At 60.1% G+C, this 230,686-nt stretch carries 178 protein-coding genes and 4 tRNA genes (2 of these 182 running past the window's edge); 95 read left to right on the top strand and 87 right to left on the bottom strand.

What is annotated here, in order from left to right:
- The 4 genes in view from WJU23_RS02405 to WJU23_RS02390 are tightly spaced (at most 17 nt apart) and all read left to right on the top strand, a layout consistent with a single transcriptional unit that may run on beyond the window.
- Positions 1-433 carry the 3' portion of a polysaccharide deacetylase family protein gene (locus tag WJU23_RS02405; protein WP_346330931.1) on the top strand. 398 nt of this gene lie to the left of the window's left edge, so only the last 433 of its 831 coding nucleotides appear in the window; its start codon lies beyond the left edge, outside the window; it ends in the stop codon at positions 431-433.
- Positions 430-2,445 carry an ABC transporter substrate-binding protein gene (locus WJU23_RS02400; protein ID WP_346330930.1) on the top strand — a complete coding sequence of 672 codons (2,016 nt, stop codon included), beginning with the start codon at positions 430-432 and terminating at the stop codon, positions 2,443-2,445. The genes WJU23_RS02405 and WJU23_RS02400 overlap by 4 nt, the downstream gene beginning before the upstream one ends.
- Positions 2,446-2,459: 14 nt before the next feature.
- Positions 2,460-3,368: a hypothetical protein gene (locus WJU23_RS02395; protein ID WP_346330929.1), complete on the top strand. Its 909-nt coding sequence runs from the start codon at positions 2,460-2,462 to the stop codon at positions 3,366-3,368.
- Positions 3,369-3,385: 17 nt separating this feature from the next.
- Complete coding sequence (locus tag WJU23_RS02390) at positions 3,386-4,225, top strand: ABC transporter ATP-binding protein (RefSeq protein ID WP_346330928.1); 840 nt, start codon at positions 3,386-3,388, stop codon at positions 4,223-4,225.
- 24 nt (positions 4,226-4,249) lie between these two features.
- On the opposite strand, the gene WJU23_RS02385 is transcribed toward WJU23_RS02390, so the two are convergent.
- A complete protein-coding gene (locus tag WJU23_RS02385; RefSeq protein ID WP_346330927.1) occupies positions 4,250-5,644 on the bottom strand; it encodes a sugar transferase in 1,395 nt (464 codons plus the stop codon).
- 124 nt (positions 5,645-5,768) lie between these two features.
- On the opposite strand from WJU23_RS02385, the gene WJU23_RS02380 reads away from it, so the two are divergent.
- Genes WJU23_RS02380 through WJU23_RS02365 form a run of 4 tightly spaced genes read left to right on the top strand, consistent with a single transcriptional unit; the run spans position 5,769 to position 9,358 of the window.
- Positions 5,769-6,419: a type I 3-dehydroquinate dehydratase gene (locus tag WJU23_RS02380; RefSeq protein ID WP_346330926.1), complete on the top strand. Its 651-nt coding sequence runs from the start codon at positions 5,769-5,771 to the stop codon at positions 6,417-6,419.
- 3 nt (positions 6,420-6,422) lie between these two features.
- Positions 6,423-7,472, top strand: coding sequence for a D-alanyl-D-alanine carboxypeptidase (locus tag WJU23_RS02375; RefSeq protein WP_346330925.1), 1,050 nt, complete (start codon positions 6,423-6,425; stop codon positions 7,470-7,472).
- Between the two features lie 19 nt (positions 7,473-7,491).
- Positions 7,492-8,190 carry a class I SAM-dependent methyltransferase gene (locus tag WJU23_RS02370; RefSeq protein ID WP_346330924.1) on the top strand — a complete coding sequence of 233 codons (699 nt, stop codon included), beginning with the start codon at positions 7,492-7,494 and terminating at the stop codon, positions 8,188-8,190.
- Between the two features lie 4 nt (positions 8,191-8,194).
- Entirely contained in the window at positions 8,195-9,358 is a 1,164-nt protein-coding gene (locus WJU23_RS02365; RefSeq protein ID WP_346330923.1) for a glycosyltransferase family 2 protein, read from the top strand.
- Here WJU23_RS02365 and WJU23_RS02360 read toward each other — a convergent pair.
- From WJU23_RS02360 to WJU23_RS02350, 3 genes are all read right to left on the bottom strand, one after another.
- Positions 9,345-10,481, bottom strand: a complete 1,137-nt coding sequence (locus WJU23_RS02360) for an endonuclease/exonuclease/phosphatase family protein (RefSeq protein ID WP_346330922.1) — start codon at positions 10,479-10,481, stop codon at positions 9,345-9,347. The genes WJU23_RS02365 and WJU23_RS02360 overlap by 14 nt on opposite strands.
- Before the next feature lie 55 nt (positions 10,482-10,536).
- Positions 10,537-10,815 (bottom strand): hypothetical protein, encoded by a 279-nt coding sequence (locus tag WJU23_RS02355; protein WP_346330921.1) that lies wholly within the window; start codon positions 10,813-10,815, stop codon positions 10,537-10,539.
- Positions 10,816-10,896: 81 nt separating this feature from the next.
- Positions 10,897-11,064 carry a hypothetical protein gene (locus WJU23_RS02350; protein WP_346330920.1) on the bottom strand — a complete coding sequence of 56 codons (168 nt, stop codon included), beginning with the start codon at positions 11,062-11,064 and terminating at the stop codon, positions 10,897-10,899.
- Between the two features lie 211 nt (positions 11,065-11,275).
- Here WJU23_RS02350 and WJU23_RS02345 point away from each other — a divergent pair, with 211 nt between their 5' ends.
- Together WJU23_RS02345 and WJU23_RS02340 are read left to right on the top strand one after the other, a co-directional pair.
- Entirely contained in the window at positions 11,276-12,574 is a 1,299-nt protein-coding gene (locus WJU23_RS02345; protein WP_346330919.1) for a nucleotide sugar dehydrogenase, read from the top strand.
- Positions 12,575-12,592: 18 nt separating this feature from the next.
- Positions 12,593-13,528, top strand: coding sequence for an SDR family oxidoreductase (locus WJU23_RS02340; protein ID WP_346330918.1), 936 nt, complete (start codon positions 12,593-12,595; stop codon positions 13,526-13,528).
- Positions 13,529-13,543: 15 nt separating this feature from the next.
- Here the strand turns inward: WJU23_RS02340 and WJU23_RS02335 are convergent, their stop codons facing one another.
- Positions 13,544-14,449: a sugar phosphate isomerase/epimerase family protein gene (locus tag WJU23_RS02335; RefSeq protein ID WP_346330917.1), complete on the bottom strand. Its 906-nt coding sequence runs from the start codon at positions 14,447-14,449 to the stop codon at positions 13,544-13,546.
- Positions 14,450-14,512: 63 nt separating this feature from the next.
- Complete coding sequence (locus WJU23_RS02330) at positions 14,513-15,889, bottom strand: phosphatidylserine/phosphatidylglycerophosphate/cardiolipin synthase family protein (RefSeq protein ID WP_346330916.1); 1,377 nt, start codon at positions 15,887-15,889, stop codon at positions 14,513-14,515.
- Positions 15,890-15,992: 103 nt separating this feature from the next.
- Between WJU23_RS02330 and WJU23_RS02325 the strand changes: the two genes are divergently transcribed.
- The 4 genes from WJU23_RS02325 to WJU23_RS02310 are packed head-to-tail and all read left to right on the top strand — an operon-like array spanning position 15,993 to position 19,090.
- On the top strand, positions 15,993-16,577 hold the full coding sequence (locus tag WJU23_RS02325; RefSeq protein ID WP_346330915.1) for a DUF1990 domain-containing protein: 585 nt from the start codon (positions 15,993-15,995) through the stop codon (positions 16,575-16,577).
- An 11-nt stretch (positions 16,578-16,588) separates the two neighbouring features.
- Positions 16,589-17,530: a YndJ family transporter gene (locus WJU23_RS02320; protein ID WP_346330914.1), complete on the top strand. Its 942-nt coding sequence runs from the start codon at positions 16,589-16,591 to the stop codon at positions 17,528-17,530.
- Between the two features lie 48 nt (positions 17,531-17,578).
- A complete protein-coding gene (locus WJU23_RS02315; protein WP_346330913.1) occupies positions 17,579-18,496 on the top strand; it encodes a ThuA domain-containing protein in 918 nt (305 codons plus the stop codon).
- A 12-nt stretch (positions 18,497-18,508) separates the two neighbouring features.
- Positions 18,509-19,090, top strand: coding sequence for a GNAT family N-acetyltransferase (locus WJU23_RS02310; protein ID WP_346330912.1), 582 nt, complete (start codon positions 18,509-18,511; stop codon positions 19,088-19,090).
- Here WJU23_RS02310 and WJU23_RS02305 read toward each other — a convergent pair.
- Positions 19,072-20,511, bottom strand: coding sequence for a DUF1501 domain-containing protein (locus tag WJU23_RS02305; RefSeq protein ID WP_346330911.1), 1,440 nt, complete (start codon positions 20,509-20,511; stop codon positions 19,072-19,074). The genes WJU23_RS02310 and WJU23_RS02305 overlap by 19 nt on opposite strands.
- A 65-nt stretch (positions 20,512-20,576) precedes the next feature.
- Between WJU23_RS02305 and WJU23_RS02300 the strand changes: the two genes are divergently transcribed.
- On the top strand, positions 20,577-20,831 hold the full coding sequence (locus WJU23_RS02300) for a hypothetical protein (protein WP_346330910.1): 255 nt from the start codon (positions 20,577-20,579) through the stop codon (positions 20,829-20,831).
- A gap of 39 nt (positions 20,832-20,870) precedes the next feature.
- On the opposite strand, the gene WJU23_RS02295 is transcribed toward WJU23_RS02300, so the two are convergent.
- The 6 genes from WJU23_RS02295 to WJU23_RS02270 form a co-directional block, all read right to left on the bottom strand.
- Positions 20,871-23,831, bottom strand: a complete 2,961-nt coding sequence (locus tag WJU23_RS02295) for a DUF1549 domain-containing protein (RefSeq protein WP_346330909.1) — start codon at positions 23,829-23,831, stop codon at positions 20,871-20,873.
- 63 nt (positions 23,832-23,894) lie between these two features.
- Positions 23,895-26,213, bottom strand: a complete 2,319-nt coding sequence (locus WJU23_RS02290) for an autotransporter-associated beta strand repeat-containing protein (protein WP_346330908.1) — start codon at positions 26,211-26,213, stop codon at positions 23,895-23,897.
- A gap of 120 nt (positions 26,214-26,333) precedes the next feature.
- Positions 26,334-26,732 carry a hypothetical protein gene (locus tag WJU23_RS02285; protein ID WP_346330907.1) on the bottom strand — a complete coding sequence of 133 codons (399 nt, stop codon included), beginning with the start codon at positions 26,730-26,732 and terminating at the stop codon, positions 26,334-26,336.
- A 119-nt stretch (positions 26,733-26,851) separates the two neighbouring features.
- Positions 26,852-28,441 carry an L-lactate permease gene (locus WJU23_RS02280; RefSeq protein ID WP_346330906.1) on the bottom strand — a complete coding sequence of 530 codons (1,590 nt, stop codon included), beginning with the start codon at positions 28,439-28,441 and terminating at the stop codon, positions 26,852-26,854.
- A 24-nt stretch (positions 28,442-28,465) separates the two neighbouring features.
- Positions 28,466-29,452: an ABC transporter permease gene (locus WJU23_RS02275; RefSeq protein WP_346330905.1), complete on the bottom strand. Its 987-nt coding sequence runs from the start codon at positions 29,450-29,452 to the stop codon at positions 28,466-28,468.
- Entirely contained in the window at positions 29,445-30,365 is a 921-nt protein-coding gene (locus tag WJU23_RS02270; RefSeq protein ID WP_346330904.1) for an ABC transporter permease, read from the bottom strand. Before WJU23_RS02270 ends, WJU23_RS02275 begins: the two co-directional genes overlap by 8 nt.
- 102 nt (positions 30,366-30,467) lie before the next feature.
- Here WJU23_RS02270 and WJU23_RS02265 point away from each other — a divergent pair, with 102 nt between their 5' ends.
- From WJU23_RS02265 to WJU23_RS02220, 10 genes are all read left to right on the top strand, one after another.
- Positions 30,468-31,088, top strand: a complete 621-nt coding sequence (locus tag WJU23_RS02265; RefSeq protein WP_346330903.1) for a 5-formyltetrahydrofolate cyclo-ligase — start codon at positions 30,468-30,470, stop codon at positions 31,086-31,088.
- A gap of 194 nt (positions 31,089-31,282) precedes the next feature.
- Positions 31,283-33,445 carry a TonB-dependent receptor gene (locus WJU23_RS02260; protein ID WP_346330902.1) on the top strand — a complete coding sequence of 721 codons (2,163 nt, stop codon included), beginning with the start codon at positions 31,283-31,285 and terminating at the stop codon, positions 33,443-33,445.
- Positions 33,446-33,565: 120 nt separating this feature from the next.
- Positions 33,566-34,792 (top strand): tryptophan synthase subunit beta, encoded by a 1,227-nt coding sequence (gene trpB / locus WJU23_RS02255; protein ID WP_346330901.1) that lies wholly within the window; start codon positions 33,566-33,568, stop codon positions 34,790-34,792.
- A gap of 441 nt (positions 34,793-35,233) precedes the next feature.
- Positions 35,234-37,021: a hypothetical protein gene (locus tag WJU23_RS02250; RefSeq protein WP_346330900.1), complete on the top strand. Its 1,788-nt coding sequence runs from the start codon at positions 35,234-35,236 to the stop codon at positions 37,019-37,021.
- A 12-nt stretch (positions 37,022-37,033) separates the two neighbouring features.
- Positions 37,034-39,787 carry a hypothetical protein gene (locus WJU23_RS02245; protein WP_346330899.1) on the top strand — a complete coding sequence of 918 codons (2,754 nt, stop codon included), beginning with the start codon at positions 37,034-37,036 and terminating at the stop codon, positions 39,785-39,787.
- Between the two features lie 2 nt (positions 39,788-39,789).
- Complete coding sequence (locus WJU23_RS02240) at positions 39,790-42,813, top strand: hypothetical protein (RefSeq protein ID WP_346330898.1); 3,024 nt, start codon at positions 39,790-39,792, stop codon at positions 42,811-42,813.
- Positions 42,810-43,457 carry a DUF4190 domain-containing protein gene (locus tag WJU23_RS02235; RefSeq protein ID WP_346330897.1) on the top strand — a complete coding sequence of 216 codons (648 nt, stop codon included), beginning with the start codon at positions 42,810-42,812 and terminating at the stop codon, positions 43,455-43,457. Before WJU23_RS02240 ends, WJU23_RS02235 begins: the two co-directional genes overlap by 4 nt.
- A 16-nt stretch (positions 43,458-43,473) precedes the next feature.
- On the top strand, positions 43,474-44,400 hold the full coding sequence (locus tag WJU23_RS02230) for a MotA/TolQ/ExbB proton channel family protein (RefSeq protein WP_346330896.1): 927 nt from the start codon (positions 43,474-43,476) through the stop codon (positions 44,398-44,400).
- A 4-nt stretch (positions 44,401-44,404) separates the two neighbouring features.
- Positions 44,405-45,238 (top strand): hypothetical protein, encoded by an 834-nt coding sequence (locus tag WJU23_RS02225; protein WP_346330895.1) that lies wholly within the window; start codon positions 44,405-44,407, stop codon positions 45,236-45,238.
- Positions 45,239-45,244: 6 nt separating this feature from the next.
- Positions 45,245-46,180, top strand: a complete 936-nt coding sequence (locus WJU23_RS02220; protein ID WP_346330894.1) for a hypothetical protein — start codon at positions 45,245-45,247, stop codon at positions 46,178-46,180.
- Positions 46,181-46,203: 23 nt separating this feature from the next.
- Here the strand turns inward: WJU23_RS02220 and WJU23_RS02215 are convergent, their stop codons facing one another.
- A complete protein-coding gene (locus WJU23_RS02215) occupies positions 46,204-47,466 on the bottom strand; it encodes an MBL fold metallo-hydrolase (protein ID WP_346330893.1) in 1,263 nt (420 codons plus the stop codon).
- A gap of 32 nt (positions 47,467-47,498) precedes the next feature.
- Positions 47,499-48,272 carry a creatininase family protein gene (locus WJU23_RS02210; RefSeq protein WP_346330892.1) on the bottom strand — a complete coding sequence of 258 codons (774 nt, stop codon included), beginning with the start codon at positions 48,270-48,272 and terminating at the stop codon, positions 47,499-47,501.
- Between the two features lie 77 nt (positions 48,273-48,349).
- On the opposite strand from WJU23_RS02210, the gene WJU23_RS02205 reads away from it, so the two are divergent.
- Both WJU23_RS02205 and WJU23_RS02200 read left to right on the top strand, forming a co-directional pair.
- A complete protein-coding gene (locus WJU23_RS02205; RefSeq protein WP_346330891.1) occupies positions 48,350-49,609 on the top strand; it encodes a hypothetical protein in 1,260 nt (419 codons plus the stop codon).
- 40 nt (positions 49,610-49,649) lie between these two features.
- Positions 49,650-50,225 carry a molybdenum cofactor guanylyltransferase gene (locus tag WJU23_RS02200; protein WP_346330890.1) on the top strand — a complete coding sequence of 192 codons (576 nt, stop codon included), beginning with the start codon at positions 49,650-49,652 and terminating at the stop codon, positions 50,223-50,225.
- A 56-nt stretch (positions 50,226-50,281) separates the two neighbouring features.
- Here the strand turns inward: WJU23_RS02200 and WJU23_RS02195 are convergent, their stop codons facing one another.
- Positions 50,282-51,631 carry a Gfo/Idh/MocA family oxidoreductase gene (locus tag WJU23_RS02195; RefSeq protein WP_346330889.1) on the bottom strand — a complete coding sequence of 450 codons (1,350 nt, stop codon included), beginning with the start codon at positions 51,629-51,631 and terminating at the stop codon, positions 50,282-50,284.
- A gap of 150 nt (positions 51,632-51,781) precedes the next feature.
- Complete coding sequence (locus WJU23_RS02190) at positions 51,782-52,525, bottom strand: FKBP-type peptidyl-prolyl cis-trans isomerase (protein ID WP_346330888.1); 744 nt, start codon at positions 52,523-52,525, stop codon at positions 51,782-51,784.
- Positions 52,526-52,732: 207 nt separating this feature from the next.
- Here WJU23_RS02190 and WJU23_RS02185 point away from each other — a divergent pair, with 207 nt between their 5' ends.
- The 3 genes from WJU23_RS02185 to WJU23_RS02175 are packed head-to-tail and all read left to right on the top strand — an operon-like array spanning position 52,733 to position 54,875.
- Positions 52,733-53,230 (top strand): hypothetical protein, encoded by a 498-nt coding sequence (locus tag WJU23_RS02185; protein WP_346330887.1) that lies wholly within the window; start codon positions 52,733-52,735, stop codon positions 53,228-53,230.
- The gene (locus tag WJU23_RS02180; RefSeq protein ID WP_346330886.1) at positions 53,230-54,009 is read left to right on the top strand and encodes an ABC transporter ATP-binding protein; all 780 of its coding nucleotides are present in this window, start codon (positions 53,230-53,232) and stop codon (positions 54,007-54,009) included. The genes WJU23_RS02185 and WJU23_RS02180 overlap by 1 nt, the downstream gene beginning before the upstream one ends.
- Before the next feature lie 8 nt (positions 54,010-54,017).
- The gene (locus WJU23_RS02175; RefSeq protein ID WP_346330885.1) at positions 54,018-54,875 is read left to right on the top strand and encodes a metal ABC transporter permease; all 858 of its coding nucleotides are present in this window, start codon (positions 54,018-54,020) and stop codon (positions 54,873-54,875) included.
- 7 nt (positions 54,876-54,882) lie between these two features.
- On the opposite strand, the gene WJU23_RS02170 is transcribed toward WJU23_RS02175, so the two are convergent.
- Together WJU23_RS02170 and WJU23_RS02165 are read right to left on the bottom strand one after the other, a co-directional pair.
- Entirely contained in the window at positions 54,883-56,025 is a 1,143-nt protein-coding gene (locus WJU23_RS02170; RefSeq protein WP_346330884.1) for a P1 family peptidase, read from the bottom strand.
- 14 nt (positions 56,026-56,039) lie between these two features.
- Positions 56,040-57,020 carry an isoaspartyl peptidase/L-asparaginase gene (locus WJU23_RS02165; RefSeq protein WP_346330883.1) on the bottom strand — a complete coding sequence of 327 codons (981 nt, stop codon included), beginning with the start codon at positions 57,018-57,020 and terminating at the stop codon, positions 56,040-56,042.
- 195 nt (positions 57,021-57,215) lie between these two features.
- On the opposite strand from WJU23_RS02165, the gene WJU23_RS02160 reads away from it, so the two are divergent.
- Positions 57,216-59,306 (top strand): TonB-dependent receptor, encoded by a 2,091-nt coding sequence (locus tag WJU23_RS02160; RefSeq protein ID WP_346330882.1) that lies wholly within the window; start codon positions 57,216-57,218, stop codon positions 59,304-59,306.
- Between the two features lie 7 nt (positions 59,307-59,313).
- Here WJU23_RS02160 and WJU23_RS02155 read toward each other — a convergent pair whose 3' ends face one another.
- A complete protein-coding gene (locus WJU23_RS02155) occupies positions 59,314-61,326 on the bottom strand; it encodes a hypothetical protein (RefSeq protein WP_346330881.1) in 2,013 nt (670 codons plus the stop codon).
- A gap of 363 nt (positions 61,327-61,689) precedes the next feature.
- Here WJU23_RS02155 and WJU23_RS02150 point away from each other — a divergent pair, with 363 nt between their 5' ends.
- The gene (locus tag WJU23_RS02150; RefSeq protein ID WP_346330880.1) at positions 61,690-68,730 is read left to right on the top strand and encodes a choice-of-anchor I family protein; all 7,041 of its coding nucleotides are present in this window, start codon (positions 61,690-61,692) and stop codon (positions 68,728-68,730) included.
- A gap of 74 nt (positions 68,731-68,804) precedes the next feature.
- On the opposite strand, the gene WJU23_RS02145 is transcribed toward WJU23_RS02150, so the two are convergent.
- Entirely contained in the window at positions 68,805-69,638 is an 834-nt protein-coding gene (locus tag WJU23_RS02145) for a TIGR00282 family metallophosphoesterase (protein ID WP_346330879.1), read from the bottom strand.
- Positions 69,639-69,688: 50 nt separating this feature from the next.
- Between WJU23_RS02145 and WJU23_RS02140 the strand changes: the two genes are divergently transcribed.
- A complete protein-coding gene (locus WJU23_RS02140) occupies positions 69,689-71,008 on the top strand; it encodes a hypothetical protein (protein ID WP_346330878.1) in 1,320 nt (439 codons plus the stop codon).
- Positions 71,005-72,456, top strand: coding sequence for a shikimate kinase (locus WJU23_RS02135; RefSeq protein ID WP_346330877.1), 1,452 nt, complete (start codon positions 71,005-71,007; stop codon positions 72,454-72,456). Before WJU23_RS02140 ends, WJU23_RS02135 begins: the two co-directional genes overlap by 4 nt.
- Positions 72,457-72,462: 6 nt before the next feature.
- On the opposite strand, the gene WJU23_RS02130 is transcribed toward WJU23_RS02135, so the two are convergent.
- The 3 genes from WJU23_RS02130 to WJU23_RS02120 form a co-directional block, all read right to left on the bottom strand.
- Positions 72,463-74,760 carry an exo-beta-N-acetylmuramidase NamZ domain-containing protein gene (locus tag WJU23_RS02130; protein ID WP_346330876.1) on the bottom strand — a complete coding sequence of 766 codons (2,298 nt, stop codon included), beginning with the start codon at positions 74,758-74,760 and terminating at the stop codon, positions 72,463-72,465.
- Between the two features lie 62 nt (positions 74,761-74,822).
- Positions 74,823-75,194, bottom strand: a complete 372-nt coding sequence (locus WJU23_RS02125) for a type II toxin-antitoxin system RelE/ParE family toxin (RefSeq protein ID WP_346330875.1) — start codon at positions 75,192-75,194, stop codon at positions 74,823-74,825.
- A gap of 88 nt (positions 75,195-75,282) precedes the next feature.
- On the bottom strand, positions 75,283-75,828 hold the full coding sequence (locus WJU23_RS02120) for a hypothetical protein (RefSeq protein WP_346330874.1): 546 nt from the start codon (positions 75,826-75,828) through the stop codon (positions 75,283-75,285).
- 136 nt (positions 75,829-75,964) lie between these two features.
- Between WJU23_RS02120 and WJU23_RS02115 the strand changes: the two genes are divergently transcribed.
- From WJU23_RS02115 to WJU23_RS02105, 3 genes are read left to right on the top strand one after another with little or no spacing between them, the layout of a single operon-like run.
- A complete protein-coding gene (locus WJU23_RS02115) occupies positions 75,965-76,180 on the top strand; it encodes a cysteine-rich CWC family protein (protein WP_346330873.1) in 216 nt (71 codons plus the stop codon).
- 51 nt (positions 76,181-76,231) lie between these two features.
- Complete coding sequence (locus WJU23_RS02110; RefSeq protein ID WP_346330872.1) at positions 76,232-78,028, top strand: M3 family oligoendopeptidase; 1,797 nt, start codon at positions 76,232-76,234, stop codon at positions 78,026-78,028.
- A gap of 59 nt (positions 78,029-78,087) precedes the next feature.
- A complete protein-coding gene (locus WJU23_RS02105) occupies positions 78,088-78,498 on the top strand; it encodes a hypothetical protein (RefSeq protein WP_346330871.1) in 411 nt (136 codons plus the stop codon).
- A 72-nt stretch (positions 78,499-78,570) separates the two neighbouring features.
- Here the strand turns inward: WJU23_RS02105 and WJU23_RS02100 are convergent, their stop codons facing one another.
- From WJU23_RS02100 to WJU23_RS02080, 5 genes are all read right to left on the bottom strand, one after another.
- On the bottom strand, positions 78,571-80,022 hold the full coding sequence (locus tag WJU23_RS02100; protein WP_346330870.1) for a sulfatase: 1,452 nt from the start codon (positions 80,020-80,022) through the stop codon (positions 78,571-78,573).
- A 203-nt stretch (positions 80,023-80,225) separates the two neighbouring features.
- A complete protein-coding gene (locus tag WJU23_RS02095) occupies positions 80,226-81,140 on the bottom strand; it encodes an alpha/beta hydrolase (RefSeq protein ID WP_346330869.1) in 915 nt (304 codons plus the stop codon).
- 50 nt (positions 81,141-81,190) lie between these two features.
- On the bottom strand, positions 81,191-82,717 hold the full coding sequence (locus tag WJU23_RS02090) for a LamG-like jellyroll fold domain-containing protein (protein WP_346330868.1): 1,527 nt from the start codon (positions 82,715-82,717) through the stop codon (positions 81,191-81,193).
- Positions 82,714-83,244 (bottom strand): sigma-70 family RNA polymerase sigma factor, encoded by a 531-nt coding sequence (locus WJU23_RS02085; RefSeq protein ID WP_346330867.1) that lies wholly within the window; start codon positions 83,242-83,244, stop codon positions 82,714-82,716. The genes WJU23_RS02090 and WJU23_RS02085 overlap by 4 nt, the downstream gene beginning before the upstream one ends.
- 68 nt (positions 83,245-83,312) lie before the next feature.
- Positions 83,313-85,691 (bottom strand): fused MFS/spermidine synthase, encoded by a 2,379-nt coding sequence (locus tag WJU23_RS02080; protein WP_346330866.1) that lies wholly within the window; start codon positions 85,689-85,691, stop codon positions 83,313-83,315.
- Between the two features lie 139 nt (positions 85,692-85,830).
- Between WJU23_RS02080 and WJU23_RS02075 the strand changes: the two genes are divergently transcribed.
- The 8 genes from WJU23_RS02075 (at position 85,831) to WJU23_RS02040 (ending at position 100,738) form a co-directional block, all read left to right on the top strand.
- A complete protein-coding gene (locus WJU23_RS02075) occupies positions 85,831-86,370 on the top strand; it encodes a sigma-70 family RNA polymerase sigma factor (RefSeq protein WP_346330865.1) in 540 nt (179 codons plus the stop codon).
- A 12-nt stretch (positions 86,371-86,382) separates the two neighbouring features.
- On the top strand, positions 86,383-87,837 hold the full coding sequence (locus WJU23_RS02070; protein WP_346330864.1) for a YfbK domain-containing protein: 1,455 nt from the start codon (positions 86,383-86,385) through the stop codon (positions 87,835-87,837).
- Positions 87,838-87,973: 136 nt separating this feature from the next.
- Positions 87,974-89,413: a sulfatase gene (locus tag WJU23_RS02065; protein ID WP_346330863.1), complete on the top strand. Its 1,440-nt coding sequence runs from the start codon at positions 87,974-87,976 to the stop codon at positions 89,411-89,413.
- Between the two features lie 140 nt (positions 89,414-89,553).
- Positions 89,554-92,175: a DNA topoisomerase III gene (locus tag WJU23_RS02060; protein WP_346330862.1), complete on the top strand. Its 2,622-nt coding sequence runs from the start codon at positions 89,554-89,556 to the stop codon at positions 92,173-92,175.
- A 167-nt stretch (positions 92,176-92,342) separates the two neighbouring features.
- A complete protein-coding gene (locus tag WJU23_RS02055; RefSeq protein WP_346330861.1) occupies positions 92,343-93,203 on the top strand; it encodes a fatty acid desaturase in 861 nt (286 codons plus the stop codon).
- 230 nt (positions 93,204-93,433) lie between these two features.
- Positions 93,434-95,245 carry a BatA domain-containing protein gene (locus WJU23_RS02050; RefSeq protein WP_346330860.1) on the top strand — a complete coding sequence of 604 codons (1,812 nt, stop codon included), beginning with the start codon at positions 93,434-93,436 and terminating at the stop codon, positions 95,243-95,245.
- Entirely contained in the window at positions 95,245-97,944 is a 2,700-nt protein-coding gene (locus WJU23_RS02045) for a VWA domain-containing protein (RefSeq protein ID WP_346330859.1), read from the top strand. The genes WJU23_RS02050 and WJU23_RS02045 overlap by 1 nt, the downstream gene beginning before the upstream one ends.
- A gap of 253 nt (positions 97,945-98,197) precedes the next feature.
- Positions 98,198-100,738, top strand: coding sequence for a PVC-type heme-binding CxxCH protein (locus tag WJU23_RS02040; protein ID WP_346330858.1), 2,541 nt, complete (start codon positions 98,198-98,200; stop codon positions 100,736-100,738).
- 24 nt (positions 100,739-100,762) lie between these two features.
- Here the strand turns inward: WJU23_RS02040 and WJU23_RS02035 are convergent, their stop codons facing one another.
- Together WJU23_RS02035 and WJU23_RS02030 are read right to left on the bottom strand one after the other, a co-directional pair.
- Complete coding sequence (locus WJU23_RS02035) at positions 100,763-104,599, bottom strand: hypothetical protein (protein WP_346330857.1); 3,837 nt, start codon at positions 104,597-104,599, stop codon at positions 100,763-100,765.
- 25 nt (positions 104,600-104,624) lie between these two features.
- Positions 104,625-106,076 carry a trypsin-like peptidase domain-containing protein gene (locus WJU23_RS02030; protein ID WP_346330856.1) on the bottom strand — a complete coding sequence of 484 codons (1,452 nt, stop codon included), beginning with the start codon at positions 106,074-106,076 and terminating at the stop codon, positions 104,625-104,627.
- 135 nt (positions 106,077-106,211) lie between these two features.
- On the opposite strand from WJU23_RS02030, the gene WJU23_RS02025 reads away from it, so the two are divergent.
- Entirely contained in the window at positions 106,212-107,252 is a 1,041-nt protein-coding gene (locus WJU23_RS02025; protein ID WP_346330855.1) for a hypothetical protein, read from the top strand.
- Positions 107,253-107,324: 72 nt separating this feature from the next.
- Positions 107,325-108,305, top strand: coding sequence for a DUF1080 domain-containing protein (locus tag WJU23_RS02020; RefSeq protein WP_346330854.1), 981 nt, complete (start codon positions 107,325-107,327; stop codon positions 108,303-108,305).
- A 144-nt stretch (positions 108,306-108,449) separates the two neighbouring features.
- Here WJU23_RS02020 and WJU23_RS02015 read toward each other — a convergent pair whose 3' ends face one another.
- The 13 genes from WJU23_RS02015 to WJU23_RS01955 form a co-directional block, all read right to left on the bottom strand.
- Positions 108,450-109,172 carry an intradiol ring-cleavage dioxygenase gene (locus WJU23_RS02015; RefSeq protein ID WP_346330853.1) on the bottom strand — a complete coding sequence of 241 codons (723 nt, stop codon included), beginning with the start codon at positions 109,170-109,172 and terminating at the stop codon, positions 108,450-108,452.
- A 50-nt stretch (positions 109,173-109,222) separates the two neighbouring features.
- Positions 109,223-113,122 carry a S8 family serine peptidase gene (locus WJU23_RS02010; protein WP_346330852.1) on the bottom strand — a complete coding sequence of 1,300 codons (3,900 nt, stop codon included), beginning with the start codon at positions 113,120-113,122 and terminating at the stop codon, positions 109,223-109,225.
- A gap of 100 nt (positions 113,123-113,222) precedes the next feature.
- Positions 113,223-114,095 (bottom strand): YicC/YloC family endoribonuclease, encoded by an 873-nt coding sequence (locus tag WJU23_RS02005; RefSeq protein ID WP_346330851.1) that lies wholly within the window; start codon positions 114,093-114,095, stop codon positions 113,223-113,225.
- A gap of 69 nt (positions 114,096-114,164) precedes the next feature.
- On the bottom strand, positions 114,165-114,656 hold the full coding sequence (locus tag WJU23_RS02000) for a DUF3368 domain-containing protein (RefSeq protein ID WP_346330850.1): 492 nt from the start codon (positions 114,654-114,656) through the stop codon (positions 114,165-114,167).
- Positions 114,653-114,892, bottom strand: a complete 240-nt coding sequence (locus WJU23_RS01995) for a UPF0175 family protein (protein ID WP_346330849.1) — start codon at positions 114,890-114,892, stop codon at positions 114,653-114,655. The genes WJU23_RS02000 and WJU23_RS01995 overlap by 4 nt, the downstream gene beginning before the upstream one ends.
- Before the next feature lie 47 nt (positions 114,893-114,939).
- Complete coding sequence (locus tag WJU23_RS01990) at positions 114,940-116,169, bottom strand: Wadjet anti-phage system protein JetD domain-containing protein (RefSeq protein ID WP_346330848.1); 1,230 nt, start codon at positions 116,167-116,169, stop codon at positions 114,940-114,942.
- A gap of 41 nt (positions 116,170-116,210) precedes the next feature.
- On the bottom strand, positions 116,211-116,516 hold the full coding sequence (locus WJU23_RS01985) for a hypothetical protein (RefSeq protein ID WP_346330847.1): 306 nt from the start codon (positions 116,514-116,516) through the stop codon (positions 116,211-116,213).
- A 15-nt stretch (positions 116,517-116,531) separates the two neighbouring features.
- Complete coding sequence (locus tag WJU23_RS01980) at positions 116,532-119,900, bottom strand: SbcC/MukB-like Walker B domain-containing protein (RefSeq protein ID WP_346330846.1); 3,369 nt, start codon at positions 119,898-119,900, stop codon at positions 116,532-116,534.
- 27 nt (positions 119,901-119,927) lie between these two features.
- Positions 119,928-120,563, bottom strand: a complete 636-nt coding sequence (locus tag WJU23_RS01975; protein ID WP_346330845.1) for a DUF4194 domain-containing protein — start codon at positions 120,561-120,563, stop codon at positions 119,928-119,930.
- Entirely contained in the window at positions 120,560-122,035 is a 1,476-nt protein-coding gene (locus tag WJU23_RS01970) for a Wadjet anti-phage system protein JetA family protein (protein WP_346330844.1), read from the bottom strand. The genes WJU23_RS01975 and WJU23_RS01970 overlap by 4 nt, the downstream gene beginning before the upstream one ends.
- A 164-nt stretch (positions 122,036-122,199) precedes the next feature.
- Complete coding sequence (locus WJU23_RS01965) at positions 122,200-123,465, bottom strand: hybrid sensor histidine kinase/response regulator (RefSeq protein ID WP_346330843.1); 1,266 nt, start codon at positions 123,463-123,465, stop codon at positions 122,200-122,202.
- Between the two features lie 27 nt (positions 123,466-123,492).
- Positions 123,493-126,246, bottom strand: a complete 2,754-nt coding sequence (locus WJU23_RS01960; protein WP_346330842.1) for an ATP-binding protein — start codon at positions 126,244-126,246, stop codon at positions 123,493-123,495.
- The gene (locus WJU23_RS01955) at positions 126,239-127,687 is read right to left on the bottom strand and encodes a class I SAM-dependent methyltransferase (protein WP_346330841.1); all 1,449 of its coding nucleotides are present in this window, start codon (positions 127,685-127,687) and stop codon (positions 126,239-126,241) included. Before WJU23_RS01955 ends, WJU23_RS01960 begins: the two co-directional genes overlap by 8 nt.
- 612 nt (positions 127,688-128,299) lie before the next feature.
- Between WJU23_RS01955 and WJU23_RS01950 the strand changes: the two genes are divergently transcribed.
- The 3 genes from WJU23_RS01950 to WJU23_RS01940 all read left to right on the top strand — a co-directional run bounded on the left by WJU23_RS01950 (position 128,300) and on the right by WJU23_RS01940 (position 131,637).
- On the top strand, positions 128,300-129,877 hold the full coding sequence (locus tag WJU23_RS01950) for a hypothetical protein (RefSeq protein ID WP_346330840.1): 1,578 nt from the start codon (positions 128,300-128,302) through the stop codon (positions 129,875-129,877).
- 73 nt (positions 129,878-129,950) lie between these two features.
- A complete protein-coding gene (locus WJU23_RS01945) occupies positions 129,951-131,291 on the top strand; it encodes an NAD(P)/FAD-dependent oxidoreductase (RefSeq protein WP_346330839.1) in 1,341 nt (446 codons plus the stop codon).
- Positions 131,292-131,397: 106 nt separating this feature from the next.
- Positions 131,398-131,637, top strand: coding sequence for a hypothetical protein (locus WJU23_RS01940; protein WP_346330838.1), 240 nt, complete (start codon positions 131,398-131,400; stop codon positions 131,635-131,637).
- 414 nt (positions 131,638-132,051) lie between these two features.
- Here WJU23_RS01940 and WJU23_RS01935 read toward each other — a convergent pair whose 3' ends face one another.
- Positions 132,052-133,281 (bottom strand): porin, encoded by a 1,230-nt coding sequence (locus WJU23_RS01935; protein ID WP_346330837.1) that lies wholly within the window; start codon positions 133,279-133,281, stop codon positions 132,052-132,054.
- A 274-nt stretch (positions 133,282-133,555) separates the two neighbouring features.
- Entirely contained in the window at positions 133,556-134,152 is a 597-nt protein-coding gene (locus tag WJU23_RS01930) for a hypothetical protein (protein WP_346330836.1), read from the bottom strand.
- Positions 134,153-134,396: 244 nt separating this feature from the next.
- On the opposite strand from WJU23_RS01930, the gene WJU23_RS01925 reads away from it, so the two are divergent.
- On the top strand, positions 134,397-135,233 hold the full coding sequence (locus WJU23_RS01925) for a hypothetical protein (protein WP_346330835.1): 837 nt from the start codon (positions 134,397-134,399) through the stop codon (positions 135,231-135,233).
- Positions 135,234-135,717: 484 nt separating this feature from the next.
- Here the strand turns inward: WJU23_RS01925 and WJU23_RS01920 are convergent, their stop codons facing one another.
- The 4 genes from WJU23_RS01920 to WJU23_RS01905 all read right to left on the bottom strand — a co-directional run bounded on the left by WJU23_RS01920 (position 135,718) and on the right by WJU23_RS01905 (position 140,440).
- A complete protein-coding gene (locus tag WJU23_RS01920; RefSeq protein ID WP_346330834.1) occupies positions 135,718-137,760 on the bottom strand; it encodes an ATP-binding protein in 2,043 nt (680 codons plus the stop codon).
- Between the two features lie 148 nt (positions 137,761-137,908).
- Positions 137,909-138,616 carry a response regulator transcription factor gene (locus WJU23_RS01915; protein ID WP_346330833.1) on the bottom strand — a complete coding sequence of 236 codons (708 nt, stop codon included), beginning with the start codon at positions 138,614-138,616 and terminating at the stop codon, positions 137,909-137,911.
- Between the two features lie 89 nt (positions 138,617-138,705).
- Entirely contained in the window at positions 138,706-139,254 is a 549-nt protein-coding gene (locus WJU23_RS01910) for a rhodanese-like domain-containing protein (RefSeq protein ID WP_346330832.1), read from the bottom strand.
- A 34-nt stretch (positions 139,255-139,288) separates the two neighbouring features.
- Entirely contained in the window at positions 139,289-140,440 is a 1,152-nt protein-coding gene (locus WJU23_RS01905) for a VWA domain-containing protein (protein WP_346330831.1), read from the bottom strand.
- Positions 140,441-140,838: 398 nt separating this feature from the next.
- Between WJU23_RS01905 and purL the strand changes: the two genes are divergently transcribed.
- Together purL and purQ are read left to right on the top strand one after the other, a co-directional pair.
- Complete coding sequence (gene purL, locus WJU23_RS01900; RefSeq protein ID WP_346330830.1) at positions 140,839-143,256, top strand: phosphoribosylformylglycinamidine synthase subunit PurL; 2,418 nt, start codon at positions 140,839-140,841, stop codon at positions 143,254-143,256.
- Between the two features lie 29 nt (positions 143,257-143,285).
- Positions 143,286-143,993: a phosphoribosylformylglycinamidine synthase I gene (gene purQ / locus WJU23_RS01895; protein WP_346330829.1), complete on the top strand. Its 708-nt coding sequence runs from the start codon at positions 143,286-143,288 to the stop codon at positions 143,991-143,993.
- Positions 143,994-144,046: 53 nt separating this feature from the next.
- On the opposite strand, the gene WJU23_RS01890 is transcribed toward purQ, so the two are convergent.
- On the bottom strand, positions 144,047-144,406 hold the full coding sequence (locus tag WJU23_RS01890; RefSeq protein WP_346330828.1) for a hypothetical protein: 360 nt from the start codon (positions 144,404-144,406) through the stop codon (positions 144,047-144,049).
- Between the two features lie 140 nt (positions 144,407-144,546).
- Complete coding sequence (locus WJU23_RS01885; RefSeq protein WP_346330827.1) at positions 144,547-145,461, bottom strand: dihydrodipicolinate synthase family protein; 915 nt, start codon at positions 145,459-145,461, stop codon at positions 144,547-144,549.
- 94 nt (positions 145,462-145,555) lie between these two features.
- On the opposite strand from WJU23_RS01885, the gene gpmI reads away from it, so the two are divergent.
- The 4 genes from gpmI (at position 145,556) to WJU23_RS01865 (ending at position 151,477) form a co-directional block, all read left to right on the top strand.
- The gene (gene gpmI, locus WJU23_RS01880; RefSeq protein ID WP_346330826.1) at positions 145,556-147,106 is read left to right on the top strand and encodes a 2,3-bisphosphoglycerate-independent phosphoglycerate mutase; all 1,551 of its coding nucleotides are present in this window, start codon (positions 145,556-145,558) and stop codon (positions 147,104-147,106) included.
- Positions 147,107-147,338: 232 nt separating this feature from the next.
- Positions 147,339-148,598 (top strand): DUF1343 domain-containing protein, encoded by a 1,260-nt coding sequence (locus WJU23_RS01875; RefSeq protein WP_346330825.1) that lies wholly within the window; start codon positions 147,339-147,341, stop codon positions 148,596-148,598.
- A gap of 127 nt (positions 148,599-148,725) precedes the next feature.
- Positions 148,726-150,597: an RNA polymerase sigma factor RpoD gene (rpoD, locus tag WJU23_RS01870; RefSeq protein ID WP_346330824.1), complete on the top strand. Its 1,872-nt coding sequence runs from the start codon at positions 148,726-148,728 to the stop codon at positions 150,595-150,597.
- A gap of 85 nt (positions 150,598-150,682) precedes the next feature.
- Positions 150,683-151,477 (top strand): GDSL-type esterase/lipase family protein, encoded by a 795-nt coding sequence (locus WJU23_RS01865; RefSeq protein WP_346330823.1) that lies wholly within the window; start codon positions 150,683-150,685, stop codon positions 151,475-151,477.
- Positions 151,478-151,583: 106 nt separating this feature from the next.
- Here WJU23_RS01865 and WJU23_RS01860 read toward each other — a convergent pair whose 3' ends face one another.
- Complete coding sequence (locus tag WJU23_RS01860; RefSeq protein ID WP_346330822.1) at positions 151,584-153,416, bottom strand: hypothetical protein; 1,833 nt, start codon at positions 153,414-153,416, stop codon at positions 151,584-151,586.
- 489 nt (positions 153,417-153,905) lie between these two features.
- Between WJU23_RS01860 and WJU23_RS01855 the strand changes: the two genes are divergently transcribed.
- From WJU23_RS01855 to WJU23_RS01825, 7 genes are all read left to right on the top strand, one after another.
- Positions 153,906-156,440: a bifunctional serine/threonine-protein kinase/formylglycine-generating enzyme family protein gene (locus WJU23_RS01855; RefSeq protein WP_346330821.1), complete on the top strand. Its 2,535-nt coding sequence runs from the start codon at positions 153,906-153,908 to the stop codon at positions 156,438-156,440.
- 120 nt (positions 156,441-156,560) lie between these two features.
- Complete coding sequence (gene fabF / locus WJU23_RS01850; RefSeq protein ID WP_346330820.1) at positions 156,561-157,808, top strand: beta-ketoacyl-ACP synthase II; 1,248 nt, start codon at positions 156,561-156,563, stop codon at positions 157,806-157,808.
- Positions 157,809-157,997: 189 nt separating this feature from the next.
- Positions 157,998-158,348, top strand: coding sequence for a hypothetical protein (locus tag WJU23_RS01845; RefSeq protein ID WP_346330819.1), 351 nt, complete (start codon positions 157,998-158,000; stop codon positions 158,346-158,348).
- A 109-nt stretch (positions 158,349-158,457) separates the two neighbouring features.
- A complete protein-coding gene (locus WJU23_RS01840) occupies positions 158,458-158,844 on the top strand; it encodes a DUF423 domain-containing protein (RefSeq protein WP_346330818.1) in 387 nt (128 codons plus the stop codon).
- Positions 158,845-158,911: 67 nt separating this feature from the next.
- A complete protein-coding gene (locus WJU23_RS01835) occupies positions 158,912-161,341 on the top strand; it encodes a bifunctional serine/threonine-protein kinase/formylglycine-generating enzyme family protein (protein ID WP_346330817.1) in 2,430 nt (809 codons plus the stop codon).
- 428 nt (positions 161,342-161,769) lie between these two features.
- A complete protein-coding gene (locus tag WJU23_RS01830) occupies positions 161,770-162,297 on the top strand; it encodes a peroxiredoxin (protein ID WP_346330816.1) in 528 nt (175 codons plus the stop codon).
- Between the two features lie 90 nt (positions 162,298-162,387).
- On the top strand, positions 162,388-162,915 hold the full coding sequence (locus WJU23_RS01825; RefSeq protein ID WP_346330815.1) for a carboxymuconolactone decarboxylase family protein: 528 nt from the start codon (positions 162,388-162,390) through the stop codon (positions 162,913-162,915).
- 112 nt (positions 162,916-163,027) lie between these two features.
- Here the strand turns inward: WJU23_RS01825 and WJU23_RS01820 are convergent, their stop codons facing one another.
- The 4 genes from WJU23_RS01820 to WJU23_RS01805 form a co-directional block, all read right to left on the bottom strand.
- Positions 163,028-164,611 carry a sulfatase gene (locus WJU23_RS01820; protein WP_346330814.1) on the bottom strand — a complete coding sequence of 528 codons (1,584 nt, stop codon included), beginning with the start codon at positions 164,609-164,611 and terminating at the stop codon, positions 163,028-163,030.
- An 87-nt stretch (positions 164,612-164,698) separates the two neighbouring features.
- Entirely contained in the window at positions 164,699-165,541 is an 843-nt protein-coding gene (locus WJU23_RS01815; protein ID WP_346330813.1) for a prephenate dehydratase domain-containing protein, read from the bottom strand.
- Between the two features lie 131 nt (positions 165,542-165,672).
- The gene (locus WJU23_RS01810; protein WP_346330812.1) at positions 165,673-166,353 is read right to left on the bottom strand and encodes a hypothetical protein; all 681 of its coding nucleotides are present in this window, start codon (positions 166,351-166,353) and stop codon (positions 165,673-165,675) included.
- A gap of 194 nt (positions 166,354-166,547) precedes the next feature.
- Positions 166,548-167,897: a dicarboxylate/amino acid:cation symporter gene (locus tag WJU23_RS01805; protein WP_346330811.1), complete on the bottom strand. Its 1,350-nt coding sequence runs from the start codon at positions 167,895-167,897 to the stop codon at positions 166,548-166,550.
- Positions 167,898-168,051: 154 nt separating this feature from the next.
- On the opposite strand from WJU23_RS01805, the gene WJU23_RS01800 reads away from it, so the two are divergent.
- From WJU23_RS01800 to prfA, 7 genes are all read left to right on the top strand, one after another.
- Entirely contained in the window at positions 168,052-168,630 is a 579-nt protein-coding gene (locus WJU23_RS01800) for a sigma-70 family RNA polymerase sigma factor (protein WP_346330810.1), read from the top strand.
- Position 168,631: 1 nt separating this feature from the next.
- Complete coding sequence (locus WJU23_RS01795; RefSeq protein ID WP_346330809.1) at positions 168,632-169,099, top strand: hypothetical protein; 468 nt, start codon at positions 168,632-168,634, stop codon at positions 169,097-169,099.
- A 20-nt stretch (positions 169,100-169,119) separates the two neighbouring features.
- A complete protein-coding gene (locus tag WJU23_RS01790) occupies positions 169,120-170,208 on the top strand; it encodes a PDZ domain-containing protein (RefSeq protein WP_346330808.1) in 1,089 nt (362 codons plus the stop codon).
- 132 nt (positions 170,209-170,340) lie between these two features.
- Positions 170,341-170,976, top strand: coding sequence for an LON peptidase substrate-binding domain-containing protein (locus WJU23_RS01785; protein ID WP_346330807.1), 636 nt, complete (start codon positions 170,341-170,343; stop codon positions 170,974-170,976).
- Positions 170,977-171,189: 213 nt separating this feature from the next.
- Complete coding sequence (locus WJU23_RS01780; protein WP_346330806.1) at positions 171,190-172,680, top strand: sulfatase; 1,491 nt, start codon at positions 171,190-171,192, stop codon at positions 172,678-172,680.
- A gap of 527 nt (positions 172,681-173,207) precedes the next feature.
- Complete coding sequence (gene rpmE, locus WJU23_RS01775; protein ID WP_346330805.1) at positions 173,208-173,450, top strand: 50S ribosomal protein L31; 243 nt, start codon at positions 173,208-173,210, stop codon at positions 173,448-173,450.
- A 111-nt stretch (positions 173,451-173,561) separates the two neighbouring features.
- Entirely contained in the window at positions 173,562-174,638 is a 1,077-nt protein-coding gene (gene prfA, locus WJU23_RS01770) for a peptide chain release factor 1 (protein ID WP_346330804.1), read from the top strand.
- 301 nt (positions 174,639-174,939) lie between these two features.
- Here prfA and WJU23_RS01765 read toward each other — a convergent pair whose 3' ends face one another.
- From WJU23_RS01765 to WJU23_RS01755, 3 genes are read right to left on the bottom strand one after another with little or no spacing between them, the layout of a single operon-like run.
- Positions 174,940-175,257, bottom strand: a complete 318-nt coding sequence (locus WJU23_RS01765) for a hydrolase (protein ID WP_346330803.1) — start codon at positions 175,255-175,257, stop codon at positions 174,940-174,942.
- Positions 175,258-175,294: 37 nt separating this feature from the next.
- On the bottom strand, positions 175,295-176,731 hold the full coding sequence (locus tag WJU23_RS01760; protein ID WP_346330802.1) for an FAD-dependent oxidoreductase: 1,437 nt from the start codon (positions 176,729-176,731) through the stop codon (positions 175,295-175,297).
- Positions 176,732-176,777: 46 nt separating this feature from the next.
- On the bottom strand, positions 176,778-178,220 hold the full coding sequence (locus WJU23_RS01755; RefSeq protein ID WP_346330801.1) for an FAD-dependent oxidoreductase: 1,443 nt from the start codon (positions 178,218-178,220) through the stop codon (positions 176,778-176,780).
- A gap of 120 nt (positions 178,221-178,340) precedes the next feature.
- Here WJU23_RS01755 and WJU23_RS01750 point away from each other — a divergent pair, with 120 nt between their 5' ends.
- Together WJU23_RS01750 and WJU23_RS01745 are read left to right on the top strand one after the other, a co-directional pair.
- Positions 178,341-179,531, top strand: a complete 1,191-nt coding sequence (locus WJU23_RS01750; RefSeq protein ID WP_346330800.1) for a cysteine desulfurase family protein — start codon at positions 178,341-178,343, stop codon at positions 179,529-179,531.
- 176 nt (positions 179,532-179,707) lie between these two features.
- On the top strand, positions 179,708-181,306 hold the full coding sequence (locus WJU23_RS01745; protein WP_346330799.1) for a sulfatase-like hydrolase/transferase: 1,599 nt from the start codon (positions 179,708-179,710) through the stop codon (positions 181,304-181,306).
- 58 nt (positions 181,307-181,364) lie between these two features.
- Here the strand turns inward: WJU23_RS01745 and WJU23_RS01740 are convergent, their stop codons facing one another.
- The 7 genes from WJU23_RS01740 to WJU23_RS01710 form a co-directional block, all read right to left on the bottom strand.
- Complete coding sequence (locus WJU23_RS01740; protein ID WP_346330798.1) at positions 181,365-186,839, bottom strand: autotransporter-associated beta strand repeat-containing protein; 5,475 nt, start codon at positions 186,837-186,839, stop codon at positions 181,365-181,367.
- Between the two features lie 203 nt (positions 186,840-187,042).
- On the bottom strand, positions 187,043-187,468 hold the full coding sequence (locus tag WJU23_RS01735) for an HIT domain-containing protein (RefSeq protein ID WP_346330797.1): 426 nt from the start codon (positions 187,466-187,468) through the stop codon (positions 187,043-187,045).
- A 26-nt stretch (positions 187,469-187,494) separates the two neighbouring features.
- Positions 187,495-187,938, bottom strand: coding sequence for a hypothetical protein (locus tag WJU23_RS01730; RefSeq protein ID WP_346330796.1), 444 nt, complete (start codon positions 187,936-187,938; stop codon positions 187,495-187,497).
- 9 nt (positions 187,939-187,947) lie between these two features.
- Positions 187,948-189,687, bottom strand: coding sequence for an ABC transporter ATP-binding protein (locus WJU23_RS01725; RefSeq protein ID WP_346330795.1), 1,740 nt, complete (start codon positions 189,685-189,687; stop codon positions 187,948-187,950).
- Positions 189,688-189,830: 143 nt separating this feature from the next.
- Positions 189,831-190,448, bottom strand: coding sequence for an HNH endonuclease (locus tag WJU23_RS01720; protein WP_346330794.1), 618 nt, complete (start codon positions 190,446-190,448; stop codon positions 189,831-189,833).
- A gap of 225 nt (positions 190,449-190,673) precedes the next feature.
- Positions 190,674-192,092: an RtcB family protein gene (locus WJU23_RS01715; RefSeq protein WP_346330793.1), complete on the bottom strand. Its 1,419-nt coding sequence runs from the start codon at positions 192,090-192,092 to the stop codon at positions 190,674-190,676.
- Positions 192,093-192,174: 82 nt separating this feature from the next.
- Positions 192,175-192,891 carry a hypothetical protein gene (locus WJU23_RS01710; RefSeq protein WP_346330792.1) on the bottom strand — a complete coding sequence of 239 codons (717 nt, stop codon included), beginning with the start codon at positions 192,889-192,891 and terminating at the stop codon, positions 192,175-192,177.
- Between the two features lie 208 nt (positions 192,892-193,099).
- Here WJU23_RS01710 and WJU23_RS01705 point away from each other — a divergent pair, with 208 nt between their 5' ends.
- Genes WJU23_RS01705 through WJU23_RS01695 form a run of 3 tightly spaced genes read left to right on the top strand, consistent with a single transcriptional unit; the run spans position 193,100 to position 195,683 of the window.
- The gene (locus WJU23_RS01705) at positions 193,100-194,512 is read left to right on the top strand and encodes an MBL fold metallo-hydrolase (protein WP_346330791.1); all 1,413 of its coding nucleotides are present in this window, start codon (positions 193,100-193,102) and stop codon (positions 194,510-194,512) included.
- Positions 194,509-195,096, top strand: coding sequence for a YeeE/YedE thiosulfate transporter family protein (locus tag WJU23_RS01700; RefSeq protein WP_346330790.1), 588 nt, complete (start codon positions 194,509-194,511; stop codon positions 195,094-195,096). The genes WJU23_RS01705 and WJU23_RS01700 overlap by 4 nt, the downstream gene beginning before the upstream one ends.
- Positions 195,093-195,683 carry a YeeE/YedE thiosulfate transporter family protein gene (locus WJU23_RS01695; protein WP_346330789.1) on the top strand — a complete coding sequence of 197 codons (591 nt, stop codon included), beginning with the start codon at positions 195,093-195,095 and terminating at the stop codon, positions 195,681-195,683. The genes WJU23_RS01700 and WJU23_RS01695 overlap by 4 nt, the downstream gene beginning before the upstream one ends.
- An 84-nt stretch (positions 195,684-195,767) precedes the next feature.
- Here WJU23_RS01695 and WJU23_RS01690 read toward each other — a convergent pair.
- The 6 genes from WJU23_RS01690 to WJU23_RS01665 all read right to left on the bottom strand — a co-directional run bounded on the left by WJU23_RS01690 (position 195,768) and on the right by WJU23_RS01665 (position 199,776).
- A tRNA-Glu gene (locus tag WJU23_RS01690) sits at positions 195,768-195,843 on the bottom strand.
- A 125-nt stretch (positions 195,844-195,968) separates the two neighbouring features.
- Positions 195,969-196,041, bottom strand: a tRNA-Arg gene (locus WJU23_RS01685).
- Positions 196,042-196,050: 9 nt separating this feature from the next.
- Positions 196,051-196,124: transfer RNA gene (locus WJU23_RS01680), tRNA-Leu, on the bottom strand.
- Between the two features lie 70 nt (positions 196,125-196,194).
- A tRNA-Met gene (locus WJU23_RS01675) sits at positions 196,195-196,266 on the bottom strand.
- Positions 196,267-197,987: 1,721 nt separating this feature from the next.
- A complete protein-coding gene (locus WJU23_RS01670) occupies positions 197,988-198,929 on the bottom strand; it encodes a metal ABC transporter substrate-binding protein (RefSeq protein WP_346330788.1) in 942 nt (313 codons plus the stop codon).
- Positions 198,930-199,041: 112 nt separating this feature from the next.
- Positions 199,042-199,776 (bottom strand): family 16 glycoside hydrolase, encoded by a 735-nt coding sequence (locus tag WJU23_RS01665; protein ID WP_346330787.1) that lies wholly within the window; start codon positions 199,774-199,776, stop codon positions 199,042-199,044.
- 87 nt (positions 199,777-199,863) lie between these two features.
- Here WJU23_RS01665 and WJU23_RS01660 point away from each other — a divergent pair, with 87 nt between their 5' ends.
- The 4 genes from WJU23_RS01660 (at position 199,864) to WJU23_RS01645 (ending at position 205,980) form a co-directional block, all read left to right on the top strand.
- Positions 199,864-201,447, top strand: a complete 1,584-nt coding sequence (locus WJU23_RS01660; RefSeq protein ID WP_346330786.1) for a peptide ABC transporter substrate-binding protein — start codon at positions 199,864-199,866, stop codon at positions 201,445-201,447.
- A gap of 179 nt (positions 201,448-201,626) precedes the next feature.
- On the top strand, positions 201,627-201,830 hold the full coding sequence (locus WJU23_RS01655) for a hypothetical protein (protein ID WP_346330785.1): 204 nt from the start codon (positions 201,627-201,629) through the stop codon (positions 201,828-201,830).
- The gene (locus WJU23_RS01650; protein WP_346330784.1) at positions 201,830-205,471 is read left to right on the top strand and encodes a CheR family methyltransferase; all 3,642 of its coding nucleotides are present in this window, start codon (positions 201,830-201,832) and stop codon (positions 205,469-205,471) included. The genes WJU23_RS01655 and WJU23_RS01650 overlap by 1 nt, the downstream gene beginning before the upstream one ends.
- A gap of 92 nt (positions 205,472-205,563) precedes the next feature.
- On the top strand, positions 205,564-205,980 hold the full coding sequence (locus WJU23_RS01645; RefSeq protein ID WP_346330783.1) for a response regulator: 417 nt from the start codon (positions 205,564-205,566) through the stop codon (positions 205,978-205,980).
- A 297-nt stretch (positions 205,981-206,277) separates the two neighbouring features.
- Here WJU23_RS01645 and WJU23_RS01640 read toward each other — a convergent pair whose 3' ends face one another.
- Positions 206,278-207,747 carry a sulfatase gene (locus tag WJU23_RS01640; protein ID WP_346330782.1) on the bottom strand — a complete coding sequence of 490 codons (1,470 nt, stop codon included), beginning with the start codon at positions 207,745-207,747 and terminating at the stop codon, positions 206,278-206,280.
- A gap of 64 nt (positions 207,748-207,811) precedes the next feature.
- Positions 207,812-208,165: a helix-turn-helix domain-containing protein gene (locus WJU23_RS01635; RefSeq protein WP_346330781.1), complete on the bottom strand. Its 354-nt coding sequence runs from the start codon at positions 208,163-208,165 to the stop codon at positions 207,812-207,814.
- A gap of 130 nt (positions 208,166-208,295) precedes the next feature.
- Here WJU23_RS01635 and WJU23_RS01630 point away from each other — a divergent pair, with 130 nt between their 5' ends.
- From WJU23_RS01630 to WJU23_RS01615, 4 genes are all read left to right on the top strand, one after another.
- Positions 208,296-208,973, top strand: coding sequence for a hydrolase (locus WJU23_RS01630; protein WP_346330780.1), 678 nt, complete (start codon positions 208,296-208,298; stop codon positions 208,971-208,973).
- Positions 208,974-209,062: 89 nt separating this feature from the next.
- Complete coding sequence (locus WJU23_RS01625) at positions 209,063-209,596, top strand: antibiotic biosynthesis monooxygenase (protein ID WP_346330779.1); 534 nt, start codon at positions 209,063-209,065, stop codon at positions 209,594-209,596.
- Positions 209,597-209,615: 19 nt separating this feature from the next.
- On the top strand, positions 209,616-210,977 hold the full coding sequence (locus WJU23_RS01620; protein ID WP_346330778.1) for an alginate export family protein: 1,362 nt from the start codon (positions 209,616-209,618) through the stop codon (positions 210,975-210,977).
- A 31-nt stretch (positions 210,978-211,008) separates the two neighbouring features.
- Positions 211,009-212,859 (top strand): amidohydrolase, encoded by a 1,851-nt coding sequence (locus tag WJU23_RS01615; RefSeq protein ID WP_346330777.1) that lies wholly within the window; start codon positions 211,009-211,011, stop codon positions 212,857-212,859.
- 39 nt (positions 212,860-212,898) lie between these two features.
- Here WJU23_RS01615 and WJU23_RS01610 read toward each other — a convergent pair whose 3' ends face one another.
- A complete protein-coding gene (locus WJU23_RS01610) occupies positions 212,899-215,001 on the bottom strand; it encodes a prolyl oligopeptidase family serine peptidase (protein WP_346330776.1) in 2,103 nt (700 codons plus the stop codon).
- 81 nt (positions 215,002-215,082) lie between these two features.
- A complete protein-coding gene (locus WJU23_RS01605) occupies positions 215,083-215,424 on the bottom strand; it encodes a hypothetical protein (RefSeq protein WP_346330775.1) in 342 nt (113 codons plus the stop codon).
- A 257-nt stretch (positions 215,425-215,681) separates the two neighbouring features.
- Here WJU23_RS01605 and WJU23_RS01600 point away from each other — a divergent pair, with 257 nt between their 5' ends.
- From WJU23_RS01600 to WJU23_RS01585, 4 genes are read left to right on the top strand one after another with little or no spacing between them, the layout of a single operon-like run.
- The gene (locus WJU23_RS01600) at positions 215,682-216,410 is read left to right on the top strand and encodes an SDR family oxidoreductase (RefSeq protein ID WP_346330774.1); all 729 of its coding nucleotides are present in this window, start codon (positions 215,682-215,684) and stop codon (positions 216,408-216,410) included.
- Positions 216,407-218,644: an FAD-dependent oxidoreductase gene (locus WJU23_RS01595; RefSeq protein WP_346330773.1), complete on the top strand. Its 2,238-nt coding sequence runs from the start codon at positions 216,407-216,409 to the stop codon at positions 218,642-218,644. The genes WJU23_RS01600 and WJU23_RS01595 overlap by 4 nt, the downstream gene beginning before the upstream one ends.
- Before the next feature lie 41 nt (positions 218,645-218,685).
- Positions 218,686-219,147, top strand: coding sequence for an SRPBCC family protein (locus WJU23_RS01590; RefSeq protein ID WP_346330772.1), 462 nt, complete (start codon positions 218,686-218,688; stop codon positions 219,145-219,147).
- A gap of 3 nt (positions 219,148-219,150) precedes the next feature.
- Positions 219,151-219,333: a CPXCG motif-containing cysteine-rich protein gene (locus tag WJU23_RS01585; protein WP_346330771.1), complete on the top strand. Its 183-nt coding sequence runs from the start codon at positions 219,151-219,153 to the stop codon at positions 219,331-219,333.
- A gap of 24 nt (positions 219,334-219,357) precedes the next feature.
- Here the strand turns inward: WJU23_RS01585 and WJU23_RS01580 are convergent, their stop codons facing one another.
- The 10 genes from WJU23_RS01580 to WJU23_RS01535 all read right to left on the bottom strand — a co-directional run bounded on the left by WJU23_RS01580 (position 219,358) and on the right by WJU23_RS01535 (position 224,659).
- Positions 219,358-220,302 (bottom strand): alpha/beta hydrolase, encoded by a 945-nt coding sequence (locus tag WJU23_RS01580; protein WP_346330770.1) that lies wholly within the window; start codon positions 220,300-220,302, stop codon positions 219,358-219,360.
- Complete coding sequence (locus tag WJU23_RS01575) at positions 220,299-220,763, bottom strand: RidA family protein (protein ID WP_346330769.1); 465 nt, start codon at positions 220,761-220,763, stop codon at positions 220,299-220,301. Before WJU23_RS01575 ends, WJU23_RS01580 begins: the two co-directional genes overlap by 4 nt.
- Positions 220,764-220,794: 31 nt before the next feature.
- Positions 220,795-221,040, bottom strand: coding sequence for a hypothetical protein (locus WJU23_RS01570; protein ID WP_346330768.1), 246 nt, complete (start codon positions 221,038-221,040; stop codon positions 220,795-220,797).
- A 62-nt stretch (positions 221,041-221,102) separates the two neighbouring features.
- A complete protein-coding gene (locus WJU23_RS01565; protein WP_346330767.1) occupies positions 221,103-221,312 on the bottom strand; it encodes an addiction module protein in 210 nt (69 codons plus the stop codon).
- A 38-nt stretch (positions 221,313-221,350) separates the two neighbouring features.
- Complete coding sequence (pgsA, locus tag WJU23_RS01560; RefSeq protein WP_346330766.1) at positions 221,351-221,929, bottom strand: CDP-diacylglycerol--glycerol-3-phosphate 3-phosphatidyltransferase; 579 nt, start codon at positions 221,927-221,929, stop codon at positions 221,351-221,353.
- 88 nt (positions 221,930-222,017) lie between these two features.
- Positions 222,018-222,593 carry a sigma-70 family RNA polymerase sigma factor gene (locus WJU23_RS01555; RefSeq protein ID WP_346330765.1) on the bottom strand — a complete coding sequence of 192 codons (576 nt, stop codon included), beginning with the start codon at positions 222,591-222,593 and terminating at the stop codon, positions 222,018-222,020.
- Complete coding sequence (locus WJU23_RS01550; protein ID WP_346330764.1) at positions 222,590-223,063, bottom strand: hypothetical protein; 474 nt, start codon at positions 223,061-223,063, stop codon at positions 222,590-222,592. The genes WJU23_RS01555 and WJU23_RS01550 overlap by 4 nt, the downstream gene beginning before the upstream one ends.
- A gap of 8 nt (positions 223,064-223,071) precedes the next feature.
- On the bottom strand, positions 223,072-223,377 hold the full coding sequence (locus WJU23_RS01545; protein ID WP_346330763.1) for a hypothetical protein: 306 nt from the start codon (positions 223,375-223,377) through the stop codon (positions 223,072-223,074).
- Between the two features lie 56 nt (positions 223,378-223,433).
- On the bottom strand, positions 223,434-223,682 hold the full coding sequence (locus WJU23_RS01540) for a hypothetical protein (RefSeq protein ID WP_346330762.1): 249 nt from the start codon (positions 223,680-223,682) through the stop codon (positions 223,434-223,436).
- 107 nt (positions 223,683-223,789) lie between these two features.
- Positions 223,790-224,659, bottom strand: a complete 870-nt coding sequence (locus WJU23_RS01535) for a hypothetical protein (RefSeq protein WP_346330761.1) — start codon at positions 224,657-224,659, stop codon at positions 223,790-223,792.
- 91 nt (positions 224,660-224,750) lie between these two features.
- On the opposite strand from WJU23_RS01535, the gene WJU23_RS01530 reads away from it, so the two are divergent.
- The 7 genes from WJU23_RS01530 to folE2 form a co-directional block, all read left to right on the top strand.
- A complete protein-coding gene (locus WJU23_RS01530; protein WP_346330760.1) occupies positions 224,751-227,468 on the top strand; it encodes an ATP-dependent DNA ligase in 2,718 nt (905 codons plus the stop codon).
- 52 nt (positions 227,469-227,520) lie between these two features.
- Positions 227,521-227,850, top strand: a complete 330-nt coding sequence (locus tag WJU23_RS01525) for a hypothetical protein (protein ID WP_346330759.1) — start codon at positions 227,521-227,523, stop codon at positions 227,848-227,850.
- An 11-nt stretch (positions 227,851-227,861) separates the two neighbouring features.
- Complete coding sequence (locus WJU23_RS01520; RefSeq protein WP_346330758.1) at positions 227,862-228,416, top strand: sigma-70 family RNA polymerase sigma factor; 555 nt, start codon at positions 227,862-227,864, stop codon at positions 228,414-228,416.
- Positions 228,417-228,564: 148 nt separating this feature from the next.
- On the top strand, positions 228,565-229,566 hold the full coding sequence (locus WJU23_RS01515) for a TraR/DksA C4-type zinc finger protein (RefSeq protein WP_346330757.1): 1,002 nt from the start codon (positions 228,565-228,567) through the stop codon (positions 229,564-229,566).
- 23 nt (positions 229,567-229,589) lie between these two features.
- Entirely contained in the window at positions 229,590-229,763 is a 174-nt protein-coding gene (gene rpmG / locus WJU23_RS01510) for a 50S ribosomal protein L33 (protein WP_184209577.1), read from the top strand.
- 18 nt (positions 229,764-229,781) lie between these two features.
- Complete coding sequence (gene rpsR / locus WJU23_RS01505; RefSeq protein WP_346330756.1) at positions 229,782-230,021, top strand: 30S ribosomal protein S18; 240 nt, start codon at positions 229,782-229,784, stop codon at positions 230,019-230,021.
- A gap of 81 nt (positions 230,022-230,102) precedes the next feature.
- Positions 230,103-230,686: the 5' portion of a GTP cyclohydrolase FolE2 gene (gene folE2, locus WJU23_RS01500; protein ID WP_346330755.1), read on the top strand. It continues 208 nt past the right edge of the window; 584 of the gene's 792 nt are visible here — the first part of the coding sequence; the start codon lies at positions 230,103-230,105; the stop codon falls past the right edge of the window.

Genomic DNA, 230,686 nt, shown 5'->3' with positions numbered 1-230,686 from the left:
TCTCATCGGGAATCATAGCCAGACGCACCCCTCCAGTTATTTTTGGACGCTCCGGCCGGGCCGGATGTGGACGGAGGTGGCCGGCTGCCAGCAGACTCTGACGGACATCAGCGGGACCGCTCCGGTCTGGTTCCGGCCACCGGTGGGACATCATAATCTGTATCTGGCCGCACCATTGAGGGCTCTGGGCCTGACGATGGCCATCTGGAACTGCCGGGGTTTTGATGGAGTGGTCAAGAATCCTGCTCTCATTTTAAAATTCATTGCCCGCAGTTTAAAACCGGGAGCCATTGTCCTGCTGCATGACGGGCCACCAAGCTGTGTGGAGGTGCTGGAGGGCACGCTGAAACTGCTGGCCGGCCAGGGGCTGAAAGCTGTTTTGCCCGCGCCGTTGCATCCTGTGGCAGTCGCACCTAGGCTGTCCGAATCATGAAAAGGCTTCTGATTTTTGGCATTCCGCTGGTGGCGCTAGGCGTCTCTGGCTGGGCAGCCTGGCAGGTGCAGCAGGGTGCGCGTGGCCAGCCTGAAGCCATTGTCATGATGCTGCCGGGGGAGATGCCCAAATTGAATCCTTTTCTTCCTGCGACCGAGGCGGAGCGCCAGATTCTGGATCTGCTGCATGAGCCACTGATCCGGCTGGACGGGCAGGGCAGGCTTGCCCCAGGGCTGGCGGAATCCTGGGCCTGGCATCAGCGGGTGACCTGCTGGTTCCCATCGGAGGACAGTCTGCAGGAAGCCCAGCGCCGGCTGGCGGAGGTGCCGCCAAAAACACGCAAGACCTGGGAGCTGGAGGAAGTGACGACGCAAGGGCTGAGCCTGGTACTGCGGTTTTCCCGGCCAGGTACCGCCGGTGTTCAGCCTGCGCTGGAAAGCCTGGCCTCAGAGGCGCTGCTGCCGCTGACATTTTTGCGCCTGGACACTGCTGCTGCCGCCCGGAGTGCACTGGAAGAGTATGCCCAGGCCCCGGAGCACGCTGCCAGCACGGTGCGGCTGTGGTTTGATGAGGACGGCACTTGTGAGCTGGTGACCACTTCGGCATGGCTTCAGGTGCGTGAAACTCTGGCTGCCTGGCTCCTGCAGAAAGGACAGCCAGTGCCGAAGATCACCCCCTTGGCGGAGGTGGCCGGCCTGCTGGAGCCGGTGCTGGAGTTTGAACTCCATGCCGGACGGAACGCCTGGCCTGACGGATCCCCCGTGACGGTGGCAGATGTAAAACAGACGGTCGAGCATGTGAAACGGCAGGGATATCCGGTTCAGGGGCGGGAGGGGTTCCGGCACATTCAGGACATTTCTGCTGAAGGCAGCACCACGGTGAGGGTGACTTATCGCCGCAACTACGGAGCTGCTCTGGCAAGCTGGGTAGGCTTTCCCATCCTGCAGGCAAACTGGCTGAATGAGCCTCCGGAGGGGGATGAAACACCGCCGGGTTCCGGCAGGTGGCAGGTTGTCCGCAAGGGCCGCGGCCTGACCTTGCAGCCGCAGAATGAGCAGGATGCAGCGGCGGTCCCCAGCCTGCGCATCCTTCCCGCAAGCGGGACGCTCCAGGCACGGGTGGCGCTTGCGGCTGGAAGTCTGGACATCCTCTGGCCAGGAGAGGGGTTGGAATTGCGGCAGGAATCTTCTTTGGATTACCACCCGACGTCTCCGCATAATCGCTTGATGATCCTGTGGAATTTGCGCTCATCCCTCCTGTCAGAGCTGCCAGTGCGTGAGGCTCTGGCGCTGGGTCTAAACCGGCAGACCTTGCTGGCGGAGGGACTGGGGGGCCAGGCCCGACTGGCGGAACCGCTTTTTACTCCGGGTCTTTGGTATGCTCCCAAAACGGATGGGCTGCCCTTCGATCAGGCACGTGCTTTGCAGAAGCTGGAGGCCGCAGGCTGGCTGCGGGACGTGAGCGGGGTGGCTAAAAAAGGCGGGCAGGCGCTGGAGTTTGAGCTGCTGATAACCACGGACAACCGCCAGCGGGAGCAACTGGCCCAAATGATGGCAGCACAATGGAAGCAACTCGGAGTTCGCGTCAAAATCACGGCGGTGGATCCCAGCGAACTCGTGGCAGAACGTCTGGCTCCGGGCAAGTTTGATGCGGTGATTTTAGGGCTCAATTATGACCTGTCCTGGGATCAGGTGGCGCTTTGGCACAGCGGCCAGATTTCCTCGGGACTGAACTTTGCGCAGCTCGCCGATCCGCAAATGGACCGGCTTCTGGAGGCGCTGGTTTCCGAATATGATGTCAGCCAGCTTCCGGCGCGTGCGGGTGCCGTGCAGGAGCGTTTCATGAACTTGCAGCCGGCGCTGCCGCTGGTGGGGGACATGCAGCAGATGGGGGTGCGCAGGGCGCGTTTCCCGGCTTTGGGAGCTCCGGATTTGCAGCGTTCTCTGACCCTGCATTCGCTTCTGCGCAGCAGCAGCCCGCAGTCACTGTTGATGCGTCCTCCTAACGAATAGATTCTGTGTTTCCAATGTCACCTGCCACGTATCTTCTCAGCCTCGGCCTCTTCGGGGGATCGTTGCTGCTGGCGGTGACTTCTGGCCTGGCGCTGGCCGCCCTGGGGTCCTGTTTTGGGAAAGGCGCACGATGGCCCGTGGTGCTGCTGGCCAAGGCGGTGGTTTTATGGCCGCTGACTGCATTGATTTGGTCTGCCATGGGTTACTGGGCCGGTCATCTCGGTCAGCCGGTTTTGAGCCTGATGCCTGCTGCTGCCTCCACGGATCCGGCTGACCTGCCCATGAGAATGGCCCACATCGTCTGGTGGTGGGCACCCCCGCTGTTTTTGCTGGCGCTGCCGATGACGGCCCAGGTGCTTGCGTCTGCAACAGAGGACAAAAAGCCCTGGTATTCCCAGGTCAGGTCAGCGGGTTTTCTGGGCATATTGCTCCTGCCTGTGGTGGAGAATGCCTTTGACCTGCCGGGGGCGCTGGCCGGGATCCTTCCTGCTTTGCAGGCGCCAGTCGCCTCCTCATCGTTGCTGCTTACCCTGGCTCCCTGGGCGGGTCTGGCGCTGGCTTGGTATTGCCTGGCCTCTGCCTGGCCGCATTCACCGGTGCCCTGTCTTGCGGACGCAGACGGGAAGGTGCGCGAGGGCGCGCTGGTGATCGGCCTCAGCCCCCATGAGGTTTGGAAACGCCATCTCAGGAGTAACCAGATCCGCCGGGGTCTGGCCAGGCTGTGTTCAGTAGCGGCCCTTTTGCTTTCGCTCTGGGTCTCCTATGGATTGCCTGGCCTGGCAGCGATGAGCAGTGCGTGGCAGGAAGCCCTTCAGCAGGCTCTCACGAACCCTGTGGCACCACTGGCGGTATCCTGGCCCTATGCGCTTTGCGCCTTGTCTTTGTGGCTGCTGGGGCGCATGATCCTGCCGCGTCAGCGCTAAAGGAACCTATTTATTTTATGTCATCCCTCCTGAGCATCCGCGATCTGAACATCGAGTTTCGCCGTCATGACGGACCGCCGGTTCAGGCGGTGAAGGGGCTCAGCCTGGAACTGCAGCAGGGGGAATCCATCGCCATTGTGGGGGAAAGTGGCAGCGGGAAAAGCGCCACCGCCCTGGCCCTGGCCCGTCTGCTGCCCGAGCCGCCCGCCCACATCACAGCCGCGCACCTCAGCATCGCCGGACATGAGGTGCTGAAGATGAACGAGAGGGAGCTGCGGAAGGTGCGGGGAAAGGAGATTGCTTATGTTTTCCAGGAGCCGACGACTTCGTTGAATCCCGTGCTGACGGTCCGCACGCAGATTGGGGAAGCGCTGTCGCTGCATCGTCCGGAGGTGACCGACCGGGATGCGGAGATCCTGAGCTGGCTTCGTCTGGTGGGCATCACCGAGCCGGAAAAACGGTTGCGTGCGTATCCGCATGAACTGAGCGGCGGCATGCAACAGCGGGTCATGATCGCCATGGCCCTGTGCTGCCAGCCGAAGCTGCTGATCGCCGATGAACCGACGACGGCGCTGGATGTGACCATTCAAAAGCAGATCATGGAACTGCTGGCGGACCTGCGCCGCCGGCTGGATATGAGCCTGATCCTGATCACCCATAACTTTGGCATCATCAAGGATGTGGCCGACCGCGTGGCGGTGATGTATCGCGGAGAGATTGTCGAAACGGGCCTCACGGCGGAGGTGCTAAACAATCCGCAGCATCCTTACACGCAGGCGCTGCTGGATTGTGTGCCAAGGATGGGAGCTAAAAAACACCGGCTGCGGACGATTGATTATTCCACGCTGGCTCCTTGAGCTGCCTGGCAGCGGGTTGGAAAATCAGGAAGCCCCAACGCCCCGCAAAACAGCGGGCAGAGTCTTGGCGAGGATCTTCAGGTCCAGCCAGAGAGACCAGTTGTCAATGTACTGGAGGTCCAGGGCCACCCATTCTTCAAAGTTGCGGATGCCGTTGCGGCCGGTGATCTGCCACAGGCAGGTGAGGCCTGGTTTCACACTGAGGCGGCGGCGCTGGGCGTGTTTTTCAATCTTTTCAATTTCATAGACCGGCAGCGGGCGCGGGCCCACGAGGCTCATCTCCCCGCGAAGGACATTCAGGAGCTGCGGCAGCTCATCAATGCTCATCCGCCGCAGCCAGCGGCCAAAAGGGAAGATGCGCGGGTCGGCGGTGATTTTGAAAACCGGACCGCTCATCTCATTGGCTGTTTCCAGCTCGGCACGGCGGGCTTCGGCATCCAGGCTCATGGTGCGGAATTTCCACATGAGAAAGGGCTTGCCGTAGTGGCCTGAACGCTCCTGCCGGAAAAAGATGGGGCCGGTGGAAGACAGCCGGATGCCAGTCATGGCCAGGATCCAGACCGGAGCGGAGAGCAGCAACAAGACTGCCGCACCTACGCGGTCCAGGATTTCCTTGGCCCACAGCGCCCAGGAGATCTGCGGCGTGCTGTGGAAAACGAGCATCAGGCGGCCGCCCATGACGTCAAAGGTAGGCCGGGCAATGGCGGTTTGGAAAAAATCCGCCGCGATCCAGGCTTCCACGCCTTCGGTTTCACAGGCCTGCACGGCTTCCTCGATTTTGCTGAAATGGACGTGCTGGGCGGCAAAGATGACCCTGGCAACAGAGTGCTGGTGCATGGCCTCGACGAGGGCGCTGATGGGCTGGCAGGTGATGTCAATCCGTGCTGTAATCTCCAGGCTGGCGAGCTGCTCCGCCGGAAGGCCTTCAACAAAGTTTTCCATGTCGGAAGCGAGACCGGCGATGAGCACCTTTTCACGGCCTTTGCCGGAGGCGATCTGGTGGCGCAGCTTGCCGCGCTGGACCGCTTCGCGGATGATCAGAGCCAGGCCGGCCATCATCACTGCCAGGAGAACGACGGAGCGGCTGGGGACCTCCCATTTCAAAAACACGACCAGGGCACCGATGATGGTGCCCATGATCATGAGACCTTCCATGAGCTGCCTCAGGCTTTGTGCGGGCGTTTTGTGAAAGAGATTGGAGTAAAAGCCCCTGGCCTCCAGCACCAGGGGTGTAAACGGGCCGACAACCGCCATGATCCAGTATAATTTATCCACCGGCGGGATTTCCACCAGCCCAGGCAAAAACTGCGGAATGATGGAGGCACGGAGAAAATGCGCCAGCCAGAGGCAGAAGATCAGCAAGGCGCTGTCCAACAACTGAGTGAGCTGCAAATTGATTTCCTGTCGGCGACCAAGCATAGTGTGGGTAGAACTATCCTACATTATTACTTTATTTCTATTAAAATTATAACAAACCTAGCGAATGCCTCAACTCCTTTCATCGAGCAATTTGCTCCTTTCCTCCCGTCCGCTCGCGGTCGGCGTGATTTCTGATCCAGCCACCTTGCAGCTTTGGAGCACAATGAGTCTTGAGCAAAGAACGGCCTCCTGTGATGTCATCGAATTGCGTCTGGACACTCTGAAAACCCCAGCGGCAGACATCCGTATGGCCCTGGCAGGAAACCAGACCCCTGTTCTGCTGACGGCCCGCCACCCGGCGGAGGGCGGTCAGGGGACGGTGGAGGCGGCAGGGCGCATCGCCCTTCTGGAACCATTGCTGGATCTGGCTGTGCTGATGGACATTGAGATGCGCAGCGCCATGGACATGCGCCCGCTGGTGCAGAAGGCCCAGGGCATGGGAGTGCGGGTGATCGGCTCGTTTCATGACTTCCAGACCACCCCGGGAGAGGAGGTGCTGCGCGGGGCCATTAACTTTGCGCAGCCTGCCGGACTGGATGCGGTGAAACTGGCCACCTTTCTGAACAACCCTGCCGATTTGACCAGGCTTATCACCCTGACATCGGAGGTTCACCGGATGCGCCTTTCCACAATGGGCATGGGTCCATTGGGACGCGTATCAAGGTTGGTCCTTGCAAAGTGTGGCAGCCTGCTCAACTACGGCTATCTTGGCGAGGCGAATGCCCCCGGGCAGTGGCCTGCCGCCCGCCTGAAGGAACTCCTGGCCGAACTGTGATTTATGACCGCTTTCCCAACCCCCAAGTTCTTCCGGTGGATCACTCTGCTGGCCCTGCTTCCCCTGACCGGCTGTGAAGACCCCCAGCGGGAGCTGAAGCTCCAGTGGCGTGAGGATGAGGTGAACAAAAAGGAGGCTGCCATCATCCAGCGTGAGCTTTTGGCCGCGAAGGAAAAGCAGGTCATGGAAGGTGCCCGCTTGGACCTGCTCGCGAAGGAAAAGAGTGTGGAGTCCCTGCAAAAGCAGCTGGCGGAGGAGCTGGAGAAAACAAAGAGGGTGCGGCGTGAGGTGGAAATTCGTGAACTCCGCGGGCCCATTCCGCAGATCAGCGCGGACCGTGTCATCATCGTGGATGCGAATTCGGATGAGATACTGTTTGAAAAAAACCCGGATAAACGCGGCGCCATCGCCAGTACCACCAAGCTCCTCACTGCCCTGCTGGTCGTGGAGGAGGGAGACCTCGAAAAAATCATCACCGTGGAGCAGAGCGACACACAGTGCTCACCAGTGCGTCTGGGCATCAAAGCAGGGGAACAGTACACCCGCCGCCAGCTATTAAACACGATCCTGGTGAAAAGCTCCAACGACGTGGCCCAGGCTCTGGCGCGTGACAACGCGGGCAGCGTGGAGGCCTTTGTGGCCAAAATGAACCAAAAGTGCCTGGAACTGGGGCTGCAGGACAGCCACTATGTAAACCCTCACGGCCTGCCTGCACGAGATGGTGATGAACCCTTCAGCACGGCGCGGGATCTTAGCGTTATCGCGAAAGTCTGCGACAAGCAGCAGGAAATCCGCAGCATCGTCAAGCAGCAAAGCTATACCTTCAAATGGCCCAATGGCCGCACCACCCAGCTTTCCAACACCAACCGCGTGCTGCGCAGCGCCGGCTACTGCGACGGGATGAAAACGGGCTATACAGACGCTGCCGGCTACTGCCTGGTGGCCAGCGGTGAGCGCAATGGCCGCCGCCGGATCGTCGTCGTTCTCAATGACACGGAAGGGGGCGTCTGGCGTGATGCCCAGGCCCTTTTGGACTGGGCTCTGAAAGCTTGAACCATTAACCTGCCCTTTCATGCCAGATCCAGCCACCGCCGAATTCGATGCCTATGCCAGTGACTATGATGCTGCACTGAACCAGGGCCTGAAACTCACGGGTGAAACCAAGGAGTACTTTGCCGAAGCACGCATCCGCTGGCTCAAAGCCCGGCTCCGGGACCGTCAGGCAGCCCACAGCACCTGCCTGGACTTTGGCTGCGGTACCGGAACTTCTGCCCCGCTTTTGATGGAGGGTTTCAATCTGGAACAGTACATCGGTTTTGACCCCTCTGGAGAATCCGTGGCTCAGGCGGCTAAAGACCATCCCCATGGGAACTATTCGTTCGTCCATGATGCGGATCTGCTGCCCAAGAACCATTTTGATCTGGCTTTCTGCAACGGTGTCTTTCACCACATCCCGGTGGCCGTACGGGATGAGGCCTTCCGCCTTGTCCATGACAGTTTAAAGCCAGGGGGCTGGTTTGCCTTTTGGGAAAACAACAAATGGAATCCCATGGTGCATTATGTGATGAGCCGGGTGCCTTTTGACCGGGATGCCATCATGCTCTTCCCCTGGGAGGCGTCCGGCCAGTTACGGAAGGCCGGCTTCAATGTGGCGCTGCGGGACTATCTGTTTGTGTTTCCCTCCTTCCTGAAGTTTCTGCGTCCTCTGGAGCCTGCCCTCTGCAAGCTGCCGGCTGGCGGCCAGTATCTCATTTTGGCCCAAAAGAAGTGAGATCATGTGGCTGCTGCTCCTGATCATCTGCCTGTTTCTGACCGTCTATGCCCATGCGGGATACCCGCTGCTTATGGCATTGCTGGCACGGCTGCGGCCAAGGCCTGTCCAGGCGGATGGCACCCTGCCCGCAGGCATCAGCATCGTTCTCAGCGTTTTTAATGCGGAGTCCCGCATCCAGGCCCGTCTGCAGAATCTGTTGGCCTGCCACTGGCAGGGTGAATTGGAGATACTGGTCTTTTGTGATGGCTGTGCGGATGCCACTGCGGAAAGTGTAGCTGCCTTGAACGATCCGCGTCTGCGCGCCATCTCTCATCCGCAGCAGCGGGGGAAGGCCACAGCGCTGAATGAGAGCATTCCGCTCTGCCGGTTTCCCGTGGTGGTGCTGTGCGATGCACGACAAGACTTTGATGTGGAGGCCCTGGTCCGGCTTGCCCGTCCATTTTCGGATCCTTCTGTCGGTGCTGTCAGCGGTCTGCTGGAGATAGCCCCATCCGCGACGGGCAGCGGACAGGGGGTGGACCTTTATTGGAAAATTGAGCGAAAGTTGAGGGAATGGGAAGGGCGTGTGGATTCCGTCATCGGCTGTACGGGCGCCATCTACGCGATCCGCCGGGATCTGTTTCAGCCGCTGCATCCGGCCACCATCTTGGATGATGTGGTCGTCCCGATGAACATTGTGGTGGGCGGGCATCGTGTCCTTTATGAGCCGGCAGCGGTGGCTTATGATCCGCAAACTCTGGACCCGGTGCTGGAGAAAAAGCGCAAGTTGCGCACGCTGGCGGGGAATTACCAGATGATGGAGCATTTCCCTGCCTGGCTGCTGCCTTGGGAAAACCGGACGTGGTGGCAACTCATCTCGCACAAGTATCTGCGGCTGGCAGTTCCCTGGCTGCTAGTGGCGGTGTGCATTTTTTCCCTGGCGGCACCGAAGTCACCCATTATCTGGCTTCTGCTGGCGGGCCAGGTTATGGCCTATGGTGCTGCGGGTGCTGGCCTGCTGTTGCCGGGGCTGAAAGGACGCCTGTTCACAGTGCCTGCGGGTTTTCTTTTGCTCCAGATCACGTGTCTGCGTGCCTTGGGAGCGTATTTCCAGGCGCGCAAAGATGCGCTCATTCTGTGGCAGGCGGTGCCGGTGAAATCTGCACCGCCGGTTAGGGATCCTTGAACTCCAGCGTGGCAGTCAATGCACGGTGCTGGGAGGGCCTGTCGGGTTCTGTGATGCATTGCAGGGCCTGCCAATGATGGCTGAAAAACACATAGTCAATTCGCATCCAGGGGCCACCGGCGCTCAAGGGATTGCGTGTCTTTCCAGGAAAGGTCAGGCCAAACCCCTGGCCTGCGCCCTCATGGGAATCCCCCAGCTCACGGGTGATCTGACGGTGAATGTAACCCAACGGCGTGGAGTTAAAATCCCCAGCAACAATCGCCGGCAAATCATCCTCACGGACGGCTTTCAGAATGATCTCCGTATCTGCCATCTGGATGTCCCAGAACTTTTGGAGCTCTCTCCGCCGGTCCTCCCACGGAGTCCCCGGAAGGCCCAGGATCCCATAAAGAAAAGAACCCCACCTCAGATAGCTGAGCTGGTCGCGCGGAGAATGCAGATGTACACTGTAAACCGCGACGCGGCGTCCATTCCAATCAATGACAAAGCGTACTGCTTTGGGCGACCTGCCCGGAAGAGCAGGCAGTTTGGCCTCTTCAAGAATGGGATAGCGGCTCAGGAAGGTATGCTCTCCCAGGCTCCGTGTGTGAGGGAATTCGGCATAAGCCGGATCCTTCGCATAGCCTGCGGCACTGCGACCTTCCTGCATCAGCAGGAGGTCGGGCTTCGTTGCATTTTTGAAAGGCTGCAGGCTTTGGTTGCCGTGCTGACCGTGATTGTTAGACATCACCCGAAGAGTCTCCCCTGACGGTTCCAGTACTCCTCCTGGCCGCCAGCCCATAAAATCATAGCCAATCCAGGCGAGTGCTAGTGCCAGCACCAGCAGCATGCGCCAATGAAACAGCATCGCAGCGGCGGCCAGCGGCACGGCTGGAAGAACCCAAATGGAGTAAGGGAGGAAGGACAGGAAGGCCGTGGTGACATTCCTTTCTCCGACCCGGCTCAGCAGCAGGCTGAATATCACCAGGCCAATAACATAAAAGAGGATGGTCCAGAAGGTAAGGCCGCGCAGAAAGCGGCGGAGAACGGCCCAGCAGCCCTGGTTTTCAGAAATGTCCACCAGGGACTGGCCTGCTCTGGCCAGAAAGGGTTTTCGTGGGGCCTGGGGCGGGTCAGTATCCATGCGCATTTCTTATGCTTGCAAGGGGGCTCCAGGTCAGGCGGATGCTATTTTGAATTCACTCCGTCACGTCCTTATTGTCGGGAAGCAGTTCGGTCAAAGGATCCTTCTGGGGATCATCGGGGACAATGATGAGCGGGTCACTGACTTCATGGAAAGCCGGGACGAACATCGTTTCCTGCCTCTCCCATACGCCTGCCCCCTTTCTTTCCGGGTCGGTTTCCTTGAGGTAAATGGCCATAGACATCAGGCCCAAAACGGTGATTAAACCGATCATCAGGAGCGATTCTAAAAGCGTGAAACCGGTACAATGGTTACGAAAAGCAGGGGGGCGCATGAAGGGTTGGAAGCAAATCAAGTAAGCTCTTATGCCAGCCGTCTGGCGTCATCAATGAAGGATGGCTCAGTGAGGTCGGAGCTAAAACATGGAGCGCTCGCGCTGAAGTTCTTTGGGAATGCGGGCCCGAGGAGCCGTGCTCGCTCCCTGGCCTCCAAAATATTCACCGTTTTTGCTGTGTCCAAAGGGGTAGGCACAACTGCCGAGCATGACGCTGGCTAACAAGAGGAGGCTAAGTCGAAGGATCATGGGGTGCATAGGCTAGGAGTTGAGAGGCAGTGGCCATGTCAGGAAGACATGAACCGATCAGACAATTCCCCAGCGCTTCAGCATTGCAAGCCTCAAGAATGCCCCGATAGAGTCCCATGACGGCATGCCCGGCTTTTTATTTTCAAGAAAACGTGTGGAATGCTCTGGACATTTCCGCCATAGACAGTCAGACGCTCCGTCCTCCTCAGTCATGTCAACAGGCTCACTCATCGGCATCATTGGTCTAGGCTATGTCGGCCTGCCCCTCAGTTTACGGTTTGCCCAGTGCGGCAGCCAGGTTCTTGGTCTGGATATTGATTCTGCCAAGGTAGACAAGCTTAACGCTGGCCAGACCTATATCCTCCATATTCCTGAGGAGGAAATCAATGCGGCTGTCAGTAAAGGACAGTTTCGTGCCACGACGGATTTTTCCCAGGCCCGAGAGTGCACAGCGCTCATCATCTGTGTACCCACTCCCCTGGCTGCGGGAAATGAACCGGACCTGAGCTATGTGCTTAATACCGGGCGCGCCATCGCCCCGCATCTTCAGAAGGGTCAGCTTGTAGTTCTGGAATCCACCACCTATCCGGGGACCACGGATACGGAATTGAGGGAAGTTTTGGAAGCGGGCTCCGGCCTCGTCGCCGGTGTAGATTTCCACCTTGCCTTCTCCCCTGAGCGTGAAGATCCGGGCAATCCCCTGAGCGATGTCTCCCGCATCCCAAAAGTGATTGGAGGGCTGACGCCAGCCTGCCAAAAGAAGGCGATGGAAGTTTATGGCAAGGCCATCCAGACTCTCGTCCCGGTGGATTCCTGCCGCATTGCGGAGGCGGTTAAGCTGACTGAAAACATCTTTCGTGCGGTGAACATCGCCATGGTCAATGAACTGAAGGTGGTCTATGACAAGATGGGCATTGATATCTGGGAAGTGATCGCCGCAGCGAAAACGAAACCCTTTGGTTTCATGCCCTTTTACCCTGGGCCCGGTCTGGGCGGGCACTGCATTCCCATTGACCCGTTTTATCTGACATGGAAAGCCCGCCAGTATGGCCAGGAAACGCGGTTTATTGAACTGGCGGGCGAAGTGAACACGGCCATGCCGGCCTACGTCATCCAGCGCTGCCGGGAGGCATTGGAATCCCAGCGCAAGGAGCTGAAAGGCAGCCGCGTCCTCCTGCTGGGCATCGCCTACAAGCCGAATGTGGATGATGACCGCGAAAGCCCTGCCTATGTGCTTTGGGAAATGCTGGAGTCTGAAGCGGCCACCGTCGCCTACCACGACCCCCACGTGCCTGTCATCCGCCCCTCCCGTGAGCATGGCCACTTCGCCGGGCGCGAAAATCTTCCCCTGGATGCAGAGACTGTGGCCGGGTTTGACCTCGTCCTGCTGGCCACCAATCACCAGGCGGTGGATTATCCCCTTATCGCGGAAAATGCCCGTCTCATCGTGGATACGCGCAATGCCTTCGGTTCTCTGCTCAAAGGACAGCCCCATTATTTCAAAGCCTGATTTTATTCTCCCAGCCTCATGAAAGCCCTTATCACCGGCGGTGCCGGATTCATTGGTTCCCATATTGCCGAAGCCCTTTGTGCACGCGGTGCCAGCGTAGTAGCCCTTGACAATCTTAGCCTGGGCAACCTGGACAACCTTGCCTGGAAAAAACCGGGTGACGATCTGGAGTTCGTTCAGGGCGACATCGGCGATGAAGCCCTGCTGGCCAAGATCACCGCTGGCTGTGACTGGGTTTTCCATGAGGGCGCCCTGCCTTCCGTTCCGCGCTCCGTCGCCCAGCCTCTGGAAAGCAATGCCCAGAATCTGGATGGCACACTCAAGGTGCTCATTGCCGCCCGTGATGCCGGGGTGAAGCGCTTCATGTTCGCCAGCTCTTCTTCCATCTACGGGGATTCCGATGCCCCTTCGAAATACGAAGGCCTGCCGCCCAATCCGCTTTCCCCGTATGCCTTGCAGAAGTACGCGAGTGAAAAATACTGCCAGCTTTTCCACCGCCTTTATGGTCTTGAGACGGTCGGCCTGCGCTACTTCAATGTGTTCGGTCCCCGGCAGGCCTTTGATTCACCGTATTCCGGGGTCATTGCCAAATATTGCACCGCGATGTTGAAAGGGGAGCGCCCGCTGGTTTTTGGCGATGGGCTCCAGGCCCGCGACTTCACCTATGTGGACAATGCGGTCTCCGCCAACCTCCTGGCGGCTGAAGCTCCTGCTGAAAAGGTGGCTGGGAAATTCTTCAATTCCGCTGCGGGGGACTCCATCTCCCTGCTCCAGCTTATTGATGAGCTGAACCGTCTGACCAACCAAAAACTTGAGCCCGAGTTTCAACCCCCGCGCGTGGGCGATGTCCGCAATTCTCTGGCCGACATCTCCGCCGCCCAGGAGGCCATGGGCTACAAAGTCCTGGTGAACTGGAAAGACGGCGTCGCCCGTACGCTGGAGTTTTATCGCTGATCAGCGCCCCTCGGGTCATGACTCCAGCACACGTTCGATCCGCTTGCGGATGTCAGTCAGACGTGCCACGTCGCCACCTTTAACCTCGGCGGAGATCCAGCCGCCTGAGTAGCCGACCTCATCCAGCGCCTTCATCACAGCGGCAAAGTTGATGTCGCCCTCGCCGATTTCGCAGTCGAAGCCTGCACGGGGACCCTTCTCCATGTGCTTTTGGGTGCTGTAGTCCTTGATGTCCAGCTTGAAGATGCGCTTGCCGCCCAGCGCCCGTGCCCAGTGCTCAGGCCAGCCGTAGCGTGCCACGTTGCCGATATCGAAAAACCAGCCGCACCAAGGGCTGCCGATGGTGTCCACAAACCGCACCGCATCCAGGGGGCTCAGGAAAAGGTTATTCCAGACATTTTCCAGGGCGATTTTGACCCCGGTCTCCTCGGCCACCGGAAGCAGCGCGCGGGTGGATTTCAGCAGGTTTTCATAGACCTCTTCATACCGCTGCCCTTCATCCACAATGCCGGGATACATGAGTACAGTGGTGCCGCCCAGTGCCTGCGTTTGGCGGAGGGAGGTTTTAAACAGCTCGATCCCTGCTTGCCGCAGTTTTTCATCGGTCGAGCCCAGTTGTCTTCCGCCTGCGGGACACACCGTTCCTGGCACCACCACTCCAGTTTTTTGGATGGCATCCTGGATTTCCGCCAGGTCCTTTTCCGGGAAAGGGCCTCCGGGCTCGACGCCATCAAATCCGGCCTCCTTCGCGATGGCGAATTTCTCCAGATAGCTCTTCCCATCTTTGATCATACCGGACTTGACGGCGATCTTGATGGGTCTTTTCACACCGGCTGCCTGGGCCGACTGCCAGTCTATCAATGAGGTGGATGCGAGAGCTGCGGAGACAGAAGGCAGAAATTGGCGGCGGGTGAGTGACATGGGAGAAAAACGCTCCTAACGACCAGTCCTTGTCCGGATTCTGTCAGGACTCCCAAATCCTGGCTATAGCTGCGACCGGATGGGAATCATCACCCACTCCAGGAAGCGGTCTTTCAGAGAGCGGGATTCGAAATCTTCCATGGTGTAGGGTTTGGACAGTTTTAGATCGTCCAGGAAGATCCGGTCCATGGCGGCCCCGAAATTCACATCATAGACGCTGACATCAATTTCCTCGTTAATCTGGGAGGAGCGGGGGTCCAGATTGGAGGTTCCAAAGAGGGAGAAGTGGCCGTCAATGACCATGGTCTTGGAATGGATCATGGTGGGCCGGTATTCATAAATCTCGACGCCTGCCTCCAGCAGCTTGCCATAGCTCTGGCTGCCTGCGGATTTGGTGGCGGGCTGGTCGTTGTGCTTGCCGGGGATGATAAGCTTCACGTCCACTCCGCGCTTGGTGGCCTCGGCCAGCAGATGCACAAAATCGTCTGTGGGTGTGCAATAGGGGTTGGTGATGTAGATGGTCTTTTCCGCAGCGGCGATGGCCACGGCCTGGATGACTGGCAGCGGAGCAGTGGTGAAGGCGCGGGAGGTGGTGACCTGGGCCATGAGGGGGCCCACCGGGGGTAGGAAGGGAAAGTGGGCCGGGCCGCTCAGGAGCTCCTCGGTGGCATCCATCCAGTGCTGCTGGAAAGCGGTCTGGAGCTTGGCCACGATGGGACCTTCGAGCTGCCCATGGACTTCCCGCCAGTGGTCAGGCGCATCGGCATTACCCTGCCATTCCTCAGAAAAGCCGGCACCGCCGGTGAAGCCCATTTTGCCATCCACCACGAGCACGCGGCGGTGCGTCCTGCGGTTGATGCGGTCCACCCTCAGGCCCCGGGCGGGATGGTAATAGGCCACCTTGCAGCCGGCCTTCTTGAGGACGTCCAGTTCTTCGTTTTTCAATCCGAGGCCGGAGCCGATGCCATCCAGGAGAATGCGCACCTCCACCCCCTTTTGCGCCATTTCAGCAAAGGCATCCAGGAAGGGACCGCCCACTTTATCGGAATGAAAGATGAAGGCCTCGAAGTTGATAGTCTTTTTCGCAGCGCGAATGGCCTCCAGCATGGGGGGGAAGATGCCTACGCCGTTGTGCAGGAGGGTGATCTTGTTCCCTCCGATTGGGACAGGATCTGCGATGGCGTGCGCGGAGCCGAAGAAGGCGGGATCCGCGATGGCAAAGGTGTGCTTCGGCCGGTATTCGATGAGCTCGCGGCGGATGAAAAAGATGTTGTAGAGGATGAGCAATGTCAGAAGGAAGGCTCCCAGCTCCAGCCAGCCGCGCACGGACATCCTGCCCCAGCGCCTCATCAACAGGTTAAAATAGCCTTCCTTCAACCGTTGTCGGCGGCTCTTTTGGGCGGGCGTTTCCTTGGCATCCGCAGGTGGGTTGTCGCTCATACCCAGTACATCGTATTCTGCATGATCGCCGGTTGCTGCACATTTACCTCAGATTCCCGCTGCTGAGGAGTTGTCGGAGAGTCATCCGAGTGGAAGATAGGGGATGATCACACGCCAGCCGCCTTCCTCATCGCTGCTGCAATACCACCTGTCTGCCTGGCAGGATGCGCCCCTAAGCTATGCCCATCGTGGAGGTGTGGAGCATCCTCCGCAGGAGGGATTCATTGAGGAAGTGCATCGGGTGCGGCTGGGAGCCGGGACGTTGTTTTACCGGCAGGCCTGCCGGGCGCTGGATGCCTGGCAGATGTTTCCCGAATGGGCTGTCGTGCGCCCTTCCCTCGCCCCGCAGCAGCCGGGACAGGTGGTGGCCATGGTGGTGAAAATCGCCAGTCTGTGGTGGATCAATCCCTGCCGTATTCTCCAGCGCTGGGACAGTCCTGACAGGCACGGTTTTACCTATGGCACGCTGCCGGAACATGCGGAGTGTGGCGAGGAACGCTTCATGGTGGAGTTGCTGGCGGACGGCTCCGTGTGGTATGAGATCCGCGCCTTTTCCCGCCCCCGTCACTGGCTGGCCTGGCTGGGCTTTCCACTGGCCCGGTGGTGGCAGCTCCGGTTTGTGCGGGATTCGCAGGCTGCGATGATGAGGCTGAGCCAGCCACCACTGCAGCCCGGTGGGAAAGCTTGAGGGAACATTGCATGAAGATCATCGCCCGTCGTTTCCCGATGCCTGAGTATGCCAATCTCGGCCTGGGGGTGGTCATCTGCGTGATTTTTGCGAGTATCAAGGGACTGGAACCACAGGCAGCGACCTGGATTGAAATCTTGCTGGCGGTAGCCGTGCTCATTCTGATGCCGATGGCCAGGGAGTTGCAAGAAGACAGCGAGGATCTGCCCGTTTCCGCGGATACAGAATTCACGGCTGCCTTTCTTCTCATTCTGGCCCTGCTGGGCATCGGGCCCGCATGGGTGAGCCTTGCGCTGACCTGTCCCTGGTTATGCCTCCGGGTGTGGGATGCGGGTCATGCTGTGTATGCCGGGTTTCAGGAAACGGCGCGAACTCCGGCATATCTATGCCGGCTCTCGGCGCGGATCTTCCCCGCCATCGGGGCCGCGTGGCTGGTGGCCTACCGGGCGGGATGGATGCCGTTTGGTTTTGATGCGCTGATCGTGCTGCTCACGGCGGCGCATTTTCACCATGCCGGATTTACGCTGCCGCTCATGGCGGGGCTGTGCGGGAAGTCACTGCCGGGAAAAATGTCACGGGGGTCATGCCTGTTCATTTTGGCCGGGGTGCCGCTGGTGGCCCTCGGCATCACCTGCACGCACTTCCAGACGCTGCCCTGGGTGGAGCCGCTGAGCGTGTGCGTGCTGGTGGTTGGGGCACTGGGTGTGGCCCTGCTGCAAATGAAGATGGCTTTTCAAAAAGGGCTGCATGATGGGGCGAAGATGCTTTTTGGTCTGTCGGGAGTGAGCCTGTTCATCGCCATGATGCTGGCACTGGGTTTTGGGCTGCGCTATTTCCTTCCCTCGGGTGCGCTTTCCATGCGTGCCATGTGGGCTGTCCACGGCAGCCTGAACACCTTTGGTTTTGGCTTGGGTGGCCTTCTTGCCTGGAGATGTCTGCACAAAACCTTGTGAAAAGCGGCTTGTCTGCTCAACGTTAGCATCGTCACTGTTACCAACCCTATGAAGTTTCTCCTCCTCACCTTTGCCCTGGCGCTGACCACGTGCCTTTCTGCCGCGGATAAAAAAGTCATCGTCATGATCGCGGGCAAGCCCTCCCATGGTCCAGGCCAGCATGAACACGCTGCCGGCATCCTGCTGCTGAAAAAGAGCCTGGAGCAGACGCAGTTGGACCAACTGGACATCCGCACCTACCTCAACGGAGCCTGGCCATCGGCGGAAGACCTGGGCCAGGCCGCCAGCGTGGTCATTTATGCCGACGGCGGTCCTCGCCATCCGGCGCTGCAAGGCGACCGCCTCCAGCAGCTGGACAAGGAAATGAAACGTGGCTGCGGCTTCCTGACGCTTCATTACGCGGTGGAGCCGACCATTGAGCTGGGCGGCAAGGAGTTCATTGACTGGATGGGCGGCTGTTTTGAGATCAACTGGAGCGTGAACCCGCATTGGGATGCCAGCTTCACGGAATTTCCTGCGCATCCGATCACAAGCGGCGTGAAGCCTTTCGGCACCAATGATGAATGGTACTTTTACATGCGCTTCCGCAAAGGCATGGACCGTGTAACGCCCATCCTCAGCGCCGTGGCCCCGGATTCCACCATGGAGCGCCCAGATGGCCACCACAGCGGCAACCCGACCGTGCGTGAATCCGTGAAGAACAAGGAAAAACAGCACGTCGCCTGGGCGGCGGAGCGCGACGGTGGTGGCCGCGGATTCGGTTTCACCGGCGGCCATTTCCACCAGAGCTGGTCTAACAATGAGCAGCGCAAGCTGGTCCTCAACGCCATCCTCTGGACCGCCCAGGCCGATGTCCCTGAGCAGGGCGTGGAATCCACCGTCACCGAGGCTGACATGACCGCAAATCTGGACCTCAAGCCCGGCCAGGGCCTGCCGGAAAAGGCGGCGAAGAAAAAGAAGAAGTAAGTGGTCAAGATCATGAGTGTCCAATACCGCCTGGCCACCCTGGCTGACGGGCCGGCCCTGGAAGCACTCATTAGGCTCTCCACCCTTACTTTGCAGTCTGCCTATTACTCGCCGGTGCAGCTTGAAGGGGCCTTGGGGACAGTCTTTGGGGTGGACAGCCAGTTAATCAAAGACGGTACCTATTTCGTCGCAAACGAGAGAGATGTCATCATCGGCTGCGGCGGCTGGAGCAAGCGCAAGACCCTTTATGGAGGCGATGCGAAGAGGTCCGGTGAGGATCCGCTACGGGACCCGGAAACGGAGCCTGCGATGATCCGGGCATTCTTCGTCCACCCAGGTCATGTCCGCCGGGGCATCGCCAGACAGCTTTTGCAGCAATGCGAGGCTGCTGCCACCAGGGCGGGGTTTGGCAGGCTGGAGATCATCGCCACGCTGGCAGGGGAGCGGCTCTATGCCGCCTGTGGTTATGACGTGGTGGAGAGGTTTGACATTGAACTGGGCAATGGGGCCCGGCTGCCAGTGGTAAGGATGAGAAGAAGAGACTTGCCTGTCCAGGAGCCTCTTCACAGGGCCCCTCACCCCACCATGTCCTGAAGCACATGGCCATGCACATCGGTGAGGCGGCGGTCGATGCTGTTGTGGCGGAGGGTGAGGCGGGTGTGGTCGATGCCTAACTGGTGAAGTACGGTGGCGTGGATGTCATAGACGGTGGCGGCGCGGGCGGGGTCCTGAGGGCGGAAGCCCCATTCGTCGCTTTCGCCATAGGTGCCGCCGCGGATGCCGCCGCCGCACAGCCAGTTGGTGAAGACGAAGGGGTTGTGGTCGCGGCCTTTGCTGCCCTGGGAGCAGGGCATGCGGCCAAATTCAGTGGTCCAGAGGATGAGGGTGTCCTCCAGCATGCCGCGCTGTTTGAGGTCCTGGATGAGGGCGGCGGTGCCGTGGGCCATGCCGAGGGAAAGGGGCTCGTGGTCGCGCTTCACATCCTCGTGGCTGTCCCAGTTGCGGCGCGGATGGCCGTTGTCATTGCCGCTCCAGATTTGAACAAAGCGCACCCCACGCTCCAGCAGGCGGCGGGCGATGAGGCACTTGCGGCCGAAGTATTCAGTCTCCGCCTTGATGTTGATGCTTGAATCATCCACGCCGGGGCCTTCGGGGGCCAGTCCGTAGAGGTCGCGAATGTACTGAGGCTCGGCGGCGACATCGAGCGCATCGGTGGCGCTGAGCTGCATGGCGGCGGCGAGTTCATAAGATCGGATGCGGGCCTGCAGGCGGTCATCGCCGGGGCGCTGCTCCGCATGGGCGCGGTTCAGACGGGCTAGGGCGTCCAGTCCGGCCCGGTCTCCGGCGGGCGTGATGAAGCTGCTCTTTGGAGCGTGGAGATCCGCCACGGGCTCCGCATGGCCAGGGCGGATGACGGTGCCCTGGTGCTGGGCGGGGAGGAAGGCATTGGCCCAGTTTTTCGCCCCGTTGGAAGCCAGCCCACGATGGTCCGGCAGCACGACAAAGGAGGGCAGGTTGTCGCTTTCGCTGCCCAGGGCATAGCTGACCCAGGATCCGGCGCTGGGGAAGCCGGGAAGCTGAAACCCGGTGGTCTGCAATAGTGTGCCCTGGCTGTGAACGCCCGTCTTGCCGACCACATTGTGGACAAAGGCGATGTCATCCGCCACGGCCCCCAGGGGGGCGACGATGTCGCTCAGCATCTTGCCGCTGCGACCATAGGGCCGGAAGGCCCAAGGGCTGCCAAAGCAGGCACCAGGCGTGCTTTGAAACAGCTCCACCTTTTCTCCAGGGTCCCAGGGCTGGCCGTCGCGTTTGGACAGCAGCGGTTTGTGATCCCACATGTCCACATGGCTGGCGGCCCCGGCCATGAAAAGCTGGATGACGCGTTTGGCCCGTGGCGGATGATGCAGCCCACGCAGCACGCCGGGAGAGGCCAGGGCCTGGTCGCGCAAAAGCAGATCGCCCAAGGCAAGGCTGCCGAAGGAGGTGAGGAAATGGCGGCGGTTCATGGGCATGCTGGGGGCTGAGAGGTCGTGGTGAAAGGCTGGACAGCCGGGCCGGCTGATGCTAGGATGCCTGCATGGAAAAGGACATCAAAGCGCTGGCAGATGCCATCTATGCCGACAAGGTGCGGCGGGCGCGTGGCCTGACTATTGGAGAAAGAATCGACACCTCCATTGAGCTTTTCGAAGGTGCACTTGGCCTGATGAAAGATGGCATTCGCGCCCAGTTTCCTGGCCAGGATGAAGCCCAGGTGGAGTCCTTGCTTCGCAATCGATTGCGCCGGCTGAAGCAGGTGGGCGATCACGGCATTTCTCAAAAACTGGCCTCTTAAGCTCTTTCGATCCCGCCGCTGGATTGACCGGGGTTTCATTCAGTCGAGGTAAACGAAGGCGTTGAGGTTGAAGATCACGCGGGCGAGGCTGGCGGGACCGTGGGCCTGGAGATGGGCGGTGAGGACGGCCTTTTCTTCCTGCGTGGGTGGACGGCCAAGGGCGAGCAGGCAGGCTTCGTGAACGATGTTTTGGTTAGGCTGAAGGCGCTGGGCAAACTGGCGGGCCTGGCTTTCCACGAGGCGGTTGTTCCATTGGGCGAGGGCCTGGAGGGCGGTGGTGGATTCATCCCGGGAGGCGACGCTTTGGGAGGGGTCGGCACAGTCGAGCGTGGTGAGAAAGGGCTGGGGCTGGGAGCGGACAATGAAGCGGTAGATGCTGCGACGGTGGCTGGCGGGATCCGCAGGATCGTGGAGATGATATTGATAATGCGGGGAGTGCTGGGGCTTCTCGATGATAAAGTCTTGAAAGCTGGGACCGCCCCGTGGTTCCAGGCGCAGCGCTCCGCTGATGGCGAGGATGCTGTCGCGATATTCCTCCGCACTCAGTCTGCGGCGGTTGGCCCGCCAGAGAAGGGTATTGCCGGCATCCAGGCGGGCATTGGCTTCATCATGCCCACTGGCCCGCCTGTAGGCCTGGCTGGTGACGAGGAGACGAATGATGGATTTCAGCGAGTGCCGGGGATCATCCCGCAGGCGTGCGGCCAGGTGGTCTAACAACTCAGGATGGGTAGGCTCCATGCCCATGCGGCCAAAGTCATTGGGCGTGCCCACCAGCGGCTGGCCGAAGGTCCACAGCCACAGGCGGTTGACGATGGAGCGCCACAAAAGCGGATTGTCACGGCTGGTCATGGATTCCGCCAGGGCGGCGCGGGCGGCGGATTCTGTGGAGGCTGCACCAGTGGCGAATTCCTCCTTGGCACCAGGCCAAAGCGAAGGCATGCCGGGCTGCATGAGATCTCCCGGGGCGCGGATGTCGCCACGGTTCAGCAAATGAATGTCGCGGGCCTTGCCGGCGGTGGGTTTGAAATTGCCCTGGGCATTAAAATCGGTGGCGGCGGCAAAGACGAGCTCGCCTTTGGGAAAGGTGGCGAGCTTGGGATTGAGCTTGGCCAGTTGGGATTCGATCTCCTTCAGCCGGGCATCACGTGCGGGATCACGCAGTTCGTTTTCAATGGCGGTTTTATGGGCTTCCAGGTCGAGCAGTTCTGCCAGGGCAGCGGGGTCATCAAGCTCACGATGGAAGATGCCGTCGGTGAGGTTGGTGCGGCTCCAGCGGGGGGCGGCTTCGATGCTATCCAAGGCGGTGACCTTCGCACCGAGGGCCAGGTTTTCCTGGTTCTCCAGGCCGATGACTTCCAGCTCACCCAGGGCCAGGATGAAGTCGTTCTTACGCGGAGCCAGGCGGGTGGCAGTGAGGCGGATATAACGTGCCGCGTTGCCGCCGAGATCCAGCAGCAGTTCCGTATTGCGCGGATTCACCTGGTCCGCAGCGGTGGCATCGCGGACTAGCCGGACGTCTTTTTTGAAGTCTGCATCATTGGAGACCTCTACCTTATACCGGACGGGAAAACCGAAGCCGGCACCGATGTCGTTATACCTGTCGAAGGCCGGTATAACACGAAGTTGTTCAATGACCTTCGGCGTGCCCAGGTCAAGCTGAACCCATTTGATCTCGTCCTGCCTTTTGGCGATGCCGCTGTGATAGCCATATTGCGGACGCAGCGGGGAGCCGTGTTTTTGACGGAGCTCCCCCAGCCGGCGTTCGATGGCGGAAGTGCGTGCGCCAAGGGCTCTTTTGGCTTCCGTTTGAAGCCGGGACTGCTCCGCCTTCAGCCTGTTGATCTGCGCCTGGAGAAGATTGCGCTGTTTTTCCTGTTCGGGGCTGAGCCCGGTGTAGGCACGCTCGGCACGGTCCACGGCGGCGAAGACGGCGTGCAGGCGGTAGTAGTCCTCCATCCTCACCGGATCAAATTTGTGATGATGACACTGGGCGCATTGCACCGTGGTGCTGGTGAAGACATTGAACACGGCGGAGATCATCTCATCCCGATCCAGATGCTTGGCGATGCGGCCATCCACCTTCCCCTCACCCACCTCCACATGACTGATGTAATCCCACGGGCCGGCGGCGAGAAAGCCGAGTCCCAAGGTGCCGTCTGCACTGCCTGGATACAGCGCATCCCCGGCGATCTGCTCCTGCACAAACTGAGGGTATGGCTTGTCCTCATTGAAACTGCGGATGACGTAATCACGATACGGCCAGGCATTCATGCGCGGCTTGTCCTTGTCGTATCCCTGGGTCTCACCATACCGGGCGGCATCCAGCCAGTGGCGAGCCCATTTTTCGCCAAAGGCGGGGGAGGCGAGGAGGCGGTCCACCAGGGCGTTAAATGACAAATTCCGAATTTCGAATGACGAATTTTCGGATTGCTCTTGGACGAAGGTTCGTACTTCTTCAGGTGTGGGGGGCAGTCCTGTCAGATCATAAGTTAGGCGGCGGATGAGGGTGGCGGGATCGGCTTCGGCGACAGGCGTCAGGCCTTTCTCCGAGAGCTTGTGCCTAACAAAAAAATCCACGGGGTTAGCGTTTGCGCCTGGTGGCATGGATGATTCATGATCGCGGATCGGGCGCAGGCTCCACCAGTCCAGATTGCGCGGCGGATTGTCTTTGAGAATGCGCCGATCAGGCCATGCGGCACCGGCGGCGATCCATTGGCGCAAGATTTCGACCTCATGCGGCTGCAGCGGGGTGGCCTTTTTGGGCATCTCCGGCTCCGGGCCGCTGACCTGTTCAATGAGCAGGCTTACATCCGGTTTGCCGACATGGATACTGTCTATAAAATGTGCTCGTGTATCCAGCCGCACGTCGCCTTTGGCACTGGCCTCATCGTGGCAGGAAAGGCAGCGCGCCTCCAGGATGGGGGCCACGTCTTTTTCAAAATCAGGACCCGCTGCCTGAATGCCGAAGGGCAGCAGGGCAAGGCAATATTTCCAGATCATGAGACAGAGTACGCAGCGGCAGCGCACTTCCTCATGTCCGCAATCAAGTCACAGACAGAAAATTCAACGCCGCCGCCTCAAGCCCCAGGTGCAGAAGCCGAGCGCCAGCAGCATCACTCGGCTTGGCTCAGGGACCACGGAGACGATGAGACTGCCACTGCTGAGCGCTGAGATTTCCCAGACCCAAGCCGGGTCGAAAGGGCTGAGGTCAGGGAGGTAGAGGTTGCTGCCGCCATTGCCGCCGTTGCGGGTGTCACCCACGGTGAAGCCATCATTGGCCAGATTGATCCAGGAGAGGAGTTCAAAGCTGTCCTCAAACTCAGGAACGTAGCCGCTGCCATCCACGAGAATGTTCGTGCGGTCATTGACGGAGAGCGTGCCGGTGACGTCTATCTGATCAAAGGTATTCTGATCAAACAAACTGAGCTGGATGACATTGGAGGCGGCAGTGTTGGAAAAAGTCAGGTTGCCGAAGGTCAGCTTGCCCGCAGAAGCGCCGCCTTCATCCCCAGGGACGATGGCTCCGAAAGTGAGAGTGGTACTGCCGAAAACCGACCCCGTACCAGAAAGCCTGGAAGAGGTAGTCGTCAGCGAGACGGCGCTGCCCGCAGCGATGGATCCGGCACCAGCCAGCCCCACCTGCAAGTTGCCTCCGGAAATGAGGGTGTCGCCTGTGTATGTATTCACACCCGTTAGAACCCACCGGCCCGCTGCTGATTTTGTGACGGAGACCTTTGTCGCATTCGGACTGTCATTGATGACCTGAGCCAGGATGTTATTGCCCGCATTCGTTCCGGTCATTGTCCAATTCTTGGCCCCGTTGCCAGTGACCATGCTGGCTGTGCTGAGAAACCCTACCGTGCCAGTGCCGTTGTTGGTGAGGGCCATGGTGCCAGTGGTGGCACCCCAAGTGAGCGGCCGTGTGGTGGTGGTATCCGTGCTGCCGATGTAGCGAAAGGCAGCACCAGATGAACCATTGTTGAGCGCAATCGTCGTGCCCGCTCCCAGGGCGCTGGGAGAGCCTGCATTGGCAACGCTGGTGAACTCCACGGTGCCATTGGAGGCAGTGAAGTTGCCCGTGTAATCGTTACTATCATTGGAGAAACGCAGGACGCCGGAACCAGAGGCGCTGGCTGCTCGTGAGACGTTGCCGGCACCGGTGATCTTGGAGTCAATCTGCAGGAAGTTGGCACCACCGATGACAATGATATTGAAAGATGCCGTCCGCCCGGCATCCACCGTGATGGTCCGGCTGGCGTTCAGGGTCATCGTCTGCGTGGCCACAAGAATACTGTTGCCCGTCGTGAAAGTGATGTTGTTGTTCACAGCCCCGAGAGCACCATCACCAGAGATCCTTAACTGGCCTCCCGTCATCGTGATGCCCCCGGTGAAGCTGTTGTCCAAATTGCTGAGGAGCCACGTTCCGGAGCCAGATTTGGTCAGCGACAGCGGATGGTTGGCATAATCCGTCAGTTGCTGGCCAAAGATGCTGTGGCCGGTCGTGGCGGTGGCCGGGCTGGTTGCTTGTGTGCCGGACAGGGTCAGCTTGCGGGGCCCCGCCGTGGTGGCTCCGCCAAAGGCCCCCGTATTGTTAAACTCGATGGCACCGCTGCCGTTGTTCGTGATGGTGATGTCGGCTGAACCGTTGCCTGCTTTGAACAGACGGTCCGTCACCCCGCCGGTGCCGGTATAGGTCAGGGCCACGACGCTGGAGGCATCTCCCAATGTCACCTCCCCTGTGCCCTGGCCGAAGCTGCTGGCCACACCGCCGTTGGCCAGGCTGGAAAAACTGATATTGGTGGTGCTTACCAGGACGCTTCCAGTGAAAGTATTTGCCGAACCAAGAGTGATGATACGGGACCCGCTACCTGCTCTGAAGATCACGTTGCCTGAGCCGGAAATGACGGCATTTCCAAGATCCAGCCCCGAGGTTTCCTGCGTGCGTAGTGTGAGGGTAAAACCATTGGTATCAATGGTGGTTCCAGATACCGTGGTGGTGCTGGCCAGGTTCAGGGTCGCATTCGTTCCCAGCAGGATGGACTGGAGCGAGAGCGTGTTGGTGCCGGTGGCCATGAAACCTCCGCTGCCAAGGGTCAGCGGGCCGCTGCCAGAGAGGGTATAACCACCCGTCATGTCAACACCGTTCACTGAATAGGCGCTGCCCAGAGCAGGCTGAGAGCCCACAAGGGGGCCGGAAAAGGTTGCGATATCCGCAGTCAGGTTGTTGGCGGGAGGGTTAGCGCCAACCCAGTTGCTGCCAAGGGTGAAATCAGTGCTGGTACTGCCGGACCAGAGGATGGGCTCCGCCCAGGCGGGGAGTAGCAGCAGCGCATGAAAGACGACGGATATTCGTAATAGTGAATGGGGGCCGGGGGGAGCCATGCCATTTTGTTTTGCAGTTTGCGTGCCATTACGTTAGGCGGATACTGGTTCATTTGTGCCCTCTGCCCGGCAGGGAGTGATGAGTCATGCGCTACCTGTCCGGCAGATGGCATGGATCCTTCAGTTCAGGCCCGCACGCTGCAGTCCCGGAAATCCGGGTTTCATTTTAGGGCAGGAAAGCTGGGGTTTCATTCTCTCTGGCATAGCCATGGCAAACGCACTTTCCAATAGCAGTGAAACCTGGAATCCATGCTCACCATTGGGCCGCCTGATGGCCGGGCATTCCACCACGAAGCCGGTGATTGTGATCCATTTGTCTGTTCCCGATGGTTCTGGACTCAATGCCGGTATGGCATCGCGTTGCACACGAATCTGCAGCTCGGAGCCGATGTCAAAGCGCTGACGTGACCAGAATACCAGCCCGCAGGCGGAGACGGCGCATAATTCGACGACAGCCTGCCCGGCCCCGCTGCGTTTGCCAGCGGAGTTGCCCTGTTGGTGCTGGCTGTTTTTTGCCATGGGGACAGGAACGTTGCGGAGGGGACACCTGTCCGCAGCACAGGCTGCGAACAATGAAACAAGCTGCAACCACGACCAAAGTCAAACAGCGAGTCATCGAATGCGTGCGATCTTGCGGCTTATAAAATCGCGGCCATCGCGGCGGCGATGGCCCCGTAGATCAGCATCGCCACCACGGTCTTCTTGAGGATCTCGCCCTCCACCTTGCCCAGGCCGAGCACGGAGCAGACAGCGACGATGTTATGGATGGCGACCATGTTCCCCATCGCGCCGCCGACAGATTGCAGGGCCAGGATGGTCGTGCGCTCCAGGCCCATCTGTGTGGCGATGGAGTCCTGGATCGGTCCGAAGGTGAGATTGGAAATGGTGCAGGAACCGGCAAAGAATGAGCCGAGCGCGCCGAGAAACGCAGCCAGATATTGCCACCCGCCGCCGGTGGCTGCGGCCAGTGAATGGCCGATGAGCATCACGGCAGATTTTTCCCCGCCCACCATCAGCAGTTGCACCAGGACCAACGCACCCAGCAGTGCCCGCACCGGATTGCGCATCTGTGCGGCGGACTCCCTCCATACCTTCTGTGCGGTGCCTGAAGGGGCAGCGAGCAGCCACCAGGTCACGACCGAGATCAGGATGAACGGGATCAAAGAGGGCACGTAAAGAAGCTGGTGCGTCCAGCCCAGATCCGTGCCGAAGATACCGCGCAGATTCAGAACCAAAGATGGGCTGATGGAAAAGTTGCCCAGGCTGCCGAGCGGAAGGGTCCAAGACGGATCTGCTGCAGTGAGCAGACCCCGCAGGCCGATCTGTGGAATCCGCGTCGCCAGCAGCACCAGCACCGTGGCCCATAGTGGGAAGAGGGCCTTCACCACCGCAGGTGCAGACGGAGCCGCGCCGGTCTCTTCCGCTTCTGCCGCACCTTCGCGGTCGAGTCCCACTTTGTTGCGTGCCAGCCAGACGGTGACAATGAGCCCGACCAAACCCCCGGCGACAGAAGGGAACTCATCATTCACCCGCGCAAGGGCGCACATCGGCAGCACGCTTGCGGCCAGGGACAGGATGATGAAAACAAAGTTGCGCCGGATTTCCTTCCAGCTCACCAGAAGGCGGAAGGCCAGCAGCGGGATGACGCACGCCGCTGCGCTGTGGATGAGAGCCGTCTTCCAGGCCACCGCGCGCAATTCCTCTGCGCTCAAGCCGAGCTGCCCAAATCCGAACCACGTCGGAGTGCCCACCGCGCCGAAGGAAACCGGAATGCTGTTGAGGATGAGGCAGGCCATCGCCACCCGCAGCGGAGGAAAACCCAGACCCACCAGCAACGGCCCCGCGAGCGCAGCAGGCGTGCCGAAGCCGCTCGCTCCTTCGATGAGAAATTGAAACGACCAGCCGATGATGACGACCTGCGCGACGCGGTTGCGGGAGAGATGATTGAGCCAGCTGCGGATCGTCCCCATCGCACCGCTGTGTTCCATGGTGCGGAAAAGGAAGATGGCACCCCAGACGATCAGAATCGGAGTCAGCGCCACCAGCATTCCCGCCAGCACGGAGGCATTCACAAGACTGGCCCCGGTGCCGAACCAAGCAAGCCGGACACCATACGCCACCAGCGCCGCAAGCGGCAGTGCCTTGGGTGAAGGCATCGGCGTCTTCTTCGTCATCAAAAAGATGAGCAGGAGAATCGGCCCGGCGGCAAAGAGGAGATCGGCGGACATCTGCGGTCAGGACTTGGGCTGTTTTCAATCCGCAGACTTCGGATCAAAGGCATCGCGCAGTCCGTCGCCCAGAAAGTTGAGCGCCAGCAGGCTTAGCGACATGAGCAGGGCAGGGAAGGCCAGCAGCCACCATTTGCTTTCCAGGGGGTTGATGACCTGGGCACCGTCTTTGAGCAGGGAGCCCCAGCTAGCTGCCGGGTCTTCAATGCCCAGGCCCAGGAAGCTGAGAAAGGATTCATCCAGAATCACGGCGGGGATGGTGAGCGTCAGATACGTCAGGATGATCGTGCTCAGATTGGGCAGCAGGTGTTTGCGCAGGATGGTCCAGCCGCCCTGGCCCATGGCGCGGGAGGCGGTGACAAAGGTCATCTCCCGCAGCACCAGCACCTGGCCGCGGATGATGCGCGCCATCGTCAGCCATTCCACCAGGCCCAGGGAGATGATCATGACCAGGATTTTTGAATAGGGGATGAGGTAGCGCGCGGCATCCTCCACCCGCTGCCACTGTGCTTCCTGGGCCCATAAGCGAATGCCATCCAGCCAGTCTTTGAAAACACTGTCAAAGGCCGCGATGAAGATCATGATGAAAAGGATGCGCGGCACCGCATACAGCATGTCCACCGCCCGCATCATGAAGGCATCCACCCGCCCACCAAAGAAGCCGCTGACCATGCCATAGATGGAGCCGATGAACAGGGAGATGACGGCCCCGATGATACCCACCCCGAGGGAAACCTGGGCACCGGTGAGCAGGCGGTAAAAGAGATCCTGACCGTTTACATCCGTGCCGCAGAGATGCAGGGCACCGTTTTCCGGCCCTTGGCTCAAAGGTGGCAGGAAGGTGCCGCTGCTGGTCAGCTTCAGGCTCTCCGGCATCAGGAACGGCAGGGTGAAGGACACCACCACCACGAATGCCAGATAGATGAGCGAGATCATGGCCGGACGGTTCCGGCGCACGATCGCCCAGCCGCCAGGGCGGCTGATGGAGGCGGCTTTAGGTGCGTCAGGCATGGAGCTGGATGCGTTTGTCCAGGACGCTGTAAAGCAGGTCCACGATGAGGTTGAAGACGATCAGCAGCGTGCAGTAAATGACCACCGCCCCGCATAGGAGGAAGGCATCCCGGTTTTGAATGGCATTCACAAAAATGCTGCCCGCTCCGGAGATGTTAAAGACGCTTTCGACGATCATGGAACCCGTCAGCAAATGGGCCGCCAGCGGCCCGAGATAAGTCACCACCGGCAGGATGGCGACCTTCATTGCATGGCGAACGAGCGCCTGGGAGCTGGTCAGCCCCTTGGCGCGTGCGGTGCGCAGGAAATCGCTCTTCAGGACATCCAGCAGGCTATTGCGCATCAGCCGCGCCACATAGGCCACATAAGGCGCGGCCAGACAGATGGCGGGTAAAATCAAATGACTGACCGTCCCCCACCCGCCCACCGGCAGCCAGCCTAACCAGAGGGCAAAGACGGCGATCAAAAACGGCCCGGTGATGAAGGAAGGAATGGAAATGGCCAAAATGGCCCCGAACATCGCCGCCCAGTCCATCGCCGTATCCCGCTTCATCGCCGCCATTGAGCCAATGAAGACACCCAATGTGCTGGCAATGAGAAAGGCCACGCCACCGAGTTTGAGGGAGGTGGGCATCTTCTGGCCCAGGATCTCCGCCACGCTCCAGTCGCGGTATTTAAAGGAGACCCGCAGGTCCAGCCGGGCCAGGTCGGAAAGGTAGGCCGTGTATTGCTGCCACAGGCTGCCGTTGAGCTTGTACTTTTCCAGCAGCGCTTCCTGCACCTGGGCGGAGGAGACCTTTTCCTTGTCAAACGGTCCGCCCGGCAGCGAGCGCGTGAGCAGAAAAGTAAGCGACACCGCAAAGAACAGCACGGCAATGCTGCTCAAAAGTCGGCGAAGGAGAAAGGCGGCCATTGGTCGGATGATGCAGGTGCTTTCCAAAGGAGGCAAGCGCCGGACAGAGCAGACATGAACTTGGCGCTTTTAAATTCGTTCTTCCCTGGCCCATTAGGTGCCATGAGTGAACTGCCCAGTAAAGCCGACCTCCGCCGCCAGGTGCGGGAGCGCCTGCGCGCCGTGCCAGATGCCGAGCTGGCCGTGTGGTCACAAGAACTGGTCTGTGCGCTGCAAGCCCGTGAGGATCTTTGGGCCACGCCGGGAACGGTGGCAATCTTTGGCGGATTACGGAACGAGCCGGATCTCATCACCGGCCTGCTGCCGTGGTTAACTGCACGAGGATGGCGGGTTGTTTTATTCGCTGTGGATGGGGTGGAGCTGAGGCCCTTTGAGGTCACTGGCATGCACGATCTCAAACGCGGGATGCTTGGCATCTGGGAACCCGTGGCCGATCCGCTCCGCGCGGTCCCCCTGGTGGAGCTTACACTGATCCTGGTTCCAGGGCTCGCGTTCAGCCAGCATGATGGCTCACGGCTGGGACGCGGAGGCGGTTTTTATGACCGCTTTTTGGCCCGCCCGGAGGTCACTGCCACTCGGGTGGGAATCTGTTTTGAATCCCAGCTTTTTGCCCATCTCCCTTGTGAAGCACATGATGCACAAGTGAGTGAATTGATGACTGAAAAGAGGGCAATAATCGCTCAAACGAGCACAAACGGATGTCAAAAAACGGTCAAAGAATAAAAAATCTACTTTACGACTGCGACGCATTCTCATATAGCACGCGTCCCATGCCATCAATCTCCCACCTTCAACCCCTGCCTTCCGGCTCACGAAAAGCGTGCTGGATCGCAGCTTCCTCCCTGGTTTTAGTATGCTCAGGTCTTCATGCCCAGGAACAACATTCTGTATCCGTTGAGACTGAGCCTCAGTCTGAGGTGGGGGTTCAAACCCTGGATGTCATCACTGTGGTGGGAGAGGCAGAGGACATTCCGCGTATCGCCGGTTCCGCAGCCCGCGTGACCCAGGAGGCCATCCGCACGCAGGACTATACCAATCCAGGCCGGGTGCTTCAGCAGATCCCCGGCGTGTACATCCGGGAAGAGGACGGATTTGGAAACTTCCCGAACATCTCCATCCGTGGGGCGGATCCGGGCCGCAGTTCGAAGGTGACGATCATGGAAGATGGCATTCCCATGGCACCGGCACCGTATTCGGCACCCGCCGCTTATTATTCCCCCCGCATCGGCCGCATGAGCGGGGTGGAGGTGCTGAAAGGCTCCAGCCAGGTGCGTTATGGTCCGCACACCACCGGCGGCGTGGTGAACTATCTGTCCACGCCTTTTGTGGAACTGGACGGAGAAGGAACCAGCGCGGAAGAATTTTACCTGAAATCCAGCTTCGGCTCCTTCAATACCTGGAAGAACCACTCCTACTGGGGGCAGAGCCTGCAATTGGATTCCGGCCTTCTCGGCTACGTTCTCGAATTCAACCATGAGCACAGTGACGGCTTTCGTAGCATCCAGGGGGATGGCGGGAATACGGGTTATACCGTCTGGGAGCCGATGCTGAAGGTCTTCTTTGAGCCGGATACGGTTCTGCGTCAGCGTTTTGAATTTCGCATTGGCTATACGGACTTCCGTGGGCTTGAAACCTATGTCGGTCAAAGCGACCGGGACTTCGCCAAAGATCCGTATCGCCGCTATGCCGCCACGCGGTATGATGTGATGAACTCCGAGCAGTTCCGCACCTCCCTGTCTCATGTCATCGAGCTGAGCGACTCCGTCCGCATCGAGAGCGCCGCCTACTTCAACAGTTTCAGCCGTGCCTGGTATAAGCTGCATGATGTCAACTCAGGCGGTGGCAATGTGGATCCGGCGACGGCCATTGGTGCCGGTAGCGGAGCCGATTATGACCTCATCACCGGCCGTGGCGCAGGTAGCTGGCGTGTGCGCAATAACAACCGCGAATACGAAACCCTGGGCATCCAGACGCGGGTGGACTGGGATTTTGTCACCGGCCCGCTTCAGCATTCCCTCAGCCTGGGAGCACGTCTTCACTATGATGAAGAAGTGCGCTTCCAGAATGATGACCGTTATACGCTGAATGCGGCTGGCCAGCTCACTGGGGTTGTGCGCGGTGCCCCAGGTACCCAGGATCATCGCCGGGACTCCACCACCGCCCTGGCGCTGTTCCTGGAAGATGAGATTAAATTTGGCAAGCTGACCCTGAAGCCAGGTGTGCGTTATGAGCACCTGTGGCAGGAGTTTGAAAACTACAATGCGGATACGTCTGGCGACGGCACGCTGAGCACCTGGGCTCCCGGCATTGGAGCCATCTTCCAGGTCACTGAAGATGTTTCGTTATTCGGCAGCTATTATCGTGGCATTTCCACTCCCGGTGCTTCTGCTAACATCCGTGAACGGCAGAAGAACGAATACTCGGACAGCTTTGAACTGGGCGTGCGCTACTACACCCCAAAACTGCAGACGGAGCTTATCGGCTTCTATTCCAAGCACAACGACCTCATTGTCCCGGACATCGTGGGTGCGGCGGGTGGAACCGATACGTCCAATGCGGGCGATATCGAAGTCTATGGTCTTGAGGCAGCCATCCGTTATGATCCCATGGCGGAATCCGCCACCGACTGGCGTCTGCCTATGCGCGCAGCTTTAACGCTGACCCATGCTGAGCTGACCTCGGATACCCCATCTGCGGATGTGGAAAGCATCTTCAGCGGCGGCAAAGCAGGCAACCGGGTTCCGTATATCCCGGAGTATAACATCACCTTCGGTGCCGGTGTGGAGTATAAAAGACTGGGTGTTTACCTAGATGCCACCTATACGCCTGAGACCTTTGGCACTGCCAGCAATACCACGAGCGGCCGTGCTCCGGATGGCAGTCCTGATGCCCGGTTTGGTACGGCTGACGCGGCCTTCCTGGTGGACCTGAATGTGAAATACCGTGTCACGGACAAAGTCCGCCTTTTCGCCGGTGTCTCCAATCTTCTGGGTGAAGAATACGTGGCCAGCCGCCTGCCGTATGGTCCCCGAGCCGGCGCACCGCGCATGTGGTATGGCGGAGTGGAACTGAAGTTCTAAACTGTCCTTTGTGATCAGTGATGACACCCGGATCAGGCCATTCTGATCCGGGTGTTTCGTTTTCATTTTGCGCCACCCTTTGCCAAGAGGCGTATTTGGTTTATGCTGGTTTCCCCTTCCATGACTGCTGCCCCTGCTGCTTCCCTTCCTGTGATGCCCGATAAACATGGCCACTTTGGCCGCTACGGGGGCATGTTTGTGCCGGAGACGCTGATGTCCGCCCTCAATGAGCTTTCCGAAGAGTATGAGCGCGCCAAGGCGGATCCTCTCTTCCAGACCGAGCTTAACCGCCTCCTGCACGAATACGTCGGCCGGCCTACGCCGCTTTATTTTGCGGAGCGCTGGACAGAAAAGCTGGGCGGTGCCCGCATTTACCTGAAGCGTGAGGACCTGCTTCATACAGGTGCCCATAAAATCAATAATGCCCTCGGCCAGGCCCTGCTTGCCCTGCGTTTGGGTAAACAGCGCATCATCGCTGAAACCGGTGCCGGTCAGCACGGTGTGGCCACGGCTACGGTGTGCGCCCGCTTCGGTCTGGACTGCACCATTTATATGGGTCAGGTGGACATGGAGCGCCAGGCGCTGAACGTCGCCCGCATGCGCTTCCTAGGCGCGAAGGTCGTCGCCGTTACGGCCGGTCAGGCCACTCTCAAAGAGGCCGTCAATGAGGCCATGCGCGACTGGGTCACCAACGTGCAGACCACGCATTACATCCTCGGCAGCGCCCTGGGCTCGCATCCGTTTCCGATGATGGTGCGGGATTTTCACCGTGTCATCGGGGTGGAAGCCCGCCAGCAGATCCTGGAGCGAGAGCAGCGCCTGCCGGATCTCCTCGTCGCCTGCGTCGGTGGTGGCAGCAATTCCATTGGCCTTTTCCATCCTTTCCTCAATGATGCCAATGTCCGCATGATCGGTGTCGAAGCTGGCGGTGATGGCATCGTGCCGGAGCGCCACGCCGCCCGTTTCCAAGGCGGTCGCCTCGGCGTGCTGCAAGGCACCAAAACCTGGTTGCTCGCCAATGACGATGGCCAGATCGAGCTCACCCACAGCGTCAGTGCCGGGCTGGACTATGCTGCCATCGGGCCTGAGCACGCCTGGCTGCATGACGAAGGCCGGGTGGAATATAACTACGCCACGGATGCCGAAGCCCTGGAAGCCTTCCAAGAACTCAGCCGCGTGGAAGGGATCATCCCCGCTCTCGAGAGCAGCCATGCCATTGCCGAAGTCCAAAAGGTCGCCCCAAAGATGAGCAAGGACCAAGTCATCATCGTCAATCTATCCGGTCGCGGTGACAAAGACGTGGCCCAAGCCGCCCGGATGATCTTCAAGGAAGAGCTGAAGTTTTAAAGTCCATTCCACTGGTAGCCCGAGGTCGGGCCTGTGATGGTGCTTGATGTTATAACATCTGTTATTGCTGAAGGGGCGGATGCTGCCGTGCGGACGCTGGCACTTGCGGCGGGGGAGATGTCGGAGAGCGAATTTGCGGCCTGGATGGAATCCCAGTCGCATGCGGTTTGAACATGGGGCGAAGGGGGAGTATTTTGAGTCGCGTGAATTTAAAAACTCCACGTGCAGACGAGATTTGAACCGTTTGGCCGGGAGCAGACACTAAGTCCGCATGTCTTATAGGATGCCTGGCTCTAGTTGATTGGGTTTGGAGGAGGTGAGATGAATAGGGGTCGGAAAATAAAAATCAACTTAAGAAGGTCCATCATTTTGATCCAGTCAGCGTCTTTATGTTTGACAATAAAGTGTTCAAAAGATTAATCCTCGGTCTATTACGTACACATGTCTGGCAAATTGAAATCCTTCTCAAAACTCTGCATTCTCGATTGTCTGACTGGCGCCCGCAGCGTAGTCGAGAAGACACCCTTCACAGTTGGCTCCAATGCGGCGGCGGATTTTCGCCTTGAGGGCGGCGTATGCCCGCCGGTGGTCTGCACCATCATGGGAAACCGGCTGGCCTATGATGTCCGCATGGTTTCCCCCGGTACCGTGGATGGCAATGTGACCGATGCCTTTCAGATGGCTCCTGGCCAGGAACGCAGCGTGGTGATCCAGGGGCGCTTGCTTGCCTTTAAGCATACGACAGAAAGCGATGGCTGGCAGCACAGCGGCCAGCCCATGTCCTGGCGCGTCTATGACCCTGCCCACCAGGGTTGGTCTGCACCGATGGATTCCCCGGCCCTGGCGGCAAAGATCTCCCAGCATACCGAAGCGGAACTTGAAGGCATGGTGGTGCTGCCAACGCTGATGGAGAGCATGGGCTTCTTTATCCGGGATCTGCAAGGGCCCCTGGCCCTCATGCCGCGCCCGCCCGGGGCTGAGGAAGGCCTGGCCGGGGAGATGGAGGCGGTGGATGAAGGCATCAACGCCGAATACGGCGAATTTACCTGTCCCATCTGCTGGTTCAAATTTGACCGGGGGGATGCGATGAACATTGCCGTCCACGCGAGCCTGCGCGGTGATCCGGTGCTGGGTGAGGAGAAGATGCAACGTTTCCATGCCACCCGTTTCAATGACCGTGGCCAGGCATTGGATGCCATGGGCATGCCATCCCCAGATCTGGCCTGCCCGCATTGCCGGCGCAAAATGCCACCTGGCTTCATGGACAGCGTCCATCACATTTTCTCGATTGTCGGTGCTCCGTCCTCAGGAAAGTCCTATTATCTGAGCGTCCTGGTGAAGCTTTTGCAAAGCACGCTGTTTCAGAAGTTCCGCATCACTTTCCGGGATGCGGACCCGTCGGAAAACGTCATCCTGACCCAGATGAAAACGCAGTTGTTTTCCGCAGGTTCACCTGAAGAAGCGTTTCTGGCCAAAACGGAGCTTGAGGGCTCGCTTTACGAGAGCCTGCCGCGTCAGGGGAGAAAGGTCCGGCTGCCGAAGCCCTTCGTCTTCCGCCTGTCCCAGCCGAATGCACCGGAGTCCGGCTTCTCCATCGTTTTTTATGACAATGCCGGTGAGCACTTTGAGCCCACCGCCAACAGTGCCGATTCCCCGGGTGCTCAGCACATCGCTGTTGCCTCGGGCATCTTCTTTTTGTTCGATCCGCTGCACAATTCCGAGTTCCGGCATAAGCTGTCCGACATCTCCGACCCGCAGATCCAGAGCCACCGCCTGGACCAGCAGGATGTCATTTTGGCGGAAACGGAAGTGCGGATGAAAAGCATCCTGGGCATGGATCCGCGCCAGCGTGTCGCAACGCCGCTGGCCGTCATGGTTGGCAAGTGCGATACATGGATGCATCTTCTGGGACCGGAGCCCCTGGAACCGGTGATCCAGGGCAATGTTGTATCCCTGGCCGCCATCAATGCCAACTCCGCCAGGGTGCGTGCCCTGCTGCTGGAAATTTGCCCGGCCATCGTGGCGAATGCCGAAGCCATTTCTTCCAATGTCTGCTACTTTGCCATCAGTCCGCTGGGCAGTTCACCGGTGGAATTTGAGGACCGTGAAGGCCATGTGCGCATTGGCCCGGATCCGAAACTGATCAAACCCCGTCATGTGGAGGAGCCGACCCTCTGGGTGCTGGCCCAAACCTCCCCGGACGTCATCCCTTCAGAACCTGACCTTTAATCTACCCGCGTTATGGCCTGGCAGCTTATTTACACCAGCGCACCGCGTCTCCTGGATGCGGGCAGGACCGGCTTTGGCACCGTCGCGCGGCATCGTGCCATCAGCGGCATCCTGTCCTCCGCCATTGAGCGGTTTAGCCAGTTTTCGAGGCAGCCCGGGCATGATCCGAAGCGGGTCATTTACAGCCATCGCATCGTCACTGCCGGTGCCGGCACCTACCATGTCCTCAGTTGCATCCGCGATTGTGGGTCGGACTATACCGGACGCACCAGCCACATCGCCCATCACCTGATTGCCGAACTGAAGGAGATCCGTACGCTCGTCGCGCAGGGCATCACCCCGGCGGATGTCCTGCTGGGGATGGACTGGCGCAGCAGCTGGAACAGCAGCCCGCGTTATTTGGATCCTGGAGATGAAATTTCCCTCATTGAAATGAGCCGCCGTCCTGGCACCGAATGGTTGCAGGAAACCGGTGACCAGGCCAATGCCAGGCTCCCCTACAGCGCCAATGCCAGACGCGGCTGCTATGTCATCCTTCCAGCGCGAGCCAATGCCTTGAAGCTCTTCCACGAAAGTCAGTGTGAGGACCGCCAGGGTGCCTGGGAGGTCACTTTCACCACCTGTCTGGAGCCAGGGGATGAAATTGGGGACTTTCGCTGGCTGGGAGTGGCTGCCACTTCCCCACAGCGCCCTCAGGAGGAGTCCTCCACCCGTCCTATCTTTGACCTCACCCAGCCTGGTAAGCTGCCGCCACCACCGGCGGCCGCCCGTGCCCGGCCGATGATCACGGAAACTGCGCTGGCGGACAGTCCTGAAAACGATGATGCTTTTGCCGATGACCTCCCGGTCCAAGGCCCCGCAGCGACTTCTCCCATGTCAACCGCAGGGGCCTGGGCACCCGAGCCGTTGGCCAGGCCAAAGCCCAAAGGGCGGTTGCTCCTGGCGGGGGTGATGGTGACAAGCGCCATACTCCTGGCAGTCGCCGGGGCGTTTTTCTGGCAGATGCAGGAGACAAAAAAGGCGGCCACTTCTCAACAGAGGATGGAGCAGCGGGTGGATGATCTATGGGAAAAGTACAGTCTGAAACACGAAGAGGTGGCCAGGTGGTTGAAGAGCCAGGAGGATCCGCAGCTCATTGACGAACATGAAACGGCGCTGAAGGAAATCAGGAAAAGCATGCTGGCACCGGGGTCTGCCAAGGAGATACCCATGCCTGCCAGGATGGACCCTGCGGACCAGTTCAAAGAGCTTCTTGAAGATCATGATGACTGGGCCGAAAGTTACCAGGCGGCCCAGCTTTCAGCCGACTGGACGGTGAAACCACCGGTGGAGATGATGGCCCAGGCCAAGCCGAAAGTGGATGCCGAGAAACGGGCCTGGAAGAAACTGACCGAGCACTTTGACCGGCCTGTGGAGCAGGCGGTGTCTGCTGAAGAGGCCCTGGCGGCGCGGGTTCTGACCGTCCTGCGCGGCGGCCCCAAACCCAAGGGCAAGGCCTCAGAATGGAAAGCCTTGTTAACGTCGCTGGATGCTTCCACACAGGCGCCCGCCTGGCTCTCCCACTGGGAAAGCGCGGAAAAAGCCAGCGCGGCTGAAAAATCCCTGCTGCCGGAAGTGCCAGAAAAAGTCCTGGCAGATGCCCCTTCATGGTTCACCAAACAGATCATCAGCCAGCGGCCTTCCCCAGCCGTAGCCGCCACGCCCTCTCCTTCGGTCCCGGAGCCTGATACCAGGCCTGATCTGCCTCCAGGAGCCATGCCGTCTTCGCCTGCGCAGCTCACGATGCCGGATCCGGTGGCCGCTCTCCCCATGCCTGCCAGCGGGCCTCAGTCCGCTTTGAACGTGCCTGCCACGCAGGCCTCAGGAGATGAAGATGTCCGGGGCACCTATCCTATTTTTTTGCTGGTTTTGGACCCTCGGGCCAGCCCGGCACCGGACCTTGGCCTGATTCCACGTCTGCCTGTGGATGATGGGATGAAAGTCTTTTTATCCTCCCAGGCCGGTGGACGGAATCTGGAAGAATGGCCGTTGAATGCCACCCAGTCACAAAGCGGCGGCAGCCTGGTTTACAGCAAGTCCAAAATGGCCGGCAGGGACCGGCAGATCGCTTTTTCAGACAACCGGATCACCCATCTGCCGGAACTCCAGCAGGACGTCAGGCTGGTCGCCCGCACAGCCAACGGTCAAAAGGTTCTCTTTGAGGTACGGGTGGTCGTTTCGGATCCGGAGGTACTTTTGAACTTCGGAAGCGCCCCGGCCTTTCAGGCCTCTGCGTCTGGGAACCAGGTGTTGATTTCCGGCCTCGATGCGTTTCTCCGGCGCATTCAGATTGCCGGCATCCCGCGTCCACAGTTTGCTCTCAGCCGTGACAGCAGCATGCCCGGACTGGCTGTTTATGAACTCCAGGAAGACAGCTCTGGGGAATACCGGGTCCGGCTGCGCCAGGAGACCGTTGCTCCGGGGGCCTCCAGGATCAAGGATCTGAACTCGCGCATCGCCATTCTGGAGCAGGGCATTCAGATGGAAGGCCGCCTGCGCGACTTGCTTGCCAGCAATCTGACGGGGCGTGAAGGCCGGGTAAACATTCACAATGAAGCCATAGCGGCGAAAAAGGCGGAACTTGAGAAACTGAACCTGCAGCTGGAAGAGCTGACCAAAGCCCCTCCGCCCAAATTGGAACTTCCCCCCGGAACTTATATGCTGAAGGAGATCTCCTCCGGGCAGAAAAATCTCTGCCGGGTGGAAATTCAACCCCCCTCCCAGTAATCGTGAAAGAGCTTGCCCGTACCATTCAGTCCATCCGTGCTGCCCTTCAGGATGGCAATGTAACGCCTTCTGCCGAAAAGGCCGCCCGTGACTATGCCCAGCACTGTACCCAGGCAGACCAGCGACTGGAGCAGGTGGCCCTGATGCTTCAGAAAGGCAGTGACTATCAGGCACTCCAGGCAGCCGAGCAGGAACCGCCATTGCTAGACCTGGTGGCGGCGCTGAGTTTTGGGGAAGAGAAGGCCTGGAGGGAATTTTGCGAGACCCATGAACTGCCGGTGGCACCTGAGCTGAGCGCCCAGACCGTCCAGTCGCTGGAAAAGATTTATGCCAAGGGCATCACCGCCAACCATCCTCTTTACAAGGACTTCCGTGCCGCTGTCCTCGCCCGGGATGATGCCAAGTCCCTGCAGATCATCAACGTCATTCTGAAGCTCAACCCGAAGGACGCCAACGCCAAGTCCGAGCTTCAACGTCTCCTCAACAAAAATTATCAGGAAACGGTGGAAAAACTCCGCTCGCTCCTCAAGACGGATGATGAGCAGACGATTTCCCGCCTGACAGAAAAGCTGGCCACCCTGGCCACGAAAGACAAACTCCAGAGGGAGGAAACCTACGTTCAGGCCGAGTCCATCCGGCGTTCCTGGCGGGCACGCCAGGCCTCTGAGCGGCTGCCGCTCATGATCCGTCAGATGCAGGAACACCACGACCGGGAAGACTGGCGCGCAGTCGGGGAAATGGTGGAGGACATCACCGCGCTCATGACCGAGCACGCCATTGAACCGGCGGATGAAGGCCAGAAGCTGGCTCTGGACACCCTGACGCACTATCACCAGAAGAAACTGGCTGAGGATGAACTGCGGCGGAATTTTGAGAGGAGTCTGCGCGGCTTCCTTGCCTTTGTGGATGAGGTGGAAGCACGCCTGTTAACCGGGGCGGGCATGTCCTATGCAGAACTGAGCCAGAAGGACGAAACCTTTGTCCGGCAGTGGAAAGAGATTGAAGGTTACCGCCTGCCAGTCCCCAATGAGACGCTCCAACGCATCACCCGTGCCGGGCAGGAACTGCGCACCCGTCTGCGTGGCGTGCAGCGTGCCCGCCGTGTGCGTCTTTGGATGTCGGCGGCGGCAGCAGTGCTGTTGCTGGCCGGTGTGGCCTCACTGGCCCTTCATTCCTGGAAGGCTCAGACGCTTTCAGGTGAGCTGGCGGATCACATGACACGCCAGACGAGCCTGCCTGCGGAAGAGCTCATCCGCCAGCTCCGGGAAAATGAACCTTTGCTCATGCGCTGGCCTTTTCTCCAGGCACGGGTGGAAGAGGTGGATGCCTGGGCCAAGCAAGGACGGGGGCTGGAGCAGCGGGCTAACGCCACTTTGGACAGCCTTGAGGGCAGTTTTCAGGGGGAGACGACCAGTCTGGCCCCAGGCCAGCTCGTGGGCGGGCTGGAAGACCTGTCCAATCTGATCAAACAAATGCCGGTGGACCTGGCCAGCGAAGCGCGGAACCGCCTGGCTGTTTTGCGCACGCGGTCAGACCTGCATCTTGCCACCCTGGCCAAGACCTATGGCACCGATACCGCCAGCGCGGTTTCTGCTTTAGAAGAGGAAATCTCCCAGGCGCTGGTATTCGACCGGCCGGTGGCCCAGACGGCGGAGAATGTGAAACGGCTTGATGCCCGGCTTGCTGTGCTGGAGGCGGCGCTGAATCCCGATGTGGAATCTCTGCGCCTGCCAGCTGACCTGGAAACACGCATCCTGGGTCTGCGGCAGAGAGTTGCTGCATTTCAGGGTGAACTTGATGCCTTTGCCCGTGTCCGGGAGCAGACGGCCGAGGCGGACAGCCTGGCCCAGTATGCCAAGGCTCTGGCAGACTGGCAGGACATCCGCTTCACGGAAGCAGCGCCCGCATCCGTCGTCCTCGATGTCATGCCGGATGAAACCGCCTTCCTGGCCACCCTCATCACGGGTGGCAATGTGGAGGCGCTCAAGGCGGTGAGGGAAGACGTGTCCACCATTCACATGGCTCCGGCGCAGCCCATGGAGAGGGACTTGCGGATTCTTTTGGAACTTCGTGATGATCCTTTCCTGAACAATGTCTGGGAAAACAATGTGGCGGACTTCTCCCGGCGCAGGTCTGATAAAACCTACTGGTCCAGCGGGAAGCTGGAGGAGGTGGTCATCGGCGATGCCCGGCGCTGGAAGGGCCGTTCCTTTGATTCAGCGGAATCTGCGGGTTCTGTGAGCTACATTGACCGGGAATTCCGCCAGGTGACCTTTAGCAACGGTGGCAAGGGGGGGGAGGGGGTGGTCTCCTCCAGGCTGAGCGCGACCAGCGAGCTTATGAACCTGCTCCAGCTCAATCGCATGACGGATCCCGACGGAGACCGGTTCCTGCGTTCCCTGCTCGAGGCCATGGAAAAAGTGATGAATGACAGCAAGGCCAGCCCGTTGGCCAAAGCTTTTCTGATGCAGCGCCTGGAGGACATGGCCAGCACAAGGCCGCTGGCCTGGGGTTTTCATCTGTCACCGTCTCTGCAGGCAGACCTGGCGGCGTTGCGCGCCGTCTTGGGTGATACGGTGCTGCGCAGTGAAGACTGGATGCTCCCCTCCATGCGGACCCGGTTCTCAGGTCCCCTGGGAGATTTTTTCCAGAAAGCAGGGCGGCGGGTTTATCTCAAGGAAGCCAAGGCGCGGCGGGAACTGCTGATGGCGGTTGCCGAAGCCGGTGTCAAATTTGGAGGCTATGTGGAGACGGACTTCTCCCTACGCCTGAAAAACAATGCCCTGGGCGCACCCGAGCTGTGGGTGCTCTCCGCCTCCGGCGCCAAGCCAATGCTTATGGCCAGACCGGCTGCCAATGCCAGTCCGTTCATGGCTGCCGACGCCCAGCCTTTGAGCCCGGTATTCATCATCCCGGTGGACCGCGCAGCACTGACGGCGGCGTATGAAAAGGCCCTGACTGGCAGTGGCAGCGCACGTACACCTGCCGCAGGTGAAGCTCTGTTCCTGGCCCCCCCCCAGCCATGAATGCCAGCGGGCAGTTCCACCTTCAATGGCGCGGCCAGCGTTTCGGTCCTTGGGATCTGGCCGAGATCCGGGAGGCTTTGAAAAATGGAACGATCCATTCCCTGTATCAAATCCACGCGGGCGGGCAATGGCAGCCCTTGCGGGATTTTTTAGACAGCCTTCCCCGGCCTGCTGAAGCCTCCAAAGTGAAACCGGAAGTGAGGCCACAAGAGACTGCGGAAGAGACTTCCGGGGACAATCTGGAAGATAAGCCGGCAGTGCAGCCTGTCAGCGACGCTGCTTCCACTCAAAAGCTGGAACTGGGAGACAATAAGCCCACCCCATTATCAGCCTGGGCACTGTCTCCGGCGGAGTACATGAAGCTCAAGCGCGAACTGGAGCAGCCTGGGGGGGCATTTACCGATGCGAACTGGCATGCCATTGCGTGCCTGATTTTAAGTCTCTGCTTCTGGATTCCTTATGTGAGCATTATTAGCTGGCTTTTGAGCCTGGTTTTCGGTCACATCGCCCTGGTGCAGATCAGTTTTCAGCCGGGCCTCGGCGGCCGGAGCCTGGCCCTGACGGGTCTGGCCATCAGTTATGCGGTGATGATCTTTGGCCTCGGCCAGATTTTTTTGAAACCCTTCTTCTTTTTGCAGCCTTAACACCTCCCCCCTTCCCATGTCTGATCCATCTGACAGCCCGCCCAAGTCAAAGACATCTCCTGCCGCCAGCACGATGCCCCACAACCCTTTCCAAAACACCCCGGTCCTGCTGGACTGGTCGCGTCTTGACATTGAGCGCAGGATGGGTTTTCGCGGGGGGCGCTTTACCAATCCTGGCAAGACGCTGCCGCTTCTGCTGGGGCTGCTGCTGACCGTCTTGTTTTTCACACTCGTGATTTTTGGTTTGCAGCCGCTGGCGCAGACGAAATGGCTGGCCAGCATCTTTTTGGACCGGGGCCTTGTGCCGTATCCCACGATGTTGCTGTTCTTCTGGGCCACATCCATGCTCTTTTTCAAGTGGCGTAAAATTGCTTTCCAGCAACAGGCGCTGGCCCTGCCGGTGATGCCGCAGCAGGCGGATTTTGAGCTGACGCCTGCCACGGCCAAATCCGTGCGGGAGCGCATGTCCGTGATGGTGGACAATCCCCATCACTTTGTGCTGCTCAACCGCATTGACCTTGCCCTGGCCAATTTGCACAACATTGGCCATGCCGCCGATGTGGCCACCATCTTGAAGATCCAGGCGGAGAACGATGAGTCGCAGGTGGCCTCCAGCTACGGATTGGTCCAGGGTTTCATCTGGGCCATCCCGGTTCTTGGTTTCATCGGTACAGTGCTGGGTCTCAGTCAGGCCATCGGCGGGTTCACCAACACCCTCCAGTCCGGGGCCGGGATGGACAGCCTGCGTTCCTCCCTGCAAACGGTTACGGGTGGTTTAGGAACCGCCTTTGACACCACGCTGATCGCCCTTGTCTGCGCCCTGCTTTTGCAGATGGCGGTCAGCTTTCTGCAGTCGCGCGAATCCGAGTTTCTGGATGATTGCAATGACATCTGTCACAAGCATGTGGCTGGCAAACTGAAGCTTAGTTCCGTGAAGAACTGACGTCATGAGGTCCAGATATTCCAGACGGGCGACTCCTGCCTCGGGCTTTTTCGCCTTTCAGGACATCATCACGGGAACCACCGGTTTCCTGATCATGATCGCTGTGTTTCTGGCCCTGAATCTAGATGACTCTCCCACCCTGAGCACGGAAGGAGATGCCCCGGATCTGCGGGAATCGGAGCTGGCGGACCTGGCCGCACGGATTGCCGTGCTGAAAGAGGAGGTGAAAGGCCTGCAAACCGCGCCGGTGGAGGATGAGGCGTCGCTTCAGCGGTCCATCGAAGCCCTGAAAGCCTCCATTTTACGGCTCACATCCGCCACCCCGTCCAGCGAAGAAGAGACGTCCACCAAATTTGATCTGGAAGCGAAGATCGAGAGGCAAAAACTGCTGACCAAGATCGAAAATCTTAAGCGCTCCCAGGCTGAAAGCACCCGCCGGGTGGCGGATGCCGCTGTGCAACTGGCCGCAGCCGAGCAGTTGGAGAAAGATGCCCAGGCACAGCTGATCCAGACCCGGGAGCGCCGCAATGTCATGAAGGTCCTGCCTGAGCGGAGCGATACAGGCAAGGAGCCGGTGATAGTGATGGTCAAGCAGGTGCCGTGGTTGATCCAGAGGTTTGACCGCGGGGATGTGCACACGGCCTATTCAATCCAGGATCTGCTGGCAAACTTAAAACCGCTGTCGCCGCAGACGCATTATCTGGTATTCTTTTTCAAGCCTTCAGGTGCCGCCCACTTTGAAAGCATCACCAACCGGGCGCGGCAGGCGGGGTATGAGATTGGTTATGATCTCATTCAGGAAGGTACCGAAATCGAACTGAGCAAGGAGAGGAAATAACCTGCCATGAGGAAACTCCGCAACCAGCCCAGTGACAGTTTTGACCTGCTTTTGGACACGCTCTGCAACGTGTTTGGCAGCATCATTCTGATTGCCTGTCTGCTGGCGATGATCACGCGTGAACCGAATGAAAACCCGGTTTCCGCTGTGGTGGATGTCAAGGGCACCGGCGTGCTGCTGGAGATCCGTTTGGAAAAGGCCCGCGAGGAGCTTCAGCGGCTGCAGATTTTGTCCGGCGAGCTAAAACTGCAAGACCAGGGCAGCACGCGTGCGCTGTCTGCCGAGCGCGACGACCTCCGCGCCACTGTGGAGCGCCTGCGGTTTGACCGCGATGAACGCACCCTCCAGGCCCAGCAGGACGACATCCCGCTTTATACTGATCCGGGAGGTGACCTGGCCGGACTGCGTGAGCAGGCCAAAAAAGAGGGGCAGCGCCTCGCCGATATCATGCTCCAGCTTCAAGCTGTGGTATCCAAGACCACCAGTTCCTCCGGCCGGGTGGAGCAGATCTCCCGCCAGATGCAGGAGATTGAAAATGACCGCATCCAGCAGCTCCGCATGCCACGGGAAGGCCGCCAGACTTTGGACAGCCGGCCTGTCATCCTGAAATTTGGCGAGATCTTCCCTCTTTCAGATGAGAAGAAAAATGCCTACTTGAACGTCAGGCGGGTCGTTGAGGCGGATGGCAGCTTCACGGCGCATCCCATCCAGACCAAAGGCATGTTCATCTCACGGGATGGGACCAGGCTGAAGGAGCTTTTCCTTCGGCACAAGCAGACTGGTGGCTACATCACCCTGTATGTGTATCCGGACTCCTATGTGACTTTCCGTGACCTGGTACGGCTCATCCAGGACGCCGGGATACCCTATGGGGTGGAAGCCTGCACCGAGCATGAAGTTTTGAATTTCAGCAAAAGAGGTTCCGCACCGCCGCCTCTGTAGGAAGGCAGGCCGGTGAGCCGGGCTTACCGGGATTCATAGCCGTCATGTACGGCCCGGATGCGAAATGACTCCTCGGAATCATCCAGCACATAGACCGCATAGCGGTCACCGCCGGGAGCCACCCGAATGACGATGTGTCCCTGGCTGGCGGTGATGTTTTGCAGGTTCTGGATGTGGGGCAGGGCGGTCTCCTCACCGAATTCCTGAATGAGATGTTCTTTGCGGCCATCCCACATGCCGTTGGTGGTGAAGATGTCACGTGGCCCTGGATAGATGATTTCGGAGCGGAGCCGTTCCAGCACCTGGGGCGGCATCTGGCGGCTGGCCCAGGTCTGGGCGATGCTGACGCGCGGCTGAAGCACGCTCAGGAAAAAGGCGTTGGTCGTGTCGGTCCCGCCGTGATGGTTCAGCAGCAGCACGTCCACCGGCCCGGTGACCCAGGCCAGCGGGGACTCCATGTCCCGCCATTCAGGCTGTTTGGCACGGGCCTTGATCAGCGGCATGTTGTTGGAGATCTCTCCGCCCGGGATGCCCGGCAGATCGCCTCCTGAAAAATAGTCAAAGCGGCCAAGGGTCAAACGCATGGCGATGCTGCAGGCATTTTCATTGGGCGCTTCATGGGCGGCGCTGCGCTGCCGTACCTCGGTCCCGGATCCGGTCCAGATTTCTCCATTCGCTGCCAGGTTCTGGATTTTAAACTCTGGATAGAGTGACGGCTCGTTCAGCAGGACAATCTGGTCGTCCACACCTGCTTTAAAACGGTGGACCTGGGTGCCATGCTCCGCGGTCTGGGCTTTGAGCGCGGCATGGTATCGTTCTGCTTCCTCACCGGTGAACGGAGTTGGCTTTTGATAGTCGGGCCAGCCCCGGTCCAAGACATGGCGGATTTTAACCTGCTTTGCCAGTTCCGGCAGGCCGCCGATGTGATCACCATGGAAGTGACTGAAGACCACATAATCCAAGGAGCCTTCCTCGCCCTTAGGATGGTACTTTTGAATGTAGCGTGACACCCACTCTCCAGGCGGGCGGGAATCATCCGGCAGCGGGGGAGACTTGTACTTCGGCGGTCGGGGAGCATCCAGGAGATGGCCGCAGTCAATCAGCATGGTGGTTCCGTCCGGGAAGACGAAGAACGCAGCGCTGCCTTCCCCGGTATTGATATGGTGGATGTCCAGGCCGCCCGCAGAGTGCCTGGCCAGCACTTCACCGACTGGTTGTGCAATTGCTGGCTGGCTGATTGAAGTCGCTCCCAAAAGGCCAAGGAGTACGAAATGACGAATGTTCATGGTGGAGGAGTTGGCGGTTGGAAAGGCATTCGCTATTTCTCATACAAGTTCGCCGGGTCGGCTGCGGCAAGGTCCGTCAAATAGGAGGCAAATTGGGTCGTCAGACGTTGGAAATATTGAGCGCCTTTTTCAGCCGTGGAGTGGCGGGGATCCCCGGACCCGGTGTCATTGGTGGCTTGCGACCAGGCACGCTGCGCCCAGGCCCACTTCTGCCGCATGGCGGGAATTTTCCACAGATTATCGATGCCGGGGCCCCATTCGGTTTCAGGCAGGACCAGCTCCGGGTGGAGGTGCAGCATGAGGCTGGTTTCACGCTCATCGGCATGGTCGCCTACGATGGTGAAGATGTCCTGGCCGTTGCTGATGCTGTACCAGTTGACCAGCGAGAGGAAGATGCGGGGATGGCGTGCTTGCAGCTCACGCAGGATCTGGCGGAAGTCATTGCCGCCATGGCCGTTGAAGAGAACCAGCTTGGGGATGCCGACCCCTTCCAAGGATGAGATCACATCCTCCAGCACGGCCATCTGGGTGCTTGGGTTCATGTTGATGCAAAAGGGGATGTCGAGCTGGCCGGTCTGCACGCCGAATGGTATGTTAGGCAGGACGGCCACCTTGGCTCCGGCCTCCCAGGCCAGGCGGCCTGCCTCTGCGCACATGGCTTCGTTTTGCAGATTGTCCGTGGCGTAGGGCAGGTGCCAGTTGTGCGCCTCCGTGGCCCCCCAGGGCAGAACCGCCACTTCATAGCGGGTGTCTTTGACGTGTTTCCAGTTAGTCTCGGCGATGATCCAGGGGCGGGGCGGGTGCATGAATGAAATACTCCACAAATGCAGGCCTTTTGCCAAGCATCTTGACGTGACAGCGGGTCTGCCCTCATCTTGGTCCCATGCGATTGCTTGCCGCCCTGCTGCTGTTTCCCCTCCTCGCCCAGGCGGGATCCTATTTCACGGTCGAATACCCTGCCTCGGATAAACCGGGGGAGCTTGTTTACGGAGTGACTTACACCCTCTGGGTGCCTGAGGGGGTGGAGAAAATCAGAGGCGTCATCGTGCATCAGCACGGCTGTGGGGCCGGGGCCTGCAAAGGCGGTGAAACAGCCGCCTATGACCTGCACTGGCAGGCGCTGGCGGAGAAGCATGATTGTGCGCTCATGGGGCCTTCATATCATCAGGCCGATGGCCAGGACTGCCGCCAGTGGTGTGATCCGCGCAATGGATCCGAGAAGACCTTTTTGCGCAGCCTGGAAGACTTTGCCAAACAGTCAAAACATCCTGAACTCACCCAGGTACCCTGGGCGCTGTGGGGGCATAGCGGCGGCGGTTTTTGGTCCAGCCTCATGCTGGCCCTGCATCCGGAACGGATCGCAGCCATCTGGTTCCGTTCAGGCTCCGCCTACCATGTCTGGGAGAGAGGGGACATCCCGCGCCCAGAGCTGACGGATGCCGTTTACCAGGTGCCGCTGTGCTTCAACGGCGGCCTGAAAGAAGAGCAGGACAAACGCCACGGTCCGGCCCGTGTGGGCGACCGTGCCATGTTTGCCGCCTGGCGTGCCAAGAATGCTCCGGCCGCCTTTGCCCGTGATCCACGCACGGGTCATGAATGCGGAGACTCCCGCTATCTGGCCATTCCTTTTCTGGATGCCTGCCTGGCCATGCGCCTGCCGGAAAAAGGACATGCCTTGCGGCCAGTGAAAGTGGGCGATGGATGGCTGTCTGAGATGGACAGCATGGAAGCGCAGCCAGCCGGCCAGTATGAAGGACCAAAGGAATCATCCGCCTGGATGCCTAACGAAAAGCTTGTTGGTGATCGGGCCGAATACATGGAAACAGGTGCCGTGGGGGATAACACTCCGCCGCCAGCGCCCACGAATGTGACCTTGAAAGACGGCGTGATTTCCTGGGAGGCCAAGGCGGATTTGGAAAGCGGCCTCCAGCAGTTCATCATTCAGCGCGACGGCAAAGAGATCGGCCGAGTGCCGGAAAAAGGCGTGAGCAAATTTGGCCGCCCATTGTTCCAGCGCATGACCTATGGAGACACGCCGGAGAAACCGCTGGCAGAGATGACCTTTAGCGACAAGACACCCGCCGCCGATGCTAAAGCCTATCTCGTCATTGCCATCAATAGCGTGGGTTTGAGCTCTGAGTAATTTCGGATTCATCGCGATGCCTCACTCTTCCTTTTGCGCCTTGCTGCTTGCCGGTGGCCGGTCCGTACGCATGGGGCGGGACAAGGCGCTGCTGGACTGTGAGGGCCAGCCGTTGTGGTTGATGCAGGCGCGCAAGTTACAGGCCTTGCAGCCGGAGCGTTTGTTCATCGCCTGCCGGGAGGAGCAGGGATTGCACGAGGCAGCGCCGGTGGATCTGAAGATAAAGTGGCTTTTCGATCCGCCGGGGAGTGATGTTGGTCCCATGGGGCCGGTGTTGGCATTATTGGATCAGGTGCAAAATCCGCTGCTGGTGCTGGCTGTGGATATGCCAAACATGACCACCTGTTTTTTGGAAGAAGCGGTTGCTTTGACTACCCCCGAGAACGGACTGTTCTTCACTGCCGCAGATGGGATCGAGCCGCTGGCCGGTCTTTATGTGCCGTCCATGTTACCGCTTTTACAGGGTGCATTTGAAGCGGGGCAATACAGCCTTCGGCAGGTGCTGCGGCAGGCCCAAAACCAAGGATTGGCTGAAATCCTGCCGGTATCAGAAATGGATAATACGCTCTTTGCCAATGCCAATACACCTGAGGAGTGGCAGCAGACGGGGAAATGAAAAAGCGGCCCCTTGCGAGGCCGCCACTGGGTTCCACAACGAACTGACAGTAATGGTTAGACCACCCATTCGCCGCGGTAGTCGCGGGTGAGCCACTTGGGATCGCCGCCTTCGGCGAAGGTGCGCTCGGTGGGGTTCCACTTGAAGCTGGTGCCTGAGTAGTAGGCCATATTCATCAGGTGGCAGGAAATGACGGTGGTGGCGCCGATGGCCACATCGCAGATAGGCCGCTCACGGGTCTGGATGCTGTTAAGCCAGTCGTCGTGATGGTTCTTGCTTTCGTAAAGCTTCACCTTGGCATCCTTGAGGAACTCGCGCTCGGTCAGGATGACTTCACGGTCCAGGGAGGTACCTTTGTCGGCGTTCTTGTCGAAGAATTTGTGGACTGTTTTGCCATTGAGGATGAGCTCAAACTTGCCGCGGTTGACATGGATCTCGCCATCCGTGCCGTAAATGGAGACGCCTTTGCCATCATTGTGGGTGAGGACCACGCCGTTGGCATAAACGAGCTGGGCTCCGCGCATGGCATCTTTGCCCTCAGGGGCGGCGCGTACTTCCACCGGGCCGCTTTCATCCATCCCGAGCGCCCACTGGGCGATGTCGATGTGATGGGCACCCCAGTCGGTGATCATGCCGCCGCCGAATTCACGGGTCATGCGCCATTTTGGAAAGTGGGTGTGGACGCCGCGCGGGCTGAGGATGCTGTTATAGGGCTTCAGCGGGCCTGGGCCACACCAGCGATCCCAGTCGAGGCCGGGCTCGGCCTCTTCTTCTGGGAGGTTGTAAAGGGGAGCGGGATCGCCAAAGGAAGTCGTGATGGTCTTGATGTCACCAATGACGCCATTGCGGACCAACTCGGCCGCCACGCGGAATTCCTTGCTGGAACGCTGTTGGGAGCCGGTCTGGAAGATGCGTCCGCTGTCGCGCACGGCTTTGGTCAGCGTGAGGGCTTCGTGGACATTGTGGGTCAGGGGTTTTTCACCATACACGTCTTTGCCGGCGCGGACGGCAGCGATGCCGATGTAGGCGTGCCAGTGGTCAGGCGTGGCGATGACGACGGCGTCAATGTCCTTGCGGGCCAGCAGCTCGCGGAAGTCATTGTAGGCGGCACAGCCTTTGTAGCTGCCTTCGGCCTTCTTGCCGTAAGTCTCTTCCACGCGCTTTTTGGCGTTTTCACGGCGGGTGGTGTCCACATCGCAGACGGCGGTGATCTGCACATTGTCACGGCCCAGGAAGTTGCCCAGGTGGCCGCTGTTCATCTTGCCCATGCCGATGAAGCCCAGGTTGATCCGGGAATTGGGGGCGGTCTCAGCGGACCAGACGCGGGAAGGCAGGATGAAAGGGGCGGCGACGGCTCCAACAGCAGTCTGGAGGAAGGAACGGCGGGATGGTTGGCTAGGGCTCATGGATAAAATAAAGAGGCCTGACAGTACGCAGTCAGGACATGATTTGTGCAATTAGTGTCATAAAAAGACCGGATTCCCCAGCTTTAAAAGCAAAAACGGCTGCCAGGTTCATCTGGCAGCCGTGAATGGTTAAAGAGGGGTGGGGGAGAATTACTTCTCGATCTTCAGCAGCTCGACTTCGAAGACGAGAGTCTCGCCTGGGCCGATGTCTGCGCCAGCGCCGTTGTCGCCATAGGCGAGGTCAGACGGGATGTAGAACTTGTACTTGGAACCCACAGACATGAGCTGGAGGCCTTCGGTCCAGCCTTTGATGACTTCCTGCACGCCGAAGGTGATCGGCTCGCCGCGGTCCACACTGCTGTCGAAGACTTTGCCGTTCAGCAGGGTGCCGTGATAGTGGACGTTCACTTTGTCGGTAGGGACTGGCTTGGCACCGTCGCCCTGCTTCAGCACTTCATACTGGAGACCGCTGGCGGTGGTTTTGACGCCTTCCTTCTTGCCGTTGTCAGCCAGGAACTTGGCACCTGCGGCTTTGGTTTCACCCGCCTTGGCGGCCTGCTGGGCCTGAAGCTCAGCCTGCTTGCCCTTCATCACTTCTTCAAAGCCCTTCATCGCTGTTTCGAGCTCTTCAGGAGTGTACTTGGAAGGCTTGCCTTCGAACTGGTCGCGCACGGCACCCAAGAAAGCGTCCAGGTCAATATCAATGCCCTGCTGTTTGAAATTATTGGCGATGTTGCCGCCGATTTGTGAACCGATAAAGTAGCTGACTTTGTCCATCGAAGCAGATGCAGCAGGTGCGGCAGCTTCGCCAGCAGGTTTTGCAGTTTCCGTTTGGGCGGACAGAGGAGATGCGACGGCGAGTGCGGCGCAGACGAGACGAAGGGTTGCTTTCATGAGTTGAGGCGTCGAGCCTCGGAGAGAAGGGCGTACTGTCAACAGAAGAAAATCGCAGGAATATTGACGTCCGGAGATGCCTGCGGATTCGATTTGCGGACCGCGAGGAAGGATTGTGAGCGGTGCGTAAAGCACCTGCCGGGGGCTAAAAGGACCAATGTTCCTCTGTTGACGTCCATGCCGAACCGTTCGACGTTATTGCAACTAATGCGCGGTTTTCCACCAATTCAGCTTTTCCTGCTTGGCCTTGTTTTCTGCCTGCTGGCCTTTCCTCTGGCCAGCCTGACGCAAGGTTATGGAGAAGCGGCTGCTGCACAGGAGCACGGCGGGCATCACCATGAAGTCGGGGAAGGCGTGGCCGTGGTAAAAGGCGGGAGCGAGCATCCTGAAGGGGAGCACAAGCATGTGGAGGTGCCGGTACTGGTGCGGCTGCGCTTTGCCCATGCCCCGCTGACGGTGAGCCTGATGCAGGGGGATGAGGAGCTGGCTGAAAAGCTGGACCTGTCCGCCTCGCCGGTGGAATTCAAGGCGGGCATGGAGGTGTCGCACGATGGCAATGAACTGATCGTCAGTGCGACCTGGCCGGAAGGTACTCCTGAGACGGCACTGACCGTTGAGCTGGAGCCGGACGGGTTTGAAACCCGTAGCGAGACCCGCTGGTCCTCCGGCACGGAATTGAACGAAGTCCTCACTTTCACATGGTAATGCACGCATCCAAAGAGCCTGCGTCTGGCAAAGAACACGTCTGCTGGGGCGGGGGCGGCTGCACGCATTCGCATGGCCACCGGCTGGAGGTGAAAGACCTGCGGGTGAGCTACCAGGAGGTGCTGGCGCTGGACGGCATCAGCTTTGGCACCGAATGCGGGCGCAGTATCGCCCTCATCGGTCCCAATGGGGCAGGGAAAAGCACGCTGCTAAAAGCCCTGGCGGGCCTCCTGCGCACAGACGGCGGCAGCATCCTGTGGCGGGGCAAACCGCTGACGCGCAGCAGCTATGAGATCGCTTACCTGCCGCAGCGCGGGGATGTGGACTGGAACTTTCCCATCACCGTGCGCGGTCTGGTGGAGATGGGGCGGTATCCGAACCTGGGCTGGTGGCGGAAGTATTCCCGGCATGATGCGGACATCGTCCAGCGCGCACTGACCACCATGGACCTGCTGGATCTTCAGGACCGGCAGATCAGTGCCCTTTCCGGCGGGCAACAGCAGCGTACCTTCATCGCCCGTGCGCTGGCGCAGGAGGCTCATGTGCTGCTTTTAGACGAGCCTTTCACCGGCTTGGACCGGCCCGCGCAGCAGAACCTGGCGCGGCTTTTCCGTGAGCTGACCTCCGAGGGCCGCCTGCTCATCGCCAGCCATCATGACCTGCAGACGGTGGAAGGAAACTTCGATGACGTGCTGCTCATCAAACGCACCCAGGTGGCCTATGGCGAAGTGGCCACGGCCTTCACCAAGGAGCGAATCGCCCAGGCCTACGACCACTGATATTTCCCATGCCTGCCGACCTTCCTTCTCTTTCTGATTTCCTGGCGGAGCCCATCGCCCGACGGGCCTTGCTGGCCTGTCTGATGATCGGCTTTGCCAACGGCTTTGTCAGCGCCTTTGTGGTGCTGCGGAAGTCCGCTCTCAAAGTGGGCACCCTGTCCCATGCGCTGCTGCCGGGCATCGCCCTGGCGGTGCTGGTGGCGGGCCTGTCCCAGTGGAGCGCGCTGGCGGGGGCGCTCTTTGCCGCACTTATTGTTGGGCTGGGGTCCATCTTTCTATCTCGCACTTCCCGGCTGGATCAGGACACGTCCATGGGGATCCTTTACACGACTGCCTTTGCCGGGGGATATCTGATCCTCACCCAGCTTAATGTCCGCCAGAAGCTGGATGAATGGCTCTTTGGCAGCATCGTGGGCATGGCGGACAGTGACATGTGGATCGCCTTTGGCATCAGCGCCATTGCCGTGCTGTCGCTGACGGCGCTTCAGCGGCCGCTGCTCATTTATCTCTTTGAGCCCAACATCGCCGCCAGCCTGGGGGTGCCGGTGCGCTTCTTAAACTATGCCACCTTTGGTATCACCATCTTGGTGCTCATTTCATCTTTGCAGGCGGTGGGCTGCATTCTCAGTGTCGGCCTGATGGTGGCTCCGGCGGCCACGGTTTACCTGCTGACGAACAATGCCCGCACCTTGTTTTGGGGCGGAGGACTCATCGGCGCCTTTGGCTCCGTGACGGCTTTCTTTCTCAGCTATCCGTTAGGCTGGTCAGTCAGCGCCAGCATCATCGTGGTGCTCGGCGGGCTGTTTTTATTGGCGTATATTTTCAGCCCCCGTTACGGCCTGTTCAGCAAAAGGGGCCGTGTGTAGGGGCGGCTTATTCAGCCTTCTGGTCAGGCCGGTGGGCCTGGATGATCTGCATCACTTCCGCGACGGGCATGGCCTGCACCTGACGTCCGCGATGGCCCTTCATGTCAGTGGCCATGAACAGGGAATTCAGGATGGCCTCTTCTGTGGCCTCAATGGCGGCCAGAAAGAGAGGCGTCATGGTGTCATTACGCATCAAGGCGGCGGGGGCCTCCAGCAGACCATCCTTCACATGAGGAATGCGGAGCCCTTCGGCGGTGGAAAAAGCGATGACGTAATCACCGCTGCCATTGGAGGCGATACCACCTGTACGAGCCAGCCCCAGCATGGCGCGTGAGGCCAGGCGCTTGAGATTTCGCGAATCCACTGGCGCATTGGTGGCCACGACGATCATGCAGCTTCCGTCCGCGCTGCCATAGGCATCGCGCATGAGGTGACGGTTCATCACCCGGTCCACTGGCACTCCGTCTATTTGAAGGACACCGCCAAAGTTGCTCTGCACCAGCACGCCAACCGTGAAGCCACCGGCAGAAGCAGGAAGGCGACGGGAGGAGGTGCCGATACCTCCCTTCCAGCCAAAGGCGACGGTGCCCGTGCCCGCCCCGACATTGCCCTCAGCCACGGGTCCGTCCTTGGCCTGGGTGATGGCCTGCCAGACGTGTTCCTTGCGGATGGGCAGGCTGCGGATGTCATTGAGGCCGCCGTCATTGGTTTCACCGACCACCGCATTGATGGAGCGGACGTTTTCCATGCCCTCCAGTTTTAAATGGTGCTCCACCACGGCACTCATGGCCATGCCGACAGCTAGAGTATTGGTCAGGATGATGGGGGATTCCAAATTGCCGAGTTCGTCAATTTGCGTGCTCCCTGCCAGTTTACCGAAACCGTTACCGGTATGGACAGCGGCAGGAACTTTTTCCAGAAAGACATTGCCGCCATGGGGAAGGATGGCCGTGACGCCGGTGCGGACATCCTTCCCCTCCATCAAGGTCACCTGACCGACTCGCAAGCCAGGCACATCCGTGATGGCGTTGAGGCCGCCTGTGCGCATGACACCGGGAGTAATCCCAAGCTCGCGGGCACGTTGGTCACCGCCCCAGGCGCAAGTGGCCGCACAGGTCAGGACAACCAGAAGGGATGGAAAGTATTTCATGGCCTAACAGAAAGCTATTCATTAAAAATGGCCACGTGCGCCAAGCCGTCCGGCCCCATCCATGCGCGGAACATGCCGTCACTGTTGAAAGGCGTGCTGATGTTGCCCTTGGCATCCACAGCGATGAGGCCGCCCCGCGCATCCAGCTTTTTCAGTTTGTCATTCACGATCTCCTCCGCCGCCTCAGCCAGGCCGGTTCCCGCATACTTCATGCGGGCGGCCACGTCATAAGCCACCAGATTGCGGATGAAAAATTCGCCATGGCCGGTGCATGACACGGCGCAGATGCCGTTCTCCGCATAGGTGCCTGCGCCGATGAGCGGTGAATCGCCGACCCGTCCGGCGCGTTTGCCAACAAGGCCGCCAGTGGAGGTGGCTGCTGCGAGATTTCCTGCCGCATCCAGAGCTACCGCGCCGACCGTTCCCATGCGCAGGCTGAGATCGCTTGGAGAGGACACGGAGCCGGTCTGCTTTTTCACCCGTTCCAGACGTGCACGCTGGGCGGGAGTGATGAACCATTCGGGTTCTTCAAAGCGCAGTTTTTCTTCACGCGCCAGCTCTTCAGCCCCACGCCCGGTCATCAGCACATGCGGCGTTTTCAGCATCACCTTTTCCGCCAGACGGACCGGGTTTCGCACACCTTGCACACCTGCCACAGCACCGGCCTGGCCGGTAGCGCCCACCATGATGGAGGCATCCATTTCCACGGTGCCCGCAGCAGTCAGCACGGCTCCGCGCCCGGCATTAAACAGGGGAGAGTCCTCCAGGATCACAACCGTGGTCTGCACGGCCTCCTGGCTGCTGCCACCGGCCTTCAGAACGGCATGGCCTGCGCGAAGAGCCTCCTCCAAGACTTGACGGCACTCAGCTTCGCGTTCTGCCGTGAGGGTGCTTTTTCCTACCCCGGCCCCGCCGTGTAACACCAGCGTGATGGGCGCTTCTGCAAGGGCCAGGGAAAGTGAAAGAAGCCAGAGGCTGAGCATGCGGAAGATCATAGGGCGGGAGAAGAGATGCACTGGGTTTATGCGGGGTATATGAAAATCCAGGTCGCTTGGCAAGCCGAAGCACGGACGGTTCATCCCCGTTTTGTTTGTGCGCGATACAGCCTGACGGACCGCCATAAACGAATCTGCCCGCGGACTTTTGCTTTTGAGGAGAGCAGGTGCGCGGTCTATCTCCCGATTCTTCATATGTCGCGGTTCCACTTCCGTCATCTCATCCGCCAGCATCGTTGCGCGGTGGCGGTGATGTTTATGGCGGCGTGGACGTCGTTTTGTGTCCAGGCTCAGACGGTGGAAGAGCTTCCTGAAGTGGTGGTGCTGGCAGAACGAAGTGGCAGCTCGGGAGTCGGCGCGGCGCTGGCGGAATGGGACCGTGAGACGCTGCTGAAAGAGGCTCCCCGTGCTGTGGATGAGATGCTGGCGCGTGAGCCTGCCTTCTCGCTGTACCGGCGGCAGTCCTCTATTTTTGGCAATCCAACCTCGGCGGGTGTGAGCCTGCGCAATACGGGTGCCACGGCGGCGTCGCGAACGCTTGTTTTGTTAGACGGTATTCCGCAGAATGATCCCTTTGGCGGCTGGGTTTACTGGGCGCGTTATGATCCGGCCACGCTGGATTCCATCCGCATCGTCCCCTTTGCCCAGTCGGCTGTGTGGGGAAACCAAAGTCCGGCGGGCGTGGTGCACCTGAGCAGTCATTCTCCGTTTGAAGACCGGCATACCCTCCGGGCGGGTGGTGGCAGCCAGGGCACGCTCAGCGGCTCCATGGTGCATGTGATGAGCAATGAGGAGAAGACACGCGCCGTTGCCTTTTCCGCCTTTGGCCTGCATACAGATGGCTTTTATGCGGTGCCACCGGAGCAGCGCGGTCCCATTGACCGGAAGCTGGTCACGGATGTTTTTGGCGGAGATTTAAAATTCGCCTGGGTGCCTGAGCCGGGCCTCCTGGTGGAGCCGATGGTGTCTTATTATAAAGAGGAGCGTGGCAACGGCACTCCGCTCACGGGCAATTCAACGGAAGCCCTGGACTTTGCCCTGCGCATCACGGGTGAAATGGAAGGTTGGTCATGGCAGGCGCTGGCTTATCATCAGAGGCGGCAATTTGAATCTGTGTTCAGCTCGCTGGACCCTTCGCGTACGACGGAGACGCTGGCACTGAACCAGTATGATGTGCCTTCCCACAGCACGGGCGGAGCCTTGACGCTGCGGTGGGATGAGGGCGGCCGCTGGAGCTTCACCGGCGGTGCCGATGCGCGGGCGGTGACCGGTGCCACGCATGAAGATGTGGGGACCTTTCGTCGGCGCGAGGCCGGGGGTGAGCAGGCCATGGCAGGCATCTTTGGCCTATTCGAATACCGGCCCGATGATTTGACACGTTTCGCCCTCAGCGCGCGGCTGGACGGCTGGCAGCTCACGGATGGCCGTCGCATCGAGACCTCATTGGCGAACGGTGTGCTGCTCCGCGAAGACATCCAGCCAGACCGGAATGGCATCGAGCCCTCGGCATCACTGGAGCTTTCACGCACCTTGTCACAGAGTCTGGAATCTCGGCTCTCTGCCGGAACCTCTTACCGCCTGCCCAGCCTGAACGAGCTTCACCGGCCCTTTCGCGTGCGCAATGACATCGTGGAGGCCAATCCCAATTTGGATCCTGAGCGCTTCTTCAGCCTGGAAGGAGGCATGACCTGGAAGCCGGTGGAAAACTTTACCTTCAGCACCGCCTTGTATCATCACTGGATCTCAGATGCCATCGCCAATGTGCCGGTGACGGACCCTGCTGAAATCGCTGACATTTTTGGTGTCATACCGCCTGGGGGCACGGGTGCGCAGCGGCGGAATGTGGAGCAGGCGCGTGTGTATGGCATCGAGGCAGAAGTGGAGTGGCTGCCGGTCAAGGAGGTGACGTTTGCCCTGCGCGGATTGTGGTCACAGGCAAAATTTAGTGAATCCCCGGACCAGCCTCTGCTCAAAGGCAAACCTTTCCCGCAGGCTCCAGAGCTGCGCTTGATCGCCAATGGTGAATGGCGTGCCAATGAGCGGCTGGGTTTCTTCGCGGGCTGGGAATATGGTTCGTCGCAGTTTGATGACGCCCTGGCCCAGCGGGTCATTCCTGATTACCACAGCGTGCGTATTGGAGCCTCCTGGCGGATGAAGAATGCGGTCTTCCAGGTGCGGGTGGAGAATCTCTTCAATGAGCAGATTCAGACCGGCCTCAGCGGTGACGGTATCCGCACTGTCGCAGCGCCGCGATCCTTGTGGTTAGGTGTGGAGTGGCGGTTTTGACCTTGTATCAATCGTTGGTGTCAGGACCGGCTCCAAAGATGGCTTTTTCAGCCAGCGGATGGGCGAAGATGGCGGCCGAGTCATGGCCGACGCCCTCTGCCTCGACAAGCGTCCAGTGGAAAGGCCAGCCGCGCTCACGGGCCAGGTTTTCAGCCATGGAAAAGCAGGCGCGTCCGCGCTGAATGCGTGTGGCTCCCTGGCGCATGGCTTCGGCGCTGACATCCAGGTATTTTGAGCCGGTATCCGCAGTGCCGAGAAAAAGGGTCAGCGGGGCGGCCAGATAGTTTTTGATCCAGGCGTCATCGCTCCATTCATCCGGCAGGTTTCCAAAACCAAACTGGAAAGGCTGGTCACGGGTCGGGAAAATGAGCGAGCCGGGATTGGCCGCAATGATGCGGGTGGCTTCTCCTGGTAGAAAGGCGGCGAGGCGGTTTAAAAACTGGCCGCCAGCGGAGTGGCCGATGAGATAGTAGGGGAGCTCCGGTTCCCCCTGACGGCTGCGGATGGCGGAGACCACCTCCGGGATGCATTGGAAGGTCCATTCTTCCATGCGCTGGGGTTTGCCATCACGGGTCACGCCGCCGCGCTGGTAGGCTTCAACAGGAAATTGAGCCAGCACAAAACTAGGGGCCACAACGAGGGCTTGAAAGCGGTCCGCCAGTTGGATGGCATTATTCCGATAATCCCCGGCATTGCGATTCAGCCCATGCATCACCACCAAGAGCGGGCCGTTCTTGTAGCCGGGCGGACAGTAGGTGAAAATTTTGAGCTTCTTGCCGCGAGCCACAAGATTGAATTCGGCTTTTCCGGAAGGCAGCCGTTTCGCCTGTTCCTCTTTTCCGGTGCGCGGGTGTACTTCCAGTTGGAGATCTGTGATAGTCCAGGTCGGGCGTGCATCAGCGGTTTCGTCTGGATGCCGCGATACGCGGGTATCCGGGCTGCGCCGGAAGACCAGGTCAAAATACAGATCGCTGGCCACGGCTTCAGCATCGCTTCCGGCCTGGGCCAGTTTTATCAACAGGTGCCAGATGGCATCCCGGCCCCAGGCATTGGTCGTGCTGGCGATGGGGACCGGGGCAGCAGGTGGCGTCACCGCTGATTTTCCTTTGGCCGGCCGCACCTGACCTGTCTTCAGGTCCATGGAATCCCCCCGGTCCAAATAATGGATTTTCATTCCGCTGATGCTGCCATCGGTCTTTGTGGTGAACTGGGTGGCATTCAGATAAACCACTCCTTTGGAGCCGATCACCGTGCCGGTCTGCGCGGCGTGATCAATGACCCAGGCCGTGTCTTCGGCGACTCCGACCCCGTGTTGCAATCCCACTTTCTTGCTTGCCAGTGCTGCCAGCAGGCGTCCCAGCCTGCCGCGCTCCAGATGATGCTGGCAGTAGAGCCAGCCAGGATGAAATCCCAGCCCCGGCCCGTAGCCGACACCCTTTCCCTCCTCCGATGAATCCGCCGGAGTGGCTCCCCAAAACAGGGCATCGGCGCTGCTGCCGCCTGTGATCATGGGATGGCTCATGATGGCTGCCCCGGCACTGGACCCACCGATGACGCCCCCCTGCAAATAAACATCCCACACTGCTTCCAGGGCAGGAGTCCGGCTTCCTTTCTGGGTGAGCAGGGTCCGGGTCGTCCGGTTTTGCTGACCGCCAGTGAAATAAAAGCCGCCACAGCGGCGGATCAAAGCCACTGTTTCAGGGTCGCCAGCCTTCCTGTTTTTCTCCGTTACAGGGATGAACACAGCACTGCCGTCACCGTGCAGCCGGTTCAATGTGGATGCCAGGGGGAGACCCGTGGCTTCCGGGACCTCGCTGGCGGTGGAAAGGATGCCTATCGGGCGGCCATGGAGCCGCTCCGCTAGCAGGAGAGCCCATATTTCCCCGTTTGCGGCAGAGAGCGCCCCGCCTGCGATGACCAGTTTGCCGGCCTTTTCCAAGGAGGGCGCGGCGGCTGAAAGCCCGCCACAAACAGGCGGAAAAAGCATCCACATGACCAGCACCCGGCAAATTGTTTTCATATGCATGCGGGGTATATTAAATGTCCCGGTTCTTTGCAAGCCGAAGCACTGCTTCATTGGTCGGTGAACAGATCGCAGGAGAAAAAGCGTCTGATAGCGGCAGGGGGGATGTTTTGCCGTGACGGAATGTTTGCGCAATTGGCCTTGGTATTTTCAGGTCTGTATTCAGTCCCTTGCCGTGACAAGGATAACAAAAAACGTAACTAAAATGAACGTGGCGGAATTGTTGCGCGCCGGGTCTGGCTTTAAGCGGCCAGCGGGCTTTAAACGGTGGCCCTGGCATTCCACTCCCGTGCGATGCCGGATCTCGTACAGGCATCTTTGCGGGTGCTTGCACAAGACGCTTTCAAGACCATCTCCCTCATGAAAATATTCTCCAAACGCATACGACTTGCCGCCCTCAGCGTGGCGTTAAGCCTGGGTGCCTTCGCTTCAACCGCGAAGGCCCAGCTCCTTGTTACCGAAATTCAATCCAGCCAGACGACCGGCGACGCAGACTATTGGGAACTTACCAATTTCGGCGAGGAGCCAGTTTCCCTGGCTGGCTACACTTGGGATGATGATAGTGAGAGTTTTGCCAATGGCAGTGCCTGGGCCCTCCCGATGGACAGTTCCATTGAGGGGGGCGAGTCTGTCATTTTCACCAATGTGGAGGCTGCGGCCTTTCGCACCCGCTGGAATCTGACGGAAAGTGTCAAAGTGTTCACCACCGCGAACTCTCCGGGACTGGGTGGTAATGACGGCATCGCCTTCTTTAATTCTGCTGGAGAGAAGCTGTTTTTCTTCAGCTATGGTGCTGGCCAGTTCACAAAATCCAACGGTGAACCCTCCACCGGCGGCCATGCAGGGTTGTCTGCAGGTGGTGTCGCCACGGATGCACTGATCTGGGACCCTACCTCCGGAACGACTGCGGAGACAGCGCGCTATACCTCTGCCACTGGGGACAATTTTGGCTCATTTGCAAACGCTGACGAAACGGATCATGGCTCCCCCGGCCAGGTGGATGTGCCGCCTCCAATCCTGCTTCTTACGGAGCTTCAGTCCAACCAGTCCGGTGGTGCCCCAGAGGGTGCTGAGGATTACTGGGAGCTGACTAACCTCGGTGCATCCAGTGTGGACATCAGCGGCTACAAATGGGGAGACAGCGGCATGCCGTTTGATGATGTGGAAATCATCACCATCCCTGAGGGCACCTCGATTGCTCCTGGCGAATCCGTCATTCTGACATCGGCATTGGCTGAAGACTTCCGCGCCTGGTGGGGCCTTGATCCTTCCGTGCAGGTCCTTTCCAATGTGGATGCACCTGGTTTTGGCAAAGACGATGGCGTCCGATTTTATGATCCTTCCGGGACCGAAGTCTTCGCCTTTAGCTATGGTCCAGCCGGATTCAAACTGCCCAATGGCAACGACTCTGAAGGCGACCATGCAGGTCTGTCCGCTGGCGGCACCGAGGCTTCCCAGGCTGCCGTTTGGGATTCCGCCTCCGGCACGGAAGATCCGCGTTATACCTTTGCCACGGGCAATACGCTCGGCACCTATGTTGCGGCTGTGGGCACGGATCTCGGATCGCCCGGCGTCTCTGGAGACGGTGATGAAGGCCCGAGCATCACGCTCACCCTTGAGGTCTCTCCAGCCACCTTTGCTGAAAACGAAGCCAACCCTGCGGCAACCGGCACCGTCACTCGTGACGGCAGCACCGATGGCGATCTAGTCGTCACCCTGGCCTCCGCCGATACCACCGAAGCCCTGGTGCCTGCCACCGTCACCATTCTGACCGGCCAGACCTCCGCCACCTTTGATGTCACTGCCGTGGATGACTCCTTCCCGGATGGCAGCCAGACCTTTAACATTACGGCCACGGCAGAAGATGCCAGCCTGGCCAACTTTGAAATCACGGTCACCGATGACGCCGATGTTGTCAGCTACAAGCTCATGCTCACGGAGATCCAGTCCAACCAGTCTGGCAGTGCTCCTTCAGCATCCAATGATTATTGGGAGCTAACCAACTTTGGTGAATCTGCCGTCTCCCTGGCCAATTTTACCTGGCATGATTCTGGCCGCTCTTCCGGCATCGCCCAGGCATGGAAACTGGCTCCTGGCAGCAGCATCGCTCCGGGTGAATCGGTGATATTCACCTCTGTCTCTCCAGCCGCCTTCCGCGCCTGGTGGGGACTTGAGGACACGGTTCAAGTCTTTCAGGCACCTTCGGCTCCTGGCTTTGGCCAAAATGACGGCGTCTCCCTTTTTGAATCAGGTGGCAATGAGGTGTTCTTCTTCAGCTACGCCGCAGCCGGATTCACCAAAGCTGACGGCACGCCTTCCACTGGAGGCCATGCGGGTCCCTCAGCAGGCGGCACAGAAGCGTCTCAGGCCTTGATCTGGGTGCCTGCATCTGGTACCGAGTCTCCACGCTACACCGCCGCCACCGGCACTAACTTTGGCAGCTTCCAGCCCGCCATCGGTTCGGACCTCGGCTCCCCTGGCATCACGGACGGCATCTCGCCACCGCTGCGCGATGCAAGCATCGTCACCCGTGGACCGCTGAAGCTGGGCCGCGTTTCCACCTTTGAACTGGCCGGTGCGGAAATCTCCGCCTATGACCCTGCCACCAAGCGTGTCTTCGCCACTTCTGATGTCGGTCTTCAGGTCATTGATCTCAGCAATCCTGCGGAGCCGGTGCTCCTCACCACACTCACCTTCACCGAGGCTCCTATCAGCCTCAACAGCTCCGATGTGACCAGCGTGGACATCCACAATGGCGTCCTGGCCGTGGCCGTCCCGAACGGCGACAAAACCCTTCGCGGTCATGTCGTCTTCCTCAATGCCGCTGACAATGCCTACCTTGGCAAAGTCGAAGTCGGTTACCTGCCGGATCATCTCACCTTCACTCCCGATGGCAGCAAAGTGCTGACCGCTGATGAAGGCGAATACCAGCTCAATGGCACGGATCCAAATCCTGGCACGGTCACCATCATTGATGTCACCGGCGGCTTCGCTACCCCAGTGGCGACCCTGGTAGGTTTCGAAGCCTATGATGCCCAGGCGCCTGACTTGAAGGCCGCAGGCGTGCGCATCTTTGAAGAAAGTCCCGGCGTCCTGCGCCTTCCTTCGCTGGATTTTGAGCCTGAATACCTGGCTGTCTCCCCAGACAGCACGCAGGCCATGGTCACCCTTCAGGAAGCCAATGCCGTGGCCATCCTGGACATCACGACCGCCACCTTCACCTCCGTGGTGCCTCTGGGTGAGAAGGACTTCTCCTCTCTGCTCGCGGACTTCAGTGATCGTGACGGTCCTGGAGATTCCCAGATGATCAATCTGACCACCGGCAACCCTGTCTTCGGACTCTACATGCCGGATTCCATCGCTTCATTCAGCGCAGGCGGCCAGACCTTCTATGCCATAGCCAACGAAGGCGATGACCGGAATGACTTCTTTACCGAAACCACCACCGTGGGCAATGCAGGCTACGTGCTCGACCCGACGGTCTTCCCAAATGCCGCCGAGCTGAAAACCAATGCCCGCCTGGGCCGCCTTACGGTGTCCAATGCCCCTGGCCTTCGTGGTGATGCTAACAATGACGGAAATGTGGACCGAATCCTCATGTATGGGGCTCGCTCGTTCTCCATCCTGAATGATGAAGGCGATATGATCTATGACAGTGGTGACGACATCGAAACCACCCTCGCCAGCATTGGTGATCCTCTCTTTGATGACGGTCGCAGTGATAACAAGGGCCCTGAGCCTGAGGGCATCGAGATCGGGGTCATCAATGGCCGCACCTACGCCTTCGTCGGCCTGGAGCGTCACCGCAGCATCATCATCTATGATGTCACCGATCCCGCCAATGTCACGCAGGCAGGTCTCGTCAGCTTCCCTGAAGACGAGAATCCTGAAGGCATCCACTTCATCCCGGCGAAAAATTCCCCCAACGGCGTGCCGATGATCATCGTGATGAATGAGGACAGCAACACCATGACCCTGTTCACTGTGGAGCCGGAAAACTTCACCCTTCAGGTGCTGCACCTGGCCGATGGTGAAGCCGGACTTCTGGCCTCCCAAACGGCCCCGAATCTGGCCGCCCTGGTGGATGCCTTTGATGATGAGTATGATAACACGCTCATCCTCTCCGGCGGTGACAACTTTATCCCGAGCCCCTTCCTCAATGCGGGCACGGACCCGTCCCTGAGCACTGTGCCTGGCATTGGTGCCACGGCCTTTGCCCGCCCGGACATCGCCATTCATAACATGATCGGTGTGGAGGCATCGGCCATCGGCAACCACGAATGGGATCTTGGATCCAATGTCTTCATGGATGCCATCGGCAATAGCGGTGCCTGGATCGGTGCGCAGTTCCCGCACATCTCGTCCAACCTGGATTACTCGGCGGATTCCGCTGCCAATGCCCGGTTCACTAATGTGCCTCTGGATGGCACCACCACCGCCGTGCCTGAAGCCTCGACCGTGAAGACCCGCCTGGTGCCGACTGCGGTCATCACCAAGGGTGGTGAGAAGATCGGCCTGGTGGGTGTCACCACCCAGATCCTGCGCGCCATCTCCTCCCCCAGCGGCACCATTGCCAAGGGCTTCCCTGCCGGCACCACCGGTGTGGATGACATGGACCTGCTGGCCACGCATGTGCAGCCTTACATTGATGAACTCGCGGCGGAAGGAGTGACGAAAATCATCCTTCTCTCCCACCTTCAGCAGCTTGCCAACGAGCGCCTGCTCGCCACCAAGCTGACCGGTGTGGACATCATCCTCGCCGCCGGGTCCAACACCCGTCTGGGTGATGAAGACGATGTGGCCGTGGCCTTCCCAGGTCATAGCGCTGATTTTGCTGACACCTACCCGATCCTCACTGCTGGGGCGGACAGCAAGCCGACGCTCATCATCAATACGGACAATGAGTACACTTACCTGGGCCGCCTGACGGTGGAGTTTGATGAAGCCGGTGAAATCATCGTCTCCAACCTGGCTGACCGCATCGCCCTCAACGGTGCCTATGCCGCCACGACAGCTAACGTCGCCGCAGCCTGGGATACGATTGAGGACAATCTGGCCGCCACTGCTTTTGCACCTGGCACCAAGGGCGCATCAGTGAAAGCCATTACCGATGCTGTCCAGGCGGTGATTAATGCCAAGGATGGTCAGATATTTGGTTATACCAATGTCTATCTGGAGGGTGAGCGCAGCTTCGTCCGCAGCCAGGAAACCAACCTGGGCAACATCACGGCCGATGCCAACAGCGACTCCCTTCGTGCCATCACCGGCAATGACATCCCGATCGTCTCCGTGAAAAACGGCGGTGGCATCCGGGCTCAGATCGGTGCGGTATCCAGCCAGCCTGGAAGCTCGGATAAACTGCCGCCGCTGGCCAATCCTGAAGTCGGCAAGGCCGCAGGCGGCATCTCCCTGCTGGATGTGGAAAATGCGCTCCGGTTTAACAACCGCCTGATGGCCTTTGACACCACGCCGCAGGGGCTGAAAGCCATCCTGGAGCACGGCGTCGCCGCGTGGCCTAACCAGGGACGCTTCCCACACATTGCCGGTGTGGCCTTTGCCTGGGACCCGAATCGTCCGGTCAATGACCGCATCACCTCGATGGCCCTCATTGATGAAAACGACGAGGTCGTGACCGCGCTGTTCAAAAACGGCCTGTTCAACTTCCTCGCCCCGCAGGTGATCCGTGTGGTGACCCTGAACTTCATGGCCCAGGGCGGCGATGGTTACCCCATCAAGGCCAATGGCAGCAACTTCCGCTACATCCTGACGGACGGCACACTGGGACCGGTCATTGCCGACGAAAGCCTCAACTTCACCGCCGTGCCGCAGCTTCCGGATAACGCGCTGGGTGAGCAGAAGGCCTTTACGGATTACATCAACGCCCGGTACCCCACACCGCAGACAGCTTACAATGTCGCTGACACGCCAGCCTCCCTGGACTTCCGCATCCAGAACCTCAACTTCCGCCTGGACAGCCTGGTGCCTGTTGAAATCACTGCGGATACCGATGGAGACGGCATTCCTGACCTGGAAGAAATCGCCTACGGTGGCAATCCTGATGCGGGTCTCCGGGTCGGTGATGTCATTGACTATGACTTCAGCGTCCTCAAGGAAGAAGGCAATACCTTCAAGCTCATCGGCAAGCTGCCAGCAGGTCTGAGTTTTGATCCTGCCACCGGCAAATTGACCGGCCAGCTTGGCGGCAAGCCTGGCAACTATGCCCTCCAGATCCTGGAGATGAACGGCAAGGAAATCATCGGCTCGTATGCGCTGGATCTCAACGTCGCTCCGTTCCCGGCTGTCCTGCTGGGTCATTACGAAGCGCTGCTTGAGACTGGCGAGAGTACCCAACCCAAAGGCATGGTGAAGGTCTTCGTCTCCGGCTCGGGCAAGTTCACCGCCACCCTGGAATACCTCGGGGCCAAGCGCCGCTCGTCCAAGGGCACGTTCACCCTCACACCGGGTGGCACGTCGGCTGAGATTGACCTCAGCTTCCCGGCCGCCAAGGACCTGCCGGCAGTCACCGGGCAGATCGAAGTGGCCACGGACAGTCCGCTGGTCACCGGCACCTACACGTCCGGAACCGAGACCGGCAGCCAGCGCGGCTTCCGCATGACGGCTAAAAACGCCAATCCGCCCGCTGTGCAGAAAATTGTCACCGTCTTGGATGCAGGTTCGCAAAATGGGGTGGACTATCCAGCCGGCCAGGGCTGGGCCAAGGGCAGCGTCAGCAAGACAGGAGTCATCAAGCTCAAAGGTCTGCTTGGCGATGCCAAGGCGGTCACCATGAGCCTGCGCCTCTCCGCCACCGCTCAGGCCCTGGTCTGGAGCCAGCCGTATAAGAACAAGCAGTCCTACATCGGCGGCATCCTGTCGGTGGGCGATCTCGGCCAGCCGACCAATATCCCTCAGAGCCTGAACAACGGCCTGGAATGGTTCAAAGGCGCTGACGCCAAAGAGCCGAGCTATGCTGCCGGATTCGCCGCTCCTCTCTCTGTCGAAGCCCTGACCAGCAAGTTCGTTCCCGTCAAAACGGCGGCAGAACTCGCTGCATCCCTGGGCCTCATCGACAGCCTCCTGACGGTGGAGATCGAAGGTGCCGGCCTGTCCAATGCTGCTCCGAACGATGCACCGGTGCTGCCAACCCAGTTCACCCTGGACAGCAAGTTCAAGCTGAGCGCCAGCGCCCCTGCTTCGCCAATCCCATGGGTCGGCAAGGTTGGCAAAGCCGACGGCAGCTTCAGCGGCACGCTGACCCTGCCAGCGGGCAAGGCCGCCGCGACTGGTGTCCTGCTACAGGATGAATCCTTCGGAGCCATCGTCGGCGGCGGTTTGATCAAAGTTCCCGTGGAAGGCAGCAAAAAAACCTTCCGCACCTCCTCGATCTTGCTGGAGCAGTAATCTCCTTGTGTGTTCCCCCTGGGCCGCCGGTTTTTCCGGCGGCCCTTTTTATTGGCCTGCTATGCCAAACTCATTCACTCCTCCCAAGTCCGCGCGATGCGCTCAATGGACACCGCTTTTCCTGTCGCCGGGTTCAGCGTCACCAGGGCCCCATTGATCCGTACGGGGCCGCGTGCCACGCCAAACTTGGCCGGCAGTTGGGTCAGAAATTTCTCCAGCACGGGCTCAATCTGGCTGCCGATCACAGAATCCAGCGGGCCGCACATCCCCGCATCGCTTTGGAAAGCGGTTCCATTAGGCAGTACCCGTTCGTCGGCGGTCGGTACATGGGTGTGGGTGCCCACCACGGCGGAGACCTTGCCGTCCAGATGCCAGCCCATGGCCACTTTTTCACTGGTGGCCTCGGCGTGGAAGTCCACAAAGATGATGGGCGTCTCTCTGCGCATTTCGTCCACCACCTCGTTGATGACGCTGAATGGATTTTCCAGGGCATCCCGCATGAAGGTGCGGCCTTGCAGGTTGATGATGCCCACTTTGCCCTTTTTCGTCTGAAGGATGAGGGTGCCTTTGCCGGGTGCTCCTTCGGGATAATTGACCGGGCGCAGCAGGCGCGGTTCATCCCCGAGAAAGGAAATGATTTCTTTTTGATCCCAAATGTGGTCGCCGGTGGTGATCACGTCTGCCTTGGCCCGCATGAGGCTGATGGCAATCTTTGGAGTGATGCCTCGCCCCCCGGCGGAGTTCTCCCCGTTCACGATGGCAAAGTCCACTTTCAGCTCGTCCCTCAGCTCCGGCAGCATGGCCGCGACGGCCTTCCGGCCGGGCTCGCCCACGACATCTCCCAGGAATAAAATACGGAAAAGTTCTGGGGCAGATTCAGTGGCGGGTTCGGCGGCAGCTTCGGACATGGGTTCACTTAGTAGATGATGACGGGGCGCATCAAGTCTAGGATGCAGGCATGTCGTTCCTTTTCAAAAATGGCCGTTTCTGGCTGGCCGCCTTTTTGGGCAGTGCTGGCGGGCTGTCTGCACAGGTGGCAGAACCCCAGGTTTTGCCTCTGGATCCCGTGCGCTTTGCCAAAGTCACCCCATTGGGCAAAGTGCCTGACTGGGAGGATCTGAAGCGGTATGCCCATACCCTCACCCGTGAAGAGTTTGAGTCCGCCTGGAAGGAAGTTTATTCGCCGGGAAAGGGGCTGCCACCGCCTTTTGAGGTCACCGCCGATGCTCTTTTGGTCCCCACAGGTGACCCTTCAGACCCGGTGTACAAAGTGCCTTTCCGCAACTCCAGCGAGCAAGCTTCGCCGCCAGCAGTCTCCTGGCGGCGTGCCGCCGAGCTGCCCCGCCTGCGGGATCGCCCCTTGCTGAGCGACCTCCACATCGCGCTGGACCCGGGGCACATTGGTGGTGGCTGGGGGCAGATGGAGGAGCGGTTCCTCAGCTTCCAGGCAGGTGAGGCCATCCAGGAAGGCGACCTATCTCTGCTGACAGCGCGTGTCCTCAGCGAGCGCCTTCAGGCCCTTGGCGCGCGCGTCAGTCTGGTTCGGGACCGGGCGGAACCTGTCACCGAGCAGCGTCCGGCGGATTTTGAGAAGCTGGCCCTGGCGACGCTGCAGGAGCACGGCATCCTCAACCCGCTCCCCACTTATCAGGGGGTGGAGGGCGATGCGAAAATCCTCACCGTGCAGTGGCAGACGGAGAAGCTTTTTTACCGCGTCAGCGAAATCCATGCCCGCGCCAGCAAGGTCAATCTGAAGATTGAGCCGGATCTTGTTTTATGCCTGCATCTGAATGCTGAGTCCTGGGGTCCTTCGACCGCGCCGCAGTTCTCGCCGCAAAACCATCTCCATGTTCTGGTCAATGGCTGTTATGCACCTGTGGAGCTGGAGCAGCAGGACGTGCGTTTTGAAATGCTCACCCGGCTGTTTGACCGCATTCATGAGGAGGAAATTCCCCTGGCCTCCGCCGTCGCGGACGGGATGGCACGCAGCACCGGCCTGCCCGCCTATGTTTATACCACACCGAATGCGCGCAAAGCCGGCACGAACCCCTACGTGTATGCACGAAACCTGCTGGCCAACCGGCTGTACCAATGTCCCGTTGTCTATCTGGAGCCCTTTGTCATGAACCATGAGGAGACCTACCGCCGTCTGCTGGCCGGACACTACATTGGGCGCACGCTTGTCGGCGGCCGTCTGCAAAGCAGCGCCATCGAGGATTATGTGCGCGGTGTCGTCCAGGGGCTCGTTTCGTATTATCAAACCCAGCGCCGCTCATGAGAGTTCTCATCATTGGCTGTGGTTTTGTCGGCGAGCGCGCCGCAGATCTCCTGCATGCCGCCGGGCATGAGGTCATCGGCGCGACTCATTCCTCTGAATCGGCAGAGCGGCTCACGGCTGCCAAGCCCTGGCGCGTCCTGGCCTGCGATGTCAGTGATGCGGATTCGGTCCGGCGGCTGGCTGAGAAATGCGCTGCTTCCGGTCCCTGGTCGCCCGATGCCTTCATCCACTGCGCCAGCTCCGGCAAAGGCGGTGCGCCCGTTTATCAGGCTGTCTATGTGGATGGCATGGCCAACCTGCTGGCCACCTTCCCGCAGGCCTTCCCGCTTTATACCGGCAGTACCAGTGTCTATCCGCAAACGGACGGCAGCGAGGTGGATGAAACGAGTCCCACCGATCCCGGCAAAGAAACCGGGCGTCTTCTCCTGGCGGCTGAAAAGCTGGCCCTGAATCACGGCGGAGCCGTTGCACGGCTCGCCGGCATCTATGGCCCAGGCCGATCTTTCGTTCTGAAAAACCTGCTCGAAGGCAAAAGCGGCATCGAGGTCACCGAGGCCGCCTCCGATGGCCGCCTGCTCAACCAGATCCATGCCGATGACGCCGCTGCCGCGCTGGCCCATCTGGTTACAAACAAACTGACCGGCATCTACAACGTCGTGGACGATGCCCACCTGACCCAGCGGGCATGCCTGGAAAAACTGGCCCTGCTTTTTAATCTGCCCGTGCCGGAGGAGAAAGCACCGGATCCCGGCCGCAAACGCGGATGGACGCACAAACACGTCTCCAATGCCCGGCTCCGCGCCACTGGCTGGACCCCGGCCTACCCTGGTTATTTCGAGGCTTTGCATCACGATCCCGCTCTGGTTCCTTCCATCTTAAAACAGGTGATGGACGGCGGCGAAGCTGCCCTGCCGCGTGCAGAAAACATCGTCCTTATCGGCCTCATGGGCAGCGGCAAATCCACCGTGGGCCGCATGGTGGCGCACATGCTAGGTTTCCAGTTTGCCGATACCGACCACCTCATCATCGAAAAAGCGGGCTGCTCGATCCCGGAGATTTTCGCCAGGGAAGGGGAGGCCGGTTTCCGGGAGCGCGAGTCCGCTGTCCTGCGCAGTTTGTTAGGCTGCCGCCACTGCGTCATCGCCACTGGCGGCGGCATCATCACCCAGCCGCAGAATCTGCCTTTGCTCCAGCACCTCGGGTTCATCACCTGGCTTGAAGCGGATGTAAAGCTGCTCGCACGCCGCACCGCCAATAACAACGACCGCCCCCTCCTGCGTGGTGAAGAGCCGCCCCAGGTCAAGCTGGAGCGCCTGCTCACGGAGCGCAAACCTCTCTATAAACAGCTCGCCGACCTGCGCATCCAGACCGACGAACTCAGCCAGCAGGAAAGCGCGTATGGCGTGGCGGAAAGCGCCCGCATCTTCTTCGCCCAAAGGCGTGCGTGACGTTTTCTAATAGAGAAGCACTCCCGCACGGCGGACTTCAAAAGCCGCCGTTTCAGCCTCCCACATGACGCGCATCTCCCGCCAGCTTTTGCCTGTGCGGATTGTCTTCAACAGGCCCGCATGATTCAGCAGCGTATTTACCTTTTCCAGGTTGAATGACTTTGGATAGAACCGCTGAAAAACGGTAGCGATTGCCACACCAGTTTGCACCGGCCTGAGCGCCTCCCGATCAGTGATCTGAATGCGTACGCCACCGCACTCTTCATCCTTGAACACACTCGCCGAGGGCTTGAACCGAACGGGCATGAACCGCAGCCCAGGCAGGCCCAGTTTATTCAGCTCATAGCTCAGCACCCGGTCATTCACATACGGCGCTCCCAGGATCTCAAAGGGCGCATCCGTGCCACGCCCCACGCTGATGGAAAACTCCAGCAGGCCAATGCCCGGATACAGCAGCGCCGCATCCAGCGTGCGCATGTTGGGGGAGGGATTCACCCAGGGCAGGCCGGTCTGGTCAAAGAGCAGTTCCCGCCGCCAGCCTTCCGCCCGGATGACCTCCAAGTCCGCACCGATGTGGCGTTCCGCGTTCATCATCTGCGCCAGCTCACCCACCGTCATGCCATGGCGGATGGGTATGGCATGGGTGGCTGTAAAGGTTTCCTTGTCCACCACCGCAGGCCCTTCTACAGCCGTCCCTCCCACCGGATTCACCCGGTCCAGGACGAAAAACTTCTTGTTAGACCTGGCGGCTGCTTCCAGGCACATCCGCAAGGTGGAGATATAGGTGTAAAAGCGGCAGCCGATGTCCTGGATGTCAAAGACCAGCGCATCCAGCTCCTCCAGTTGCTCCACCGTGGGGGCACGCCTTTCCCCATACAGGCTGTAGATCGGGCGTCCGGTTTTGCGGTCCACGGAATCGCCGATCTTTTCCTGGTCCAGCGCTCCGCGGATGCCATGCTCCGGGCTGAACAGCGCCCGCAGCTTCACCTTGGGAGCCTTGGCCAGCAGGTCAATCGTGGCCGTGCGCTGCGCATCCATTCCCGTCTGGTTGGTGATCAACCCCACACGCAGTCCGTTCAGCGGTCCGTAGCCATCCCGCTTCAGAACATCAATGCCGTTCAGCACCGTCGGCACTTCTTTCTCTCCGCGTTTCACCAGGGCTCCGGTCACCTGTGTAAAGTCATACCCGGGAATGCATTGTGCCGCCGCTGTGCCAATCTCCTCATAAAGATCCCTCACACTGCCGCCGCCGTTGGGATGCAGACGGGAGCTCAAAAAAATGACAAAGCTGTTCGAGTACGGATCCATCCACAGGCTCGTTCCGGTGAATCCCGTGTGCCCAAAAGACCCTACGGGAAACAATTCTCCTCGAGGCCGGCTGTAGGCGGAGTCGATGTCCCAGCCCAGGCCGCGCCTTTCATAAACGGTCGCCGCTGTCTGCACCTGCTTCATTAGGTCCAGCGTCTCCCCCTTGAAAATCCGCACTCCGTCCAGCTCACCGCCATTCAGGATCATTCGGGCAAATTGGGCCAGGTCCTCCGCGCAGGTAAACAGGCCCGCATGGCCGGCCACGCCACCCATTCGCCGCGCGGTCGGATCATGCACGTCACCGCGCAGCATCACTCCGTTTGCATCCTTCTCCGTGGGTGCAATCCGGCCCTGCCATTCAGCGGGCGGCAAGTAGCGGGTGGAGATCATCTTCAGCGGCAGGAAGAGATGCTTTTGCACAAAGACATCCAGCTTCTCACCGCTCACCCGCCGGACGATGTCGCCTAACAAAATATAGTTGATGTCGCTGTAGCGGAAAAACGTGTCTGGTGCCGCATCCGGCACGGTCTCCACTGCCAGGCGGATGCCCGCTTCATAGCCGGACCAGGCGGGCTCTCTCGGGAGCCCTGGTTTCAAACCGGATGTGTGTGTCAGCAGATGGCGCACCTTCACCAGTTCCCGGCCCTCCCCTATAAACTCCGGCAGATAACGGCTCACGGGAGTTTCGATGTCCACCTTGCCCTGCTCGCCCAGCAGCAGGATGGCGGGGGCTGTGGCCACCACTTTGGTCAGTGATGCCGCATCGAACACCGTGTCCAGCGTCATCGTTTCCTTCGCCGGACTGAGTGCCCGTGCCCCTTTCACCACGGTGTGGCTCGTACCCGCATGCTCCAGCCAGACCACCGCCCCTGCAGGGCTCTTTTTCGCCACGGCCCGGTCCAGCACCGCATCCAGCTTTTGCAGGCCTTCCGGTTTGAACGCCTGTCCCAATAAAACAGCGGGCAGCAGCAGGGCAATGAGAAGATGAAAACGCATGGCCCCAGCAAAGGGGACAGCCTGGCAAGAGTCAATCCTGCTCCGTTCGCGGACTGGCCTTTTCAGAAAGTCTTCAGCGTCTTGGCCCCTTCATCAATCAATTGCCAGAAATGTTTTGACTGGCTCAGCGCCTCGTCCTCGCCTCCGCCCGGCAGGTTGCTTCGGTAGAGGAAGTCCGTGAGCGTGTTCTTGTGCAGCACGCGGTGGATGCGCACGTCCCCCTCGTTGACGGCAAAGTAGATCCGGTAGTCACCCGCCCGGCAGCGGTACAGCTTTTTCTTCCCGCGCTCCAGCAGGCCGAATTTCTCGGCCAGCGTCTGTTCCCCCAGGTCGCCGGACTGGATGTTCAGCGCCTCCAGGATTTGAAACTGGATCTGGGTGGGCAGGTGGGAAAGCTCCGCTGCGCTGATGTCATTGAAAACGATCTGAAGCATGATCTCGCAGAATAGGGATCAAAATCCGGAGTTCAAAGGCTAAAATGAACCCAGGCCAGCGCTGTTGAATTCCCCCATACCTTTGCCCTCAGCAGTCGTGGCTGGGGCAGGACACTTGAAAGGGCACATTCAAAAGCGCCGCCACTTCCCGTCCCTTCTTCTCGCACCATTCCTGCAGTTCCTCGCTATAGACGGCACACATCAGAAAGTCGTGGGATTCAATCTGGCCCTTTTGGGCGATTTCAAAAAAAAGCATGACCATGCCGCTCCCCTTAGCCGGCAGCACCGGGTGCAGGCTGATCTCCTGGATGCCTTCCCGGTCCAGCTTGCAAAGGTATTCCTGCGTCTGCACCAGCACGCTTTTTTCATCCGCCGCCACCAGCATAAAGGCTTCCGGGCCCTGCCGCTTCAGTTCCTGGGCCAGGACCGAGTCAGCACTTTTCTCATAACAGTGGGAGGCATAGGCATATGGCGACATCGGCGGCTGGGTGAAGACCACATATCCCAGGGAGCTGGCAGGTACCTGTTCCGGCTTGGCCACCGGCACAGGCGCATCTGGGTCAGGCGTCAGCGCAGCCTTACCCTCTGAGGAAACCTCACTGCGCGAAAACCACCGGAAGGGAGAGAAGTTCATGCTAGTTAAAAAAACGGTCAACCTGTCTCGATAGCTCCTGGCATCAGTGGTCCTGTCAGGCGATATCGGATTTGGGGGGGAAGCAATCTCATGGCCTCCGTTACATTAGCAAATACGTTTTAAATTCAGATTTATTATGCTACATAATCAAGACAAACACGACATCATCTCCTGCCCGCTTTGTGAGGCATCCTTTGTTTGTCTGTGCAACCGCGCCACCGCCTGCCCATGCAACCGGGTGAACCTCTCCCCGGATGAAACGGAATGGATAAGCTGGCAGACCCAGGGAGACTGCGTGTGCATCTCCTGCCTGCTGAGCTTGAAACAGGCCGCCAGGCTTGCCCTCGCCTGATCCGCAGGCTTCCATCATTGCAAGAACGGCCAACCGCGCTCTTTATAAAATATGACTGTTGAAACTCCTGCCACACCTGACCGCTGGTCGCTTGAATCCTGGTTCACCGCCTTTGGTGCGCCGGACTACATCGCCTTCAAAACGGACCTCGTCCGCGATATCGAAGCGCTGAAATCCGTCGCCGAATGCCTAACAAACAGTGTTCCAGAAATCGTCCGCGTGACCTGCGATTTTGAATCTTTAGGTGACCGCCTGGGCCACCTGTCAGCCTACCTCGGCTGCCTGTCTGCTGATGATGCTAACAATGAGCCTGTCAAAAGTGACGAGGCCTGGATCTCCACCCTGGAGGCCGAAAGTGCCAAGCTCCGCGCGGCGCTCCAAGCCAGGCTCGCCGCCCTGCCTGACGACGCGTTTGCCAGCCTGCTTCAGGATCCGCAGCTCCAGGGTGCGGAGCATGCCGTGACCCGCATGCGGGAAGAGGGCCGCCAGCAGATGCCCGGTGAGTTAGAATCTCTGGCCGCCGATCTGAATGTCAACGGCCTCCATGCCTGGGGCCGCCTTTATGACACCCTCACGGGCAAGATGGTCTTCAGCATGACCTTCCCGGACGGTCATGTGGAATCCGTTCCCATGGCCCGCCGCCGCGCCCTCATGTCCGAGCCGGACCGCCGCCTGCGCGAGGCCTCCTTTCACGCCGGGCAGCAGCCCTGGCTGGACCATGCGGACACCCTGGCTGCCGCGCTGAACGGCATCGCAGGCACCCGGCTGACCCTCTATGGCCGTCGCGGCATTCCGCACTTTTTGGACACCCCTTTGTTCGATGGCACCATGAGCCGTGCCTCCCTGGATGCCATGCTTCAGGCCATCCACACGCACATCGAGCTGCCCCGCCGCGCCCTCCGCACCGCCGCCCGGTTGCAGGGCACACAAGCCCTTCACTACTTTGATCTCGAGGCCCCTCAGGTGGCCGCGCCGGATGAAAAACCGCTTACATGGGACGAAGCCTGCGCCACGGTGGAAAAGGCCTTTTCCTCCGGCTACCCGCGTCTCGGCAGCTATTTCCGCGACATGCTGCAGCAGCGCTGGATCGAGGCCCAGCCGCGCCCCGGCAAGCGCCCAGGCGCCTTCTGCACCGGCTCGCTTCTGCGCCATGAGGAACGTGTGTACATGACCTGGCACGGCACCGTGCATGACATGGTCACGCTCGCTCATGAGGCCGGCCACGCCTGGCACTCCTGCGTGCTGCGCCCGGCCCGCTCCTTCGCCGCCAGCTACCCCATGACGCTGGCCGAGACCGCCTCCAATTTTGGCGAGATGATCCTCCTGGACGGCCTGCTGAGCGACCCTGCCCTCACCCCCGCCACCAAGGCCTATCTGCTGGATCAGGAGATGCTCCGCGCCCATGCTTACCTGGTCAACATTCCCATGCGCTATGAGTTTGAAAAGGCCTTCTATGCCGAACGCGCCAGCGGCGAGGTCTCCGTGACCCGCCTGCGCGAGCTCATGACCTGTGCGCAAAATGATCTCTATGGAGACACCCTGCTGCCGGATGGGACGGACCCGATGTTCTGGGCCTCCAAGATGCACTTCTTCATCAGTGGCGTTTCCTTCTATAACTTCCCCTACGTTTTTGGTTATCTGCTCAGCCAGGCCCTCTTCGCCCGCTTCAAAACGGAAGGCGCCAGCTTCCTGCCACGCTATGAGGCCTTCCTCGCCGCCACCGGCAGTGCCACCTGTGAAGAAGTCGCCCGCCAGACCCTCGGTGCCGACCTAACCGATCCTGAGTTTTGGGCCACCGCCCTATGTGCCATCGAGCCGACCTTGCAGGCTTATGAAAAACTGGTTTGAGGTGAGTCAAATTTCCGGTTCTTCCGGCCATTAAAATCCCTGCATCTGCCCTTTTCTCCATGAACCTGGTACTGGCCAATGTCGTTATGTTTGGGGCTTGGCCTTATATCGTTTCCTTCTGGCTGTCTCCCCTCATTTTTGGAGTGGAATCTTGGGTGGTCTGGGGGCGTCACCGTCAGGGTGTTGGCTTCGGCCAGGCGTTTGGCACTGTGTTTGTGGCAAATCTCGTATCAGCTTTGATTGGCCTGATGCTGGCAGGATGGGGCGTCTGGGGACTGCAGAATCTCTCCGATTGGGGCTTTGATCTCGTACTGGTCATCTGGAGCTGGGCCATGTCCTGCATGATTGAATATGCGGTTCTGCGGCTGATGCTGCCCAAGGTGGGCATTCGGGGCATCGCTATGACATGTCTCTGGATGAATACAGTGACGTATGTGCTTATCTTCGTGGCTCTCAGGACCCTGGTTTGACGCAGCTTGTGGCAGTTCAAAGTCCTGGCTTGCCAGCCTATCCGCCATCCATGCTGCGCTGCGTTTGATCCCTCACCGCTTCACTATCGGAAACTGCGCAAGCAGCAGCTTCGCGGCCACGGCCTCTTCCTTCGCCAGTTCCGGCGCTCCGGTGCGGTTCTTCAGCTCCGCCGAATCGGTGCGGTGGTCATACAGTTCCTTGGCCACGACCTCACCGGTCAGCCAGTCGCGCCACTCCGTGTAGCGCACACCGCCAGTGCGCACGCTGTAGCCCATGGCCTTGGGCCGCTTTTCCGGCTCGCGATCAAAATACGCCGGGCGCGGATGCTGGGTAAAGGCCGCCGGTTTCACCGAGACCGCCGGGTCTGCTACCACGGCCGCCAGGCTGTCGCCCTCCAGCCCTTCCGGTATCGGCAGGCCGCACATCTCCACCAGCGTCGGGAACAGGTCCACCAGCTCCGCCAGGGAGTCCGTCTTCGCACCACCGTTCTTGCCATCCGCCCGTGCGATCATGAAGGGCACCCGCGCATCGTAGTCAAAGGTGGACGTTTTTCCCCACAGCGAGTGCTCCCCCAGATGATACCCATGATCCCCCACAAAGGTGATCACCGTATTTTCTGCCACACCGCTCTTCTCCAGCGCATCCAGCACCTTGCCAAGCTGCGCATCCAGGTAGCTGATGTTGGCAAAGTAGCCGTGCCGCATCTCCGCCACCTGCTCAGGAGTCGGTGGCACCTGCTCACCCACCGGGCCCAGCACCTCCGTGCTCGCATGGAAGGCCAGCTCCGGCGCGCCCTCAGGCCGGGCCGGGTTCAGCGGCGGCAGCTTGTCGCGGTCATAGAGATCCCAGTACTTCTTGGGTGCATTGAAGGGCGCATGCGGCTTCCAGAAACCCACCGCCAGGAAAAACGGCCCGTCCTTCACCTCCGCCAGCACCTTCACCGCCTCCGCCGCGACGCGTCCGTCAAAATACGCCTCGTCCGGCACATCGCGGCACTCGCACAGCGGCACCTCGCCATAGTTCCGCAGGCTCGGCGCGGTGATCTCATTCGGCGGCAGCTCACCCGCGATCTGCGGCGTGTCATTGCCATGGTTCGCATAGTGCAGAAACTCATCCGCACTCCAGGAACGGCGGTCGCCCTTTTCCGCCGTGTGCCAGTTATGGAAGATCTTGCCCACGCAGCGCGTGGTATAGCCCTGCTGCTTGAACCACAGCGGCAGCGTCATCACGCCCGGCTTCAGCTCGCGGAAATGCGTACCGTTATTCCACAGGCCCAGTGTATCCGGACGCAGGCCTGTGAGCATGGATGAGCGGGACGGATTGCACACCGCCTGCTGGCAGTAGGCACGGTCAAACTGCACACTGCGCCGCGCCAGCCGGTCCATGTTCGGTGTGATGGCGGGTGATCCATAACTGGCCAGCTCCGGCCGATAATCATCCGTCATGATGAACAGGACATTCGGGCCCGCCGCGTGCAGGGCGGATGCGATTAACAGCGGGAGAAGCAAGTGCAAAAAACGCATGCTCCCACCAACGGCAGCCGGGCGTCTTCCTTGCGCCAAATGCCGGGTTTTGACAGCAGATTCAGAGCATTCTGGTAAATAAAAGAGCACGCCGCTTTTGCCTTTTTGCAAAGGCTGCCCCCCCCAGCTTCCATGGCTCCCAACCGTTCAACGGAACCCAAAACCCAGGAGATGCCTGTACCCGATGCTAAGCCCATGCTGCCTTACTTCAGATGCGCTGCAAAAAAGGCATCGCAGGCCGCCATGCAAATGTCAAAGGCCCGCTGGCCGCCCAGGAAGGCATGAGGCGCTTTGGGAATCACCGTCAGGCCGGTGGCGATGCCCAGCTTCTCCAGATCCGCACGGATCTCATCCGCATGCGTGCTGGCATCATCCAGCTCTCCCGTCATGAAGGCCAGCGGCGGGTCACTTTTATCCAAATGATGGCGTGGCGACGCCAGCGCATACACCTCCGGAATGTCCTTCTGACTGCCGCCCAGAAACGGCCGGTAGTGCGGGTTGTCCGGTGCCGATGATAGTGTGCCGATGCGCTCCGTTTCAAAGTCGGTCTGCGCCCCCATCGCCACACAGGCCTGTACCACGCTGGACTGTTCGGCATGGCCCCCAGCGCCCTCCAGTTCCTTCACCCCGCCACTCGTCGCCAGCAGCGCCGCCAGATGTCCGCCAGCGGATAAACCGGTCACGCCAATCGCATCCGCCTGAATGCCATACTTCTCCGCATTCGCGCGCAGGAATCGCACCGCCGCTTTGCAGTCCTGGATCGCCGCCGGGAACTTTGCCTCGCCGCTCAGCCGGTAGCTGATCGTTACCGTCACATAGCCCTTCGCCGCCAGTGCCTGCGCGAGGTTAGCCATCGATCCCCGTTCCCCTTTGAACCACCCGCCGCCATGGATGCAAACGATGGCCGGAAGCGGCTTTTTCGTCTGCTTAGGCCGCCAGAGATCCAGCTCCAGCTTACGCTCACCATAGCTCGCATAAACCAGCCCCGGATGGCTTTCGAGACTGGCGGCGGTTTCAGGCGCGATCTTCGTATGCAATGGGTTTGCCTTCGGCTGCTGCGCAGACAAAACCGATATCAGGAAAAGCGGGAGAAATAGCAGGCAATGGAGGCGGTTCATGGTAGTCAGCCTTTAACGTGCACGCTCACGCTGCCTTTCCTCGTTCCTCCTCATTCCACCCTCCCCGCCTCAAACATCCTCTTCACCTCATCTTCCGCCAGCACGGTGCTGAAGATGGCAAATTCATCAATGGCACCGTTGAGATTGCGGATGGGGAACTGATGGCCGGCGGTGGGGAGACCCCAGTTACCAATTTCGCAGGGGCCGAAGGCGATCTCGCGGCCGGGCTGGTGCAGGGCGGAGACTTCACGGCTGACCTCCTGGCCGTCGAAGTACTGGATGACCTCGCCGGACTGGTTGTCATAGGTCAAGGCCAGGTGATGCCAGCGGCCCAGGCTGTCGGCTGTGAAGACAGGTTTGGAGTAATACATCTGGTTATACTTGCCGCCTTTTGAATCGTTGTCCGGGCGGTACATGATGGAAAACATCAGGCTGCCGTCTTCATAGATCTGCCAGTGCGGCTCGCCGTTGTCGTAGCCGTCGGTGAGCAGCAGGGAGTTGTACTTTTTGTCCACGCTGTCCACCTTGACCCAGCAGGCGAGCGTGAGCGCTTTGTAGCTGCCGTCCAGGTTCATGCGCACGCGGTCACCGGGACGTTTGAATTCCAGCGCCTCCTTTTCCGGCCAGCGGCCCTTCGTCCAGCGGGCACCCACCGCCCCGCCATGGCGCTGTTTTTGCAGAGGTCGGGCCATGTTGTTTACCATGCGGTCCCAACGGTCATCGGGCCAGTGCTTGAAGGTATAGTAAGCGATGAGACGCGGATCTTCCCGCAGCTTCAGGGACCAGGCCTGCCAGCCGGTATAACGAAGAGTTTGGCGGTCTTTGACCAGTCCTTGAAGCTCGTTGATGCGGAGAAATTCCTTCTGGGTGCTGCCCAGAGTCATGCCTTCGGTCAGGCTGGCCGGGGCTTGGCCGGTGTGGGCAATGACCTCGCCCTCAAAGACATGCACGGCGCTGCTGCCGTCCGCCACATTGAGGGCAAATTCCGTGCCCAGATCCTCCAGCTTCATGCCGGGCGCATGCATGAGAAAACCCTTCGCCGCCGGGGGCACATGCACCCGCACACGCCCGCTGATGCAGCGCGCCTCCCAGGCGGAAATGACCTCGATCTCCGCCGCGCCTTCCACCAGCGCCGTGGCTCCGCTGAAGAACTCGATCTGCGCCAGCCCCTTGCTCAGTGTGATCGTGCCCGGCGTCAGGGTATCGCCGCTGCGCAACGGGCTTTGGGCAAACTCCGCATCCAGTGTCTGGCTGACCATGGCCACACCATTGGAGGTTGCTTCCGGCATCGCCTCATCTCGCGGCCACAGGCTGAAAGCCAGCGTAATGACCGCCGCCGTGGCGAGGGCCGGTAACAGACTTTTCCAGCGCCATGCCCCCCGCTTCACCGTGGCTTTCTGCGGCAGCCTGCCCGTGGCCACCTGCGGCTGCTGGAGCAGGCGGGCGTGCTGGTCCGCCAGCTCCAGGTAAAGCCGCCGCGCCTGCCAGTCCTCCCGCAAAAGCGCCTCCAACTGCTCCTGCTGCTCCGGGGTGATTTCACCCTCCAGGCGGGCGTGGATCAGGGATTCCAGTTTCATGCCAGGCCCTCCGTTTCAAGCTGGCGCGTCACACATTCATGCAGGCGCTGGCGCAGCAGCTCCAGATTGCGAAAGAGCGTGCGGCGGCTCAGGGAAAAGCGCTCCATCATTTCCTCCGCGCTCTGGCGCAGCGCATAGCGGCTGGTCACCAGTTCCTGGTCCTTCGGCGTCAGTTTGGCCAGGCAGGTGTCCAGCGCGTGGAGGCGCTCGTCAAGCTGTGGCTCGATGTGGCTGCGCTCACTGGCCAGCAGGTCCATCACATCCTCGCTGAATAGCAGCGGCGACCGCGCATTTTTTTCCCGGTGCTTCTGCGCTTGCAGATAGGCAAACCGGTACGCCCATGGCAAAAACGGCCGTGTGGGATCATACTGGTCGAATTTGCGAAACAGCGCCAGGCTCGTCTCCTGCAGTGCATCCCGTGCATCCGCCTCATTCGCCAGCAGCGAGAACAGATAACGGAACAGCCGGTCCTGGTGCTGGGTCAGCAGCAGGATCATTGCTTCCGTGGGGTTAGGCGGGGCGTCCATGTCTCACCTTGTATCCGGCTGTAGGCTGGCGCAGTGCCAAAATAATCGGAAACCTTTGTTCGCCAGGCTCACTCCGTCATCAAAATCTGGAACAGATTGTGATAGCGGTCCGTCCACAGCGGCACATCCAGTTTCGGTTCATCCTCGGGTTCATCGGCGGGCGTCGCGGTCAGGAAGGCGCGGTTCTGCGTCACCAGCACATAGTCGGTGGAGTCATCGTCGCCGTCCTCATCTGTGATGATGCGCGTGGTGCTCCAGCCCATGGCGGCGGCCTGTTTTTCAACTACGGGCGTCAGGATGAGATAACTGTTGGTCACATGCACGGCGATGATGCCGTCCGGTTTCATGTGGCGGTGGTAAATTTCAAACGCCTCGCGGGTCAGCAGGTGCATCGGGATGGCATCACCGCTGAAGGCATCCAGCAGCAGCACGTCCAGTTTTTGATCCGGCTCGCGTTCCAGCATCAGCCGTGCATCGCCGACGATCGTCTCCACCTTGGCCCCCCGTGCCTCGGCATCGGACAGATAAGTGAAGTGTTTCCGCGCCAGCCGCACCACATCCGGGTTGATCTCATAAAAGCGGTATTCATGCCCTGCCTGTGCATAGCAGCCCACCGTCCCCGCACCCAGCCCCACCACGCCCACTTTGGCATCCTTCACCTCAGCCAGTCTGTCCAGCGCCCGACCGATGCCCGTGTGCCGGCCGTAATAGGTCACCGGTTCCCCACGGTACTCATCCCCCAGATTCTGCATGCCGTGAATGATGCCCCCATGCGTCAGCGTGCGGTATTGATTTTCCAGGCCGGAGTCATAGTCCTCGTCAATGAAGACGGTGCCGTAGAAATTGCGCACCCGCTCCAGCCGGTCCTCCACCTTCAGCGTTTTCATCAGCAGAAAAAGCAGCGCAGGCAGCAGCAGGCTGAGCAATCCCGCCTCCATGACCAGATGAAAACCCGCGCGGCCACTGCTCTTTACGACCCGCAGCATTAAAAACACGCCATACACCACCACCGCCAGCGCCACGGCCCATCCCACCGCCCACCAGACAGACTCCATGCCAGACCAGGACTCCGGCCAGTCCAGCCACTTCCTCTGATAAAAAGCCGTGTCCAGGTGATTGAAGACCAGCTTCAGGAAATGCAGCACCCAGCTTTCTTTTTCGTAAGCCTGTGCGATCCAACGGTCCGATCCGAAGATGACCAGCCCCAGCACGCCGATGACCGCAAGCATCCGGGGAAACGGCAGCTTCCAGAGCGACAGGATCAGGGCCACGCCCGCCACCAGCAGGCTCAGCGCCAGGCCCAGCGGCCACTCCATGAAAGTCACAAAAACACGCGGTGCCACCAGGCTCACCAGCAGGCCGCCGACCGCCCCGCCGGCGGACATGAGCAGATAAAATTCCGTCAGCCGCGCCGGGGCCGGTTTCAGCCGTGCCAGCTCCCCGTGACACACCATGCAGGCCAGGAACATGGCCCCAAAGCACCAGGAAATCTCCGCCACATAGTCCGGCATCAGGTCCACTTCGCCGCCCAGGTGGCTGTGCCCTGCCGTGACAAAAATGGCCACCAGCGCCAGCAGCGACCACAGCCAGCGCACATACCACCGCTCATGCTCAAAGCAGATGATGAAGGTCAGCAGATACAGGCTCAGCGGCACCACCCACATGAAGGGCACCACCGCCACGTCCTGGCATACATGGTTGGTCGTCGCCAGCAGCATCACACTGGCCAGCGCCGGCAGCGCCACCCACAGGATTCGCTGCCACCATTTCGGACGGGGGGCAGGGGATGCAGCCGTGGCTTCAGGCTCCACTTTTGCCTCAAGGGCCACCTCCGTTTTCCGCCCGCTCACTTTCCAGGCCATCGTCGTGGAAAGCAGCGCAAAAATCACAAATGCCCCGGACCACAGCCAGGTCTGCGCCGTCACCTCCAGCCTCGGTTCGAAAAAGAACGGATAGCTCAGTAGCGCGGCCAAGGAGCCGATGTTCGAAAGCGCATACAGCCGCCATGGCGTGCCCCCGGGCACCGCCCGTGTGAACCACACCTGCGCCAGCGGACTCGTGCTGGAGAGAATAAAATACGGCAGCCCCACCGTCCCCAGCAGCAGCAGCAGGATGCGACCGGCCGGGTCCTCATCCCCCGCCGGTTTCCAGCCATCCCCTGGGGCGATGGGTAAAAACAGCAGTGCTGCTAAGATGAGCCCGCTATGGACCATCGCCTGCGTGCGTGGCCTCAGTTTCGTCAGCAAATGCGCATAGGTGTAGCCCGCAAACAGGACGATCTGGAAAAACACCATGCACGTCGTCCACACCCCCGGACTGCCGCCGAACCACGGCAGGATGAACTTGCTGATCACAGGCTGCACCTGGAACAAAAGAAAAGCGCTGAGCAGGCTCAGGCACCCCAGCAGAAAAAACACGGACACACGGGAGGCGGTTGGAGAGGACATTCGGGAAAATTGGGAGCTGGCGCTGGAAACAGGGACGACCGGGTTGGAACCGCGAAAAGGCCGGGCAGTCGCAACGTTCCATAATCTCCGCTCTAACAAATCTCTTCCCCGCGCGTTACAAAAGACGCAAAGTGAACACATGTCCGTCCAGCCTCATCAAGATGAAGCCTCCCTCCTTGTCAGGCGGGCGCTGGACCAGTACGAGAGCAACCTCATCGCCTACACGGCCGGCATCCTCAATGGCGACTACGAGCGCGCACGCGATGTCGTCCAGGATTCCCTGCTCAAGCTCTACCTCACCGACCCGGAAAAAGTCCGTGACAACCTCAAGGCCTGGCTTTTTACCGTCTGCCGCAACCGTGCCCTGGACATCCTCCGCAAGGATCACCGGCTGGATATTGGCAACGAAGATGCTCTTACCGGAGCCGTCTCCTACGATCCGGACCCCTCTGAAAATGCCGACTCTCATGAGCTTCACGCCCGCATTTGGGAGCTTGTGGACAAGCTCCGCCCGAACCAGCGTGAAGTCATCCGCCTCAAATTCATGCATGACTGCTCCTACCAGCAGATTGCCGATGTCACCGGACTCACCGTCGGTAACGTCGGCTTCATCATGCATGTGGCCATCAAGAAACTCCGCGAACACCTGAACCGCGAGCTGGCCACCCGATCCAACTGACCCCCCTTTCTTATGAAACCGTCCCCTCACGAAAACCCTGACCTCACCGCCTATGCGCTGGGAGAGCTGCACGCCCGTCAGGCCAAGGACATCCATGCGCTGCTGGCAGACTGCCCCTCCGCCACGCATGAGCTGGAGCAGGTGGAAGCCGTCACCGATGCGCTCCGCCAGGGGGCCCCCATACCCCAGGAGCGCCTCCGCCCGGAGCAGCGTCATGCCGTACTTTACCCGGCCAACCTTCCCCGCCGCATGGCCCCCATGGCTCCGCGTCCGTCTCAGCGTCGCCCTTCCGTCTTATGGCCGGTGATAAGCTTTGGCCTGAAAGCGGCAGCCGTAGTCGCCCTTACCGGAGCCGCCTATTTCATCGGCCGGAGCGGCCTGGGGGATGCCGGGGACATTGGCGGAGTTGCCGCTGCACCCTCCTCCCCCGCTGTGCAGTCTCAAGAGCTCAGCGCCCCTCCCGTCGTGGAAAGACCGTTCACGCCAGCTCCCGCCCTGAAGCCCCGGCCTATGGTAGCCGCCCCGGCCCTTCCCCTGCCAGATCCGGCCCCTAAAAAGGAGCTGGCTGTGGCTGCCATTCCTCTTCCAGCAGAAAAAACTGAGCCCGTCCTCACGCAGAACAAACCGAAGGTCCTGGAGGTCCAGGCCGCTCCCGTCCCTATGGTGGCCAAAGGACGGCCAAAAAACCAGCGTCCTCTGCCCATGACCACACCCGGCAGGCATGTGGAGTTTGTCAACGCCAGCCGCCACCCGGTGGACCAGTTTGCCCTGACTCCCGCCCAGATCCGGCCGCTGCCGGTGAAGGTGGACAAAAACCAGCTCCTCGCCGCCCCGGCCCCGCTCAAGCAGGCCCCGGAGCCTAAAGAAACCCCGCGCAGCAACCGCACCCCTGATTTGTACATCCATTCCTGGCAGGCCGATGTCGCTTCCTGTCCTTGGAATGAAAACCACCGTCTGCTGCGCGTGACTATCCAGCTCCCCGCTGACCAGCCAGCCGCACGCACAGGCTCCACCTATCCGCTTCGCGTCAGCTTTGATCCCAATAATGTCCGTGAATACCGCCAGCTTTGTGAACGACACCAGCCTGCTGCTGAGTTGCGCCAGGCCGGTACCCATGTCGTCTGGTATGAATACCAGCCCAACGGTCTTTCGGATACCGCACGCACCGTCGCCACGGTCACCCTGGACAAAGGCCACTTCACCACCCAGACCGTCGGCCCCTTTGACAGCACCCGCCTCAGCATCCAGGACCGGGGCCTGACCTGGTCCTCCGCCAGGGAAGATTTCATCTTCGACAGCGCCGTCGTCGGCTTTGGCCTCCTCATGCGCGGCGTGCCCAGCACTCCGGAGTTGGACCACGACCTCGTGCTCCGCCTGGCTGAAAAATCCAAAGGTAAAGACGCCACCGGTGAACGCGCCCGCTTCATCAAGCTCGTCCGCGAAGCTGCTGATGCCGCCGGTTTGTGATTGATCAAGGAGCGTGATTTGCCAAGTCCCGGCTTCCAGGAGCTTACAGCAAGGTCCTCTGGAAATTGAGGCGGAGGGCATTCGAAAATTGCCCTGAAGCAAGATGCAGGCATACACTGCGTTTCAGCGCCCAACCATGCGCTCTCTCCTTGCCTCCCTTTTGTGCCTGCTCTCTGCGGCGGCGGCCCATACGGCCCCGCCTAACATTGTATTCATCATGGCGGACGACCTCGGCTACACGGATGTGGGTGCTTTTGGCAGCGAGTATTATGAGACGCCGAACATTGACAAGCTGGCGTCCCAAGGGATGAAGCTGACCAGCTACCACCACTGCCAAAACTGCCAGCCCACCCGCGCTGCGCTCCTGAGCGGACAGTATGCCCCGCGCACCGGCACCTACACCGTCGGTGACATCGGCCGCTTTGAATGGCAGACACGGACCTTGCGCCCAGTAGAAAACGTGGCGGCCCTCTCCCTGGACAAGATCACCTTTGCCCAGTCTCTGAAAAAGAGCGGCTACGCCACCGGCATGTTCGGCAAGTGGCATCTCGGCAACGGGCCGGACTATCACCCAGGGCAGCGCGGTTTTGATGAAGCCATCGAATCCAATGGCAAGCACTTTGACTTCCAAACCAGTCCCAAGACCGAATATCCCAAAGGCCAGTATCTTGCCGATTTCCTCACCGACAAGGCCGTGGATTTCATCCAGCGTCACAAGGACCATCCCTTCTTTCTTTACGTGCCGCACTTTGGGGTGCACTCGCCCATTCATGCGAAGGAAGAGCTGATTGAAAAATTCAAAGCCAAGCCCGGTGTTGGCGGTCACAACAACCCTGTTTATGCCGCCATGATCGCCAGCGTGGATGAAAGCGTGGGCCGCGTGATGGCCGAGTTGGAAAAACAGGGCCTGGCGGAAAACACGGTGCTCATCTTCACCAGCGATAACGGCGGCGTTGGCGGATACGTCCGTGAAGGCATCAAGAAAAAGGGCGACACCACCGACAACACTCCTCTGCGCAGCGGCAAAGGCAGCCTTTATGAAGGGGGCACCCGCGTGCCCTTCATCGTCCGCTGGCCAGGAGTCATCCCGCCAGGGGCGCAAAATGGCACCCCCGCCATCCATGTGGACATGTACCCCACCTTCCTGGACCTCGCCGGAGCGCCAGCCCCAGAAAACTACACTCTGGATGGCGAGAGCCTGGTCCCGCTTTTCAAGGATGCCCAGGCCGGCCTGAAACGCGACGCCATCTACCAGCACTTCCCCGGCTATCTCGGTGCCGATCCAGGTACCTGGCGCACCACCCCTGTCGGCCTTATTCAGAAAGGCCCCTGGAAGCTCATGGAGTTCTTCGAAGATGGCCGCCTGGAGCTTTACAACCTGGACCAGGACATCGGCGAAACCAAAAACCTGGCCTCCGAGATGCCAGAAAAAGCGCAGCAAATGCGCACCCAGATGGTCGCCTGGCGGAAAGAAGTGGGCGCCAAAATGCCCACTCCCAACACCCCGACCGATGCGCCCAAGGCAAAGGGGAAGGGCAAAGGGAAGGGTAAAGGGAAGAAGAAAAAGGCTGAGTGAGCAGGCTCAATTTCAACCGCTGACCTTTGGTCCTGCTCTCTAAACCAGAGGGCCGCCGAACGTATCCCTATCGAAAAGTTTGACACGGGGGCGGAATGCGTGCCCTTGGTTGCCCCCAATTTACGTTTCCGTCCCCTACCATGCCCAAGGCCCTCATCATTGCAGAAAAACCCAGCGTGGCTACCGACCTTGCCCGTGCCCTCGGCAAGGCGCCGGGCATGACCCCTTTCACGAAGGAGAAAGACTATTTCGAAAACGAAACGCACGTCATCTCCAGCGCCGTCGGTCATTTGATCGAGCTGGGCATGCCGGAGGTGAACGGCAAAAAGATCGGCTGGGGCTGGACTCACCTGCCCATCATGCCGGATGAGTTTGAGCTGAAGCCCATCGAGGACAGCGCGGACCGTTTCAAGCTGCTGAGCCGCCTCATGAAGCGCAAGGACGTGGACAGCCTCATCAATGCCTGCGATGCCGGCCGTGAGGGGGAGCTGATTTTCCGCTACATCGTGGAGGCTGCCGGAATCAAAAAACCCGTCAAGCGCCTCTGGATGCAATCTATGACCCAGGGGGCCATCTTGGCCGCGTTCCAAAAGCTGCGCAGCGATGACGAGATGCGCCCGCTGGCCGATGCCGCCAAGTGCCGCAGCGAGTCCGACTGGCTGGTGGGCATTAATTCCACCCGCGCCCTCACGGCACTGAATTCCCGCAATGGCGGCTTCCGACTCACCCCGGCGGGCCGTGTGCAGACGCCGACGCTGACCATCCTGGCCAAGCGTGAACTGGAGATCCAGGCCTTCGTCCCGCGCACTTATTTCGAAGTGCACGGCCTCTTTGGCGTGACCGCTGGCGAGTATGAAGGCCGCTGGTTTGACGAGTCTTTTAAAAAGGACGAGAACGACGAGCACAAGAAACCCGAGCGTCTTTGGGACCTGGAAAAGGCGCAGGCCATCGTCCAGCGCTGCCTGGGCAAGCCTGGCAAGATCGAGCAGGTCACCCGGCCTACCAAGCAGATCGCGCCGCTGCTGTACGACCTCACCAGCCTGCAACGGGAGGCCAGCAACCGCTTTGGTTTTTCCGCCCGGCGCACCCTCCAAATTGCCCAGGCCCTGTATGAAAAGTTCAAGGTCCTGACCTATCCCCGTACCGATTCCCGCTTCCTCCCGGAAGACTACGTCGGCACCGTGAAAGAAACACTGGGCACCTTCGCCAAGCAGGATACCCGCAAGCCCGGAGCCCTGCCGCAGGATCTCGGCAGCCACGCCGCCACCGCCCTGGACAACGGCTGGGTGCGCCCCTTCAAGCGTGTTTTTGACACCTCCAAAGTCAGCGACCACTTTGCCATCATCCCCACCGGCCTCATCCCGCCCAAGGAGCTCCCGGAGGCTGAGCAAAAGCTCTTTGACATGGTCTCCCGCCGTTTTGTGGCCGTCTTCTTCCCCCCGGCGGAGTTCGAGGTCACTACCCGCATCACCCGCATCGAAAGAGATGCCTTTAAAAGCGAGGGCAAGGTCCTCGTCGCTCCGGGCTGGCTGGCCGTCTATGGCAAAAAAGCCGCCGAAGAAGCCGCTGCCGAAGGCGACAGCAAATCCAAACTCCTGGTCCTGGCCAAAGATGGCGACACCGCCAAAACCCTGGAACTGCAAACGGAGGAAATGCAGACCAAACCGCCCGCCCGCTTCACCGAGGCCACCCTCCTTTCCACCATGGAAGGTGCTGGCAAGCTCGTCGAGGACGAAGAACTGGCTGAGGCCATGAGCGAGCGTGGCCTGGGCACACCGGCCACCCGTGCGGCCATCATTGAAGGCCTCATTTCGGACAAATACATCGAGCGTGTGGAGCGGAACATCGCCGTCACCACCAAGGGCCTGTCACTCATTGACCAGATCAGCCAGATCGGCATCGAGGCCCTCAGCAGTCCGGAGCTCACCGGCCAGTGGGAATACAAACTGCGCCAGATGGAGCAGGCCAAGCTGGACCGCAGCAGCTTCATGCGCGACATCCGCCGCCTCACCAACGAGGTGGTGGAAAAGACCAAGGCCTATCACAAAGTTGCCAAAGACCGCGTGTATCCGGACTTCGACGCCAAATGCGGCGTCTGCGGCCATCGCGGTTTTGAGCAAAAGGAGGACTATGTCTCCTGCAAAAACCCGGATTGCAAAGTCCGCGTTTACAAGGTTATCGCCGGTCATGAGCTGGGCGAAGACCGCCTGCGCGAGCTGATCGAAAAACGCTTCCTTCCCCCCATGGAAGGCTTCCGCAGCCGCCTGGGCAAGGACTTCACCGCCGGCATCGAGATCAAGGATGACGGCAAAACCGCCTTCGTTTTCCCCGGCGGCGAGAACGATCCCGACGCCCCGCCTCCGTTCGATTTCGACAAGGCCACCCCCATCGCCCCATGCCCTGTCTGCAAGCTCAAGAAGCGCAACGGCCAGATCTACGAGACCACTGAGCACTACATCTGCAACGTCGCCGCCAAGGACGCCAAAGCCTGCAATGGCCGCATCCCTAAGGTTCTCTGCAAAAAGGAAATCAGCGTCGAAAACGCCGTCAAATTCTTCACGGAAGGGAAGACGGATCTCATCGAAGGCATGATCTCCAAAAGAGGCCGCCCCTTCAGCTCCTTCCTGCTCTGCAAGGCGGGTGAAAAACGGCTTCTCGGCTGGGAATTCCCGCCGCGTGAAGCCAAACCGAAGGCTCCGCCGAAGCCTAAAAAAGGCCGTTTTGCTAAAAAAGAAGCAGCGCCAGAAGCACCGGAATCTTGATACCCAATCTCATTCAAGCCCTTCTGCCATGGACATTCAGGCCGTGCTTAAAGCATTTTGCACGGTATGAATGCCTCTTAGAATAGTGTGCCAATATTGGCTTGATTGAATCAGGAGGTTGATTTTTTGCAAACGACTGTCATTAATGGGCTCCGTCTTTTCTTCCTGTGACTAAGCCAGCATTCCAACTCAATCTTAGCGGCATCCTGTTCTTCGGACTCCATGCCCTTGCCATTTCGGCCTTTTTCGTGAAGCCCGATCTCACCGCAATCCTTCTTTGCGTCGGCCTCTTTTTGATCCGTAAATTCGGTATCACCGGCGGGTATCACCGCTATTTCTCGCACCGTTCCTTCAAGACTTCCCGCTGGTTCCAGTTCGTCCTGGCCTGGCTGGGTGGCATGTCCGCCCAAAAAGGCGCGCTCTGGTGGGCCGCTCATCACCGTCATCACCACCAACATTCCGACCAGGAAGATGACATCCATTCGGTCAAGCAGCAGGGTTTCTATTGGGCCCACGTTGGCTGGGTGCTGGCTCCCGATTACAACGAGTATGACGCCAAACGCGTGAAGGACCTCACCAAGTTCCCCGAACTCGTCTTCATTGACCGCCATCACATCATCCCACCTCTCTTCCTCGCCGTCGCCACCTACCTCTTCGGCTTTCTGATGACCGGCACAGCCATGGGTGGCGTGATGTATTTCCTCTGGGGCTTCTGCCTCAGCACGGTGATCCTTTATCACACCACTTTCGCCATCAACTCCTTTTGCCACCTTCTGGGCACCCGCCGTTACGAGACAGGGGAATCCAGCCGCAACTCCTTCATCCTCGCCATCGTCACCCTGGGCGAAGGCTGGCATAACAACCACCACTATTACCCGCACTGCGCACGCCAGGGATTCTTCTGGTGGGAATTTGACCCGACCTACTACGTCATCAAGCTCCTGAAAGTCGTCGGCATCGTCCATGAGATCAAGGAGCCCAACGCCCGCGTGCTGGAAGGCAAAGAAGCCACCGCATCTCTCGGCTGATCGTCTGATAAATATACCTCAATCCAAAGCGGAGGCTAACCCCTCCGCTTTTTTTGTGCCCTGTAGCCGCCGTCGCCAGACAGTGGCCTCTCTCTTTAAAAACCACTAATGCCCAACAATAAGCACTAATCATTAAACCCTCTTATATTAGTGTTTATTGCTTGGCATTAATGGTTCAAAATTCCCCGTCCCAGGGTCCAAGACTGAAAACTGTAAACTGAACACCGTTGATGCCCACCTTCGCCCATCCTCTCGCCCTCTGGGCCTTGCTGGGCATTCCCGTGGTCCTGGCCATTCACTTCCTTCAGCGCCGCAGCCGCCGTCTCACTGTCACCACTCTTTTTCTGCTGCAGCAACTTCAGCGGGAATCGGAAAAGGGGAACCGTATTGAGCGCCTGCGCCTATCCGTCCCCCTCTGGCTGCAACTCCTCATGGTGCTGCTTTTCACCTGGCTGCTGGCCGGTCCGCGTTGGGTGAAAAACGATGCCGTTCACCGCATCGCCCTGGTGCTGGACAGCTCGGCCTCCATGCAGGCCTTTCGCCCCGCCGTAGATAAAGCCGTTCGCGATAGCCTGTCTAAAATCCTCCTTCCCGGTGCCCGCGCAGAGCTCACGCTGCTCAGCACGGACGTCACCGCCCCCAGCCTGTATTACGGAGCCTCCACCTCGGACCTCCTGTCCTCCTTGCCCGCCTGGCAGCCCCTCCTCGGCACGCACGATTTCACCCCCGCCCTGCGCAGCGCCCGCAGCCTCGTCGGCCCACAGGGAGCTGTCCTCCTCATCACCGACCACCCTCTGCCCGCCCCCGCCGCCTTTGACGCCAAAGTCCTCTCTATCGGCCAGGAGACGCCGAACGTCGGCTGGGCCGGCGTCACCGTGGAGGAAAAAGAAGGCCAGTGGTTCTGGCGTGCCCTCGTCCGAAATGAAAGTGCCGCCCCTCAGCAACGCGACTGGCATGCCGAGGCCGCAGGCAAAGCCACCGCCCCCATCCAGATCACCCTCGCCCCCCAAGAATCCCGCACTCTCTCCGGCCCCTTTCTGGAAGCCGAATCCGCCGGTCAGCTCAAGCTCATTCTCTCATCCGATGACTTCACCCTGGACGATCAACTCCCCATCGTCCAGCCCCGCCCGAAGACCCTCACCCTCCACGCCCCCCCCGGCAAAGACCCCTCCTCAAGGGAGATCGCCGACCTCTTCAGCCTCTTTGCCAATACGGCTCTCGAAGGCCAGACCGCCCAGGCCGATGTCCGCATCCTCACCTGGCCCCCCAGCATCGCTTTGGAAAACAACCAGCACGCCTGCATCTTCGCCAGTCCCTCCAAGGCCGACAATCCACCGCCCCTGCGGGGCCTCATCGTCGGCGAGGCCCACCCCCTCATTGAAGGCCTGAACTGGCAGTCGCTCTTCGTTCGCGAAGGCATGGTTATCCCCCAGGACCCGCGCGACCGCGTCCTCCTTTGGCAGGGCGACCGCCCCCTCATCAGTCTTCGACAGACCCCCGACGGGGCCCGCCAGCTTTTCTGCCACTTTGACCTCGCCAGCAGCAACGCCCGCAAGCTGCCCGCCCTCGCCGTCCTCCTGCATCGTTTTCTTGAAAGTATCCGCCAGGAAAAAATCGCCCCCATGAGCGCCAATTACGACGTCCGCCAGCGTCTCGATGTCGCCCATGTAAGGGGTGAAGACGCCGCCCCCCTGGTCCTCAAAACCGATGGCCTCCCCGCCCAAACCATCCCCGTTCACCAGGCCCACCTCCTCCGCGCCCCCGCCACTCCCGCCTTCTTCCAGATCACCCAGGGAGACCAAACCCTCCTCATCGCCGCTTCCCACTTTGCCGATACCCGCGAGGCCGACCTCACCCAGGCCCGCCCCTTCGATGAATCCTCCAGCCTCGATGTCCGCCAGATCGATACCCTCCAGGAGTCCGACCCCAACTGGCGCCTCTGGACACTCCTTCTCCTCGCCCTCCTCCTGGCGAGCTGGTGGTGGGGCCGGGATAAAACGGTGCCAACGGTTCCCCTAAACCTACACCTCAAGCAAGCCTGATGATCCTCCGTCACCCCGAATGGCTCGCCTTGCTGCCCGTCCTGCTTCTGGCCGGGTGGGGGCTGCCGCGTCTCGGGCTGCTGCGGCCATTGCGCATCCTTTTGTTAGGTCTGGTCACTCTCATCCTCGCGCAGCCGCAGTGGCGGCGGCTGGCGGATGGCGTGGACCTGTGGCTGCTGCTGGACAGTTCCGCCTCCGCTGAAAAGCCCATGGCCAAAGGCCTGCCGGAATGGGAAAAGCTCCTGGAGCAGAGCCGGGGTGCCAATGACCGTCTCTTCCAGATCAGTTACGCAGGCGAGGTCATGCGTCGCGGCGCGGAGGGCGCGGCCCTATATGACCGCGAGCGCCAGTCCACCCGTACCGGCCTGGCCATCTCCCAGACCCTCGTCCATGCGCAACGAGAGAGCGCTGGCCGCCCTGCACGCCTGCTCGTTCTCACCGATGGTTATGCCACCGAGCCGCTCACTGGCATCGCCGAAAAACTCCAGCAGCAGGGTATCGAACTGGACTACCTCCTGGCCCGCGATCCCGAGCCCACCGACTACCGCGTGGCCGCCCTGCGTCTCCCCGCCAAGGCCCAGCTTGGCGAGCCATTCCTCATCGAGATCGAGGTGCGCGGCACCCTCGACGGTACCGTTCCTCTCAAAGTCCTCCGCCAGGGCCGGGAACTGAAAGCCGCCGATGTCCAGGTCCGCCTCGGCTCTGGCATCGTCCGTTTTACGGACCGCCTCAGCAGCGCCGGAGTCGCCCATTACGAGGCACTCATCCAGCCTGTCACCGATGCCCATCCCGGCAACAACCGCCACGAGGCCATGATCGAGATCGCCGGCGGACCGCGCGTACTTTTGCTCACCGCCTACACCGATGACCCCGTGGCCACCACCCTCCAGCGCCAGGGTTTCACGGTGGAAAAAGTGACCGATCTCCGCAGCGTCCGTCCCGGCCAGCTTGCCGGGGCCAAATGCGTCATCTTTAACAACGTGCCTGCCTTTGAGCTGCCGGGCGAATTTCTAGCCGCCATGGACTTCTACGTCCGCGAGCAGGGCGGCAGCCTGCTCATGGCCGGAGGCCAGAAAAGCTTCGCCGCCGGCGGCTATTTCGAATCTGCACTGGATCCCCTCCTGCCCGTTTCCATGGAGCTCAAGCAGGAGCACCGCAAGCTCATGGTCGCCATGGGCATTGTCATGGACCGCAGCGGCTCGATGAGCATGACCGTTAAAAACGGCTTCACCAAAATGGCCCTCGCCGATGAAGGCGCCGCCAATGCCATCAAATTTCTCGGTCCGCACGATCTCCTGACCGTCTTCGCCGTGGACAGCGAGGCCCATCAAATGGTCCCCCTCCAGCCCGTCGGGCCCAACCGTGAAAAAATGGAAAGCGCCGTGCGCCGCATCGAGAGCACAGGCGGTGGCATCTTTGTTTATAACGGCCTCAAAGCCGCCTGGGACCAGCTCAAAAACGCCCCCGCCGGTCAGCGCCACATCATCCTCTTTTCTGATGCCGCCGATTCCGAGCAGCCCGATGATTACAAGAACCTCATCGCCGAGATCGTCGCCAACAGCGGCAGCATCAGCGTCATCGCCCTCGGCACTCGCGCGGATCCTGATGCCGCCTTCCTGGAGGACATCGCCACCCGGGGCAAAGGCCGCCTTTTCTTCACGGACCAGGCCGAGGAACTGCCCAGCATCTTCAGCCAGGAAACCGTCGCCGTCGCCCGCAGCGCCTTTCTACGCGATCCGGTCAAAACCCAGCCCGCCAACGGCTGGTTTGAGATCACCAGCCAGCCGCTCACCTGGCTCCCGGAGGCCGATGGCTACAACCTCAGCTACATCCGCGATTGGGCCAGCCAGGCGCTCCTCACCAAGGACGAATACGCCGCCCCGCTCGTCTCCTTTGGCCAGCGTGGCATCGGTCGCAGCGCCGCTGTCAGCTTTCCATTAGGCGGCGAGTTTTCCTCCAAAATCCGCGCTTGGCCCAAGTATGGCGATTTCCTCCAGACCCTCACCCGCTGGCTCATGGGGGAGCAGCTTCCCCCCGGCATCGGTTTAAAACACGGCCTGGAGGGCAGCGTCCTCACCCTGGATCTCCTCCATGATGACACCTGGGAAGAGCGCCTCATGGCCAAAGCCCCCCGCATCCTCCTCGCCCACGGAGCCGCCGCCAGTTCCCCGCGTGAAATCGCCTGGGAGCGCCTTTCCCCCGGCCACTATCAGGCCCGCGTGTACCTGCCAGAAGGCGAGATGGTGCGCGGAGCCGTGCAGATCGGCACCCAGGCACTCTCCTTCGGCCCCGCCATCGTCGGCACCAGCACCGAGTGGGCCTTTGATGAAACCCGCACCGAGGAACTCAAACAAGTCTCCCAGACCAGCGGCGGCCGCGAGCTGCGCGAGCTCCACCAGGCCTGGCGCACCCCCCGCACTGAGCGCTTTGTGGACCTGCGTAACGAGTTGCTCATCCTCGCCCTCATCCTCATGCTCCTGGAGGCCCTCATCACCCGCACCGGCTGGCACCTGCCCCAGTGGGCCTTCGCCGGCTGGAAGCCGAAACCCGCCCGCATCAAAACTCCCGCCTATTCCCGCACTGCGCAGCCCGTGGAAAAACCCGCTGCGAAACCCGCCGCCCCACCCGTGGAACCCACACATCCTCCGCAGCCGGACATCAACCGCCAAAGCCGCTTCAACCGGGCGAAGCGCAAGTGATGGAAAGCAGGCACTGGTATGTGCTGTGTTCCCAGCATTACCACATCTGTGCAATTCCGCCACGCCTGCCGCCGCTTTCACAGCCACGCCCGGTAACCGATATTGTCCCAGTCCCGGTCTTCATTCCCCGATTTTCTGACCAAACATTCGTCTTTCACATCATTCCGATACCGACATTCGTCATTCGGATTCCGTCATTTTCCCCGGTCCTAATTAAAAATGGCCGGTTTCATGCGTTTCTTTCCACCCCCCAATGCCAGCTAAACAACTCAAAAAATCCACCCTTGCCATCGCCGCCCTGGGCCTCATCGGCCTGCCCGCCCTGGCTCTGCACACCAAAAACGCCGGCCCGGCCGAGGTGAAGATCAAGTTCAACCTGCCGCCACCGGCACCGCTTTCTCCTGAAGAAGCGCTAAAGACTTTCAAAGTTGAAGACGGTTTCCGCATGGAACTCGTCGCCGCCGAGCCCCTCATCGAAGCGCCCATGGCCATAAGCTTTGATGACCAGGGCCGCCTCTACGTCGTCGAGATGCGCGGTTACATGCGTGACATGGAAGGCAGTACGGAAGGCGAGCCGACCGGCCGCATCAAGCTGCTTGAGGACACCGATGGCGACGGCCGCATGGACAAGGGCACCGTCTTCGTGGATGAGCTGGTGATGCCACGCTCCGTCATGGCGGTGAATGGCGGCGCTCTCGTCGCTGTGCCGCCTAACCTGTTCTTCTGCAAAGACACCGATGGCGACGGCAAGGCCGATGTGAAAGAGATTGTCGCCACCGATTACGGCACCGCCGGCGGTCAGCCGGAGCACATGGCCAATACGCCCACCTGGGCCCTGGACAACCAGATCTGGAGCGCCGGCTACAGCAGCCGCTTCCGCCTGCGCGGCGGTGTGTGGCAGAAGGATGCCGGCCTGGGCCGTGGCCAGTACGGCCTCTGCCAGGACGACCAGGGCCGCCTCTATTTCAACTACAATTCCGACCTCCTCCGCTGCGACCTGCTGCCCACCGAGGCCTTCTCCCGCAACCCGCTGCTGCGCAATGCCACCAGCGTCAATGCCAAGGTAGTGACCGACCAGACCGTCTGGCCCAGCCACCCCACACCAGGTGTGAACCGCGGTTATGATGAAAAGACCCTGCGCGAAGACGGCACCCTCAGCACGGCCACCGCCACCTGCGGAGCGCTCATCTATCGCGGCGATGCCTTCCCCGCTGAATACTACGGCAACGCCTTCATCCCCGAGCCGTCCGCCAACCTGGTGAAGCGCATGATCGTCAGCGAAAAAGACGGCATCGTCACCGCTGACAACGCCACCCAGGACCGCGAATTCCTCACCTCCACGGACGAGCGCTTCCGCCCTGTGCAGGCCACCAACGCGCCTGACGGCTCTGTTTACATCGTGGACATGTATCGCGGCATCATCCAGCACACCAGCTTCCTCACCCACTACCTCATCGCCAACATTGAGGCCCGCAAACTGGACCAGCCCATTGATCAGGGGCGCATCTGGCGCATCGTGCCGGATAACCAAAAGTCTGTCAAAGCCACCCGCGTTCCTGCAGAGACATCCGAGCGCATCGCCATGCTCAGCCACGCCAACGGCTGGGTCCGCGATACCGCCCAGCGCCTCCTCGTCGAATCCGCCGATGCCACCGCCGCCCCGGCCCTGACCGCCCTGGTTCAGTCCAAGGACGCCAAACCCCTCGCCCGTCTTCACGCACTGTGGACACTGGATGGCCTTGCCTCGCTCGCCCCCGACACGCTGCGCAGCGTTTTAAAAGATGACGATGTCACCCTCAAAGCCGCCGCCGTCCGCCTCGCCGGACGCGACCTCGCGCCAGAACTCCTGGCCCTCACGGGTGAAACCGACGCCCTCGTGCAGGCGCAGCTCGCCATCAAGCTGTCCTCCATTAACCTTCCCGATACCGATGTCGCCCTGGCCAAACTCCTGGCCACATCAGGCAGCAATCTGCTCATCCGTGAAGGAGCCATGACGGGCCTTCGTGGCCGTGAAGACGCCTTTGCCAAGATGCTCGCTGAAGTTTCCACCCCTGAAAATGATACGCAAACTGCCCCTGTGTTTGAGCTGCTCGGCAACCTCATCGCCATGGCCGGCAAGGCCCTGCCTTTTGAGGAAACGCTGACTCTCGCCGCTGCCCAACCAAAAGGCAGCAAGGTTCAGGCCTCCCTTATCAAGGGCCTGGCCAACCCGGCTGGAGGCAGTTCCAAATCCGCCGCCAAACCCAAGCTGCTGTGGCTGGAAAAAGAGCCTGAATCCCTCGCCGCCCTGAAGGCATCCGTCACTTCCAAGTCCTCCACCGGTGAGTTTGCCAAGATCTCCGCCCGCCTTGCCTGGGTAGGCAAACCGGGTGCCCCCCAGCCGCCGAAAATCGTTCCGCTGAACGAAGCCCAGCAGGCCCGGTTTGAAAAAGGAAAGGTCATCTACGCCGGTCTCTGCGCCGCCTGCCACCAGCCTCATGGATATGGTCTCGACGGCCTGGCCCCGCCGCTGGTGGACAGCGAATGGGTGCTCGGCAAGCCGGACATCACCGCCCGCATTGTCCTTCACGGCCTCGCAGGTCCGGTCAAAGTCAGCGGTCGCACCTGGAACCTCGCCATGCCTCCCCTCCCTCACCTCACGGATGAAGACGTCGCCAGCGTCGTCACCTACCTCCGCCGCGAGTGGGAGCACAACGCCTCGCCCGTCGAGCCCGAAGCCATCACCAAACTCCGCGCCGAATTCAAAGACCGCGTCGGCATGTGGACCTCCGACGAGTTGCTGCACAAGAAGTAGGATCTAACTCAAATTGGATGCCCTTCACTTCACATTCGACTTTCCGACCAGTCGTGCCGACCCTTCTCTGCTGAAGGGAAGGCAATCGGCGAAGGCCAGGTCCAGGCTGCCGAAACTGGTGATGGGCCGCTGGGTGGTCCAATGGTAAAGCGCAACCTGGGCATTGGGTGCCAGCTCCAGTTCATAATCCATGCTGATCATTTGCGGGGTCATCAGGCGGAGTTCAGGTTTCAGATCTGCGCCTTGCTGGTGAAAGCCTATCCAGGTCGCTGGCCGGGTCTCCCCGCTGACTTCCACCACCAGGCTGCCATCCGCATACTCCAAGGCTTCTCCAACGGTCATCGGCATCTCTTTACCAGCTCCCGAATACAGCGCCTTGATAGGCTCCGAGAATGTGCTGACCAGGCGTATGCGGGCCTTCACCGGTTCATTGTGGCCATTGCGGATGGTATCCATCAGCAGGTTTCCAAACTTGGTCCGCTTGTGAATCCAGCGGGTGGCCAGCAGCTTCCTGTCTGCCGACCTTCCATAGACAGTTTGCCATGGACGGGGCGACGTGTGTCCGTTAACCTGCTGGCTGGTCTGGCAGTCGAAAAGATGACCTCCGGCATAACCAAGCGGTGCATCATCCATCCATAGTTGCAGCACCGCCGAGGCACCCAGTCCGCCATAAAAGCTGCCATCGCGCTGGACGTCCCAGGGCAGGCCCAGCGGGTCACTCCCACGCTGCCCGCGCCCGCCATGGGCTGCCGCTGGCTCATGGTCCATGTCCACCCCAAAGTTGCCTCCCCGGCTGCGGACGGAATAAGGGACCCAAAGGGAAAAATCCCGCCAGTGCGGATCGGTGAAGATTTCCGGCGCAGTCCCCGCCGCCCGCCCGATCAGGCTCACCCCATGTGCCAGATGCCGCGTCTCCCCTGGGGGGAGAGTCATCAGATGGCGGACCTTCAGGCGGCATTCATCCGGCACCCAGACCAGGCCCGGTATGTGCCCTGAGGATTCCGAACGGAAGGCAATCACAGGCACTGCAGCAGCGGTCTCCTTCCCGACCAGACCGGCAATCCAGCAGGCATCAGGGGCAGGTGTCACCACTCCGTTATCCCCGATCTGCACAGGCTTGAACGAGGAATCCATGAGCCCCGCTGTCCCGGCAGGAAATACGGCGTCCCACTCGATGACCGCCTGCTGGGATTCGGTCCCTGTATTGGTGAATGAATCAGTGAAGACGAGGGATCCGTGGCCAGCTGGCACACCTGTCTGCCGGGAGACCCACACCTGTCCTGCGCGGCCTTCAGACTGGGAGATGATCCCGCCATTGATCTTGCCCTTGTCTTCTGTTTTGAAACGGGTCTGACCGGGTTTGTCCGATTCTACTCCCTGCTGGACATCAAAGAAGTCCGTCAGGTAAGGTGACGGAGTGAGCGCGAAGCCGGAGGCTTCAAAGGCCTGCCCATTGACACTCAGGCGGCCTGTGTCAGGAAACTCGGTCTTGGTCACCCGCCCATCTTCCTGAAAGGCCCAGGACGTGGCGTGCAGATGCATGATGCGGCGTTCTTTGGACAGAGGAACACTGCCTGGTGGCTGGGCAGGTGCTTTGGCGGATGGGCTGCCTGCAGGCCTGGCCGGTGCGGGAGCAGATGTGGCACCCGCTCCTGTCGGGTTTGCCGGCCCCTTGCGCTCCTGTTCCAGAATCAGATCCGCGAGTTTCCAAAGGGAGATGCTTCCGTGGTCATGACCGCAGGCGAGGAGGGAATTATCGGGGGAAAAGGCCAGGCTCCTGACACCGCTGGCCGGGACCGGCCAGGCCGCCAGCAGCCTGCCTGTATCCAGCTCCCAGACCCCGATTGACTGCCGGTGAAACTCGCTTTCTGAGAGGAGGGTGGCAAAACGTTTTTCATCGGGTGACAGGGCGATCACGTCCTTTCCTTGCACCTTGGTTCCCTGTGGCGCGGGATCCAGCCAGCGGGTGAAAGTGGTTCCTTCAAAATTAGTTAGGCAAAGATGGCCATCGAGAGTCAGCCCGAGGCTCAAGCCTGTGGCAGGCAGGGCCATTAACGGGGCTAGGCTTGTCCGCTTCTGGCTGGTAGCAGGTGGGGCACCTGGACGGGCAGGAGCGAGAATTGAAAGCCCACGGCCGCCTTCAGTGATGGATGTCATTTTGCCAGTCTCAAGATCCATGGCGTTCCACGCATCTTTCTGCCTGTCCGCATAGACAAACCGGTTTCCCGGACGGTCCAAAAAACCTTGGGTAATGCGGACATAGGTGGGCGGCTGGTTGGAAAGGGTTTTGGATGCATCCGCCCCCAGACCCTGGCGGAGCACGACGCCAGACTGCTGAATGGTGATGAAGGACTTTCCTTCCGGATCTGCAAAAAGGCTGTTCCCCCATTCACCGGCAGGAGACAGTGATGGCATGCCGAAAGCGGGCTGGGCGGCGACGACCAGTGGCACATCGGGAACGGCACCGGACAGATCTGGCAGCTTCCACGTCACATAGTTTGTGCCTTCATCCGCGACCAAGGCCAGTCCGCCCTCAGCCAAGGCGGGCGTATTGAGCGCATACTCCGGGCAGTAGGGTGCGCTTGCCCGCAAATGGGCCCGGGGTTTGCGGCTGGCGACATCCCAGAGCCAGACGCCTTCCGCCGCCGCCGAAGCCAGCGTGCTGCCATCCCCCAAGAACCGCAGCCAGACGGGAGGCATGACATGCTGATGACGGGGCAGCGTGCCGGCCGGCTTCAAAGTATCCGCACTGAGAATCTCAAACCCGCCATGCCCGGTGACCAGCAGGCGCTTGCCATCTGGCGAGACCGCCCTGCCGGCGGAAAAGCAGCGCTCCACCTTGGCCAGTTCCCTGGCAGAAGACAGCTCGATGACCCGGATCTGGTTGCGCTGGAAGATGACGGCGCGGCGGTTGTCGGGCAGAAACTGGACGTCATAAAAGCCATCCTCCGCATGACCTGAAGAGTTCACCTTCAGCGCATGACCGGAGTCCTTTATGACCCACTTGCTTCCGTTTAGCTGGCAGATGACATAACGGGTATTGTGGCAGGCGGCGAGCCAGCGCCCATCCGGGCTGGTCTGAAAATAGACCTCCCTCATGCCTTCTTCCTCCAGCACATCCATCTTGACCGGCTCAGGATTAAAGGTGGCCAGGGGGAAAGCGACCCACCGGTAGTCTTCCTCCACCTTCCTCCTCAGCCAGACAGCATCCTTGCGCATCATCAGATGGTCTTCGCGGAATTCCCGTTCCTCTGGCAGATCAAAATCATGGCGTCTGAGCTCGCGGCCATCGCGGGCATCCAGCAGGCGGAGGGTCATCTGGCGGGCATGGATGCTGAGCACGGCCACACCGGCGTCCTCCAGCGTGAATGCGGACCCGACGATGGTTTCATCCCGCCGGACCGGCAGGCTCCAAAGCCGCACTCCATCTGCCATGCGGAAGCAGCCAAAGTCACTAGCCACCCAGGCGGGCACGTCTTTGAGCTTGGAGCCGTCGTCTCCTCTGCGGGACTGCGAGCACAAAACATCGCCCCGGTGCGAGAGGCACCACGCGCCGCTGACATTTAAAAGAGCCCGCAGCTGGACCTGCTGGGTCTGCGCATCCGCCTCCCACATGCATAACCGTGCGTGGACGTTGGGCCGGTCAAGGGGCAGGACCCGGGTGAAGATTTTGCCATTGGGATGCCAGATGACCCTGCTGGAGGCAATGGTGGAGGGATTTCCCAAGACCGGGCTGCCGAAGTAACCCTGCAGGCCGGGTGAAGAGTATTTTTCCGCTTCCAGCTTGGGATCAGCCTGCAGAGAACCGGCCAGCAGTGTGCACAGTCCGAGTGTTGATATCCGGGTCGTGATTGAATTCATATCTGTGGAGTTTTCTGAAAGCAGGCTATTGATCATCCCGCTTGACCGAGGGGACTTCATGCTCCTGATGCACGCCGATCATCAAAGTCTCCTTCTGGCGCTGTACGTGCAGCATGAGTATGGGACTTCTAAAGCGTAAGCTGGACTTGGGATCCGGCTGCCTGGCAGCCATCGAAACGTTGCGGCCATTAACTTGGGTGATCAAGTCACCCGCCTGCAGAAGCCGCTTTCCGTCCAGGAGGTAGTCCTCCATGACCCGAAGTGCATTCAAGTGAGAGGGCAGGAGCCACTTGTCCCGCAACCGTTTGTCCAGCAGGGCCACTTTGAGGCCAGATACCAGCTCCCATTCCAGTGACGGAGGCATCACCTGGCTTTCTTTGGGCTCGCCCAGTTGCACATCATAGCGGGCGGACTTTCCATCTCTCAGGATTTGCAGTTCCACCCAATCTCCCTTCTTCAACAGGGTCATACGGGTCATGAGACTGGCAGCACTGGCGACGGAGTGGCTGTTGAGCGTCTTGATAACATCCCCCGGAAGCAGACCGCTGCGGTGTGCTGAACTGCCCGTTTCCACTTGGGCAATGAGGACGCCGCGAGTGCCGGCAGGGAGTGCCATTTTTTGAGCCTGTTCCTGAGTCAAGTTTTGCAACTGCACCCCCATAAAACCCCGTTGTACCCTGCCGTGATCCAGAAGATCCTGGGCCACTTTCAGAGCCAGATTGGAGGGGACGGCGAGGGCGATGTTTTCACTGCCAAAGCGGGCAGCGGTCATCCCGATGATCCGGCCCAGCCCATCCACCAAAGGTCCGCCGGAGTTTCCGGGATGAATGGCGGCATCCGTCTGGAGGAAATCCTGCAAGGAGGTGTTCAATGAACGGATGTCTGAGCGGCCCGTGGCACTAATGATGCCCATGCTCACGGAATGCTCCAGGCCATAGGGATTTCCCAAGGCCAGCACCACGTCACCGGGCTCCACCTGGTTGCTGTCCCCAAAAATACCTGGTGTCCAGGAACCGCTGCGGGCACGCAGGAGCGCCACATCCGTGGAGGGATCCGAGCCGACGATTCCCGCCTCCACCTCCGTCTCCATGCCAGGTGACCGCAGGGTGATGCGCGCGGATCCGGCCACGACATGATGATTGGTCAGGATCAGGCCAGCAGCGGTCAGTACGATGCCGGAGCCGGTTTCTCCCCTCCCCTCCTGCACACGCTGCTTGTTGGCGTCACTGTTCCAGTCGGACGGCGGCAGATCTGGATACCTGGTATTCTGCCACTTCTGGGCAACGACGACGACCATGCTGTTGCGGGCAGCCTTGACCGCATTGCGATAGCTGAACGCCACCTGGTCCGGCTCTTTCAAGGGTGTGGCATCCAAAAGGACGGTCTTGGCCAGATTTTCCACTTCATTGGCGGCCCTGGTTTCCTGATGGCTGCATAGACAGAACACAAGGAGGAGACCCAATGGCTTTTGCTTCATAAATGATTTTTTCAAGACTAAACCAAAGTCTGATTGGAGCTCAAGCTTTCTTATAAGCAGCAGGATTTGCCAGCTGTTAAAGGGATTGCATGGAATGACCGCGAATCTCCGTTATAAATCTCCCTTTCCCATTTCATGAAACTCCTCCTGCTCTCCAGCCTCCTATTGCCCTGCTTCTCGCTCAGCGCCGCCGCGCCTGCTTTTAAGGATCCCAAACCGCAGCGTTACGACATCACCAAGCGCGCCAGCGAGATTGATCCCAAGGCCAAGGAGCATCCGGAGATCGGCTTCGTTTTTGCCGATAAAAAGGGCGCACCCCAGGACATCCAGCATGCCAATGTGGACACCCGCGTGGCTCCGCAGGGGAAGCTGGTGGTCTGGCTGATGGGTTACAACAGCACCCTTTTTGAAAAGGTGAACAGCTACGGCCTGCATGCCATCCAGGTGCATTATGCGAACAAATGGTTCGGCATGATTCCGGGTGACCGCCGCGATGACGGCAAGAGCCTGGGCAACATGCGCCTGGAGGTGACGACCGGCATGGACAGCTCCGACCTGTGCGACATCCCGAAACCGGACAGCATGATGGAGCGGGCCTTCCAGTTTGTGAAATGGCTGTCCAAGGAAAACCCGCAGGGCAAGTGGGAGCAGTTCCTCAATGCCAAGAAGGACGGCCTGGACTGGGAAAAGGTGATCATCTCCGGCTCCTCCCACGGAGCCACCAGTTCCGCCCGTTTCGCCAAGCAGGTGAAGGTGGACCGCGTAGTCTGCTTCTGCGGTCCGCGTGACCAGCTCGACGAATGGCAGGGCTATCCCTCCGCCACGCCGGAGAACCGTTATTTTGGCTTCAGCCATGTGCTGGATACCGGCTGGACGGGCGACCACTACTGCCGCTCCTGGGAGATGATGGGCCTGCACAAATTCGGCCCTATCGCCGATGTGGACATCAGCGCACCGCCGTATGCGAACACGCGCCGGCTCATCACCAACTTTGATGTCAAAGGCGATGCCAAACGCGCCCACAGCTCCGTCACCCCAGGTAAAGCCGCTGCCAAAGGCCCTGATGGCGAGTTTCTGCACGAAGCCGTCTGGCAGTACCTCTTCAATCACCCGGTGGACCAGACCGGCAGCTCCGTGCCGCAGGATGAAGATTGCGTGAAGGATCTGAAAAAATAAGCTGTTCTTTAGCCTGCGATCCGATTCTCATTCGATCCCGTCCCGTCTCACCAAACCAACCCCGTCCCGTTCATGATCACTACACGCCGTCATCTTATTCTTATGGCCACTCTTGGCCTCACCGCCTTTTCCCAGGCTGCTGAAAACCCATTCATTGGCCGCTGGGCTCTGGATCTCGAAGGCGGACGTGCCGGCTGGATCGGGGTGGAGGAAAAGGATGGCGCGCTCAGCTCCAGCGTGCTTTGGGGTGGCGGCAGCGTGGTGCCGACCGAAACAACAAAGCTCGAAGGTGACAGCCTGCTCGTCACCCGCGTCTCCAAGCCCAAGGACAAGCCAGACGCTCCTGTGACCACAGAAACGCTGACCATCAAAGTCTCCGGCGACAAGCTGACCGGCAGCACGGTGAAGACCAAGCCTGACGGCAAGCCCTTTGGCCAGAGCGAATTCACCGGCAAGCGCATCCCCGCCATCCCGGCCAAACCTGACCTGGACAAGGTGAAGTATGGTGAAGCCATCAGCCTTTTCAACGGCAAGGACCTGACCGGCTGGAAGCTCATCAATCCAGAGCATCTGAATGGCTGGAGTGTGGAAAATGGGGCGCTCATCAACCGGGTGGTGAAGGAGAAGGGCAAGCACTTCGGCAACCTGCGCACGGAAGCCGAGTATGAAGACTTCAACCTGAAGCTGGAAGTCCGCACCCAGGAGGCCAGCAACAGCGGCGTCTATCTGCGCGGCATTTATGAAGTGCAGGTCATGGAGAGCTTTGGCAAGCCGCTGGACTCCCACCACATGGGCGCTCTGTACAGCCGCATCACTCCTTCCGTGGCGGCGGAGAAGCCCATTGGCGAATGGCAGACGATGGACATCACCCTGGTGGACCGCCACCTGACGGTGATCCTCAACGGCCAGACCATCATTGACAACCAGCCTGTGCTTGGTTGCACCGGCGGCGCCCTGACCAGCGATGAATCCAAGCCCGGCCCGATCTTCCTCCAGGGTGACCATACGAATGTGGACTTCCGCAACATGGTGCTCCGCCCGGTGGTGAAGTAACCGGACTTGTCCGGCCTGAGGTCAGTTTCCACAGCGGTGCCGCACTCAAGTACGGCACCGCTTTTTTGTGGCCTGCCTGCCGGTCTGACAAACGTGGCTGCAAACAGGGGCGTCAGGCAGGCCGTTGACGGGATTGCGATTGAATCAGGAGCGGGGGCCAGCAGGGCCGCCCGGTCTGCCGCCGCCCCGGCGTTCTTCAGGCTCCTCCGGGGTATGGCCGATGACGATGTCCCAGGTACCGAAGAGTTCGGGACTGCCGGTGGTTTTGGGCTTGAATTCGCGGATGACGGAGAGGCGCTGGGCTTCATCGCCCATGCGGCGGAGCACGCCGTCCTTGTCGTTCTGCGGCACACCGGCGATGTAGAGCTGGGTGGTGAGCATGCGCTTGTCCCCCTGCTTCACGGCCACGTGCCAGTGAATGGTGCGGCCGCTGTAGAGGCCGGGCTTGATGGTGCGAAAGCGGTATTCGCCTTTGGCATTGGTGATGATTTTTCCATATCCCTGGAAGGCGGGATCGCGCTCCTTGTCCTTCTGGGCGCCCCGGCTGTGGATGTAGCATCCATTGTTATCCGCCTGCCACATCTCGATGAGGGCATCCTGGATGGGCTGGCCATCGGCATTGAGAAGGCGGCCGCCGAATTCGGTGACGGTGCCGAGGGCCTGGGCGGCCTGGCCCTGGATCTGCACGAGATCATTGTCCTGGTCCAGCGGCAGGTGGTCCGGGTAGTAAGGCCCTTCCGTGGCCCGTGGAGTGAGCGTGAGGGCTTCGGCATAAAGGCTGCCGGTGAGGATGCCCCCGGTGGTCAGCAGCAGGCTGCGGAGGAGGAGGCGGCGGTCCAGGCGGATGTGGAAAGGGGATGGGTTCATGGCGGCGACGGATGTAACCTGCTAAAGAGACGATAGTTCCGCACGACGGGTCAATCAGCAGCAGGGATTTCGAGAATCTGCACCCCGCCGCTCAGGATGGGGGTTTTGGAGGCGGGCAGTCCGCCTGTGGGGAGCTGAGGCAGGAGGAAGTAGCCCTGGGCTTTCACCTGCCCGGAACTCTGCGGGATGACGATGCCCAGGTATTTGACCTTGCGCTTCACCTTGGAATCCAGCTCGGTGAGGGTGAAGGTGCCGTTGAGGAGACCGGAGGATTTATTGATGCGCAGAGTGGTGCGGGCGGGGTTTTCCAGACTGCCGGAAGCCGGCAGGATGGCCTTGAAGGCGCTGCTGAGCTCAAAAGCAGCGAGGTCAGGATCGGTATCCGAAAGGGCCAGGCCGCCATCCGTAAACTTCACCGCCGGGCTGCCGGGCTGGGGCAGGCCAAGGACGGTGCCACCGGAGGATTTCGGGGCCAGGTAGCCGCCTGAGAGGTTAATCGCCAGGGGGCCAAAGCCGTCCGGGTAGGTGCGGGAGGCATCGGCGGGTTTCAGCCAGGACACGTTCCCAGCGAGTCTGTTTTCAGCGGGGATGCCGGTCTCGTCCAAGGGCAGTTGAATGCGAAAACTGCCCGCTAAAGTGCCCTGGTGTTTGTAGAGGGATTGATAAAGCGCTGTCTGGCCCCCGATGCCGATGCCACCAGAACTGGTGACCTTGTCTCCGGCGGCGGATCGGCCCGCGATGGAGGCGATGCCGGCGGTATTGACCCGGAGGGCGAGGTAACCGGTGCCCTGGGGAATGGCCTCCTGGGCGATGTCATCGGGTTCACTGAGGTTTAAACCGGCGCTGTAATAACCCATTTGGTCCAGTGCGGGGGCCGTCTTGGCATGCCATGGGATGCGCCAGCCGGTGACCGCCGCGCTGCCATGGGTGCCGCTGATGAGCTGCGTGTCTGCATCCAGCGTCAGGTTGAGCACCTGATCAAGAATGCTGACGCTGGCCTGGGTGTCGCCTTCAGTGAGGAAGCCTTTGGCGGCTTTGGTGGACTTGCCGGTGGTGACTTTGATGGAAAAGGAACCGAGAGCGGTGGTGGTGAGGGTGAAGCGGCTGCCGAGGCCGGCATTGGCGGTGGCATCGCGCGCAATGACGCCGGTGAAGCTGCCGACCCAATGAGCCGGCATGGGACGGACGGTGAGGGTGCCGGACCGGGGCTGGCTTTTCCCGGCGGGATTGCTGGCGATGACCTGAACGGTGAAGTCGCCATGCTCTTTGGGAATGCCGCTGATGATGCCGGTTTTGGCGGCCACCTTCAGCCCCTTGGGAAGGCCGGTGACTTTATAGCTGCGAGGGTAATGGGTGGCGGTGAGGGTGGCGGTGTATTCGGCCCCGATGTGGGTGCTGCCGAGGGTGATGTCATCCAGCACGGGGAGGGTATAGATGGTGCGGGTGGAAAGGAGGAAACTTTTGGAGGTGATGACGTTTTCAGCATCCGTCACCTGGATGCGAAAGTCGTAATGGCTGGCCGTGGTGGGCTTGCCGCTGAGGATGCCTTCAGGACTTATCCGGGTGCCTGGAGGCAGCCTGCCGCTGAGCAGGGCCCAGGTGTAGGGGGCGGTGCCGCCTTCTGCGGTGAAGGCCAGGCTGTAATCTTCCCCCTTCATGCCATACGGCAGGGTTTCTTCGTTAACGATGGCGATGGGGGAGAGGGTGATGGTGAGGCTGAGCGGTCTGGTATTGACCAGTTGATGGGCATCCACGACCCGGAGGGTAAACTGGCTGCTGCCGGGCTGGGTGGGCACACCGCTGATAATTCCTGAGCTGCTTAGAGAAAGGCCTGCAGGCAGGCTGCCGGAGGCGAGCGTCCAGGCATACGGAGCGGTGCCGCCGCTGGCAGTCAGCGCGGTGGAGTAAGGGGCGCCTTCGCTGCCTTCCGGCAGGGGGTCGGTGGAGGTGACGAGAACTGTCTGCGCGGCGATGACCAGGGTGAAGGTTCTTTCACCGCTGCGGTCTTCATCATCCGTCACCTCAACGGTGAAGCTGAACGTCCCGGCCTGGGAAGGGAATCCGCTGAGCACCCCACCTGGACTGAGGCTGAAGCCAGGCGGCAGGCTCCCGGCGGAGACCTGATACACAAAAGGGGCCGTCCCGCTGGTGATGGAAAACGTCCGCGAATAAGGAACCTGCAGGACGCCACCAGGGAGGAGGGGTACCTGGGTGAAGGTGAGGATGGAGTCCTGCCAGTCTGGAATGCCATCCTGGTCGGCATCCACGATGCGGTTCAAATTCAGCCTTCCGTTTGTACGCACCTTGCCCTGGAGGGAGGTCTTCACATCCACATTGGACAGGATGCGTTCCTTGCGCTGGGCTACGGTGTCGTTGGGAAAATTTTGCGCAGCAAAGGCGACCGCCCCGGCGACCTGAGGCGTGGCCATGGAGGTGCCGTCGAGATATTTATAGCCCGGTGCCGATGTGAGGGTGCCGCTGGCGGGCAGGCTGGCCAGGATGGACTGGCCGGCCGCCTGGGAAATGGAGAACGCGGGGATCCACGGACCTGCGCTGCCGAGCGTGCCCGCATACAGACCGGCCACGTTGTTATAGATCACCGCCGCAATGGCTCCGGCGGCTTTGGCATTGGCGACCTTGACCGAAAAGTCCAGCGTGCCGCGCGCGATGAGGGCAATTTTCCCGCTCACGGAAGGAGGAAAGTCGGACGGATAACCGAGGCCGCAATGGATGATCTGTCCGGTGAATCCGGAGGTGCTGCCTGCAAAGGCCATGGGCAGGGCATCATGGGTGCCGCTGCCCACCTGGAAAGCATAGGCGGTGGGGGCGGTGGAAAGGATGTTGGAACCGGGGGCGGCGAGGTCCACAGAGGTACTACCGAAGTTGGAGAAACTGGACAGGGTGTCGTTCTGCGTAGAGGAAGCGACAGTGATGATGTTGGCCAGGCCATACGAGGCCGGATAAGAGGGAGTGGTGTTATTGTTGACGCTTTCATTGCCTGCTGCGGCGCAGAGGATGATGCCTTCAACTCCGGCGGTCTGGATGGCCGCGCGCTCAGCATTGCTGTAGCCGGAGCCGCCATAGGAGGCATTGAGGGCCACCAGATTCACCCCGCGCCTTTTCATGGACACGGCGTATTCCATGGCCTCAATGACGGCGGAGGTGCTCATGGTATCCCCGTTGGCAGAGACTTTGAGCGCCATGATCCGCACATGGTCATTGATGCCGATGACACCGGAGCTGTTGTTTCCCTGCGCGGCGATGGTGCCCGCGATGTGGGTGCCGTGGTCGCTGATGTCGGAAGGGTCAGACAGGTCCTCGACAAAGTCATAACCATAGTAATCGTCCACGTAGCCGTTGCCGTCGTCATCAATGTTGTTGTCCGGGATTTCCTGGCTGTTGGTCCACATGCGGGGGGCCAGTTCCGGGTGGGTGACGTCCACGCCGGTATCAATCACAGCCACCACCAGTTCCTCCGTGGGCGGACGGGCTATGGCCATCGCCTCCAGATATTTGACATCCGCCCCGCTGGTGCCGGTGACTCCGTCCACGGTCTGGCCGGTGTTGCGCAGCGCCCACTGTTCGCTGAAACGGCTGTCGTTTGGGATGGCCTTGATGTAGCGCAGATAGTTAGGCTCAACGGACTCGATGCTGGGGTCGTTCTGAAGCTCGGTGATGAGATCCTGGGTCTTTTTTCCACGCTCACGCACCAGGCCCATGGGCTTCCGGCGCAAATGGGAGAGCTCTTCGTAACGACGCTGAAACCGGAGCGAGCGCCGCTGCAAGGACGACTCTGCCGTGCGCTGGGTGACCGCACTCTTGAAGGTCACGATCACCTCACCCTCCACATACTCCGGCGGGGACTGGGCCATCCCTGGCGCAGCCATCCATGAGGCCAGGACAATGAGCAGTCCGCAAAGACGGCGAACCTGGGGGAAAGGAAAAACCATGTCTGGATAAGATGCCTTGCATCCGTGCAGGGTTCATTCTTTTTTTGCCGGCGGGCCTGCTCTTGACTTTTCCCACGCATTTTTCAGCGGGGCAGTGTCATTACTCGATGTTCTGAACTTGCTCGCGGATTTTCTCCAGCTCGGTTTTGGCGCTGACCACGGCATGGGCGATTTCGGCATTGTTGCACTTAGAGCCCATGGTGTTGAACTCGCGGAAGAACTCCTGGACCAGGAAGTCCAGGCTGCGGCCCACGGGCTCTGAGGATGTGAGGTAGGTGCGGAACTGCTTCAGGTGGCTGGCGGCGCGGGAGAGCTCTTCGGAGATGTCCGTGCGGTCGGCAAAAAGGGCGATCTCTTTGAGCAGGCGCTCGTCATCCAGAGGCAGTGGCAGACCGGCCTGCTCCAGCCGCTGGCGCAAGACCTGGCGCTGATGCTCAGGGACGAGCGGTGCTTTGGCCTCGATGACGGCGGCGTAGGCTTCGATGGTCTTCAGGCGCGTCTCCATTTCTTCACGCAGGTGATCCCCCTCAGTGCCACGCATGATGCGAAGCTGGTCCAGCGCAGCGGCCAGTGCCTGCTGGATGGCAGGCCAGGCGGCCTCAGGATCGGACTTGGCGGATTCGCCGGTCAGCACGCCCGGCAGGCGGACGATCTCACTGAGGCTGATCTCCGGGGAGATGCCGAGCTTGCCTGCCAGGTCGCGCAGGCTCTGTACATACCCGGCAGCGATGGTTTCATCCAGGTGAGGAAGCTGGGAGGTTTCGGCGGCATCGCTGCGGATGAGGACATTGATCCGTCCCCGCGAGCAGACGGCGGAGACCTGGTTGCGCACCTGCGTTTCCAGATCGTTCAGATCACGCGGGAGGTTGATGGAGACCTCCAGCTGCTTGCGGTTCACACTGCTGCACTCCACCACCCAAGTGGTGCCTTCCTGCCGCGATTCCCCACGGCCAAATCCTGTCATGCTTTTCATGGCCGCGACAGAAGCGGGTGGAAGGCCGGGTGGCAACCCTGGGTGTTGGGTAAGTTGGGGGTCATAGGTTTAATCCTCTTCATCAGCCAAGCGGAGAACTGAGCTTCTCAGCGCTGGGCTTATCCAAAAGCGTCCCCGAAGACTGAGGTCATTCAAAAGAGGCTTCAGCCTGGAAATCAAGCCGCGAGATTTTGCGTCTAACAAAATGCCTAGCAACCCCATGGTCTTCATTCCGAGTTTTTGAGCGGCCAAACGCCCGGCAGCTTCATCAATCAAAATGATGTCGGCCTCCAGCCACACAGCCAGCTTCATGGCATCGCTCTCGCCGGGATCAAGGGGCGGATCCAAGACGAGATCAGGCCACAACAATGTTGGCCAATGCACTTGTATGAAGGCAGGAAAGTTCAATCCTTTGAAACGGGCGTCCTCGCTTACGAGGCGTTCAAACTCCTGTTTGACCGTTATCGGCGCATGTACTTCATCGAAAACTTTTGCCAGAGACTGCTCTTGGCCAATCAGGCAAAGATTCAGCACAACCGAAGTGTCGGTGATGACGGTCACTTGGAATGCAGTGACTCAAGAGTTCGAAGATCCTCCTTTAACATTTCGTCGGTGTAGGACGAAATTTGTCTGCGATAGAGTTCTTCATCAAAAGCCTGGCGGTCCAGGCCGGCAAGTCTGGCGGCGGCGTTCCTCGAAAGCCGGCTGCCTGCATAAAGGGAGCAGGCCAGTTCCAAAAGCAGGTCACTCTCGTGAAACTCCGCCAGGGCGGGGTCATCTGGTAGAGTCAGTGTCATGGTGGTATGATAAGGGCTGGATTGGCTTCTGCCAAGAACGGCTTTCATCAACTGGCAGGCTCAAAGACAGAGTAAAACGGCCATTCAGGGAGGTCGGGAAGGCCGTGGGTTTCTTGTTCAAAGAGGCCTTTGTCCTGGCGGTGAATGAGGTGCTCGATTTGGGGGTGGACGTCGGTCAGGAAGGGGGAGGTGAGGAGGTTGGGGAGAATCTTGCGGTCGTATTCGGTGAGTGGGACGGGGTGTGATGCTTCCCTCGGAATCATGAGGAAGGGGTGGACTTGGCGGGCGGTCTTTTGGCGGAGGGTGGAGAGGATCAGAAAACCGGCGGGGTCGGTGTCGCCGAAATGGTGGAGAGAGAAGCCGGGTGGAAGGAGTTCGATGAGGCGAAGCACGGCGCGGTTGGGGAAGGAACAGCCGATGAGCAGGGTGTCGCCGGCCTGGTTTTTGGCGGCGAGAGCGGGGAGGGTGGTCTTGGAGTTTTCGACGGTGAGCAGGCGCGTGGCAGGGGTGCTGATGCGGATGGCGCGCTCGAGATCGGGCAGGAGCGGCAGGGTATAAACGCCCTTCATTTCATGGATGGGCTGGCTGTTGCCATCGGCATAATGAAGGGTGAGTTTTCCGGCGACTTCGACTTTGGGTTCGGTGAGCAGAAGGCCGCAGGATTCGAGGGTGGTGGGGCGTTCGTAAAAACTGGTTAGGCAGGATTCCAGGCGTGACTGGAGGTTTTCGAGATCCTTGCTGCCGAGTCCGAGGCTGGTGCTGGCCTCGCGGATAGGGGTGGCTTCGGTCCATGCGATGGAAGTGAAGCGATGGACGAGCGTTATGAGCTGGCGGACCTTGTCCGGCTCTTTCCAGGTGAGCGGCTGGAGGTTCTTTTCCTGCTGGAAGGTGCTTTGGATGCGATCGCACCACTGCTGCCAGAGCTCGGGGTAGAGGGGATGAGTTAGTTGGCGGAGTTCTGCTATGACAGACAATGTTTCCTGATGAAGCTGGGCGGCGGGAATGTGGCCAAAGGTGGCGATGAGCCAGGGTTCGCTTTCGAGTGGGATGATGACCTTCTCGATGAGATACTTGCGGTATTTGTGGGTATGAAACTGGAGCTGGGGCAGTTTTTTCAGGTCCCTTTCAGCGGCCTGGCGATCTTCTACTTTCAGGAGGCCGTTTTCATCGAGCAGTTTGATCCAGTCATACCTGAAGGCGACCTTTCCGGGGGAGAGGCGGCTTCCGCGTGCGGCGTGCCATTTTCGGAAGAGGGTCTGGAGCCAGGCGGGATGCATGGGGTGGCGCTGCGGTTTAGGAGACCCGAACGATATGATTTTCAGTGGCTGCTGCTATCATCGGATACGGGGTTTCCAAAATCAAACCCTCCGCAGTCTCCATCCATTTCATAGCGGGTTTTGTAACCGAAGGCTTCCATGTTCCGAATGAATGCCCCGATGCAGTTCAAGCAGTAGTAGAGGGCTGACATTTCATCGCTGCCGTGGACGGTCTTGACCTGCGGATGAATGATGTCGCATTTCCAGTCGCAAGCCCAGCCGGCATAAGGATCAGGACGAGGTCCCTCCATCGTCAGAACGGCTTCTTTTTCGATGCCGTCCTTGGTGATGAAAAGGGTGCGTTGCATAGCGGGCTGGCCTAACTACCCGGCGAGGGCCTGGAGGAGTTTGTCTTTGTTCCAGGGGACGACCCAGTTTTCGATGTGGATGTCGCGGCCCTGGCCGTCGCGTTTGCGGTCCACGCGGCATTCGATGACGGTGTCGGCGTGGTCAATCATGGTGCCGAGGCGGTCCATGGGGAAGGCGAGGAGGAGCTGGAGGCCGAAGTTGCTGGCGAGGGCCAGGCAGTCATCAATGCGGTCGCCGCTGAGCTTGGAAAAGGCTTCGTCCATGACAACGAGGCCGAGGTTGCGGCGGCTGTCCTTGCGGCCCAGGTCATAGACGCGGTGGAAGGCGGCGAGCATGGAGACGAAGAAGGGGGCCTGGTTTTCACCACCGCTCATTTTACGGGCGTTGTTCTGCAGGGAGATGGCGGCTTCTTCGCTATGACCGCTGGGGATCATGAGCATGTCGTAACGATGATAAAAGCGGTAGTCGAGCAGGCGCTGGGCCTTGGGATCATCGGGGTTGTCAATGGCAGACATGAGCTCCTCCTTGGCCTTGGTGATGTCATCCTGATGGGAGGAGACAAAAAGCTCGTCGGAGGGGTTGAATCCTTCGAGGCCGTTTTCGATGAGATTCCACATGGCGGACTGGGCGCGGTCGCGGGTCTGGGAGATGCGGTAGCGGTAGCGGCCGATGTCCTGGTCGAGGATCTTGCTGAGTTCCTTGGTGGTGCGGGTGGCCTCGTCAATCTTCTCGCGAAGCACATCCAGGACCTGGCTTTGCAGGCGCTCCTCCCACTCGCGGCGGCGCTCTTCGGCGATCTTGCGGTAGTGGTTCAGGCCGTGGGTTTCCAGGTCGTTGCAGCGGGCGTCGTAGCGGGCGTTGTCATCGTCCTCGGCATCGAAGTCCAGGCGGTATTCCTGGTGGGCTTCGGCCAGTTTGCGGCGTTCGTCGTTGCGGTCACGGCGGGTGCGCTCGGCGCGGTCATGGGCAAACTGGCGCCCGTAATCCGCCTGGTCCTTGCGCTTTTGCCAGGTGCCGCCGGCTTCCAGCGCAGACTTGAGGGCGGTGTTGATTTCATCCTGGGCGAGGCCGCGCGGCAGGCTGTTGAGGCTTTCGTGAAGGGAGAGGGTGGCGCTTTGGAAATCCTCGCGGCTCTGATCGAGCAGCTCGATCATCTGGCGCTCATTGACGGCAAAGGCGGTGACGGCGGTGGTCAGGCCGCCGATGCGCTGCTCCAGGCCGCGCAGGCGCATTTCCAGCTCGTCCATTTCCTGAAGCTGGCGGTCCTGCTCAGGCGTGGCGAGGAGCTGGATGGTCTCTTCAAGCTGGCGCTCGTTGGCCTCCATGCCGGGGAGTTGGGAAAGCTCGATGGCGGAGGCTTTGGGTGCGTCTTCGCCCAGGCGATGTTCCTGGCCGCGCTTCAGCCAGCTGCGCACAGCGTGGACTTCCCGGCGGAAGTCGTTCATGAACACGCGAACGCGCTCAAGGCCTTCTTCGCGCTCCTTGCGCATGCGGCGCAGGCCTTCTTCACCGAGGGTCAGCTCCTTTTCCTGGCTGAGATGGCGGCGCAGGCCGGGTTCTTTTAACAGGCCCTCTTTGGTGATGGCACGGTCGTGCGTTTTGAGCTTGGCGCTGCTGCTGACGGCGATGATTTGGCCTAACAGATGATTGATTAAAAGCTGGGCGACCGGATTTTTGGTCTCCAGCATTTCGGCCAGGGAACCGGCGGTGGCCACGGGCTTGAGGGCGCGGAGTTCATCGGCACAGATAAGCAGCTCGGTGCTGCTGGTCTTTTGAAACTGGTCCCAGGCGGCGAGGAAGGAATCATCCTCCACCAAAACGGTCTGGCGATGCGGGCCGAGGACGGATTCCAGCAGGGGCCACCAGGCCTCGAACTCAGGCTTCACCTCGACGACGCGGGCGAAGAGATCCGCCTTGTGACCGCGTGAGCGCAGGTTGTCCAAAAGGGGTGTGGCCTGCGTGCGGCCTTCGCTGAGGCTGACGAGCTGGTGTTGCAGGTCGCGCTCGGCCTTTTCCAGCTCTTCCACTTCCTCCAGCTTGGGGCGCATCCAGTCTTCACCGAGGCGGTTGATGCGGTCGTATTCGCGGGCGAGGCCGGGCAGGGCTTCGAGGCCGACATGGGCTTCTTCATTGCGGAGCTGGGCCAGCAGGTCACCGCGCTCCAGCTTGGCATTCAAACCGACACGCTGGCCGTGTTTCAGCCATTCCTCCCAATGCTGAGCGCGCTCATTCAGCATCTCATGGGCGGTGCGGGAGGCGAGGCGTAGACGCTCGATGCGGGGCATGAGGTCGGCCCGCTGGCGGCGCAGGTCATTGAGCTTGCGCAGGCTGTCGTCACGGCCGGCGACGAGCTTCACTTCATCATAACGGGCCTTGGCTTCGTCACGCTCGCGGACGGCGGATTCCATGCTGACTTTGTCCTCGGCATGGCGCTCACGCAGGACGACGAGGTCGCTGTCGGCACGGTGGAATTTCTCCTCGGCCTCGGCATGATCCAGGGCGGCGCGCAGGTGGCCAAAGAGGGCCTCTTCACGACGGGCTTCGCTGAAGCTGAGGTGATGGGCGCGGATGCGCTGGAGGTAGCTGAGCTGGTCACCCAGGGTGTCCACGCGGCGCTCCGCCTCGCGCAGGGCATCCAGGCTGCGGCGGACTTCCTTCACCTCCGGCAGGCCGGGTTCCAGGATATTTTCGCGGATGAAGCTTTCGAAGTTTTCCACCGGCTGGAAGGCGATGGCCCCCGGCAGGGTTTTGTTCATCTGCGTGCGGTCAAAGAAGAGGTGCTCACGCGCGCCCATCTCATCCAGATACGTATCCAGGCGGCCGAAGTGATCCCCCTGGAGGTCGCGCTTCACACGCACGCGGAATTCATCTTCGGCGAGCATTTGCTGCACCTCCGGCTGGGTGACATCCGGCTCACGAATGAGGTCCGACCAGTGCAGGCGGCAGGGGGTATAGAACCAGACATAGCGTGCATCCGAAGTGGGGCCTTCGTACTCCACACGCACGCCCCAGGTCTCCCGGCGCGGCTCCTCCTGGCCTTCTTCCAAAGGCCATTCAAACTCCAGTGCGGCGACGGTGACGCCGCTGGGGCGCAGGTAGCGAGGCTGGCCGTCCTTGGTCTTGGTATTGGTATCGCAGAGGCAGTAGCCGCGCAGATCACGGTCGCGGCCGGTGGGGCGCTTGCCATCGCCGGTGGCGGCGCGGTTGAAGCGGGTGCCTTTGCTGCCTAACAGGACGAATTGCACCAGGTCCAGCAGGGCGGACTTGCCGGTGCCGTTTTCACCGCAGAGCAGGGCGAGGCCGTTGACATCAATGATGCGGCGGAAGCCATACCAGTTAATGGCGATGATGCGGCTGAGGGTGATGCGCTGGGGGCGATCCATGAGGAGAGGGTCTTGACGTAAAAGTGGTTATTCTTCGAGCGTGAGCGGGGCGGCGGGAGGCTCGGGCTCATACAGCTTGGCGCGGTCCAGCCAGGCATCGATGCTGTCAAAGGGGATGCAGCGGGCGAGGCTGGGGAGGACCTCGATCATGGCATCCCCAGGGCGGGTGCTGTCCTCGCTGCGGATGAAACGGATGAGGCGCTTGCGGCGCAGACGGGCCAGCAGTTCTTCCAGGGCGGTGATGCCGGGCGGCTCGATGTGCTCAAAGAACACGCGCCATTTTACCCACAGATCATTGGCGCTGATGATGACGGTTTCAGCGGCCTGTTCGCTGCGGGATTCGTCATAAACGCGCCAGAGGGCGAGGACGAGGAGGGTTTCATCCTTGGTGAAGGTGGCGAGGAGCTGGCATTCCTCCGGCACGGGGCGGGCCTGCAGAAGGGGCGGCTCGTGGTCAATGATGAGCTCCAGGCCGAGGGGGGAGAGGTAGTCACGGATATGGTCTGTGTACTGGTCCCTAACCAAAAGGTAGGAATCGCGGCCGCTGCCTTCATCCCCCAGGATGACGCCATGGCGGAGGAGATCGGCGAGGACGTCGCGGATGGGGGATCGGTCGCGGTCGGGCACGTCGGCCCAGAAGGATGGCCAGGGAAGGGAACTCATGAGGGGCGGGCAAGGGCAAAACGTTCGACGCGCCAGCCAGCCTGGGCGTCACGGGGGATGGTGTCGGGTTCGAGGCCGTGACCGGCGCTGCTGCTGGCCACCTGCCAGCGCTGCTCCTGGCCGCTGGCGGCATCCACGCCATGGGTGTAGGCGGCAGCGGCCATGAGGTCCAGAAGCTCATCGGTGGTATCCAGATGGAATCCGTCGGTGGCGATGCCGGGGCCGTGATCGCGCAGGAGGCGAGCCACGAGGCGGGCGGCGCGGTGGGGCGTGAGGGCAAATTTTTGACGCTGGCGCAGGCGTTCCAGATCAGCGGCCTCATCCTCGGCGGACAGGGATTGCCCAAGCTCCAGCGCGACGGGCGTGCGGGCACGGCGCGGACGTGCCAGGGAGGCGGTGCCGTAGAAGAAATCCACCTCCGGGGCGGCCAGGGGGAAGTCGGGCTCGATGCGCAGGTCGTTGAATTTGACGCCACGGTGCGCGGCATTCACGGCGTCGCAGTAGCGTTTGATCATGTCCGGGCGGCGGCCGCGCAGTTCGGACTGGTAACGGTAACGCTGGACGGAAAGGCGGTTGAAGGAGGCAACTCGGGCATCAATGGCCTCCGCCCGCAGGCGCAGACCGGCAAGCTGGCGCTCCAGACGCTGGAGGTGTGCATTGGCCAGCTCCCAAGCTTCGTTGACGTCCAGGTTGCGGTATTCGGCGATGCCTTCAGCCAGGTGCTGGATGACATGGGGATCATCCCCGGCCTCGCGTACACGGCTGCGGGCCCTTTGCAGACGGGGCAGCAGGCCGCCGCCACGCAGGACATCGTAGCAGACCATGTGCTGGCCTTCGTGGAACTCGTGATAAAACAGGCGCAGGGTTTCGGCGCCGGACTCGGTCTCCCGCTGGCGTTTTTCAAAGCTGTGCACCAGCTTTTCCACGCCGTGAAGCTGGACGATGGCGCTTTCCATGCGCTGGAGCAAATCATGGATCGTGCCGCGCATTTCCTGGGCGGGAACGATGAAGGGATTCAGAACATCCCGCTGCTCCAGGGTGGTGCAGACACCGCGCAGGGTATCGGCAAAGCTTTTCAGTTCGGCCACCTCGTCCTCGGCGAGGTCGCGCAGGGTGCGCATGAGCGGGCGGAGGGAAGGGGAGATGACGACCCAGCGCTCATTGAGGCTGACGGACTGCTCCTCGATCCAGCGGACCTGGAGCATCTGGTTAAAGAGCTTTCCGGCGCGGGCTCGGGTGTCCTGCAGGCCGCCGCCTTCGTCCTCCTGAAGGGCGATCTGAGGATGCTGGGAGAGGACCTCGCGCAGGATGGCGAGGGCATCCGACTGCGGAAGACGGCCGGCCTCCCCGGCCTCCTGGATGAGGCGGTCGGCTCCGTCCACATACACCGGGGCTGAAGGGCGTACCAGCGGACGGAAGAAGTCCGCCGAGACGCTGGCAAACAGGCGCTGGCTGAGGTGGCTGGCTGGCATGGGGGAACCATCCTGACAGGACAAACGGGGACTGCAACTTTTGTCCCGTCGGACACTGCTTTTTAGAGATGCCCGACGGCGGCGGCCAGGGGATAGGAATCAGAGCAGCATCCACGCCCGGGAGGGTGAGATGCTGTGAGATTGCAGGCAACGCAGACTGGTCTTCAGTCCCCGGCGAGGAGGCGCTCCCAGAGGAGGTCGTTCATGAGGACTTTGGTGACGAAGTCACGGCTGCTGGTTTCGGTGGAAGGAGGGCTGTCGGCGAGGAGGGGGAGGTCTATTTTGAAGAGGGCTCCCTGGCCGGGCGTGTTTTCAGCCTGGATGTGGCCGCCATGGTGATAGACGAGGAAGTAAACGGCCATGAGGTTGAGGCCGAAATCCGGGGCGTCCTCATGGCGGATGGCGAAGGGATCGAAGACGGAGCGGAGGGCTCCCTGGGGGAGGCCGGGGCCGTTGTCCTGAAGGGTGAACTGGATGGAGACAGGCTCATTGGCAAAGCGCTGCGCCTTGGCGGTGAGGGCCAGGCGGGAACCGGCAGGGAGGACGTCAATCTCGTCTTTGAGGAGGAGATGGAACATGTGCTCGAAGCGGCCTTTGTCCGTGGAGATGGGCGGGAGATCGGCGGCAAGATCGAGGTCGAGGCGGATGTCCTTGGCCTGAAGGGCCTCCTGCAGGGAGGTGACGACGGCTTGGATGCTGTCGGCGACGTTGAGGGGGGCCTCGGCACGGATGTTATCGGCCAGGGAGGCGCCGTCCAGCTCGCCGATGAGCTCGGAGATGCGATGGGCCTGCTTAAGGACCTGGGCGTGGAAGTCCTGCCAGAAGGAGGGGTCCTGGAGACGGTCCATGTCCACGCTTTCCTGGCGCAGCTTCGTGGGCGTGAGGTTGAGGAAGGTCTGGACGGCCTCCAGCGGGTTGCGCAGGTTGTTGCAGAGACCGCTGGCGAGGACGCCAAGGGAGATGACGCGGTCGGTAATGACCATGTTCTGGAGGACGCTAAGCTTTTCGCGCAGGAGGTCGTCGCGCTCACGCTGGAGCAGGAAGAACTCCATGGCGCGGCGGAGGGTGTTGCGCATGTCTTCCACCTGGAGGGGCTTGGAGACGTAGCGGAAGACGTTGCCGAGGTTGACGGCATCCACGGTGACGCCAAAGTCGGCAAAGGCGGTGATCATCATGCGGACGATCTTGGGGCGTACCTGGCGGGAGCGCTCCAGGAGCTGGACACCCTTTTGACCCGGCATGCGCTGGTCGGTGAGAAGGACACCAATTTCATCGCCACGGGCTTCGATGAGTTTGAGCCCGTCGTTGGCGTTGGTGGCGGTGAGGATGCGAAACTCACTGCCGAAGGTTTTTTCGAAGTACTTCAGCGCCATTTCTTCGTCATCCACATAAAGGACTGCGTAGCGTTTATAATCGTAGTGGTTTTGCATGGGAGAGTCTATTAGACGGTGGATGAATCAGGCTTCAAGTATGGTGGTGGCGGCGGGAAATTCCAAAGTAAATTCACAGAACTGTCCGGGGGTGCTGTCCAGAAGGATGCGGCCCCCATGCTCGGAAAGGATCTGATGGCAGATGGAGAGGCCGAGGCCCATGCCCGCGCCGACATCCTTGGTGGTGAAGAAGGGATCGAAAACGTTGTTGAGAATATCCGCAGGGATGCCGGGGCCGTTGTCGCGGATGCGGAGGGAGACAATGCCGTCCGCCTCGGACGCGCGGATGTCGAGCGTGCGCTGCTGGTCCTCAGGGTATTCTTTGCCGGCCATCGCATCAAGGGCGTTCTGGATGAGATTGATGAGTACCTGGATGAACTGGTTCTGGTCTCCCATGCCTTCGAGATAGGGAGGCAGGTCGGTCGTGACCTCAACACCGTCTTTGATGGCGTGAGAAAAGAAACGGAGGGTGGTCTCGACGGCCTGGGTGACGTTGAAGTTGGCGGCGACCTGGTGGGTGGTGCGGGAAAAGCCGCGGAGGTCGCTGATGATGCGGGCGACGCGATCCACGCCGTTTTCGATGTCGCCCAGCGTGTCTTCGAAGTCAGGGCGGTCAGCCTCGGTGAGCTTGTTGGCGGTATCCCGCAGGACGTAGAGGGCCTGTTTGGCGTAGTTCAGCGGGTTGTTGATCTCATGGATGAGGCCGGCGCTGAGGCGGCCCAGGGAGGCGAGCTTTTCATTCCGGACGAGCAGGGCCTCCGTTTCTTTGATCTGCTCCAGGGCGGCCTCCAGGCGCTGTTTCTGCACCTGAAGCTCGCGCTGGTAGAGGTGGGAATCAGTGAGGTTTTTGAGCCTGACAGCAAGTTCGGTGAGGGAGAAGGGCTTGCCCAGGAAGTCGCTGGCACCGGCGGTGAGGCAGTCGAGCTTGGTTTTCTCATCGGCACGGGCGGTGAGGAGGACGATGGGGATGGTGCGGGTGGAGGTGCGCTCGCGCAGCTCGCGGCAGACCTGGAGGCCGTCTTTCTCCGGCATCATCATGTCTGAAAGGATGACGTCCGGGAGGAACTGGGCGGCTTTTTCCACGGCCTGGTGTCCGTCCACGGCCTCAATGATGTCGAAGGTCTCGCTGAGCTGGTTGCGCAGGAAGCGGAGCATGTCAGGCTCGTCATCGGCGATGAGGAGCTTGGGCTTTTTACTGCGGCGGCCGCTGCCCAGGCCGACTTCCACAGGCCGCAGCGTGGCCTGGAGGGAGGTCATGGCAGGGAACATCTCCGCACGGCGGTAGAGGTCGGAGATCCATTCTTTCTGCACTTCCGGCTCGAGGTTGTGGGAGTTCTCCTCGGATACCGGCTCCTCCTCCCGGGCGACCTCGTAGGGGAGAATAACGGACATTGTGGTGCCTTTGCCCCGCTCGCTCTCCACGGAAACGGAGCCGCCGTGGGCCTCGGCGATTTCTTTGACCAGGGAAAGGCCGATGCCCATGCCCTGGTATTTGCGCTGGGAGGAGGTGTCCGCCTGCCAGAAGCGGGAGAAAATATTGGGCAGGTCCTCCGGGGAAATGCCGACGCCGGAATCGCGGACGTCCAGGTGGAGCCAGTCTCCCTGCCGGTAGGCGTGGAGCTGGACGGTGCCGCCGGAGGGGGTGAATTTGAGGGCGTTGAAGAGCAGGTTGAGGCAGATACGCTCGAGCTTTTCCGCATCGGCCTGGACGCGGCCGAGGTCCTCCTGGCAGTCAATGGTGAGGTGGATGCGCTTGTCTTTGGCGACGCCACCGGCGGCATTGCCGAGGCCGCGGACAAACTCGCTGAGGGAGACGGGCGCACGGCGGATCTGGATGGTGCCGGACTCGAGGCGGACGAGATCCAGGAGGTCATTGATGAGCTTCAGCAGGCGCATGGCGTTGCTGTGCATGGTGGTCAGCAAGTCATCGCGCTGCGCGGAATCAATGCGGTCGCCTTTGGTGCGAAGGGATTCGATGGGGGCAAGGAGGAGGGTGAGCGGCGTGCGGAGCTCGTGGCTGACGTTGGCGAAGAAGCGGCTTTTGGCCTCGTCCAGTTCGCGGAGCTTCTGGTTGTTTTCGGCGAGCTTGGTGTTGGTTTCTTCAAGCTGGGATTTGGACTGCTCAAGCTGGCCGTAGGAGTCGGCCAGGGCGGTGTTGGAAAGCTCCAGTTGCTGGCTCTTTTCATTGAGGGTGAGCCGGAGGAGGAATTCGTTAAAACGGATGCGAGTGTACAGCCAGGTGCCGACGATGGCCAGACCGCCGGTGACGGTGAGGAAGTAGAGGTTGTTATAAAGGATGCTGTGGTGAGAGGTGAAGTCATGCCCCAGGCAGGCGATGCCATAGGAAAGCAGGGTGAGGCAGACGACGATGACGCAGTCCAGGGTGGACCAGCGCATGACGAGGGCGGCACCGACCATGATGAGATTCATGCCGGCGTAGTAGGGGGATTCCGCGCCGCCGTTGCGGTGGACCATCCAGGCGATGGCGAAGATGGGGGGGAGGCCGACGGTCAGGCCAAGGAGACGGACGGAGGTGACGGAGCGAGCCCAGCCGAGGCCAAGCCAGATGAGGCAGAGGCAGAGGCTGCTGACGAGGCGTGCGGGTAGAAAGAGGAACATCTTTTCCGTGTCGTAGGCGATGAGGTCCAGGCTGGCTCCGGCGAGGATGGCCAGAATGGAGAACAGGCAGCAGATGCGGAAGCTCCGCCGGCGGATGGGTGCCTCGTCTATCTCGAAGGCCTGCCAGAGGTGCTTGTTCTGTTTGGAGAGGAGGTCAGACATGCATGGGCTTGCGAATTTCCATGAAGATGTTGACCCCGGTTTCCTCAGCCTTGATGAGGGTGCTGCCAGGGGCTGCGCGGGACGGGGTGAGAGCGAGAAAGTTTTCGTCGGTGCGATAAACCAGATGCCAGTCCATGACGCACTCCATCCAGTGGCGGGAGGGGTTCCGGGAATGGACGTTGGTGGCGATGAGGAGTCCGCCCGGGGCGACCATTTCATGAAAAATCTCCAGCAGGCGGCGGCACACGCGGTCTGAGAGATAGTCAAAAAGCCCGGCGCAGTAAACGACGTCATAGGTGCCGGTTCCGGGGCGGACGCCTTCCTTCAGGATTTGATGGACGGATTTTTTTACAAACTCCAGCCCCGTGCGGCGGTTGTGGGCCAGGCTCAGGCCGGTGAGGGTCTGCTGGGTGTGCTCCAGGGTTTCATCATTGAAGTCCACCAGGGTGAAGTCCGCCTCGTTGCTGAGCTCATCCCCGGTCATGAAACGCTGCACTTCCTGCGCCGGGCCGCAGCCCAGATTGAACAGGCGGATGCGGCGGCCCAGGGCCTGGACACGCGCGGTTTCATCGTGAAGCATCTGGTTCAGATAGGTGATGCGGTTGCGGTGGGCGATGACCGTGGGAGACTCCAGGAAGACGCGGTTGATGAGCTTGGCAAAGACGGTGCTGCCTTCATACGGGGAGCGCAACATCATGCTGACCATTTCATAATCCCCCGCGTAGCCAAGCGGCTTTTGATAGGTGCGGTAGGTGAAGGGGGAGCAGAGGACGATGGGGTGCAGCTGGCGCTTGATGTAACCGCGGTGGATGGGGATGAGCTCCTGGGGCACCTCCGCAGCGGCTTCTTCAAATTTCAAAAAGAGCGGCCACAGCGCCGGAAGGACAAGTTTTTCGACTTCCTGGATGGCGTAAATTTCGGATTCATGGCGGTCTCCGCTGGGCAGGGACCGGACGCACAGCTCCACCTGCTCCAGCCAGCGTTTCAGGTCGGTCAGCACCGTCTGGATATCAATGACGATGATTTTGAACTGCGGATAGACACGGAAGATGCGGTTCGTGTCCTGCAGCATTTCCGCGAGCTCCCGGCCCAGGCCCTCGCGATTTTGCAGCGGGGCAAACATGTCCTGGTCCAGCCAGTCATCCTCCTCCAGGGAGGCCTCCAGGATGAGCATGATCCCAGTATTCACCAGATTGGTGATGACGGCCCGGCCGGAATAGAGCATCCGGTCATTGACGGTGACACGGAAGTCCGTCAGCACCTCCGAGAGCTGAAGGATGCTGTAAGGATTATAAACCTCAAAAACGGCCAGGTGACGGCTGAGGCGGTGCACCGTCCCCCGGACTTCTGCCCCCTGACTGTTACGGCATACGATGATGCTGAGGTTTTCGCCGACCAGCCCTTGCAGGCTGGAAGTCATTTCGGTGGATTCAGCGGGCATCTTGCAAGATGGTAACTTTGGAACTGGTAGTCACCAGCAGGGATTCTAGAGACTCTATTCTGTTTGCAGACAGTTCATCAGGGCGTCAAGAACATTATTGGAAAGGGTGAACTTAGTTCATGCGATCTTAATACTTAAAATTAAATATAATACATTGTATTGGTGAGTGATTTTGAGCTTTGAATCGACGGCATTGGATAAAAATCGACCTGAATAGTAAAGATTCACATTTTCACATAATTTTCATATCAAATTAAATTCCTTTTGATGGAGGGAATTTTGCTGTTCCACACGTCCCTGACAAGTAGCTTTTACCGACCGCGGTAATTGCAATTTCGTCATAAAATCCTAATCAATAGATTTACATAGATGGCGAAATTAAACAGGATCAGCATCATCAAAGGAATTTAACCGCAGATGGGTGAAAAAAAGGTATTCAAGTCCACCTTCAGAGAGAATCGGGGCGGAAGTAACAGTCTTCATGCGCCGCTCCCTTATGACTGAATATCCGACGTTCCAGGTGGCAATTTCCCAGATTGAACTGGCAGGACGGTCCCACAGATGTAGGATAAGACTAAGGCGGTCTTTCCCATGGACTGCTCCTTTCCCCCCATGAACATTGCTGCTTTTTTGATCCGGTGGTCCCTTGTCCTGCCGATGCTGGCCCTGCTCCCGCACACCCAAGCCAAAACCTTTCCGGCAGGTGCTGACCACTTTGCCGATGCCCCGGCCATAGATGTGCGCAGCGGGATGTCTGCGCCCACGGACATGTCCGGTTTCAGCCTGGAGGCGGGGGAGCGGCCCGACGAGCCGTGGGAGAGTCCCAGGAAAACGGCCTGGTGGAGATGGACGGCCCCGAGCTCCGGCTTCTGTAAGGTGGAGTGTTTTCACATGCCTGGGGGATTTCGTTCTGTTCAGCATGAAATGACGATTTGGCAGGGTGAGAGTGTAGAGGCAATGCAACCAGTCAGGACGAACTACGGCACCGGCCTGCGGTTACAGGCCAAAAACTGGCTGACAGGCACGTCTTTTCAGGCTGTGAAGGGGGAAACGTATCGCATCGCCGCTGATTTGGGCAATTATTGGTCAGAGGATCCCTTCAAAATCCAGGTGAGACTGATGCTCTCCCCGTCCAAGCGCATGCTAAACGGATTATGGAGACTCGCCGATGCCGGGGGCAATACTGTGGACCTGGGCCAAGTGACGCTGGCATTGGCGGATAACCGCCGCTTCACTGGCAAGCTGACCCTGCTGGCAGGAACCCGGGGCTTTACGGGCCAGTTTGATGAAGAGGGGCTGGCCACAGTGACTCTGAAGCGCACGGCTCTTGGGGCGGGCGAGACTACGCTGCGGCTGGATGTCTCCGGCGACGGAGTCTTCAGCCTGGAACGTGACGGCCTGATGGCGGCCGGAAAGCTGACGGAGCGCGCTTTGTTCAAGCCTTATTTTGGCTATCCTCAATACCGGACTTTTGCCTGCGTTTATGAAAATGCTGAATCCGGCCAGACAGGCGCAGGCAGGCTGTTCATGGAGGTGGGCAAGCTGGGGGCCGTCAAAGGGGTGGGCATGGGACTGGACGGTGATGCCTTTACCTTTGCGACGGGCCTGATGGTGTCTGAAACCATGTCTGAATATGAGGTGACCATTCATGCCCGGATCCGGGGCAAAAAAGGTGCGGTGCAAATGACGGTGAAAAACTTCGTGCCCTACGGTTATCCCACCCATGTTGTGCAGGGGCATTTTTTCCGAGCGCCTGATCCAAGGGCGGATTTTTACCCGGACGGAATTGATCTGCAGGTGGGCGGGCATGGCAGTATCGCTCCCATGCAGTCACACAACCCGGCAGGCAGCGCCCTGCTGACTGACTTTGAGGACGGGCGTGTCCTGGTGGTGAACGAGGCCCAGGATGGACTGGCCCCGGGACCGATCCTGGCGGCCGTGAACCTGACAGGGGGCGGCCCGGGTATGTTCATCTTTGCCCCCCACCCGCAAAAGCCCGTGCTGAAGGGCCAGTGGAAGAAAGCCATGGTCAAGGGCAGCATCACCGATGCGTCCGGCAAACGCCGGCCCGTCACCCTCACCCTCACTTATGATGGGCCGAGCGAGCTGAACCGGCTGACCGGCCTGGTTCGTGGACTCACACGGACGCACAAGGCCGAGCTGCTGCCGCCTGACAGGTTGCAGGACTGAGCTGCGCAGGATGCGGCTTTTTTCCTGACAGCCTGGCCTTGATGTGGGACGTAGTGTGGCGATGATGAATGCGATGACGGACCGTTCTTCCCCTGAGGTGGTGATCGTGGGCGCAGGGCCTGCGGGCTGCACGCTGGCCGCGCTGCTGGCGCAACGGGGCGTGGCCTGTGTGGTCTTTGACGATGACAAGCGCCCGGACCTGCTGGTGGGGGAATCGCTGATCCCGGGTGTGGTGCCGGTGTTCCGCCAGCTCGGCATCGAGGATCGCGTGGCGGCGATGTCCGTCCGCAAACCGGGAGCGTCTTTCTTTGTCACGGATGGAGGGCCGCGCATCCATTTCAGCTTCAAGAATGTGGAGGGGCACCTGCCGCCGTACTCCTACAACACACCCCGGCCGGAGCTGGACAATCTGCTGCGGCTTCGTGCGGAGGAGCTGGGCGCACGGTTTGTCCATGCACGGGCGGAGCTGGTGGCGGGGGTGGAGGACGGGGAGCCGGTGATCCGCCTGGGCGCAGCCAGCCTGGAAAAGGCGGGGCTGAAGGCGGAGGCGCGGCCGTTGCTGGTGGATGCCTCCGGCCGGGCGCGGGCCTTCGCGCGGGCCATGGAGATCCCGGCGGTGCGGGGGGAGCGGAATGATGTGGCGTATTTTGCCCATTTTGAGGACTTTGATCACGATGAGGTGGAGCCGGGCCAGGTCATCATCTCGGTGCTGCGGGCAGGCTGGAGCTGGCGCATCCCCCTGCCGGGGCGGCTGTCCGTGGGCATCGTGGTGAGCAAGGAGCATTCGAAGACCCTGGGAGAGACGCCGGAGGAGCGGCTGGAGCAGGCCATCCGCGAGGAGCCCATCCTGGCGGCCAAGGGCGCAAGCGCCCGGCGGGTCAGCCCGGTGATGACCTATACCAACTACCAGCTCCTGTCTGAGCGCGGACACGGGCCGGGCTGGGTGCTGCTGGGGGATGCCTTTGGCTTTGTGGACCCCATGCTTTCCCCCGGCCTGTTCATGTCCCTGGAGGGCGCTCGGCAGCTGGATGCCTGTGTGTTTTCCAAAGGACCGGAGCTTTTGAAAAACCCGGCAGCGCTAACGATGGCCATGGACCGCTACAGCCGCCGTATGGTGCAGTGGCATGAGGCGTGGACTGAGCTGGTCCGGTACTTTTATGACGGGCGCATTTTCCGCATTCATCTGGCGGGCAAGAACCTGGCCATGAAACCTTCCCCCTTTAACATCGCCAGCGTGATGGAGCGGCATTCCACCTTCCACATCGCCAGCATGGCCTCCGGCGGCTACACCCGCTCCCGCTACAGCCGCGGCCTGATGCGCATGCTGGCCCGGCACCTCGTCTGGGGCGTGGCCGAAGCGGAGAACTTCTGCGTGCGTGACGTGCGGCGGCAGGAGCTGGAGAAGGCGGCGTAGGACAGTGTGCCGTTTTCAGTATGCGGTATTCGGTATTCAGTGCTGAAGACGGGTTGATGAGGGGTGAGGTTGTTGGTTAGGCTGTTTTTTCCTGAAGGCTATGAGAATGTCCGAAGTCCTGTTGTATCTCAAATGCATGGCCGCCATGTTCGGACTCAGCGTCGCTAAGGGCTATTGGGTTGCAGCCGGGAAGCTGGACGATGGGCCGGTCACCGAGGGGGGCAAGGCCGCGCTCCTTTGTCTGCTGTTCTGGCTCTTTCACCGCAGCTATCTGGCCGACAAAGCACGGAGCGAAGCGGCCAAGGCTGCCGCTGAGACGGCTGAGGTCAATGACCCGCAGGCCTGAGCTGGGGAAGGCTGCGCAACTGGAAGGCGGCATTTGCTAACAAACGATGCTTCAATGAGTGCGGTCGCGGTCAGTCCTGGCGGGGTGGGATTTCGATGAGTTTTTGCCAGACGAGGCTCAGCAGGCGGCGGAGGGTGCTGTGGGTGAAGAGCAGGAGGGTGAGGGCGTGAAAGGTGAGTAGGGTGCTGAGGTAGCGCAGGAGATGGAGGATGAACAGGGTGTAGGGAGGGGGGCTGGAGGCGGCGGGGCGGAGTGACCAGCGGAAAGTGAGGCCTTCCTTGGGAGGGCGGGGGTGTATGGTCGCAAAAACGGTTAGGCTGTTGGGTCTTCAAAAGCTTTCCGCATGCGGAGTGGTGTTTCGAACCTCAGAAGACTGAGGGTTGAGGGCTGCATTCATTGCGGACTAGGGCGTCCTCAATCATACTCCAGGAAATGGCCGTCGAGCATTTGGTTCATGGGGAAGGGGCCGCCGGAGTGGGGGCCGAAGAAGAAGCGGATCATGGTGCTGGCGGTCCAGACGCTTTCGCCGCCCATCGTGGAGTATTCGAGGCCGGTCATGAGTTTTAAACGATGTTTGGCGATGTGGTAGTTGAGCCCGATGTAGCCGGCCTGGTAAAGATCTCCATTGGGGAGGCCGGCGGGGACTTCGTAGCGGCTTTGGGGTTCCAGGCCGCGGGCGCCATTCGATGCGGCGATCTGGTAGCGGAGGGCGAGCTGCAGGTTGTCGGTCAGGAAGTAGCTGGGCTGGAGGTTGAGGCCGTAGGCATCGCCTTCATCACTGCCGAGGCCGGCGGTGAGTTCGGTGACGAGGGCGGCGGAGCCTTGGGTGAGGATGAGGGCGGTGGAGAAGGCGTTGTCAAAGCGGTCCAGGTTGGTGGCGTTTTCATTGGCCTGGCTGTGCAGACCGGTGATGTGGAGGTGGGCGCTGTCGGCACCGAAGGGCTTGCCGATGTTGATGTAAGCGGCGGCGAGGTAGGAGTAACCGGAGTCAAACTGGGTGAAGGAATCCGCCATGTCGCGGCTGGTGGCGTTGCTGAAGAGGCCGGTGTAATAGGTGACGGGGCCGATCTTTCCCTGGAGGGTGACGGCGGGGGTGTAATCCGCGCCGACCATGTTGGTGAGCATGCTGCGCTCCAGGTAGTTGATGTAGCGGCTGGAGACGTTGCGGTCGTGGGTGAAGCGGTGCTTCTGCTGGCCGACGGTGAGGGCCACCTGCGGGGTGAAGGCCCACTGGGCCCAGAGCTCGGTGAAGCCGTTGTAAAAGGGCTCCGCATCACTGCCGCTGACCATCTGGGCATGAAGGCTGAGCTTGTGGAATAGCTGCGCCTGGGCACCCATGCGGAGGCGGCGGATCTCGTGCCCTTCATCCTCGCCAACGCTGCCTTCGCTCCAGTGATAATGACCGTGGTATCGGCCCAGGATCCACAGTTCCTGGAGGATGTCGTTGGTGTCGCTTTCGTAAAGGCGGCCCAGATTTTCCAGACGGTCGCCGATGGAGCCTGGGGCGGGCAGAGTGGCTGATAGGAGGGGGGCGGCGGCGGGCGGTTGCGCCAGCGGCTCACCGGCGTGGGCGCTGCTGAGCAGGGCCAGGGCCAGGATGAGAGGCTGCTGGCGGAGCAGGGAAAAGGGGCGTGGGGTGGGCATCAGGCAGCGCGGTGCGAGCGCTGGCGGATGCTTACGCGGGGGGAAGGGAAGGGCAAATGGGAATGTAAGAGGGGGCAAGGCAGGCGGGGATGACTGCTCAGTGCTCAGTTGGCAGGGATCCTCATCATGACCTTGTTCAAGACCTTCATCTGGGCTCGCAGTTGTGAACAGAATAACAGATGATAAAATTCATTCATTCATGATGGACAGCATTTTATTCTGTTCACAACTGCGAGGCCGATGAGGACAGGGCATTGGCAAGATGTGTTTCAATCTAATTTCCTTTGACGTCACCGCCCTTGACGTCACCGCCCTTGACATCGCCGCCTTTGACGTCACCACCACGTACGCTGCCATCGATGGAGACGCTGCCTGGAGTCACGACTCCTGGTGTGACGGTGCCGGGGGTCACGCGGCCGATGAAGGTGAGATCGGAGGGGGCTGGGGTTGTTTTTCCCTCCCAGGTGATCATATGGCCAGCTGGGATGGCTGTGGGCTTCACGGGTGTGGCCTTGCCATTGGCAATGATATAGACCTGGTCATTCACCAGGGTGATCCCGGACAGGTCCCTGGCGGAGCGGGCATCTGGAGCCACCGCCACTCCTTCCGGCAGGCCTGAGATACCTGCTGGCAGGGCCTGCAGACGGCCATCGGACAGGACCATCTGTCCTTGGGGCACGGTGCTGGCATCGAGATGGCCGGCTTTTCCCCCGCTGACCCAGAAGAGGCCGTCATCGCGCAGGAGAACGCCCCCTTGAACCAGCTGTGAGGGACTGGCAGTGGCAGGGTTTTGGGCAATCAATAAAGGTGTGGAAGCCGCTGCCAGGCCAAAACCCAGCAGCACAGCAGCGAGACGAATGTGTGTTTTCATACGCAGGAGTTCGCACCCCAACGGGTTTCTGGGCGGTCAGAATGGTTGTTTCAGCCAATCCATTCGATGGCATATTAATTGCTAAGCAAAAAAAGTTCGATAACCCACGGCCTGCCGCTTTAATGCGGATTGCAATTTAGCCTGGGAGAAAGAGTCATTCGCAAGTTGCAGGATCGCCAGAAACTAAAAAAAGGTGATTTTTTTTAGACCCTCATTTTCAAAAATGGACGCGAAGAGTCCATGTATGAAAACACATACCCAACCCAAATTCATCAAAACCACAGCCACTATCATTCTGCTCGCATGCCCCTTGGCAGTAAGCGCACAGAGTTCCAGTGACAGCAAGAAACCTACCTCAGGTAGCACCAGCGGCACCACTTCCGGCAGCACCGGGAGCGCCACCACTGGCGGCTCTGCCACAGGGGGCACAACCACCGGTGGCAGCACCACCGGCGGCAACACGACGGGTGCCACGATTGAAGGCAAGAACTTCAACAAGGCCACCATCACGGCCCCGACAACGGGCGGCGACACGACTGGCGGTAACACAACTGGCGGAGCTACCACGGGTGGTGATGCCACAAGCAGCACCTCCGGCCGCACCAGCGGTTCTACCTCCGGTTCAACCAGCGGTTCCACCTCTGACCGCGACTCCGATGATACGGCCAAGCCGATGCCCGGCAAAAGCGGTGAGGCACCTGGTCGTAGCAAGTCGCCAGGCCGCAGCGGCGAGGCTCCTGGCCGCACCGGTGATACACCAGGGCTGGAGGACAATGACAATGCCCAAAGCACCACTGGCAGCACTACGGGCCGGACCAGCAGCAGCACCACAGGAGGCTCGGCCACCGGCGGTGCCACCACTGGCGGCGATACGACGGGTGGCAACACCACGGGCGCTACGATCAATGGCAAAAACTTCAACAAAGCCACGATTACAGCTCCCACTACAGGCGGCAGCACCACCGGTGGTGATACGACCGGCGGCAGCACGACTGGCGGCAGCGCGGACAGCAGCACGTCGGGTTCAACTTCTGGCACGACCTCCGGCTCGACCACAACCCCAACCAAGCCAAAAAACTAGTCTGCGAAGCAGATATACAGGTAGGCTGCCCGCCTGATGATCCGTGATCCTGGCTCCGCTCCCGGAACTTTCCGGGGGCGGGGCTTTTTTTTACCTCATGCCGTGGACATTGAGCTGGTGGGTGGGTAAGGCAGTGCTCAACTATGGACTTCCAGCATAAAGTTTAGGTGAAGGAAGTTCTCTAAAAGGTGGTCACATGCACGGGGGAAATGCAGCCGTGACGCCCCGCACGAAGAGTCGCTGCAAGGGTAAGATGAAGGTCTTGATGAAGAGCCGGGGTGTCATCACCATCTGCAAACTTGTTCTGTTCAAGGCATACATCTTTGGTTTGGGACGCTGGATGGCCTAACAGCATGTATAACCTGGGGTGTCGTTTGGCCAGGGGCTACGGCGAAAGCGGCACTACGGGGACGACGGTGACCTTGCAAATGGGGGTGGAAGGACCGTGAGTGACGTCTGCCATTGCACCGCCGCCCTCGGTCTTCTACTTCTCTGAATCCTGCTTCTTCAGTGTCAGCACAAAAGCAGTTCCGCGCCCGCTGACGGGGAGGTGGGTGAGGTCTCCGCCCAGCTCCCGGGCGAGCTGGCGGCTGAGGGCCAGGCCGAGACCGACGCCGGGCGCGCTGTGGGCGGCCTCGGTGGCGGATTTGCTGAAGGGCTGGAAGAGACGCTTCATCTGCGCGTGCGGCAGGCCTGGGCCGTAGTCGCGAAAGGTGATGCGCAGGGCCTTGTGGCTGTCCTCCACGGTCAGGTCCAGGCGGCGGGGATCGCAATCCGGGGCGGCGTATTTGCAGGCGTTGTCGGTGAGGTTAAAGAGGATCTGCTCCACGGCCATGGCATCCACCCGCAGGCGGGCGGCCAGGGCGGCGGGTGCGGCATCCAGATGCAGCTCCAGCCCGGCAGGAGCGGTGCGCTGGCGCAGGCGCGGGAGAATGCGGTCTAACAAACTTTGCACCTGGGTGTCCTCCGTCCGCCCGGCGGTGCGGCCGCGCTCGATGCGGGAATAGGCCAGCACGTTTTCCACCAGGTGCATGAGGCGGGTGGATTCATCACAAAGGGTCTGCAGGTAGCTGCGGCGCTGGGCCGGCTCTGGCACCATGTCATCGGCCAGCATTTCCGAATAGAGACGGAAGGTGGTCAGCGGCGTGCGCAGCTCATGGGTGACGGCGGAGACAAACGCGCCCCGGCGCTCGCTCAGCAGCATGGCCCGGTGCAGGACGTAGGCGATGGCCACGGAGGCGGCGATGAGGCAGGCCCAGGCGATGAGCAAGGCGGGCCGCAAAGGGGAGCGCGTGTCCAGGGGCACGGCCACGGGACCGGCCAGCAGCCTCACCGGCAGGGTAACGAGTGCCGCGGCATCCGTGCGGGCGGCCTCCGGGCTGATGGGCTGCAGCGTGGCGCCGGGCAGGAGGTCCCGCACGGTTTCCAGGAGCCGGGTTTGCAGTTGCGGCCAGTCCACCCACACCCCCTGCACGCGGGCGGTGCCGTCCAGCGTGGCCGGGCGGGTCAGCAGCAGCTCCTGGCCCAGCCACTGCGCGCGGAGATCTCCTGCGAGTGCGGGCAGGGACTGCCTTTGCGCCGGGGAGGAGGCCGGTGCCATGGCGGAGGCTGTGTCTGATTTCTGTCCACGGCTCAGATAGCGGGTGCGCACCTCCGCCAGCAGGGAGGAGCCGATGGAGGGCTCGTCTGCGGTGGGGTCGGATTCTGCAAGGGATTCCGCGGCTTTCGGGGCCTCTTTGGCTCCCGCAACCGCGGACTGGGCAGCAGTGGCTGGCGGCGGCGTGGGCGCGGTTTTTTTGAGCTGCGGTTTCGCCAGCTCCTGCTTCTCCGCGTAAAGATTGTTGCTGAGCACCATGGCACGCTGGCTTTGCTCTACGCTGTTGGCCAGGACCTGTGAGTCCAATGGCATCTGCCTGTCAGCAGCAGCCGTCGCCGCTTTTTGCTTCTCCAACGAAGGCAGCGGAGGCAGGGTGTTGGCAGGCGCGGTTTCCGTTACAGGCGGAGCATCCTTGGCCGGAGTCTGGACGATGTCCGGGTGCTGTTTCAGCAGGGTCTCCAGGGCGGTCAGCTTTTGGGCGGCCCGGGCGGTCTCCGGGGAGGTGTCATACCAGCTCGTGGCCAGGGTCTGCTGGCTGCCGGTGGGCACCTGCGGGCTCTGCAAGGCCGCCTGTCCGGACAGCCGCTCAAAGTGAAGCTGCACCAGATCCGGCAGGCTGCCGAACAGGGGCGATGGCATCAGCGCCTGGCCTTTGGGAATGCTCTGCGTGCGGCTGGTGAAGAGGTCTTCCGGCGCATAAAAGGCCTGGTAATGGTGCGGCGGGCGGGAGTTTTCCCGAATGAGCAGGGCGCTGGCCATGGAGTCCATGCGCCACAGCGCCAGGCGCACCTTTTCCTGCACCTGCGCCTCCTCCGCCGTGCGCCGCCGCTGCGCCTCCAGGTCCAGCATGCGCAGGCTCATCCAACCCATCGCTCCGGAGAAAACCAGGAGGCAGAGGGTGAACAAAAGCCAGCGGACGAGGGAGGACATATAAAATGACGAATGACGAATACTGGAGCGCACGCGTCTCGCGGAAAACCGTTGAGAGACTCGCGATAGCTTATAGAAAGAAGATCAAAAGAAAAGTCACTTGGCAGGCGTCTTTGAGGTGTGAGTGAAGGATTAAATATGTTTTTAGTTAGGCCGTGCCCACATGCGCCTCCTGCTGCAGCATGTAGCCTTTGCCACGCACCGTCAGCAGAAACTGCGGCGCGCTGCCGTTGTCGCGGAGCTTCGCCCGGAGATTGGCGATGTGCATGTCCACGGTGCGCGTCTCCGTGTGGCGCGGCTCAATGCGCCACACGCGGCGCAGCAGCTCCTCCCGCGAGATCGCCCGGCCCCGGTGCGCGGCCAGATACTCGATGAGGCTGCATTCCTTGTCAGACAGCTCCTCGCGGCTGCCATCGGTGAAGCGCAGCTCCAGCCTTTCGATGTCCGCCACACCCGCCGGGAAGGGCACCTGCCGCACCTGCCTGGGCCGCTCCGGCGACCGCCGCAGCACGGCCTCTACACGGGCCAGCAGCTCCCGCACGCTGAAGGGTTTCACCACGTAATCATCCGCGCCCAGCTTCAGGCCCTTCACCCGGTCCGCCTCCTCTCCGCGTGCGGACAGGATGATGACGGGCGTGCCGGGCCGGTGCTCCTTCAGCGCGCGCAGGATTTCGAAACCGTTGTGGTTAGGCAGTACCAGATCCAGCAGCAGCAGGTCAAAGGTGGCCGTCAGCGCCAGCTCCATGCCCGCCAGGCCCTCCGCAGCCTCCAGGACTTCATAACCGGAAAAGCGCAGCGCATCCGTCACACCACGCCGGATGGCGCTGTCGTCTTCAATGACAAGGAGGGTGGGCATGGCGGTTTCGGTTTAAAGCCTTCAGTCTTCAGTCTGCGGTGTCATCCTTGTGCAGGTCAAGACCTTCATCAAAAGCGGTTTTCCGCATTTCAGTTTCCTATCTTCGGGGTTTTCATCTTGGCCTGCACTTCACTGCCCTCAAACGGAAGCCGTGTCGTGTTCACGTCCAGCAGAGGCCCCAGTTCATACACGTGGGTATAACCATAACCTTGCAGGCTGACCAGCGTATGCAGATTCAGCGCCGTGCTGAAGGACTTGGAAATAAAGGACACCGGGCTGTTTTCAAAGTTGTTGTTGCAGTAAATGAGCACGGTGGTGTCCTTTCTGGGGATCACTTTGGCGAGATCCGCTTCATTGAAATCCGGCAGGCTAAGGTTCACGGCTCCGCGAATGTGGCGGAGGGCAAATTTGGCGGCACTGCGGGCATCCAGCATCACCACGCCAGGCCTCTGCATCATCTGCAGAAACTGGTCCTCAGTGAGGCGGTGCGATTCCCGTTGGCCCTCCACCGCCAGGACATTTTCCTGGAAGCCGGAGAAGGAGATCATCCGGTTGGGGATCACAGGGATCGTCGGCGGTTCAGCCATCGTGACCGCCAGGACGCTGCAAAAGGCTGCGGCAATAAGATGCGTTTTCATGGGATAAAAAGGTGGGGATGAGCAATGGGAGACATTATTTAAAAATGATCGCCTTCTTCTCCGCCTGCTCGCGCACCGCTTTCACGATGGCCTTGTCCAGCGTGTCGTCCTGGCCGCTTTCTTTGGCTTTTTCGGCCACGTATTTCTGCCGTTCTTCGTTCAGCTTCTGGATCTGCGACTGGATCTGGCTGCGCTCAGCGGCCTTCTTGTCCAGATAGGTCTGGCGCTCTTCAGGCTTCAGGGCTTGCATCTCAGGGGGCAGGTCGCCTTCCTTCAGCTCTTCCAGTTTCACGCCCGCCTTTTTATTGGCGTCCACCAGGTCCCAGCTGTTGTTGCTGTAACTGGGGCTGGCCTTGGTGAGCGCGCGCTGCACGGCGGCTCCGGCTTTTTCAAAGAGGCTGGCATTGCTGTCCTGACGGCTCATGTTGGATCTGCCGCGCCCGCCGTCTTTGCCATACTGGATGTAGGTCTTGTTCAGCTCGATGCTCAGGCGGGTGATCTCCTTGTCCTGCGGAGCCTCGATGTGAACGACCGCCTTGTCCTGGTCAATCGTCAGGAAGCGGCCCTCGGCCAGAGCCGCGCCGGTGCGCCAGCCGCCGTTCTCGCCATCCGCCTGGTTGCCGCAGTGGATGGTGTTCACGACGACGCCCTTCTGGATGGCCGCCTTGCACGCATCCTGCGCATTCACCGGCCCCTGGGTGAAGGGCTCATTGCCGGCGATGAAGATGACCTTGTAGGTGGAGCCCTTGGCATCCCAGGCCAGGCTGTCCAGCGCATCGCGGATCACGGCACCGCAATATTCGTTGCCGCCGTTGGTGGTCAGTTTGAAGAGGTTTTCGGACACCCGGTCCAGGTCCCGCGTCAGCGGCAGCACCTTGCGGATGTAGTTGCTACCGATGCTCAGGTTGTTATTGCCGTATTCATACAGGGCCACCTGCACCACGGGTATTTTGTCGCCCTGCCTGGCATCGTTGAATTCATTGACGATGCGCCAGAGCTGGCTCTTCGCCTGCTCGATGAGACCGTCCATGCTGCTGCTGGTATCCAGCAGGATGGCGATTTGTACCAGCGCTTCATTGTCACGGATGGCATCTGTTTTCGCGGGCTCTGTGGCCTGACCCAGAAGGGCGCTGCTGAGGATGAGACCAAGGATGGACTGCCGGAGGGTAGGTAATGTTGTTTTCATGGCAGACCCAGCCTGCACGCAGGCTCCGGCGGCGTCTGTAAAGCGCGTGTAAAAGAACGGTGCGGAGGGGCGTGCAGGGGCTGGGGGGCTGTCACCGCCAGGGAATTGGAGGGTCTAAATGCTTAGGCGGGCGACAAGCATGTTCTCTATAGAAAGGTTAGATGAATGGAACTGCCTCAACAAAATCGCCCATTCTAATCACATGACATTCAATCGCGTACAAACGAACATCCCCAACGGGGGAATTGATTTTCATCCTCATTTCTCGCCTGCCTACCAAGACACCTATGCAAATAATCAATCATAAGTCGTAAATCATAAATCCCCTCTCCGCCTCTCCCATTGACCCGCCGCGTTTCCTCGCCAAATCCATAGGGTAACCAAACCGTCCTCTGACCTTGCAAGCCAACTCCTCCTCCGCCCCCCGCACTGAACGTGCTGTTTTCCGCACGATCTCTGTTCGCGATCTCGCCGCTGACCAGCTTCTTGACCTGTCCAAGAAGATGAAGCTCTCCCTGTCCAAGGCGGACATGCAGGCCGTGCAGCAGATCTTCAATGATGAAGGCCGTGACCCTACCGATGTCGAGCTGGAGGTCATCGCCCAGACCTGGTCAGAGCATTGCAAGCACCGCATTTTCAACGCCAAAATCTCCCATACTCTGGACGGCCAGGACGAGGTCGTGGACAGCCTTTTCAAGACCTACATCCGCAGCGTCACGGAGAAGATCATGGAGCAGAAGCCGGACTTCGTGCTCAGCGCCTTTGTGGACAATGCCGGCTTTGTGAAGCTGGATGATGACAAGGCCGTCTGCCTGAAGGTGGAGACTCATAACCACCCGAGCGCCATCGAGCCCTACGCCGGTGCCAATACCGGTCTCGGCGGTGTGATCCGCGACATTTTGGGCGCTGGCAAGGGCTCCAAGCCCGTTGCCTCCATTGACGTATTCTGCTTCGGCCCGCCAGACACCCGGCAGGAAGACCTGAAGGCCAAAGACGTCATTCACCCCCTCGGCGTCATGCGCGGTGTGGTGCGCGGCGTGCGCGATTACGGCAACCGCATGGGCATCCCCACGGTCAACGGCGCCATCCAGTTTGACGATACCTTCATCTACAATCCGCTCGTCTTTTGCGGCACCGCCGGCATCATCCCGATCCATGACATCGCCAAGGAAGTGAAGCCCGGCCACCTGCTCATCGCCGCTGGCGGCCGCACCGGCAAGGACGGCCTCAAAGGCGCGACTTTCTCCTCCGCCGAGCTGACCACCGATTCTCATGAGGAAGACCAGACCGCCGTGCAAATCGGCAATCCCATTGAGGAAAAAAAGGTGGCCGACTTTGTCCTCGCGGCCCGTGAGGCAGGGCTCATCGAATTCATCACCGACTGCGGCGCAGGCGGTTTCTCCAGCGCAGCTGGGGAGATGCTCAGCGAAGTGGGCGGTGAAGTGTGGCTGGAAAACTGCCCGTTGAAAGAGCCTGGCCTGGAAAGCTGGCAGGTCTTCATTTCCGAATCCCAAGAGCGCATGGTCATGGCCATCGAGGAGCACAACCTGCCCGCCCTCCAGGCCATCGCCGATACCTGGCAGAGCGAGATTTTCATCCTGGCCAAGGCCGATGGCAGCCAGCGCCTCAAAGTCTGGCATCATGGTGAATCCGTCTGCGACCTGCCGGTGGACAAGCTCCACGGCGCACCCCGCCGTGAGATGAAGGCTCACTGGCGCCAGCCTGTGGCCGCCACGCCAAAGATCGTCGTCCGTCCCGAGTCCTGGACGCAGGTGCTCAAGACCGTGCTGGGTGATTTTTCCATCGTCTCCCGCGAGCCCATCATCCGCGAATACGACCACGAAGTGCAGGGCAATACCGTCCTCAAACCCCTGGCCGGTGCCAGCGGTGACGCGCCCCAGGACGGGGCTGTCATCAAGGTGGACGGCAGCAGCCAGCTCGTCGCCCTCGCCTGCGCCCTGCTCCCTGAATGGGGCAAGACCGATCCTCATGCCATGGGCCGCGCCTGTGTGGACGAATGCGTCCGCCAGCTCGTCGCCATGGGAGCGAATCCGGAGCGCATCGCCATCCTGGACAACTTCTGCATGGGCAATCCCGACAGCGAAAAAGAGCTAGGTGCCCTCGTCGAATGCACCAAGGGCATGGCCGAATCCGCCCTGGCCTATGGAGCCCCGTTCGTCTCCGGCAAGGACAGCTTTTACAACTATTTCATCACCGATGAAGGCCCCGTGTCCATCCCTGTCACTCTTTTGGTTAGCGGCTTCGGCGTGATCGAAGACGCCTCCCACGTCATCGGCTCCTCCCTGCGCCGTCCCGGCAGCAAGCTGGCCATCCTGGGCAAGACCACCCCCGGCCTGCGCGGCAGCGTCTTCGCCAAATACACCCAGGGTGCCGGTCTCAACGGAGCCCCGACCTGGAGCGAAACAGACACCTGGTCTAACTACAACAAGTATCACGAGCTGGTGAAAAAAGGCGCCATCCTCGCCACCCACGATCTCTCCGAAGGCGGTCTCGCCATCGCCCTCGCCGAGTTCGCCTTCAGCGGCAAGGCCGGCATCAAAGTGGAGCTGGAAAACTTCCCCGCCTCCAAGGACTGCACCATGGCCGAAATCCTCTTCGGCGAGACTCCCGGCCGCTTCCTCATCGAAGTCGCCCCCGAGCACGTCGAAACCGTCCGCGCCGCCGGAGCCGTCATCATCGGCGAAAGCACCGGCGAACGCTGGCTCCACGTCACCAACCGCGGCACCACCCTCATTGATGCCTCCATCGCCGACCTCAAGCCCATCTGGCAGAACGGTCTGGTGCAGTATTATTGATTCTTGTTCGACCTGTAGATTTTCCGACCATGCCCCACGCCCTTCTCATCAAATTCCCTGGCACTAACTGCGATCTGGAAACCTCCCGCGCTTTGGAAGCGGCCGGTTTCACCGCAGAAGTCCTGCCCATCGCTCACCTGGAGCCGGATTCGCTGGACCAGGCGCAGCTCATTGTTTTTTCCGGCGGCTTCAGCTATGGTGATTACGTCATGAGCGGCCGCATCGCCCAGCTCATCACCAAGCACAAGCTGGGGGAGCGGCTGAAGAAGTTCGTGGCCGATGGCGGTTACGTGCTCGGCATTTGCAACGGCTTTCAAATTCTCACCCAGCTGGACCTGCTTCCGCGTGGCAGCCTGATTCACAACGACACCGGCCGATTCATCTGCCGCTGGGCTCCGCTGAAAAAGAATGGTAACACCAGCCCCTTCCTGAAGGCGCTGCCGGATAACTTCGAACTGCCTGTCGCCCATGCCGAAGGCCGCTTCGTCGGTGAATCCGGTGATGCGGAAAAGTATGTCAAGGACGGGCACGCGGCCCTGCTGTATGGCAAGGACGTCAATGGCTCCAGCGCCCAGATCGCCGGGCTTCAGGATGATACGGGCCGCGTGTTCGGCCTCATGCCCCACCCAGAGCGTTTCATCGCCAAGAATACCCACTACGATCCCGATTGGAACGGGGCCGAGCAGGGCTGGGGTTATTACCTCTTCAAAGGCGTGGCCGAGGCCATGGCGGCGTAAGCCGTGATTTCACTCTGCTCAGTTCCAGCCTCCTGCAAGCTGAAACTAAATTGTCAGCAACATTCTGGATCCTGCACTACTGGGAGAAGTGTTTGCATGATCGTGGTCATCGTGGAGTCAATGAAGTCAAGAGTGCGCTGCTCCATCTGAATATTGCGCATCAGACTTTCCAGCGCTTTGGCCAGATCCGCCTGTGGTGCCATTGTAATGGAGAAAATGGAGGCAAACTGAGGATGCTGCTCACCCAGAAAGCCCAGAAATCCCACAGTCATATCAATGGCGCGGAAATGCTTGCGATAAAAATCAGGAGAACATTCCCGCACGTTTTGGAAACGGCTAAAGGCGGCGAGAGTCTCAAAGGGGGTCGGTGGCGGTTTGAGTTGCTGCCGTCGAAAAAAGTCAAAGAATCCCATGAAATGAAAGGCTGGCAGGAGTGGTCATTTTTATTCTCTTTCACTCACAAATCCCCTGCGGGACGCCTAACTCCTGCGGCCAGTCCAGGTAGGGGCGTCTGATATCGCCCCCAAGGCCGCAGGGAAGGGCTGCGGCATTGTTACGCCGCTTTCACCAGCAACTCTTTGGCGGCTGTTTCAATGCCGGGCAGCAGTTCATCCGGAAGTTCCGTCAGCAGCGGGAGGGCCGGACCGGTCTGGGCGATGCCGGCCAGGGAGACTGCGTGGTGCAGCACCAGGATAGGACTATGGGCATTGCGCTGGTCTTCCAGCGGCAGGAAGATCTCGCGGATCTCCTCGGCACGGTCATATTCCTTGGCATCAATGGCGCGCAGCAGGTCCATGCTCAGGCGCGGGGCGATGCACACGCAACCGGCGGTGAAACCGGTGATGCCGAAATCACGCAGGTGGATGATGGCGGGCTGCTCACCGATGCCGCTGACGATGAGTTCAGGATTCACCATGTCCACCAGCCGGGTGAGGTAAAGGTCATCTGCCGGATTCGGTTTCACCACGGCGTATTTGATCCAGGAAATCAGGCCGTCATTGACCAGGGATTCCGCCAGTTCCGGGGTGATGTAGGACTCGTCCTTGATGTAGAGCACCAGCTTCATGCCCGCCTTTTCCGCCAGATGGCGCACCGCCGTGGCCACGCCAGCAGGCTTGGAGGGGAACAGCGTCGGCAGCAGCATGGCCGTGGGAAATTTGTGCTCCGTCAGGATGGCGGCCTGGTCCATCGCCGTGCCATACATGGGGCCGATGCTCGGCACCATCCACAGGTCTTCCGGGGCCAGCTCCTGCAGCATGTTCAAAAGGGAGTCATACTCAGAGAGGGCGATGTTATAGAGGTTCGCATTGCCGCCATAAAGCAGGGTGCGAATGCCACCGGCATACATGTGGTCAATGAGCTTTTTGTTCTCCGCCGCGTTCAGGCTGAGGTCTGCATTCCGGCACAGCGGCGGGACGGCGATGACGGAGCTGCGGAGATCGGCTGGGGTGACGGGAGTGGTCTTCATGGGATGTCGCGCAGGAAAGAGTTGCAAAGCGGCAGGTCAACAAGAATCACCCGAGGTTGCAGAATCCCCGTTTATGCAGCATGAAACGGCTCCTATGGCCAAAAAACCTGTTGTTCTGATTATCCGTGATGGCTGGGGCATCAACCCCGGCGGCAAAGCCCAGGCGGAAGCCAATGGCGATGCCACCCTCCTCGCCCGCACCCCTTTCCATGACCACCTTTACGCCACCTACCCGCGCGGCACCGTGAGCGCCAGCGGCGAGGACGTGGGCTTGCCGGACGGCCAGATGGGCAACAGCGAAGTAGGCCACCTGAATTTAGGAGCAGGCCGCGTGGTTTATCAGGACCTGACCCGCATCAATAAAAGCATCCGCGATGGCGAGCTGGCCTCCATGCCCGCCCTGGTGGAAGCTTTTGAAAAGGCCAAAGGCAGCCGCCTCCACTTCCTAGGCCTCATCAGCGACGGCGGTGTTCACTCGCATCAGGAGCACCTCGTGGCTCTCTGCAATGCCGCCAAACAGGCCGGTGTGGAGGACATCATGGTCCACGCCATCACCGATGGCCGTGATACCGACCCCAAAGGCGGTGCCGCTTATGTTTCCAAGCTGGAAACCGACCTCACCTTCAGCGGCGCGAAGATCGCCACCGTCATTGGCCGTTATTACGCCATGGACCGCGATACCCGCTGGGACCGCAACAAGCTGGCCTGGGATGCCATTGTCCTGGGGCGCGGTGAATTCCGCACCGATGCCCCTCACGCCGCCATCCGCGCCGCCTATGACCTGGACCCTCGCGGCGATGAGTTCATGCAGCCGATGATCTTCTCCCATGCCAATGAGCCGCGCATCCGCGATGGCGATGTCATCGTGTGGTTTAACTTCCGTGCCGACCGCGCCCGCCAGCTCAGCGATGCCTTTTTGAAGACCGGCTTCGAAGGTTTCGACCGCGAGGTCCACCCCATCGTCAGCTACTACACGCTCACCGAATACGACTCCACGTATTACAGCCTCGGCTGCCGAGTCATCTTCGGGCCGGAGAGCCTGCAAAACAATCTCGGCCAGGTCGTCGCTGCCGCCGGGCTCACCCAGCTCCGTGCGGCGGAGACAGAGAAATATCCGCACGTGACCTTCTTCTTCAACAGCGGCATTGAGGAGCCAAATCCGGGCGAGGACCGCTACCTGGCCATCAGTCCGAAAGAGGTGCCCACCTATGACAAAAAGCCGCAGATGAGCGCTCCGGACCTCACCTTTGAGGTGCTGCGCCGCCTGGACCAATACGACCTCGTCATCATGAACTACGCCAACCCCGACATGGTCGGCCACACGGGCGTCGTCGAAGCCGGTATCCATGCCTGCGAGACCATTGACCTCGGCGTTAAGCTTATCGTCGAAAAAGTCCTCGAACTGGGAGGGCAGCTGTTCATCACCGCCGATCACGGCAACTGCGAGCTCATGCGCAACCCGGACGGCAGCCCGAATACCGCCCACACCACCAATCTCGTCCACGGCATTTATGTTTCTGCAGATGCAGGTGGCGTATCGGTTAAAAACGGGCGTCTGGCCGACATCGCACCCACGCTGCTGGACATGCTGGGAGTGGAAAAATCTGCTGAGATGACAGGGGAAAGCCTGCTGGTCAGGAATTGAGCAGAAGCGGACGCAGACGGCACTCATCTTGGAATAAGAGACTTGTTAAAAACCTTCCCCGGCACTGCCAGATTTTGCGGGCAGTCCGCATCGGCCAGCTTGGTGGCGCGCCTGGCTTGAAAGACTGTGGCCCGGGGAGTTGACGAATGGATGAGGCAGACCGCAGCGCCCGCCCCATCCTGACATTCTTTGTTTGACCGCAGCCCATGCCACCGCCTCTGTCGCGGAATCTATGGGTTCACGACGTTCCTTTCTTCTTTCGGGTGCGGCATTGCTGACTGGCTGCCAGACGGGGCAGATGCCGTTTCAGCAATCCATGCCGATGGCATCGGGAGGGCCGCCGCAGGGTGGGCCGTTCATGCTGGGGATTGATTTCCTGGCTTCGCGAAATTTTGATCTGCTGCGGGGGAAGCGGGTGGGGCTGATCACGAACCATACGAGTGTGAACGGGCGCGGGGAGATGACGCGGACGGTGATGCAGCGGGCACTGGGATCATCCCTGACGGCGCTGTATGCTCCGGAGCATGGCATTGATGGCACCATCGGCGCGGGCATCCATGTGAGCACGCGGCGGGATTCGGTGACGGGGCTGACGGTGTATTCGCTGTATGGGCCGACGCGCAAGCCGACGCCACAGATGCTGGCACCGATTGATGTGATGGTCTTTGACCTCCAGGACATCGGCTGCCGAAGCTACACTTACATCAGCACGATGGCGGTGGCGATGGAGGCCTGTGCGGAGAATGGAAAACACTTTGTGGTGCTGGACCGGCCGAATCCGATGGGCGGCTGGCGGGTAGAAGGGCCGCCTTTGGAGCCCAAGTGGAAGTCTTTTGTGGGCCAGATCCCGGTCCCGTATGTGCATGGTATGACGACGGGGGAACTGGCGATGATGACGTCAGGCAATAAAGGCTGGATATCGCAGTCACCGCGTCTGAATGTGGTGAAGATGCAGGGCTGGTCCCGCAGCATGGTGTGGCAGGACACGGGGCTGCGCTGGTATCGTACATCGCCTAACATTCCGCATGCGACGTCGCCGCTGTATTATGTGGCGACGGGCATCCTAGGAGGGGCCTCGGCGGTGGACATCGGCATCGGCACGGAGAATCCCTTTGGTTATGCGGGGGGCAGCGGGGTGAATGCACAGGCGATGCTGGCGGCCTGCCAGCGCTGGAACATGCCAGGGGTGAGCTTCAGCCTCTACACTCGCAAGGACTTCGGCGGAGTGCGTTTAAATATTCATCCACGGGCGCAGGCGGACCTGACGGCGCTGGATGTGATGCTTCTGGGGGAGCTCAATCGCCTGACCGCAGGCAAGGCACTGAGCCGCATGAGCGGGTCCAAGCTGAATCTCTTTCATAAGGTTTATGGTAGTGAATCCCTTTATAACAACCTAAAGCGTGGAGTGTCTGCCAGTCGCATTGTTTCCGGCTGGGGCGGGTGGGTCAGTTCTTTTCGCAGTGCACGTCAGCGTTATCTGCTGTATTCATAACGTTTCTTCCCCATACAGCGCCTAATTCAAAGAATGTCTTGACCATATTGCTGAGGGCAAGATATTCACCTCTTCTCAGCCCCACCCCGGGCTGCCTCTTACCCCCAAAGGAATTCACGGCGTCTCTATGGCCGTCCCCAAAAAACCAGCTCCCGGAAAGTCAACCATCGCCAAGACTGCTTCATCTCCCGCCCCTGCGGCCGCCTCCAAAAAAAGCGACCAGGAAGAGAAACGCAGAAGGGGACGTCCACGCATTCATCCCGTGGACGAAAGGCCAGCTCAAACACCCGTCGTGGGCCCAGATGGACTGCCCGTAAAACGCAAACGCGGCCGCCCACCAAAGTCTGGCAGTGCGCCAGCCGCCCCGGCGGTCATTTATGATGACATCAATGCGCCGGAGGTCCAGGCGCGTCTGCGCACGCTGATCCTGCTGGCCAAAGAGCAAGACCACCTCACCTGGGATGATGTGAACGAAGCCCTGCCGCTAGGCATCGTGACCACGGACCTGATGGATGAGGTCATCAGCCGGCTGCGGGCAATGGAAATCCGCGTGGTGGAAGATGCGGACCTGACCGGCCAGACAGCCATGAAGCTTCTGGCCCGTGTGGTGGAGGAATCTACCACCAACGAGCGCGCCGACACCAAGCAGCTGGACAGCCTGGACGACCCCGTGCGCATGTATCTGCGCCAGATGGGCCAGGTGCCGCTGCTGACGCGCGACCAGGAAATCCAGATTTCCAAACGCATCGAGAAGGCGGAAATCAGCCTGCAAAGCTGCCTGCAAAACGTTGGTTTTGTGGCCCGTCACTTCCTGCAGTTTGCTGAAAGCCTGTCCAATGGACTGGAACGCTTTGACCGCCTGGTCATTGACCGCAAGGCCGAGGAAAGGGACAACTACTTCAAAAAGCTGACCCCGCTGCTTGACCAGGCCCGGGACAGTTATCAGCGCACATCGGACCTCTACATTGCGCATACCAAAGCCGTGGACAAGAAGAAGGAGTCCAGCCGTGAGGCCTTTAACAACGCCCGCAGCGCCTTCTTCAAGCTCACGGCCAAGTTTTTCTTCAAGCAGAAGATCAATGAGGATTTTGTGGCTCTCATCCAGCAGAAGCTGCGCGAGATGGAGCAGCTGGAGCACGACATCCGGCTGCATCCCAAAAAGGAATCAGCCCTTGAGGCCCTGAACCAGTTTCAGCTCCAGGCCTGGCAGACCGCCGAAGGATATCGCCAGATCGCCGCCGATGCCCGCCGCTGTGTGGCAGAATCCACCCGCGCTAAAACGGAAATGATCGAGGCGAACCTGCGCCTGGTCATCTCCATTGCCAAAAAATACACCAATCGCGGACTCTCCTTTCTGGACCTCATTCAGGAAGGCAACATGGGCCTGATGCGGGCGGTGGAGAAATTCGAATACCGGCGCGGTTACAAATTTTCCACCTACGCCACCTGGTGGATCCGTCAGGCCATCACACGCAGCATTGCGGACCAGGCGCGCACCATCCGCATCCCGGTCCACATGATCGAGACGATCAACAAGCTGATGCGGGTGAACAAGCAGCTCGTCCAGGAACTGGGGCGTGACCCCACGCCGGAAGAGATCGCCGAAGAGATCCACCTGCCGGTGGAGCGCGTGAATGCCGTGCTGCGCATGGCCCAGCAGCCTGTCTCCATGCAGGCCAAGGTGGGCGACAGCGATGGCGACACAGAGTTTGGCGATTTCATTGAGGACAAGGAAGCCCATGATCCCATGGAGCTGACGGCGATGAATCTCCTGCGCGACAAGCTGCGCGATGTGCTGGACACCCTGAACCCCCGCGAGCGCGAAGTGCTGGAGCAGCGCTTTGGCCTGGTGGACGGAGCCGGACGCACGCTGGAGGAAGTAGGCAAGCAGTTCCAGGTGACCCGCGAGCGCATCCGCCAGATCGAGGCAAAGGCGCTGCGCAAGCTGCGCCACCCAACACGCATCCGCAAACTGGGCGGGTTCTTTGGCGGCAGTTGATAAGCTCTCCGGTGGGGTGATTGATTGCTTGCGAAGTCATTTTGTGATTGCCCCTTTTCCGGCAGTTTCACAGAATCATGTTCGCATGAAATACACCCCCCTTGTTACCCTGCTGGCGCTTGCCCTTTCCACCGGCCTTTATGCCCAGACATCGGCTCCAAAGACGAAGGCTAAAGATGCCTCGCCTGCGAAGCCCACAACGCCAGCCGTTACCCTGCCGTCGCAGCCACCGGATGTGCCAGCCATTAAACTGGGCCCCGATGGCAAACCCAAAGCCGGATTCCTGCCCGCTCATGAGAAGTTTGTGAAGATCACCCAGGAAGGTAAAGCACAGCTCGTCTTTCTAGGCGATTCCATCACCGCCGGCTGGGGGGGCAAGAAGGAAATCTGGGACAAGGCCTTCGGTGGCTACCAACCCGCCAATTTCGGCATCGGCGGGGACCGCACACAGCATGTGCTGTGGCGCATCACCAATGGTGAGCTTGTCGCCCCTCTGAAGCCCAAGGCCGTGGTGCTCATGATCGGCACCAACAACTCCGCCTGGGACAGCGCGGAGGGTATTGCCAAAGGTATCACCCGGATTGTAGAAACCATCCGCAGCCAGCAGCCCCAGGCCAAGATCCTGCTCCTGGCCGTCTTTCCCCGGGGTGAAAAAGCCAGCCCGAATCCGCAACGCGACAAGCTGAAAGAGGTGAATGCCACCATCGCCAAACTGGACGACGGCAAGCACATTCACTACCTGGACATCGGCGAAAAATTCCTCGAGCCCGACGGTTCTCTGACCAAAGAAATCATGCCCGATTACCTCCACCTCTCCGCTGCCGGCTACCAGATCTGGGCCGATGCCATCAGCCCCAAGCTGGCTGAGCTGATGAAGTGAAAAGGCGAAGAGTTGAAGCCTGCTTCATCAATGAAAAGCGCGGATACATTCCGCGCTTTTTTGTGGGGGGTGGTGGAACCTCAAGGCTGAGGACCGTGGGTGGTTTCTATTCTGGCTTGGCAGCTTCCACAGCAGGGCTCTCTGGAGCCTCTGCTTTCACTTCCAGAATGATGTTTTCAGGCACGGGTTGCCCCAGGCTCTTCAAGGCTTTGATGGCCAGTTTTCGAAGAATATATTCCCGGCTGTTCTGATTCTTTGCACCAAACGGATCGCTGCCAGACACTTGATACCCACGATTGGTCACAAGCTGTTGCAACAGCACGATCCATTGGCCTCTGGATGCATACTCATCCTCTGCATACCGATAGCTTGATGAACCATTGAAATTGATACGCGGCATCACAAAATCCAGCGTGTCATCCAATTCGTCCCCTTCGGACTTCAGTTCAAAATCCTCCTTTCTCTGATCCCAAGAAGATATTTTGGACTTCCAATCGTCTAACAAATATTGATTTAACTCTTCTGCATAAGGCGGCACGGTATTCATTTCACTGGAAAGCCGGTGCCAGGCTCCGGCAACGCGGGAGGGAGACGTCTTCATGCAATTCTGCCAGAACTTGCCCTCCGGGCTGGCCATTTCAGGATAACGCAGGCCACCATGAATATCCATGAAGGTATTTACTTTCGATTCCTGACCTTTGGCCAAGGCGTAAAGCACGGTGACCTGATCCTCTGCGGACAGTTTCGAACCCAGTTCCACCAATCTGTCCCATCGGGTGCGGCGGGAAATAGAGGTGGCTGCCAGTTCTACAATTCGCTCAACGCCGCTTAACAAAAGAGGCTCCCACTCTGCATCGGTCAAGAATTCATCTGCAAGACGATCATATTTCAAAACCTTCATAGCCATTTCGCGACTGCGATCATCCAGGGTCAGCAACCGTTGAGCGGCCAGTTTGATCACCGGTTGCCATGCCTCCACTGGTATCCTCTTCCGTGGAGGATATTCCAGCATGGGTCCTAACATGGGCTCCATCATCAGCTCCCAAAGCACTTCCCAAAGCAAGCTGGGAACGTTTTCAGGAGATCCAAACACAGTTTTGTCCTTTGGTGGTGAGACAAGGAGTTCAATGCAGTGCCTGAGCAGTTTTTCGGGATCTGTAACGTCCGGCCAAGTACCAGCAAGCAAGACAGGCAACGCAGCCAAGGCTTCGGATTCAACAGTTGTAAGTGTATCCTTTGCGCTCAGCTCATCTCGCCATTTTTCCACCTCTGCCTTCAAACCAGAGCGACCTCCTAAAACTTGAACCAAGCGTAAAGCCGCGATGCGATCTGTCCAGGAGATGTAACGAGGATCCACATCACCCAAACCTAAATGCTGATTCAATGCTGAGGGAGTCAAACTGTTGGTCAGGGTATCATTCTGACTGAATGCAATATCCTCAGGCTGGTAAAAACCCTGGGCGGCATTCGAAATGAGTACTTCAGTCCCATAGCAGGCATATCGGATCTTTGCAGGAATGCCTGTCGCAGGATGGTAGCCCGACATCTTCATATGCTGTCCGGGATCCAGATGTCTTGCCCCAAAACTATGGGCGCACCCACTGCCGATATGCCCCTGCGCCCGCTGCCATGTTGCATCCTCGCGGAGGAACTCGAGTTTGAGATAAATATCGCCATCCTGTGAGTTCAGCGTCAGGCGTTCCGAGGAGCGGTTGACCAGATAAAGCGGCACGCCCTTTTCGCTGGCATTGGCAAAATCTGCGAAGAGAGTTACCTGCCCCATCGGAGCGATCACATGCGCGGGCAACTCCACATTGGGCAGAGCCCAGCTCGAATAGGAATGGAAACGGGCAGATTCATTCAGATCCTCCTTGTTCTCCTGTCCATATGCAGGCCAGTAAAGCAGGAATAGAGAAACGAGGACAGCCCGCTGAGTCATGCAAGCAGGCTATGGATGGGTGGGGAGGGAGTCAAGATTCATCGTCCGCTTTACCAGGCTCGCTGGCAGAACTCAGGCCGGGAAGGCCATGTGCATGGGTGAGTTTATGAAGTTGAGCCTTGGGTTTGAGTCTCAGGACTGCTTGAGGCCGGACCGCGTCACTGTTAAACCTTAGCGGCCAGCTAACGGGGTTGTTCAAATCGGATTTAGCCGAAGCCCTGACCACCAGTCTCGCCGGGAATATTCTCCATCGCGCCAAGGGCCTCCAGTTTACGCCTGTGGAGAAGCCAAGCCCGTACGCCGGGGCGCTCCTGGTGTCCGGCATCGCCGCCTTTAAAGAGTGAGGTGGTCCGCCACTTTCCCGCCACAATCTTTCCCTCCCTTCACTCCCAGGCTTGACCAGCGGATACCGTTTACGGAATACTGAAATCTCCACACGGAAAACCGAAAACTGAATACTCCCTTCCTCAGCCTGTCCAAGAATCCCTGATGACCGTCACCCCGACCCGCACTGCCCCGGAGATCCGTGACCATGAGACTTTGCGTCTCATTGGCCGGGGCGCCTATGGGGAGGTCTGGATGGCGCGTTCCGTCACCGGAGCTCTGCGGGCGGTGAAAGTGGTCTGGCGGGAGGATTATGACCAGGCGGATTCCTTTGAAAGGGAGTTTGAGGCCATCAAGCGCTACGAGCCCATCTCCCGCCGCCATGTCGGCCTGGTGCCCATCCTGCAGGTGGGCCGCAGCGATGAGCAGGGCTTCTATTATTATGTGATGGAGCTGGCCGATGACCTCAAACAGGGCCGCGACATCCAGCCGGACACTTATAAATCCCACACGCTGGGCCTGCAGATGCGCCGGGAAAAGCGCATCCCGGCGGAACGCTGCCTGCAGATCGGCTCCAATGTGGCCGAGGGCCTGCACTTTCTGCACCAGAACAAACTGATCCATCGGGACGTCAAGCCCTCCAATCTCATCTTCATTGATGGCGACTGCCGCCTGGCGGACATCGGGCTGGTGGCCCTGCTCGGCCAGCGCAGCTTCGTTGGCACGGAGGGGTTCGTCGCCCCGGAAGGACCGGGCTCGCCAGAATCAGACATCTTTTCCCTGGGCATGGTGCTTTATGAGGCCAGCACGGGCAAGGACCGGCTGGACTTCCCCGACATCCCCTCCTGTACGGAAAGCGGGGACCGGCTGGATGTCTGGCAGCGCCTGCACCGCGTCATCTGCACCGCCTGTGCGCCGAAGGCGAAGGACCGCTACAGCAGCGCCTATGAGATGGCCCTGGCCCTGCGCGGCCAGCCTCTGCCCTCCCGCCGCCTCTTCTGGTACTGGGCCACCGCCGGCGCGCTCACCCTCACCCTGGCCGTCGGCTTTGGCATGTGGCTGGCCCAGCGGAATGCGGCCCCCGTCCTGGATGTGCAGAAAAGCCTGCCCATGCTCACCATCAAGACCGAACCCGCCGGAGCGGATGTCTTTTCCGGCGAGGACCGCCTGGGCGTCACGCCCCTGTCGCTAAATCCGGAGGAAGGCGTGCCCGTCATCTACCAGCTCCGCCTGCCGGGGCATAAGCAGCTGGAGATTGAGCACAGCGCCAACCGCAGCCGCCCGGCTGAGTACGACCTGCGGCTGGAGGCCACCCGCCTGCCGCAGCCGGGGGAGCGCTGGGCCAACAGCCTCGGCATCGCCTTCAAGCCCGCCCCCACCGGCCACATCAGTGAGCAGCCGGTGGAGATCAAATATTTCAAACGCTTCCTGGAGGCCACCGGCCGCTCCTTTGAGGGCAAAGTGGTCCGCGCCTCCCTGGGGGATACCGCCAAAGACGCCTCCTACTTCGTCGTCGTCCCCGTGGGGGATGCGGAGGCCTTCCGCTTCTGGATGACCGATGCCGACCGCACCGCCGGAGCCCTCAGCCAGGAGCACCACTATGAGGTGGAGCCATTTTATTACGTGGAAAGCGCCGATGCCGGCAATGAAGACATGCCGGAGGACACCGACACCGCTGCCACCAACGATGAAAAGGACTGGCAGGCCTTTCACCTCCGCGTGGAGCGGCAGACCTATGGCAGTGTCGTCATCCACACCACGCCGGAAAAAGTACGCGTCTTCCAGCATGATGAATTCCTGGGCTACACCCCGCTGGAGCTGCCGCGCATTCGCAGCGGCGCCGTGGAGTTTGAGCTGCGGGAGGAGGGCTTTTCCGATGTCGTCCTGGAGGGGGAGGTCCGCCCCGGTGCCCTGCTGGAGCTGTTTTCAGACATGCAGACCCGCCAGGCCGTCACCTTCGGCCGGGAGTGGAAGGCCAACGGCCTGGGGCTGCGCTTTGTCCCCCTCGGGGATGTCATGATTTCCTCCGTGGAGACCCGCCGCCGGGACTATCTGGAATATGCGAAGGCCACCGATGCCCGCCGCCCGGGCAACATGGACGCCGACGGTCGGGGCGGCACCCAGCCCATCGTCGGTATTGACCGGGAAGAAGCCCGCGCCTTCTGCGCCTGGCTGACCGAGCGTGAGCGCAACGCCGGCCTCATCGGCCCCAAGGACCGCTACCGCCTGCCCACCGATGAGGAATGGAGCCGCGCCGTCGGCCTGCCCCTGGAGCGCGGAGCCACCCCGGCGGAGCGCAACGGCCGCATCCGTGGCATTTACCCCTGGGGTTTTGACTGGCCGCCACCGCCCAATGTCGAAAACCTGGCCGACATGAACGCCGGCCGCCGCAACAATCTGGAAAGCTTCATCCCCGGTTACGAGGACCGTTTTCCCCAGCTCGCCCCCGTCGGCGCCTTCCCGCCCAATGAACGCGGCATCATCGGCCTGGGCGGCAATGCCTCCGAATGGGTGGACACCGACTACGACTCCACCGCCAGGCCCGATCCCAAAACCAAAAAAATCCTCGGCACCCTCCGCGGCGGCAACTGGCAGATGGCCAGCCCGGATGAGCTCCTCTCCTCCGCCCGCATCCCCGCCCCTATTGACACCCGCCGCCCCACCGTCAGCTTCCGCATCGTGCTGGAGCGCAGCAAATAAGGCCCCCACCTTTCGCCCATAGCACGTAATCCCCCGGAAAGCGGCGAACGCAAAATCTCTTGCCCCAGGGGGCAAAGCGTGTTCTCTGAACTTTCCCAACCCACCCCATTTACCACTCACATGACCGAACGTCGCGTCGTTATCACCGGAATCGGAACCGTTTCCCCCCTCGGGAACAACAAAGACGATTTCTGGAAAAATCTCCAGGCTGGCAAGAGCGGCATCCGCCGCATCCAGAGCATGGACACCACCAACTATGACTGCAAGATAGCCGGTGAGGTGGTGGACTTCGATCCGACCCCCTACTTCAACAACCACAAGGAAGCCCGCCGCGCCGACCGCTTTTTCCAGCTCGCCATGGCCGCCTCCAAAATGGCCGTCAAGGACAGCGGACTCAACCCCGACGGCCTGGACCCCCACCGCATCGGCGTCATGGTCGGCAGCGGCATCGGCGGCCTCAGCACCATCGAGACCCAGTATGAGATCCTTTTGAACAAAGGCCCCAACCGCGTCTCCCCCTTCCTCATCCCCATGATGATCACCAACATCGCCACCGGCATGATTGCCACCGAGTTTGGTTTCATGGGGCCGAACATGTGCATCACCACCGCCTGCGCCACGTCTAACAACAACATCGGCGAAGCTTGGCGCATCATCAAATTTGGCGATGCCGACGCCATCGTCTGCGGCGGCTCCGAGGCCTCCATCCGCCCCTGCGGCCTTTCCGGCTTTGCCAACATGAAGGCTCTCTCCATGCGTAATGATGATCCTGAAGGCGCCTCCCGCCCCTGGGATACCGGCCGTGACGGCTTCGTCATGGGTGAAGGCTCCGGCGTCGTCGTCATTGAGGAGCTGGAGCACGCGAAAAAGCGCGGTGCCACCATCTATGCCGAGCTGGCCGGATACGGCGTCACCGCCGATGCCTACCACCTCACCGCCCCGCACCCGGAGGGCCTCGGTGCCTCCAAGTGCATGGAAATGGCCTTCCGCCATGCCAAAATGAATCCGGAAGACTTGCAATACGTGAATGCCCACGCCACCTCCACCCCGGTGGGTGACATGTGCGAGCTGCGCGCCATCAAGCGCACCTTTGGCAGCTATGCGCAAAAAGGCCTCCTGGTCTCCGGCACCAAATCCATGACAGGTCATTTGTTAGGCGCCGCCGGCGGCATCGAGCTCGCCGCCTGCATCCTCGCCATCCGCGACCAGGTCGTCCCGCCCACCATCAACGTGGACAACCTGGACCCCGAAGTGGACGTTGACATCGTCGCCAACGAAGCCCGCCCCGCCAAGGTCAATGCCGCCCTCAGCAACAGCTTCGGCTTCGGCGGCCACAACTCCGCCCTGCTCATCAAGAAATTCGTCTGAGTTAAGACTCCTCCCTCTCCGGCCCGCACAGCCCGCCTGTGCGGGCTTTTTATTATCCCTCAGCCTAACAAACAGTCTAATAAAAGGCCATGGCCCATTGGTCACTCCCTCCTCCTCCAAAAAAAATCCTTCACGCTTGAATACTCCTCACAGGCCTCCGTCGAAATGAGCGAACCCAAGTTCACTCCTATGAAAAAAATCATCGCCATCCTCGCTGTTGTAACCGGCATCGGTTTCCTCGCCCCTGCGGAATCGAGCGCCCGTGATTATTGCCACAATGACCGCCGCGTCGTCAGCTACCATTCCTGCGGCACGCCGGTGTACTCTGTTTATCAAGTCTATGGGCGTGACCGTTATGGCCGCCCTCTGGGCCGGTGGGTCACCCAGAGCGCCGGCCACGGCTCCTGCGGCCGCTGCTACTCCCGCTCCAGCCACCGTGGCCACGGCCACGGATATCACTACAGCGGCCACCGGCCCGTGCTTCCAGTGCCTCCGCATCACCGCGTGGCCAGCAGCTTCTTCTTTGGTTTTGGCCGGTAACTGGTCATCCATCTGAGTCCGCTTCCCATCACCGCCGCAGACCTCAGGTTCTGCGGCGGTCGTGTTTTCTTGATTTGCATTTGCCGGACATCTGCCTCCCGTTCTGCCCATGCAGCCCCATCCGCTCCGCCTCCGTCTGGCCGCCCTTTTGGGCCTGGCCGCCATCATCCTCGGCTCCCTGGGTGCGCATGGAAAGGTGCATGATGCGCTGGTGGCCTCCGGCTCCCTGGATAACTGGAAGACCGCCCTCAGCTACCACCTGCCGCACACGGTGCTGCTGGTCCTCCTGGCACTCGTGGGGAGCGCGGGCGGCCGGGGCGCCACCTGGGCCTGGCGCTGCGTCTTCGCCGGGGTGCTGCTTTTCAGCGGCTCCCTGTACATTCATGCCCTCACCCACATCCACGGCCTGGTTTACGTCACGCCTTTTGGCGGGGTCACCATGATGGCAGGCTGGGCCTGCCTGCTTTTTTCCCGCTGGCAGCGCCCGGCATTTTAAACCGGCCCATGCAAGCCTGTGATTGAGTCCTGAACCGTTGGCACGTATTGTTTGGATTAACGAAGAGATGTCCCGCCCAGCCGCCGACCCCTTTCCCCCACCGGGCCCCCCCGGTGGCAGGAAGGCGTCCCCAGCGGACTCCCAGGCCGGCATCCAGCTTCCCGCCCCCCCGCGTGGCCCCCGTGGCCCACGGGACAAAGACGGCCCGCCCTCGCACCGCGATGACATCCTGATCCCGGACTACACGCTCATCAAGCGCATCGGCTCCGGGGCCTATGGGGAGGTCTGGCTGGCGCAGAGCGTCACCGGGGCCTACCGCGCCGTGAAGATTGTGTGGCGGGAGGACTTCGAGCTGACCCGCACCTTCCACCGCGAGTTCCTGGGCATCCAGCAGTTTGAGCCCATCTCCCGTGGCCATCCCTGCATGGTCCACATCCTGCATGTGGGCTGGAATGAAGACCGGGGTTTTTATTATTGCGTCATGGAGCTGGCGGATGATGCGGAGGAAGGGCCTAACTTTGAAAGTGTGCACACCTACGTGCCCCGCACCCTGGGCACGGACATGAAGCGCCATGGCCGCCTGGACCTCATCTTCTGCCGGGATGCCGGGGTTTACCTGGCTGACGCCCTCTATTACATGCATAACCGCGGCCTCACCCACCGCGACATCAAGCCCTCCAACATCATCTTCTGCGGCGGCGTCTGCAAACTCGCGGACATCGGCCTCGTCGCCGGTTTTGGTGAGCGCACCTTTGTGGGCACCGAGGGCTTCGTCCCCCCGGAAGGCCCCGGCACCGCCCAGGCGGACATTTACAGCCTGGGCAAGGTGCTCTATGAAATGAGCAGCGGCAAAGACCGCATGGAATTCCCCGAGGTGCCTGTTAACCTGGGCGATGATGAATGGCCCTTCTGGCTGGACCTGAACCGCGTCATCTGCAAAGCCTGCGCCCCGGACCTGAAAGAGCGCTTCCAGACCGCCGGTGAATTTGCCGAGGCCCTCCAGCGTGTTGGTGAAAAGCGCCCGGAGCGTTTCCTGCGCCGTTTTTCCCGCGCCGCCATCTTCACCCTCATTGGCTCCGCCCTCACCGCCGCTGGCCTCACCGCCGCCAAGTATCAGCAGGAGTGGGCTTACGAGCTGCCGCTGCCGGTGAAGGCCGCCCCGCCCCTGCCCCAGCCGCCGCAGAAAGGCCGCCCCTGGCAGAACATCTACGGCCAGTGGTTCACCTTCAGCAAGGACCGCCACATTGCCGATCTCCCTGTGGAGGTCTCCCTCTTCAGCGCCTTCCTGGATGCCACCGGCCGCGCCGCTGAATTCAGCGTCGGCCAGTTCACCAAGCCGGATAAAAAGGTTCTCAACTGCGCCATGATCCCGGCCGCCGATGCCGATGCCTTCGCCGCCTGGATGACCAGCCGCGACCGCCAGAGCGGCCGCCTGGACATTGACCACGAATACTCCTGGCGGCCCGCCGTCCTGCCCAAGCAGAAAGGCAGCACCCCCCGGCCCGACTGGCAGGCCATCCGCCCGGAGATCGTCCGCGTCCCCTACGGCCGCCTCAGCCTGGACAGCAGCCCGCGCGGAGCCGAGGTCTATGATGGCGAGTTGCGCGTCGGCCGCACGCCCCTGCAGCTTAACAAAGTCCGCGCCGAAAAATTCGAATACGAGATCCGCCTTCCCGGTTACAAGAGCGAGTTTGCCCGTGGCAACCTCAAGGAGCGCCAGGCCATGAGCTTTAACCTCCGCCTCCGTGCCAGCGGCTCCGTCGTCTTTGGCAAGCCCTGGGAAAACAGTCTCGGCATCCAGATGGTCCCCATGGGCCGCGCCATGCTCGCCACCATCGAGACCCGCCGCCAGGACTTTGCCGAGTTCGCCCGCAGCGCCAACCTCCCGCTTGCGGAAGGCCGCATCCTGGATGCAGAGCCCAGCCTCCCCGTCACCCACATCACCCGCGCCGAAGCCGAGCAATTCTGCCGATGGCTGACCGACCGCGAGCGCGCCAAAGGCCTCCTTGAGCCTGACCAGGAATACCGCCTGCCCACCGATGACGAGTGGAGCATGGCCGCCTACCTTCCCCGTGAGCTCGGTACCACCCCCGCCGACCGCAGCAACCGCATCGAGCGAATCTACCCCTGGGGCTTCAGCGACTCACCGGATTCCAAGGTCGCCAACCTCCTGGACAAATCCGTCCCCGACGCCGGCAAAAAATCCGTTCCCGGTTACGATGACGGATTCCCCGGCCTCGCCCCCGTCGGCAGCCTGCGTCCCGACAGCCGCAAGCTCCACGACCTCTCCGGCAACGTCTGGGAATGGATCGCCGATGACTGGGACGCCACCGGCAGCTCCCACGGCGTGGCCCGCGGTGCCGCCTACACCACCTGGGAGCGCAAACAGCTCGAAGCCTCCCACCGCCGCCAGGTCCCCCTCACCGCCCGAGAGGCTGACCTCGGTTTCCGGCTGCTTCTGTCGCCTTCGGGGCTGAATGCCCGGGATGATGAGTGACCCGTATCCGGCAAGGGAAGCCTTAGGCTTGAGAGACAAGATAGCGTCAGAGAAAGGCCGAAGGTGAAGATTTTTCAGGCTTCAGTTTGGCGAAGTTTTTGACACACGGCCTGTCAAGTTTGATCACGCCCGCTCGGCCCGGCCCGGGGTGATGTAGGAGGCTGTTTGATTAGAGTCCAGATCTGTAAAAAACGGCAATGGCAGATTGAAAACCGGCTTTACCAAATCTCCCGTGATTAATCGCGGCATCCGGTTTAAAGACAAAATCCAGTGATGCAAAGAGTTTGAAGTTGGCCGGAAAGCGGCTAGGAAAGGCGCGGTCTGGGCTTTGACGGCGAAATTTTTGGGGATGCTTTTCTCCAGGATGCGGCGGCCAGGGCCTGGATGTTTGTTGTTACCACCCCCCACTCAGCTATTTAAAACTCCCCATGCTTACCATCGGTCATCCGTTCCCTGAATTTCGTTCCAAGGCCTGCAATGGCGTCACCAATGACGACATCATCGAAATCACCCACGAGTCCTACCCGGGGAAGTGGAAGTTTTTCCTGTTTTATCCGAAGGACTTTACTTTTGTGTGCCCGACGGAGCTGGTGGAGTTTGGCAAGCGGGTGCGGGATTTTGCGGACCGGGATACACAGCTCATCGGCGGGTCCACGGACAATGAATTCTCCCACCTGGCGTGGAAGCAGTCGCGTGAGGACCTCTCGGCGCTGAAGTATCCGCTCATCGCGGCGCAGAAGCTGGCGGGTGACCTGGGCATCCTGGATCCGGTGGAGCATGTGTGCCTGCGCGCCAGCTTCCTGGTGGACCCGAACGGCGTCATCCAGTGGGTGAACGTGAACAACCTGTCCGTGGGGCGCAGCGTGGAAGAGGCTCTGCGGGTCCTGGATGCGGTGCAGTCCGATGAACTGTGCCCGTGCAACTGGAAGAAGGGCGAGAAGACCCTGAAGGTCTGATTTCACGCTGCTTTTTTAAGCAAACTTTTGCGGGGCTGGAAAATCCGGCCCCGCTTTTTTCCTTTTCCCTTTCTATCTCCCTCTATTCTTATGTCCCAAATTGATGCTCTTCGTGATCTGTTGCCTGAGGCGGCCAAAGATCTGCGGCTGAATCTGCAGGCAGTGCTGCGGCCGGAAAATCTGACCTCTGACCAGGCATGGGGCATTGCGCTCACGTCTGCCTACTTTATGAACCATACGGCGCTGCGAGATGCGGTGCTGGCGGATGGGCAGGCAGCCGGGCTGGGCGAGGCAGTCATTGATGATGCCAAGGCGGCGGCCTCTATCATGGGCATGAACACGGTGTATTACCGGTTCCGCCATCTGGTGGAAAAGGAAAGCTATACGACGATGCCGGCCCGCCTGCGCATGCTGCGGATGGGCCAGCCGAAGACGGACAAGGCGACCTTTGAACTGATGTCCATGGCCTGCGCAGCCCTGGCCGGGTGCGGCATGTGCCTCCAGGCCCATGAGGCGACTCTGACCCAGCATGGGGTGAGCGAGGCGGCGATCCATGATTCCGTACGGATCGCAGCGGTGATGCAGGGTACGGCGGTGGGGCTGGGGATTGGGGTGTAGGGACTTCCAAGCGATGCGGGCATTCGCTTCGCGGCTACGCAACGTGCCTGCAACGAAGGCCCGTGCGCATTCCAACACCTCAAAGAATTGCAGGCATGAGTGCCCACATCACCTACTGCACTGTCGCCTGAATGGCTTCGGGGACGGATTTGGTGCCGATGAGCTGATAGTCGTTGAAGGGGCCATCGGCGCTGGTTTTGGGCCAGGTGGCGGAGTCTGCGAACTGTTCGTCGTCTTGGTACTGTTTTTTCAAGCGGGTGAGTTCGTTCTTCAGCTCGATGAATTTGGCGGCGATTTCAGGTTTGTCGGCATCGCTTTGGGAGTGGAGGAGGTTGCGCTGCTCAGTGGGGTCGGCGGTGAGGTCGAAGAGCTCGTAGGCGTCCTGTTTCCAGTAATGGATGAGCTTGTGGGTGGCGGTGCGGACGCCCAGGTGGGCGACGGTGTTGTGGTGGCCGGGGTCGTGATAATAGCGGTAGTAGAAGCTGCTGGGCCAGTCTTTCGGCATTTCGCCACGGAGAAGGGGGGCGAGGGAGCGGCCCTGCATGAAGGCGGGGACGGGGAGGCCGGCGAGGTCCAGGAAGGTGGGGGCGAGATCGAGGTTGGAGACCATCAGGGACGGGACGTTGCCGGCTTTGATGCCGGGGCCTTTGGCGAGGAGGGGGACATTGAGGCCGGGCTCATACATGAAGCGTTTGTCGTAGAGGCCGAGGTCGCCAAGATACCAGCCGTTGTCGGCGGAATAGATGACAATGGTGTTTTCGGCCAGGCCGGTTTCATCCAGGTAATCCAGCACCTTGCCGACGCCGTCATCCACGCCCTGGACGCAGGCGAGGTAGTCGCGCATGTAGCGCTGGTATTTCCATTTCACGAGTTCCTTGCCGGTGAGGAGTTTGCCTTCCACCTCCAGTTCCATGGGCTTCACCTGCATCCACTTTTGCAAAGCCGGGCCTTTGAGATCGGCGGGCGGGGTAAGCTTTAAATCGCGGCGGGTGAGGTCCCGGGCGACGGTCTGCTCATTGATAGGCAGGGCGGTGGGTCGGGTGGCGTAATCGTCCCAGAGGGTTTCGGGTTCGGGGATGACCTTGTCCTTGAACATCGCCTTGTGGCGCTCGGCGGGCTCCCAGGCGCGGTGGGGGGCCTTTTGATGGAGCATGAGGAAGAAAGGCTTGTCCTGCGGGCGGGTCTTGATCCACTCGATGCCGAGGTCGGTGGTGATGTCGGTGCAGTGGCCTTCGATGCTGAGCTTTTTGCCGTTGACGAGGAAGGTGGGATTCCAATAATTGCCCTGGCCTGGCAGGACGATCCAGCGGTCAAAGCCGGTGGGATCGGACCCGAGGTGCCACTTGCCGACCATGCCGGTGTGGTAGCCGCCCTTTTGCAGGTGCTTGGCGACGTGGTCGCGCGAGCCGTCGAATTTATTGAAAACGGGCACGCCATTGAGGTGGGAATACTGCCCGGTGAGCAGGGTGGCGCGGCTGGGGGTGCAGATGGAATTAGTGACGAAGGACTGGGTGAAACGGGTGCCGCCTTTGGCCAGACGGTCAATGTGCGGGGTCTGGTTGACCTTGGAGCCGTAGGCGCTGATGGCGTGCTGGGCGTGGTCGTCCGAAAAAATGAAGAGGATGTTCGGCTGGGCCGCTGGGGCGGTGGATACAGCCACAAGAAGGGCGGCGAGGAAGAGGAGGCGGCGGATCATGTATGCGGTGGTAACGCGCGGGAGGCGGGGATATTTCAGGATGATGTCGGGGCGGGACGCCCCAACGCCTTGGTCCAAGCAATCAGGTTAAGACTCGAAACGCAGACCGGCGGGGTAGGAGCCGACACTGCGGAGAGTGGCACCGTCGGTGCGGGTCTGGTCCAGGGCGGCCTGGACGTGAGGGTCGGCGGGGGAGCCTTCGATCTCGATGTAGAAGCGGTATTTGTTAGGCTGGCCGCGGATGGGGCGGGATTCCAGGCGCTTCATGTTGATGGCGCTGTCGCTGAGTGGGGTGAGGAAGCGGCAGAGACTGCCTGCGCGGTCGGGCAGCTCGACAACGAGGGCGGTGCGGTTGTTGGCCGTGCTGGCGGCGTTTTCCTGATGACCGAGGAGGAAGAACTGGGTGATGTTGGGGACCTCTCCGGCGATGGGGAAATGCAGGATGTCCAGGCTGTGGCGCTGGGCGTTTTGACGGGGGCCGATAGCGGCGGCACCTTCCTGGCTGGAGGCTTTTTCGGCGGCTTTGGCAGTGCTGGCTTCGACGATGCGCTTCGCATCCGGGTAGTTGCTTTTCAGCCATTCATCACAATGGAAGAAGGGCATGGCATGAGAGTGGATGGTCTTGATGTCTGAGCAATGGCGACCGAGGAGGGCGAGTTTCACGTCGAGGGTCAGCTCTTCGAGAATGTGCAATCCGCAGCGCTCATCCACCAGCCGGTCCACGGTATCCACGATGAAACCACCGGAGGAGTTTTCGATGGGGACGATGCCGAGGGCTTCCGGATGGGTGCGGATGAAGTCAAAGACCTCGCCAATGCCCGCCATGAGCTGCACGGGGACATCAGGAAAACGCATCTGGGTCAGCAGGTGCGAGAAGCTGCCTTCCGGGCCGAGGCAGGCGAGGGTCTGGGGGTGAGATGTGTTGGTCATCCGTGCGACCCATGCTCTACCGCAGGGGCGGGGAGGTCAAGGGAGCAACGGGGGGAATGCAGAATGACGAATGCCGAATGACGAATGCCGAATGACGAAGGAGTCCGGTGAGGGGCAGTGGGCGGAATGCTTTAAGCGCCGAGGCTGAGGTATTCGCGGACGGTGTGGTTCATGGCGCGGCGGGCAGGAGGGTAGGCCTGGGCGACGTGGGAGAGGGTGTCATCAAGGGCGAACTCTTCAGCCAGCGCATGTTTGCCGGCGGCTTCGAGGTGGCTGACGACGACCTGCTCATAAAACTCGAGATCCGGTGCGCCACGGCGCTGGGCGCGGCGGCGGAGGAAGTCGGGGTAGAGGCTGGTGAGCACCAGGAACTGGTTCGCACACTGCACATGGATGAAGAAGCGCTCGTGGCTGCCGGCGTTTTCCAGGGCGGTGATGTAGTCTATGCTGTAGAGGCTTTCCAGCTTTCGCTCGGGCAGGTTCTGCTCGGCAGTGGCGGGCAGTCCAAAGTCGGCACAGACTACGGCGATGTAATCCGCGATGGCGATGTCATCCACGCCGACACGCTTCAAGGTGTGGCGGACGGTGACGTAAAAAAAGAGCTCCGGTGAGAGGAAGGCCGCCTGGCGGCTAACCAAAAGCGCTTCAAAGAGCTTGGGGTGGTCCAGGATCATGCGGACGGCGTCCGGGTCATCCAGGAGGGAGACGAGGCTCTCCTTTTCCCGCTGGGTCAGGGCCAGTGCATCCCTGATGAACTGCCAGTCGGCAGACGTAAAACGATACCAGCAACCGGGGCGAGGGAACCTCATCATAGTATTTTGGAGTTTAGGATTCGGAAGACCTTAAAGCATTGGTCGTGCCATAAATGTCTGCCGTGTTGGATGCGGGCATGAGGATTTTTGTTCGACGTGATTTCACAAAAAACGAATGGCGGCAGGTCCACGCCTGGAACGCGGATCTGCGACTGGTTGCTCCTGAAGTTGAGTCCGGGAAGCCGGACCGGAAATCACTGGACGGCCTCGCCTTCGGACTTGGCGATGAGGACGGCGCCGACGGTGTCGCTGAAAACATTGACGGTGGTGCGCAGCATGTCGAGCGGGCGGTCAATCGTGAGCACAAGACCCAGGGAGGCCTTGATCATGTCCTCGCTGAAGCCGGCGTTCTGCATAATGATGATGATGGCCACCAGGCTGGCGGCGGGGATGCCGGCCACGCCGATGCTGGATACCAGGGCCAGCAGTACGACGATGAGCTGCTGGGAAATGCTCATGTCCACGCCGAGCACCTGGGCGGCAAAGACAACGACCACGCATTCATAGAGGGCGGTGCCGTTCATGTTGACCGTCGCACCAAGCGGAATGACAAAGCTGCTGACCCGCTCAGACACCTTGGAATTTTCACGCACACAGCGGAGGGTGACGGGAATGGTGGCGGATGAGGAGGCGGTGGAGAAGGCCATGAGCATGGACTCGCGCATGTTGCGGAAATGGCGGATGGGGGAGACGCCCGCAAAGAATTTCAGGATGAGGGGCATGATCACGACAGTGGTAAAGGCAAGGGCGGCGAAGACGGTCAGCACATAAGGCACCAGATTCTGAATGACTCCGATGCCCACCTCCGCGATGGCGGGGATCACCAGGCAGAAAATGGCAATGGGGGTGAATTTCATGATCCAGGTGGTGATGACGGTCATGACGTCAGCGAGCTGGTTGAAGAGATCCTGCAGCGCCCGCGGGGGGCCACCCGGCACCAGGACCATCGCCACGGCAAAAAGAATGCTGAAAAAGATGAGGGCCAGGAGGTCCCCCTCGGCCGCAGCCTGGATGATGTTGGTGGGAACCATGCGGCGGACGATGTTGAGCAGGGAGCTGGCACCGCCGTCGGCCCGCTCCATCACATCGCCGATGACATCGGCCGTGTCACTTTTAAGGGCGGAATCCATGGCTGCCCGGAGGGTGGGATTGGGCTCGCCATTGAGGAGGCCAGGCTGGACCAAGTTTACCATCATCAGGCCTACGCAGACCGCCAGCAAGCTGCTAAGAGCATAGTAGCCCCAGGTCTTTAAACCCATGCGGGCAAAGCCCTCCAGAGACTTCAGACCTGCGATGCCGCTGATGATGCTGGCGACGACGAGGGGCACGATGATCATTTTAAGCGCCCGCAGAAACAGGTCGGCAAAGAAACGGCAGGACTCCAGAAAGACCCCGGTCCAAGCGGGGGCGGCGCCTTCTGCCGGATGCGCAAAATACTGCAGTACCAACCCGGCGAGGACGCCCAGAATCAGGGCAAAAACGATGTGCTTGTGGTTGCCATGTCCGGAGGACGCAGGCGGGGAGGAAGGCTCGGAGTGAGGCATGGGTAGCCTGCATGTAGCCACTTCTGCGCCTGCGGGGAAGAAAAAATCATCTGGGAGACCGTCTTTCCTGCAGTCTTTTCTAACTCTTTGGGCCATCTGGCACACAAAGACTGGGAAGGGTGACGTTAAGCCCTTGGAAACGGTCATTGTTATCATGGAAGCCACTGCCACCCAAGCCTGGAAACACTGCTTCGACCATGTCGCGCCGAAGCTGCTGCTCTATGCCTGCCAGCTCTGCCCCAGCCGGGCGGATGCGGAGGATGTGGTGCAGATGGCGTTTGTGCGCTGGTGGAAGCGTTTCCCCGAGGGCAATGAGGAGCATATCCCGCTGCTGTATGCGGCGGTGCGGACCATCGCCCTGGATCAGCGGCGCAGTGACACGCGGCGCTCGCGCCGGGAGGCGGTGTCAGAGGTGGCGCTGCCCATGGGAGATGCGCCGGTTTTTGATACCACCCCGGAGCAGAAGGAGACGGCGCTCATCGTGCAGGAGGCATTGCAAACCTTGCCCGAAGAACAGCGAGAGGTGGTGACTTTAAAACTGTGGGGCGGGCTGACCTTTGCCGAGATCGCCGCGACGATGGGGGAATCCATCAACACCGTTTCCGGGCGCTACCGTTATGCGCTGCAAGCTTTGCAAAAACGCCTGGCACCCCGCCGGGAGGATCTGGTGATGCATCCTGACCCCTCGCCAGTGACCAATGTTGTACCTTTTTACCCTGCCAAGGAGGCCTGACATGAACGACCACGAACTTGAAACCCTGCTCTCCGGTCTGCCTCCGCGCGGCCCGTCCGCCGCCCTCAGCCAAAGAGTGGCCAAGGAGCTGGTGACTGACCGCCAGTGGATGCACACGCCGCTGCCGGATGTGAAGCATCGTTGGTTAGGCTCCGTCTCCTGGGCGGCGGCAGGCGCGGCGGCTGCTCTGCTGACCATGAGTCTGTTGTCAGGCCCCGGCGAGGCGGACACAGCTCCTTCCTTCGCCGCGGTCCCTGCTCCTGCGGTGATGCCTGTGACGACGATCCGTGAGGTCGTGAGCGCGGAAAATGAAGGCATTCACTACAACGCCAGCTCCCGCCTGCCTGAGCAGCGCGTGCGGCTGTTGTCTGTGGAGCGCCACGCCTGGACCGATCCGCGTGACGGGGCGCAAATCATCCTGGAGCGGCCGCGCGAGGAGAGCGTGGTACTGCCCGTCTCTTTTCAATAACCCCCCAAACTTGAACGACCATGAAACCTATCCATGCGGCTTTGATCGCCATGGCGGGACTGCTCGCGCTGCTCAACAGCCCGGTCCATGCCCAGGAACGTCCGGAGGCGGCCCCGCCGCCTGCCAGCCAGGAAAACGAACCCGCTCGGGAGAAAGCGGCTCCCGATAACCGTCGTAACACCGACCTGACGCCGCCATCGCGCCGCCTGTCTCCGCCGCCGAGGGACCGGACGCGCAGCCCGCGCCCAGGTGCCGAAAGCCCCACCGCCTACATCGGCGTGATGACCTCCGCCTTGCCGAGAGATCTGCGGTCGCACTTCGGCCTGCCGGAAGGTTTTGGCCTGCTGGTGCAGGAGGTCATGCCGGATACTCCGGCCAGCGCGGCGGGCATTCAGGCCAATGATGTGCTGATCCGTTTTGAAGACCAGAAGCTGGTGAACATGGAGCAGCTCCAGACGCTGGTACGCAGCAAAAAAAAGGATGACCAGGTCCCCATGACGCTGCTTTCCAACGGCAAGGAAAAGCAAGTGACCGTGAAAATTGACGAGCGGATGATGCCAGCCATGGAAGGAGATATGCGCCGGGACTCGGGGCCTTTTCCACCTTTCTTTGGCAGCCAGCGCGGCTCCCCGGACATCATGAGAGAATGGCGGGATTCTTTGGAAAAATACCAAAGGCAGATGCAGGAATATGAGGAACGGATGCGTGAACTGGCCCGCGACTGGAGCCGCGACAATGGCTTCGACTCCCGGCCCATGCCGCCCTCCAGAAATGGTCCTGACCGCCGTGATGGCTTCAGCTTCCGTGACAATGCGCGGGGCCGTGAACCCGAAAGACCCTCACGGCAGAACCGCGAAAACGCCAACGTCACCCGCAGCGATGACAGTGGCGTTTACAGCCTGCGCCAGGAGGATGGCCGTACCGTTTTCACAGCCAAGCCCAAGGATGCAGGTGAGCAAAAGTGGGAGGTCAACAGCGAGGAAGACCGCCGCTCCCTTCCGCCCCTGATGCAGGAAAAGCTGCGCCAGCTGGAAGCCATCCGGGATGGTGAAATGCCTCTCGTTCCGGACGCAGAAAAGCCATCCACGAAAGGCGAAGGGGCCATTTGAGGGCGGCCGCCTGTGGCCTCTCCCCCCAAAGCCCCCCATAGCAGGCTTTTTCCCCGGCTCTGAATTTCTATGGAAGACAGTTTGCCCCAAGCGGCGCTCTGGTGCGTAACTCTCCCGCATCAGCGCCGCCTTATGGACGAAACCAGCCAGAGCCATTGTTCCTTTCCCCTCCCGGATACCATGCCGGTCATGGTGCTGGGGGACTGTTATCTTTTCCCCGGCTGCCTGCTGCCCCTGTTTATTTTTGAAGAGCGTTACCGCCTCATGCTGGCGGAGGCACTCAGGACCGACCGCATGTTCTGCATCGGCACCCGCGTGCGCAATGCGGATGACCGCTATGAGATTTTACCAGTCAGCACCGCCGGACTGATCCGGGCCTGCAAAAAGCAGGATGACGGTACCTCTCACGTGATGCTGCAGGGCATACGCCGCATCCGCTTCAATGATTATAAACAGGAGAAGCCCTTTGTCATGGCCAATATCGAGCCTATGCCCACGGTCATCGAGACGGAGACCGGCTACATCAATGAGCTGAAGGACCGCGCCCTGGATTTGCTGCCCGATGCCAATTCCTGCGCCGGAGAGGCGATGCGCAATTTGCGAACTGCCCTGCTGAAGATCGAATGTCCGGACCTCGTCTGCGACATCCTCGCCTACCATTTCATCCGCCGCGCACCCGCGCAGCAGAGCCTTCTCGTCGAGCCCGTATTAGAAAAAAGGTATGATATTCTAATTGCGGAGCTGGAAAAGCTGCAGGCGGAGAGTTAAACGCGCAGCCTCGCTCCATGCCGTGTGCGGGCCTCAATCCTCTTCTGCAAATTCTCCTCAGAAGCCAGGTCCAGTAGATCTTCCGAAAGCTGCTCCAGATCGCCTTAACCCTGGGATCCGAATCCCGTAAAAAAGTCCAATGTGGATTTCAGTCATGCGAAGGAGCCTTCCTGCACGCAGGACACAGGACTTCAGCGCGTTTTCATTCGCATCATGACCAAGTTACTTCTGACACTGCTGATGCTCGGGTCATCATGCGCTGCCGAGCCGACGCGCCCCAACATCGTCCTAATCTTCGCCGATGACCTCGGCTACGGCGATCTGGGATGCTACGGCTCGGGAAAAATCAAGACGCCGCATCTCGACGCACTGGCCCGTGACGGTCTGAGATTCACCAGCTTCTATGCCCAGGCCGTCTGCGGCCCATCGCGGGCGGCGCTGATGACCGGCTGCTACCCGGTGCGCGTGGGCGAGCCGGACAACAAAAAGAACGCGCACACGGTCCTGCATGCCAAGGAGATCACGATGGCGGAGGTGCTGCGCGATGCGGGCTATGCCACCGCCTGCATCGGAAAATGGCATCTCGGCGCGCACTCGAAGACATCGCCCACCGGGTTTGATCCCGCCACGATGCCAAACGCGCAAGGCTTTGATGAGTTCTATGGTACCCCGCTCTACAACGGCTACACCGTGAAGGTCGCCGACGCGAAGTTCCGCAGTACCATCCTGCGCAATGAGGAAGTCGTGGTACCGGCGGTTGAATCGTGGGACCAAATAACGCAGGACTACACGCGCGAATCGCTCGACTTCATCCGGCGTCATCGGGAGAAGCCCTTCTTCCTCTACCTCGCGCACAACATGCCGCACATCCCAGTAGGCGCTTCGGAGCGCTTCAAAGGCAAGAGCGCGGGTGGTCCCTATGGCGATGCGGTGGAAGAGATCGACTGGAGCTGCGGCGAGATCGTGAAGATGTTACGCGAGCTCGGTCTCGCGGAGAACACGCTGGTGGTCTTCACCTCCGACAACGGCCCTTGGATCGAGACGACGCATGGGATGAAGCCGAACGGAAAGCGCTTCATCCCTCGCGATCATTCTGGCAGCGCCGATCCCCTGCGCGGCTACAAGATGCTGACCTGGGAGGGCGGTCTGCGTGTGCCCTGCATTGCCTGGTGGCCGGGAAAAATCCCCGCTGGCACGGAGAGCGACGCGATCACTTCCACCATCGATTTGATGCCAACCTTCGCCGCGCTGGCTGGCGGCAAGGTCCCTGATGACCGAATCATCGATGGTCGTGATCTCAGAGCCTTGTTGCAGGGGCCAGTGAAGGCAGCCTCACCTCACGATGCTTTCTTTTATTACTGCCACACGCATCTCCAGGCCGTGCGCAGCGGGAAATGGAAATTCGTCAGGAAGCGCCCTGAGCATCCGCCCTGGGTGGGCTTCAGCGGGCGCTTTGCGGGCAATGCGGTGGAAGAGCTCTCGCTCTATGATCTCGACAACGACATCGGCGAGACCACCAATGTCGCCGCCGGACATCCCGAGGTTCTCGCCCGCTTGCGCCAGCTCGCCCATGAGGCGCGCATGGACCTTGGCGACTACGACCACACCGGCAGCGGTGCGCGCTTCTTCGATGGCCCCGCCCCGGAGAGGAAAGCAGGTGGCGGCGGAGCGGCAAAGAAGATGCAGAAAAAGAAAAACCAATGAATCCACCACACACCACCTTCTTTTCTCAGCTCGCCGCAGCCGCCTTCGCCGCTGTGGCTGCAACCATCGGAGCCGAACCTGCCACCACACTCAAGGCGCAGTCGGGCGCGTGAAGTCGCCGTCACTCGCACCGCCGCGAAAGCTGGCAAACCTCCACGACTAGTAACAAAAGAGAAGATAGCATCGCCAAGCCCAGCCTTCCCTCCAATGCCACGCTGATCAAAACCTTAACGAATTCCCAATGAATACAAAGACCCGAGCACTCTCAAGAATCAGCCTTCCGCCTGCAGTTGGGGTGCTCAAAGAAACTGAGAACCTATCTGGCAAGGGCCAGCATAGCGTAGTGTCAGCCAGTTTCTAGAGCGGCCCAAAGCCTGTGGCGTAAGCCCTGATTCACTCCTTAAAGCCCCGAAAAACCCTGTTGACCCCGCCCCGGGCTGTGGCATTTTCTCTGCCCTCACGCTCCGGCGAAAGTGACGCTTCCTGTCCCTCGTCGGCTCCACGTGGATCTCTGACCCCTACCCCAAATGAAAGAAGAAGGCCACCCAACGGTTTACGAAACCACCATCACCTGCACCTGCGGCGCAGTTTACCAGACCATCTCCACGGTGCAGAACCTGAAGATCGGTATTTGTGCAGGTTGCCACCCCTACTTCACCGGTGAGCAGCGCTTCATTGACACCGCTGGCCGTGTGGACAAGTTCGCCCAGCGTTACGGCAGCACCCGCGTCCGCCGTGCCGCTCCGAAGCTCAGCGACGTTTCCGCTTAGCCTCCAGACTCCTTTTTACCAGAAAACGGTGCCCGTGCCTTCGAGCTCGGCACCGTTTTTTGTTTCCTCCGGCCCGCCCGCTGACGCCCTGCCTCCCGCCTTTCTCCCTTCATGGACTACGCCCCAATCATCGCCACCAAACGCACCCGCTTTGAGCTCCTCGAAGAATTGATGGGACAGCCGGGGTTTTTTGACGATCCCAAAAAATCCGGGGAGCTCACCCGTGAGCACCGTACCCTGGGGAACCTGCTGCAAAGCTGGGACGAATACCAAAAACAGCTCACCGAACTGGCCGAAAGCCAGGAAATGCTGAAAGCTGGCGATGAAGAATTTGCCGCCATGGCCGCAGCGGAAATCCCGCTCATCGAAAAACGCGTGGAGAAGTTGGAGGAGCAGGTGCAGTTTTCCATCCTGCCGCCGGATCCGCTGGAAGGACGCGATGCCCTGGTGGAAATCCGCGCCGGCACCGGGGGGGATGAGGCCTCCCTTTTCGCCGCCGACCTGGTGCGCATGTACAGCCGCTTTGCCGAAACCCGCGGCTGGAAGGTGGAGACGCTGGAGTCCAGCCCGTCCGATGTGGGCGGCTTTAAGGAAATCGTCATGAAAGTGGCCGGGGAGGATGTCTTCCGCGTCATGAAGTATGAGAGCGGGGTGCATCGCGTGCAGCGTGTGCCCGCCACGGAAGCCCAGGGCCGCATCCACACCTCCGCTGCCACCGTCGCCGTGCTGCCTGAGGCGGAGGAAGTGGACTTTGAACTGAAGACCGATGAAGTCCGCATCGAGGTCTGCCGCTCCTCCGGGGCGGGTGGACAGGGAGTGAATACGACGGACTCCGCCGTGCAGGTCATGCACATCCCCACCGGCACCATCGTCCGCTGCCAGGACGGCCGCAGCCAGATCAAAAACAAAGAAAAAGCCCTCACCATCCTGCGCTCGCGCCTGCTGGAAAGAAAGCAGCAGGAAGAAGCCGCCAAATACTCCGCTCACCGCCGCAACCTCATTGGCAGTGGTGGCCGTGAAGAAAAAATCCGCACGTATAACTATCCCCAAAACCGGGTGACGGACCACCGCATCGAAATGACGGTGTACAACCTGGACATGTTCATGGAAGGCCGGGTGGATCCCATCCTGGACGCCCTGCTGGCCAGCGATCTCCAGGAGCGTCTGGCCGAGGCAGGACTGAAGTAACGTGTTGTGGAGGCTGCCCTGTTGTCCCGTCTTGATGGGCCGGGAACCAAGGGCAGCCGGTTCAACGATCACGCATTTACACCCGCTGGCCGATCTCAGCCAGCTTGGCTTCACCCTCGCTCCAGGCCACTTCATGCGGCAGCGCTTCGGACACCGAACTTTCCCGCATCCCCGCTGCCAGTGACCAGGTCATTCGTGTCGTGGGCCTGCAAAGCATGGTGTGAGGTCTTAGCCTTTAACCTGGCGGCCTAATACGCGAACTCGCGTTTCAGATCGTTGAGTGCCGCCCCAAACTCCAGACTCAAGGTATGGCCAGATAATCGGCAAGGGAACGACCAGTACATGAGTTCGGATGATAGGTGCTGCAGAAAACCCACTCTCTAACCTCCTGATCGTCAATCATGATCCGAGGTTTGGGGAGATAGGCGATAAAACAGTCGGTGAGGCCAAGCTCTGCAGCAGTCTGTCTGCAATACTCTGCCCCACCCGCACTCCAAAGGTAAAGTTCGGCACCATCTGCTTTGAGTTGTCTTACATGGTCGATCACTGCCGTCATCGGAATGCGGGTCGTTCCTACAGTGCGAACCAAGGTGTCATCGACATCAATGTAAACAATCATTGTCTAGAATGCCGCATGTTTTCCAACAAACATTTGGTTACACCCGCTGGCCGATCTCAGCCAGCTTGGCTTCACCCTCGCTCCAGGCCACTTCATGCGGCGGGCGCTTGGACTTCGCCGCGAGGGCGGCAATGACGCCGGCGGCTTCGCCCATGGACACGGCGTTGCCGGTCACGCGGTAGCTGGAGTGGGAGATAAAGTCACCGCTGATGCAGCGCCCCGCCATCATCAGTCCGTCCACGTCCTTGGCGATCAGCGCCCGCAGCGGGATATCATAAGGCTTCACTTTGATGTTGGTGGCATGGATGGGGGCCTTGTTTTGGTTATGATCCGCCGTCGTCGCATGCACATCCACACCAAAAGTGGCGCGGGTGACGCCGTCGTCATAACGCGCCCCCTTTTCAAGGTCCGCCTGCGTGACCGTGAAACGGCCACGGATGCGGCGGCCATCGCGGACGCCAATCTGCTCTGCTGTGGCGACAATCTGGATGCCTTCCCAGGGGCCGCCAAGGCTGCGCAGGCCGCTGACCATCTTGTTCATCTCCGCGCGCGCACGCACCGTTGCGGCGGTGATTTCTGCGGCGTCCCAGGGCTTGATGCCATACTCATGGTTCAGCATCGCAAAGACCAGATTTCCCCGCACATGCCATAGGGTAGAACCCGCATAGGAGGGAAAATGACCGGTGCTGACGATGGCCTCTTTGATGCGTTTTTTCTTCTCGCTGTCGGTGTTTTCACCCTCATTGGGTTTGCCAAAACGGACGAATTCCCGCAGCGCTTCGACATCCTTCACCATTAGCAACGCATTCAGGGACATCGGCTGGCAGGGGCAGTCTGCTGCTTCGCCGATCTCAAATTCGCACCCGGCATGGGCGCCCAGGTCGCCATCGCCGGTGGTGTCAATGAACACGGGTGCGCTCCAGGCCTGGCGGCCAGATTTGGACTCGGTGACGACTGTGGTCAGCTTGCGCCCCTCGCGGTAGGCAGCGGCTACCCGCGTGTGAAGCTGGAACTTCACCCCGGCCTCCACGCACATTTCCTCCAGCAGCATTTTCAGCGCTTCAGGGTCATAGCAAAAACGTCGTGCGCTGGTGGAATTGGCCCGCGCATCGCGCTCATCCAGCTTGTCCCGCAGCTCCTTGGCGAGGCCCGGTTTTTCAAAGTCCAGGAAGTAGCCCAGCAGGCCCGCCGTCCAGATGCCACCCAGGCAGCCGCGCCATTCAAACAGGCGCACCCGTGCCCCCGCCCGTGCCGCCGTGATGGCCGCAGCGATGCCCGCAGGCCCGGCACCGCAGACGATGACATCCGCATCCTCCACCAGTGGCAGGTCCCGTCCTGGCTCATTAAAAGTGTCGTTACTCTCCGCGATCACTTTTTCTACTTCGGCGGCAGACATGATGCCGGGGGTAATGACGGCACCGGTAAAGGCGGCGCGGAGAAAGGAGCGGCGTTTAAGATCAGGAGATGCTGGCATGGATTCGTTTGGCATAAAATGAAAGTCTATTTGGTTAGGCGATGATTCAGGGGCGCAACCCAAGCGATTGCAATTTGGCCAGCCCCTCGCCCCAGTCCACCTCGTGTGGAAGCTTGCCGGTCCGGGCGGCGATGGCTGCCACCACGCCCGCCGCCTCGCCCATGGCCACGGCATTGCCGGTCACTCGGTAGCTGGAATGCGCGATAAAATCACCACTGATGCAGCGCCCGGCCATCATGAGGCCGTCCACATCCCGGGCGATCAGCGCCCGTAGCGGGATGTCATACGGCTTTGCGCGGATGCCGGCATTGTGGTAGCCTTTTTCTTTGTTCGCTTCTTTGCTGGCGGCATGGATGTCCACCGGGAAGGTCGCCCGGGTGACCGCATCCGGCTGGCGTGCACCTTCCACCAAGTCCTTCTGCGTCATCACATAACGGCCCCGGATGCGGCGGCCATCGCGTACGCCGATTTGCTCCGCCGTTGCGGCGATTTGGATGCCCTCCCAGGGTCCGCCAAGCTTGCGCAGTCCTGCGATCATGAGGTTCATCTCCCGCCGTGCGCGAACTGTGGCCTCCGTCACCTGAGCGGAATCGAAGGGCTTCACGCCATACTCATGGTTAAACATGGCGCAGACCAGATTGTCCCGCACCTGCCACAGAGTCGGCCGGCTGTAGGATGGGAAGTGGCCAGTGCGCTCGATCTCCGCGCGTATGCGATCCTTCTTTTCACTGTCGGTCGGCTCGCCCGGCAGCCGGTCGCCCAGGCGGACAAAATCGCGCATTGCCTCCACATCCTTCACCATCAGCAGCGCGTTCAGGGACATCGGTTGGCAGGGGCAGTCCGCCGCCTCGCCGATTTCAAATTCGCAACCCGCCAGCGCGCCCAGATCACCATCGCCCGTGGTATCAATGAACACCGGGGCCCGCCAGGCTTGGCGGCCGGATTTGGAATCCGTCACCACCGTCGTCAGCCGACGGCCCTCCTTATACACCGCCGCCACTCGCGTATGATATTGGAACTTCACGCCCGCCTCCACACACAGTTCCTCCAGCAGCAGCTTCACCGCCTCCGGATCATAGCTAAAGGCCCGCACATTGGGGCCCCGCCGCGCATTCCGCTCATCCAGGTGGCGGATCAGCTCCTGATTGAAGCCCGGTTTGTCAAAATCCGCAAACCACCCCAGCAAGCCTGCCGTCCACACGCCGCCCAGACAGCCGCGCCATTCAAACAAGCGCACCTGTGCCCCGGCCCGTGCCGCCATGATGGCCGCGCTCACCCCCGCCGGTCCGGCACCGCAGACGATCACGTCCGCATCCTGCACATAGGGGATGTCACGCGCCGCCTCATGAAAAGATCCTTCCTGTCCGGCGATCACCTTTTCCACCTGCTCCGCCCCCATCACACCCGGTGTGATGACGGCTCCGCTAAAGGCCGCACGCAAAAAAGCGCGGCGCTTCAATTCAATGGAGGCTTGGGGGGAAGCAGGCATGACTGGAATACAGAAAGAAGGTAACGCAGCCACATGCCGTTTTTCACCATCCAAATGCGCCTTTAAGCCATTTCGAAATTGGAACTCCCTCGCTCATCTGCGTATTCTGTGTTTTTTACTGTGCCTGCCTACTTTGACCACAACGCCACCACCCCTCTCCATCCTGCCGCCCGCGAGGCCTGGCTGCAGGCCAGTGACCGGCATTGGCACAATGCCTCCAGCCTTTACCGCGAAGCCGGCCTGACCAGCCAGGCGCTGGAGGCCGCCCGCGAGGCTCTGGGCGACCTGCTGGGCGTGGAGCCTGAGCGTGTGGTCTTTACCTCTGGAGCCACGGAATCCAACAACGCTCTGTTTGCAGGCCTGTCCAAGTGCCTGCCGCCGGATGCAGTGGTGGCCATTTCTGCCATTGAGCACCCCAGTGTGCGGGAGGCCGCGCGCGCCTGGCTGGGGCGGGGCCGGGTGTTGGAAATCCCTGTGGATCCTCAGGGCATCGTGCAGCCCGCCATCTTGAAAGCCTTGATCCTCCAGCACGGGCCTGCACTGGTCTCCGTGATGGCGGCCAACAATGAAAGCGGCGTCCTCCAGCCCTGGCCGGAACTGCGGGAACTCTGCCGGGAAAATGGTGTACATTTCCATACCGATGCCGCGCAGTGGATGGGCAAACTGCCGGCCGAAGCGCTGGGCACCTGCAACTACATCACCGGCAGTGCTCACAAATTTGGCGGACCCAAGGGTACCGGGTTTTTGGTTCTTGCTGATGCCGCCGAAAGCTTTCCTCTGCTTCTCGGCGGACCTCAGGAGCACGGGCATCGCGCGGGCACGGAAAATTATCCTGGCATTGCGGCCATGCTGGCAGCTCTGAAAGCGGCGAACCAAAACCTGGGCGAAACGTCTCTGAAACAAAGCCGCTACCGGGATGCTTTCGCCGCCCAAATGAAGCAGACCTTCCCCGGCCTGCGCATCATTTCAGCGGGCGCTCCCCGCCTGTGGAACACCGTCCTTATGGTCATGCCCCGGCACGACAACCTGAAGTGGCTCACCCGCCTGACCCGCCGTGGCTTCGCCATCTCCACCGGCTCTGCCTGCAGTTCCGGCAAAGAAGGCTCCTCCGTCGTCGTTCAGGCCCTCGGCGCCAGCTGGGAGGAGCTAAAACGCGTGGTCCGCGTCAGCGGCGGCTGGGACACTTCGGAGACTGACTGGCGGGATCTGGCAGGGGCATTTGCAGAGGTGGGCGCGGAGCTGGATGAGGGAGGCAAAGGGCGGGCTGGAACTTCTTCAAACCCTGTCATGCCGTCTCAGTTCTGGGATTGAAAAAGCCCAGCGGCTGAAGGTTTATGTTCTCGATCGGTCGTTACGGGGCCATTTTTGAGAAATCAGGCCGTTCCAACATTCAGACCGGCCTTGAATGAACTGCGGACGCCCGACGTTTAAGGGCCGGACGGTCCTGCACGTTTCGTCAGGACCTTGACCGGCCCGCCTGCTTCCTCATGAAACGTCTGCTATTTCTCCCTGTCCTTCTTCTCCTGACCGCCGCCCTGCATGCGGAGCGGCCTAACATTGTGTTCATCTACGCGGATGACTGGGGTTGGGGAGACCTGGCGTGTCATGGGCATCCGCATTTGAAGACGCCGAACCTGGACCGGTTGGCAAAGGAGGGGACGGATTTTCAGCAGTTTGTGGTGTGCAATCCGGTGTGCTCGCCCAGCCGCACGGCCATCGTTACCGGGCAGTATCCGGCGCGGCATCGGGTGCATCAACACTTTGCGGGCCATGAGGAAAACGTCGCACGCGGCATGCCGGACTGGCTGGATCCAAAGGCCACCCTGCTGCCCCGGCTGATGAAGGAGGCGGGTTACAAAACCGCTCATTTTGGCAAATGGCATCTCTCTGGTGGCGGGCGTGGAATGACCCCGCCGCTGCCAGCGGAATATGGGTATGACGATGCTGCCGTATGGACGGGTCCGGGGAAAAGTGTCTTCGAAGGAACGGACATGGCTGATGCCGGCAATGCGGCCCACGACAAGCACAAGGCCTCTTTTCTGACCACTGCCGCTACGGAACATGCGCTGCGGTTTATCCGCGAGGCAGGGGAGAAGCCGTTTTTCATCAACTTGTGGCTCCACGAAACGCACCATCTGGTCTCTGCCACGGAAGAGGACAAGAAGGCCTACCCGGATACGGCGGAACCGCAGCGCACTTATTACTCCGCCATCACGCGGGCGGACAAGCAGCTCGGCCGGGTGCTGGCGTTGCTGGATGAAAAGGGGCTCGCGGATAACACGATTGTGTTTTTCTCCAGCGACAACGGCCCCGAAAACTCCATGGCGGAGCCAGGACAAAAGTTCTACTACAGCCAGGGCGTGACCGGCGGTCTTCGTGGTCGGAAACGCAGCCTGTACATGGGCGGCGTGAATGTGCCCTTCATCGTCCGCTGGCCCGGCGTGGTGCCTGCGGACCGGGTAGATAAAACGAGCGTACTCGCCGGTGTGGACGTCATGCCCACTGTATTGGCCGCAGCCGGAATCCAGCCACCGGCTGGCTGGCAGCCGGACGGCACCGACATCACAGCCGCTCTGAAAGGAGAGACCTTTACGCGCCCCTCACCGCTCTTCTGGGAATGGCGCGGGCCGAATTCCAAAGAGGCAGACTGGCCGCAACTGGCCATGCGCGACGGCAACCATACGCTGGTGATGAATTACGATGAAAGCAGCGTAGAGCTTTATGACCTGGCCCAGGATCGTGCCCAGAAGACCAACCTGGCCAAAACGGAGCCTGACCGCGCCGCCCGGATGCTGGGTGCCATCCGCACCTGGCAGAAGACCCTGCCAGTGCCCACTCCGCCTGAAAACGTCCCCACGAAAAGAAATGCCGCGCCAGCTACCACTAAACCGCCCCAGGCAGGGAAGACATCACCCAAGGATCTGCACGTCGCTTTCAAACGCTGGGACAAAGATGCTGACGGCAACCTGACTCTGGCCGAATACACTGACGGCCTGTCCAAAAAAGACAACGCCGCAGGCCGCTTCAAAAACTTCGACCACGACGGTGACGGCAAGGTAAGTGTGAAAGAATTTACCGAGCGGTAACTGGATGAGAAAACCGGTTTGACCTTGATGGTTGATACAGAGGACCTCTTGGGCCCCTTCACTCCATTTTGGACCTGCGCCGCCGAAGCAGCAGTGTGGCCAGGGCAAGTCCCAGCAGGCTCATGCGGCCTGGCTCAGGAATGGCGATGGTGATGAAGCCGGTGGTGTAGAGTTGGCTGATGTCCCACTGCAGGCCGTTGGCCAGGCTGGGCAGTTCGTAGTCTGTGAAAGTTCCTTCATATCGCGGGCTGCCGCCATCCGTGAAGATGCCGTACCAGTCAATGATCTGCCAGGAATCTCCCGCCTCCCAGGAATCGGTGGAGAGGCCGGTGGAGTTGGCGACTTGCAGCGTGCCGCCGAGGATCACAGGATTGCGGCTGCTGAGAATAAGGAGGTCGTTGTTGGCCGTAGCGGCGGCCACTGCCAGGCTTTCGCCTGAGGGCGGGCGGTTGAAGATGTCAAACTCGACGGTGCCTAGCAGCGTGAGGGTGCCGCTGGTGCTGCCATTGCCGCCGGTTTGCAGCGTGAGAGTCGAGGCTGTGCCGCTGGCCTCTCCGTGTGTGTCGCCGACTCTGAGATGACCACCGGCGATGGTGATGGAGATGTTGCTCACGGGAGTGACACTGGAGCCCGCGAGGCCCACCTGGCCGGAGCCTCCCAGCCGCGCACCGTCTTCCACCCAGACGCTGCCCGTGCCTGTGGCCGAGCCGGGAAGGGTATTGGAGGCCAGTAGAGTGCCGGAGTTAACGAATGTGCCGCCGGAATAAGTATTGCTTCCTGTTAGGCCGGTGACGCCTGCGGGCGCATTGTTGACGATGAGCCTGCCCGCGCCCATGATCTCGTTGGCCAGGGTCAAGGTGTTGCTGCGATGCGTGACCAGGCTGCCTGCCGCAGCGATGTCAATGATCCCGGAGCCTACTGTGCCGGAAGTGCCGCCGGTGCCCAGTTGCAGGATGCCCTCGGTAATGGTGGTCGTGCCGGTGTAGGTGCTGTTACCGGTGAGTGCCCAGGTGCCGATGCCATCTTTCTTCAGCGAGACAATGCTTGCTGCCTGGGTGCCGTCGGTGATGCTGACCATCTCGTTGAGCCCGGTGTTCGTGCCGCCCAGGCGAAACTGGCGCGTCCGGGTGGTGCTGCCTTCGACGGTGAAAGCGCTGGTAAATTTGACCATGCCCGTTCCCACATTTTCCACCGCCGCCAGGATGGATGTCATGGCATCACCATTGGTGAGGAGGCGGAGGGCGCGGTTCGTACTGGAATCGGCGTTGCCGACGTACCGCAGGATGGACTCGCTGGCCACGCTGGAGGAGGTGTTGTTGATTTCGATGGCGGGGACCAGGGAGCCAGTTCCGAACGAACTGGGCTGCCCGGCATCCGCCAAAACGCTGGCCTCGAAGATGGCCCGGCCGATGTTGGTTTTCCCGGCATAAGTGTTGGCCGGGCCGAACTGCACCGTGGTGTTCAAGGTGGCGGCGAGGGAAAGATTGTTCTGGCCCGTGCCGCTGCCACCGATCATCAGCCGTGTGAGATCCTGGATGCCGCCGCCGTTGAAGTTGATCTCATAAACCGCCGTGCCATTGCCCACAAGTGAACTGCCGGTGCCTGGGACGCGGATCGCATTGAAGGTGAGTGACCCGGTCGAGCCACCATTGCCAAAGGAGACCGTCGCGGATGTCGTGGCCGTGCCGATGGTCAGGTCCGTATAAGTGGAGGAGTTGCTAAAACGCGAGTTGCCCAGGACATTAAACGTGCCCTCCAGAACGCGTAGGTGCATATTGGGGGTGAGTGCGGTGGCCCTAAAATCCACCATACCCACGCCGGTCTTGGTGATGGCCTGGGTGTTGGCAAAAGAGATCGTGCTTTCCAGAGTGAGCACCCCGCTGCCGTGATGATGGATGTTCAGGGTGGTATTTGAGGTGCCGAGGTCGAACGTGCGGGCAGTCGTGGTATCGCTCTTGAAGGTGATGTTCCCAGTGTTGTTTTCAGTGATCAGGATGCCTCCGCTGAGGTTGGTCAGCGTGCCGCTCAGGCTCAGCACCGTGTCAGCGCCGCTGTTGTCATTAAAGCGCAGGGAATTGACGGCCACAGCCGGGACTGTGGTGCTGGCCGCCGCCACATCCACATTGGCATTTTCCGCAAAGGTGGTGGCATAAGAGCCAGCCGCCAGGCCGGTGATGGCCCCGCCCCGGTTCATCGCGGCGGTGGTTCCATCATTGGTTAGGTTAATGGCGGAGCCTCCTGGTGTAGTGGCGACTTTGAAGTTGGAGCCCGTGGCATTAACGACGTAGTAAGCCGTGTCCACAGCCAGCCCGGCAGGAGCGGTTCCTGTGAAGGAAACCTGGGTGCCATTGGTGAACCCGCTGAGGTTGATCGTATCTCCGGTGTTGCTCCAAGCGACGTCCGTGGTCTGCGTGGCGGCGGAGGTGGCCCAGGTCGTTTTGTCCACCGTCATGCCGCCATTGAGGATGCCGTTGATGTCCAGCGTGGTGGTGGTGACCATCGCCCCTGCAGCGGGTGTGACCAGATTGACCGCGCTGCCGGATTTCGGGGCGCGCAGCAGAACACCCAGATCCAGCCGCGCCGTGCCTCCGGCTCCTGGATTGACCTGAAGGGTGGTGATGCCGCCGCCAAAACCACCGGAGTTGTCAGCCACGTTAAAAGTCGTGAGCGTTGCCCCGGTGGAGCCCGTACCGATGGCGGTGCCAAGCTGCGTGGTGGCGAAGCCTTGTTGGTTAGCTGCACCCGCCTTGCCGGAGACCTGAAGGATGCCGTCGGAGAGAAAGAGTGCGTTGCTGCCAACGATCAGCGAGGAGGTGGGCGTAGCATTGGCGAAGTCCAGGTTTAGCCTCCCACCCTGGAGCACTGTCGAGCCTGTGTAGGTGGTCGCAGAGCGCATATGCAGCGTTCCTGCCCCTTTCTTGACGAGAGTGGTCCGTGCGCTGGTGGCACCGTTGATGATGCTGCCCGTGAGGATGATGTCTCCTGCACCCCCGACCATCGCCGCGCGGACGCTGGTCCCGCTGGTGGCACCTGTGCGCAATGTCCCGGCGATCGTCAGGGAGGTTCCTGCATCTGCATAGACTGTTCCCGGGGTGGTGGCGATGCTCAGGGTCCCGCTGAGAGTGTTATTACCCTGGACGTTACGGATGGCCCCGCTGGTCTGGTTGCCCTCCCTCCCGATGGGAAACCCGTGGCCCGAGAAGATGATGTTTTCCCCCACCGTTCCACTACTGGCAAAGCCCAGTTCCAGGGTGGAATTGGCATTCACCGTGGTGCTTCCCGCTGTGGTGCCCAGCCCGTTGTTGTGGGCCACACGCAGGATGCCGCCACTGACGGTGGCGGAGCCGGTGTAAGTGTTATCCCCTGCGAGCGTCAGCCGGCCATTGCCAGTCTTCGTCACCGTTCCCGTGCTTGTGGCGATGCGGCCATTGACCGTGATATCCCCCAGGCCGCCCAGCGTCAGGTTTTGGGTGCCTGTGAAGCGGTTGGTCGTCGCTGCGCCGGCAATCGTCAGGCTGCTGCCAGCATCCGCCAGGACGCTGGCCGGACTGTAAAGCGTCGTGGAGGCATTGAGAATGTTGTCACCGTCCAATATGCGAATCGCACCATCATTGTTCGCGCCCGTGCCATTGATGAAAAATGGCTCGGCCAGGGTGATGCCGCCGCCGATGCGGATCGAACTACCGTCATGCACATGCGTACCGCTGCCCGTGGTGCCCAGCGCATTGTTGTGGCGGACTTCCAGCGTGGCTCCACCGTTCACATGCACCAGCCCGCTAAAGGTATTGGGGCCATCGAGCACCGTGTTGCCCGTGCCGTTCACACCGACAGACAACGTCCCGGTGTTATTGGCAATGACGGAGGAGATTCGTAACTGCCCCAGTTCTGAAACGTTGGTTAGGTAGAGCTGGCTGGCCGACGTATCGCCAGTGATTGTGCCTCCGCTGACGTGGAGATCTCCGCTCCCCGCTGTGAGCTGAATGCCGCCCATCGTGCCAAAGCTCAGAAAATTCCCGGCGCCCAAATCCAGCGCACGGTCCACCGGGCTGCCCTGCGTGAGCGTGCCGATGGTGACAGTCTCCCCCAGGCTGAGAGTGGTGTCTAAGTTGGCCAGCCCCAGGGCCAGATGACTGTCGCTGGTGAGGTCCGGTGTCGCTGCGAGGGTGGAGCCGCCCGGCACCTCCAAGTCTCCTGTAAAGTGGGTTAGAGTGCCATCTTTGACCGCTGCCCAGCCGCTGCGGTTTCCAGCATCCGTGTAGGTGGCCCAAGGACCGACCAGGCCATCGGCCATGGTCGTGGTGATGGAGCCGCCCGGCGCGTTGGTGATGCGCAGCGCGCCCAGGTTCCCCGTCTGGGTGAGGCCTGTGAATGACAGCTCCATCATCCCACCGTCCGCACCAGGCTGCAGCACGATGCGGGAATAGGAGGTATTTACGGAGAGGGTATCAAAGTGCTGGCTGTTGCTGCTGCCGCTCTTCCCCAGCAGTGTCAACGTGGTCTTGCCTTGATTCCGCCCCCACAGTTCCAGATCCCCCGGCGTACCCTGATTGTACAAAATGTTGGATGCAGGTGCGGCGGCTTCTGAAAAATCCAGAACCAGCCCAATCGAGGTGGTTCCCTTCACTCCCAGGAGGGTCGCGCCACCATAGGTATTGGCACCGGACAGGCGCATCACGCCGTTCGCATTGGTGGAAAAAAGCTCCAGATTGCGGGCCAACCCTCCGTCTTTAATGGCACCGTTAACGATGCCGGTGGTCGCATTGTGGACAACAATGGCTGTGTTCTCCGTGCCCAGGGTGATATCCCCCGTGAAGGTCGAGTTCGCAGCGATGCGCAGGGCTCCATTGACGCCACCCACCCCATTCAGGGTGAGATCCATTTCGTGAACCAGATTGGCTCCATAGACCCCGAAAACACTTCCATCCTCCACGATGACGTGATCCAGGCCGGATGTACTGCCGTACAAAAGCGCGAAGACCCCGACAGTGGAGTCCAGGGCCGCCACCGTCAGCGTGCCTGTCAGATTATGCGCACCTGCAGCAGCAAAGCTGACCGCTGCCTGGCTGGTGGATACGTCGGATGCGTTGCGCCTCAGCGTCAGATCCTTCGCCGTGACGGTTGAGTTGAAAATGATGCTGTTGTTGGTGATCGTGGAGTTGTCGCCAAATTCGATAAAAGCGTTGTCAGCAAAGGACAGGTTGCCGCCGTTGAAGGTGTGCAGGCTTTTGTTCGGAACAACGGACAGGGGATTGAAGATCAGGCCGGCCAGATTGATCGTGCCGCTGACGTTAATGGTGCTGGCGGCGTTGTTGGATGGCATGACACCAAAAGCCGCGATGGCCGAACCATTGTTCTGCCAGGCCCCATAAGGATCGCCATTCAGCCACCAGTTGGTGGTGGTTGTGTCCCAGGTGCCGCCGCCATTCTGAATGCCAGCGGTCGTGGTATCACCATCAAATTGCAGGGTTTGAGCCGGTGCTGACAGGCAAAAGGCCAGCAGCGCCACGGCAAGAGTAGCAGCAGTTTTTTTCATGGGGGGGATGATCAAGACTGCTTAAAATACAGCCAATCAAAGGGGGACCTTACACTAAGCAGAAGGGGTGCCAAACTCCCGCCAAGTTGCTAGTCCGATGCATTAGACCAAAGGCTAATTTATGACTTCACATCTAACCCTTTTGCACACGGTCTTGGACTGCCAAATTGACCCTCAGAGCAGCAGGCATCTTATCCTCGCCGTCATCCTTCTTCATGCATGAACTGGCGAAGGTCCGAAGCCATGGATTTTAAGAATTCTGGTTCCGCCCGTTCACCATAGCGCCGCCATCCAAACGCGTCATCGGTGCATCTGGGGATGACATGAAAATGAGCGTGAGGCACCTCCTGGTCTGCGGCCTCGCCATCGGCAGCGGAAAGAGTGATTCCTTGGTACGATGCTGATGCAGATTTCAGCGCGTGTACCAGCTGCCGAATGAGCTGAAAAACCGCTGCCGTCTCACGTTCTGTCAAATCCACGAACGAAGTGACATGACGCCGAGGCACCACCAGGGTGTGCCCAGGATTCACCGGACACAGGTCCAGAAAGGCCATCGCGAACTCGTTTTCACCAAGCTTCGCGGTCTCCAGTTCCAGCAACAGAACCCGGCAGAAAGGGCAGTCATTCATTCAATGAAATGGTTTTTGTTAGGCTTTCAGGGTTTAAGTTGAATCTTCTTTGCCGGGCTGCCATCGCCTGGATCAAAGACCCAGTGCGAAGATGAAGTGGTGTGAACGTAGATGAGGCGCGGATCCCAGCCCAGACTTTGGTAGAGCTGGAACCCTTCTGTTTCATTCACATAGGCCCATCCATACAGTTGGCCTTCAGTTGGAAGGTCGCTGGTCAGGAAGGGCAGCAGATCTTTGCCCTCCATCGGATATTGATGATGCTTGGCGTAGTACAGTTCCGCTGCCTGTATAACCGGGACCGCTGAGCTTGCCTGCACGGTGAGCCGTGGGTCATAGTCCTCAGCCGGATAATTCGAAGGAAAGCCAGGCCACTCTCCGAAGATGGAAACAAGCAGAGGCTTGGCACCTGCAATGATGATCACCGCAACGATGCATATCAAAAGGATGGTTTGCCATTTTTTCATAAGCATTCTCCCGCTTCACAGCAACGCCAGACTCGCCAGCTCCCGGTAATACGGCGAGCTCACCAGCAGCTCCTCATGCCGGCCATGCGCCAGCACCTCCCCCTGGCGCATTACGTAGATCACATCCGCGCTCACCACCGTGCTCAGCCGGTGCGCGATGACCAGACAGGTGCGGTCCTGGCGCAGCGTCTCCAGCGCCTGCTGGATGAGCTGCTCGGACTTCGTATCCACGGCGCTTGTCGCCTCGTCCAATAACAGGATGGGTGCATCTTTCAGGAAGGCGCGCGCCATCGCGATGCGCTGCCTTTCGCCCCCGCTCAGCATCACTCCGCGCTCACCCACCGCCGCATCCAGGCCATCCGCTCCGCGCCGTACAAACTCTCCGGCACAGGCCAGGTCCAGCGCGCGCCACATCTCCTCATCCGTCGCATCGTGTTTGCCCAGGCGCAGATTGTCCCGAATGGTCCCGGCAAAGAGAAAGGCATCCTGCGTCACATAGGCAATCGCATCGCGCAGGGACACACGGTTGTATTCCGTGATGGGGCTGCCATCCAGCGTGATGCTGCCGGAGGTCGGATCATAAAACCGTGTCAGCAGTTGAAACAGCGTGGACTTGCCGGATCCCGTCGCGCCCACGATAGCCACCGTCTGGCGGGGCTCCACCCGCAGGTTCAGCCCCTGCAGCACCGGTTTGCCCTCATGATATTCAAAATCCACTTCCTTGAATTCGATGGCTCCTTTGACCTCCTGCAGTGTGCGGCCTTCCTCCAGGTTTTCCTCGCCGGCCTGGTCCAGGATTTTAAACACCCGCTCCGCACTGGCCAGCCCTGTGACCATCGTCTGATTCACCCCATGCAGCCGGGCGATGGGTTCAAAAAAGAAGCCTAACAAAAAGATAAACTTAAACAGCTCCCCCGTCGTGATTTCCCCCTGGATGGTCCCATAGGCCCCTGCTCCCAGCAGAAGCACCAAACCAAAGCTGCCAAAGAAGCCCATCAGCGGACTGTACACCGCCCAGGCCGTCATGAGCTGCTGCTGGCTGCGGCGCAGATGATCGCTGGCCTTGTTAAAATCCTCCTGCTTGGTGTCCTCCGCCGTGTAGCTCTTGATCTGGCGGATGCCCGTGATGGTGTCATGCAGCAGCGAGTTCATGTGGCTGCTCGCCTCCCGCGCCCCCTTCGCCCGCGGAGCGATCCACCGCGCAAACAGCCATCCCCCCGCCGCAATGAACGGCGTCGGCAGCATCACAATCAGCGCAAAGGTGCTGTTCGTGTAAAACATCACCATCGCGCTGATGATGATTTGCAGCACCGACGTCACCCCCTGCTCGATGCCTTCCAAAATCACCCGCTGCGTCGCCGGTACGTCATCCGCCATGCGTGTCAGGATGTCCCCCGTGCTCTGGCGGTCGAACCACGTCAGCGGCAGGCGCGCGATCTTGCGATGGAGCTGCCCCCGCAGGTCAAAGATCATCCTTTGTTCAAACACACTGTTCAGCCGCGTGCGGATATAAAAGAGAAACTCGCGCAGAAAGAACGCCCCAATCGCCAGCCCCCCAGCCTTCCAGATGCCCGGAATGTCCTTCTTCGGGATGATGTCATCCACAAACCACTGCACCACTCCTGGGAAGACCACGATCAGCGACGTCCCCAGCACCGCCAGCACCAGTTGCACCGCCGCCATCCGCCAGTGCGCACGCGCAAACACCAGCAATCGGCTGGCCGTCGAGCGCAAAGAAGTCGGTTTGTCTGGCATAGTACAGTGCTCATCACTCTCCGAGTGATGCGATCCAGAGCAAACCCTCTTTCTACCCTCCAATAAACTTCCTCCAATATTCCAGAAGGGGCGACCCTCGCCCCTCCCAAACCCCATCACTCGGAGAGTGATGGCTACTGTACTCAGCACACCGCCCGGTCCGTCTGGAAGATCCCGGCATTGGCCAGGAACATCTCCCAGTCACGCACCTGGTAAGTATTACGGATGAGCAGGGTCACCGGCACTTCACGCGGGGCAGCAGGGCGGCGCAGCAGTTTCAGGCCGGCTTCTTCAGGCAGCTTGCTGCCCTTCTTGCTGTTCACCTTCTTGTCCGCCAGCACGCAGTTGTCCCAGGTGCTTTTGCCACCACGGGAGACGGGCACAATGTGGTCAATGTTCCCCTCGTTAGGCTTCAGCTTGCGCCCGGTGTACTGGCACACGCCGCCGTCACGCTCCCAGATGGCCTTCGCACAGAACTTCGGACGGCGCTTCGGCACCCGGTCAAACCGGGCCAGTACCAGCACCGTGGGAATGCGGACAGGACCGTGCACCGTGCCGATGGAGTTGTCCCCAGGGTTGACCGGCAGCTTCATCCAGTCCTCCCAGGTCACAGGCGTCATGTCATCATCCGCTGAGATTTTCAGCGCTGTCGCATTCCCGGCAGCCATCATGCTAAAGGCATCGGCGGGCGATTTCACGCCGATCGCCTGCCAGTTTCTGTTCAGAACCAGGACGGTAGTTTTGTTCAACACATCATTCATGCTTTGTCTCCTTAAAAACGGGAATTGACGGCACGAAGGAACGGAAGCGGTGTTCGTTCCTTTATGTTGGGCACTAATCGTGCCGCAACATTGCCGTTTGCCAAGTGCCAAATTTGCCAGACGTCTGGTTACGCCTGCCAGGTGCCTGCTGGTGAAGCCTAGTTTTAACACCTCCAAAATAGGAGACTGCCCCAGGGAGGCTCTCGCCAAAAAGGAGGATTAAAATCAGTCCTCCGCCTTCTCCCCGGCCGGGCACATTTTGACAATGCGCGGCTGAAACCGACCCACCCCTTCCACCAGATCCTGCTGGGCCGCCATCACGCTGTGGATGTCTTTATAGACACCCGGCACTTCGTCAATGCCCGCGCTCAGCAGTTCCACCCCGGCCGCAGCCAGCTGCTTTCGCACACTGCCCCAGGTGAAACTTTGTTTCGCCTCGGACCGGCTCATCAGCCGCCCCGCCCCGTGGGAGGCACTGTTCAGCGACCCCGCCTGGCCCTTGCCGCGCACCACAAATCCCGGCGTGGCCATGGAGCCAGGGATCACCCCCATCTCTCCTGCCGCTGCCGGGGTCGCGCCTTTGCGGTGCACCACCACCTCACGCTCCTGGCCATCAATGACATGCGTTTCCTTCCAGGCAAAGTTGTGATGGTTCTCGATGTCCAGGATCACATGCGCACCCACTTTCTTGGCGATGTATTTGTGAATCAACGCATGGTTAGCCGCCGCATACCGGCCCATGAGATTCATCGCAGCCCAGTATTCCTGGCCCGCTTCTTCCTCAAAGGTCAGCCAGGAAAGATGCTTCATTTCCTTCGGCAGATCATAGCGCCGCTCCGTGGCGATGTGGCTGTAGTGCAGGCATACCTGCGCCCCCGTGCCACGCGATCCGCTGTGGGACAGCAGCGCCAGGTATTCCCCCGGTGGAATGTCAAAACCCGATTCCTTCAGCGCTTCCGCCTGATCGGCATCCACGTCAAAGGCGCCAAATTCCACAAAGTGATTCCCCGAGCCGCTCGTGCCAAGCTGAGCCCACGCCTTGTCTTTGAACCGCCGCGTAATGGGGGAGACATTCCAGTCCTCGTCCATCACCTCATGGTTCCGTTTGTCTTTAAACGCACCGCCCATACCGAAGTTGGTCTCGCGCTCCAGAATGTTGGCCAAGCGGCCCTTCTGTCCGGGGATCACGCTGGCTTTGCGGTCATAAACGCTCAGCCTCATGCGGCAGGCAATGTCCACACCCACCGCATACGGGATCACACAATTGTCAGTCGCCAGCACCCCGCCAATAGGCAAGCCATACCCTTGATGCGCATCCGGCATCAGCGCCCCCGCCACTGCCACCGGCAGCGCACAGGCATTCGCCATCTGCTGCACGGCCACCGCCTCCAGCCCAGAGCCCCATTGCTGCCACGGGGCCAGCCTGTCACGCTGTTTATAAGCCGGCGCATAAAGATCCCGCGCCAAAGCTTCGCGCAAAGGATCTCCAAGATACGCCGCCGGATCAGCGATAATCGCCCCGACCTCCTCCTCCAGCCTGGAGGCATCGCCGCCCTCTTGTACATAGCGGTTGATAAACGCCATGCCGGAACAAAGCGCCGGGCCATCGGGAATGCCGAGGCCAGTAAGTAAGGGGGAGTTCATAAAATAAGTGTGTGTTGAAATGAGCGAGTAAAATCTTGAAAAGTTAGATGCGAAGCCGGCGACGGCTTCAAATTGCGGTTGGTTACGCGGCCCTGATGGGAAACCTCGAGGCGGAGGGGAAAAGCCAGAAAAGCAGGTTCCTCTCCTCCGCCTCGATGTCCCCAGTCAGGGCCGCTTGAAGACGTTTCCGGGCGATTTTTTCGCGCAGCCGACTTCTCGTCTGATTCTGTCCGTAGGAGCGGCTGCAATCGGTCAGCTTGTCCAGCCTGTATCTGCCAGATCCTTCCAAATGCGCTTCGATCCAGGCAAGCCGGCTTTCAGTTTCCGGTTCAAGAAGCTTCGCCTCAGTTTGCAGATTTGGGACGACTCGCAGTTCAAAGAGTTCCGGCTGATTAAATTCCATCACCCGCTGCGGATAACCTGCCCACAGAGCCTGTGCAGGCTTAAAATAGGAGATCCATTGGGCTTTCAGCCGCTTGCGAGGCCCGAAATCCGTTGGCCATCGCCACGCGAGCTGGTGATCTGTGATATGCAACTGCTGACGGCGTTTGCTGTTGGTTGGCTTAAAGTTCCGCCGCCAATGATATCGGATGACATTGATCTCTTCAAGGATGGCCCTGAGGATGTCTGCGTCCTCCCTTTGTTCGGCATCTTTGGTTAGAAAATAGAGTCGTTTCCATCCTCGGCGGATGGGTGGTTCTAGCGGAGCTGTTTCCAGTCGCATTCGCCAGAGTTTATTGCACTCCCGATGGAGGGAGAGCAGCTTTTTGTCGTGGGTTTTTCGGGTGTCGGGTTTCATGCTGAAGGGTGAAAGTTAAATCAGTTAGGCTGCATCAGGCGGAGAGTGGCTCTTAGCGCTGCCCTCAGGGTGGCTTCTTAAAAAAAGGAGGGCTCTGCTTCAAGGTAAATAGGACCGGAAAAGGCCACGCGGTCGAAACATGGGTGAACGCTTTTTTAAGTGCTCGAAAACCTAACCACCTGTTAGTCAAGCTTCATCAATCACGCACATGGCTCTTATCTTTGAACGCATCCAGACGGAAGGCATCGCTGAGCTTTCCTATTTGCTGGGCGACGACAGTGTCGGCGTGGCGGCCGTATTCGACCCCACGCCGGATGTGGAGAAATACGTGAAGCTGGCTCGTGAAAAGCAGGTTTCCATCACCCACATCTTTGAAACCCACATCCATGCGGATCTCGTCAGCGGGTCGCGGGAACTTTGTGCCAGAGTCGGCTCGGCCAAAATGTTCCTCAGTCATGAAGGGGATGCGTGTTACGGCTTTGAGCATGAAAATCTGGCTGAAGGAGACCGCTTCACCTTTGGGAAAACGATTGTGACGGTGAAGCACACGCCCGGCCACACGCCTGAGCATGTCAGTTTTGAACTCACGGCGGAAGAGCATCCGGAAACACCCTGGGGTGTCCTCACGGGCGATTCCCTCTTTGTCAGTTCCGCCGGGCGTCCTGACCTGCTGGGGTCCGGCCAGACGGAGGAACTTACCCGCCAGCTCTTCCATACGCTTCGGGATTATTATCTAAGCCTGCCGGACGGCACGGCCATCTTTCCTGCCCATGGTCACGGTTCACCCTGCGGCGCTGACATTGGCGACCGCCTGGACAGCACCATTGGTTACGAGAGAAAACACAATGCCTGGCTGCAACTGCCGGAGTTTGAGGCCTTCAAAGAGCATGCTCTGGGCAATGCCCCACCGGTGCCTGAATACTATCCCCGGATGAAGAAGATCAATGCCAGAGGCCCGGAAATCCTTGGCGGTCTGCCTCAGGCACCTGGACTGCCGGCTCCGGTTTTTCATCAGGCGGTACAAGAAGGGAAAGGCATTCTGGTGGATACCCGGATGATGCTGGCTTTTGGCGGCGGCCATGTGCCAGGAGCACTGAACATTGCCGCTTCTCCCATGCTGTCCATCTGGGCTGGCTGGCTGCTCAAGCCTGAAGAGCCTCTTCTCCTGGTCCTGGATGATGATGCCAGCCTGGACAAAGTTTTGAAACTCTTCCTTCGCACAGGATATACCCGGATTGCGGGTTATCTTGCTGGCGGCATGAAAGCGTGGAACAACGCCGGCCTGCCGCTTGATCATGTGGGCCAATGGAGCGTTCATCAGGTGAAGGATGCCGTCTCCCCCTCGTCCTTGCAGATCGTGGACGTGCGAACCCCGGATGAATGGGGCCAGGGCCACATCCCAGGAGCGTCACACTTTTTCCTTCCTGACCTGCGCAAGCGCTGCGGGGAACTCGACCGCGACGCTCCAGCAGCCGTCTATTGTGACAGCGGCTACCGAGCCAGCATCGGCACCAGCATTCTGAAGCAAGAGGGTTTCCATCTGGTTTATAACATCCCAGGTAGCTGGCAGGCCTGGAAAAGCGCCGGTTATCCGGTCGCAGGAGGGAATGGCAGCGAATGAAAGCAATCTTCACCATCAGCCTGATCACACTTCCCAGCCTCTCACAGGCTGCAGATCTGGGGGCCAATGCTCTGGATTATGGAGGCGGGGCCTGGTCGCCCTTTGTGGTGGGAGCAGGCATCGGCATCCTTTCCTGGCTGACTTTCGCATTGGCTGGAAAAGCCATCGGAGCCTCGTCTTTCTATGCCACGGTGGCCGGATTTATTGGCATGGTCGTGGCTCCCGGTCACACCCGGTCGCTAAAATACTATCAGGATAATCCGCCTCGTCTGGACTGGGGTTTTGCTTTTGTCATCGCCACTGTTCTGGGCGGGTTCCTTGCCGCCTGGTCAGGGGGCGAAATCAAAGATGAATGGCTGCACCCCATGTGGACCGACCGCTTTGGCGACAGCCTCCTTCTCCGCGCTGCCATCGGTATGGCCGGCGGCCTGCTCATGGCCTTTGGAGCCCGCCTGGCAGGCGGCTGCACCAGCGGTCATGGCATCAGCGGCACCTTGCAGCTCAGCGCGGGCTCCTGGCTCACGGTCATTGCCATGTTCATCGGCGGCATTGCCACCGCCATGTTGTTATACCTTTGGTTATGAAAGATCCGGGTTCAGTTGTCAAAGCTTCCAGCACACCCAAAAAAGGTCCTGCTGGCCTTGGCCGTTTGCTTGGCGCTGTTGCCTTTGGACTGTGTTTCGGCTTTCTTTTGCAGAAGGGCGGCGTCGCCAAATACAACGTGCTGGTCGGCCAGCTCCTCTTGCAGGACTTCACCGTCGTTAAGGTCATGATGACCGCCGTCGTCGTCGGCATGGCAGGAGTTCTGACCCTGCACCACTTTGCCAAGGTCAATCTTCATATCCAGCCGTTGCGGATCGGGGCCAACCTCATTGGAGGCCTGCTGTTTGGGGCCGGTTTCGCCCTGCTGGCCTATTGCCCAGGGACAGGTGCTGCCGCTCTCGGTCAGGGAAGCTGGGACGTACTCTTCGGCATGGCCGGTCTTGTGATCGGCTCATGGATCTACGCGGAACTCTCCACCCGGCTTCAAGCCACCGTCGAAAAATGGGGAGATAAAGGCAAGGTCACTCTCCCCGAACTATTTCATCTGCCGCGCAGCTTCTTTATACCCGGCTTCATTCTCGTGCTGGGCGTATGCCTTTATATCTTGGATCTTTATACCGTGCGCTAAAAGTCGGTCCACGGGGACATGCACCCCGCTATGCCGGTTAAAAGCCGGCTGCTTCGCTGTCTAAGCTTTGGACCGTATATAAATTGGCGACCCTGACGGGATTCGAACCCGTATTGCCCGGTAGAAAGCCGGATGTCCTGAGCCGTTAGACGACAGGGTCTGAATGGAAAATTGGAGTAACGCGGAGGGCATGCTCCCCATGCAGCCACAGCAGCACGATCTCCTTAGCAGTGAGTCCCGGGCTCTTGTCCGGTTCATGTTCCATACTGAGTTAGGCGAAAAAAGTGTCCCCGGCAGGATTCGCACCTGCGGCCCTCGGCTTCGTAAACCGATGCTCTGTCTGCTGAGCTACGGGGACATAAATGGGTGCCACACCTTGGATTCGAACCAAGATCCTCTGAGGTCTGAGCTCAGCGCCTCTGCCAGTTGGGCTAGTGCGGCAAAACAAGGAGTGAGGCCATCCTGGCCTCGTCAATGACGGCCTGCCGTCACTCCTGAATGGTTGATAAAGTCGGTCCGGCTGGATTTGCACCAGCATCTTCCGGGTTATGAGCCCGACGCTCTTCTGTTAAGCTACAGACCAGTGAATGGTCGGATACCCCGGTGCTGCCCCGGGCCTTTCTTGTTCCCAAAACAAGCGAGTACGCTGGCTCTCTCGTATCCGTATAAAGTGGACGCGTGCCCCGGACTCGCACCGGGTAAGGCGGCTTTGCAGACCGCTGACTCGTCTCTTGGTCTTGCACGCGTGATATAAAATGAATAGCTGGTTCCCTCAGCCGGATCTGCCCCGGCACCGTCTCCGTCACAGGGGGGAATGCTGCTGTTACACCATGAAGGGAATGATTGGAAAGAGTGCGGCCTGCCGGTGCTGCCCCGGCGCGCTCTGTTTGGAAGACAGACATGCTGGCTGTTACATCAAGGCCGCGAAATGGATGGCCGCTGGAGCTGGTATCGCACCAGCCTGGGCGGAGCTTCAGTCCGCCGCTCATCTGTCTGAGCCATCCAGCGTTTATAATAAGAGTTGGTCCCTCGGCGTGGTGACGCTCCACGGTCTTCCGGTTATCAACCGGGTGCTCTGCTGTTGAGCTACCGAAGGGGATGGAAAGAGAAATGACGAATGACGAATGACGAATGACGAATCTAAGACTGGCAGATAGCGGCTCCCAACATTCGTCATTCGGGTTTCGTCATTCGTTGTTTGATTGGATGCAGGGACCGGAGTTGCACCGGCCAAGCCAGGCTTATGAGACCTGGCAGAGCACTGGCTCGCCCTGCGTTTATAGGATGATGAAAGGGTGGACAAGGACGGTAACGCTCCGTCACTTGCTGGATGCGAGCCAGCCGTGCAAACTTCTACACTACAAGCCCGATGGGCATGGAGCGTGGGGACGGACAGCCTGCCCGTGACCTAACCTCCTGGTGGCGATCCTGTGTCCCCCGGAAGGTGGCGGGCGGTCCTTTGCTGCGGGTCCTCACGCTCCATGATGATTGGCTTGTGCGGCCATTCAAGGCGTGACGCATATAGCTAGTTAGGTCTGACCGGCTGAAGCCGGGACTACAGAACGGCTGATGCGTCACGCATGAATAGAACGAACACCGCTGCCACGCACTGGGATGGGGGTATTAAGCACATCGCTGGCGTCGCACCCGCAGGGTTTACACGGCGGATGTTCAGGTGTTTATGGCACACCTTCCGGGAAGCCTCTTCGTGATGTCAAATGGGGCGCGGTTGTCCCTGTATTCCGGCTTATGAGCTTAGGAATACTTACGCGGTTAAAGGTTGCCCAAATAGGCTATTAATGGGAGGCAGGAAATTCCTGCGGCAGAGGTTGATGGATGGCTTGAGAGGTGGCCCGGTGAGAGGGTCTAGAAGGTGCTTGTGTACTTGGTTGAAACCAGCAAAGCTGCTTTGCGATGAATCAGTTGGTGCCCAACTGAACTGCTTTGGAAAACAAAAAGCCCTGCTGCCTTTTGAGGGCGAGCAGGGCTTGGAAATGCCGGGTTCTTGGTAAAACCTGCGGGCTAGCCGCGCTGCTCGTTGACCTCCTTGGCTGGAATGTTCAGTTCCATCTCTTCATGGCGAAGGGCCGTAAAGTCGGTGCCGGGTCGTGCACAATAACTTCTCAACTGGAACCCTGCGAGGGTCCCGAGTATTGAGGAGGTTGTGAAGGTCCGGTTCATGGAAGGTCGTGTTAAGTGTGCGTAGAATTTGACACACCTCTTGTGAGGCGTCAAATATAAATAATAACTATTTTTAGCCGATGGCTGCTGAAATGCAACTTGGGTTCTTAGGTTGCCTAATCCTCACGGAAAGGCCTTTTCGAGAGCTTCGACATTGGCAGTCATGACGGTCATGAAATCACCGTTTTCGGGGGTGTTGCCACAGGGGTCAATGACCAGGCTCTGGATGCCGAGATTGGCGAGGCGGTCGACGCTGCGGGCTGCTGGGGTGCCTTCCCAAAGCATCCATTTGGCACGGTGACCGGAAAGCAGACGCACGAAGTTTTCCATATCCTTGTTGTTAGGCACGGTTTCGGGTTCCCAATGCATGGACTGCAGGTTCAGGTTGTAACGGCGGGCGAAGTATTGATAGACTGGATGAGAGGCGACGAGAGGTGTGTTACCGATGCGCTTGCTGACGCCTAACAAACGATTATCTAAAGATTCCAGCTCTTTTTTAAGTTCTTCAAAACGCTGCTGGATGGTCTTGGCTTCCGCAGGCACCACGGCCTGGAGGGCGGTGGAGACTTCCTGGGCCTGGAGGATGGCCTGCTGGAGGTCCATCCAGGTGGTAAAGGCGGTGCCGCTGTGGCTGTGCTCGCCCTCAGGGCCGTGGCTGTGGGTGGTGGCTTCTTTGACCTCGATAAAGTCTTTGGAAAAGGCGCTGGAGGTATTGATGACCTTGTCATCAGGCAGGGTGGTGTTGTCCACCCACTTGGAATAGCTGGCGCCGTTCATCAGGATGAGACTGGCTGCCTGGTATTTGGCGATGGTTTCATCATCCGGATTCCAGAAGGCCGGATCTTCATCCGCCGGGGCAGGGAAGTGGACGTCCACGGCAGCGCCACCGAGGCGTTCGGCAAAATATTTGAGCGGATAATTGGCAGCATAAACCTGGGGTTTTCCACCCTGGGGTACGGCAGCCGCCGGTGCGCCTGGCTGTGGAGCGGCTGCGGGGGTGGATTCAGAGGCGGGTTTGCAGCCTGCGATCAACAGTAGGAGGGGCAGGATGAGGAGGTTTTTCATAAGGATTGAAGGGTTTAGACCATGCAAGCGGACAAAGGTCCCAAAATTAAGCAACAAAAAACCCATGCCGGAAGGTCTTTCTGGCATGGGCGAAAAAAAGAGCCGAAAAAGGCTATTCGCGTTTCTTCTTTGCGGCGGCGCCCTTGTTTTTGGCCTTGCCCTTTCCTTTGCCTTTTGGAGCGCCGGGGGCGACTTTTTCGCCGGGCTTGGGCAGGGTGGCTTTGGCGGTTTCCCACTCTGGATTGAGGGTGGCGTTGCGGATGGTAAGGTTGCGGAAGTCCACAGACTGGCCGCCGACGGTGAAACCGGGGTTCATTTTGTCAGTCTTGAAGAGGTCGTCGCTGCCCCAGGCGGTGAGGCCGTTGACCTGGCCGAGCATCAGGTCGCCGACCATTTCCAAGCGCACTTTGTTCCAGGTGCCTGGCTTGAGCTCAGCAGGGAAACGGGCGAAGACGACCGCCTTGTCCGGACCTTCATGGTCGTTGTCGTCCTTCTGGACGGTCACACTTGTGGGCGTGATGTTGATGCGGGCCATGTGGTCCTTGACGGCATTGATGGACAGGCTGGTGGTGCGGGCGCCTTCAAACTTGAATTCATATTCGATGATGAAGTCATTCAGTTTGTTAGGCAGGCGGGCGACGGCACCGTGCTTGTCGGCCTCCAGTTCGGCACCGCGGACAACGCCGTCCTTGAGTTCCCACTGGCCTTTGGCGATCTTCCAGGGGGAGGCGGGGGCGGAATCGAGTTTGGATTCATAGATGACCTCTCCTGGGATGGCGAGCATGGGTTTTTCGGCAGCGCTGACCAGGGAGGCGAGGGCGAGGAAAAGAAGGGACGGGATTTTCATGGGCCGCTGAAAACGTGGCAGCGGATTCCATATTGCGGCGATTTGGATTTCTTGCGCGGTGCGGGAGTCGCATGCAGTCTGGCCGGGATGCGAATTTTGTCCCGAATGCTGCCAGTGGCGGCCTGTGCGGTCTGCCTGGGTGCGTGTGCCCCGGAGCGGGAGCGTGCGGACCTAGTCTTCATCCAGAGCGCGGAGCCGGAGACGCTGGATCCGGCGCTGACCTCGGACCAGGTTTCCATGCGGCTTTCCACCGCACTTTTCGAGGGGCTGTGCCGGGTGAACCAGGCTGGCAGGCCAGAGCCGGGGATGGCGGAGCGGTGGGAGATCTCACCGGACCGGAAAACTTATACCTTTCATCTGCGGGCGGGCACGGCCTGGACGGATGGGCGTGCGGTGGTGGCGGAGGATTTTGTCGGGTCGTGGAAGCGGGCGCTGGATCCGGCGACAGGGGGGGACTACGCTTCGCTGATGCATGTGATCCGGGGGGCCAAGGCGTTCAGCGAAGGTCAGGACCCGGATTTTTCCAAAGTGGGTGTGAAGGCTGTGGATGAGAAGACACTGCGGGTGGAACTGGAAAACCCGACGCCGTATTTTGTGGACTTGACGGCCTTTGTCACCCTGGCTCCGGTGCCGCTGGGGACGATTGAAAAACACGGGACGGCCTGGATCAAACCGGCGAACATCGTCACCAACGGGGCCTACTTCCTGGAAGAGTGGCTGCTGGATGACCGCATCCGCCTGCGCAAAAATCCGCATTACTGGGATGCGGCAAACGTGGGGATGGAGACCATCGAGATCAAGCCGGTGCAGGATGCGAATACGGCGTTGAGCTACTTCCATACCGGCCAGTGCGACCTGATCATGGACAAGGGCATGATCCCGCCGACGCTGACGCAGAAGCTGAAACAGCAGCCGTGGTTTCACACGGGACCCTTTCTGGGGACGTGGTTCATCCGCATCAATGTGACGAAACCGCCCTTTGATGATGCACGGGTGCGGCAGGCCTTTGCGCTGGCGGTGGACAAGGCTCGGATCGTGGAAAAGATCACGCAGCTTGGTGAATTGACGGCCTGGGGCCTGACTCCGCCTGGAACTGGGCAGGACTATCAGGCTCCGCCGGGGCTGGACCTGAATGTGGAGGAGGCGCGGCGGCTGATGGCGGAAGCGGGATATCCGGGGGGCAAGGGTTTTCCGCGTGTGGAGTATCTTTACATTCCGCTGGGGGTGGAAAGGAACATCGCTATTGAGCTGCAGGCGATGTGGCAGGAGGCCCTGGGGGTGACGGTGAACCTGACGAAGCAGGAGCAAAAAGTGTGGCTGAAATCCATGCGTGAACTGGACTACCACCTGTGCCGGTCGAGCTGGGTGGGGGACTACAACGATCCGAGCACGTTTCTGGACATGTTCATCACGGGCAGCGGCAACAACCGCACAGGCTGGTCTAACGAGAAGTATGACCGTCTGGTGACGGAGGCGGCGGGGGAGGCGGACATCCTGAAACGCAACGCCATCTTCCAGCAGGCAGAGCAGACGCTGATTCGCGAGGAGTCAGCGATCATCCCGGTTTACTATTATGTGGGGGTGCAGTTTTACCATGCTGACCGGCTGGAGGGGGTGCAGGGAAACCTGATTGATGATCATCCGTTCAGGTGCATGAGGTGGAAGAATTAGGGGATGGAAAAAAGGTGGAGAGCCGTCTCTAGCGGAGCTTCCTATCCATAGTTTCCACACTGCGATATCGGGCTAAATCGTGCATTTTGCTTTTAGGCCGGTTTGCGTGATGGTTTAAGACGGGCTGGGAGGTTTTAAAGATTGGAAGAAGGTGCTTTACGTGTTTGTTAGAGGATAACATGGATCATTTGGAAAACAGCAAGAGTGAGGATGATGCAGCCTCGGCTGTGCAGGATTCCGAGAGTTCACAAACGGAGATGATCCCGGAGAGCGGAGCGAAGAAGGAGGGGATGATCCAAGGGGCATCGAACAGTACCCTGCCGATTGTGGGGCTGGGCGGATCGGCGGGCAGCTTGAAGCCGATGCAGACGTTTTTTCGCTGATGCCGGAGAACTGCGGGATGGCGTTTGTGGTGGTGGTTCATCTTTCCGCAGATCATGACAGTGTGCTGGCAGACATTTTGCAGCGGTCCACGGCGATGAAGGTAATTAAGGTGGTAGGGCTGACGGAGATCGAGGCCAACAGCGTGTATGTGATCCCGCCCGGACATCACCTGGTGGTTCGGGACGGGCACATTGACCTCAAGACCATTGACCAGCCGCGCGGGCGCCGGATGCCAGTGGACCTGTTTTTTCGCTCGCTGGCGGATACCCATGGGCCACAGGCGATGGCGGTGGTGCTTTCCGGGGGGGATGGGGACGGGTGCATCGGCATCAAAAGGATCAAGGAGCGGGGCGGGCTGACCATTGCGCAGGATCCCAATGAGGCAGAAATCCCGCAGATGCCGCGATGCTCCATCGCCACCGGAATGGTGGACTGGGTGCTGCCGGTGCGGGAGATGCCACAAAGGCTGATGGAATATCTGGAAAGTGAGCGGCGGGTGCGGCTGCCGTTGGAGCCTGAACTGGAGCAGGAGGAGGAAGAGGCTAAAGCGCAGGCACCGCAGGGAGATGCGAAGCTGCGGGAGGTGCTGGCCTTCCTGTGCATGCGGACGGGCCATGACTTCAGCGCTTACAAGCGGGCAACGATGTTGCGAAGGGTGGCGCGGCGGATGCAGGTGAACAGTGTGACGAGCCTGACTGAGTACCTGGCTTTTTTGCGCACCCATCCAGGGGAGACTGGGGCTCTGCTGCAGGATCTGCTGATCAGCGTGACGAATTTTTTCCGCGACAAGGAGTCCTTTGAGAGGCTGAACAGCTCTTTGCCGGACCTGTTTGAAGGTAAGCGGTCAGGGGACTTGGTACGGGTGTGGGTGGTGGCCTGCGCGACTGGGGAAGAAGCGTATTCCGTGGCGATGCTGATGTCCGAGTATGCGGACCGGCTGGAATCCAAACCGACGATCCAGATCTTCGCGACGGACATTGATGAGGAGGCGATCAGTGTGGCGCGGGATGGACGTTACCCGGAAACGATCCTGGCGGATGTATCCGAAGAACGGCTGAGGCGGTTTTTTACCCATGAGCAAGGAGCGTACCGGATCCGGCGTGAAATCCGTGAGATGGTGCTGTTTGCCTCTCACAATGTGCTAAAGGATTCGCCTTTTTCACGGTTGGACCTGATTACCTGCCGGAATTTGCTGATCTATTTGACGAGGGAAGCGCAGAGCCGGGTGTTTGATATCTTCCACTTTGCGCTGGGGCAGCAGGGCAAGCTGTTCCTGGGCTCATCGGAATCGGCCGAAGAGGCGAGGCTGCTTTTCGGGCCGGTGAACAAGGAACACCGGATCTTCGAAAAAAAAGCGACGGGCCGGCTGGCGCTGCCGATTTTTATGAGTCCGCATGCGAGCTTCCAATCCATGCACGCGCGAATGGGGGAAGGCCCGGTGATTCCGCAGGCGGCGACCCTGATTCCGCTGAGAAGTCCGGCTCGTGGCGAAACGGAAGAGGGGGGGCAGTTTTCCTGGGAAGGGCTGCACTTCAAGCTGCTGGAGGGTTTTGTACCGCCATCGGTGATTGTGAATTCGGCCTATGACATCATTCACCTGTCAGAAGGGTGCGGGCGGTTTTTGCAATTTTCCGGCGGGAAGACAACGGTGAACCTGCTGCATCTGGTGCACCCGGCGTTGAGGATCGAGCTTAGGGCGGCATTGTTCAGAGCAAGCCAGGGGCAGGAAACGGTGCAAATGCGGGATGTCCGCATGGAGGTGAACGGGCAGCGACTGCTGGTGGACATCAGCGTGCGGCCGGCGAAGGACCGGGCGGTGGATTTTTTCCTGGTGGTGTTTGAGGAAAGGGCGGCTGCCAGCGGAGAGGAGGAGGCGCCTGTGGCCGTCCAGGGGGTGACGCATCATCTGGAGCAGGAGATCGAGCATTTGAAGCTGCAACTTCGGCAAACAGTGGAGCAGTATGAGGCCTCCAGTGAAGAACTGAAGGCCTCCAATGAAGAACTGCAGGCGATGAACGAGGAGCTGAGGTCCGCGACGGAGGAGCTGGAGACCAGCCGTGAGGAGCTGCAATCCATCAATGAGGAGATCACGACGGTAAACATGGAGCTGAAAAGCAAGGTGCATGAGCTGAGCTATACGAACAGCGACCTTCAAAACCTGATGGCCTCCACGCACATAGCGACGATCTTTCTGGACAGGCAGCTCTGCATCAAAAGATACACGCCTTCGGCGGTGAAGCTGTTTAACCTGATCTCCACGGATGTGGGACGGCCGCTGGCGGACCTTCGTCACCGGCTGGACTATGAGGGGCTGACGCGGGATGCGGAGGCGGTGCTGGACAGGCTGCTGCCCGTGAGCCAGGAAGTGTGTGACCGCGATGGGCGGTGGTTTTTAACCCAGATGCAGCCGTACCGGACAACAGAGGACCAGATCGCCGGGGTGGTGCTGACGTTTGTGGACATCACGGAGACCAAGCAGGCGCAGGAGGCGCTGCGCAGGAGTGAGGAGCGGCTGGTGGCGATCTTTGAGCAGGCGGCGGTGGGTCAGTCTGAGATTGACCCGGAGGGAAGGTTCTTGCGGGTGAATGATGAACTGTGCCGCATCCTGGGCCGGACGCGGGCAGAGCTGCTGAGTCTGACGGTGAGTGATGTGACGCACCCTGATGACATTGAAGCCTGCATGCAGGCCTGGACAGAGCTGCTGGAAGGCGGGAATTCCCTTTCCATCGACAAACGATATGTGAGGCCGGACGGAAGCGTGGTGCCGGCGAGCAGCAGCCTGAGCCGGCTAGGAGACAGCGGTAACCAACCCTCCTCCGTGCTGGCGGTGACAGTGGACCTGACGCAGAGGGTGGAAGCTGCGAAGGCGCTGGAAATCTCCCGCCGGGAGATACTGAACGCACTGCATGAGACCCGGCAGGCGCGGGAGGCGGCAGAACAGGCGGACCAGGTGAAGAACAACTTCCTGGCGGTGCTGTCCCACGAACTGCGGACACCTTTAACCCCGGTGCTGATGGCGGTACAGGCGGCGAATGAGGAGCCGGATCTGAACGAGGAGCTAAAGGAGCTTTTTCAGATGATCGAGCGGAACATCCTGATGGAAACCTATCTGATTGATGACTTGCTGGACATCACACGCATCACCCGGGGAAAGATGGAGATCACCCCGAAACGCATGGACCTGCATGCGGCAGTGAAGGAGGCGGTAAACATCTGCCAGAGCGAGCTGGCCTGCAAGGAACACCGGGTGGAGGTGGCCCTGGAGGCCGCTGAGCATGAGGTGGAGGGCGATTCTGTGCGGCTTCAGCAGGTGTTCTGGAACCTGGTGAAAAACGCCTGTAAATTCACGCCGAAGAAGGGTTCCATCCGGGTACGCTCTTACAATGAGGGTGGCCGGATCGTGGTGGAGGTGGAGGACACTGGCATCGGCATCAGCGCTGAGGCGCTGGCGCATGTGTTCAGCCCTTTTACCCAGGCGGATGCCACCATTAAAAAGAAATTTGGCGGCCTGGGCCTGGGCCTGGCGATCTCCCAGGCGACGGTGCTGGCGCATGAGGGGACGATCCATGCGGCCAGCGAAGGCCGGGGCAAAGGGAGCTGTTTTGTGGTCACACTGCCATTGATGATGGAGGGAAAATGACGAATGCAGAATGATTCCGTGAAGCGGAAATCCGGTGGGAGGGAGATTGAGTTTTCTGCACTCATGAGCCGGCGCAGATACGATTTGCAGGTGTGAGTGACGCTTTGAACAGTTCTTCCGACAATACCCTCTGCATTTTTGTGGTTGAGGACAATGCGGACACCCTGAAGTATCTGACCCGGCAATTGGTGAAGCAAGGCCATCAGGTGCTCTGTGCGACGAGCATGAGGCAGGCGCTGGAGGACCTGCCCGCTGCCGGCTGCGATGTGCTGATCTCTGACATCGGGCTGCCAGACGGGGACGGCTGGCAGTTACTGAAGGAAGTCAGGCTGAAGCAGACTGTGTATGCCATCGCCATGAGCGGCTATGGGATGGCAAGCGACCGGGCCAAGAGCCGGGAGGCTGGGTTCAGGCATCATCTTTTGAAGCCGTTTTCCAAGGAGACGCTGAGGGAGCTGCTGGCGGAGGCGGTGAGAGAGAAGGGGGGCAGAATGACGAATGACGAATGACGAATGACGGAGGACGGAGAAGCGATTGAGCGCCACACCGCTTTTCTTTGGAGGCAGTTGATGGCCTAACGGGTGGTGTGACCAAGGGAGGTCGTTTGGCCAGGGCCTTTCAGGCGGATGGGGGGGAGGAGGGACATTATCCGCTCCGGTGAAAGCGGTGTCGCCGAAGCCCGATGGCTCCGGGCTTCTCTTCCCCCGCACTCAGGGATGCTTCGCAACTGCGAGTGCAAGGATTGGCGGGCGGGGTCACCTGGCGGCAGGGTAAGAGGGCGCTTGGCAAGGCATCTCCTTGCTGGATCAGCGGATTTTGGCGTCGGGGAGGGCGGTTTTGATTCCTTCGTCCAGGGGCATCTTGTCGGTGGCGGGGGTGAGGCCGGTGGCGGCCATGAGCTTGGCGAGCTCTGCCTGGAGCTTGGCGACTTTGCTGGCGAGTTCGGGCTTGCCGATGAGATTTTTGGTTTCGCCGGGATCGTCCTTCAGATTGTAAAGCTCGGCGAGGTGGCGGTCGGGGCTGCCGTTGCCATGGGGGTAATGGATGTATTTCCACTCGTCGGTGCGGATGGCACGGACGTTGGGGGTGTAGGGGAACTGTTTCTCGTAGTTGTAGTGGTAGAACCAGCTTTTGCGCCAGTCGGGGTCGCCTTCTTTGACAAGTTTGGCCCAGGATTTGCCATGGATTTTGGGGAGGGCGGGAGCGCCGCAAAGCTCCAGAACACTGGGGGCCATATCCACGGTGAGGACCTGCTGGGGGATCTTTTTGGCCGCTTTGGTGAGGGCAGGATAGCGGGCTACGATGGGAATGCTGAGGCTGGCCTCGTGGGCGGTGCGCTTGTCCACCATGCCGTGCTCGCCTTCGAGCAGGCCGTTGTCGCCCATGAAGACGATGAGGGTGTTATCGAGCTGGCCGGTTTCTTCTAAATAGGCGCGCAGGCGGCCCATACTGTCATCCACGCTGAGGACGGTGCCCCAGTAGCCGTGGACCATGTTTTCGAAGTCCTTCACAGCTTCGGGACGGTCATCGGGGAATTTTTTGCGCCAGTCGAAGAGGGGGCCGTAAATGCCGTGCCAGGTGTAGAGGCGCTCTTTGATCCACTTGGGCTTGTCATCCAGCTGGAAGGCGGTGGCAGGGTAGGGGACGCGGACGTCGTCAAAGGTGTGCTCGTATTTCGGCTCCGGGGTGTAGAAGCTGTGGGGGGCCTTGTGGCCGAGGAACATGCACCAGGGCTTGGAGGCCTTCTGTTGCTTCAGCCAGTCCAGCGTCATGTCGGTGACGACGGTGGTGTAGTAGCCTTTGACGACCTCGCGCTTCTTGCCGTGGAAGTTGAACTCGGTATCGAAGTATTTGCCCTGGCCTTTGTGGGTGACGAAATAATCATAGCCGGGGCGGGGTTCATCGTTTTCCTCGCCCATGTGATATTTGCCGATGTAGGCGGTGGCATAGCCGGCCTTTTGCAGCACCTGGGGGAAGCTGTCCATGGCGGCGGGATACTCAGTGAAGTTATTGGTCACGCCATGCGTGTGGGCATAAAGTCCGCTGAGGATGGAGGCGCGGCTGGGAGAACAGAGGGAGGTGGTGCAGAAAGCGTTCTGGAAAAGGACGCCCTCATTGGCCAGACGGTCAATGTGGGGAGTCTTGACATGCTTGGACCCGTAGCAGCCGAGGGCGTCCTGACGGAGGTCATCGCAGAGAACGAACAGGACGTTAGGCCGGTCTGCGGCGTGGCAGGCGGCGGCCAGGAGGAGGAAGCAAAAGAAGGAGCGTAGCATGGCGGTGGGTAACGATGGTGCGGCAGGCCTTTTGTCAAAAAAGGATTCGGGTTTTGTGGGGTGATCACGAATGGAGTGTCACGGCTGCCTGTTTGCCACTGAGGCTGTCATGGTTGGCTGCGGCCCAATGGTGGATGTGCATGATGATTTCCATGACATTGCACCCCCACTCCGTGAGGGAATACTCGACCAGTTTCACACGCCCTTCGAGAAAATCCCGGCGCTGAATGAGGCCGTCGGTTTCCAGTTCACGGAGGCGCTGGGTGAGCATCTTCTGCGTGATGCCGGTGAGACTGCGGAGGAGCTGGCCGTGGCGGCGGGGGCCGTTTTCCAGCTCACGGATGAGTACCACCTTCCACCTGCCGCCGATGAGGCGCAGCAGTTCCTCTACGTCACACTGAATTCTGGTTTCCTTCATAAGGGTGTATGAGCACAGAGCTAAGGGTGCCAGCAAGCAGGCACTTTTTTGTGCCTAATTGTGCGGATCTTGTTCTGCGTCATTATGGAAGTGCAGTCAGTCAAATCAAAACAATTCGATTCACCGTCCTATGAGCCATTATCACCAACTCTATACTGCTGAAGATACCGCCGTGGTTTTCATTGACCACCAGCCGCAGATGACTTTCGGGGTCGCCAACATTGACCGGGCGACACTCATCAACAATGTGACTTTGCTGGCCCGGGTGGCCAAAGAATTTAATGTGCCGGCAGTGCTGACAGCGGTGGAGACGGAATCCTTCAGCGGCTACATCTGGCCGCAACTGCTGGATGTGTTTCCAGGACAGCCGATTGTGGAGCGCACATCCATGAACTCCTGGGATGATGCGGGATTCCGTGCGGCGATTGAGGCTACGGGCAAGAAGAACATCCTGATGACCGGGCTGTGGACGGAGGTGTGCGTGACCTGGCCAACAATTGAGATGATCGGTGCAGGGTATAACATTTATGTGGTGGAGGACTGCTGCGGGGCGACATCGCCAGCGGCGCATGAGGCGGCGATGAGCCGGATGGTGCAGGCGGGAGCCACACGGGTGACGAGCATCCCGGCGCTGCTGGAATGGCAGCGGGACTGGAAGAACCGTGAGCATTACAACAGCCTGATGAGCATCCTGAAAGAGCAGGGCGGGGCTTATGGCGTGGGCGTGGAGTATGCCTACACGATGGTACACAAAGCGGCGCAGTCTGCCCAGGTGCCGCAGGTGGTGACGGGCGGTTTGAAGCATTGATCACGTTTCGAGGGCGCGCGGAATGCGGGGCTGTCTTGACTGCTGCCGGATTCTGCGCGCCTGCCGTTTTTCCATAACTCTAATTATATATGAGCATCCATGTCGCCATCACCCGCCGCGTCCGCCCAGGAAGTGAGGCGGAGTTTGAAGAAAGGCTGAGTCATTTTGCCCGGCGGTCTCTGGATGTGAAGGGGACCCAAGGTGTGCAGATGCTGCATCCGGCACCGGGGGCGAAGCATCCTGAGTATGGAATCCTGCGCACGTTTGCCACGGCGCAGGACCGGGATGCGTTTTATGCCTCGGCACTTTATTTGGAATGGGAAAAGGAGATCGCCCATCTGACGGACGGGGCCCCGGATTTCCGGGATCTGCATGGGCTGGAGGCGTGGTTCCGCCAACCGGATGCGCCGCGACCGCCACGGTGGAAGATGGCCCTGGCGACCTGGGCTGGGGTTTATCCGACGAGCCTGCTGCTGGGCATGGTCCTGGCCCCGCAACTGCACAGTCTGCCGAAGCCGCTGGCCGCACTGATCATCTCCGGATGCATGGTGGTGTGTCTGACTTGGCTGGTGATGCCGGCAGTGACGAAGCTGATGCACTCCTGGCTGCATCCGAGTGAATGAATGATGATGACCCGTTACCATGAAACTGCGCATACCCGCACGAATCTGCAGGCCTCTTTGGGCACTGCTGGGTGCTGCGGTTACCGTAGGGACACAAGGGCAAACGGTTATGCTGGAGCCCTGGGACAAGGTGCCCCCACCGGCTGAATCTTTATTTGTGCAGGAATGGAGCCCACTGGAAAGCAAAAGCTGGCAGGCACACCTGGCCGGGCATGCGAGGACAATGGCCGAGGCCTATCGGAATCCAGACTTTGGGTTTGTTGGATTGAGCAAGGATGCCTGGGTGCATCATCGGATTCAGGCGTTCATGTCGTTGGCCTATGAGCGGGAGTTTACGCTGGCGGCTGAGCTAACGTGGGGGGAGATGCAGGGGAAACGGGCAGCACTGGCCCCGGTGGATGAGGACGGGCTGGATCTGCTGCAAATGTATGTACAGACAAGGTGGGAACTGGGAGAAGGTGAGCTGGTGATGCGGGCGGGAAGACAGGTGCTTTATTATGGATCAGGCCGGCTTCTGGCACACCGGGAGGGTGCCAATCAAAGGCTAAGTCATGATGCATTGAGGCTATCCTGGCGGTCAGAGGGCTGGCGGGTGGATGCTTTGCTGGCCTCGCCAGTGAAGATCTCCCCAGGAGCGTTTGACAACAGCTCCTATTTTCACCAGACCCGGCTCTGGGGGCTGTATGCGACGGGGCCGTCTCCGTTTGGTCAAGGTCACGAGGTGGATTTGTACTATCTAGGACTGAGACAGGACGATGCCCCGCTGAGTCCGGGCATGGCGGAGATCCGGCATACGTTTGGCATGCGCTGGGCTGGCAGTACGGAGCGGTGGCGGTATAACAACGAGTTCATTTTTCAGGCGGGAAGAAGCGGAGAAAAGGAAATCCTGGCCGGTGCGGCCAGCCTGGGCGTGGGGAGGATTTTCAAGGAGGCAATGTTGAGGCCGTTGCTGGGCTTTAAGGGAGACCTGATAACGGGTGGCCAGGGCGGCGGTCACAGCCACACCTTCAATCCGCTTTTTCAGGCGAACAACTATTTCAACGAAGGGGGATTTGTCTCGCCTTCCAATCTTTGGAACCTGAACCCTTATCTCATTCTGGAGATTCATCACACGCTGGCCCTGACCGTGGGGGTGAACTTTCTTTGGCGGTATGATTCCGATGATGCGGTTTATGGACCGCCGCTAAACGCTCTGGCGGGTGCGGCTCCCCAGGGGGAAAGGTATCTGGGCACTGCCTACAATCTGGCCCTGAGCTGGGATCCACACCCGGCTTTTAATGTGGCGATAGGGTACACTCATCATGAGGCCGGGCTCTCGCTCACGGCGGTGGGCGGTAAGAGCGTGGACTATCTGCAGATCGCGGCACGGCTGGAATTTTGAAAGTCTTTTAACCATACAACCTCCACACATTATGTCCCTCGATACCACAACCCAAGCTGACCTCATTTTATACAATGGACGCATCACCACGCTGGATCCAGATTATCCGGAGGCAAGCAATCTGGCGATTGGTGGAGGGCGTATTTTGGGGCTGGATGAAGGGGAAGAGTACGCTGACATTTCAACACCGCAAACAAGGCGTATAGACCTGAAAGGACGCCGTGTGGTGCCTGGGTTATACGACAGCCATCTGCACGTGATCCGGGGAGGGCTGAACTACAACCTGGAGCTGCGTTGGGATGGGGTGACCTCTCTGTCTGATGCGCTGGCCTTGCTGAAGATCCAGGCAGAGCGCACGCCTGCGCCCCAGTGGGTGCGGGTGGTGGGCGGGTGGAGCGAGTTCCAGTTTGCGGAAAGGCGGATGCCGACGCTGGAGGAGATCAACAAGGCGGCGCCGGACACGCCGGTTTTCATTCTGCATCTGTACTGCCACGCGATGCTGAACCGTGCAGCACTAAAGGCGGTGGGGTATGACCGGAACTCGCCAAATCCGCCCGGCGGTGAAATCCAGCGGGACAAAAATGGCGACCCGACCGGGCTACTGATCGCGCGGCCGAATGCGATGATCCTGTATGCCACGCTGGCGAAGGGGCCAAAGCTGCCGATCGAGTATCAGTACAATTCCACGCGTCATTTCATGCGGGAACTGAACCGGCTGGGCCTAACCAGTGTTTGTGATGCAGGCGGCGGGTTTCAGAACTATCCCGATGACTACGAAGTGGTGACGGAACTGCACAAGAGAGGTGAGCTGACGCTGCGCATCGCTTACAATCTGTTCACGCAAAACAAGGGGCAGGAGAAGGATGACTTTGCCCGCTGGATTGGGATGACCAAGCCGGATGCGGGAGATGATTATTACCGGGTGAACGGTGCCGGTGAGATGCTGGTGTTTAGCGCGGCGGATTTTGAGGACTTTTTGGAGCCACGCCCGGACCTGCCGCCGACGCTGGAGACTGAATTGAAGGACGTGGTGGCGCTGCTGGCCAGGAACCGCTGGCCATTTCGTCTGCATGCCACGTATGACGAGAGCATCACGCGGTTTCTGAATGTTTTTGAGGAGGTGAACCAGGAGGCACCACTCGAGGGGTTGCACTGGTTCTTTGATCATTGCGAGACGATCAGCGACAAGAATATCGAGCGGGTAAAGGCATTGGGTGGAGGTATTGCCATCCAGCACCGCATGGCGTTTCAGGGGGAATATTATGTGGACCGTTACGGGGCGGCTGCGGCGGAGCGGACACCGCCGGTGCGGCGCATGCTGGAGATGGGCGTGCCGGTGGGAGCGGGGACGGATGCCACCCGCGTGGCCAACTACAATCCCTGGAATTCGCTATACTGGCTGGTCACGGGCAGGACGGTGGGAGGGCTGGGTCTGTATCCTGAAAAGAACTGCCTGAGCCGTGAAGAGGCGCTGCGCCTTTATACCCAGGGCAGTGCCTGGTTCAGCCGGGATGAGGAGAAGAAGGGCACTCTGAAGCCTGGGCAACTGGCGGATCTGATTGTGCTCAGTGGCGATTTTTTCAGCGTGCCTGACGAGGAGATCAAAGGACTGCACAGCGTGCTTACTTTGCTGGGTGGTCAGCCGGTTTGGGGGGAAGGGGAGTTTAAAGACCTTGCCCCGCCAGAGCTGCCGGTGACCCCAGACTGGTCACCTGTGGCGAAGTTTGGCGGGTATGGAGCACCGGGTTTTATCCGCAATGAACGGGCGATCTCGTTTGCACCCTGGGCCACCCCGAGGGTGATGCGGAGAAGCGGCGCTGCGACCGAACCCAAGCCGATGGGACAGCTGTGGGGATCAGGCTGCGATTGTTTTGCGTTCTAGGAACAGGTCACCAGGACGGTGCTTGGGCTGGATGCTCACTCACTCCATCCCCAGCACCTCATGCAAAAACGCCCATTCATCGGCGGTTTCTTCGATGACCTTGGTGAGGGCGGTTCCGGCACCGTGGCCGGCGCTGGTCTCGATGCGGATGAGCACGGGCGGGCCGTCATTGGCCTGGCATTCCTGGAGGCGGGCGGCGAATTTAAAACTGTGGGCGGGGACGACGCGGTCGTCATGGTCGGCGGTGGTGACCATCGTGGCGGGGTAACGGGTGCCGGGTTTTAAATTGTGCAGCGGGGAGTAGGCGTAGAGGGCTTTGAACTGGTCGGCGTTTTCGCTGCTGCCGTAGTCGCTCTTCCAGGCCCAGCCGATGGTGAAGTTATGGAAGCGCAGCATGTCCATGACGCCGACGGCAGGCAGGGCCGCGCCGAAGAGTTCCGGACGCTGTGTCATGCAGGCACCGACGAGCAGGCCGCCGTTGCTGCCCCCCATGATGGCCAGTTTTTTCGGGGAGGTATAACCTTCTTTTTGGAGATGCTCCGCACAGGCGATGAAGTCATCGAAGACGTTCTGTTTGGTCAGTTTGGTGCCAGCCTGGTGCCAGTCGGCGCCGTATTCGCCGCCGCCGCGCAGGTTGGCCATGGCATAGACTCCACCCATTTCCAGCCACACGCTGCGGCCGATGGAAAAGCTGGGCGTGAGGCTGATGTTGAAACCTCCGTAACCGTAAAGCAGGGTGGCGTTGTTGCCGTCCAGCTTGAGGCCTTTTTTATGGACGATGAACATGGGCACGCGGGTGCCGTCTTTGCTGGTGGCGAAGACTTGTTTGGTCTCGTACAGACTGCCGTCGAAGTCCACCTTGGGCTCGCGATAAAGGGTGCTCTTGCCGCTGTCGATGTCGTAGCGGTAAATGGCACCTGGCGTGGTGAAGCTGGTGAATGCGTAGAAGGTGGTTTTGTCGCGGCGGCGGCCACCAAAACCGCCGACGGTGCCGATGCCGGGCAGCTCGATGTCGCGGATGAGTTTGCCTTCCAGATCAAAGGCGCGCATGTGTGAGCGGGCATCCTTCAGGTATTCGCAGAGGATCTGGTCGCCGACGATGGAGACTCCGTCGAGTTTGTCTGCCGTCTGAGGGAGGATCTCGCGCCAGTTTTCACGGGCGGGTTGGGTCACGTCAATGGCGATGACGCGGTAGCGGGGCGCGTCAAGGTCTGTGCGGAAATAGAAGACCGTGCCGACGTTGTCAATGAAGCCATAAGAGGCATCGAAGTCATTCAGCAGCTCAATGACCTTGCCATCGGCCTCGGTGAGGTCTTTGTAGAAAATGCGCTTCTTCGGGTCTGTGCCTTCGGTGACGGTGAAGGTAAGGTAATGGCCGTCATCGGTGACGTAAGCGTGAAGGCCCCAGTCGGGCTGGTCCGGGCGTTCATACACCAGGCGGTCCTCGCTCTGCGGTGTGCCGAGCTTGTGGAAATAGACCTTCTGGTTTTTGTTGGCCTCGGTCAGGGCGGCGCCTTCGGCAGGCTGCGGATAGCGGCTGTAGTAAAAACCGCTGCTGTCCTTGGCCCAGGAGGCTCCGCTGAACTTGATCCACTCCAGCACGTCCTCTCGGTCCTTGCCAGTATCAATGTCCTTGACGCGGAACTCCTGCCAGTCGCTGCCGGCTTTGGACAGACCATAGACCAGCAGTTTGCCATTCGGGCTGGGGGCGGTCTCGGTCAGGGAGGTGGTGCCGTCTTTGGAAAGCGTATTCGGGTCTAACAAAATGCGCGGTTCGGCATCCAGGCTTTCCGTCACATAAAAGACGCTCTGGTTTTGCAGGCCGGAATTGCGGTTGAAAAACCAGCGTCCGCCTTCTTCAAAGGGGGCTCCTACACGCTCGTAGTTCCACAGCTTTTCCAGACGGGCGCGCAGCTCGTCGCGCTTGGGCAGCTTGTTGAGGTAACCAAAAGTGACCTCGTTTTGTGCCTTCACCCAGGCCTTGGTTTCCTCGCTGTTGTCATCCTCCAGCCAGCGGAAGGGATCGGCCACCTCGGTGCCGTGGTAGGTGTCCACCACGGACTTGTCCTGGCGGGTTTCAGGGTAGGTCAGAGGCTGGGCGAGTGCGGTGGCGGACATCAGGCAGAAAAAGAGCGTTTTCATAACTACGGTCACTGGATAAAAAGGTAAACGCACGAAGCGGCGTCCACTTCGTGCGTTTCCAAATAGAAAGCGGACAGGGGATTACCAGACGGGCTTCAAATAGCCCAGGTAACCCATGAAGGCACCAATCATGGCGGCGACGAAGACCACGACCACAGGTTTCACCACTCGGCGCTTGGCCAACACCGGCAGGACGCCCAGCACGAGCCACAGGCCCAGCTTGATGTATACCCACACGGGCATGGCACCCATGATACCCATCTTGGCGAGCATGCCGAAGCCGGAGACCAAGCTGAGCAGCAGGCCGGTGCCGTGCCATTTCATGGAGGACTTGGCTCCTTCAGAAGAAAGCAGCGCTCCGAAGCCGATGAAAACGAGGATGAGACCGACGATGTGGAGGATGTGATAAACAGCGAGTGGCATGGTGGTGGGCGAATCCTGCCACGTTACGAGCGCGGCGACAACCTTGGTTTGGTGATTCGGCAAATTCAGTGCGCTTTATCAGCCGGACCAGCCTAGTTTTTGAGACAGAGTCCCGGCATGGCGTTGCACGATGCGGCCATACTTGACCAGCGAACGAATCGGCTGGCGGTCCACCGGTCCTGAAATCCACGGCACCGCCACGGGATGAGCCTTTTTTCTGAAAACAGATCGGTTTGTCGCGATATATCTTTTCAACCATGAGCTCAATGAACAACAAAACAGTCATCGTCACGGGTGGCTCACGCGGTTATGGAGCCGGCATTGCGGAAGCCTTTGTTAAGGCGGGGGCGCGGGTGTGGATCACCGGGCGCAATGAACAGGTGCTGAATGCGGCTGCCGGGCGCATCGGTGCGCAAGCCTTTGTCGCCGATGTGGCAGATGGAGCAGCCTGGGACCGGCTAATGGAAACGGTGATGACTGAAACGGGCCGGCTGGATGTGCTGGTGAACAACGCCGGGGAAGGGGTGCAAATAGGCCCGGTAAGCGGCCTCCAGGATGGGAACATCGTCCAGTCCATCGCCAGCAATCTGACCGGGGCCATGCTGGGCTGCGCAAGGGCGGCGGGCATCATGCAGAAGCAGGGGAGCGGATTGATTGTTAACATTGGCAGCGCCTGCTCCAAACATGCCTGGCCGGGGTGGAGCGTGTATTCGGCTGCCAAGGCTGGATTGCTCATGTTTAGCAAATGCCTGCTCACGGAGTTGCGCCCGCATGGGGTGAGGGTGACGAGCATTCTGCCCTCCTGGGGCCAGACGGACTTCACGGACGCCGCCGGTCTGCCTCCGCGAGACGCGGACATTCTGGCGCGCTGCATCTCCCCGGCGGACCTGGGGCGGGTGATTGTGGATCTGGCCGATGCACCGGATCATCTGGTGACTGAAGAACTCACCCTCTGGCCCATGGTGCAGCCCATGACACAGCTATGAAACCCGTTCTATTTTTTCTATTTCTGCTAACCACCGTGGCTCGCACAGAGATCGTGCAGGCGGATCTGCTCATCGTCGGGGGCAATGAATCAGCCTGTGCGGCGGCGGTGCAGGCGGCGCGGTTGGGGGTGAAGAAAATCGTGCTGGTGAATGACATCCGGTGGTTAGGCGGGCAGTTCAGCGCGGAGGGAGTGGGCTGCCTGGATGAATGGACCACGGTGGAAGGCAAGCGGGTGAATTTTCCTCGCAGCGGCCTGTTTGCTGAAGTGGTGCAGCGCATCCGTGCGCACAATTCCGCCACCTATGGAAAGGCAACCCCTGGCAATGCCTATTGCGGAACCGATACCATTGAGCCTGCGGCGGCGGCGGCTATTTTTGAGGATCTTCTAAAGCCGTATGTGGAGAGCGGGGTATTGCGGATCGAGCGCGGCTGGGAGCCGGTGAAAGTCCATGTCGCGGATGTAAAGGTGACCGGGGTGGATTTTCAGCACACAGATGGCAAGCGGTCACCACTGACCGTGAAGGCGAGCCTAACCATGGATGCGTCAGACTGGGGCGATGTCATCCGCCTCAGCGGGGCTCGGTATGGAGCCGGGCCGGATCTGCGTTCACGCTTCAATGAACCGAGTGCGCCGGAGGCCTTTGATGAAGCGGGCCGCCAGGAGATGAACCCGCTTTCCTGGTGCGTGGTTTTGCGTGAGGCGGGAAAGGACAGTGTCATACCGGCACCTGCCACTTATGATCCGCGTTCATTTGCCGCCGTGGACAGAACACCGCCGTGGGTGGACAGCGACATGAGCGCGGGCATCTATGCGAAAAGCGGCTGGAGCATTTACACTCACCGTCGGTTGGTGGACCGCTGGCACAACGAGTTCGCCCCGGGGACGGAGGCCACTTTTTTAAACTGGCCGGTACAAGACTATCCGTTATGCCAGCTCCCGCAACCGGTGGTGGATGCGCTGGAAAAGACTGAAAAGGGAGCATCGAAAAAGAACATCGTTGAGCTCACACCCGCTCAGAGGAGGATCATTTTTGACGATGCCAAAGCTCATTCGCTCAGTTTTCTGCATCATCTGCAGACGAAGGTGCATGAGCGTGTGGGCGACTTTTCCCAGTCTTTCCGCTACATGGAGCTGACGGATGAATTTGGCACCGCCGACCGGCTGCCGCCGAAACCCTACATCCGCGAGGGACTGCGGCTGGAAGCCCTGGCCATGCTCAGTGAAACTCACATCCGTGCCGATGCCAAAGAGCCGAAATGGGCCAAGGTGCTGCCGGTGGATGCCATCCTGGGTTTCCAGTTCAATATTGATTTCCACCCCACCCGCCGGAAATTCCTTTCCGATGACCGCAGCGGGGCCTGGCAGTATGTGCATACGGAATCCCGTGGCTGGCATACGGATACGGACCGCGCCGTGTTTCCGCTGCGCGGCCTGGTGCCGGTGGAGATGAACGGCTTGTTAGGCGCAGGGAAAAACATCGGCGTCAGCAGCGTGGTGCAGTCGGCCCTGCGGCTGCATAACCAGATGATGCTCATCGGGCAGGCCAGTGCCACTCTGGCCTGGATGTCCCTGCGGGAGGAACGTCAGCCGCGTGAGGTGGCGGCCTCCATGGCGCAGGTGCGTGAACTTCAGCATAAACTCGTGTGCGGCCACGGCGGTCCGGGTGTGCTCATTTTCCCCTGGCAGGATGTGCTGCCGGATGATGCGCATTTTGAAGCAGCCAACCTGCTCGCCGTGCGGCGCGTCTGGGTGCCGGAGGTGGACAGCGTATTTTTCAAGCCTGCCAAAACCGTGACCCGCCGTGAACTGGCCTGCACCCTGACCAGGCTGCACCGGGCCACCCGCCAGGCGAAAGACTGGCCAGAATTAGCTGACGCTAAGTTTAGCGATGTGCCTGTCAATAAACCAGATCGCGTGTTCATTGAAGCCCTCATTTCCTGGGGTGACTTTGGCCCTCAAAAGTCTTCCTTTGATCCTGACGCAGAAGTCACCTGGAGCACGCTGCATGGCTGGCTCACGGCGCTGGGGCTGCCTGCATCGCCAGGACTGCTGGACAAAGACCGACGCGACCATCCGCTAACGCGGGCGGAATGCGCCCAGCACCTCTGGCGTGCTCTTTGTCTCAGCGAAGAATGGATACCAAACGCCAGCCCCGCTGCCGATTCTGAAGATATGCTGCCCTTTGACCAGGAGGATGACAATGTCCCGGACCGCCTGCAGCCTCCTCAATAAACCATTTCCGCCCGTCGCCTCTCCAGCCACGTAAAGGTGACATGCATCTCCGCGAATTCCGCCAGTCCCAGGTCCTTCCCATCCCGCTGGAGCAGGCCTGGGCCTTCTTTTCCAATCCGGCGAATCTCAACGAGATCACCCCGCCGGACATGCGGTTCCAGACTCTGGGCGGAGATTTGGGGCCCGTGCATCCGGGCCAGCTTATCTGGTATCGTTTACAGCTCGCACCCTTCATTTACCGGACCTGGGTGACGGAAATCAAGCAGGTTGTGCCTCGCGAGTACTTTCTGGATGAGCAGCGCTTCGGCCCTTATAAACTGTGGCATCACCGGCACAGCTTCCGGGCTGTCTCAGAGACCCACACGGAGGTCTCCGATCATGTGGTGTATGCACTGCCCTTTTGGCCATTTAGTGAGATCGCCCATGCGATGTATGTGCAGCCGATGCACGAAAAAGTGTTTCGCTACCGCCAGCAGGAACTGTTAAAACGTTTCGGTAACTGAGCTATGAATACTGTTCCTGTCACCTGCCCCTCATGCTTTGAGGAGTTCGAGGTCCCTGCGCCTTTCGTCACCGAAACGCCCTGCGATGTGGATTATGACTGCGAAGTCTGCTGCCGCCCCATGCGCATCTCCTTTGATGAAGAGGATGGCGAGGTCGTGGGCCTGGCCTATGGTCTGAATGACTGAGCCACGTCATGAGGCCAGGTTGGCCTAACGAAGGGTTTTGAGCCACTCTGCCAGCAGCTCCGGCCACTTCGCCGGAGGGAAGCCGTTTTTCACACGTTGCGGGATCAGGTTGCCCACGCCGTGCGCGCCTTCATCAAAGACCGCCATATGCACTGGCACACCCAACTTTTCCAGGTCCGCTTTGATCTGTCGCGGCAGCTCAATCGGAGCGCCGCCGGTGATCCCGTCATTGGTGGCGTGAACGAGAAACACAGGGGGGCCATCTTTGCGGAAGACGAATGGGGAGGTCTTTTGCCGCCAGTGCCAGATGGCCAGGCCCACGGCAAAATCAGGACGGCTGCTCTGGCGTTCGATGCGGTCCGCCGCTGCCGGGTCGCCAATGTCAAAATTAGCGGCGAGGTTCATGCTGATATTCCCTCCTGCGGAGTAGCCGGCGATGCCGACCTTTTGCGGATCAATGCCCCAGTCCTTCGCGTGGTGCCGTACGGTGCGGATGGCGCGTTTTGCATCCAGGAGAGCGATGGCCTGAATGTCCTCGTTTTTGCCCATGTTCGGCGGACGTGTGCGATACTTGAGTCCGATGACGGACACACCCATGGGATTGAATACCTGCGCCGCATACACCACATGCGTGCGCCAGTCCATGGCACCATATCCGCCGCCCGGACAGATGATGATGGCCATGCCGGTGCGCGATTCTTTGGGTGCCAGATAGGGCGTGATCGTGGGCACGGAGATCATCGTAATCTGCGCGTTTTTATTCACCTTTTCCGGCGGCGCCTTTTCAGTGAAACGCGGTGGTTTTTCCGGCCAGAGAGGGATGGGATCGGGAGTGTCCTCGCCGAGAAGCTTTTTCAAAGAAGTCTCCGCCGGAGTGAGAGCCGCAGCCTGAAGAACCAAGGAAAACAGCGCCAGGCTGGTCAGACACAGAAGATGCCGCAGGATCCGCCGATTTTTATCAGCGCTCACGGATGCAACTCAAAGATGCCTTCGATCTCCACGGCGATCTGTCCGGGCAACGAGCCCATGCCCACGGCACTGCGGGCACCGATGCCGTTTTCATCGCCCCAAACCTGGGCAAAGAGTTCGCTGCAGCCGTTGATGACCTTGGGATGGTCGGAGAATTCCGGGGTGGAATTGACCATGCCCAGCAGTTTCACCACCCGCTTGATGCGGTCCAGGCTGCCCAGTTCCTTTTGCAGCGTGGCCAGCATGGCGAGTCCTGTTTGACGTGCCGCTGCATTCGCCTCGGCCAGGTCAAGGTCCTCGCCCACGCGCCCGCGGATCATCCCGCCATCCGCCAGATAAGGTCCATGGCCCGAAAGGTAGGCAATGTTTCCGACCACGACGACCGGCTTATAAATCCCCCCCTTCGGCGGAGCAGGAGGCAGCGTGATTTCCAGGGCAGTGAGTTGGGCTTCGGCGGACATTTCCTGAAAATAACGAAGTCCGTCAATAATCTCAAGACCACAATCCAAGCCGCCGCTGAATCTGTGAACTGTCGCCACTTAGGAAGGTGATCGCGTGGACAACGATTCGCCGTCCTTCGATGGCATAAAAGAGGCCTATCCCACGCTTGCCGATGAGCAGCCTCCGGAAGGGGTGAGCATACATGGGTGCCATTTCGGGAAAAGAGCGTAGCAGTTCAAGGGCGCTGTCCACCACGACAATGAAATGGTCTCCCGCTCCATCGGAGTGGTCTTCCATCCATTCCTAAAGCTTTTGAAGATCGGCCTCTCCATCCGCTGTCCAGATCAGCTCAGGTCGTGTCATTGAGCCGCAAGTCTGGCTTTGACCTCAGCCCACGTGGAAACGGCCTCAGGACGCGTCTGATAACGTTCGAGCCGCTCGCGAAGCATGTTGACGATTTTCGGATCGGCTTCGTCATCCGTGGTGACGGCATTTTCCCGCCAAAGCTCCGCCGCGAGGATGAGGCGCTCGTCAGATGTCAGTTGTGACAATGCTGGAATGGATTCCACAACCATTACTGAATACCTAGCATATTTCTACCTGTGTGTCACGCATCGTTAAACAAGTGCCGGTTTTTCCAAAAGTAGCTGAACCCGGAAACCAGCGTCAGCGCCGTAGTGAAATAAATGATGAAGCCGCCGACCCAGTCATGCACGGCGGAAGGGGCCAGGACGGGTTTCAGAAAGCCAAACAGGGGCTCGTTGGAGGCGGCGGTGAGCATAAAGAAGAGGACGGTGATGATCTGCCAGACCATCTTGTGCTTGCCCAGTTTTTCCGCTGCCAGCACAGCCCCCTGGCCGGCGGCGATCTGGCGGATGCCGGTGACGAAGAACTCCCGCGAGAGGATGGCAATGGTTATCCATGAGGGAATGGTCTTGTCCACGGACAGCAAAATAAAAGCCGCCGCGATGAGGATCTTGTCCGCCAGGGGATCAAAGAGTTTGCCAAAATTGGTCACCAGATTTCTGTCCCTGGCGATTTTGCCATCCAGATAATCCGTGTAGCTAGCAATGCCAAAAATGATGACCGCAATCGAATACGAATTCGCCCATGGCAGATAGAAACAGGCCACAAAAAACCCCGTCAGCACAAGGCGTGCGAGGGTGAGCTTATTGGGCAGGTTCATGATGGGCGGGAGACTCCCTTGAGTTACCGGGGACTGGCCCCCTCTGTCAATGGGCGGCTTGGGTTTGTGACGGAAACGTCAGCCATTTTCAGGCGCTTTTCAAAAAGGGCTGCAACAGCTCCTTCAGGTGCTTCCTTGCCCGGTACAGCCGCATTTCCACCACTTTTTCAGTGGTGTCCATGATTTCGGCGATTTCCGCATGGCTCATGCCTTCATAGGTGGAGAGGATGAGCGTTTCCTTTTGTTCCGGGGGCAGTTTAAGAATCGCATCCCGCACGGCGGCGGCGCGCTCCTGCTGTTCCAGGCTGCCGCTGGGGCAGGGGAGTTCGCATTCTAGCGGCAGGCCAGAGACCTGCTCCGGCTCCATAAGCGTTACGGGATGGCGTTTTTGCCACCGTGCATGGTTGCGTGCTAGGTTTGTGGCGATGGCGAAGAGCCAGGTGGAAAACTTCTGCGCGGGGCGGAAGCGGTGCCTGTGTTTGTACACCCGGACGAAAGTTTCCTGTGCCAGGTCGCAGGCCGTGGCATGGCTGCCGCAGAGGCGGTCCAGGTAGCCGGTGAGGCGCACGTGCCAGCGGCGCATCAGGACGTTCAGAGCAGGGTCATTGCCTCCCGCCAGGGCGATCATGAGATGGATGTCCTCGTCGTCCTCGGGTGCAGTCATTGAAGGGGGTTCACCTGGGAGCGCAGTTTTTGCAGCTCGGGAGGGTTGATGACTTCAGGCAGGATGTCTTTGAGAAAGCGCTCGCCCTCGGCAGGGGGCATGAGCGCGGCCACCGTGTTTAGATGGAGAACCATGTTCTCCAGGCAGTTTTCGCACACGGCTTTTTCGCGCTTTATCGCGGCGGCCTGCATCTCCTGGGAGACGGGTTTGCGGCTGCGCTGGAGCAGCGGGCGGTGGGCGCGTTCCATGGTTGCGCACATCTCGTCACAGCGGACGAAATACTCCTGGTGCAAAGCGGCGATTTTTTCATACGCCTCATCTGGGATCTTGTACTCCTGCCGCAGCCACTCCAGGCCGATCTGGCGCGGGGAGGGGGGTGCGGGCCTCAGGTAGATCACCAGTTCATGCGTCCCATAGGCCAGGATAATGACGGCCAGGGCCATGAAGAACAGTTTTTCGCGTACTTTCATGCCATGCCTCAGTGCGATGCCAGATGCTGGGAGGCAAAGGGGCTGATGGACCGCACATATGCCTCATGAGGGTTCAGCCCGCTTGGCCTTGTCTCCATCCAGGCTACGCTGGCTCCGATGAGCACTGAGGCTGCTGCCGCCACCATCCAGCCGCGCGGCTGGATGAGAAATGCGGCCAGCCTGTCCCACAGGCCCGGATCCGCCTCCCCGGCGGCGATGCGCGCCCATACCTTCCTTTGAAAAGAAGGCTGGGCCTCCCCATGCACCTGCCATTGCGACAGCAGCTCGTCGAGGGGATCGTCGGGTGTGTTCATGGCAGGTGAAAGGGGATAAGCATCACACAAGTCGGCTAGGCTCAGGGCGCAAGCACTTAGCGGCGGGCGATCTGGAGCCCAGTTTTGCTGGCGATCGGCGCAGAGGAGTGGTGATAGCGCACCTGGCTGTTTTGGTAAGCCGGTGTCTGGGTGCGCGTGTCCGTCCAGCTGATGCCTGTGCGGTTTTTGATCGGGATGGGAGAGGTGTGATAGCGGCGGCCGCCAGAATCCGTGTTCGGGGTGGAGCAGCTCACGCCGGTCATCATCAGGGCGGCAGCGGCAAAGGAGAGGGTCAGTTTCTTCATGGTTGTAGTTAGGTGGTTTAGTTTGTTTGGGTTGGTTGGTTGAAGCCGCCGGTTGGTGCGTCTTCATGGGGTGCTACCCCGCCGCCTCGTTGACCCCTCAAAGTTTTTCACTTTTTTTCCACCACCCTTGAAAACCAGTCCCGCAGCCGTTTCCGCTCCGGCAGATCCCGCAGCACCCAGGCATCCGTGTGATTGCGAAAGGGCAGTGGCACAAAAGTCCAGTCTGCCGTCTCCCGCGTGCTGCGCAGCCAATTCTCAGTGGCCTGCACACTGCCCTCATGGCTGATGAACTGCGGCCTGCCTTTCAGCCGCTTCAGCCGCACCAGCGCTGCCTCACGGTCCGCCCCTCCATATGGCCAGCTTGTAAGCACGCCGTCGTAATGGCTGTGACAGATGAATCCGCACCAGAGTTTCGCAACCTCATCATCATGCAGCCCAATGTAATTGCATGCGATGCTGCCGCGCGAAAATCCCGCTAGCACCACCCGCTCCGGGTCGCCGCCATACTTGGCGCACACGTTCTTCAGTGTCGCATGGCAGTAACGTTTCGTCTCCTCTACATCCCCCCACCATTTGATGGCATTTTGCTTCGTGCCTTCCGTCTTTTCCACATACGGCAGGCACAGCCACAGGCAGCCTTCGCCCCCGCTCACCCCATAGCCCAGCCGGCTGCCATCCACGGTGCCATGGCTCACGTCTCCATGTTTGTTGCTATACCCGCCATTGCCCGCATACTCCACAATGACCGGCCACGTCTTTCCCGCCTCCCAGTCGCGGGGCAGATACAGCACATGGTGGACCTCCGTGCCCTCCCAGCCTGCGGTGGTCTGGCGCACCCGGTGGCCTGCTGACGGTGCTCCTTCTGTGACGGGTGGAATAACCAGATCCTCAGGTATTGCGTAAAGGTCAGGCAGGGGTGGCGTCTGGGCAAGCAGGCTGGAGGTCAGGAGCAGGACGGTTCCAATATAAAATTTCATCCGCCCTCTAACGTGGCGAAGAGCGATTCCCATACAGCCGTCGTGCGTATTCATCCCGCCGCCTAAGCCATACGTAACATAGTCCTTCTCCATGTCTCCCCTCCTCACCGTCACTCACCGCAAAGGCATCTATCTGCCGGAGGCGGACTTGTGGCTGGACCCGCATTTTGGCGTGGAGCGGGCGTTCATCTCACATGCGCACAGTGACCACGTGGCGCGACACCGGCTCACTTTTTCATCGGAGCTGACGCTGGAACTGATGAGGGCCCGGTATGGCGTGAGCGATAGCAGTTCCTTTCAGGCGCTGCCCATGCGGCAGGTCTTTGAGTGGGAGGGCTGGCAGCTGCGACTTTTTCCGGCGGGGCACATTGTCGGGTCCGCCATGCTGCACCTGACCCGTGTTGCGGATGGCGCCACGCTGCTTTACACCGGGGATTACAAGCTGCGCCAGGGCCTCAGTTCCGAGCGGTGCGAGCTCCTTCCGGCGGACACCCTCATTATGGAGACCACTTTTGGCCTCCCGCAGTTCCATTTCCCGCCGACGGCGGAAACCGTGGCCGCCATGCTGAAGTGGGTGCATGAAACGCTGGATGACGGCGGCATTCCGGTCTTGTTAGGTTATTCGTTAGGCAAGGCCCAGGAGATCCTCTGCGCCCTGGGGGACGCCGGGCTGCCGGTCATGGTCCACAAAGCCATCCTGGAAATGACTGAAGTTGTGGCACCCCTTTTGGGCAAACTGCCCCGCTACCGCCTGTTCGATCCCGCCCAGGCCGCGGGCCATGTGCTCCTCTTTCCCCCCAGCGGCGCGCGCAGCCTGGCCCTGCGCAAGCTCAAGACCTGCCGCACCGCCATGCTCAGCGGCTGGGCCATGCAGCCCGGGGCCAAATACCGCTACCAGGTGGATGAAGTTTTCCCCCTCAGCGACCACGCCGACTACCCGGAACTCCTGGAAACCGTGGAGACCGTATGTCCGCGCCGGGTGTATCTCGTCCATGGTTATACCCAGGAGTTCGCCGCCGATCTCCGCGCCCGAGGTTATGAAGCCTGGACACTCGAACGCGCTGACCAGTTAGAGATACCATTAGAAAACATTGTTCAAAAAACGGCTCTGGCTCCGGAGTCATCGCAAATGCCTGAATCCGGCGAAGAAGTCCCGGAAAGTTTCGCCCGCTGGGCCCAGGTCTGCGCGCTCGCCGCTGCGGAATCATCCCGCTTAAAAAAGGTGACCGTGCTGGCGGATTACCTCCGCGCCTTGCCGCAGGAGGCCGACTTGCCATTGGCGGTCCGTTACTGCGCTGGCCTGCTGTTTGATCCCGCTAGCCCGGAAGGTCCCTTGAACACCGGCTGGGCCATCATCCGCCGTGCCTTGCAGGAGCTCTCCGGCCTCAGCGATGCTGAATACCGCACCCTCTCCCGCAGCCAGGCCGATGCCGGCCGCACCGCCTTCCTCGTCTTGGGCCGCGTTCCCCTGACGCCTGAGCCCATGGACCTTCAGGCCACAGACCAGTTCTTCCGCGCCTTGCGTGAGGCACGCGGGCCCGTGCCAAAGGCAAAACTCCTGCGCGAGCGCCTCGTCACCCTCAGCCCGCACACCGGCTCCTGGCTCGTCCGTCTCATGACCGGGGAGCTGCGCATGGGATCCAAAGAAGGGCTCATTGAAGAAGCCGTCGCCGCCGCCTTCCAGCAGCCTGCGGATGCCGTCCGGGAAGCCGCCATGCTCACCGGTGATATCGGCCACGCCGCCCTGCTGGCCAAAGACGCCCGCCTGCATGAGGCCGCCCCGCGCCCCCTCGTGCCGCTCAAGGTCATGCTCGCCTCCCCGGAAGAAACCGCCGCCGACATCTGGCAGCGTCTTACGGCCGCAGAGCCAGGCGCTCCCGCCCAAATCTGGCTGGAGGACAAATACGATGGCATCCGTGCGCAGCTTCATCGCAGCGCCACACAGATAGAAATCTTCACGCGCGATTTAAAACTCGTCAGCGCCCAATTTCCGGAAATCCTCCAGGCCGCTGACCGGCTTCAAGATGAGGTGATTCTCGATGGCGAGATCATCGCCTATGCTGAGGATAAAAAGCTCTCATTTTTTGATTTGCAAAAGCGGTTAGGCCGCCGGGACCAGGCGGACCTCTTCCTGCCTAGCGACATCAGCGTCCGTTACGTCGTCTTTGACCTGCTTTGGAAAAATGGCAGCTCCTTGCTGGAGCAGCCTCTCACCCAAAGGCGCCTCGCTCTCGAATCCCTCGCCTTGCCTGCGGGCCTGTCTTTGATCGAGGTCCACCAGGCATGTTCGGAAGTGGAGATCGAGGCCGCCTTCATGGCCGCCCGCCGTCGCAATAACGAAGGCCTCATTGCCAAAGACCCCGCCAGCCCTTATTCCCCCGGCCGTCGCGGCAAGTCCTGGCTGAAGCTCAAAAAAGCCTTCGCCACCCTGGATGTCGTCGTGGTTAAAGCGGAGCAGGGTCATGGCAAGCGCAGCCATGTGCTCAGTGACTATACCTTTGCCGTCCGCGATGAGCACGGTGCCCACCGCATCATCGGCAAGGCTTATTCCGGCCTCACCGATGCGGAGATCGAGACCCTTACCGAGCACTTCACTTCCACCACCCTCGCGCAGAAAGGCAGCGTGCGCACCGTCATCCCGGACACCGTCCTGGAGATCGCCTTTGATTCCATCCAGGCCAGCACCCGTCATGACAGCGGTCTCTCCCTCCGCTTTCCCCGCATCAAGGCCATCCGTACAGACAAGGGGCCCGAGGATATTGACACCCTGGCCTATGCGCAAAAACTGGCCGGCGTGCTGCCTGCATAAGAAAATCTCAGACGGATGATCCGCTTCTTCCATCGTCCACGCATGAGGAGGCATGAACCTCGAAACCTATACTGCCGCCTCTCCGCGCCTGGCCCGTGATCTCATCACCAGCCTGCTCCTTCTCACCCTCTCCCTGGCCGGCGGCTGGCTGGCCTGCCAGTCTCTCTTTCTCACAGGATTTGAAACCGTCCATCATAGGCTGCTCATGATCCTCCTCGTCCAGCCCTTCGCCCTCGCCGCCTGGCTCTTTTGCGGCCTGCCCGGCCTCGGTCTCGCCTTGCAGAGTCTCGTCACCGCCGTGCGGCAGCGTCGTGTGGCCGTCTCCCTGCTTAGTACTGGTCTGCTCGGTTTGGCCTTGGTCTCCGCCTCCCTTTGGGTTTGAATGCCGCCGTCATGAACCAGATTACCCTCCTCCTCCAGTCCTGCCAGCAGGGCCATGCGGATGCGCCTAACCAGCTGCTGGCAGAAGTCTATGCCGAGCTGCGCCGCGTCGCCGCCGCCAAGATGGCGCGTGAGCTGCCAGGCCAGACACTGCAGGCCACTGCTCTGGTTCATGAAGCCTGGCTCCGCCTCGGCGATGCCAGATTCCAAAACCGCTCCCACTTCTTCGGAGCGGCGGCGGAGGCCATGCGCCGGATTTTGATTGATCGTGCCCGCAAGCGCCAGGCCGTCCGCCACGGGGCAGGGAAGGAGCATGTCGAGCTGGAGGACTCTTTGCAGATCGCCGCCCCCGCCGTCCAGGATGATGAACTGCTGGCCGTGCATGACGCTCTGGACAAGCTCGCCGCCGAAGATGCCCGCAAGGCCGAGCTGGTGAAACTGCACTATTTCGTCGGTCTCACCTTTGCCGAAGCGGCGGAAGTTCTCGGCGTATCGGAGCCCACCGCCAAGCGGGACTGGGCGTATGCCCGTGCCTGGCTCCACCGGGAAATCAGCGCCACACGCTGATTTTTCTGCCTTCTTACAAAGCGGAGGTAAATTCTGCGAGGGATTCCGGTTGCCATTTTTACCAAAGCACTTCACTATCCGCGCTCTTTTCCGCCCGTAACAAGACTGGCGGAATGTTAGCGAAACAACGCCACCAACCTCACGAGCCATGCCTGCGAAAAAGAAGCCAGCGCCCAAAGCTCCGGCCAAAGCTGCGAAAAAAGCCCCTGTCAAACCAACCTCCAAAAAGGTGGTCAAGGGCGTCAAATCCGCTCCCAAACCCCCGGCCCAGCCCGTGAAGAAGGCGGCGAAACCCGCGCCCAAGAAATCTCCCCCTGTGAAGAAAGCCCCTGCCAAAACTGCCTCGAAACCTGCTGCCAAGACGGCTGCGACAAAAACTGCTCCGGCCAAAAAAGAGGCTGTGAAAAAAGCCCCTGCCAAAAAAGAAGCTCCGGTCAAAGCTGAGGCTCCGGCAAAAAAAGCCGTTGTAGCCAAGCCTGTGACTGCCAAAAAAGCCGCCCCGGCCCCCAAGCCTGAAAAAGCTGCCGCACCTGTCAAGAGCAAGGCCGCGCCGCCAGCTCCGAAAATCACCAACGTCCGCCGCACCGGCCGCGCTGAGGATGAAGGCATCACCATGGAGTCTCCGCCGAAGAAACCGGTTCTTCCCGCCGCCTTCCTCAAAAAGCAGCGCCAGCGCCTCGCTGAACTTCGCGATGCCTACCTCAATTCCGCTGAAGGCGTGACCAAAGAAAACCTGCGTGGCAATGAAGGCGGGGATTCCTCCGCTTTCGGCATGCACCAGGCGGATGCCGGCAGCGATGCTTATGACCGCGATTTCGCCCTCAGCCTCCTGGCCAAGGAGCAGGACGCCATTTACGAAATCAATGAGGCCCTAAAGCGTATTGATGTCGGCATGTATGGAATTTGCGAAATGTCCGGTGAGACCATCTCCGAGGAACGCCTCGAAGCCCTTCCCTTCACCCGCTTCACCGTCGTCTGCCAGGAACGCCTTGAGCGTGAACAGCGTGGCGGCCGTTGGAACCGTCCCGTCCGCTCCCTTTTCGGCCTCGATGAGGCCGCCGACGACGCCGACGACGACCGCGACGAAGAGGAAACCACGACCTCTTCCAGCGGCAATAGTAATGAGTCGCTTGACTTCAGCAAAGAGTAGTCTAGTCTCCCGACCCCAATTTTATGGCACGCGAAATCATCATCCTCGAATGCACGGAAGCTAAGGCGGAGGGCATGCCCACGTCCCGTTACGTCAGCACTCGCAACAAAAAAAGCCCCCGCACTCCCGGCCGTCTTGAAAAAGTGAAATTCAACCACTTCCTCAAGCGTCGCACCCTGCACCGCGAGATCCGCTAATCTGCTGCCTTCCCTGTCATGCAACCCAAGACTACCGAACGCCTCATCTCCCTCCGCAAGAACAACCGCCGGATGCCCCGCCGCCGGATGGACATTCCGGTCGAGAAGCTCATCTACACCAACCCTGAGCTGCTTACCCGCTTCCTCACGGAAACAGGCAAGCTGATCCCCCGCCGCACCACCGGTCTCCCGGCCTGGCTGCATCGCAAGGTCACCCGCGAAGTGAAGCGTGCCCGCGCTGTGAACCTGCTCCCTTGAGCAGATCCATAGCCGTTTCATCATTCATTTCCCACTGTTGCTCGCTGCGGCAGTGGGAAATTTTGTTTCGTATTACCCCGGATGCCCAATCTCAAAGACACCCAGAACGAGCGGGACGACCGCAAGATCGCCATTGACCGCGTTGGCGTGAAAAACCTGCGCTTCCCTCTGCGCATTCGGGATCGCGACCAGGCCCAGCAGCACACTGTGGCCACCGTGACCATGGCGGTGGACCTCCCTCATCACTACAAGGGCACTCACATGAGCCGGTTTGTGGAGATTCTCCACGCCCATGGCCGCGAGCTCACCGTCGCCAGCATTGCTGCCATGCCCAAGGAGCTGCTGGCCCGGCTCAATGCCCGCAAGGCCCATGTCGAGATGCGCTTCCCCTACTTTCGGGCCAAGCGCGCGCCCATCACCAAGGCTGAAGGCCTGCTGGATTATGGCGTGATCTTTGCCGTGGATGCCGAAGGTGATGAAATAGACTACGTGGTCACCGTCGAGGTTCCCGTCACCACCCTCTGCCCCTGCTCCAAAGCCATCAGCGAGCGCGGTGCCCATAACCAGCGTGGCACCGTCACTTTTTCCGTCCGTTTCCGCCAGCCCATCTGGATTGAGGACATGATTGAGCTTGTCGAAGCCAGCGCCAGCAGCCAGCTCTACAG

This window comes from Prosthecobacter sp. SYSU 5D2 (assembly GCF_039655865.1).
Taxonomy (GTDB): Bacteria; Verrucomicrobiota; Verrucomicrobiia; order Verrucomicrobiales; family Verrucomicrobiaceae; genus Prosthecobacter.
Note: the sequence above shows the minus strand (reverse complement) of the source record. Positions and strands in the feature narration are given on the sequence as shown.

What these genes read in the sequence shown, in the direction of transcription:
- WJU23_RS01915 (WP_346330833.1), bottom strand. Translation starts at nt 138,616, where the DNA reads ATGCCCACCCTCCTTGTCATTGAAGACGACAGCGCCATCCGGCGTGGT.
- WJU23_RS02165 (WP_346330883.1), bottom strand. Translation starts at nt 57,020, where the DNA reads ATGATCTTCCGCATGCTCAGCCTCTGGCTTCTTTCACTTTCCCTGGCC.
- WJU23_RS01935 (WP_346330837.1), bottom strand. Translation starts at nt 133,281, where the DNA reads ATGCCCACCCCACGCCCCTTTTCCCTGCTCCGCCAGCAGCCTCTCATC.
- WJU23_RS01715 (WP_346330793.1), bottom strand. Translation starts at nt 192,092, where the DNA reads ATGAACTCCCCCTTACTTACTGGCCTCGGCATTCCCGATGGCCCGGCG.
- WJU23_RS01695 (WP_346330789.1), top strand. Translation starts at nt 195,093, where the DNA reads ATGAAAGATCCGGGTTCAGTTGTCAAAGCTTCCAGCACACCCAAAAAA.
- WJU23_RS01635 (WP_346330781.1), bottom strand. Translation starts at nt 208,165, where the DNA reads ATGAAGGAAACCAGAATTCAGTGTGACGTAGAGGAACTGCTGCGCCTC.
- WJU23_RS02230 (WP_346330896.1), top strand. Translation starts at nt 43,474, where the DNA reads ATGTCTGATCCATCTGACAGCCCGCCCAAGTCAAAGACATCTCCTGCC.
- WJU23_RS01745 (WP_346330799.1), top strand. Translation starts at nt 179,708, where the DNA reads ATGAAACGTCTGCTATTTCTCCCTGTCCTTCTTCTCCTGACCGCCGCC.
- WJU23_RS02080 (WP_346330866.1), bottom strand. Translation starts at nt 85,691, where the DNA reads ATGTCCTCTCCAACCGCCTCCCGTGTGTCCGTGTTTTTTCTGCTGGGG.
- WJU23_RS02320 (WP_346330914.1), top strand. Translation starts at nt 16,589, where the DNA reads ATGAAGATCATCGCCCGTCGTTTCCCGATGCCTGAGTATGCCAATCTC.
- WJU23_RS01940 (WP_346330838.1), top strand. Translation starts at nt 131,398, where the DNA reads ATGTCCGAAGTCCTGTTGTATCTCAAATGCATGGCCGCCATGTTCGGA.
- WJU23_RS02285 (WP_346330907.1), bottom strand. Translation starts at nt 26,732, where the DNA reads ATGGCAAAAAACAGCCAGCACCAACAGGGCAACTCCGCTGGCAAACGC.
- WJU23_RS01830 (WP_346330816.1), top strand. Translation starts at nt 161,770, where the DNA reads ATGCTTACCATCGGTCATCCGTTCCCTGAATTTCGTTCCAAGGCCTGC.
- WJU23_RS02210 (WP_346330892.1), bottom strand. Translation starts at nt 48,272, where the DNA reads ATGCACCCGCCCCGCCCCTGGATCATCGCCGAGACTAACTGGAAACAC.
- WJU23_RS02325 (WP_346330915.1), top strand. Translation starts at nt 15,993, where the DNA reads ATGATCACACGCCAGCCGCCTTCCTCATCGCTGCTGCAATACCACCTG.
- WJU23_RS02290 (WP_346330908.1), bottom strand. Translation starts at nt 26,213, where the DNA reads ATGGCTCCCCCCGGCCCCCATTCACTATTACGAATATCCGTCGTCTTT.
- WJU23_RS02280 (WP_346330906.1), bottom strand. Translation starts at nt 28,441, where the DNA reads ATGTCCGCCGATCTCCTCTTTGCCGCCGGGCCGATTCTCCTGCTCATC.
- WJU23_RS02145 (WP_346330879.1), bottom strand. Translation starts at nt 69,638, where the DNA reads ATGTCCGAAGCTGCCGCCGAACCCGCCACTGAATCTGCCCCAGAACTT.
- WJU23_RS02040 (WP_346330858.1), top strand. Translation starts at nt 98,198, where the DNA reads ATGCCAGCTAAACAACTCAAAAAATCCACCCTTGCCATCGCCGCCCTG.
- WJU23_RS02100 (WP_346330870.1), bottom strand. Translation starts at nt 80,022, where the DNA reads ATGCGTTTTTTGCACTTGCTTCTCCCGCTGTTAATCGCATCCGCCCTG.
- rpmG (WP_184209577.1), top strand. Translation starts at nt 229,590, where the DNA reads ATGGCACGCGAAATCATCATCCTCGAATGCACGGAAGCTAAGGCGGAG.
- WJU23_RS01575 (WP_346330769.1), bottom strand. Translation starts at nt 220,763, where the DNA reads ATGTCCGCCGAAGCCCAACTCACTGCCCTGGAAATCACGCTGCCTCCT.
- WJU23_RS01630 (WP_346330780.1), top strand. Translation starts at nt 208,296, where the DNA reads ATGAGCCATTATCACCAACTCTATACTGCTGAAGATACCGCCGTGGTT.
- WJU23_RS02150 (WP_346330880.1), top strand. Translation starts at nt 61,690, where the DNA reads ATGAAAATATTCTCCAAACGCATACGACTTGCCGCCCTCAGCGTGGCG.
- WJU23_RS01965 (WP_346330843.1), bottom strand. Translation starts at nt 123,465, where the DNA reads ATGCAAAACCACTACGATTATAAACGCTACGCAGTCCTTTATGTGGAT.
- WJU23_RS01720 (WP_346330794.1), bottom strand. Translation starts at nt 190,448, where the DNA reads ATGAATGATGTGTTGAACAAAACTACCGTCCTGGTTCTGAACAGAAAC.
- WJU23_RS02185 (WP_346330887.1), top strand. Translation starts at nt 52,733, where the DNA reads ATGCGCGGTTTTCCACCAATTCAGCTTTTCCTGCTTGGCCTTGTTTTC.
- WJU23_RS02370 (WP_346330924.1), top strand. Translation starts at nt 7,492, where the DNA reads ATGCCAGATCCAGCCACCGCCGAATTCGATGCCTATGCCAGTGACTAT.
- WJU23_RS01670 (WP_346330788.1), bottom strand. Translation starts at nt 198,929, where the DNA reads ATGAAAAACCTCCTCATCCTGCCCCTCCTACTGTTGATCGCAGGCTGC.
- WJU23_RS02220 (WP_346330894.1), top strand. Translation starts at nt 45,245, where the DNA reads ATGAGGAAACTCCGCAACCAGCCCAGTGACAGTTTTGACCTGCTTTTG.
- WJU23_RS01550 (WP_346330764.1), bottom strand. Translation starts at nt 223,063, where the DNA reads ATGAAAGTACGCGAAAAACTGTTCTTCATGGCCCTGGCCGTCATTATC.
- WJU23_RS01990 (WP_346330848.1), bottom strand. Translation starts at nt 116,169, where the DNA reads ATGCATCCCGCCTGGCTCCAGACCCTCTTCCGAAAATGGCACGCCGCA.
- WJU23_RS01980 (WP_346330846.1), bottom strand. Translation starts at nt 119,900, where the DNA reads ATGGATCGCCCCCAGCGCATCACCCTCAGCCGCATCATCGCCATTAAC.
- WJU23_RS02045 (WP_346330859.1), top strand. Translation starts at nt 95,245, where the DNA reads ATGATCCTCCGTCACCCCGAATGGCTCGCCTTGCTGCCCGTCCTGCTT.
- WJU23_RS01790 (WP_346330808.1), top strand. Translation starts at nt 169,120, where the DNA reads ATGAAACCTATCCATGCGGCTTTGATCGCCATGGCGGGACTGCTCGCG.
- WJU23_RS01620 (WP_346330778.1), top strand. Translation starts at nt 209,616, where the DNA reads ATGAAACTGCGCATACCCGCACGAATCTGCAGGCCTCTTTGGGCACTG.
- purQ (WP_346330829.1), top strand. Translation starts at nt 143,286, where the DNA reads ATGCCCCACGCCCTTCTCATCAAATTCCCTGGCACTAACTGCGATCTG.
- WJU23_RS02030 (WP_346330856.1), bottom strand. Translation starts at nt 106,076, where the DNA reads ATGAAGCAAAAGCCATTGGGTCTCCTCCTTGTGTTCTGTCTATGCAGC.
- WJU23_RS02345 (WP_346330919.1), top strand. Translation starts at nt 11,276, where the DNA reads ATGTCAACAGGCTCACTCATCGGCATCATTGGTCTAGGCTATGTCGGC.
- pgsA (WP_346330766.1), bottom strand. Translation starts at nt 221,929, where the DNA reads ATGAACCTGCCCAATAAGCTCACCCTCGCACGCCTTGTGCTGACGGGG.
- WJU23_RS01655 (WP_346330785.1), top strand. Translation starts at nt 201,627, where the DNA reads ATGGATCATTTGGAAAACAGCAAGAGTGAGGATGATGCAGCCTCGGCT.
- WJU23_RS02365 (WP_346330923.1), top strand. Translation starts at nt 8,195, where the DNA reads ATGTGGCTGCTGCTCCTGATCATCTGCCTGTTTCTGACCGTCTATGCC.
- WJU23_RS02135 (WP_346330877.1), top strand. Translation starts at nt 71,005, where the DNA reads ATGAGAGTTCTCATCATTGGCTGTGGTTTTGTCGGCGAGCGCGCCGCA.
- WJU23_RS02385 (WP_346330927.1), bottom strand. Translation starts at nt 5,644, where the DNA reads ATGCTTGGTCGCCGACAGGAAATCAATTTGCAGCTCACTCAGTTGTTG.
- WJU23_RS01865 (WP_346330823.1), top strand. Translation starts at nt 150,683, where the DNA reads ATGAAATACACCCCCCTTGTTACCCTGCTGGCGCTTGCCCTTTCCACC.
- WJU23_RS01920 (WP_346330834.1), bottom strand. Translation starts at nt 137,760, where the DNA reads ATGTCCTCCCTCGTCCGCTGGCTTTTGTTCACCCTCTGCCTCCTGGTT.
- WJU23_RS02315 (WP_346330913.1), top strand. Translation starts at nt 17,579, where the DNA reads ATGAAGTTTCTCCTCCTCACCTTTGCCCTGGCGCTGACCACGTGCCTT.
- WJU23_RS02395 (WP_346330929.1), top strand. Translation starts at nt 2,460, where the DNA reads ATGTCACCTGCCACGTATCTTCTCAGCCTCGGCCTCTTCGGGGGATCG.
- WJU23_RS01955 (WP_346330841.1), bottom strand. Translation starts at nt 127,687, where the DNA reads ATGCCCGCTGAATCCACCGAAATGACTTCCAGCCTGCAAGGGCTGGTC.
- WJU23_RS01615 (WP_346330777.1), top strand. Translation starts at nt 211,009, where the DNA reads ATGTCCCTCGATACCACAACCCAAGCTGACCTCATTTTATACAATGGA.
- WJU23_RS02375 (WP_346330925.1), top strand. Translation starts at nt 6,423, where the DNA reads ATGACCGCTTTCCCAACCCCCAAGTTCTTCCGGTGGATCACTCTGCTG.
- WJU23_RS02275 (WP_346330905.1), bottom strand. Translation starts at nt 29,452, where the DNA reads ATGCCTGACGCACCTAAAGCCGCCTCCATCAGCCGCCCTGGCGGCTGG.
- WJU23_RS01605 (WP_346330775.1), bottom strand. Translation starts at nt 215,424, where the DNA reads ATGCCACTCGCTGTTTATCACATCCTCCACATCGTCGGTCTCATCCTC.
- WJU23_RS01705 (WP_346330791.1), top strand. Translation starts at nt 193,100, where the DNA reads ATGGCTCTTATCTTTGAACGCATCCAGACGGAAGGCATCGCTGAGCTT.
- WJU23_RS02180 (WP_346330886.1), top strand. Translation starts at nt 53,230, where the DNA reads ATGCACGCATCCAAAGAGCCTGCGTCTGGCAAAGAACACGTCTGCTGG.
- WJU23_RS02235 (WP_346330897.1), top strand. Translation starts at nt 42,810, where the DNA reads ATGAATGCCAGCGGGCAGTTCCACCTTCAATGGCGCGGCCAGCGTTTC.
- WJU23_RS02025 (WP_346330855.1), top strand. Translation starts at nt 106,212, where the DNA reads ATGAAACTCCTCCTGCTCTCCAGCCTCCTATTGCCCTGCTTCTCGCTC.
- WJU23_RS01875 (WP_346330825.1), top strand. Translation starts at nt 147,339, where the DNA reads ATGGGTTCACGACGTTCCTTTCTTCTTTCGGGTGCGGCATTGCTGACT.
- WJU23_RS02270 (WP_346330904.1), bottom strand. Translation starts at nt 30,365, where the DNA reads ATGGCCGCCTTTCTCCTTCGCCGACTTTTGAGCAGCATTGCCGTGCTG.
- WJU23_RS01755 (WP_346330801.1), bottom strand. Translation starts at nt 178,220, where the DNA reads ATGCCTGCTTCCCCCCAAGCCTCCATTGAATTGAAGCGCCGCGCTTTT.
- WJU23_RS02125 (WP_346330875.1), bottom strand. Translation starts at nt 75,194, where the DNA reads ATGCTTCAGATCGTTTTCAATGACATCAGCGCAGCGGAGCTTTCCCAC.
- WJU23_RS02105 (WP_346330871.1), top strand. Translation starts at nt 78,088, where the DNA reads ATGAACCTGGTACTGGCCAATGTCGTTATGTTTGGGGCTTGGCCTTAT.
- WJU23_RS02195 (WP_346330889.1), bottom strand. Translation starts at nt 51,631, where the DNA reads ATGAGCCCTAGCCAACCATCCCGCCGTTCCTTCCTCCAGACTGCTGTT.
- WJU23_RS01885 (WP_346330827.1), bottom strand. Translation starts at nt 145,461, where the DNA reads ATGAAGACCACTCCCGTCACCCCAGCCGATCTCCGCAGCTCCGTCATC.
- WJU23_RS02250 (WP_346330900.1), top strand. Translation starts at nt 35,234, where the DNA reads ATGTCTGGCAAATTGAAATCCTTCTCAAAACTCTGCATTCTCGATTGT.
- WJU23_RS02300 (WP_346330910.1), top strand. Translation starts at nt 20,577, where the DNA reads ATGGAAAAGGACATCAAAGCGCTGGCAGATGCCATCTATGCCGACAAG.
- WJU23_RS01970 (WP_346330844.1), bottom strand. Translation starts at nt 122,035, where the DNA reads ATGCCAGCCAGCCACCTCAGCCAGCGCCTGTTTGCCAGCGTCTCGGCG.
- WJU23_RS01810 (WP_346330812.1), bottom strand. Translation starts at nt 166,353, where the DNA reads ATGATGAGGTTCCCTCGCCCCGGTTGCTGGTATCGTTTTACGTCTGCC.
- WJU23_RS02160 (WP_346330882.1), top strand. Translation starts at nt 57,216, where the DNA reads ATGTCGCGGTTCCACTTCCGTCATCTCATCCGCCAGCATCGTTGCGCG.
- WJU23_RS01660 (WP_346330786.1), top strand. Translation starts at nt 199,864, where the DNA reads ATGCGAATTTTGTCCCGAATGCTGCCAGTGGCGGCCTGTGCGGTCTGC.
- WJU23_RS01540 (WP_346330762.1), bottom strand. Translation starts at nt 223,682, where the DNA reads ATGAAGAAACTGACCCTCTCCTTTGCCGCTGCCGCCCTGATGATGACC.
- WJU23_RS01545 (WP_346330763.1), bottom strand. Translation starts at nt 223,377, where the DNA reads ATGAACACACCCGACGATCCCCTCGACGAGCTGCTGTCGCAATGGCAG.
- WJU23_RS02015 (WP_346330853.1), bottom strand. Translation starts at nt 109,172, where the DNA reads ATGAACCCATCCCCTTTCCACATCCGCCTGGACCGCCGCCTCCTCCTC.
- WJU23_RS01765 (WP_346330803.1), bottom strand. Translation starts at nt 175,257, where the DNA reads ATGATTGTTTACATTGATGTCGATGACACCTTGGTTCGCACTGTAGGA.
- WJU23_RS02295 (WP_346330909.1), bottom strand. Translation starts at nt 23,831, where the DNA reads ATGATCTGGAAATATTGCCTTGCCCTGCTGCCCTTCGGCATTCAGGCA.
- WJU23_RS01910 (WP_346330832.1), bottom strand. Translation starts at nt 139,254, where the DNA reads ATGAAAACGCATCTTATTGCCGCAGCCTTTTGCAGCGTCCTGGCGGTC.
- WJU23_RS01780 (WP_346330806.1), top strand. Translation starts at nt 171,190, where the DNA reads ATGACCAAGTTACTTCTGACACTGCTGATGCTCGGGTCATCATGCGCT.
- WJU23_RS01665 (WP_346330787.1), bottom strand. Translation starts at nt 199,776, where the DNA reads ATGAAAATCCCGTCCCTTCTTTTCCTCGCCCTCGCCTCCCTGGTCAGC.
- WJU23_RS02005 (WP_346330851.1), bottom strand. Translation starts at nt 114,095, where the DNA reads ATGAAAAGCATGACAGGATTTGGCCGTGGGGAATCGCGGCAGGAAGGC.
- WJU23_RS01785 (WP_346330807.1), top strand. Translation starts at nt 170,341, where the DNA reads ATGGACGAAACCAGCCAGAGCCATTGTTCCTTTCCCCTCCCGGATACC.
- WJU23_RS02205 (WP_346330891.1), top strand. Translation starts at nt 48,350, where the DNA reads ATGCGATTGCTTGCCGCCCTGCTGCTGTTTCCCCTCCTCGCCCAGGCG.
- WJU23_RS02085 (WP_346330867.1), bottom strand. Translation starts at nt 83,244, where the DNA reads ATGGACGCCCCGCCTAACCCCACGGAAGCAATGATCCTGCTGCTGACC.
- WJU23_RS02090 (WP_346330868.1), bottom strand. Translation starts at nt 82,717, where the DNA reads ATGAAACTGGAATCCCTGATCCACGCCCGCCTGGAGGGTGAAATCACC.
- WJU23_RS01845 (WP_346330819.1), top strand. Translation starts at nt 157,998, where the DNA reads ATGAAAAAAATCATCGCCATCCTCGCTGTTGTAACCGGCATCGGTTTC.
- WJU23_RS01945 (WP_346330839.1), top strand. Translation starts at nt 129,951, where the DNA reads ATGACGGACCGTTCTTCCCCTGAGGTGGTGATCGTGGGCGCAGGGCCT.
- WJU23_RS02130 (WP_346330876.1), bottom strand. Translation starts at nt 74,760, where the DNA reads ATGCGTTTTCATCTTCTCATTGCCCTGCTGCTGCCCGCTGTTTTATTG.
- WJU23_RS02265 (WP_346330903.1), top strand. Translation starts at nt 30,468, where the DNA reads ATGAGTGAACTGCCCAGTAAAGCCGACCTCCGCCGCCAGGTGCGGGAG.
- WJU23_RS02215 (WP_346330893.1), bottom strand. Translation starts at nt 47,466, where the DNA reads ATGAACATTCGTCATTTCGTACTCCTTGGCCTTTTGGGAGCGACTTCA.
- WJU23_RS01825 (WP_346330815.1), top strand. Translation starts at nt 162,388, where the DNA reads ATGTCCCAAATTGATGCTCTTCGTGATCTGTTGCCTGAGGCGGCCAAA.
- WJU23_RS02070 (WP_346330864.1), top strand. Translation starts at nt 86,383, where the DNA reads ATGAAACCGTCCCCTCACGAAAACCCTGACCTCACCGCCTATGCGCTG.
- WJU23_RS02190 (WP_346330888.1), bottom strand. Translation starts at nt 52,525, where the DNA reads ATGAAAGCAACCCTTCGTCTCGTCTGCGCCGCACTCGCCGTCGCATCT.
- WJU23_RS02140 (WP_346330878.1), top strand. Translation starts at nt 69,689, where the DNA reads ATGTCGTTCCTTTTCAAAAATGGCCGTTTCTGGCTGGCCGCCTTTTTG.
- WJU23_RS01535 (WP_346330761.1), bottom strand. Translation starts at nt 224,659, where the DNA reads ATGAAATTTTATATTGGAACCGTCCTGCTCCTGACCTCCAGCCTGCTT.
- WJU23_RS01860 (WP_346330822.1), bottom strand. Translation starts at nt 153,416, where the DNA reads ATGACTCAGCGGGCTGTCCTCGTTTCTCTATTCCTGCTTTACTGGCCT.
- WJU23_RS01625 (WP_346330779.1), top strand. Translation starts at nt 209,063, where the DNA reads ATGAGCATCCATGTCGCCATCACCCGCCGCGTCCGCCCAGGAAGTGAG.
- fabF (WP_346330820.1), top strand. Translation starts at nt 156,561, where the DNA reads ATGACCGAACGTCGCGTCGTTATCACCGGAATCGGAACCGTTTCCCCC.
- WJU23_RS01960 (WP_346330842.1), bottom strand. Translation starts at nt 126,246, where the DNA reads ATGTCTGACCTCCTCTCCAAACAGAACAAGCACCTCTGGCAGGCCTTC.
- WJU23_RS01925 (WP_346330835.1), top strand. Translation starts at nt 134,397, where the DNA reads ATGAAAACACATACCCAACCCAAATTCATCAAAACCACAGCCACTATC.
- trpB (WP_346330901.1), top strand. Translation starts at nt 33,566, where the DNA reads ATGACTGCTGCCCCTGCTGCTTCCCTTCCTGTGATGCCCGATAAACAT.
- WJU23_RS02360 (WP_346330922.1), bottom strand. Translation starts at nt 10,481, where the DNA reads ATGGATACTGACCCGCCCCAGGCCCCACGAAAACCCTTTCTGGCCAGA.
- WJU23_RS01530 (WP_346330760.1), top strand. Translation starts at nt 224,751, where the DNA reads ATGTCTCCCCTCCTCACCGTCACTCACCGCAAAGGCATCTATCTGCCG.
- WJU23_RS02225 (WP_346330895.1), top strand. Translation starts at nt 44,405, where the DNA reads ATGAGGTCCAGATATTCCAGACGGGCGACTCCTGCCTCGGGCTTTTTC.
- WJU23_RS01905 (WP_346330831.1), bottom strand. Translation starts at nt 140,440, where the DNA reads ATGAAAACAACATTACCTACCCTCCGGCAGTCCATCCTTGGTCTCATC.
- WJU23_RS02170 (WP_346330884.1), bottom strand. Translation starts at nt 56,025, where the DNA reads ATGAAATACTTTCCATCCCTTCTGGTTGTCCTGACCTGTGCGGCCACT.
- WJU23_RS02075 (WP_346330865.1), top strand. Translation starts at nt 85,831, where the DNA reads ATGTCCGTCCAGCCTCATCAAGATGAAGCCTCCCTCCTTGTCAGGCGG.
- WJU23_RS01855 (WP_346330821.1), top strand. Translation starts at nt 153,906, where the DNA reads ATGACCGTCACCCCGACCCGCACTGCCCCGGAGATCCGTGACCATGAG.
- WJU23_RS01595 (WP_346330773.1), top strand. Translation starts at nt 216,407, where the DNA reads ATGAAACCCGTTCTATTTTTTCTATTTCTGCTAACCACCGTGGCTCGC.
- WJU23_RS02020 (WP_346330854.1), top strand. Translation starts at nt 107,325, where the DNA reads ATGATCACTACACGCCGTCATCTTATTCTTATGGCCACTCTTGGCCTC.
- WJU23_RS01585 (WP_346330771.1), top strand. Translation starts at nt 219,151, where the DNA reads ATGAATACTGTTCCTGTCACCTGCCCCTCATGCTTTGAGGAGTTCGAG.
- WJU23_RS01700 (WP_346330790.1), top strand. Translation starts at nt 194,509, where the DNA reads ATGAAAGCAATCTTCACCATCAGCCTGATCACACTTCCCAGCCTCTCA.
- WJU23_RS02330 (WP_346330916.1), bottom strand. Translation starts at nt 15,889, where the DNA reads ATGAGCGACAACCCACCTGCGGATGCCAAGGAAACGCCCGCCCAAAAG.
- rpmE (WP_346330805.1), top strand. Translation starts at nt 173,208, where the DNA reads ATGAAAGAAGAAGGCCACCCAACGGTTTACGAAACCACCATCACCTGC.
- WJU23_RS01710 (WP_346330792.1), bottom strand. Translation starts at nt 192,891, where the DNA reads ATGAAACCCGACACCCGAAAAACCCACGACAAAAAGCTGCTCTCCCTC.
- WJU23_RS02350 (WP_346330920.1), bottom strand. Translation starts at nt 11,064, where the DNA reads ATGATCCTTCGACTTAGCCTCCTCTTGTTAGCCAGCGTCATGCTCGGC.
- WJU23_RS01555 (WP_346330765.1), bottom strand. Translation starts at nt 222,593, where the DNA reads ATGACTGCACCCGAGGACGACGAGGACATCCATCTCATGATCGCCCTG.
- WJU23_RS01805 (WP_346330811.1), bottom strand. Translation starts at nt 167,897, where the DNA reads ATGCCTCACTCCGAGCCTTCCTCCCCGCCTGCGTCCTCCGGACATGGC.
- WJU23_RS01640 (WP_346330782.1), bottom strand. Translation starts at nt 207,747, where the DNA reads ATGCTACGCTCCTTCTTTTGCTTCCTCCTCCTGGCCGCCGCCTGCCAC.
- WJU23_RS02175 (WP_346330885.1), top strand. Translation starts at nt 54,018, where the DNA reads ATGCCTGCCGACCTTCCTTCTCTTTCTGATTTCCTGGCGGAGCCCATC.
- WJU23_RS02310 (WP_346330912.1), top strand. Translation starts at nt 18,509, where the DNA reads ATGAGTGTCCAATACCGCCTGGCCACCCTGGCTGACGGGCCGGCCCTG.
- WJU23_RS02340 (WP_346330918.1), top strand. Translation starts at nt 12,593, where the DNA reads ATGAAAGCCCTTATCACCGGCGGTGCCGGATTCATTGGTTCCCATATT.
- WJU23_RS01740 (WP_346330798.1), bottom strand. Translation starts at nt 186,839, where the DNA reads ATGAAAAAAACTGCTGCTACTCTTGCCGTGGCGCTGCTGGCCTTTTGC.
- WJU23_RS01800 (WP_346330810.1), top strand. Translation starts at nt 168,052, where the DNA reads ATGGAAGCCACTGCCACCCAAGCCTGGAAACACTGCTTCGACCATGTC.
- WJU23_RS01760 (WP_346330802.1), bottom strand. Translation starts at nt 176,731, where the DNA reads ATGCCAGCATCTCCTGATCTTAAACGCCGCTCCTTTCTCCGCGCCGCC.
- WJU23_RS01735 (WP_346330797.1), bottom strand. Translation starts at nt 187,468, where the DNA reads ATGAATGACTGCCCTTTCTGCCGGGTTCTGTTGCTGGAACTGGAGACC.
- WJU23_RS01795 (WP_346330809.1), top strand. Translation starts at nt 168,632, where the DNA reads ATGAACGACCACGAACTTGAAACCCTGCTCTCCGGTCTGCCTCCGCGC.
- WJU23_RS01525 (WP_346330759.1), top strand. Translation starts at nt 227,521, where the DNA reads ATGAACCTCGAAACCTATACTGCCGCCTCTCCGCGCCTGGCCCGTGAT.
- WJU23_RS02095 (WP_346330869.1), bottom strand. Translation starts at nt 81,140, where the DNA reads ATGAACCGCCTCCATTGCCTGCTATTTCTCCCGCTTTTCCTGATATCG.
- WJU23_RS02050 (WP_346330860.1), top strand. Translation starts at nt 93,434, where the DNA reads ATGCCCACCTTCGCCCATCCTCTCGCCCTCTGGGCCTTGCTGGGCATT.
- WJU23_RS01570 (WP_346330768.1), bottom strand. Translation starts at nt 221,040, where the DNA reads ATGGAAGACCACTCCGATGGAGCGGGAGACCATTTCATTGTCGTGGTG.
- WJU23_RS01975 (WP_346330845.1), bottom strand. Translation starts at nt 120,563, where the DNA reads ATGAGTTCCCTTCCCTGGCCATCCTTCTGGGCCGACGTGCCCGACCGC.
- WJU23_RS02390 (WP_346330928.1), top strand. Translation starts at nt 3,386, where the DNA reads ATGTCATCCCTCCTGAGCATCCGCGATCTGAACATCGAGTTTCGCCGT.
- prfA (WP_346330804.1), top strand. Translation starts at nt 173,562, where the DNA reads ATGGACTACGCCCCAATCATCGCCACCAAACGCACCCGCTTTGAGCTC.
- WJU23_RS01950 (WP_346330840.1), top strand. Translation starts at nt 128,300, where the DNA reads ATGAACATTGCTGCTTTTTTGATCCGGTGGTCCCTTGTCCTGCCGATG.
- WJU23_RS02335 (WP_346330917.1), bottom strand. Translation starts at nt 14,449, where the DNA reads ATGTCACTCACCCGCCGCCAATTTCTGCCTTCTGTCTCCGCAGCTCTC.
- WJU23_RS01930 (WP_346330836.1), bottom strand. Translation starts at nt 134,152, where the DNA reads ATGAAAACACACATTCGTCTCGCTGCTGTGCTGCTGGGTTTTGGCCTG.
- WJU23_RS01610 (WP_346330776.1), bottom strand. Translation starts at nt 215,001, where the DNA reads ATGAAAACGCTCTTTTTCTGCCTGATGTCCGCCACCGCACTCGCCCAG.
- WJU23_RS02355 (WP_346330921.1), bottom strand. Translation starts at nt 10,815, where the DNA reads ATGCGCCCCCCTGCTTTTCGTAACCATTGTACCGGTTTCACGCTTTTA.
- WJU23_RS02060 (WP_346330862.1), top strand. Translation starts at nt 89,554, where the DNA reads ATGCCCAAGGCCCTCATCATTGCAGAAAAACCCAGCGTGGCTACCGAC.
- WJU23_RS01725 (WP_346330795.1), bottom strand. Translation starts at nt 189,687, where the DNA reads ATGCCAGACAAACCGACTTCTTTGCGCTCGACGGCCAGCCGATTGCTG.
- WJU23_RS02110 (WP_346330872.1), top strand. Translation starts at nt 76,232, where the DNA reads ATGACTGTTGAAACTCCTGCCACACCTGACCGCTGGTCGCTTGAATCC.
- gpmI (WP_346330826.1), top strand. Translation starts at nt 145,556, where the DNA reads ATGGCCAAAAAACCTGTTGTTCTGATTATCCGTGATGGCTGGGGCATC.
- WJU23_RS02245 (WP_346330899.1), top strand. Translation starts at nt 37,034, where the DNA reads ATGGCCTGGCAGCTTATTTACACCAGCGCACCGCGTCTCCTGGATGCG.
- WJU23_RS01995 (WP_346330849.1), bottom strand. Translation starts at nt 114,892, where the DNA reads ATGACACTGACTCTACCAGATGACCCCGCCCTGGCGGAGTTTCACGAG.
- WJU23_RS01515 (WP_346330757.1), top strand. Translation starts at nt 228,565, where the DNA reads ATGCCTGCGAAAAAGAAGCCAGCGCCCAAAGCTCCGGCCAAAGCTGCG.
- WJU23_RS02155 (WP_346330881.1), bottom strand. Translation starts at nt 61,326, where the DNA reads ATGAAAACAATTTGCCGGGTGCTGGTCATGTGGATGCTTTTTCCGCCT.
- WJU23_RS01600 (WP_346330774.1), top strand. Translation starts at nt 215,682, where the DNA reads ATGAGCTCAATGAACAACAAAACAGTCATCGTCACGGGTGGCTCACGC.
- WJU23_RS01840 (WP_346330818.1), top strand. Translation starts at nt 158,458, where the DNA reads ATGCAGCCCCATCCGCTCCGCCTCCGTCTGGCCGCCCTTTTGGGCCTG.
- WJU23_RS01730 (WP_346330796.1), bottom strand. Translation starts at nt 187,938, where the DNA reads ATGCTTATGAAAAAATGGCAAACCATCCTTTTGATATGCATCGTTGCG.
- WJU23_RS01985 (WP_346330847.1), bottom strand. Translation starts at nt 116,516, where the DNA reads ATGCAACGCACCCTTTTCATCACCAAGGACGGCATCGAAAAAGAAGCC.
- rpsR (WP_346330756.1), top strand. Translation starts at nt 229,782, where the DNA reads ATGCAACCCAAGACTACCGAACGCCTCATCTCCCTCCGCAAGAACAAC.
- WJU23_RS01815 (WP_346330813.1), bottom strand. Translation starts at nt 165,541, where the DNA reads ATGACCAACACATCTCACCCCCAGACCCTCGCCTGCCTCGGCCCGGAA.
- WJU23_RS01520 (WP_346330758.1), top strand. Translation starts at nt 227,862, where the DNA reads ATGAACCAGATTACCCTCCTCCTCCAGTCCTGCCAGCAGGGCCATGCG.
- WJU23_RS01590 (WP_346330772.1), top strand. Translation starts at nt 218,686, where the DNA reads ATGCATCTCCGCGAATTCCGCCAGTCCCAGGTCCTTCCCATCCCGCTG.
- rpoD (WP_346330824.1), top strand. Translation starts at nt 148,726, where the DNA reads ATGGCCGTCCCCAAAAAACCAGCTCCCGGAAAGTCAACCATCGCCAAG.
- WJU23_RS02035 (WP_346330857.1), bottom strand. Translation starts at nt 104,599, where the DNA reads ATGAATTCAATCACGACCCGGATATCAACACTCGGACTGTGCACACTG.
- WJU23_RS02010 (WP_346330852.1), bottom strand. Translation starts at nt 113,122, where the DNA reads ATGGTTTTTCCTTTCCCCCAGGTTCGCCGTCTTTGCGGACTGCTCATT.
- WJU23_RS02115 (WP_346330873.1), top strand. Translation starts at nt 75,965, where the DNA reads ATGCTACATAATCAAGACAAACACGACATCATCTCCTGCCCGCTTTGT.
- WJU23_RS02120 (WP_346330874.1), bottom strand. Translation starts at nt 75,828, where the DNA reads ATGAACTTCTCTCCCTTCCGGTGGTTTTCGCGCAGTGAGGTTTCCTCA.
- WJU23_RS02065 (WP_346330863.1), top strand. Translation starts at nt 87,974, where the DNA reads ATGCGCTCTCTCCTTGCCTCCCTTTTGTGCCTGCTCTCTGCGGCGGCG.
- WJU23_RS02305 (WP_346330911.1), bottom strand. Translation starts at nt 20,511, where the DNA reads ATGCCCATGAACCGCCGCCATTTCCTCACCTCCTTCGGCAGCCTTGCC.
- WJU23_RS01820 (WP_346330814.1), bottom strand. Translation starts at nt 164,611, where the DNA reads ATGATCCGCCGCCTCCTCTTCCTCGCCGCCCTTCTTGTGGCTGTATCC.
- WJU23_RS02400 (WP_346330930.1), top strand. Translation starts at nt 430, where the DNA reads ATGAAAAGGCTTCTGATTTTTGGCATTCCGCTGGTGGCGCTAGGCGTC.
- WJU23_RS01650 (WP_346330784.1), top strand. Translation starts at nt 201,830, where the DNA reads ATGCCGGAGAACTGCGGGATGGCGTTTGTGGTGGTGGTTCATCTTTCC.
- WJU23_RS01835 (WP_346330817.1), top strand. Translation starts at nt 158,912, where the DNA reads ATGTCCCGCCCAGCCGCCGACCCCTTTCCCCCACCGGGCCCCCCCGGT.
- WJU23_RS01890 (WP_346330828.1), bottom strand. Translation starts at nt 144,406, where the DNA reads ATGGGATTCTTTGACTTTTTTCGACGGCAGCAACTCAAACCGCCACCG.